Consider the following 225643-nt stretch of genomic DNA (forward strand, 5'->3'; position numbering starts at 1 on the left):
ATCTGTCATCAAACTGATAAATTATGCCAAATGCGACATGATTTTTCTTAGCCGGAACATATTTTTTTCGCTTTTAGCGCGATATGTTATCTTAACAATCGGCTGCTAGATTCTTCTGGCTGCTATACCGCAATCTCCAACACGAATGGATTGCACCAAGTGAACGGTTCCTCGGTTTTGTTGCATTTGGCGGGCGCGGTGGCGCTGCTCCTTTGGGCAACGCGCATGGTCCGCACCGGTGTCGAGCGCGCCTATGGCGAGCGCATGCGCCGCAGCCTGCGCGGCGTTTTGCACAATCCCGTGCTTGCCGTGCTTTGGGGTTTGATGTTGTCGATCGCGCTGCAATCCTCGACCGCAGTCAGCCTCCTGGTCGGTTCCTTTGTCGGGTCCGGCATTGTCAGCGGGATTGCCGGTCTGATGGCAGTGCGCGGCGCCGAGGTCGGCTCGGCGCTCGTCGTCAAGATCCTGAGCTTCGACCTGACGCTGCTGGTGCCGCTCTGCCTTGTCGCCGGCACGGTAATCTTCATGTCGACCGAGCGCAGCAACTGGCGGCAGATGGGCCGCATTCTCGTCGGTATCGGACTGCTCGTGCTGTCGCTCGAAATGACCGGGCAGGCCACCGAACCCTTGCGCAACAGCGAACTCCTGCCGGTCATCGTCAGTTACCTTAATACCGACCCGGTGACGGCTTTCCTTCTCGCGGCGCTCACGACCTGGCTTTTCCATTCGAGCATTGCAGCGGTGCTGCTCGTTGTCACCTTCGCCTCGCGCGGCCTGATCCAGCCGGAGCTTGGCATCGTCATGATCTGCGGCGTCAATCTCGGCTCGTCGTTCATCGCACCGGTCCTGACCCGCAACGCCGCGCCGAAAGCCCGCATCGTGCCGATGGGCAATCTCCTGATGCGGGGGCTCGGCTCCATCGTCATCCTGACGCTGTATCTCGCCTTCCGTCCGCCCGTTGCCGTTCTTGGCAGCACTCCGGCCGACCAGGTGATCAACGGCCACATCCTCTTCAATGTCATCATTCTTCTTGCCGGGGTGCCGCTGTCCTCGCTCGTTCTCAAGGCGACGCGGGCGGTGGTGGCGCTCAACGCACCAGCCGAGCCGCAAAAGCCCATCGACCATGTCGAACTCAGTGCGCTCGATGAAAGCGTGCTCGATACGCCAAGTCTTGCTCTTGCCAATGCAACACGCGAGACGGTCAGCGTCTGCGAAACGGTCGAGATCATGCTGCGCGGCATTATTGACCTTTACGAAAATCCCGACCAGGCACGCATCGACGAACTCTCGGCGCTCGATGACAAGGTCGACCGCAAGCACGCCGCCATCAAGCTCTATCTCGCCAAACTGACGACGCGGAAACTGTCGGATTATGAGGTGGGCAGGGCGCGCGAACTACTCGGCGCCTGCGTCAAACTCGAACAGGTCGGCGACATCATCGTGCGCAACATGCTGGCGCTCGTGCAAAAGAAGATGGACCGCAAGCTACAGTTTACCGATGAAGGCTGGCGCGAACTCAGCGATTTCCATGCAAGGGTTCTGACCAATGCGCGGATGGCGTTCAACGTCCTCGTGTCACGAGATCGCGAAACCGCGCATCAGCTGGTACTGGAAAAGGATCATCTGCGCGATGCCGAGAAGCAAACCAGCGACAGGCATTTCAACCGCTTGCGTGAAGGAACGACCCGCAGCCTCGAGACGAGTTCGATCCACCTCGATACCATCCGCGATCTCAAGCAGATCAACTCACTGCTCGCCGCAATGGCCTATCCCGTGCTCGAGGAACAGGGGCTCCTAAACACCACACGTTTGCGTGCGCTGCACAGCTGAGCAGATTTCTTTAGGCAACAGGATCAATAGTCGCGATGGACGTGCGTGTTAGAACCTATGAAGGCGCCCATGGCCGAACCGATCAATAGGCCGAGCAATATATTTCCCATCATTGCTTCGCCCACACCTGCACCCACCGACAACCCTGCCAGTATTCCGATAATTGTCGACCACCGATGTTCTTTCATTGTCGCCTCCGTTATTTGCTCAACAACGTAGATCTAGGCGGCTGGTTCCATCCGACATTAACTATCACCTTCAGTTGATCGGTGTTGTCCACCTGAGGTTGGACGCGGGGTGTCGCTTCGAAAATGGAGGGAGAATGCTTCTTCAATACTCCTGAACCGGGCAACGAATAGCCGACGAAAACATTGTTTCTGACGCGCCAGTTTCAGAAATTTGCTCGGATTATTGAAGTAATTTCAAACATTTGACTGTGTATATTTATTGATTGAGATTGCCGCCAGCATCCAACGTGGGGAGTTCGGAAATGGCAAATGTCACAGGTTCTGAGAATGTCGATGTGCTCAAGGGCACGACCGACGAGGACACCATGTCCGGCCTTGCCGGCAATGACCGGCTGATCGGCAGCGCCGGTGAAGACCGCATTGATGGCGGCGAAGGACGCGACACAGTCGATTATCGGGGCTCGGAGACTGGCATCCATGTCGACCTTGAGATCGAACGGCAGGCCGTAACGCCGGGGCTCAGCTATTCCAGCGGCGATACGCTGGTCGATATCGAGAATGTCATGGGCTCGGCCCATGATGACTCCATCACCGGCAATGCGAAGGACAACGTTTTCACCGGGGGCGCAGGAGCCGACCGCCTTTTCGACAATTCCACCACCGACCATGATCGGGCTAGCTATACGACATCGTCCGAAGCTGTGGATGTCGACCTGCGCCGCACGGGCCAGCAGTTCGGCGGCGATGCCGAAGGCGACCGCCTGCACGGCATCGAGAATCTCAGCGGCTCGGCCTTCAACGATCGTTTGATCGGCGATGCCGGCAATAATGTGATCAATGGCGGCGACGGTGCCGATTTCATGGATGGCGGCTCCGGCACCGAGGACATCGCCGAATATACCGGCTCCAAGGCCGGCATCGATGTCGACCTAAACCGCATCGTCCAGCACGGCGGAGCAGCCGAGGGCGACCAGCTCATCGGCTTCGAAGGCGTTTATGGTTCGAAGTACGACGACCACATTGTCGGTGATGCGGGCGACAACTTCCTGACCGGCAATGCCGGTAATGACACCATTGTCGGCGGGGGCGGTTTCGACCGCATCAATGCTGGCGAAGGCAACGATACCATCGAAATAAGCAGTTTGTCGAAGGTCTCCGGCGGCGCCGGCTTCGACACCCTCATCGTCAACGTGACCGATTACGATCGCTACGAGAGCCAAAGCGACGGTTTCAAGGCCGTTTACCAGGCGTGGAACCACGGCGATATCCAGCTTTCAACTTCCGAATACCCCTATGCGTATCCTTCACACACGAAGTACGCGACGGGCATAGAGCGTCTCGAATTCTACGGCAGCAAGCACGGGGATCTAGCGGTCGGCACCGACAATGACGACAAGCTCATCGGCAATGACGGCGACGATCTTCTGGTAGGCGGTCGAGGCGCCGATCATCTCGAGGGTGGCGCTGGCAACGATACTCTCTATGCGGGCGTACAGGGCCTGCAGAACGACATTCCCAACGCCGGAGACTATCTCGATGGCGGGAGCGGCGATGACATTCTCAATGCAGGCAATTCATTTGCGTTCATCGACGGTGGTGAAGGCGACGACCTTCTGCGGCTCACGGTCACCGAGCGGGATGGCGGATACATTGACGTGCGCACTACGGGACTGCAGGGCCAGCACATCTTCAACGTCGAGCATTTCGAGCTCTATGGCGCCCAGGGCGACGACGTTTTGATCGGCGGACGCCATGCGGATCTTCTGGAAGGCGGCGACGGCAATGATCTGCTGCGCGCCGGCTTCAGCAACGATACGCTGCATGGCGGCAATGGCGACGACATGCTCTATGGGGAAGACGGCAATGATGAACTCACCGGCGGGACCGGTGATGATGTATTGTCGGGCGGAGCCGGCGGGGATTATTTCATCTTCAACAGCATCGGCGGACAGGGCCATGATGTCATCACTGACTTCAATGGAGCCGAGGGCGACATTATCATCGTCCAGCGCGACCTCATTTCGACTTTGCATTCCTTCGAGGACTTCATGCACGCCGCCACCCAGACGGAGAACGGCGTGCTCGTCGATCTAGACGGCGACGGCGCGTCGACATCGAGCATCCTCATTGCCAATGCCTCACTTGAAGATTTGACGCCGGACAACGTCCACGTCTGACGAAACCTTACCTTGAAATCAACGAGGGCGCCCGACGGCGCCCTTGCGTTACGCTACATCAACCCTGCGCAGCGACATTCGCCCGTCGTCTTCGACAACCACGTCGAGATGCCGATAATCGAACACCACGGCATGCGCGGTCTCGAGCGCATGCTTGTGGGTTGCCGTGATGACAAGCACATCCGCACCGGCTGCATCGCCGGCCAGGATGCCGGGCACCGCATCCTCGAAGACGAGACAATCGCCGATATCGACGCCGAGCTTTTTTGCTGCGAGCAGATAGCAATCCGGATTGGGCTTGCCGATTGCGACATCTTCTGCGGCCACCATCGTCTGCGGAAGCGGAACACCCGCCGCCGCAAGACGCCGCCTGGCAAGATCGAGCGGCGCCGACGTGACGATGGCCCATTGGGCCTGCGGCAGCTTGTCAAGAAATTCAACGGCGCCCTTGAGCGCGAAGATGCCGCCAACGTCGTCCATCTCGGCCCGCGTGATCTTCAACGCTTCGGCTGCCGGGTCGACGCCCGGCAGGCCGAGCCGGCGCACCGTATCGACGGCGCGCGCGCCATGCATCGTCGGCAGGAACGTGCGGACGTCAATCCCATGACCTTCGGCCCACTTCGCCCAGACCCGTTCGGCGGCGAGCGTCGAACTGATGAGGGTGCCATCCATGTCGAACAGGAAAGCGGAATAACTCTTTTCGAACACGGCTGTTGCTGGCACTCTGCACGTCCTTTCAACTGCAATCATTTTGCCTGAGTTGTAGTGCATTTCCGTCATTGATTGCCAGTCCACGATCAGGTCTCAGTGAATAGGGGAGCACGTCCATGCCTAACGTCGAGCAAGTGAAGCGGGGTTTGCAGGAAGCCGAACTCAGGCTCCTGCATCATCTGCGTGCAGTTCGCCGTGAACATCGCAAGGAGAAGCCGGCCGATCGCGCGCAACTGACCCCGGGGCAGAAGATCGCCGACACGGTCGCCGCGACCATGGGTTCCTGGACGTTCATCATCATCCAGACGACGATCCTGTTCTTCTGGATCATCCTCAACATCACGGCATATGTGCGCAATTGGGACCCCTACCCCTTCATCCTGCTTAATCTTGCTCTCTCGTTTCAGGCAGCCTATGCGGCGCCATTCATCATGATGAGCCAGAACCGGCAGCAGGATATCGACCGCAAGGAAGCAGAGAACGACTACAAGATAAATATCAAGGCGGAACTCGAGATCGAGCTGCTGCACGAGAAGATCGAACTCCTGCACCAGAAGATCGACCAGATGCGCGAAAAGGAAGTTGTGACCCTTGCCGAGACCGTGCAGGAACTGGCCAAGTCACAGGATACGGCGGACAAATCGGAATGAGGCAGAAACGAAAAGGACCGCTGCGGGAGGAGGTGCAGCGGTCCTGATTGTAAATGTACCGCGGGAGGAGGTGCAGTACATTCCAGGTTGGGGTTTCTGGGAGGAGAAGAACCCAACGGTTTGAAGATAGTGTTCACCCTCGGATATTGCAATGCACAAAATTGCATGCGAGCCATGCAATCTGGAGCGTTGACCTTGATCCGCCACCGGGCAGCAAATGCGGATCACGTCGATGGATTCGATTTAAATTCTTGACACGGCTTTGCGTCTATCTAGCGGCCGCGCCGGCAACCGTTACAGTGCCACGTTGCCTAAACCTCTGATTACGGAACGATTTATTCCATGACGAACATCACGACAATCGCTTCCACCATGACGGCGGCTTTCCTTGGCTCCTTCGTCGAGGTCGTCGAAGCCTTCACGATCATTCTCGCCGTAGGCGTATCGCGCAGCTGGCGGCCCGCCATAATCGGCACGGTTCTCGCGCTCGTCGTCCTTGCTTTGATCGTCATAATCCTCGGGCCGCTCCTTGGCCTGATTCCGGTGGAACTGCTGCAGTTCGTCATCGGCACGCTGCTGATCCTGTTCGGCATGCGCTGGCTGCGCAAGGCGATCCTGCGCGCGTCGGGATTCATTGCCCTGCATGACGAGACGGAAGCTTTTGCAAAGGAAACCGACTTGCTCAAGCGTCAGGCCGCCGAGCGCCGCGCTGACTTCATCGCCGGCACGGCGGCGTTCAAGGCCGTCCTGCTCGAAGGCATCGAAGTGATCTTCATCGTCATTGCCGTCGGCGCCGGACGCGGGATGATCGGTTATGCGGCGCTTGGCGCTGCCGCTGCGTGCCTGCTGGTGCTCGCTATTGGCGCAGCGGTGCATAAGCCGCTGGCCCGCGTTCCGGAGAACACGCTGAAATTCGTCGTCGGCCTGCTGCTGACCGCCTTCGGCGTTTATTGGACCGGAGAAGGCCTTGGCGCGCATTGGCCGGGAGCCGATCTTTCGCTCATCGCCATCTTCGTCGTTCTTGCACTATTCTCGCTGATGGCAGTGCGTCTGCTGCGCAGCTATAACGAAGGTCAGGTAAAGGCAGTATTCCGATGAGCTTTCTCGCCTCCGCGTCGAAGGAATTGATCGGCATGTTCATCGACGACGGCGCACTGGCGCTGCTGTCGATCCTGCTGATCGCTATTATAGCTGCAGCCGTGGAATTTGCGGGGCTGCCGGGTCTGACTGGCGGGCTGTTGCTGCTTGCCGGATGCATTCTCATTCTGGCAGAAAGCATCTGGCGCGCCGCGAGAGGGAAGCGGCCGTCAGACACTTGATGGCATGACTACAACCTGTGGCACTTGTGGGAGGCCACCATGGGATCTGATGCGATGCGGGACGTTTCAGCAGCGGGCGATTCGTGGCCCGTCGTGGTCGGTGCGATCGCCGCGCAGGTAATCGGCGGACTGGTACCGCAAATGGCACCCTTCCTCGTCAGCGGGATGATGGACGGACTTTCGCTTTCAGAGCGCGACGCAGGCTTTGTCGCCTTCGTGGAGTTCGTAACCCTTGCTGCCACTGCGATCCTGATTGCGCCTGTTCTGCCCCGGTTTTCCTATAGGAGCGTCTGCCTCGCCGCCGTTGCTTTGACACTGTTGGCGCAAGGAGCGTCAATCTTTAGCACTTCTCTCGGATCGCTCGCATTTCTTCGCGGCTTCGCGGGGGTCGGGGAAGGCGCAATCTACGCTGTGTCGCTTTCCATTGTCGCTTCACGCTGCAGAAACCCGGATAAGGTCTACGGCTATTTTCAGGTCGTCTGGGCCCTTGGAAGCGTTGGGCTCTTCGCTATTGGCGGCCAACTCACGGCCACATTCGCACATCGGGGCATTTTTGCATTTATCGCGGGGGTCACTCTCGCACTCTCCCCGCTACTACTCCTCATTCCGAACGACCGCGCCCGAAACGTCCACCGATCTGCGGCTTTGGTGGTGGCGGCCCCACCTTTGATCGGCGTCATGACGTTTGCGGCGATCATGCTTTATCTGGCTGCTTCCGCTGCGGTCTACACCTTCAGCGCGCCTCTCGGCGAGCGCGCCGGCCTTGACACATCGCAAGTGAGCTATGCGCTGACCATCGCATCCTTAATCGGACTTCTGGGCGCTGGTGCCGCCACCGTCCTCAACTTGCGCTGGGGCCGGGCAATCCCGATCACTGGGTTCTGTGTCGGTTTCGTCCTCATTACAATTGCGCTCTGCTTCTCGCAAAGCGCGATTGTCTATCTGGTCGCCCTCATCGCGTCGGTGGTGATCTACTATTTTTCGATCCCCTATCTTTTTGGTCTTTCAGCGGCACTTGACCGCAGCGGACGTTGGGCAGCAGCGGCGGGTTCGGCCTATCTTCTTGGCTTCGCAGCAGGCCCCCTGCTCGCTGGTGCGACGATTACGGCCGCGGGCTATGCCGGACTCGCCGCGGCTTGCGTGGCAATCACCGCCGGGGCATGGGCGCTGGCGATGGCGGTCAATCGCCGCCTTCGCGAAACGACTGGTACTGGAACGACTGAAGCTCCGGCTTGAAACTGCCGTGCAGGTTCGAGCGCACGCGCTGCCGAAGCCGCCGCCGCATTGTTCAAAATGCCATGGCCGGTCGATGCGAGATTGCGAGGCGGCCAGCATCCGCAATTTTGGCAGGACAGGGCTGAGCTTCCACAGAATTGCGCACGCCTTCAGGCAGCGCCTCCCAGACGTGAACGAGTTCGCCGACTGATGTGAGCTTCATCTTACGCATGACGTTGCAGCGGTGAAGCTTTACGGTGATTTCGCTGATGCCAAGGCAGAATGCGATCTGTTTGTTCAGACGGCCAATCGCGACCTCCTGCATCACCTGACGCTCGCGTGGTGTGAGCAGCGCAAATTTGCTCAGGTGGTCGGTAACGATCCGCGCCTGGGCGCGCTGCTTGGCATCGCGGTCAATTCCCGCGGCTATGGCATCGAGCAACGTCTGGTCGCGTACCGGTTTGGTGAGGAAGTCTACCGCTCCGGCCTTCATCGCCTGAACGGACATCGGGATGTCGCCATGGGCGGTAAGAAAGATAATCGGCTTTTCATCGCCGCTTTCCAGGAGCCGATGCTGGAGATCGAGACCGCTCACGCCCGGCATGCGCACGTCGGCGACAATGCATCCCGGCCGATCAGAAAGCTCGGCTTCGAGGAACTCTTGCGTCGAACCGAAGCTGATTGTGTCGAGGCCCACCGACTGCATCAGTTCGTCGAGTGCTTCACGGAGCTTCGCATCGTCATCGACGAAGATAACCAATGGAGGCTCCGCGCCGCCCCAATCGCTCACGGTCTGCGATCGATCGGGTACGGTATGCCCCAGGCTTACATTTGCATGATAGCTTATGCTCATTTTGGTGTCCCCTTTCCAGTCAGTGCATCGCCGATCGCTGCAAGCAACGCTTGCCCGTCGAAAGGCTTGCGGAAGAACCAGCCATGTCTGGGCTGCATTTGCTCTGCGAGTTCGTGCCTGCCCGTAATCAGGATCACAGGCAGGTCGGGGTGTTTGTCTTTCATCAAGCGCTGCAGTTCAAAGCCATCCATACCTGGCATGCCGATATCGGTAATCAGGCAATCGATTTCATGCGCAGCGTTGCTCTCCAACAGTTTCCTGGCGGACGAAAACGCCCGCACGACATGTCCCGCGGATTCGAGGAGATCCTCGAGCGAGTCGAGCAGGCGCTGATCATCATCGACGATCGCAACTACAGACTTCTGGTTGTACATTCGCGCGAGCTTCCGGATCGTCTGGAATGAGTGACTGGGATGCGCAGCTTCTCGGCGATCCTCACCAGGTCGGCGAGCGACGCCGCTTCCATCTTGTGCATGATCTTGCTGCGGTGGATTTCGAGGGTAATCTCACTGATGCCGAGTTCCGCTGCCGCCTGCTTGTTGAGAAGGCCGCTGACAACGAGTGGCAATACTTCTCGCTCGCGCGGCGTAAGCTGCGACAGCCGGCGCATAAGCTCAGCCAGTTCGGCGCGCGTCGTACGTTGTTCACGGTCGCGCCGGATCGCCGCCCGCACTGCCGCGATCAGATCAACCTCCCCGACCGGCTTGGCAAGAAAGTCGACCGCCCCACCCTGAATGGCCCTTACCGATGACGGAATATCGCCATGGCCCGTGATAAACACGATCGGAGGATGCGCGTCACTCGATAGCTGCTTTTGAAATTCCAGGCCGTTGACGTCAGGGAGTTCGACATCGAGGATCAGGCACGCGGGAAGATCCGGCTTCGGACAGGCGAGATAATCGGCGGCGGCAGCAAAGGTCTCGGTTCGCCATCCGAGCGATTCCAGTAGTTCGCCGAGCGCCTCGCGTACGCGTGCGTCGTCATCGACCACGAAGACGATTTCATCGCGCGGGTTCATGGCGTCTCGCTCGCCGCCAACGGCAGCTTGAAGGCGACAGTCGCCCCGCGCATCTCGTTGTTGGCCATCCAGAGGCGGCCCCCGTGCGATTCGATGATAGAACGGCAGATTGCCAGCCCCATACCCATCCCATGCGGCTTGGTCGTAAAGAACGGCTCAAACACCCGCTCGGCGTCCTTGAAGCCCGTTCCGTCATCTCGAACCTCGATCCGAATGGCGTCAGGGCCATCGAAAGAGGAGAGGATTTGCAGAACATGCTGGCTGTCGGCTGCAGCTTCTATTGCTTCGACGCCGTTGCGGATCAAGTTTACGAGTACCTGCTGTATCTGGACGCGATCGAGCGCAACCGACGGCAGGTCGGGGGCAAGTTCCGTCCTGATGCGTACGTTCTTGGCCGCGGCCTCATCGACCATCAGTTGGCAGACTTCACTGGTCAACCGGTTGACATCTTCCGGCGACCTGGCATGCGGCGTTCGGCGGAAGAGCGCGCGCACACGGCTCACGACATCCGCGGCCGAATTCGCATCGCGGGTGATGCGCTCGGCCGTGATCTTGGCACGTTCGACGTTTGGAGGGGTCGCGGAAAGCCAACGATAACATGCATGGGAATTGGCGACGATGGCTGCCAGCGGCTGATTTACCTCGTGCGCGATAGACGCGGACAGTTCGGCCAGGCTCGCTGCCTGCGTCGCTTGGGCGAGCTTGTCGTATGCGCGTCGAAGCGCATCTTCCGCGTGCATTTGATCATCGATATCGTGACAGAGGCCGAACCACTGGACAATATTTCCGTCCTCATCGCGCAAAGGCTCAGCGCGACCGGACATCCAGCGATATACGCCATCCGACCGGCGCAGACGATACTTCATCGAGAAGCGCTCGCCCGTGCGCAAACAGCTCCCGAGAACGGCCTCCACCTCCCCGGCATCGTCGGGGTGGAAAATAGTATCGAACACCACCGCCAGTTGTTGCGTGTCATCCAAGTCCATCCCGAGGAAGTTCGCCATGCGTTTGTTGACGAGGGTGGTCTCTCCCTGCGGGGTCAGCCGCCAGAGATTGCTCGGGACCATGTCGACGAGCAGCGACAGTTCCCGCTCCCGATCGTGCAGCGCCTCCTGGGCCGTCACCAGGTCGTCGATGTCATGGCAAAGACCGTACCATTGAACGATGCGTCCCGTGTGGTCACGAAGCGGCTCGGCGCGGCTCGACATCCAACGATAGAGCCCGTCGGTTCGGCGCAGGCGATACTTCAAGGAAAAGGGGACGCCGGTTGCGAGACTGTGGCGGAGCGTTTCGCCAAACTCCACTGCGTCTTGTGGATGCAGCACCGTGCTTATGAGCACGTCCAGTCGGCTCATTCCGGGTTTGTCGGTATCTGGAACGTCCAGACCCAAAAAATCGGTCATGCGCCTATTGAAGAATGTCGGTTCACCCTCGGGCGTAAGGCGCCAGAGGTGACTGGGAACCATATCAACGAGCAAGGAAAGCTCGCGCTCCCGATCGCGCAGCGCCTCTTCGGCCTGCATTTGATTGGCAATTTCCATCTGCATAATCGGCTGCTCCTCCCCGACAAAGAAAACCATCGGGCCGCCTACGCTTCCTATACCATTGACTATCGATTTCAGAGCTGCCGACGTCATACGATAGTGTAATCTAGCACTACGCTTATCGCACCTCATGGAAATCCATGATTGCAGAAGGTTGTGGCGAACCAAACGTTTTCGTCCGATCCAAACGTTTTACAACAAAATGCGGGGGTTCCTCCAGAGCAAGCAGGCGCCCGTCAATGAATATGGCCGAATAAACGGCGACAAGCCGCTAGCGATCTACTGCACGAGGCCGAGATAAGTGACTGATGACGCTGTTAACTTGCCTTGGCAGATCGATGGCTCATCCCACCAGGGCGCCTCGCTAAAATCGCGTGACTTTGTGTTGCGATATGCCAATATCAACTTCGCTGGCAAACTTCGCCGCAGCGTGACACCCGATTATGTTCCCTTTCAAAACAGAAAGCCTCACCATGAATCTGGTCCCAGACAATCGCGTTCAGCAGAACCAATATTCAATGCCAAAGTTCGTACTGACAGTCGCCCTCATCATGGGGTTGGCCGGCTGCACAACGACGGAAAAGGACCTCAGCGTCGGCACTGCGGCGGGCGCGATAATCGGTGGTATCGCTGATGGCGGCAAAGGTGCGCTGATTGGCGCGGGCGTTGGCGCGCTTGGCGGCCTGCTGGTCCGCAACCTGCGCAACGGGTATTGTCAGTACCGAGACCGGAACGGCCGCATTTATACGGCGCGCTGCCGTTAGAGGGGCAACCCTTTCTAGAGACACAGGCGATGGCGGCACTGAACCGGGTTCGTGCCGCAGTAGCCGGTGCTTCTTGCTCGTAGGGCCCGGGTTCGGGGCCGGAAAAGCCGCCGTTCCGGCTACGTCGTAACAAGGCCCCCGTCGACGGCAATGACTTGCCCTGTCATCCATGTGGCGCGCGGATCGGCAAGGTGCACGATCCACATGGCCACGTCGTCCGGCACCCCGCGACGGCCGAGCGGGATTGCCTTGCGTTCCTGCTCGGTGACCGCAACGATTTCTTCAGGTGACAGATTCATGCGATCACGCAGGAAATCGGATTCCACCGGTCCTGAAGCGATGGCATTGACGCGTATCCCCTGCGGGGCGAGTTCCAGTGCCCAGCAACGGGTGAGGTGCTCGACCGCGGCCTTGCTCGATCCATAGATGGAAAGCACCGCCGCAGCCTTGCTGCCGAATGTGCTCGACATGTTGATGATCGTACCTTTGGTCTCCGCCAGGTGCGGGACTGCCGCCGCGGCAAGAAGCAGCGGTCCCGTCACATTGACGGCGAACACGCTGGAAATGGTGTCGGCATCGCTCTCGATCAGCGGCCTGATTGCACCAGCTCCGGCATTGTTGACGAGAACATCGAGGCGACCCCAGCGTCTGATGGCAGCATCGACCGTCTGATGTGCTGCTGCCGGATCGGCTGCATCCGCCACAAGGCCCTCTATGTTGGGATTTGCGGCAGTGATTTCCTGGAGAACGGCAGGGCGGCGTCCGGTAATGAGGACTTTAGCGCCCTGCGCCGCAAATTGCTTGGCTGCCGCCAAACCGATGCCGCTGCTGCCACCAGTTATGATGACAACCTTGTCGTGAAAACTTTCCATCTAACACCTTCGATTATTGGCCACCCATCATCGACTTTGATGTCGGCAGCGACGCCCGGTTGCTGCCGACGCATCGCTCAGCTTCTTATGAACGCAAGCAGATCGGCGTTGATGACGTCCGCATTGGTCGTGCACATGCCGTGGGGAAAGTCCTCGTAGACCTTCAGGGTGCCATGCTTCAAAAGCTTCACGGTCAACAGCGCCGAATCGGCAACCGGAACGATCTGGTCGTCGTCGCCATGCATCACCAGCGTCGGAACATCGATGGCCTTCAGGTCGTCGGTGAAGTCGGTTTCGGAGAAGGCTTTTATGCAGTCATATTGAGCCTTCGCCCCGCCCATCATTGCCTGCCGCCACCAGTTTGCGCGCACGGGTTCAGACAAAGTCGCCCCCTCGCGGTTGAAGCCATAGAAGGGGATGGGAAAATTCCAGTAGAAATCCGCACGGTTGGCAGCGAGTTGATGGCGCATTCCGTCGAAGACATCCAACGGGGTGCCGTTTGGGTTAGCTGCAGTTTTCACCAATATTGGTGGAACCGCGCCTATCAGGACGAGCTTTGCAACACGCCCCTTGCCATGACGGGCCACATAGTGGGCTGCCTCGCCGCCGCCGGTCGAATGGCCGACATGAATGGCATCGCGCAGATCAAGAGCCTTTGCGAGCTGAGCGAAATCATCGGCATAAGTATCCATATCATTGCCGGTCGCCGTTTGGGTCGAACGCCCGTGGCCGCGACGATCATGGGCGATGACCCGGTATCCCTTGTCCAGGAAGAAGAGCATCTGCGTATCCCAATCGTCACTGGAGAGCGGCCAACCGTGATGGAAGACGATGGGCTGCCCCGTTCCCCAATCCTTGTAAAAGATTTCTGTCCCGTCCTTGGTCTTCAGCATTCCCATTGTGTAGTTCCTTTCTGTCTGGTTCGCGGTCATAGGTGAAACCCGCTTTGCGCTGAACGCCGTCGACGGCATGGCAGCAAAGACCGTCGCGCTCGCCGCAAGCAGCAGGACGTCGCGGCGGGATGCTTCGATCGGTTCAATCGGAGTGGGTTCTTTCATGGAGTTCTCCTCGATGGATTGGGCCGGACAGGTTGGATGCTCGCCTGCCAATTCGTCAGCTGTAGGAAGAAACCGGAAAAACTCCTGCATTCATCATCCCTGTCGCGTCCGGTTGACACGGCTCGCACTTGAAAAATTAGCGGCTGAGTCGAGCTCCTGCATCCCATCCATAGGTTTGGATGGCTCATACCGAGGGTGACATTGAGCAGTTTGAAATTGAGGGGCGCGGCGGTTCGGTTAGGCGCGATCGGCCTCGATCAGCAATCGTTTGCCGAAACGGGCGACCAGGGCCGCGCGGCTCCTGGCATTGCGGGATGGTTCACCTGAACGAAAGAATAGGATCGCTCCCCATCCGGTACGATAGCGAACGCGCCTGCGAGGGTCATGATGGTCGCGCAGATCATTTTTAAGGAGGACCCGAAATGTCGCCCCGCTTCATGCCATTCAAAACTGCTCCCGAACTCATTGAAGCTCTTACCAAAGTGGAGAAGGTCCTCGCCACCGGCGGGCTCGAGCCCAGCCTGGGGGAACTCGTCAAGCTGCGCGCTTCCCAGATCAACGGCTGCGCCTACTGCATCTACATGCACGTGAGTGACGCCCGCGCGCGCGGCGAAACAGAGATGCGGTTGTTCATGCTCGATGCATGGCGCGAATCTTCGCTCTACACCGATCGCGAGCGCGCGGCCCTGGCGTGGACCGAGTCCCTGACCAGGGTTGCGAAGACCGGTGCCCCAGATGAGGATTATGCCCTTGTGAAAGACCAGTTCAATGAAGGCGAACTCACCTATCTCACGATAGCGATCGGCATGATCAACCTCTGGAATCGGCTGCAAGTTGGTGCCCGCGCCGCGCACCCCGTCCACGCTGCGACGGCGGCCTGACCATGCTTTGCAGATGCCACCCCGGACCACAGAGGGACAATCGATGAGCAATCCCGTCAAGGACAATGTTGCTGACAGTCGCTACGAGATACCGATTGCCGATGGAGCAATCGCCGCCGCCTACTACAGGATTGAGGATAACGCGGTGGTATTGATTCATACCGAAGTGCCATTCGAATATTCGGGCCAAGGCATTGCCTCGAAACTGGCCGCGGGCGTGTTCGAACTCATTCGTGCGAGCGGACGGAAAGTCGTGCTGAAGTGCCCTTTCATGGCAAGGTTTTCGGCCAATCATCCCGAATACCGTGATCTCGTTGCCGGCTGATTCCGACTGCTCCGTCACGACCTATAGTGCTGAAAAAGCCTTCGCTTCATCGCGAAGGCTTTTTCGTTGCGGTATCAGCCCAACACCGAAGCTAACGCTGGCGCGGGGTGGCTGCCTAAACTTCCGGATAGGTCGCCTAAACCCGGTGACTAGAGCGCTAGGCCCCGTGCACGATGGAATGATTTTCCCTCTCCAATCATTGTCGAAAGCGGTCAACCAATCCGAACACTCACTTTCGACAGGAGAATTGCCATGAAGATCGTTCTTATCGGCGGAACGGGACTAATCGGCTCCAAGACTGCGGCGCGCCTGCGCAGCAAGGGCCACGATGTCCTGGCCGCCTCGCCCAACACCGGCGTGAACACCATTACCGGCGAAGGGCTGGCGGAGGCCCTGGTCGGCGCTGAAGTGGTGCTCGATCTTGCAAACTCGCCCTCCTTCGAAGACAAGGCGGTCCTTGAATTTTTTCAGACGTCGGGGCGCAATCTGCTCGCAGCCGAAACCAAGGCCGGCGTAAAGCACCATATCGCCCTCTCGATCGTTGGAACGGAGCGATTGCCGGAGAACGGATACTTCAAGGCCAAGCTCGTTCAGGAGAAGCTCATCAAGGAATCTTCGATCCCTTACACGATCGTGCATTCCACGCAGTTCCTCGAGTTCCTCAAGGGTATCGCCGACACAGGAACGGTAGGTAAGGTTGCCCGGATTTCACCGGCCTATTTCCAGCCTATCGCAGCCGATGACGTTGCCGATGTGATGGCGGCCGTTGCGGTCGGAAAACCGATCAACGGCATGATCGAGATTGCGGGACCAGAGCGCGTCCGGATGAACGAACTCGTTGCCCACTACCTCAAGGAAATCAACGATCCGCGGACAGTCGAGGCCGACACCCATGCGCTCTACTTCGGGTCCGAGCTGAATGACCAGTCGCTCGTACCCGGCGACGGCGCACGGATCGGCAAGATCGGCTTCCGGGATTGGCTGCGCCAATCGCAGCTGGCGCCGGCGAAGTAGCAATTGAGCAACGGGAAGGAATTTCCCGTGATTCCTTCCAATTCCACAAGCTGAAGGGAAACCAAAATGATCAGAACCATCTTGTTATCGGCGATCATCGTCGCCGGAAATGCAGCGGGCGCCTTGGCTCACGATGCCGGCAAGGAATCGAAAGTCACGCTTGTCTACGAACATGAGCTGCCGAATGTGCCGGGCAAGAGCATGAAGGGCGTACTCGTCGAGTATGGTCCGGGCGGATCGTCCGCTGCACATACCCATCCCGATTCCGCCTTCATCTATGCAACGGTCCTTGAGGGAGCCGTCACGAGCAAGGTCAATGACGGCCCGGCAAAAATCTACAAGGCGGGCGAAAGCTTTTCGGAATATCCCGGCGACCGCCATGCTGTCAGCGAGAATGCCAGCACGACTGAACCGGCCAAGCTGCTTGCGGTATTCGTCGTCAATACCGACGAGAAGGATCTGGTGCTGCCCTACCATGAATAAACAGGTTGCCAAGGGTGAGGCATGAACATCGATCCAACCATTGCGGACATGATGTCCTCGCCAATCATCAACGCCGGCTGGGTCGCCCTGGCCGGTGTTGCTGCCACACGCGCGCTCGTGCGCCGTCATTCGATCTTGAAACTGATTGCGCAGATTGCGTTTTTCATAGCGCTGACAGGAATACTGCTCGCCAACGGCATCCTGCCCTATGACATCGATCCTGGCCGCGGCTCGGCGGTCGAGACGGTCGTTCTCGCGCTCGTCAAAATCGTTTGGTGGATGAATGTCGCATGGGCGCTTGTTGCCTTTGTCCGCTTGTTTCTCGTGCTGGAACATACGCCGCGCGAGGCACGCCTCATCCAGGATATCGTTGTCGGGCTGATCTACCTCGGCACCGCTTTGTCGATCGTCGCATTTGTATTCGGTGTGCCCGTCGGCACCTTGCTTGCAACATCCGGTATCTTTGCGATCATTCTTGGCCTTGCCCTCCAGAACACATTGAGCGATGCCTTTTCCGGAGTGGCGCTCAATCTGGGACGACCGTTCGTACTCGGCGACTGGATCATGCTCAGCGATGGGACGGAGGGTCGCGTCGTCGAAAGCAATTGGCGCGCAACCCACCTCTTGACCTCCGGCAATAATATCGCGGTTCTGCCGAACGGCTTTCTCGCCAAGCTTGGGCTGACGAATGTCAGCCACCCGAACGAGACGCACGGCATTCCATTGTCGTTGAGAATAGCGCCGACCAAACCGCCCGCCGCAGCCATCGAATGCATGGAGATGGTCCTCTTGAGCTGCAATTCGATCGTCAGGGATCCGCCTCCTCTGGTTGCCTTGCGGGGGCTCGATGCCGCAGCAATCGAGGTCGATCTGCTGTTTCGCGTATCGAGCCTGGCTTACAGTATCTCGGCCAAGAATGAATTGATTGACCTCGTCTATCGTCATACGCGATCGGCAGGACTGACCTTGGCGAGCCCAGCCTCTTCACCGAGTTTGGGAGGAGCAAGCTCCGCCATCCCTGACGCGCCAAACTCGTCTGCCGTGGAACTTCTCCAATCGACACCATTCTTCGCAGCCCTTTCCGGCGAAGAGCGACAGGCCCTGGCCGATGCGGGTTCGAGCAGGATTTACCGAAAAGATGAGATCGTCGCGCGCCAAGGGCAGACACTGGGTTCGTTAATGTTTGTCCAACGCGGAGTGCTTCTCCTCACCCGGCAGGGTCAGCACGGCGAAGACGAGATCATGCGCCTGGCTCCAGGCGACTTCTTTGGCGAGGATGCTCTGCTTCCCGGAACCGTAGAACCCGGAACCATGACCGCAATTGCGTCAACAGTAATCTTTGAGTTGGACAAGAAGCATTTGGCCCCCCTCTTCGAAGAGCGGCCTGACATGGCCGGCGATCTTGCGGCGATATTGGCGCAACGATTTGAATTGGGCCTTCGCGACGCTCATTCGACGCGGAATCGAACGCACCGCCGCTCGGTGACCGAAATGCTGAAATCCATGGAAACTGCATTCCTGGCGCCTAACGGCGGCCCCTAACGCAACTCTGAAAGGAAGCAACGATGAAAATCACGGTCATGGGAGCAAGCGGGCTCATAGGCACGCGTCTCGTCGAAAAACTTCGGCAAGCAGGCATGGAAGTGGTTGGCGCATCCCCTTCTCTCGGCGTCGACAGCGTGACGGAGGAAGGCCTCCGGGGAGCGATTAACAGCGCTGAGGTCGTCATCGATGTCACCAACACCACCTCGTTCGGCGACGATTCGGCATTGGGCTTCTTCAAGGCATCGACCCGGAACCTCCTCGCCGCGGCCGCTGATGCAGGCGTCAGCCACTACCTCGCGCTCTCCGTGGTCGGTACGCCTCGCCTGGTGGAGAGTGACTATTTCCGCGCGAAAATGGTGCAGGAAAATCTTATCAGAGCCGCACGCAGGCCCTATACCATCCTGCATTCCACACAGTTTTTCGAGTTCATCAACGGGGTGATCGAGATGAGCGCCAAGGGCGATGAGTTCCGGCTCCCCTCGGCCCTCATTCAACCGATCGCTGCCGACAATGTCGCCGCAATTCTGGCCGAACTGGCGATGGCAGCGCCGCGCAACGATACCGTGGAGATAGGCGGACCTGAACGGTTCGGTCTCGACGAAATTGCGCGTGTCCAGCTCGCCGCCGATGAAGACCGGCGCGAGGTCATCCGCGATGACAGAGCGCGCTACTATGGTGTCGAACTTAACGACGACACGCTTCTTCCGCTGAAGGGATCGCGCCTTGGCTCGCTGCGCTACGGCGACTGGCTATACCGCTCGATGGCGAATTGACGAGGCAATTCCACTTCAGCCGCTCGAAGAAGCGCTTATCGGATCGGGAGGCTCTCCGCCTCGACCTATACAAAATACAACTGGAAATTTATAACACAACCTTGTATGGGTTGTGTTATGAAGAAGCCCAGGATTGAACAACCCGCGAAAACGGCAGACGGCGGTGCTGCCGGCCGAGTGAGTCTTTATGGAGCCGCGGTTGAGTATGGCATTCACTGCATGCTCTGGCTTATCGAGCCGCGTGCGAAGCCGGTCAGCAGCCGCGATCTTGCCGAGCTGCAGGGCGTGCCGTCCGCCTTGATGTCGAGAATCATGCCCAAGCTTGAAAAGGCGGGGCTGGTCACATCGACCAGCGGCATCAGCGGGGGCTACCGGCTCGCCAAGGCGCCGCAGGACATCACGGTACTCGAGGTTGTCGATGCAATCGATGGCGGCAAGGGTGTCTTTGACTGCAGGAATATCCGCAAGAACTGCGTCTTGTTCCGCGGCAATGCCCCCGCCTGGATCACGAGTGGCGTTTGCGGGGTTCACGCCGTCATGCTGCGGGCCGAGAAAAGCATGCGCAATGAAATGAGCCGGACAAGCTTGCTGGACCTGGCAATGGGTTTCGGCGAGCTGGCCCCCGCTGATTTCGGACCAAATGTCGGTCAGTGGCTGGATGACCGCGCATCCAATCGCGAAATTGCCCGCATTTCGGCGGTCAAGGACAGTTCACGAAAGCGACGGCGCAGTACCAACGAGTGATCGTTGACGAACAACAGTTTGACTCCTTGCAACGCACTGGATGGACAAGATGAATCTTTCGACGGGGACTTTAGTGACTGCCAAACCAACTTATCCCGATCAAAATCCGATCGTCCTTGTTGTCGACGATGACGAATCGCTCCGGCTTTCGATTTGCGATCTTCTGGAATCTGTCGGTATCGAAGCCGCCGGTTTCGCCTCGACGCAGGCGCTGATGGACGCAGACCTCCTCGACCGGTCGGGCTGCATGATACTCGATGTCCGCATGCCTGGCGTCAGCGGGCTGGATTTTCAATCGCGCCTTGCCGCAAGCGGCATTTCAGCATCCATTATTTTCCTCACCGGCTACGGCGACATACCGATGACGGTGCAGGCCATGAAGGCGGGGGCGATCGAGTTCCTCACCAAGCCCGTCCGCGAACAGACGTTGCTCGACGCGGTGAACAAAGCCATCGAAATCGACAAGGAAAGACGCGCCGCGCAACTCACCAAAGACGCCAATATCGCGCTCTACGCGACGCTCACGCCGCGCGAACGGCAAGTCATGGAAGCTGTGGTGCGGGGAGCCTTGAGCAAGCAGATCGCCTTTGAGCTGAACATATCGGAAATTACCGTCAAGCTCCACCGAAGCAGCGTGATGCGCAAGATGAAAACCTCGTTCGTCACCCAACTCGTGCACGCCTGGCAGTCCATACCATCGGACATACGCAATGACTATGCGGCCTAGTCTTTGGTATGGCTGTGATGAAACCCGGACTCAGCAGATACTAAAACCGAGTTGTCACAGTAGGTTGCGCGAAAGTATTCATTTTGGCCCCAGTACCAGTTATTGCAGTCGTCGACGACGACGCAAGCGTCCGCGAGGCCCTGGCGGAATTACTCGAGGTGTTCGACTTCAAGTGCCGGGCGTTCGAAAGCCCCGAAACATTCCTGGCAGCGCATGCCCCAGGGCGGTTCGACTGCCTGATCACAGACCTTCACATGAAAGCTATAAGCGGGCTTCAATTGCAGCAGAAGCTTGCCGAGGTCGATCCCGGCTTACCCATCGTCTTCATTTCGGCACACTCGGACCCCGCAGCAAGGTCGAGGGCGCTTCACTGTGGGGCAATCGCCTTTCTGAACAAGCCGATCGACGACAATGTGCTCTATCGGCACATCATATCCGCCCTCAATCGTGGTTCGAAGGAGTAAGATCGATCACGGATGACACCGCCAGCCGGTGAATTGAAACGCAATCGACCATCGCGTCAGGAAACGGAGGTCGCAGATGGAACTCGCAGATTACGCGACCGACAGTGTCATTCGCTACGATCTCGAAGGCACAATTCATTACTGCAACCCCGCGACGACAACCCATTATGGATGGGTTGTCGCGGCCATGATCGGCCGGCATTTCCAGGATCTCATGCCGGAGCCTGACCAGGGCACCGTGCTTTGGAATCATCTGTTGAAGAACGGGCATTGGGACGGCGCGTTGCAGCGGCTCTCGCATTCGGGCGCGGTAGTCGAGGCCAATATCCGGTTGGCACTTCGCAAAGACGGTTTGGGCAATCCACTGGATGTTGTCGAATTTTCCACGGTGCAAGCCAACGCCGCCGTCTCGCTGCTTCATAGCACGGCGTTGGGAACGGCAGCCTGCTGGCAATTCAACCTGAGACGTGCCCTGCCCCTGTTTGCTCCCGTCAATGCACCGGCGAACCGGGATCCGAGCGCCGATGAATGGTGTCCAGATCGATTGGATACGCTCCTCACCGCCATCCAGATAACGGATGTCAATGACGAAGCCATACGCCTGTTCGGGTTGCCGGAAGATCGTGACCGGGTGATCGACCGGCCTGTCGCCAGCCTATGGCCCGAGCAAAGCCGGGCAGCACTTGGAGATTTGCTGACCGCCCTTGTTGCAAAGACCGATGCGGAACCGGAGATACGGGAAATTCCCGTCGTTGGCCGATTGCAGCAAGTCGTTCTGACGGGTTGGCGAGCGACCGACCCGCGGTGCCCCGATACAGTCTTCGTCCGCGTCAAAGCCGTATTGAACGCGCCAAACGCGCTGATCGAACTGGAAGCGAGCCAGAGTCGATATCGCAACCTGATCTCCTATCTGCCCATCCCGGTCTGGCAGATCGACGCCCGCGCCGCAGGGCGTATTTTCGACCGCCTGAGGGAGGGCGGCCTCGACGACATGGCTGCCTATTCAGAGGAACACCCCGATCTCGTCGATCTTACCTGCGAACTTGTGCAGGTATTCGACGTCAATGATGATGCCATGTCTCTCTTCGGGAGCAAGGAACGTTCGGACTTTACCGGTCCGGTCGGCTATCTGTTTGCGGGCACGCCCGGCGCCGCGCGGCGCGTTATGCTGGCGCATTTTTCAGGGGCGCGGAACCACGTCGAAGAACTCAAGGTGAAGACGTTCGATGGCCGAGTGATTGACGTGCTGCTGTTGGTGACCTTCCCGGTTCCCGGCGAACGGCTCGATACAACGATCATCATCATGATAGACAACACGGCGCGCCTTGAGGCGGAAGCAAAGCTGCGCAGGATCGAGGCGGATTTTTCGCACGCATCGCGGCTTTCGACCTTGGGCGAAATGACCACGTCGATCGCGCACGAGATAAAGCAGCCCCTCGCGGCAATCCTGATGAATGCCCAGACGAGCCTGCGATATCTGAGGAAAGCTGAGCCCAATCTCGAGAAGGCAGATCAACTGACGTCTCGCGTGGTCGACAGCGCCCAGCGCGCCAGCGATATTATCGGTCGGATCCAGGACATGGCGCGCAAGCGCGCCCCGTCCTACGCCTTGCTTGGTTTGAACGACGTCGTGCGCCAATGCCTGATCTTTCTTCGCCACGAAAGCGAAGACAAGGATGTGGTGATCAAATCCAGTCTTGAGCCGAACCTCCCGTTGATCGAGGGCGATCGAATTCAGTTGCAGCAGATCATCGTCAATCTGATCGTCAACAGCATCCAGGCCATGAAGTCGGCACCGAAAACCCGACGCGAGATTTACCTCGAGACCAGCCTGGACGACAACGATCAGGTTGTTTTCTCGATCCGGGATACGGGCACGGGTATCGCCGTCGATCACATGGAACGGATATTCGACGGTTTCTTCACGACAAAGGAGGGCGGCCTCGGCATAGGACTTGCCATATGCCAGTCGATCGTCAAGGCCCACGGCGGAACAATCGAGGCTTTCAATCATCCGGACGGCGGAGCTGTATTTCGCTTCGCGATCCCGTCCAAAAGCGCTTTCAAAGCATCCGGCAATCCGGCTTCTTCCGAGCAAGCGGCATCAGAAAATCGCCCCTATTGAGAAAAAGGGGCGCGGCGCCCTAGAAACCGTGGTTCGACAAGAGCTGGAAGCCCGGCGATTTCAAATTGGTGAACTGATCTGCCGAGGATGCAGGCAGGTTTCGCCCGTCAGGCCGGCACTGCCTCGTCGGCCCACACCTTGAATTGCGTCAGGACATTGGGACCGAAGACGTTCGTGAGCGGGACGTCCGCAGCATCGCGCCCATGCGCAACCTTGATGCGACCAATGCGCGGCGCGTTGTTTCGTGGATCGAATGCATGCCACTCTCCGCCGAGGAACACCTCCATCCATGCACAGAAATCCATCTCCGAATGCGGCGGTGGAACCCCGATATCGGTTATATATCCGGTGCAATAGCGTGTCGGTATGTTGAGACAGCGGCAAAATGCGACCGCTAGGTGCGTAAAGTCCCGGCAGACGCCAATGCCCTCGCCAAAAGCACCGCTCGCCGTTCGGGTCGGATTGGAATATGCGTAACCGAATTTTATATGCTGGTGCACGTAATCGCAGACGGCCTGAACCCGCTGCCAGCCGAGCGGGAATTGTTCGAACAGCCGCCAGGCCTGATCGCTCAACAAGTCCGTCTCGCAATAGCGGCTACCCATCAGGTAGACCAGCACCTCATCGGGAAGATCCTGAACCAGATGCTGCACGGCACCGAGGTGGACCGGATCGGGGGAGCCGCTGTCGTTGACAACGGCATTCGTGCTTAAACTGAATTGGCCCGCTGGCGCCAGGATACGATTGCACCAGTTTCCAAATTGATCGTGGTAGCCATGGGCATGGATCATTGGTGCTGTCTTGAACGTCTCTATGCCGATGAGATCGTCAACGCGCGAGTGATGAACATTCAGTATGGCGATAATCGGTGTTTCCTGCGGAAACTCGAAGGTCAGCTTGCATCCGACTTCAATCTTCATTCGTGGCGCTCCGGGGCTAAAATCGAAAACAATAAAAGCAGACGACCGATGTATCGCAGTGGCCTGTGCCTGATCTTTAATTACGTTGGAAGAACGTCCACTCCGGCAAGCAACAGACGGAGTGGCTCAGTGCATCCTACATGGTTTTTTGCCAATGACGCCTAAAAATTGCGCACGATGACAATTTGCCCATCTTGAAGCTTTGACCTTTCAAATCCCGATGGCGCGCGAGCCCACCTTCTCCTCATAAAACCCTGAAACTGCGATGAGTTCCCGGCCACAATGCAAGTCGCACACGGTACTCGAGCACAGCTACTGCAGCAATTCCTTGACTAGGGCGCTTGCCTTGCTGAAGTCCATCTGGCCGGCATATTTCTCCTTGAGCGCGTTCATCACCTTGCCCATATCGCGCAGGCCGCTTGCTTCGGTTTGCGTGATGACCTGCGATGTAGCGGCGCGTATTTCGGCCTCGCTCATCTGCTTTGGCATGAAGTCGCGGATAATCTCGATTTCGCCGAGCTCCTGCTCGGCAAGCTCCTGGCGGCCGCCATCTTCGTACAGCTTCGCCGATTCCTCGCGCTGCTTGATCATCTTGGCGAGGATTGTGCTGATTTCCTCGTTCGTCACCGGCTCCTTGCCCGTTCCCCGGTTGAGAATGTCGCGATCCTTGATTGCCGCCATGATCAGGCGCAACGTCGGGACCCGGCGCTTGTCCTGTGCCTTGACGGCGGCGGTGAGTGCTTGTGCGATCGTATCGCGCATATTCGTCGTCTCCTGTTTGCGAGCAACCTAGACGCGGAGCCAGCCTGAAACAATTGGCGTTAGTCCAGACGCCTGGAGAATTCATCAGGAGTCTTCGCGTTCCAATTGACCGCGGGCGCGGCTTTGTCTATGGAGTGGGCCTTAGCCAGACTATTATTGTTGTTGCTGCGGTGGAGAGCTTTCCGGCCACCGCGTTCAGTCACGTCATATGGACGCATGGACGGCATTCTTCAATGCCCCGCAACGACAAGGACAACAACGACGTAAGCCTACGCCAGGAGTGCCGCATGAACCCCTCGACAACGACAGACGCTGCAGCCCAGACGAGCCCGAAGACAGCCGGCTGGACGCAAGCAAAGCCGACGGCAGTTCTCGTCCTTGCCGATGGCACGGTCATCGAAGGCAAGGGCCTCGGCGCCACCGGCAGTTGCGAGGCGGAGGTCTGTTTCAATACCGCACTTACCGGTTATGAAGAGATTCTAACCGACCCTTCCTATGCGGGACAGATCGTAACCTTCACCTTTCCGCATATCGGCAATGTCGGCACCAACAAGGAAGACATCGAGGATTTGACGCCCGCCAACCGGGCTGGCGCTGTCGGCGCGATCTTCAAGGCGGACATCACCGCCCCGTCGAGCTATCGTGCCGCCGACAACCTTAATCATTGGCTGAAAGCGCGCGGCATCATCGCGCTTGCCGGCGTCGATACCCGCGCGCTTACCGTTCTCATCCGCGAAAAAGGGATGCCGAACGCCGTGATCGCCCACGATCCGGACGGCAAGTTCGACATCCCGGCGCTGAAAGCACGCGCCGCTGCATGGCATGGCCTTCTCGACCTCGATCTCGCCAAGGACGTCACGTCCGGCCAGAGTTCGGTCTGGACCGAGAAGCCATGGGTCTGGAATGAAGGCTTCGCCGAACAGTCGGCGCCGGAATTCCACGTGGTTGCCATCGACTATGGCATCAAGCGCAATATCCTTCGGCTCATTGCCGGGCTTGGCGCGAAGGTCACCATACTTCCGGCAACGGCCACGGCGGACGACGTTCTCGCCCACCAGCCTGACGGCATTTTCCTTTCGAACGGCCCGGGCGATCCGGCCGCAACCGGAAAATATGCGGTCCCCGCGATCAAGCAACTGATCGAGACCGAAATTCCGATGTTCGGCATTTGCCTCGGCCACCAGATGCTGGCGCTCGCGCTGGGTGGCGACACGCAAAAGATGCACCAGGGCCACCACGGCGCCAACCATCCGGTACGCGACGATACCACCGGCAAGGTCGAGATCGTCTCGATGAACCATGGCTTTGCGGTCGACACCAAATCGCTGCCCGCTGGCGTCGAAGAGACCCATGTCTCACTGTTCGACGGCAGCAATTGCGGCTTGCGCGTCACCGGCCGCCCGATCTTCTCGGTCCAGCATCACCCGGAGGCCTCGCCCGGTCCGCAGGACTCGCACTATCTCTTCCGCCGCTTCTTCAATCTCATTCGCGCGCGCAAGGGTCTGGAACCGCTGCCGGAGCGGGACCAGGCGGCCTGATCAGGGCACGTCCCGTCCCGTAGCAGCTTTCAGGATTTCGAACCATTGCTGGCGGTCGAGTTCGATGTCGAGCGCCCGAGTCATTGCTGCGAGACGATCGAGGTTTAAGCTGCCAAGCACTGGGATAAGCCTCGCCGGATGGCATAGCAGCCAGGCGATCGCGATGGCGGAGATGTCCTCCACGCCAATTTTCGCTCCCACTTCGCCCAAAACATCACGAACGTAGATTTCCCGCTGCCCATCGCTGCTGAAGAGCTTGCCGCCGCCAAGTGGGGACCAGATCATCGGCGCGTAGCGCAAGCGTTGCGCATGGTCGAGGCTGCCGTCAAATAACGGCGATGTTTGAAGCACCGACAGTTCGATCTGGTTCGTCACCAGTGGAAACGACAAACGCGAAGCCAACAGGTCGAATTGCGATGGCGAGAAATTCGAGACGCCGACAGCGCGAACCTTCCCTGCTTTTACGACGCTTTCCAGACCTGAGGCCGTCTCGTCCGCATTCATGAGAGGGTCGGGACGATGGATCAGCAAAATATCGAGATAGTCGGTGTGGAGATTGGTGAGCGAGCGTTCGACAGAGGCCCTGATATGCGCGGCGCTCGTATCGTAGTGTTTGAGACGATTGTCCGGGCGGGCATTTGATTTCAGCATGATATCGCATTTGCTGATCAACTCTATCGTGTCCCGCGGACCGCCCCAATCTTTAAGCCCCTCTCCGAAAACTTGCTCGACTCCGTAGTTGCCGTAGATGTCCGCATGGTCAAAGCTCGTTATTCCGAGGTCGATTGAACCCTGAATGAGCCGCGCAACGTCGGAGGCACTTGGTTTCGAAGTTCCGTCCAAGAGCCGCCATCCACCGAGTACAATCCTCGACAGGCTGAGCCCTGCTCCATTCAGCGTAACGCGCAATCCTTGGGACATTCTCTCACCTCACTTTCCAACGGCGCCCATTTTCTAGAGCAAATGTGAAATGGTGAAAATGGCTGAAGGTAAGTTCGCTTGCGCATGAAACTACCGAACTCGCTCTTGACATAAGAGATAATGACTGTACCAATCCCTCAAGATTTTACCTTTTGGTACAAAAAGGAACCGATTATGTCAGAGCAACGTCCGCCGCTGCCGCCATTCACACGCGAAACAGCGATCTTAAAAGTTCGTGCGGCTGAAGACGGCTGGAATAGCCGCGATCCGCAGCGGGTCTCCCTCGCATATACGCCCGACAGCTCGTGGCGCAATCGCTCCACCTTCATCAGGGGACGCGACGAGATCGTTGCCTTTCTCACCGCAAAGTGGGTGCGCGAGCTCGATTATCGCCTGATCAAGGAGCTTTGGGCGTTTACAGACAACCGGATCGCCGTTCGCTTCGCCTATGAATATCACGACGATTCGGGCAACTGGTTCCGTGCCTATGGCAACGAGAATTGGGAGTTCGACCAGAACGGGCTAATGCGCGAACGCTACGCATCAATCAATGACCTGCCGATTAAGGAATCGGAAAGGAAGTTTTTCTGGGAGCGCTCGAAGCCTCGTCCGGCGGACCATCCCGGGCTAACCGATCTCGGTCTGTAGGCTATGGCCAAAACCGTTGCCGAACGCTCCGACATCGTTCCAGTTCTTGCCGAAATCTTCCGTGAATATGGCTTCGAGGGTGCAAGCCTTGCCATCATCGGTGAACGCACCGGCCTCGGCAAGGGCAGCCTCTACCACTTCTTTCCTGGTGGCAAAGGGGAAATGGCAACGGCGGTGCTTGCCGAAATTGATGCCTGGTTCGAAGCGAATATCTATCGGGTCTTGCGGGAAGGCGCTGATCCCCGCGCAGCCATTGAAGCAATGTGCCGCGGCGTGAACGGATATTTTCACTCGGGACGGCGCGTGTGCCTTGTCGGCGCATTTGCTCTCGACAACGTCCGCGATCGGTTCGGCAATCGGATAAGCGCCTACTTTTCGAATTGGCAGGCGTCACTGGCCGCGGCCCTCGTCAAAAATGGTTGCAGCGCGGTCGACGCGGAAGATCTTGCCGAGGAGTCCGTGGCCGGCATCCAGGGCGCGCTGGTATTGGCCCGAGCCCGTGGGGATGCTTCGGTCTTCGAGCGCGCCATGATCCGGATCGAACGAAGGCTCCTCGCCTGAGCTACTGAGCTTCGTTCGGCGCAAGCGCGCCCGGTGCAAGCGCGCCATCCTTTGCGGGCGAAGGCTTTTCGACGCGCAGGACAAAAACGATGACCGCAACGAGCACGAACAGACCGCCAAGCACATAGGCGGCGCCGGCAAATTTCACCGGCGCGTCCGCCGCGGTGAAAACCGCGAAAATCTGCGTGAAGATCAGCGGCCCGATAATGTTGGTTATGCTGAAAAGGCTTGTCATCGCGCCCTGCAACTCGCCCTGTTCGGAGGCCGGCACCTTGGCCGATGCGATGCTGCGCATGGCCGGGTCGGCCAGACCTTCTAGGCACGTCGCGATGATCACCGCATAGACCATCCAGCCCTGCCAGGCGCTCGCATAGCCGAAGAAGCCGAGCATGGCGAAGGTCAGGCCGATGACCGCGGTTCGCCATTCGCCGAACATCGTGACGACGCGCGGCAATACCAGCCCCATAACGAGGGCGCTGCAGAGGCCATAGACGCCGAGCGAAAGGCCGATATCGCTTTCGCTCCAGCCATAGCGAAAACTTCCGACATAGGCCCATACCGACGGGTATGCCATATGCCCGAGCGTAAGCATGAAAAAGGCAAGTCCGATAGCGAGGATGCCCTTGTGCTGGCGCATCTGTCTCAGCGCGCCAATCGGATTGGCGCGCTTCCACTCGAATGCCCGGCGGTTCTTGATCGCGAGTGTTTCGGGCAGCATGAACCAGGCGACGACGAAATTGACGAATGAGATTGCGGCGGCGCCAAAGAAAGGAACCCGCGGGCCGAATTCACCGAGGAAGCCGCCTATGATCGGGCCGAGGATGAAACCAATGCCGAAGGCGATGCCGAGCAGGCCGAAATTTCGGGCGCGGTTCTCGTCGGTGCTGACATCGGCGATGTAGGCTGAGGCCGTCGCGTAACTGCCGCCGCTTATCCCCGCGAGAATCCGTCCGAGCAACAAAATCGCGAAGTTCGGTGCAAGCGCGCAGATCAGATTGTCGAGTGAGAAGGTGATAATGGATATCAACAGGATTGGCCTGCGGCCGAACCGGTCGCTCAGATTTCCGATAAGCGGCGCAAATGCAAACTGCATGCCCGCATAAACGAAGAGCAGCCAGCCGCCGTAGATCGCCGCCTGTCCGACATCCGTGCCTGTGAGTTCTTCCAGATATTCGGGGAGAACGGGAATGATGATCCCAATGCCGATGATGTCGAGCAGGAGGATCGTAAAAACGAGAATGAGGCCGCGTTTGGCAAGGACCGGATCGATCATCGGAAAACTCACAGACAGCCCTCATATGCGCAGCGGAGGCGCAAAGGGCGCATTTTCAGTCGTCAGGCGCGAAACAATTCGTGAACATGAACAGGAAACGGCGCAAAATACCATCGATTTCTGGCTGCAAGCGAACTTGCTCCTGACAACTGCTGCCAAATGCTAGCGCACGTAGCGCGTTGGCACAGCCGTCGTAGTCTTCAGGATCTCCATCGAAACCGAAGCGGAAATATCGAAGAACTCGACCCTTTCGACCAGCGTCCGATAGATGCCGTCATAGGCCTCGACCCGGGGCAGGACGAGTTTCAGGATGTAGTCGATCGTACCGGTCATGCGATGCACCTCGACGATTTCGGGAATGTCGTTGATCGCCTTGCGGAATTGTTCGAGCCATTCGGCGGAATGGCGTGCAGTGCGGACAATGACGAACATCGTCGTCGGCAATCCCATCAGCGGACGATCAAGGAGGACCACGCGTCGCGCGATGAACCCCTCCTCTTCGAGGCGCTGGATGCGGCGCGAACATGCCGATACCGATAGGTTTACCCGTTCAGCGAGTTCAGATACGCCGAGTGACGCGTCATTCTGCAGCAAATCAAGGATTTTACGATCGCGATCGTCGAACATTGATCAAACCAAGCCTATTTATTGCGTGTTAGATGCATACTACGCTGATTTTTTGCAAAGCCGCAACCAAAAGGCGCCAAGTTTGCGAAGCTTTTGCGCGTGTTCCCGCCTATCCTTTCCCCAGGTCACACAGCAAGGGGTTGGTATGCGCACTATTGGATTGATTGGCGGAATGAGCTGGGAAAGCACCGCTGTTTATTATCGCCAGATCAATGAGATGATCCGTGAGCGACTTGGCGGGCTGGTCTCGGCAAAGATTGCCATGCAGTCGCTCGACTTCTCCGAAGTCGTTGCCTTGCAGAAAGCCAATTCCTGGGACGATGCCGCTGTGCTCCTCTCCGGTGCGGCCCAGCACCTCGAAGCTGCCGGCGCTGATTGTGTGCTCATCTGCACCAATACCATGCACCTCGTCGCCGAACCCGTCGCAGCCTCTATTCGCGTGCCGCTTATCGATATCCGCACCGAAACCGCGAAAGCGCTGGCTGCCGCAGGCAAAAGCCGGCCGCTGCTGCTGGCTACCCGCTATACGATGGAACACGGCTTCTATGCCGAATTCATGCGCGATTACTTTGCTATCGAGGTCATGGTGCCGAACGAGATCGATCGCGCGAAGGTTCATTCTGTGATCTTCGATGAACTGTGCTGCGGCATGGTCAAGGATGATTCCCGTCATGCGCTCGAAAAGATCGTGCAGCGCGGCAAGGAAGCCGGCGCCGATTGCGTCATCCTTGGCTGCACTGAAATCTGCCTGTCACTGACCGACGACAATCTGGCCCTGCCGGTATTCGACTCGACAACGATCCACTCTAGAGCGGCCGTCGCCCATGCGCTCGGCCTTGACCGGATCAGCGATCAAGAAGCCATCTAGCGGAGTGCCTCCCGCTACGGGAGGCAACCGGCCGCATCAGATCTTGCTGTTGAACGTATCGCAGCTATCGAGCTTGCCGCTGTCGAATCCGCGCTTGAACCAGGTCGCGCGTTGCTGCGAGGTGCCATGGTTGAAGCTCTCCGGTACGACATAACCCTGCATTTTGCGTTGCAGCGTATCGTCGCCGATCTTCTGGGCGGCATTCAATGCCTCTTCCAGATCGCCCGTTTCGAGAATGCCCTTCTGCTCGGTGAAGTGGCCCCAGATGCCGGCAAAACAGTCGGCCTGGAGCTCGACGCGAACAGACATGGCATTGGCATCTGCCTCGCTCATGTTCTGCCGCATCTGGTTGAACTTGGGCAGCACGCCGATCAGGTTCTGCACATGGTGGCCGACTTCGTGGGCAAGCACGTAGGCCTGGGCGAAGTCGCCCGATGCGCCGAACTTCTTGTCCAGTTCGTCATAGAAACTCAGATCGATGTAGAGCTTGCGATCACCGGGGCAATAGAACGGCCCGGACGCCGCACTGGCAAAACCGCAGGCGGACCGCACCTGCCCGTTGAAGAGCACCATGGTGGGCGCCGGATAGGTCTGTCCCTCGGCCTGGAAGATGCCGCTCCAGACGTCCTCGGTCTCGGCAAGGATCGTCCGGACGAACTGGGTCATCTCGTCATTGCTCTTGACGGACGTGTCGCCGCCCGAGGGCGACTGGGTCTGGCTCGGCGAAAGCGTACCGCCATCTTCGCCAGAACCGACGAGGATCTGCATGGGATCGATATTGGTGCAGAACTTCAGAAACAGGAAAATCGCCGCGAGAATAACGATGCTTGAAAAGCCGCCGCCGCGCGCCGTGCTGAAGCCGCCGCCTGTCGGCAACCGAAACCCGCCGCGCCCGATGCCTCCGGGAAAGCCGCCGTCGCCCTCGCCGCGTTGATCCTCAACATTGTCACTTTGCCTGCGGCCTTGCCAACGCATGTCCATCTCCCCAAAGCCAGCCGACGAACCGGCCGATATGCTGCACTATCAACAGTATAGTGCGATATTTGTTTCACGCATGCGGCTATTTTTCAACGCACGGGCGCCGACGACACATAATCAACTTTCATGACCGAATGATGCAGCGGGAGGGCCGAGCCGCAAACATGCCCCAAACTGCGGCGAAAAAGCACGAAATGCCGCGTTTTTGGGGTTACGTAATGCGATTCCTTTGCCTATAAGGCAGCCTTAGCCTCGCATCTGGAACTTAAGTGTCTGTCCGTACGGTCGAAACCCGTGCGGTTTTTTGTGCAGCACGCTATGGATAGGAACCGACCATGCCAAAACGCACCGACATCAAATCTATTCTGATCATCGGCGCTGGCCCGATCATCATCGGTCAGGCATGCGAGTTTGACTATTCCGGCACGCAAGCCTGCAAGGCGCTGAAGGAAGAAGGCTATCGGGTCATCCTCGTCAATTCCAATCCGGCGACGATCATGACCGATCCGGAGCTTGCCGACGCCACCTATATCGAGCCGATCACCCCGGAAGTCGTCGCGAAGATCATCGCCAAGGAGCGTCCGGACGCGCTGCTGCCGACCATGGGCGGCCAGACCGCGCTCAATACCGCGCTTTCGCTGCGCCGCATGGGCGTTCTCGATCGCTACAATGTCGAGATGATCGGCGCCGATGCCGCCGCCATCGACAAGGCCGAGGACCGGGCGCTTTTCCGCGAGGCGATGGCCAAGATAGGCCTCGAAACACCGCGCTCGATGCTCGCCAATGCCACGGATGTCAAGGATCACGACCGCCGCTTGCATCAGGAGCAGCGCGAGGCGGTGAAAGCGAAATATTCCGGCGCGGAACTCGACGCGGCGCTCGACAAGCTCGAGACCGAATGGCAGCTCGGCGAAGGCGACCGCAAGCAGCGTTATGTCTCGCATGCACTCGGCATGGCCGGGGCCGCGCTCGACCATGTCGGCCTCCCGGCTATCATCCGCCCTTCGTTTACCATGGGCGGCACCGGCGGCGGCATCGCCTACAACCGTACCGAGTTCTATGAAATCATCGGCAGCGGCCTCGATGCCTCGCCGACGACCGAGGTGCTGATCGAGGAGTCGGTGCTCGGATGGAAGGAGTACGAGATGGAGGTTGTTCGCGACAAGGCGGACAATTGCATCATCATCTGCTCGATCGAGAACGTCGATCCCATGGGCGTCCATACCGGCGACTCGATCACCGTTGCCCCTGCTCTGACCTTGACCGACAAGGAATACCAGATCATGCGCAATGCCTCGATCGCGGTGCTGCGCGAAATCGGGGTCGAGACCGGCGGCTCGAACGTCCAGTTCGCCGTCAACCCGGAAAACGGGCGGCTGATCGTCATCGAGATGAATCCGCGCGTGTCGCGCTCCTCGGCACTGGCATCGAAGGCGACGGGCTTCCCCATTGCCAAGGTCGCAGCCAAGCTCGCAGTCGGCTACACGCTCGACGAACTCGAAAACGACATTACCGGCGGCGCGACGCCGGCATCGTTCGAACCGTCGATCGATTATGTCGTCACCAAGATCCCCCGCTTCGCCTTCGAGAAATTCCCTGGCGCCGAACCGATCCTGACAACGGCAATGAAGTCGGTCGGCGAGGTCATGGCGATCGGACGCACCTTCAAGGAATCGCTGCAGAAGGCGCTGCGCGGCCTTGAAACCGGTCTGACCGGCCTCGACGAAATTACGATTCCCGGCACTGGCGAGGGCAACGACAACAATGCGATCCGCGCCGCCATCGGCACGCCCACGCCGGACCGGCTGCGCATGGTGGCGCAGGCGCTGCGGCTTGGTCTTTCCGTCGAGGAGGTGCACGAGGGCTGCAAGATCGACCCGTGGTTTCTCGAACAGATGGCGGAAATCATCGCCACGGAAGAACGGGTGCGCGAGCATGGCCTGCCGCAGGACGCGCAGAACCTGCGCATGCTGAAGGGCATGGGCTTTTCCGATGCCCGTCTTGCCAGCCTCGCCAAGGTCGAGGCCTCCGATGTCACCAAGCTTCGCAACAAGCTCGACGTTCATCCGGTCTACAAGCGCATCGACACCTGCGCTGCCGAGTTCGCCTCGCCGACCGCCTATATGTATTCGACCTATGAAGTACCCTTCGCCGGCGCACTCGCCTCGGAGGCCGAGGTATCCGATCGCAAGAAAGTCGTCATCCTCGGCGGCGGCCCGAACCGTATCGGCCAGGGTATCGAATTCGACTATTGCTGCTGCCATGCCGCTTTCGCACTGCGCGACGCCGGCTACGAAGCCATCATGATCAACTGCAACCCGGAGACCGTGTCGACCGACTACGACACCTCGGACCGGCTCTACTTCGAACCTTTGACGGCTGAAGACGTCCTTGAAATCCTGCGCACGGAACAGAGCGCCGGCACGCTCCATGGCGTCATCGTCCAGTTCGGTGGCCAGACGCCGCTCAAGCTTGCCGATGCGCTGGAAAAGGCCGGTATCCCGATCCTCGGCACGTCGCCGGACGCGATCGACCTTGCAGAGGACCGCGACCGCTTCCAGAAGCTTCTGGTCAAGCTTGATCTGACCCAGCCGAAAAACGGTATCGCCTATTCGGTTGAGCAGGCCCGCACCATTGCCGGGGAACTCGGCTTCCCGCTTGTGGTACGCCCCTCCTACGTGCTCGGCGGACGCGCCATGCAGATCATCCATGACGAGCGGTCGCTGCAGAGCTACCTTCTCGACACGGTTCCCGAACTCGTGCCTGAGGAAATCAAGCAGAAGTATCCCAATGATAAAACCGGGCAGATCAATACGCTCCTCGGCAAAAACCCGCTGCTTTTCGACCGCTATTTGACCGAGGCCATCGAGGTCGATGTCGACTGCCTGTGCGACGGCAAGGACACCTGGGTTTCCGGCATAATGGAGCACATCGAGGAGGCCGGCATCCATTCCGGCGACAGCGCCTGCTCCCTGCCCGTCCACTCCCTCTCCGCTGAAACCGTCGCGGAACTCGAAAAGCAGACGGCGGCGCTTGCCAAATCGCTCAATGTCGTCGGCCTGATGAACGTGCAATATGCCATCAAGGACGACACGATCTATGTGCTAGAGGTGAACCCCCGCGCGTCTCGTACAGTGCCCTTCGTCGCCAAGACCATCGGAACGCCGATTGCCAAGGTCGCAGCACGGATAATGTCGGGCGAAACGCTGGATCAGGCGCTTGCCAATTATGGCGGCAAGCCGGCAACGACAGGCCGCAAGCACATCGCCGTCAAGGAAGCGGTGTTCCCGTTCGCGCGCTTCCCCGGCGTTGATACGCTGCTTGGGCCAGAGATGCGCTCGACCGGTGAGGTCATGGGTCTCGACTATGACTACGCGCTGGCCTTTGCCAAGTCACAGCTCGGTGCCGGTGTCGATCTTCCGCGCGATGGAACGCTGTTCGTTTCTGTCCGCGACGACGACAAGCCGGGTATACTTTCGGCCGTCAAGCGTCTCTCGGGGCTCGGCTTCAAAATCATGGCGACCGGCGGCACGGCCCGTTTTCTTTCGGAAAACGGCGTTGCGGCCCAGAAGATCAACAAGGTTCAGGAAGGCCGCCCGCATGTCGAGGACGCCATCCGCAACCGGCAGGTCCAGTTGGTCTTCAACACCACGGACAGCGCCAAGGCGATCTCGGACTCCAAGTCTCTCCGCCGCGCAACGCTGATGCAGAAGGTGCCATATTACACCACCCTCTCGGGTGCTGATGCGGTCGCCGAAGCAATCGCGGCATTGAAGGCGGGTTCGCTTGAGGTCAGGCCGCTGCAGGATTATTTCGTTTGACAGTCTAGGCCGGGCTGGTGGCACCGCTACTTGCCTGGCAGGACAATGCACAGTAAAATGACTATAGGCATCTGACTATGGTCACAAATATGAGCAGACAGGTATCCAAATCCGAATTCAAGGCAAAGGCGCTTGAATATTTTCGGCAGGTTGAAGCGTCTGGCGTTGGCCTTGTCGTGACCGACCATGGCAAGCCGGTGCTTGAGGTGCGCCCTTATCGCGGCGGAACCGAACGCAGCGCAATGGACGTGTTACGTGGCTCGGTCATTCAGTACGATAAGCCAACCGACCCGGTCGGCGACGATGACTGGGCCGAGGCGCAGTGATCGTACTGGACACACATGTCCTGGTTTGGTGGGTGAGCGGCGATCCCGCCTTGAGCAGGACGGCACGTCACGTGATCCAAGAGCAGCAAGTGAGTGGCGAGATCATTATCTCGGCCATCTCAGCTTGGGAAATCGCCATGCTGGTCGATCGAGGACGGCTGGTGCTTTCGATGGATGTCGATTCCTGGCTAAGCGCAGTCGCGCGAATCGAGCGAATGCGCTTTGTCGCCGTAGATCGCGAGATCGGGGTAAAATCGGTGACATTGCCCGGCGACTTTCACAAGGATCCGGCTGACCGCATGATCGTCGCCACGTGTCATGTCTTGAGCGCGCCGCTGGTCACAGCCGACAGCAAAATTCAGGAATACGCGCACATCACCACAATCTGGTAGCGCTACACCCCTTCGGTCCCTTCGTTCTCGAGGCCGTGGCCCGACGGGTCGCTGACGAAGTGCAGCACCTTGGCGAAGAGCTTTTCGTCCTTGTCCTCCCGCCCGATATGCACCACGGTCGACTTGGCGAGATGGTTGCGCAAAACCTTCATGACCCGCTCATGCGCGGCAGGTTCCATGGCGTCGAGGGCCTCATCGATCACCACCCAGCTTGGTTCGTGCAATTTGAGGCGGGCAAAGGCCAGCGATTGCTGTTCGTCGTCGCTGAGTTCCCTGTCCCAGCGCGCGCGGAAATCGAGCATTGATTCAAGCCGGGTCAGGCCGAGTTCATGAAGGGCCGATACCAGTTGCTCGTCGGAAAAGGCTTCCTCGCCTTGCGGATACGACATCGCTCCCCGCAGGCTGCCCGGCGGAAAATAGGGCGAACGCGGCATATAGAGGATCGAGGTGTTGGCGGGCAGGCTGACCGTTCCGGCACCCCACGGCCAGAGGCCGGCAATGGCGCGGAACAGCAATGTCCGGTCGATCCCAGCTTCGCTGGTTATCAGGACCCGCTCGCCTTCCTTGACGACCGCCTTCTTTTCCTTCAGCCGAACCGTTGCCCGGGGCGCGGTGATTTTCAGCGATTCCAGGACGATCTGGTTGGAATCCGTCTCGGTGAACTTGATGCGCTGGTCAACACTGTTCATGAGGTCGGTCGCCTGAACAGCCTGGCGGAATGACGTAACGCGCAAAAGCGTGGCGCGCCAATCGGCAATGGCGCCGAAATTGTTGACGAACCATTTCAACGCGTCATGCACCTGATTGAACGCGCCGATTGCAGCCATCAAGCCGCCAAAGGACAGGTTACCGGCAAAGTAGACTGGCGCTGCAACGAGGATCGGTGCAACGATTGTGATCCAGCCGTAACCGGAAGTGACCCAGGTCAACTGGGTCAAGGCGGTGACCAGCAGGCGGATTGCGCCAAGCAGTCGGTCGATATCGAAACCGAGCCGGCGATTCTCGTCGGCCTCGCCACGGTAGAGCGAAATCGCATCGATATGTTCGTTGACCCGCATCAACGAGAAACGCAGTTCCGATTCCTTCTGGTATCTGTCGGCATTGAGATGGATGAGCCGGCGTCCGACAAGCCAGCTGATCCACGACGCGATGCCGGCATAGAGAAATGCTGCCCAGACCATGTAGCCAGGTATGGAAAAACTGTAGCCCGCCACGTTGAAGACGAAGCCGCTGGAAAACGTCCACAACACGCCGACGAAGCTGATCAGCAATATCGACGCCTGCAACAGCCCGAAGCCGAGATCGGTCGACATTTCGGCGAGATGGCGGGCGTCCTCATGCAGGCGCTGGTCGGGATTGACGCCGATCGGACCGGAATTGGAGAGCTTGAATGCCCGTCGTGGTTGCAGCCATTCGCCGACGAGATCGCGCGTCAGCCCCTCGCGCAGCTTGAGGCGCGCCATCTGATTGAGCCAGGTCTGCGCCACGTTGAGCACGAGCAGCACTGAGGCAATGGCGAAGAACACCATGAGCTGATCGACGAACGCCGAAAAATCGCGACGCGACAGGGCGTCATAGAACGGCACGTTCCAGCGGTTGAGAAGGACCTGCCCCGCCGAGGTGACGATGATGATGGCGAAGACGCCGAGAATGAGGAGAATAAGGCGGTTACGAACCGGCGAAATCCAGTAGATATTGCCGATGACGCGAAGCTGCGCCCAGAGACCCGCTTCCACTTCGCCCGCGACGGAGGTGGGCGTGGATCGGTTCGGTTTCTGCTCCGCCATGAGTTTCCCCTGTGGGCGACCGCGAGTCGGCCTTGTTCTACCTTCTAACACACGTCGGATAATGCGCTGAAATGCAAGACGGAATGTAGGGGCAAAATTTACGCGCGCAAGCGCTGCGCGGTAACCTCGATGGCAGGCCATTTTGAATCCGGCTTGTTTTGGGCCGGAATCTGTCATATGTATCCGTCATCGATTTTATCGGTCGAGTGACTTTGCGACCTGCGTAACCCGTTGCGCTTCCTGATGAACTCCATTGCATAGGTTCGATTCCCTGGGCTGCATATGTGCATGCTGCCTGTCTTATACATCTGAAAGGAATTTCCCATGGCTACGGGAACAGTGAAATGGTTCAACAGCACTAAGGGCTACGGTTTCATCCAGCCTGATACCGGTGGTGCCGACGTATTCGTCCATATTTCCGCTGTTGAACGCGCAGGTCTGCGCGGCCTCAATGACGGTCAGAAGGTCAACTACGAAATCGTTCAGGACCGTCGTTCGGGCAAGTCGTCCGCTGACAACCTCAGCGTCGCGGGTTGATGCCGCAAACCGGGAATCGTTCGATTTCTGAAGCACAGAATTGAGAAAGGCGGGTTCACCCCGCCTTTTTCGTTTTATATCAAGAGATTCGTCGGTCCGCCGGACTCAACTTCTAAGCGAACCTAGTCATTACTTTACCATACGATCCCCGATCCGGACTACCGGGCGAGGCATCGGGCTCATCCATTTTACATCTTACTTCCGAGGTTTCCTTGCCGACATTGAAACAAGCAACCCATGGTGTTTGAACATTGGTTCGATTGAACTCCACACGACAGACGCTTACTATGGCCCTGATCTTTCTCTGCCACCTGTGTATTTTGGCGCGACCCGCCGAAACCCGGAGCGCGAAATGGACTGGCTGTGATCCCGGCGGTATTCAGACCCGATTCGTGCCCGATCCGGCTTCGGGACGACTCTATGATGTCGAGATCAGTCTGCCGTCCGACTACGACCGCGATGCTTCGACCCATTATCCCGTCATATATCTTGCAGATGGGGGCCGCGAGACAAGGCCCGTAACCTGTCAAATCAGGGAGCTTTACAAAAATGGGACTCTCGCCCAGGAGCCTATAATCGTGGGCCTCTCTTACGCGAAGGGCGAGAGTTTGGTGGCTAGCCGCAAACGCGACTATACACCGGCTCCTCGCAAGCCCGGCGATACCGCCTATGGCGGAGCTCACGCGTATCAGCACTATCTGCGTCAAACCGTGATCCCCTATGTCGAGAGCCTCTATCGTACCAATCCCGACCGGCGCATCTATGTGGGACATTCGTATGGGGGGCTTCTTGGCGCGCATATCCTGCTGACCGAACCAGGCCTTTTCCGCACCTACATACTCGGTAGTCCGTCTCTCTGGTTTGCCGATCATGCCATTCTCACATTCGAGTCCGAATATGCCAGAGCCAACAGGAACTTGAAGGCTGATCTCCTGCTCTTTGTCGGCGGAGAGGAGATCGGTCGTTACGACCCTGGGCGTCGTGATAATACTCAAAATATGGTTGGCGATATGCGGGCATTCGAGTCACAGCTTAAGCAGCGCCACTATCCAGGGCTGACGATCCGCTCACTGGTTGTGCGCAGCAAGAACCATCGCAACGTTTTTCCTCCCGGTCTGACATGGGCCATCACCGCCGTGCTCGGTGGGACCACTGGACGCTAGGTGCCTTGCATAAATAGGATAGCTCTGCTTGGAAGAGCGCCATAGAAAAGGCGGGTTCACCCCGCCTTTTTCGTTTTATATCAAGAGATTCGTCGGTCCGCCGGACTCAACTTCTAAGCGAGTTCAACAACGACTTTACCGAACGGTCCCCGATCAAGATGATCAAGCGCAGCGTTGAGCTCAGCCAACGTGTAGCTGGCCTCGATGATCGGCTTCACGCCTGAAACGTCATAGGCCCTTACCAGATCTTCAAGTCCCCGGCGATGGCCGACCTGAAGACCTTCGACGATCAGTCGCTTGCGGGCGAATGCGCCAAAGCTCCCGGACACATCCAGCCCTTCGAGAATGCCAATAAGGGAGATGCGCCCCGCGACGGCAGCCGCCTCAAGCGATTTGCCAAGATGGGCGCCGCCCACGGTTTCGAGAATATGATCGGCGCCGTGATCGCGCGTCAGGCGATGAACGGCGGCCACCCAATTCTCTTTCTTGCGGTTGATGCCGTGGTGGGCGCCGCGTTCGCTCGCGCGAGCCAGCTTCTTGTCGTCCCCTGAAACGACGATGATTTCGGCCCCGTGCATCAGGCCGATTTGAAGCCCGAACAGCGAAACACCGCCGGTGCCAAGAATGAGGACCGTCTGTCCCGCCCGCAATTGTCCACGCTCGACAAGCGCCGTCCATGCGGTCAGTCCAGCGCAGGGCAGCGTGCTGGCCTCGCTATGCGTAAGGTTGGCAGGGCCTCGCACCGCCCAGTCTTCGTGGAGAACGACATACTCGGCAAGAACCCCCTGCACCGTGCCCCCGAGCGTGCGCCCGTTGGGCTCTCTCGCGGTCCCCGGGCCGTCGCCATCTATCCAATCGGGAATAAACGTGGAGATGACGCTGTCGCCCACGGCAAAGCGCGTCACGCCGTCCCCGACCCCGGCGACGATGCCGGAAAGGTCGGAAGCAGGCACCACCGGTTCCGTCAGCGGATCGGGCAAGCCGAAACCGTCATCGATCAGGAGCTTGTCACGATAGTTCAACGACGCGGCGAAGACCTTGATCAATATTTCGCCGGGCCCTGGTTGCGGAACCGGTACCTCCGCCAACTTTAGATTTTCCCTGCCGGCCGCGGTCAATTGCCAGCGTCGCATCGTCGTTGTCATGGATACACCTTTCTATCGCACCCGCCTCCGGGTTGAGGTGTCGACCATATATGCGCCGCGAGCACAACAGTTGCGCCAATCAGCATCAATATTGTATCGCTACTGTCTACAATGAGGATCAAGGACGTTGAACAAACTCGCCGGCATTCAGGAATTTGTTGCAGTTGTCGACGCGGGCGGATTCTCGGCAGCGGCCGAACGCCTGCACATGTCGAGGTCGGCGGTGGGCAAGACCGTGGCACGCCTTGAGCAGCGGCTTGGCGTGAGGCTCTGCCATCGCACAACCCGGGCATTTGCGCTGACTGCAGAGGGGCACGCCTTCTACGAGCGCTCGCTGCGCGTCCTCGCTGAAGTCGAGGCGGCCGAATTTGCTCTGACCTCGGAAATGGCCGAGCCAGCCGGCCGCATGCGGATCAGCGTACCGGCAATCTTCGGCCGGCGCTGCGTGGCGCCGGTCGTCTTCGATCTCGCCCGGCAATATCCGCGACTGCGATTCGACGTCTCCTTCACCGACCGGACCGTGGACCTTATCGAAGAGGGTTACGACTTGATCGTGCGCAACACCGTGCTTCCGGACAAGGCTGGATTGAGCGCACGCCGTATCGCCCGCCAGCGCATGGCCATCTGCGCGTCACCGGACTATCTCGCCGCGCGCGGAACACCCGGTGCACTCGATGACATCGCTGCACACGACGCCATCACCTATGGCCGCGACGGCAATGCCCGCCCTTGGCTGTTCCCTGACGGGCGCGGCGGCACCTTCGCTGCCCCGACGCGAAGTTTGCTCATCGTTGACGATCTTGAGGCTGCGGCGGATGCTGCCGCGAGCGGTCTTGGCCTCGTATGGTCGCCGTGCTGGCTGATCCGCGATCACGTTCGCGCAGGCCGTCTGGTTCAGGTGTTGACCGGGCTTGAGCCTCTGATCTTCGACACATTCGCGGTATGGCCGACTGCCCCCTTCATGCCCGCCCGCCTGCGCGTCCTCGTCGACGCTTTGGCGAGCCGCCTTCCGGGCATGACCGGCGCAGACCGCGAGATCAAGTGACTAGGGCGAGTGGGATGGTTCTTACGGAATCCACGTGATTGGCACGTGTCCTTCGTCTGCAGCAACCCGGCTCAGCCATTTTGCAATCGACGGGTAGGCTGAAAGATCGTAGCCGCCGCGATTGGCTTCGTGTGTATAGGCGTAGAGGGCGATGTCGGCTAAACTCATGCTGCTGCCCACCAGGTATGGCGTTTTCTGCAGCTGCGTTTCCATGACGAGGAGCGCCTTGTTTCCCCCCTCTAGCGTTGCCGCGAGCCGCTCTGGCGTCGCCTCCTTGGCCCGTTCCGGATAGACGAACAAGGCCTTTCTCACGGCGATGTTCGGTTCATGCGTATACTGCTCGAAGAACAGCCACTGATACATCAGCGCCCGCTCGTAGGGGTCCTCGGGAATGAAGCGGCTGCCTTCGCCAAGGTGCAGCAGGATTGCGTTTGATTCTGCGATGAACCGCCCGTCGTCGAGTTCGAGCAGGGGCACCTTGCCGTTCGGATTTTTTGCCAGATATTCAGGCTTGCGCGTTGAACCGTCCACGGAAGACACATGGATATGCTCGAACGGCATCGCCAATTTCGCCATCAAAAGCCGTGGCTTGTAGCAGTTTCCGGATTCGGGCTGTGAGTAGAGTTTCGGCATATTGCTGGTCTCCTGTGGCAGGCGAATATTTTCGCTCCTTCGCGCAATGTCCAATCATTTTGCTTGAAGGATCGAACAAGCGAAGCTGATGCTTCGCCAGTTCGATGTCACACCCTGCATAGAAAGTGAGCGATGAAAAGCCTTCAGGGCATGCTTTTGCTTGCGATTCGCCCTCCATTGCGACATACGAACCCCGCAACCGCCCGGCGGTTATCAACCCTCGTTTCTGGAGAACGACAAAATGGCATTCCTCGCAGACGCCCTTTCCCGTGTGAAGACTTCCGCAACCATTGCGATCACCCAGAAAGCACGCGATCTGAAAGCCGAGGGCCGTGATGTCATTTCCCTATCGGTCGGCGAGCCGGACTTCGACACGCCCGATAATGTCAAGGAAGCAGCAATTGCCGCCATCCGCCGCGGCGAAACCAAATATACGCCCGTTGCGGGCATACCGCAGCTTCGTGAAGCGATCGTGCGCAAATTCAAGCGCGAGAACGAACTCGAATACAAGGCGAACCAGGTTATCGTCAGCACCGGCGGCAAGCACGTCATCTATAACGCGCTGCTTGCGACGCTCAATCCAGGCGATGAAGTGATCTGCGTTGCGCCCTATTGGGTAAGCTACCCGGAGATGGTGGCGTTGTGCGGCGGCACCCCGGTGATCGTCTCCGCGCTGCAGAAGAACGAATTCAAGTTGCAGCCCGAGGATCTCGAGCGTGCGATCACGCCGAAGACCAAGTGGATCATCATGAATTCGCCTTCGAACCCCTCGGGCGCGGCCTATACGTGGGACGAAATGAAGAAGCTGACGGATGTGCTGATGCGCCATCCGCATGTTTGGGTGCTGACCGACGACATGTACGAGCACCTGACCTATGGCGACTTCAAGTTTGTCACGCCGGCGCAGGTCGAGCCGAACCTCTACAACCGCACCCTGACGATGAACGGCGTTTCGAAGGCCTATGCCATGACCGGCTGGCGCATCGGCTACGCCGCCGGCCCGCTCGAACTGATCAAGGCAATGGACATGGTCCAGGGCCAGCAGACTTCCGGGACGAGTTCCATTTCGCAGTGGGCGGCCGTGGAAGCGCTTGATGGAACGCAAGAACATTTGCCGGTGTTCAAGAAGGCCTTCGAAGGACGTCGCGACCTGATCGTCTCGATGCTGAACCAGACCAAGCTCCTCGAATGCCCCAAACCCGAAGGCGCATTCTACGTCTATCCGTCCTGCGCGGCCGCAATCGGCAAGACCGCGCCGTCGGGCAAGGTCATCGAAACTGACGAGGATTTCGTCAGCGAATTGCTGGCGACCGAAGCTGTCGCGGCCGTACATGGCTCGGCATTCGGGCTCGGCCCGAACTTCCGCATTTCCTATGCAACCTCCGACGCCAACCTCGAAGAGGCCGGCAAGCGCATTCAGCGCTTCTGCGCCAGCCTTCGCTGATTGACTGCAGAAGACCAGCGAAGGGGGCCGTAAAGCGGCCCCTTTTCGTTCCGCCGACTAATCACGCCATTGTGTGAGAACGGTCTGCGATTACTGGCTATTTTGCACCCCGCAACCGGCATAACGGAGTGGTCATGGCCGTAATAATTCGCAAGCCCGCCTGGGCGATTTCCGACGCCTTGGCGACCCCTGAAACGGCATTTCTCGATCGCAGGGACATTTTGAAGGCCTGGGGCCTCGGAGCGCTGGCGCTTGCCGCGAGCGCCAGCCTGCCGAAAACCGTGCGGGCTGCAACTTTGCCTGCGGGCAACCCGGCGCTCTACCCCGCGAAACAGAATGCGGCTTATAAACTCGACCGCAGCCTGACGCCGGAAGAGATCAATTCGAAGTACAATAATTTCTATGAGTTCGGTGGCGATAAGGACATATGGACCGAGGCGCATACCCTCGTCACCAATCCATGGGACATTGAAATCGGCGGCATGGTGGAAAAACCCTTCACCATCGCCTTTGCCGAACTTGAGGCAAAAATGCCGCTGGAGGAGCGTCTCTACCGGCACCGCTGCGTCGAGGCATGGTCGATGACCATACCCTGGACCGGCTTCTCGTTGGCGAAGCTTGTGGAACTGGCAAAGCCGACCGCCTCGGCGAAATATATTCGCTTCGAGACATTCTACGATGCGGCGATGGCGAGCGGCCAGAATGGCTTCCTCTATACCTGGCCCTATGTGGAGGGGGTAACCATGGCGGAAGCGGCCAACGAACTCGCCTTCATGGTGACGGGCGCCTATGGCAAGCCGCTGCTCAACCAGTTTGGCGCGCCGCTTCGCCTTGCCCTGCCGTGGAAATATGGATTCAAATCGATCAAATCGATCCGCAAGATCAGCTTCACCGACGAGCAGCCGGTAAGCTTCTGGGAAGGGCTGGCCTCGAACGAATATGGATTCTGGGCCAACGTCAATCCGGATGTAGCGCACCCGCGCTGGAGCCAGGCGCAGGAGCGTGTGTTGCAAACGGGCGAGACCGTGCCGACGTTGCTATTCAACGGGTATGGCGAACAGGTGGCTGGATTATATGCGGGGATCGAGGGTGAAGAACTCTATCGCTAAGAAGCGTACCCCTGAAAAGAAAAGAGGCCGGACAAATGCCCGGCCTTAAGTTTTGAAGGTGCCGTTTCCGGCTAAAACCTCCAGAGGGGAACACTTGCGGGCGCGCAATGGGAGGAGGAGACGCACCGGCAAGTGATGTGGATATGAAGGTTTTGGCCGTTTCTCGCAACATCCAATTGTGCATTGCACCCATGCATCTGATGCATAGCGCGCCAATCCGCTTAAGAATTCATCATTTTTGCATATTGAAATCGCAATGCCGAACGATTTGTCCGGCCGAAAACTTTGCGGCCCGCCGCCATGCTTCGTCGGTATCGCCCCGATAGGTGATGAAGTCGCCGCAGACGGCGCGGCTGTCCTTGACGTCCAGCACCGAGTATCGCAGCCAGCCGATGAGCGTGCTGGTTTTCTGCACGGCGCCGATGACGACATAGGCCGCGCCGTTTTGCCTCGCCATTGCGGAGAGCGCTGCAAATCCCGGGTCGGTCGCCGTGCATTGGCCGTCCTGGCATGGCAACGGCACCAATTTGAACTTGCCTTGCTCCGCCAGTTGCCGGCGCAGATAGTCGGCAAGCTCCCTCAGCCGCCTCTGATGGTCGGCGGACTGGTCCCGGGGCTCACCGGACGTATCGACGAAATCGAAATTGGCGGAGGCGATCAGCGTTTGTGTTTCTGCATCGCTGTGACCAGAGGCCAGGAGCAGACTCAAAAACGCAATCGATATGCGAGCAACTGCAGGCATGACACACCGTGCCGGCGAAATGGCCGGTCCGTTCGAAGGTGCCTCACGATGGACTATAATTCGCCTGCGAAGAAAGGATAGTCTAATACGCCCAGGTGCGCGCCTTGGAAAACAGGAAATCGCGGAAAACATGCAGCTTTGCGGCGTTCTTGATGCCCTCCGGATAGCAGAAGAACGTATCGAAGGACGGCAATTCCATCTCGGGCAGAAGCCGAACAAGTGTCGAGTCCTTCTCCACCATATAGTCCGGCAATACACCGATGCCGACGCCTTTCTGGATGGCACGCTTGATCGACAAAAGGTTGTTGATCTGCAGTACCGCCGGCCTGAGGTTCCCATCCGATCGGCCGATGACCTCCAGCCAGTTCAGATTGGTGAGATAGGAGGGCGCAGGCTCGCCGAAGCTGATGATGCGATGCGAATCGATTTCGTCGATGCTTTCGATCTTGCCATACTTGGCAATATAACCCGGCGCGGCGTAGACGTGCATGTGTACGGTAAAGAGTCGACGCTGAATAAGATCCGGCTGTTGCGGCTGGCGCAGGCGAATGGCGCAATCAGCATGGCGCATCGTCAGATCGAGTTCCTCATTGTCGAGGAGGAGTTGCAACTGGACTTCAGGATAGAGTTCGATGAACTCCTGAACGCGCTCGATAAGCCAGCCTGAACCGAGGCCGACCGTCGTCGTCACGCGCAGCTTTCCAGACGGCCTGTCCTTGCTTTCCGTAAGTCGCGACCTGACGTTTTCAAGCTTCATGAGAACTTCGTGGGCGGTGCGATAAAGTACCTCGCCCTGTTCGGTCAGGATGAGACCGCGTGCATGCCTATGGAACAGCGGCACGCCGACATCTTGCTCCAGGGCGCTGACTTGACGGGAAATAGCCGATTGCGACAGGTGCAATGTCTCGGCAGCATGGGTGAACGACCCAGCTTCTGCCGCAGCATGAAATATTCGCAACTTGTCCCAATCAAGCGACATCGCGCAGTTTTCTCCCCACTCCGGCCGCGCCATCGCGGCCAGCTCCATTTGACCCATTGCCCCCAAAATCATGTTTGATTGTCTGAGGTTGGGCCAGTCAACATTCCACCGCAGCCCCGCGTGCCATCAGGCGCGGTGCGCGGCGGTTATTCTTATTCAGCAGCTTCGCGTACTGGTTCCTGGGCGGCCAACCAGCGTTCGGCTTCAAGTGCTGCCATGCAACCCATGCCTGCTGCAGTTACCGCCTGACGGTAGATGTCGTCCGTGACATCGCCGGCAGCAAAGACGCCCGCAACATCGGTTGCCGTGGAATCCGCCGCCGTCCAAAGATAGCCGTTCGGCTTGTGCTTGAGCTTGCCTTTGAAGAGCTCCACGGCCGGCGCGTGACCGATGGCAACAAAGACGCCATCTGTCTCAAGATCAGTGGTTTCGCCAGTCTTGATGTTCTTCAGGCGCACGCCCGAGACCGATGCCGGCAGCGGCGCCTTCGCTTCGGTGCCCGTGATCTCGTCTATGACATTGTCCCAGATGACGGTCACGTTTTCTTTGCTGAACAGGCGATCCTGCAGTATTTTCTCGGCACGGAATTGGTCGCGGCGGTGAACGATGGTCACCGACTTTGCAAGATTGGCAAGGTAGAGCGCTTCCTCGACGGCAGTATTGCCGCCGCCGACGACGACCACGTCCTTGTTGCGATAGAAAAATCCGTCGCAGGTGGCGCAGGCCGAAACGCCAAAGCCCATGAAGGACTGTTCGGTCGGAATTCCGAGCCACTTTGCCTGTGCGCCGGTGGCAATAATCAGCGCATCGCAGGTGTATTGCGTTCCACCGTCCCCGACCAGCCGGAAGGGGCGCATCGACAAGTCGACCTCGGTGATGATGTCATGCGCAATTTCGGCCCCGACATGTTCGGCCTGAATGCGCATCTGCTCCATCATCCAGGGTCCCTGGACGGGATCGGCGTAGCCCGGATAGTTCTCGACATCGGTCGTGATCATCAACTGGCCGCCCTGCTGCAGGCCCGCCACGATAAGCGGTTTCAAATTAGCGCGGGCAGCGTAGATCGCAGCGGTATAACCCGCGGGACCGGAGCCGATAATGAGAACGGGCACATGGCGCTTCGACATAACAAGACCTTAAATTCATTTCTCACAAAAGTTGGCGCGGGCCACAGCTCGCGTTCGACCGCCATAAGGTAGTGGCTCAGCCCCCGGTGTTGCAAGGTCTGTGCAAAACATAGGCGGGTTAGCCACAGCTTGCTGCTGCGTTTCCCGCCTCTTCGTTCCATTGTGCGCTCTGCACGAACCAGTTATGAAACTGAAGATGTCAAAAATGCGGACCACCGCCCTTTCCAGAACGTAGCGACCGATTTCTGACGGATGGAGGTCAACGCCATTTTTCGCACCATCATCAATCTATGCGCGCGGTTCGGCCTCATCATGGCAGCGACGATGCTCATACCGGCCCTCATCGACCTCAAGGCCGGCAGCCGCGATTGGCTCGTCTTCGTCCAGGCAGCAGGTCTTACCGCTGTCCTGTGCTGGCTGACCAGCCTTGCCACGCACCACCCCGAGATCCGCTTCACCCCCCGGCTTGGATTCCTGCTGATAGTCGCCCTCTGGCTTAGTGCGGCCGTGTTCGGCGCCCTGCCCTTCATCTTCTCGCCCCTGCCTATCAGCATCATCAAGGCCTTCTTCGAGTCGATGTCCGGCATTACTGCCACCGGCGCCACGGTTCTGACCGGTCTCGACAGGATGCCGCGCGGTATCCTGCTCTGGCGCTCGATGCTGTGCTGGTTCGGCGGCCTCGGCTTCATTGGCCTCGGCCTTTTGCTGCTGCCGTCCTTGCGCGTCGGCGGCATCCAGCTGCTGCACATGGAATCCTCGGACAAGTCGGAGAAGATACTGCCGCGCATCCACCAGATCGCGACCGGCATTGTTCTCGCCTATGTCAGCCTGACGCTGATTTGCACCATTCTCTATTTTGTTGCCGGAATGGGCATGTTCGACGCCATAAATCATGGCATGACCACAGTTGCGACGGCGGGCTTTTCGACGCACGATTCATCACTCGGCTTTTACGCCCACAACCGCGCCATCCTCATCATCGCCACCGTATTCATGATCCTCGGTGCCCTGCCCTTCGTGCTCTATATCAAGGCGGCGATGCCGCAACGCCGGGTATCGATGAGCGATCCGCAGGTCACGCTGTTCTTCATCATCATTATCGGCTTCAGTGCGATCCTTGCCACCGGGCTGATGCTGGAAACCGGCATAGGGCTTGTTGACGCGATCATCGCGGCAACGTTCAACCTTGTCTCGGTGATCACCACGACGGGCTTTGCGACAGAAGACTATACGCTTTGGGGTGCCGAGGCACTCGGCATATTCTTCCTCGTGACGTTCATCGGCAGCTGCTCCGGTTCAACTTCCGGCGGCATCAAGATCAATCGCCTCATCATTCTCTGGCAGATGGCATCTGCAAGCCTGACGCGCCTGATCCTGCCGAACGCCATCGTCAAGATGCGCTATGGAAAGTCGGAGATCACCGACGAAGTCGCACAATCGGCCCTCCTGTTCATCTTTCTCTACATGGCCTCGCTCGTCGCAGGCGCCACGGTGCTTGCCATGCTCGGCAACGACCTCGGGACAGCTTTCACCGGCGCCCTGACTGCGCTTTCGAATGTCGGCCCAGGATTTGGCGAAACGATCGGCCCGGCGGGGAACTTCTCCACAATTGGCGATCCCTCGCTGCTTGTTCTGAGCTATCTGATGCTTGCTGGACGACTTGAAATCGTCACCGTCGTTATTCTCTTTACCCGTCGCTTCTGGACTAGATAAATCGCAACCTGTTTGCAACCGGCGGGCAATGCATTACACAGCGGCAGGAATCGCATATGTATAACGCACTTACCGTGTGAAACAGGATAAAGGCACCCATGCCTCTGAAGGCGGAACTCGACGCGATCGACTGGAAAATCCTGAAACAATTGCAGGACAATGGCCGCATCACCAATGTGGAGCTCGCCGAACGCGTCGGTATCTCGGCGCCGCCCTGCCTGCGCCGCGTGCGCAAACTTGAGGAAAGCGGCGTCATTCAGGGCTATCGCGCGATACTCAATGGCGCGGTCCTTGGGCAGGACATCGTCGCTTTCTGCATGATCCGCCTGCACCGCCAGTCCGATGCCGATCTGAAGAGCTTTGCCGAGAAGACCCAGAACTGGACGCTCGTGCGCCGTGCCTGGATGGTTTCGGGTGAATCGGACTTCCTGCTTCACTGCGTTGCGAGCGACCTTTTCACCTTCCAGAACTTCGTCATCGAGGAACTCACCTCGACGCCGAACGTCGATTCGGTGCGTACATCGCTGACCATCCGCTCGGTAAAGAACGAACCTTTGATGGTGCTCTAGGTTCGTCGCGTGCGGCTGTAGAGGTTCAACGCGACCCGGTAATACGGCCTTAAAATTTCCCGTTTCAAGCGGGCGCCGAAACTCTTGTTCTTGCCCTGAACGACCGTACCGCCAAGATCGAAATCGATCTCGCGAATGGTGATCGGCCGCGCGGAAAGAATGCGCGCGCAATGAAGCCAGCGCATCTGTATCGTCGTGTCGACCGGACGATCGAACCGCTCCGTGGCCTTCAGGAGTTCTGCGGCCGCCTCGCGGCCGACAAGTTGCATCTGCATGCCAAGGCCGGGCAAGCGCGGCTGCATGATCGAACAGGTGTTCTTGCGCGCAATACCGGCCCCATGTTCGCCCCGCGCCCAGCGCGGAAAGCGGATATAATCGCCGGGCTGAATGGCTTCCAGCGCCAGTGCCAGTTGCTCAGCGAATGGCCCGTCGTCGATATCGACATCGTCCTCGATGACAAGCCCCGCATCGAGATCGCGCTCGACGATCGTCGCCCAGGCCTTGCGGTGCGACTGGAAGCAGGCGATTTCCGAAGGACGCAGCTCGAACGGGTAGTAGGGCTTATGCAATGACCGGGCATAGACCGTATCGATTTGGCCCGAAGTCATGTTCAAGGCGTCAATGGCATCAAGGATTTCGGCCTCGATCGGCAGGCGTTTGATCAGCTTCTCGACGTGTTCGCCGCGCTTTGTGGCGCGCTTTAGATGGATGATCAGCGCGGCAGTCTTCACCGCAGCCCGCCCGCGAACATAGCTTCGTAGACGTCGAGAATCTTTCCGGCTTCCTTTTCCAGCGGAAAATTCTGCCGCACATGGGCAAGGCCGGCCTTACCCATATCGGCGCACTGGGCCGGATCGGCGAGATAAGGCGCGATCGCTGCTTCCAGCGCCTTGCCGTCACCCGCAGGAACGACCGATCCTGTTTCGGGCGTAATCATCTCGGCATAGGCGCCCGCATCGCTCGCGACAACCGCCGTCTGCGACGCCATGGCTTCGAGCGGCGTCAGGCCGAAGCCTTCCTTGCGGGACGGGGCAACGTAAAGCGTCATGCGGCGATACCAGATGCGCACGTCCGGCACTTCGCCGAGGAAAAGAATGCGGTCCTCAAGTCCGGCGGCGGCGATCTTCTGTCGCAGTTCCTGCTCGAAACCCTTGTTTTCCACGGTCGTGCGGCCGGTCATGATTGCCGTCCATTCCGGATGCTGCGGCAAAAGGCTGATCATTGCGTCGACGAAGAGATCGGTTCCTTTCGAATGCCGAATCCGGCCCGAACAGCCGATGAGATATTTCCCCGGCAGCCCAGAGGCCGCAAAGCTGTCCTCTTCGCCCGATGGCGGGTGAAACCGCTCCGTGTCGATACCGTGCATGATCACCGTGTGCGGCACCTCGAGGAAGCTGCCGGATTTCCCGCTCGTCGCGATGACGGCGTTCATTTGCCGGATAAGCCACTTGGTGAAGGACCTGTGGTCGCGCTGCGCCGCCGAGGTAAAAAGCAGCTTCAGCCGCATGCGCAAGACCGAACGCATCAAAATGCCTGCGACCATCTCCGTATTGCGGCGGGCGTGCCAGATACGGAACGGACGGGTTCGCGGCCTTAGCCATAGACCGGGTAGCCCCAACCAGCGGATTTTCGGCAGATCGTCCGGCAGGCCCGGCCCCAAGGTTGCTATCTTGAGGCCGTTCGCGCGTTGCAATGGAATAAGCTGGATGATGGTCGAGGTGACGCCGGAAAGCGTGCGCTTGAAGTTCGGCGCGATCACCTCGACGTTTGACACGGTATCGAACGACACCGCTTAAACGAATCTGAAGCCGAGGATCTCGTAGGACCGTGCGCCGCCCGGAGCATTGACTTCGATCGTGTCGCCTTCGCTCTTGCCGATCAGGGCGCGGGCGATTGGCGAGGAAACGGAAATCCGGCCCGCCTTGGGATCGGCTTCCTGGTCGCCGACGATCTGGTACGTCCGCTCTTCCTCGGTGTCCTCGTCGACAAGACGGATCGTCGCGCCGAACTTGATCTTGTCGCCGGAAAGCTTGGTAATGTCGATGATCTCGGCGCGCGCCGTATAGTCCTCGAGTTCGCCGACGCGACCCTCGTTGTGGCTCTGCGCTTCCTTGGCAGCATGATACTCGGCGTTTTCCGAAAGGTCGCCATGAGCGCGCGCCTCCGCAATCGCCTGGATGATGCGCGGCCGTTCTTCTTGCTGGCGCCAGCGCAGCTCTTCCTTGAGCTTGTCAAATCCTGCCTGAGTCATCGGGACCTTTTCCATGTCCTCTCCTTTCGTTGTAGTGCCAAAACGGGCCAAAACAGAGCCGCGCGGCACAAAAAGAAAACGGTCGCCGGAGCTCAAAGCTTCGGAACCGTTCAATCATTCCTGACTTAATATAGCATCGTTTCAGGCAATTTCACGAAGAAAGTGGAAATAGTGCCGGCAAACGGATTTGCGGGCGATGCGGTATCGAATCACAAGGGACTCACATCACTGTGAGGCGACCGAACCGTCGAAATGTGTTCTCAATTTCCCAAACTGACTCGCCACGCCCGACAACGCCCGCGATGAAAGGACCCTCATCGATGCGACGGAGAACAGCTATTTTGCTGGCAAGCGCCCTTTGCTTTGGCGCCCAGATAGCCCAGGCCGAGACCTTCGACACCGAGAAAGCGCCAGTCGCCTCCGAGACGGTCGCGAGCAACCTGGACCACCCCTGGAGCCTCGCCTTCCTTCCGGATGGCGCCCTTCTCGTAACGGAGCGCGCCGGGAATATGCGGATCGTCAAGGATGGCAATGTATCGGAACCGCTGAAAGGTGTACCGAAGGTCGCCGCGATGGGCCAGGGCGGCCTGCTCGATGTCGTGGTGGCGCCGGATTTTGCGCAAAGCGGGAGCATCTTTTTCACCTTCTCAGAACCTGGCAAGGACGGTGCGGGCACTGCGATTGCAAGCGCCAGACTCGTGCGCAGTGGACAGGGCGGAACCCTCGAGGACGTCACCGTCCTCACCTCGATGCGCAAGAAGACCAGCAAGGGCCAGCACTTCGGCTCGCGCATCGTCATTACGCCGGATGGCAAGCTGTTCGTCACGATGGGCGAGCGCGGCGACCGCAACCGCGCCCAGGATTTCAAGGATGAAGCAGGTTCCGTGCTTCGCATCAATGCCGACGGTACCACGCCGGCGGACAATCCGTTCGCCGATGGCAATAAGGGGCTGCCGCAAATATGGTCGAAGGGCCATCGCAATCCGCAAGGGGCGACCTGGGATCCAGTCACGCAGACGCTCCTGACAGTGGAGCATGGCGCAAAGGGTGGTGATGAGATCAACCAACCTCAGGCAGGCAAGAATTATGGCTGGCCGGTCATCTCCTACGGCAAGGATTATTCCGGCGCCAAGATCGGCAAGGGCACGAAGGCCAAGGGTTACGAGCAGCCACTCTACTATTGGGATCCGTCGATTGCGCCGTCGGGGCTGGCCGTCTACGAAGGCGAGATGTTTCCGGAATGGCAGGGCGATCTCCTTGTCGGATCGCTGAAGTTTGCAACGCTGGTGCGGCTTGAACGCGATGGAAAAGGCACGATCGCAACCGAGGAGCGCATGCTCAAGGACGCGTTCGGCCGTATCCGCGACGTCCGCGTCGCGCCGGATGGCTCGGTCTATCTTCTGACCGACGATGCTGATGGCAGGATCATTCGATTGACACGCGCACGAGCAAGCTAAGCGTCTTGCAGTCGTCGGTTGCAGCAGTTAGAGCAATTGCGACTGCGGAACCTGATGTAACCGCACCAACTTGTGGGATCGTCATGACGCATGGCCGGGCCAATATTCTGCTGCTTCTTGCCGGAGCGATCTGGGGTTTCGGCTTCGTTGCCCAGTCGACGGCCATGGCCAGTGTCAAGCCGTTCATGTTTGTCGCCATCCGCTTCTTTCTTGCGGCGCTGACCGTCCTGCCTCTCGCAATCCGTGAGGCAAAAAACGCGCGCCAAGGGCTGACACAGCGCGATTATCTTGGCTTTGTCTTCATCGGCCTCCTGCTCTTTTCCGGCGCAGCCCTGCAGCAGGTTGGCATGCTCACATCGTCGGTCACCAATGCCGGGTTCCTGACTGGGCTTTACGTCGTCATGGTGCCGATCCTCGGCGTATTCCTGTTTTGGCAATGGCCGCATCCGGTCGTCTGGCCCTGCGCCCTGACTGCGCTTGCCGGTATCTACCTTCTTTCCGGAGGCCGTCTCGATGGTCTGACTGTTGGAGACTGGCTTATCGTGGGATGTGCGGTTTTCTGGGCACTGCAGATCATCTTCATCAATCGCATCGGCGTTCAGAGCGGGCGCCCGATTATGCTGTGCCTCGTGCAGTATCTGGTTTGCGGCATCCTCGGCCTGCTGGTCTCGATGACAAGCGAGCGGACCGAACTGTTTTCGATCCTCGCGGCCGGTCCGGAACTCATTTTTGCGGGTGTCCTGTCGTCGGGCGTTGGCTTCACCCTGCAGGCCGTCGGCCAGCGTTTCACAACGGCGCCGCAGGCCGCCATCATGCTTTCGTCCGAAGCCCTTTTCGCCGCGATCTTCGGCATGATTCTGCTCGGCGAGCGCCTGACGCTTCAGGGCCTTGTCGGGTGCGCCCTCATTTTTTCGGCAATGATCGCTGTCGAACTCATCCCGATGCTGCGCAACAAGTCACGCCTTGAAGATCAAGGTCGCCCCGCCGGCAATCAGGGCAAATCCGGCCACGTGCTGCCAGGTGAATGATTCCTTGAGATAAAACACCGAGAACAGGCTGAAGACGACGAGCGTGATGACTTCCTGCATCGTCTTCAGTTCAGCGGTCGAATAGACCGTGTGGCCGATGCGATTGGCGGGAATGGCCAGCCAATATTCCATCAGCGCAATGCCCCAGCTGATGAACACCACCTTCGCCAATGGCGCTGACGGAAACTTGAGGTGACCGTACCAGGCGAAGGTCATGAAAACATTGGAAGCAATAAGCAGGAAAATGGGCGCAATGGATGGCGATAGAAAATTCGGCATGATCGCTCTTTCAAGAACATAGGTCGTTGGCTACGGGAGGCTAAATGCACCGGCAATTGCAGCAAAATCAAGCCATTTGCGGGCCCATCATGTTTCGATCCCAAATGTTAAGAAGCCGCTGACCTTTCCTTTACGATTTGCCTCTACTTTCACCCGTTGCTGCGCCTCGATTCAGGCAATGGGATGTGGTGACATGAGTTGTGCGTTGTCGTCCGCTGTGCGCTTGAAGCGCTTATCCACGATACTGCTGTTGTCCGTGTCGACGACCCTCAGTGGCTGTGGCATGGACGAAGTGCGCCGTCCCATGGCCGACGTCGGCAGCGGTTCGGATACCGCTATTGCCAGCAGATCGCTCGCCAGCGAGGAAAATCAGGTCGCTGTCGAAACGCAAACGCTGCCGAGCTCCGGGATGGACCAAATGTCTGGGCCACCCCCCGACGTCATTTCTGTGCCGGACACCAGCCAGGCGGCGAGCGAACCGATCGAGCCGGCGACGCCGACCTTGCAGCCGCCCGAAGCAGCGCCGGAAATTCCGCGGCTTGGCGAAACCAAGCCCTATTCCCTGCCGGAAATGGAACCCCCGTCGGATGATGACAAGAGCTATGGGTATCTGAAAAATTATAGCTATCCCAATGCGATACGCGATCCTATCGCACGCGGAGAAAGCGTCCTCGGCATGTCCGGCGGCGAAATGGCCTGCCGCACCGAACTCAAGAAGCTTGGCGTGGTGTTTCAGGAGAAGCCGCCAATCAACGATGGCGGCGCTTGCCGCATCGACCATCCGCTCGCGGTCAGCGGCTTTGCCAGCGGCAATATAAAGCTGAAGCCAACGGCGACCCTGAATTGCCAGATGACGCTTGCATTCGCCCGCTGGGTCAAGGGCGACCTCTCGCCATCGACGCGGCTGCGCTACCTATCGGGCATCAACACCATACACCAGGCGTCGAGCTATTCTTGCCGCACCATGAGCAGCCAGCGCGGCCGGCCCATGTCCGAGCACGCCAGGGGAAATGCGCTCGACATCGCGAAAATCACGCTCAACAACGGCCGCGAAATCGAGGTCGAAAGGCCGGGGCTCTTCTCGTTCCGCCAGCGTGGTCTTCTCAACACCGTTCGTTCGGATGCTTGCGACTATTTCACCACCGTGCTCGGACCCGGTTACGACCGTTTTCACAGCACGCATTTCCATTTCGACCTGATGCAGCGGCGCAGCGGCCACCGCGCCTGCCGCTGATCAGTGCGGGTTTAATTTCCGCTGCTTGTAGCTCCGATATTCCCAGACGGTGACGACGATCAGGATAGCGCTGGTCGCGGCGCCGATCGCCAGCGGTGAAAGTGCCGGGCAAATGACCGCCAATCCGGCACACAGCACGAGCCCAACGAGATGGGATAGCGGTACCCGGCCATTGACGTAGCGCTTGAAGAGAAGATTGCCGACAAGATAAAGCGCCGTGCCGCCGACCGACGTCCAGATCATGGCAGCTTCCGCATGGCCGAGCGGATGATCCAGCACCAACTCGTCCGAGACGGCGACGACGATGATGCCAGCGACCAGCAGCACGTGGACATAGGTATAGGCGATGCGGGCGATTCGCCCCGGATCGTCGGTCTCTGCAATCTTGTGATGCGCTGCCGACTGGCCGAGATTGAAATAGATGAGATACATGGCGACGGACGCGACGAAAGTCGTCAAGAACGCCGCCAGCGAAACCAGGCTCCATTCTTGCTCCGAAAAGGTGGCACCGGATACGAGGATGGATTCGCCGAGTGCAATGATGATGAAAAGGGCAGCCCTTTCGGCCATATGGTCGCCGCTGACATTCCAGTCCGTGGTGATTGAGGCGCCAAGCCGGGGCGCCCAAAATCCCACGGCCGGCCCAAGGATCTCAATTGCCAGCGCCGCTGCCCACAGCGGCAGACGATATTCCGGCATAGCCAGGCCACCGGCCAGCCAGAAGATCGCCGAAATACTGAGCCACACGGCAATGCGCTGGAAGTTGCGGAAGTTGGCATCGTCGTGATGCCGCACGGCCCACAGCATGAACAGGGTGCGTCCAAGTTGCATCGAGACATAGGCGAGCGCAAAGACGATGCCGCGCCCGGCAAAGGCGGCGGGGATCGAGGTGGAGAGCACAAGCCCGGCGAGCATCAGCGCGAACAGCATCGTGCGGACTGGCGCGGTCGCGGGGTCGAGCCAGTTGGTCACCCACATTGTATAGACCCATACCCACCATACGGCGGTGAGCAGCAGCGCGCTTTCGGCAAGGCCCTCGAGGCTCAGATCATGCAGGAGGAAATGCGATATCTGCGTAATGGCGAATACGAAGACGAGGTCGAAGAAGAGTTCGACAAAATCGACCTTCGCACTATCAGCAGCATCCCGCTGACGGGAATAGTCCCGAATTGCCCCGAAGAATGCCACGCCCCATCTCCCAAATCATTAGCCTGCCCGTAAGATGAAGCGGTTCCAGCCAAAAATGAAATGGTTTTTGCCGCAGCCAGAACCTGAATGCGCGCTCAACACTCCTGACAATTTGGGGTTGCGCTTGCGCGCCGCTTTCCCACTTTTAGATGGTCCAACAACTCCGGGAGGAACCCATGCGCTTCGTTGACCGCTATCCAATCATCGTCACAGACCGCAAGGAGGCCTGCCGCGACTTCTGGATCGAGCATCTTGGCTTTGTCAGCGCCTTCGACAGCACCTGGTTCTCTTACCTCATGGCCGAAGATCAATCGGCCAGCATCGCTTTCATGACGCCGGACCACCCTTCCGCCCCGCCCGGCCCGGAAAAGTTCAGCGGAGCCGGCATGTGTTTCGAACTCCAGGTGGAGGATGCCCGGGAAGCCTTCGACAAGATCGCATCCACCGGCCTCAAGATCGAATACCCGCTGACCGACGAGCCCTTTGGGCAGCGCCGCTTCGGATTTCATGATCCGTCGGGCCTCTGGATCGACGTTGTCGAGCAAATCGAATCGGCAGCTGGATTTTGGGATCGCTACATGATCGGCAGCCAGAGCTGATCGGTCAGATTTCCTTCGGAACCGGGGTGGGCTTGCCGTCCTTGTCCAGCGCAACCATGATGAAGTCGGCGTGGGTGACAAGTTCCATCAGATCGGACAGGTAACGTTGCGCCCAGGCCTCGACCTTGAGCGTGATCGAGGTGCGTCCGACATGGGCGATATGGGTGTAGATGCACAGCGTATCGCCGATCTTGACCGGTTTTGCGAAGGCCATTTCCTTGACGGCAGCCGTCACCACGCGTCCGCGCGCCCGTTCCGCGGCCCGAATGCCGCAGGACAAATCCATCTGCGCCATGACCCAGCCACCGAAAATGTCCCCGGCCGCGTTGGCGTCCGCCGGCATCGCCAGCGTGCGCAGGGTGAGTTCGCCGATAGGCTTCATCTCTTCGGTCAATTGCCGTCTCCGTCAATGAATTGCGTTGCCGCCATGATGGGGTGCGGCCGCAGGATTGAAAAGGGGCCTTCGCCCGCAACTGTCAGAAACCCGACATTGCGGGTCGTTGACCGGTTTCGGTTTCGTATCGCCGCTGGCTTAGTCTGGCAGTACAGCGAATGTACCGGAGGGGATCATGAAAATAACCGACGTCAGGACCTTCGTGGTCGGCAATCCGCCGCCCTCGTTCGGTGGCACATGGTTCCTCTTCGTCAAGTTGACGACCGACTCCGGCGTTGTCGGCTATGGCGAGGCCTATAATTCCACGGTCAGTCCGCAGATTATGCGCAAGGTCGTCGAGGACGTCGCCGAGCGCTGGCTCATAGGCGAAGACCCGCACCACATCGAACGATTTTTCCGCCGCGCCTATTCGAGCGGCTTCACCCAGCGTCCTGACGTGACGGTCATGGGCGCCATTTCGGCGCTGGAAATGGCCTGCTGGGACATCATCGGCAAGGAAGCCGACAAACCGGTCTATGAACTTCTTGGCGGCAAGGTGCACGAGCGGCTGCGCAGCTACACCTACATCTATCCCAAGCCCGAACTCGGCGAGACCTCCGCCATCTACTGGAACGCGGAAGCGTCAGCGGAGCGTGCTGCCGAATATGTGGCGGAAGGCTATACCGCGGTGAAGTTCGACCCCGTTGCCCCCTATACCTCGTTCGATCCGCGCCAGCTTTCGCTGGAACAACTCGATCTCGGCGAGAAATTCGTTTGCCTCGTGCGTGAAGCCGTGGGCAGCAAGGCCGACCTTTTGTTCGGCACCCATGGCCAGATGACGCCGACCAGCGCGGTGCGGCTGGCCAAGCGGCTCGAACCCTATGACCCGCTGTGGCTGGAGGAACCAGTCCCACCTGATATGCCGGAGAACATGGGGTATGTGCAGCAGCACACCTCGATCCCGGTCGCGGCCGGCGAGCGCCTGACGACGAAGTACGAATTCCAGCGCCTTCTCGTCAATCGTGCCGCCAATATACTGCAGATGAATCTCGGCCGCGTCGGGGGCATTCTCGAAGCCAAGAAGATCGCAGGCATGGCGGAGACATTCCATGCGCAGATCGCACCGCACCTTTATTGCGGGCCGATCGTCGGAGCCGCCAACATCCAGATCTCCACCTGCAGCCCGAACTTCCTGATCCTTGAATGCATCCAGGGCTTCGGAGGGTTCCACGCCGATATCCTGAAAAAGCCGATCAAGTGGGAGGATGGCTACGTCATCCCCTCTTCGGACCCCGGCCTCGGCGTCGAACTTAACGAGAACGTCGCCGCCGCGCACGCCTATGACGGCCATGACCTGCATCTCGGCATGGGACGTGATCCGCTGATCGTATGATCCCAATGGACCTATCGATCTGGGCTCTGAGGCCGGTCGCGTTCCCGCCTCGGCGCGCTCAGCCATAGCCGTCAAAGCTGCCTTCCCGCGTTCCACGAAAATAATTGTCGCATGTAAAGCTTGATGCCATTATTCCGCTGTATTTCAAGGAAAAATCAGCTCATATATTAATCGCATTTTTCTTCGAAAGACCCGATCCGTGCCGCTCCATATTGAACTTGTCGGTAGCCTTGCTGCCGTGATCACCACGCTGTGCTGGATCCCGCAGATCATCAAGATCATGCGGCACCGGGAAACGGCCAGCATTTCCCTTGTATCCAACGCTTCGCTGATGCTCGGCGTTTTTCTGTGGCTGATCTACGGCATGATGATCGGCTCATGGCCGGTGATCATGGCAAACGGCGTCACTTTCCTGCTCATCCTCGCCATTCTCGGCCTGAAAATCCGCTACGGCTGATTGCCAGCAAACCGGCCTGGCTTGGCCGCCCTCCTGACAACCTGTTGTCAGGAGCCTGTCAGTTTCTGCCGGGCCGCCCTTTCCATTTCGCCGGACTCTTACCATATTCGACGAATGGCTAAATCTCCTGACAAGTACAATGTAAGCGGTTTCGGCGAAGCGCCCCAATCCGAGCTGGAAGGCACGCCGCTTTCCGGCTCTATCAGCGATTGGGCGAACCAGATCACCGAAGCTTCGGCCAAAGCCAAGCCAGCGAAGGCCAAGGCAAAGCAGGGTGCGAAGACGCAATCCAGCGCTTCGCGGACATCGCGCGGGACGTCGATCGGCGGATCGACCGACCCGAAGACGCGCGCGGCCGCAGGCCTTAATCCCGTTGCAGGCCTCGATATCGGGCTCGAGGATGCTGGAAGTATCGCACCGGGCGGAGCCACGGCAACGGTCGCAGCGCTGGCGGCGCTCATCGAGAGTGGCAATCCGCTCTTCAAGAACGGAGCCGCATGGCAGCCGCACCGACCGGCCCGCCCGGAGAAATCCGAGGGCGGCATCCAGATCAGCATGGAGACCGATTTCCAGCCATCCGGCGACCAGCCGACGGCAATCCAGGATCTCGTCTCCGGCATCAAGGATGATGACCGCACCCAGGTCCTGCTCGGCGTTACGGGTTCGGGTAAAACCTTCACCATGGCCAAGGTGATTGAGCAGACCCAGCGTCCGGCCCTCATTCTCGCGCCAAACAAGACTTTGGCCGCGCAGCTTTACGGCGAGTTCAAATCCTTCTTTCCGAACAATGCGGTAGAGTATTTCGTTTCATACTACGATTACTACCAGCCGGAAGCCTACGTTCCACGCTCGGACACCTATATCGAGAAGGAATCCTCGATCAACGAGCAGATCGACCGGATGCGCCACTCGGCCACCCGCTCGCTGCTCGAGCGTGACGACGTCATCATCGTCGCTTCCGTCTCCTGCATCTACGGTATCGGCTCGGTCGAAACCTATACGGCGATGACCTTCGAGATGAAGATCGGCGACCGCCTCGACCAGCGCGCCCTGCTCGCCGATCTCGTGGCGCAGCAATACAAGCGACGCGACATGGACTTCACGCGTGGCTCGTTCCGCGTGCGCGGCGACACGATCGAACTCTTCCCGGCCCACCTTGAGGACCGCGCCTGGCGCATTTCCATGTTCGGCGACGAGATCGAGGCAATTACCGAATTCGATCCGCTGACCGGGCAAAAGACCGGCGATTTGCGTTCGGTAAAGATCTACGCCAATTCGCACTATGTAACGCCGCGCCCTACGCTGAACCAGGCGATCCGGTCGATCAAGGAAGAGCTCAAGCATCGGCTTGTGGAACTCAACGCCGCTGGACGCCTGCTCGAAGCGCAGCGCCTCGAACAGCGCTGCACCTTCGATCTGGAAATGCTGGAGGCCACTGGCTCCTGCGCCGGCATCGAGAATTATTCGCGCTATCTGACCGGCCGCAAGCCCGGGGAACCGCCGCCGACGCTGTTCGAGTATATTCCGGACAATGCGCTGGTCTTTATCGACGAGAGCCACGTTACGGTTCCGCAGATCGGCGCCATGTACAAGGGCGACTTCCGCCGCAAGGCGACCCTCGCCGAATATGGCTTCCGCCTCCCCTCGTGCATGGACAACCGTCCGCTGCGCTTCGAGGAGTGGGACGCCATGCGCCCGCAGACCGTTGCGGTCTCGGCAACACCGAGCAACTGGGAGATGGAAGAGTCCGGCGGCGTCTTTGCCGAACAGGTCATCCGGCCAACTGGCCTGATCGATCCGCCGGTCGAGGTACGCCCGGCGAAGAGCCAGGTCGATGATGTGCTCGGCGAAATTCGCGAGACGACCGCCAAAGGTTATCGTACCCTCGTTACGGTTCTCACCAAGCGCATGGCCGAGGATTTGACCGAATATCTGCACGAGCAGGGTGTGCGGGTGCGCTACATGCACTCGGATATCGACACGCTCGAACGCATTGAAATCCTACGTGACCTGCGGCTCGGCGCCTTTGACGTTCTCGTCGGCATCAACCTTCTGCGTGAGGGTCTCGACATTCCCGAGTGCGGATTTGTCGCCATTCTCGATGCCGATAAGGAAGGGTTCCTGCGCTCCGAAACCTCGCTGATCCAGACGATCGGCCGTGCCGCCCGCAATGTCGACGGCAAGGTCATCCTCTATGCGGACCACGTGACAGGCTCCATGGAGCGGGCGATGGCGGAAACCAACCGCCGCCGCGAGAAGCAGGAGGCCTATAACGCCGAGCACGGCATCACGCCCGCCAGCGTCAAGAAAAACATCGCCGATATTCTCAACAGTGTTTACGAACGTGACCACGTACGGGCTGACATTTCCGGCTTTGCCGAGTCCGGCGCCATGATCGGCAACAATCTGAAGTCGCATCTCGAGCATCTCGAACGGCAGATGCGCGAAGCGGCCGACGACCTCGACTTCGAAGTGGCGGCACGGCTGCGCGACGAGATCAAGCGCCTGCGCGAGACGGAACTTGCGATCGCGGACGACCCGATGGCGCGCGAGGTGGAACTGGAAAGTCCGGCCACGGGACGCACCAAGGGACGGCACAATGCCGGGCGGGCGATGCACCGCGTCGTCACCGACGATCAGGACCAGGACTCACAGCTGTTCCGCAAGCCGCATCTCGACGAGATGGGCGGTGACACGACGCGCCCGCTCGGCGTCTTCCGCAAGAACACGCTCGACGAGATGACTGTCGGTCGGACGGAAAAGCCAGTCGTCGGTTCAGTGCCGCAAAAGCCCGCCTTTACCGGCACGAACAGGAACGACCACGAAATCGTGCGGCGTGAGCGTTCGGGCGTTGGGTCTTACGAAGATGCCGGCGATGCGCGCAAGAAGCGTCGACCCGGCAAGACCGGTCGGCCAGGGCGGTAATCAGGGCAGCCCAGTTTAGGCTGGTTGATCAGTCCTGCTTGCCGAAGGCCGCCTGCCCTGCCGCAAGGATTTCATCGGCAAATGCCGGATCATCGACGGCGCGCGAAAGAACCAGCGTGCCGACGAGACCCGCCATGGTGGCAAGCGCCTTCTCGCGTTTCGCCTCTGCGGATACGCCCGGGATGATCTTAGCCAGAATATCAAGTAGGGCACGCGTTCCGTGCGTAAAGCGCTCGCGGACGCGTCCACTCTGCCGCGCGATGTCGGGAGCAAGCGCCGCCATGGTGCAACCCGTTGCCCGGTGGTCGCGATGCTCCTTGAGGAGATAGGCATTGATGAGGGCTGCGAACGCCTCTTCGGGCGACCGATCCGCCAGTTTGCCCCACTTTTCCGCCGATTGGTCCATGGAAGCAGCACAGGCTTCGGCGATCAAATCGTCTTTTGAGGCGAAATGGCCATAGAACCCGCCATGGGTGAGGCCAGCACTTTTCATAAGATCCGCGACGCCGATGCCATCGAAGCCCTTGTCGCGAAATTCGCGGCTCGCAACTTCGATGATGCGGTCCCGGTTCTTGGCAGCCTGTTCCTTGCTCACACGCATGACACCATCCTCACGAAAATTCTTTGTTGACATTTTATATGATGAACGTCATTTATAGTCAATCATTATGATCATCATTTAAATGCGGCTGCGATACGCCCGCACAGGAGCAGTTCATGCGCTATAAGCTTTTCGGCAATCATACGGGCCTGCGGGTTTCGGAATTTGCGCTTGGTACCGGCAATTTCGGTACAGGCTGGGGTTATGGCTCCACTCCTGACGTCGCCAAGCAGATATTCGACGCCTATGCTGAAGCGGGCGGCAATCTCATCGATACCGCAGACAGCTATCAGTTCGGGCAGTCTGAGACTATCCTCTCCGATCTCATCGCCGCAGAGCGCGACAACTTCGTTCTCGCCACCAAATATTCCCACGGCGCGTCTGCCAATGTCGGGCCCTCGGTTGTCGGCAATAGCCGCAAATCCATGATCCAGGCGGTGGAGGCAAGCCTGAAGCGGCTGAAGACGGAGCGCATCGACCTGCTTTGGGCTCACATGTCCGATGAGATGACGCCCATTGACGAGATCGTGCGCGGCTTCGAAGACCTCGTTCGCGCCGGAAATATTGTCTATGCAGGCTTCTCCAATTTCCCCGCCTGGCGGATCGCCAGCGGCGCGACAATCGCCGCGCTGCGCGGCTGGACGCCGATTGTCGGCCTCCAGACCGAATACAGTCTTGTCGAACGGACTGCCGATCGTGAACTGCTGCCTATGGCGCGCGGTTTCGGGCTTGGCGTCGTCGGCTGGTCGCCGCTCGGCGGCGGACTTCTGACCGGCAAATACCGCAAGGGTGAAGAAGGCCGCGCAACTGGTCTGGGTGTCGTCATTCAGCACGAAGACAGCACACAGCGCACACTCATCATCGATGAAGTCATTGCAATCGCTGCAGAAATCGGCGTAACGCCTAGCCAGGTCGGTATTGCATGGGTCGCCGCCAAGGGCGTCCTGCCGATCATCGGCCCGAAGACGCTCGATCAGTTCCGCGACAATATCGGCGCCACAGCACTGGTTCTCACCAATGAACAGGTAGAAAGACTTGACCGCGTCAGCGCAATTGCACTGGGCGCGCCGCATGAACTGATCGGCAGCGTGCGCACGCGCCAGCGGCTGACGGGCGGCAAGCTCGAAGTTCTCGACCTGCCTTCGGCTCCCCTCATCTGATAGACGCCACACCACATTTGCGAAAGCCGAACCATGCTCTCCACAACTCTCGCCGCCCTGCTGGCCCGCCGCAATGTTCATTATGGCTGGGTCGTTGTTGCCGTCACCTTTATCACGATGCTGGTCACCGCCGCGGCCGTGGGCGCGCCCGGCGTGCTCATCGTTCCACTTGAAAAGGAGTTCGGCTGGGAAACGGAACAGATCGCGACCGCGTTTTCCATCCGCCTCCTGCTGTTCGGCCTCATGGGGCCTTTCGCCGCCGCTTTCATGAACTATTTCGGCGTCAGACGTGTCGTCTGCGTTGCGTTGATCCTCATCACGGCCGGACTTTTTGCTTCGCTGGCGATGACGCGGATCTGGGAGCTCGTGCTTCTGTGGGGCGTCGTCGTCGGCTTCGGCACCGGCTTGACCGCCATGGTGCTCGGCGCAACCGTGGCGACGCGTTGGTTCACCGAGCGGCGCGGCCTCGTACTGGGCATGCTGACCGCAAGTTCCGCGACCGGTCAGTTGATCTTCATGCCGCTGATGGCTTCGTTAAGCGAAAACTACGGCTGGCGCACGGCTATCGTGCTGATCTGCGCTATGCTGCTCGTCGCCGTTGTGGGTGTCTTTTTCCTGATACGCGATCGCCCGTCGGATGTCGGCTTGCCGGCCTATGGCGACAAGCTCGTCGCGACCGCCTTGCCGGTGACCGGCGGCCTGCTCTCGCTCATTACCATGCCGCTGCTGGCGCTGAAGGAGGCATCGCGCAGTTCGACCTTCTGGGTGCTGTTCGCCACCTTCTTCGTTTGCGGCGCAAGTACCAATGGCCTGATCGGCACGCATTTCGTAGCGTTGTGCGGCGATTACGGTCTTGCCGCCGTTGGGGCCGCAAGCGTGCTTGCCATGATGGGCTTTTTCGATTTCTTCGGCACGATTGGATCGGGCTGGCTTTCCGATCGGGTCGACAATCGCTGGCTGCTGTTCTGGTACTATGGCCTGCGCGGCCTCTCGCTGCTCTATCTGCCCTATTCGGACTTCTCCTTTTATGGCCTCTCCCTCTTTGCCATGTTCTACGGGCTCGACTGGATCGCCACCGTGCCGCCGACGGTGAAGCTTGCGACCGAGCGCTTCGGCCGGGAAAAGGCAGGCCTGATGTTCGGCTGGATCTTTGCCGGACACCAGCTCGGCGCGGCATCAGCGGCCTATGGCGGTGGTTTTGCCCGCACTGAATATGCGACCTATGTCCCCGCATTCCTTGTCGCGGGCATCCTGTGCCTCATTGCAGCGCTGCTGGTGCTGACATTGAGCAAGCAGAGCAAGGACGATGCCGTCCCGGAACCCGCACCGGCGGGTTGAGCGCCGGGCGGCGACAAAACGAGCTGTGGGTTTCCGTCGAAAACCCTGCGTCGAGGACATCGACCGATGCTAAGAGAGTCCGCGCGCCGGTTCGTCGCGCGGAATCACTTGAAGCAACTGGAGCATGGATGAAGGTCGACATCGACATGGGAGCGGCGCCCGCCGGCGCAAGAGCCATGCTCGATCTCGAAGAGCTTCTGGCCACGCGTCTTCTCGTGCAGGGCAATTCCGGTTCCGGCAAATCCCACCTCCTGCGCCGCCTGCTCGAACAGAGCGCGCAATGGGTCCAGCAATGCGTGATCGATCCGGAAGGCGATTTCGTCACCCTTGCCGAGAAATACGGCCATGTCATTGTTGATGGCGCACGCACGGAAAACGAGCTGACGCGCATTGCAGCGCGTATTCGCCAGCACCGCGTTTCAGTGGTCCTCGATCTTGAAGGCCTTGATGTCGAGCAGCAGATGCGCTGCGCGGCGGCCTTTCTCGGCGGCCTCTTCGATGCGGAGCGCGACTACTGGTATCCGATGCTCGTCGTCGTCGACGAAGCCCAGCTTTTCGCTCCGGCAGTCGCCGGCGAAGTGTCGGACGAGGCCCGCAAGCTGTCGCTCGGCGCGATGACCAACCTCATGTGCCGGGGGCGCAAACGCGGCCTTGCCGGCGTTATCGCCACCCAGCGTCTCGCCAAGCTCGCCAAGAATGTTGCTGCCGAAGCCTCCAATTTCCTCATGGGACGGACGTTCCTCGATATCGACATGGCCCGCGCTTCGGATTTGCTCGGCATGGAGCGACGCCAGGCCGAACAGTTCCGCGACCTCGCCCGCGGTCATTTCGTGGCACTTGGACCCGCCCTCTCGCGAAGGCCCTTGGCGGTTACAATCGGCACGGTCGAGACCTCCGCGCGGTCATCGAGCCCCAAGCTCACGCCGCTGCCGCCGCCTGGTGAGGATGCCCGAGACCTGATCTTCACGCCGGCCCCGGAAGAGCGCAGGACGCCAATCTGGCGTTCACCCACTCCGCCGCCGACAACGCCGACTGCGGACATTCTGAGCCAGCTCAACCAGGCGGCAAAGGCGGCTGCCCAGCCGGACAACCCTGCCCCGATGCTCTTCCCCGAAATCGACGAGGCGGAGCGCAACACGTCGATCAGCGCCGTCATGCAGGAAATGCTTGCAGATCCGGACGCGTCATTCCGCACCGATGCCGTCCTTTACCAGGATTTCCTCGTCCGCTGCCGCATTCGCCGCGTGCCAGGCGATGCACTGACCCTGCCAGAGTTTCGGCGCCGCCTTGCGGTCGCCCGCGCCGGCATCGATGGTGAAACGGCGCAAAGCGAGCCATGGCAGCAGGCGCTCGAACTTTCCAAGACATTGCCTGACGATGTTCAAGGCGTGTTCTTCATTGTTGCGCAAGCCGCGGTTAAAGGCAGCAGTTGCCCGTCCGACGCTACGCTGGCGCGGGCCTACGGTACGCACTCGGCCCGACGTGCCCGCCGGCTGCTCACCTATTTCGAGGAACAGGGCCTGATCGTGGTCCGCACCGATTTTACCGGCAATCGCATCGTTGCCTTTCCCGATCTTGGCTGCGAGACCGGCCCCGGCGATCCCAACGGCCCCGAGGAAGCCGCGCCCGAACAGGAAGCAGCGGAATAGTCAGGCTAAATCGCCCAACAGCGGCAAGAGTTCGCCGAGATGGTTGATCTGCCGGAAGCGTGGCTCCTCAACAGGCGCATCGACGTGCTCGAGCACCCAGGTGAGTTCGTGCGGTACGAAGACGCCCCAGCTCCCCGCCTCGAGCGCCGGCACCACATCGGATTTCAGCGAATTGCCGATCATCATGGCCCGCTCCGCGCCATCGCCATGACGCCGGAAAATGGTCTCGTAGGTCGCCTTGTCCTTGTTGCTTACGATCTCGACCGCATCGAAAAAGTCGCCAAGCCCCGATTGCGCCAGCTTGCGCTCCTGATCGAACAGGTCGCCCTTGGTGATCAGCACCAGCCGGTAGGCATCAGACAACGCCTCCAGCGTTTGCGTAACGTGCGGCAGCGTCTCGACGGGGTGGCGCAGCATTTCGCGGCCCGCCGCGAGAATATCGGCGATGATCGATGCGGGCACCCGGCCTTCGGTGACCTCCACGGCGGTCTCGACGAGAGACAGGGTGAACCCCTTTATCCCGAAGCCGTACAGGTCGAGATTGCGCTTTTCGACGGCAAGAAGCCGCCCGGAAAGGTCAGGAACGTCGGCATAGGGCGCGAGGAGATCGGCAAAATGCCGTTCTGAACTGCGGAAAAACTGTTCGTTCTGCCACAGCGTGTCATCGGCATCGAAACCGATCGTGGTAAGAGCGCCAGGCGCAAGCATATCGCGTTCCACTTGCATGATTATTTTCCTTCATTCAAACATTGTCTGCAGCGCCCGAGCATGGAATCGGGCGTTCGACCTTTTAGCAGATTTGGGGCCATGCTTGGCATCTTCCGCCGAAGCGTAAACGGGGAATGGCATCAGAGTGAATTGGCTCGCAAAGCCCGGCATGCTCCTGGCATTGATGCTCCTGCCTTCGCTGGGCGCGTCGGCGGCCGAGTCCCCGGCTGCCGCGCCGCAGGTGCCACCGCCGCCTCCGACCATCGGGCAGATATGCGCCGCCATTGCGACCCATGCCGACGGTTTCGGTGTGCCACGCGATTTCTTCGCCCGGCTGATCTGGAAGGAAAGCCGGTTTGATGTGCAGGCGGAGAGCCCGGTCGGCGCGCAGGGCATCGCCCAGTTCATGCCGCGTACGGCCAAAGAAAGGCGGCTCGACGACCCCTTCGACTTTCACAAGGCGTTGCCGGCTTCCGCGAGCTTTCTCAAGGACTTGCGCAAGGCATTCGGCAATTGGGGATTGGCCGCTGCCGCCTATAATGCCGGCCCGACGCGCGTTGCCAACTGGCTGGCCAGCGGCGGATTCCTTCCCCTCGAAACCGAGGAATACGTCCTCGACATAACCGGGCAATCGCCCGATGATTTTGCTGCGGGAGCCGACATCAACAAGCGTCCGCTCAACGCCAAGCTCAGCTTCGATGCCGCGTGCCGCCAGTTGCCGATCGTCCGGTTTGAGACAGTTGCCATGTCGCAGATCAAGCCCAAGCCCTGGGGAATCCAGATCGCCGGCAATTTCCGCCGCGCTGCCGCGGCCCGCCAGCTCGACCGCCTGCGCCAGAGCTTCCCCGCCATCCTCAATACGCATGAGCCGGTCATCAGCCGCAACCGCACTCCGATGGGAAGGCGCGGCATCTATGCGGTGCGGATAGGCGCCGACAGCCGTCCGGAAGCCGACAAGATCTGCGCCCAGTTGCACAGCGCTGGCGGCGCTTGCATCGTGCTGCGCAACCGCTGAGCGGGCGCGATACACCCCTTGGAACGTCTCGTTTCTTTCGCGTCAAAGGTGTCATCGGGCGAACTTCAGGCGATTTTTTACTTCGCCAAGTATGCAGCCCGCAATGTCCTTCGATATAGTCGACTAAAAGGTAGTAAAACTTTTGCTTGCCAAAAAACACTTATTCTAGCAGTCTCAAAGCGTTCGGGCATCTGCGAACACTGGAAGACTGGAAGAACGGCGCGCCGGAACCGCAAGAATACCGGGTCGGGAGCAATCCCGGCAATGATCGGCTCCTTTCCTGAATTCGAGAACTGCCTGCATGACACCGTTGGACGTAACGCACCGAAAACGGCTCTACCAATCCCGCTAACCCGAGGGGGGACGCGGTAAGTAAGGAAAAGGAACGAAGCATGGCACAGACCGGTACGGTCAAATTCTTCAACAGTGAAAAAGGCTTTGGCTTTATCAAGCCCGACGACGGCGCAGCGGACATTTTCGTCCACATTTCCGCCGTACAGGCTTCTGGGCTCACAGGTCTCGCGGACAATCAGAAGGTTTCCTTCGATACCGAACCGGATCGTCGTGGCAAGGGCCCCAAGGCCGTCAACATCACGATCACCGAATAATACCGGCAGCTTGTGCTGCCAAAGATCCCCGATCGGCTGTCGGGGATTTCAGACGGCATCATTTTGGCGCGCCATTCGGCCAGTCGCCACGTTAAGCGTTTTGTGCTTCGATGCCTTGGATTTGCTAAAATTCTATGTGCTTTCTCGGGCTGCCGTCAGAAATGACCGGCAGGCGAGCGCACTGGCATTTGTTCAGCCTGCATTCATTCTGAAAGGCTTAAAACGGAACTACAACTGAGGCTACAGCATTGTCTCAGTCAGGACTACGCCAGAGCGCATGGCGCTCTGCAGCATGCTTCAAGGAGGCACACATGAATATCGGCACCAAGATTGCCATTCTCACAACCGCCGCGCTTGCAACCGTCGTTGCACCGCTGACCTCTGCCTCCGCCGACAACTGGCGCTGGCGTCATGGCGGTTACTATCATCACGACAACAGCGACGCCTGGGTCGCAGGTGCCGCAGGTCTTGCTGCTGGCGCCCTGATCGGTGGCGCTCTTGCAGCGCCGCGCCAGCCCGACGTGATCTATCGCGACTACGATGACGGCTATTATCGCCGCCCTGTAACGGTCTACCGCGAAGCTCCGCGTTATTACGGCGCCGGCGCACGGCCATGGTCGCGTGAATGGTACCGTTATTGCTCGAACCGGTACCGGTCATTCAACCCGGAAACAGGTACCTTCCGTGGATATGATGGCCGCGACTATTTCTGCAACGCCAACTGACTTGCAGCCATAAACATTCCAAAACCGCCGGCCAGTCCGGCGGTTTTGCTATTCGCCGGTCAGGAAAGGGTTGGTCCGGCGCTCCTCGCCAAAGCGCCCGCCCGGGCCATGGCCGCAGATGAAGCCAATATCGTCGCCAAGTGGCAGCAACTTCGTCTTGATCGAGTTGACCAGCGTTGCGTGGTCCCCGCCCGGCAGATCGGTCCGCCCAACCGAACCATTGAAAAGCACATCACCGACATGCGCGAACTTGGCGGCGCGGTTGTAATAGACGACATGTCCCGGCGCATGGCCTGGGCAATGGAGCACCTCGAAAACATGCGTGCCGAACGACACGGTGTCGCCGTCCTTCAGCCACCGATCCGGCGTGCAGTTGCGCACATTATCGGTGATGCCGTATTGCACCGCCTTCGCCTCGATACTGTCGAGCAGGAAGCGGTCCGCCTCGTGCGGTCCTATGATTTCGACGCCGAGCGCTTCCTTCATATCCATTGCGCCGGCCGCGTGATCGATATGGCCGTGCGTAATCCAGATCGCTTCGATGATGATGCCGTTCGCCTGGATTGCGCCCAGCACCTGTTCATTGTCGCCGCCCGGATCAATAAGCACGCCATGCTTGTCGTCACTGTCGAAAAGGATCGTGCAATTCTGCTGGAAGGCCGTAACGGGGATGATTCCTGCCTGCAACTGTCCCATTAATATGCCTTCCTGTTCCTGTCTAACATATCACCAGCGGGCCTATCATCGCGGAAAAGCCCTCTTATTTCAGATGGCGGGCCGCTTATGAAGCGCAACCATCCTCTATTCGCTCAACCTTATAAGCCTCAATCCGCAAATGAAAAGGGCGGCCAGTGGCCGCCCAAAACTCGTTATGTCCCGAAACCAGATCAGGTCTTCGCCATCGAATTCTTGATCGCGCCGATGATCGCCGTCAGGATAATGCCGCCGATACCGCCGCCGGCGACCTGGCCGATGATCGCGCCAAGATCGAGCCCCGACGATGCTGCTGCGTTCGCGACCGCCTCGGCACCGCCGGCGCCGAGAAATTGCGTCAGATATCCGCCGATGAGACCCCCGATACCGCCAGCAACCGTGTTGCCGGTTGTGCCGAGGCTCAGGTTCTTGAGAAGTCCGCCGACAATATTGCCGCCGACGCCACCTGAGATAAGCTGGATAATGATAGGAAGAAGCGCTTCCATGATTGACACCCCGTCAACGTTTCATGCCAGACTCATGCCTGACATGGTCATGATGACTATGTTTTAAGCAAAGTCAAACAACTTGGCGTCGTTTTAACAGGGTATCAAACACTAATTTCATTAGACTTTCGTCTACTCTGCAGCCGCTTTCTTTGGCATTACTTCCGCAGCGTAATCATTCATCAGTTTGATTGCGATTTCACCAACGCTGAAACGATACGGTCCGATCTCGGAGACTGGCGTCACTTCGGCGGCGGTTCCAGTCAGGAAGCACTGTTCGAAACCTTCCAGTTCCTCAGGCATGATCGCCCTTTCGACAACCTCGTAGCCGCGCCGTTTGGCTAGATCGATGACGGTGCGCCGCGTGATGCCGTCGAGGAAGCAATCGGGCGTCGGTGTATGGATGACGCCGTCCTTGACGAAGAAGACATTCGCGCCCGTGGCTTCGGCGACTTGTCCGCGCCAGTCGAGCATCAGGGCATCGGCGTAGCCTTTGGCTTCAGCGGCATGCTTGGAGATGGTGCAGATCATGTAGAGGCCGGCGGCTTTCGACTTCGATGGAGCCGTTTTCGGATCCGGCCGGCGATACTCGGCAAGATCAAGACGAATGCCCTTCAGCTTTTGCGCAGGATCGAAATAGCTCGGCCATTGCCATATGGCGATGGCGACATTGATCTTGTTGGCCTGGGCGGAAACACCCATGGTCTCACTGCCGCGCCAGGCGACGGGACGTATATAGGCATCCTTGAACCCCTGCTTTGCCAGAAGCTTCCGGCAGGCATCGTTCAATTCTTCCACAGTGAAGGGTATCTTGAAGCCGAGGATGCGCGCTGATTCGTGCAGACGTTCGGTATGTTCATTGAGCTTGAAGATCTCGCCGCCATAGGCGCGTTCGCCTTCAAAAACCGAGCTTGCATAGTGCAGCCCGTGGGTCAGCACGTGAACTTTTGCATCCGACCAGCGAACGAATTCGCCGTTCATCCAGATGTAACCTTCAAGCTGATCAAATGGGACGGATGCCATGTTTTTCCTCCAGGCGTTGGATTCCTGTTATTTTTTCAAGTTCGAGTTGCTACCAACTGGTCCAGAATACCGATTGGTGTACCATTGCCGGCAGGCACAAACAGGCGTTTCGAAGAGGAAAATGTCTCGGAAACACTCATCGGCTTTTCGTTTTGTTCAAAACGCGGCCAACAGCTTGCCAAAAATTATCAACAGTCTAAAATTATGTCAACAACGCTGACATAATTTTCCAACTGGAGCGGGAAACCTGCATGAAATCTTATACACCCGATCGGCATATCGAGACAGCCCTGACGAAAAGCGACGCGCGCGAACTTGACATCATCGAGCTGTTCTTCTTTGCCTATCGCGACTTCACGGCCGATCCCGACATGATCCTCGAGAAACTTTCCTTCGGGCGCGCGCACCACCGCGTACTCTATTTCATCAATCGCAAGCCGGGAATGACCGTGGCCGAACTTCTGGACGTTCTGCAGATCACCAAGCAGAGCCTCGCCCGCGTCTTGAAGCAGTTGATCGATACCGACCATGTGGTCCAGATACCGGGCCCGCACGACCGGCGCCAGCGCGAATTATACCCCACACCCAAAGGGCGCGATCTCGCGCTCGAACTTGCGGCACCGCAATCACGCCGCATTGCCGGTGCATTGGACCAAATCGGTCACTCCGACCGCGCCGTGATCGAACATTTCCTCAAGGCAATGGTCAATCCTTCACAATGGCAACAGATCGACAGTCTACCCAAGGCAGGATAGAAATTTAGTGCACGAAGAATTGGAATTGAAAGAACAAGGGACGCAAGACCCGGCAATCAGAGGGACACACCTGGTGAGTGAAGAACATCCGCTATCGGACGATGCGCCGCATCTGCTCATCGTCGACGACGACACCCGAATTCGCAATCTACTGTCGCAATATCTTACCGGCAGCGGCTTTCGTGTTACGGTGGCCGCCAACGCCGACGACGCCCGCCGCAAACTTGCCGGCATTGATTTCGACCTCCTGATTCTGGATGTTATGATGCCGGGCGAAACCGGCGTTGCCCTGACGCAGTCGCTGCGCAAGGAAAAGACCGTGCCGATCCTGATGCTGACGGCGCTGTCGGAAACCGACAGCCGCATCGCCGGGCTCGAAGCCGGCGCCGACGACTATCTGCCGAAGCCGTTCGATCCGCGCGAACTGATTCTCAGGATAAACAACATATTGCGCCGCGGCGCCCCGGCAGCCCAGGCCAAGATCGAACAGATCGTATTCGGCCCCTATACGTTCATCATCGCCAAGCGCGAACTGAAACGGTCCGGCGAAATCATTCGCCTCACCGATCGCGAACAGGATATCATGGCGATCTTCGCCGCGCGCGCCGGCGAGACCGTGCCCCGGCACGAACTGACGGGCCAGGAGGGCGATGTCGGCGAGCGTACGATCGACGTCCAGATCAACCGGCTGCGCCGCAAGATCGAAAACGATCCAGCCAATCCGGTTTGGTTGCAGACCGTGCGCGGCGTCGGCTATAAACTCAGCGTGGAGTAGGATCCCGACCCTCGTGATCCGCGCCATTCCAATGCGTGAGCGGACAACGAGTAATGGCACAGACTGATACCGCAAAGCGCGCATTGGCCGTCAGAAAGCGTCACTGGCGGCGCAGGCGAAGCACGCTGCTCGGTCCCTGGCGAAAGTTCACGCGCTGGCTCGCGCACTGGATGCCGAAACGGCTCTATGCGCGATCCCTGATCATCATCATCGCCCCGATGGTGCTGTTGCAGTCGGTAATCGCCTTCGTGTTCATGGAAAGGCACTGGCAAACCGTTACCCAGCGCCTTTCCACGGCTGTGGTGCGCGACATTGCCGGCATTATCGACCTGATGGACACCTATCCACAGGATCCCGGATACGAGAATCTCATTCGAATCGCCCGCGAACGCCTTGCGCTCAACATCTCCATATTGCCGGGCGATCCGCTGCCCGCACCAGGCCCGAAGCCGTTCTTCTCGATTCTCGACGGCATCCTCAGCGAGGAAATCACGCGCCAGATCAACCGTCCGTTCTGGATCGATACGATCGGGGACTCCGACCTCGTGGAAATTCGTATCCAGCTCGACAACAAGGTGCTGCGCGTCTTCGCGCGCCGCAGCCAGGCCTATGCGTCGAACACATTGATTTTCCTGGTCTGGATGGCAGGCTCCGCCCTCGTTCTCCTGGCAATTGCGATCCTCTTCCTGCGCAACCAGATCAAGCCGATCCAGCAGCTTGCATCGGCGGCAGACAGTTTCGGCAAGGGACGCTCACCGCCTCCCGACTTCAAGCCGCGCGGCGCCGAGGAAGTGCGGCGCGCCGGCGCCGCCTTCATCGTCATGCGCGAGCGCATCGAACGGCAGATCGAACAGCGCACGACCATGCTGAGCGGGGTAAGCCACGATCTGCGCACGATCCTTACGCGCTTCAAGCTGCAACTCGCCCTCGTCGGCAACAGGGTCGACACCGAAGCCATGGAGCAGGATATCGACGACATGCAGTCGATGCTCGAAGGCTATCTTGCTTTTGCGCGTAGCGAGGCCGAGGAGGAAACCGGCGCATTCAGCCTCGAGCGCTTCTTCGCCAAGCTCAAGGAGGAAGGAACGCTGCTCGAGCGCGGCTTCAGTTCGAACATCAAGGGCGAGCCGGTCATTCAGGTCCGCCCCAATGCTTTTTCGCGCCTGATCTCGAACCTCGTGTCGAATTCGTTCCGCTACGCCAGGAATGTCTTGGTTCTGGCCGACCATCGTGAAGGCTGGCTGACGATCACCATCGACGATGATGGTCCCGGCATTCCGAAGGAGATGCGCGACGAGGTGTTCAAGCCATTCTTCCGGCTCGACGAGGCACGCAATCAGGACTCGAGCGGGACCGGGCTCGGCCTTGCCATTGCGCTCGATATAGCCCGCAGCCATGGCGGCGACATTACGCTGGATGAAAGCCCGGCCGGAGGGCTGAGGGCCGTCGTGCGAATTCCGGCCTAGGCCTGTTGCGGCAGTCAGGCCGCATGTTCATTGATCAGCGCCGACCCGCATTCTCCGGGTTTTTCGGCTGCAATCTGGACGCCGCGCAGATAAAGCGCACATGTCGTGCGCAGCATGGAAGCAAAATTGGGTATCTCTCCCTGTGCTTGCAAAGCCTCGTCATAGAGCGTCGAAATGAAGCGCGGCGTCGTCATTTTCTGGCTTTCGGCAATCTCGTCGAGCAGTTGCCAGAACGTCGCTTCAAGTTGAATGCTGGTAGAATGTCCGCCGATGCGCACAGAACGATTGATCTGCCGATAACCCTGCGGATCCTGTTCTGCAAATACCTTGCACATTATCAAGACCTCCCTTTCTGCCTGATGACCGCGTCCGTAATCGGTGCCCGAACGGACGGAATGGTCATTGGTGCGTTTTGAGAAAATTTATTCCGCTTGCAAGGCGGTGTGGTAGCCGATTGCCACCACTTTTCTTCTCCCAGGCGCATAATCACCGACAAGTCTCGACACTGCAACCTCGTTTTGAGACGAACCCGTCAACCTCCATGGAGGCGCCCTTGGCAAAAGCCATTCATTCGATGATCCGTGTTCTCGATGAGGAAAAATCGAGGTCATTCTATAAGTCGGCTTTCGGTCTCGACGTCGCCGACCAGCTGGACTTCGATACGTTCACGCTCATTTATCTGCGCAATGAAGAAACGCCGTTCGAACTCGAACTGACGATCAACAAAGGCCGGACCGAGCCCTATAATCTTGGGGACGGATACGGTCATCTAGCGGTCAGCGTCGACGACCTCGACGCCATCCACGCGCGGCTGAAAGGCCTCGACTACAAGGTCCGCGATATTGTCGAATTCAAGCGGGAGGAAACGATGATCGCGCGCTTCTTCTTCGTCGAAGATCCGGATGGATACAAGATCGAAGTCCTGGAAAGACAAGGCCGGTTCGTCTGAACCGGCCGAGCGGCGTTGGAGGAACGCCGTCATAGCCAGCAAGGGCATTTCGCCGGTTCTCCGGCGGGTGCCGATAGCAAGCAAGGGAGGAATTCAATGGTTACAATCTTCAACCGCAAGCCGGATCGGGACGAGTCCGGCCCGAGCGGCAAGGGCATATCCCGCCGCGATCTTCTGAAGAGTGGCGGCAGCGCCAGTCTTGGCGCCATTCTCATCATCAGCGGCAGTTCGATCATCCATCCAAAATTCGCCTGGGGATTGGAGACGACAAATCTCGATCCGCAGACCATGGCGACCCTGATCCAGATGGCGCGCGACGTCTATCCGCACGATCAGGTGCCCGACCGCTTCTATGCGATCGCCGTCAAGCCTTACGACGCCAAGGCCGGTGAGGACCCGAAAACCAAAAAGCTTGTCGTCGACGGCGTCGCCGATCTCGACAAGCGTGCCGGCAAGGGCGGTTACCTCGGTCTCGGCTGGGAAGAAGACCGCCTGGCCATTCTTCGCAAGATCGAGGACACACCGTTCTTCCAAACCATTCGCGGCGGACTCGTAACGGGCCTCTATAACCAGAAGGACCTTTGGCCGATCTTTGGCTACGAAGGCGAATCCTTCTCGAAGGGCGGCTACATCGCCCGAGGCTTCAGCGACATTGAGTGGCTCTGACGGCAAGAGCGGTAAAACCGAAGATTTTGGCTAATGGGAGGAAACCATGGCTGCACCTTATGATCTCAAAGACGACAGCGTCGTCGTCATCATCGGCTCTGGCGCCGGCGGCGGCACGCTAGGCAACGAACTTGCACAAAAAGGCATAGACGTCGTCATCCTCGAAGCGGGCGCGCGTCACGAATATGATGATTTCATCAATGACGAGTGGGACAGCTTCGGCCAGCTTGCATGGGTCGACAAGCGCACCACCTCGGGCGATTGGCGCGTCGCCAAGGACTTTCCAAACCTTCCGGCCTGGATCGTCAAATCCGTCGGCGGATCGACCACGCACTGGGCGGGCGCATCGCTGCGCTTCCAGGACCACGAGTTCGAGGCGCTCACGCACTACGGCAAGGTCAAGGGCGCGAACCTTCTCGACTGGCCAATCACCCTATCCGAACTCGAGCCCTATTATGCCAAGGCCGAGGACAAGATGGGCGTCACGCGCACCAATAATATCGAGGGTCTGCCCGGCAACAACAATTTCAAGGTGTTGAAAGCCGGCGCCGACAAGCTCGGCTACAAGGAATGCAATACCGGTCACATGGCCATCAATTCGGCCGAGCGCGACGACCGCATGTCCTGCCAGCAGACGGGCTTCTGCTTCCAGGGCTGCAAATGGGGCGCGAAATGGTCGACGCTCTATACGGAAATTCCGAAAGGGGAGAAGACCGGCAAGCTCGAGGTCCGTCCCAATTCAATGGTGCAGAAGATCGAGCACGACAAGAGCGGCAAGGTTACCGGCGTCCTCTACGTCGACAAGGATGGCAAGCAGCAATTGCAGAAGGCTCGCATCGTCGCCGTTGCCGGCAATTCGATCGAGAGCCCGCGCCTGCTGCTGAACTCCGCGTCGAGCATGTTCCCGGACGGGCTCGGCAATTCCTCCGGGCAGGTCGGACGTAACTACATGCGCCACACCACCGGTTCCGTCTATGCCGTGTTCGAAAAGCCGGTGCACATGTATCGCGGCACCACAATGGCCGGTATAATTCGCGATGAGGCAAAACACGATCCGTCGCGCGGCTTTGTCGGCGGCTATGAGATGGAAACGCTGTCCCTTGGCATCCCCTTCCTGGCGGCGTTCCTCGATCCGGGCGCGTGGGGCCGGTCTTTCACCTCGGCGCTCGACCAATATGTAAACATGGCTGGCATGTGGATCGTCGGCGAAGACATGCCGCAAGAGGATAATCGCATCACTCTGCACAAGGATGAGAAGGACAAATATGGCCTACCCATCGCCAATGTGAACTTCAGCGACCATCCCAACGACAAAGCGATGCGGGATCATGCCTATAAGCAGGGTCAGGAACTCTATAAGTCCGTCGGTGCAGTGCGCACCTTCCCGACACCGCCCTATCCTTCGACCCACAATCTCGGCACCAACCGGATGAGTGAGAAGGCGAAGGACGGCGTCGTTAACAAGAACGGGCAGAGCCACGACATCAAGAACCTGTTTATCGCGGATGGGAGCCAGTTCACGACGGGCGGGGCGGAGAACCCGACACTCACCATTGTCAGCCTGGCAATCCGCCAGGCCGACTATATCGCACAGGAGATGGCGGCCAAGACAATCTGAAAACGCCCGGTCGATTTCTCCCAAGCAGACCGGGCTACGCCATTGGCGCAATTTCCCGTCGAGATTGCGTCAATGGTGTGGCTAGGCCCTTGAACCACCGATCCTATTCTTCAGTGCGGGGCTGTAGCAGCGCCAGCACGGCTGTTGCTGCGGCAAGTATGCCGGTAAGCGTCAAGGGAGCCGTAGCGCCGTAGGTATCGACGACATAACCGCCGACAACCGCTCCAATCGTGATGGCGACCTGGAAAGAGGTGACCATCAGGCTGCCCGCTGCCTCCAGCGCGTCAGGCGCGGCGCGGGACAAGTTTGTCGGCAGCACCACCGGAGCCATGCCGAAGGCGAAGCCCCACAGCGTAGCGAAGCCGAAGGCAACGCCAATGTGCACGCCCCAAAGTACCAAGGCGAGCGCCGCAAATGCCATCAGGGCGGCGGTGACAGCCAGCGCCATGCGGATATTGGCGTCGGCCAGGCGGCCGCCGGCGATATTACCGACCACGGCGGCGACACCGAAGCCGAGCAGCGCCAGGGCAATCGGCCCGGTTGCAAGGAGCGTTACGTGTTCGAGGAAGGGGCGCACATAGACCGAGCCGGCAAAATGCCCCGTCATCAGCAAAAGAATGGCGAGCATGCCGAGTTGAATGCCGCGCCGCCTTGTCAGCCGAAGGACATCGGCAAGGCTGTTGCTTGTGGTTGCAGGCAGGGTCGGCAGGCTGAGCAACTGCAGCAGCATGGCAAACGCCGCCAGCCCCGCGGTCATGGCCATGGCGCTGCGCCACCCCAGCCAGTCGCTGATTAATGCACCCATCGATGGTGCGGCAATGGTGGCGAGCGATACGCCGAGGGTGACGATAGCCATGCCCCGGCCTGTCGCATTGGCGCCGACCAGCCTTGCGACGACGGCGACTGAAAGCGCCCAGAACGCGCTGAGGGCGATGCCCAGCCCGGCCCGGCCCAGCAATAATAGCCAGAAATCGGTGGCTAGCGCCGCAAGAATGTTGGAACCGATGGCAAGGGCGCTGAGCCCGACCAGCACGGTCTTACGGTTCAAGCGGCCGATGAGAACATTGCTCAACATGGCCGTGACGGCGCCGACGGAAGCAGTGGCAGTGACGACCTGTCCGGCCGTCCCCTCGCTGATGCCGAGATCGCGCGCCATCGGCGTCAACAGGCCGGCCGGCAGGAATTCGGCGGAGACGAGAGCAAAGCTCGCCGCCGCCATTGAAAGGACCGCGAACCAGGTACCCCGGCTCCACGCAACTGGTGCGGCGCCATCAAGCTCTATTGCCGCGCCTTCAAGCTGTAGTGTTGTGTCTGTCATCGAAGCATCTCCAAGGTTTGGAGATACTTCATAAATCAGTTACCTCGGATGATCTGTATCCTAAAATCCGAAATTCATGTCTGTTCGTCCGGAAATTGTGCGGCGCACAACGCCCGGCGAGACATTGGTGATGCGCTTGAATGCGCGGGCGAAGGATGCCTCGGATTCATAGCCCAACCGTGTAGCAACCTCGGCAACCGACATGCCGCTTTGCCCCAGCAATTCGCGGGCAAGCTGCATACGCAGACGGGCGAGATAGCGTGCCGCACCCTCACCTAAAACAGCGCTGAAGCGTTCGGCGAAAATCGACCGCGACTGGCCGGCGAGGCCGGCGAGACTTTCGAGAGTCCAGTTACGGCCGGGGTCCCGATGCATTGCTGCCAGGGCGCGCCCTATATGCGGGTCTCGGATAGCGGCGAGCCAACCGGTCGTCGAGGCTCCGTTGCAATTGACCCAGCAACGGATGAGCCGCGCCGTGAGGAGATCCGCCATGCGCGACAGGATGGTGGCGCTCCCCATCTGCGGTTGCGCGGCCTCGGTCGTCATGGCTGCGAGTAATGGACCGACGATCGGGTCATTTCCTGCTACGTCGCAGCCCTTGATGATCGGTGGCATCAAAGTGATCAATGGGTTAAGCGCACAGGCGTTCAGCGCCATGGAACCGCAGAAAAGGGTGCTGGTCGCCCCGGTACCTTCGCGCACAACTTCGCAGACGTTGCTCCCTAACTTGGTCACCTGGCAACTCTCGAGCGAGTCGCCCGACACGTCCGGCGCGCTGGCGAGCCGATGGGCGATGCCCTGCGGCAGCAGCACCAGGTCGCCATCGTGCAATTCCTGCCAGCCTTGCACATCCGTGTGCATCCAGCAGGGACCCTGCCCGACAAAGTGAAAACGAAGCAGTGGTTGTTGCGGAAAGGCGATGCTCCATGGATGTCGGAGCTCGCAACGACCATAATTGACACCATTCAAGCGAAAGTCCTGCAGGACCTCGCTCAGCGCATCCATTGGAATATGTGGCGGCGAATTGGGTCGGGACGAATGATCAAGCATTTCGGTAATCTATATGCTGAGCGTCCGGCAGGCAAGTGGGGCCGATATTCTGCGATCGCCAGTTCCAACCTTCGGCGCGAAGGCGAGACGGCTGCCAACTAAAAGAGCTTGCCGCCATTCGGCACTGGCTTGCTGACCGCCGCAAGCACGACGGCGCCTTCATCATCCGGAAACCCGAGCGTCAGGACTTCCGACATGAACGGCCCGATCTGGCGGGGCGGGAAATTCACCACCGCCATGACCTGCCGGCCTTGCAATTCCTCGATCGTATAATGTTTGGTGATCTGCGCCGAAGAGCGCTTGATCCCGATCTCGGAGCCGAAATCGATCTTCAGCTTGAAGGCAGGCTTGCGTGCCTCCGGGAATGCTTGCGCCTCGATGATGGTACCGACGCGGATATCGACCTTTTCGAAATCGTCAAAACTTATTGTCATGATCTTTGGATGCTGCCTGAACGTTGAACCGATCAGGCCGAACCTACCGTCTCGAACAGGATGCTGTCGAGGGACTCCCGTGCGGTCGAGCCCGACCAGACCACGAACTGGAAGGCCTGGAAATAGGTCTCGCAGGCATCGAGCGCGCTTGAAAGCAGAACTTCGACCTGTTTGCTGGTTGGCTCGGCGCCGCCCGAAAGCAGCAGCGATTGACGGTACATGATGGCGCCTTCCTGACGCCAAAGGTCGAAGTGGCCCATCAGCAATTGTTCGTTTATCAGGGAAAGCAGGCGCATGACCTCGTTGACCCGCGGCTCGCTGATCGCGATGTCGAAGGCGCAGGCAAGATGCAGCGCCTCGAAATCCTCCATCCACGAAAAGGAAATCTGGTAATCGGTCCAGCTCCCTTCGACGGTTATGGCAATTTCATCTTCCCCGGTGCGCTCGAATGCCCACTCATTGGTGTGGGCAACATGTTCAATCACATCCACTGGATGGAGATCACGCGCAATTTCTATTTCCAGAAGGCTCATCGCCATTACCTGCTATTTCGAATCCCATCGACGCTGCGGGAATGCAGCACCCACCCAAAGCACACATACGCTTGAAACCGCACCGACAGGCAGAACGCACCAGCCGGATGACGGCTGGACGCCAGCCCAACCGCTGCATGATCCCTTTTACGAATCATGCTGTAATTTCAGTGTATTGATGCTGAGTCCGAGCGCCAGCCCCCTTTTGGTAGAATGGCGCGAATGGGTGTGGAAAGACGCTGCCAAAAAGATTCACGAGCCCCCTTTAACCGACTCTAAGAAAACGATTTTCGGCGATTTCCACCTGTTGATAAATTCTTAAGATTTATTTTGGGGATTGCGCATTGGCGGCGGAAATACACAACGCCGGCGATGAAAAGCCACGTTCATTTCGTAAACTTAAACGACGCGATCTATTTCTCGCGATAAGGCCAATGCATGGTTTCGTCATATCTCCGATATCGTGGGCATCTAACCTGTCGTTCGACAGGGCGACCAACAAAGAACGGAGATGTGCAATGTCCGGTGAACCAGGTGGAAAAGTGACTGTGAACCAGAAAAATGACGACGGGCTCTGGTACTATGCGATAACCGCCGAGGGCAAACAGGGACCAAAGGTTGGCCCGTTCGATACGGAGGAAGCGGCGCTCGCAGCCGGCGAGGACAGATTGGCAAAAGGCGAATCGGCTTAGATCGAGCCCGCACGCGAAAAGGTCTGATGAGACGCTTCTGATCGAGATCGCGGTGCTCGAGGCTATGCTTTCTTTGGCCCGGCCCTCGATATGCCGGGTTTCTCGGCGGCGTCCGCGGTTTTGCCATCGGCGCCTACGAGAGCCTCCAGCGCCTCGATCCGCGCCAGCAGCGCGGTGTTTTCGGCCCGGGCTCTGATTGCCATCTCGCGTACGGCCTCGAAGTCCTCGCGCTGGACGACGTCCATGGTGTTGAGCAGCCGTTCCGCCTGACCGCGAAAGGCGGTTTCGACTTCGCGCCGGACGCCCTGCGCCGCGCCCGCAGCATCGGTCACAAGCTTTGCCAGTTCATCGAGAACGCGGTTTGGTCCATTGCTCATGGCAGATACCTCTCTGGTTTCGTGAAACAAATAATCGTCGCCGACAGCGATTGCAAGCAAGTCCGACAATCGCCGTGATTGGCGCAAGCCCGCACAAATGTTACCCAACACGCCGCTTGACGCTGTTCATGCCCTCGCGCATGGTCCCGCCAACATTTGTCCTGCCACGGAGCGCCTTTGTGAGCGAAATCCTCCTTCCTGCATTAGCAGCGATTGCTTTTCCTGATATTGATCCTGTCATATTTTCCATCGGCCCGCTTTCCGTGCACTGGTATGGACTTGGATACGTCGTCGGCATTCTCTTTGCCTGGTGGTATGCGAAGAAACTCATCTCCAAGCCACGCCTGTGGGCAAACAACACACCGCCGATGAAGCCGACCGATCTCGACGATTTTGTCCTTTGGGCCGCCCTCGGTGTCGTCCTTGGCGGGCGCACCGGCTACATTCTTTTCTACGATCTGCCGAAATATCTGTCCCATCCGCTGGATATCTTCAAAGTTTGGGAAGGCGGCATGTCGTTTCACGGCGGCCTGCTGGGTGTTATCCTTGCGATGATCCTGTTTGCCCGTTCGCGCAGGATCAACGTGTACAGCATGTTCGATACGATCGCGGCTGGCGTGCCTGTCGGGCTTGGACTTGTGCGCGTTGCCAATTTCATCAACAGCGAACTCTGGGGACGTCCGACCGATGTGCCGTGGGGCATGGTCTTTCCGACGGGCGGACCCTTCGTCCGCCACCCGAGCCAGCTCTATGAGGCAGGGCTTGAAGGCATCGTCCTCTTCACGGTACTCGCCGTGCTCATCTTTTACGGACGCAAGCTGAAATGCCCGCGTTTCATCAGTGGAACTTTCATTGGCCTCTATGGCCTGTCGCGCATCTTCGTCGAGTTCTTCCGCGAGCCCGACGCGCAGCTCGGTTATCTGTACGGCGGCTGGCTTACAATGGGCATGGTGCTTTCGATACCGATGATTCTGGTTGGACTTGCCTTTATAGTGTCTGCACGAAATCCCGAGGTCGCAACAGGGCGATGAACCTGAAAGAGCGGATCATCAGGCAGATCGAAGCGAGCGGCCCGATCAGCGTCGCCGACTACATGGCGATGTGCCTGTTTGATCGCGATGCGGGCTACTACACGACGCGCGAACCCTTCGGCAAGGATGGCGATTTCATCACCGCGCCGGAAATCAGCCAGATGTTCGGCGAGCTCATCGGCGTCTGGTGCGTCAATGCCTGGCGCGCGCTCGGCGCTCCTGCCTCCTTTGTTCTTTGCGAAATGGGTCCGGGGCGCGGCACGCTGATGCAGGACCTCCTGCGTGCCGCGGGCAAGCTCTCGCCGCAGTTCGCCGCTGCCGCCAAAATCCACATGGTCGAGATCAGCGATCGCCTGCGGTCGGTGCAACAGGAAAAGCTGGCGGAGTATGCCGAACGCATCACCTGGACGAGGACCCTCGGCGAAGTCGCCGATGGCCCCCTCATCCTCATTGCAAATGAGCTTTTCGATGCCATTCCGTCGCGCCAATACGTCAAGACCAACGGTCGTTTCGTTGAGCGCATGATAGTGGCCGACCCTGCAGGCCGGCTGTTCTTTGCTGCGGGTTCCGGTTCGATCGAGGCTGCCCAGTTGCCGGCCGGAAGCGATGTTGCACCCGAAGGCAGTATATTCGAGATCGCTCCGGCGCGAAGCGCGTTGACGCAGGAGATAGCCATGCGTATGCGCAATCAGCGCGGCGCCGCGCTGCTGTTCGACTACGGCCACCTGCAACCCGGGTTTGGCGATACGCTGCAGGCGCTCAGCCGCCATGAATCGGTTGACGTGCTGCACATACCCGGCGCAGCCGATCTTACCACCCACGTCGATTTCCACAGTCTGGCGCAGGCCGCCCGTCATGAGGGCTGCAAGACGAATGCCATGACCCAGGGCGATTTTCTCGTCGCCATGGGCATCCTCGACCGGGCCGGCGCGCTTGGCCGTGACAAACCGCCGGAATTTCAGGAACGGATACGCGCCGATGTCCAGCGCCTCGCGGGGCCAGACCAGATGGGCACACTGTTCAAGGTGCTGTGCATCGCGGACGTGGCAACGCACACCTTTCCGTTCGAACGCAGCGAAGCCGGAACCCAGGGCAATTGACTTCGCGCGCTCGCTCAACCACCATCCCGGGCCTTGAAAGGCATACAGCATGATCAACTCCGAAAAACCGGCACCGTTGCGCTCAGCCCTGCTCGGATCCCCCGAAGAAGACCGAATCGCCCATGGATTTTTCACCCGCAAGGGCGGGGTGTCGGACGGGATCTATCGCGGCCTCAATGTCGGGAGCGGCTCCAAGGACAATCAGGAGCGCGTCCGCGAAAACCGCAGGCGCGTCGCCGAAACGCTCGGTGCCCCGCTGACACACCTCGTCACGGTGCATCAGGTGCACTCGCCGGACGTCATCACGGTGAACCGTTCCTTTGTCGGAACGCGCCCGAACGCCGATGCCATGGTGACGGCAACGCCGGGCATCGTCATCGGCTCGCTTTCCGCCGATTGCGGTCCGATACTTTTTGCCGACAAGGACAAGAAGGTGGTCGGCGCCGCCCACGCCGGCTGGCGCGGGGCGCTTGGCGGCGTCCTCGAAAACACCATCGAGGCGATGATCGCGCTCGGTGCAAAACGCGATCGCATTCAGGCTGTCCTCGGCCCAACGATCGGCCCCGACAATTATGAGGTCGGCAGCGAATTTTATGACCAGTTCGTCGAGCGGGACGCTTCCTACAAGGATTTTTTCCGTCCGTCGCACAACAATGGCCACAAGATGTTCGACCTTTGGGGTTTCATCGTCGGCCGGCTCGAAAAGGCCGGCGTGAATGCGTCGGCGCTTCGCCAATGCACCTATGCCGACGAGGATCAGTTCTTCTCCTATCGCCGGACGACGCATCGCAAGGAACCAGACTACGGTCGGCAAATCTCGGCGATCACCATTACGGAGTAACAGTATGGCCCTTCATTTCGAACCGGAAGAATTTGCTGCGCGCCGCGATCGCCTGATGATCGTGATGGCCGAGCAGAAGCTCGATGCGGTCCTGCTGTTTGCGCAGGAGAGCATGTACTGGCTGACCGGCTACGATACATTCGGCTTCTGCTTTTTCCAGTGCCTTGTGATGAAGGCCGACGGCAGTCACGTGCTTATGACCCGGTCCGCTGATCTGCGGCAAGCGCGCCAGACCTCGAACATCGAAAACGTCGTGGTCTGGGCGGATCGCGAGAATGCCAATCCCGCGGCAGACTTGCGCGAAATATTGAATGATCTCGATCTTCTCGGCCGCCGCATCGGCATCGAATACCAGACCCACGGGCTGACGGCCGCTGACGGCCGACGACTCGACGAGCAGTTGACGGCTTTCGGGCAACTGGTCGACATTTCCGGCATCGTCGACAAACTCCGCGCACTGAAAAGCCCAGCGGAAATCGTCTATGCCCGCAAGGCGGCCGAACTCAGCGACGACGCCCTCGATGCGGCGTTGAAACTGATCAAGGCAGGCGCGGATGAAGGCGCCATTCTTGCGGCCATGCAATCGACGATCTTTGCGGGCGGCGGCGACTATCCGGCCAATGAATTCATTATCGGTTCGGGCGACGATGCGCTTCTGTGCCGCTACAAGTCCGGCCGCCGCAAACTGACCAAGAACGACCAGCTGACGCTTGAATGGTCTGGTGTCTACCGCCACTACCACGCACCGATGATGCGGACGGTCCTTACCGGCAAGGCATCGAAACGCCATCAGGAACTCTTCGATGCGGCGCAGGAGGCCCTGCTTGCAGTCGAGGCGGCCATGACCCCCGCCTCGACCTTCGGCGACGTCTTCGAGGCCCATGCCAAGGTCATGGAAGCCCATGAATTGACCCGCCATCGCTTGAATGCTTGCGGCTATTCGGTTGGCGCGCGCTTTACCCCGTCCTGGATGGACATGCCGATGTTCTATCCGGGAAACTCCGAGCGTATCCAGCCGGACATGACGCTGTTTGGGCACATGATCATATTCGACTCCGACTCGAATACGGCGATGACGCTGGGCCGGACCTATCTTACGACCAACGGCGCGGCTGAAACCCTGTCGCGCCAACCTCTTGACTTGATCGTAAAGTAACCATGGTTGCTATTGCAAACTAGATCTTCGGTGCAAATCCGGCCTGCCGCAACCAAGCGGCGAGTCCCAACTCAGGGACTCGCCAATTAACGCCGGTCAAGGTTTATCGGTTTTGAACCGATGCCTCATATACCCACCCTTGGCCTTTCGTAAAATGTCGGCAAGTGTCTGGGTTGGCGGGACCGTCTCCGACGGTTGGGATTTTATCTTTCGCAACAGGTCCGGAGGGGCTGTCCGCTGCTGTTTTCGTCCTGATGTAATAGCTTGCATGGCTAGGCAGCTCGATTATCGCTGACCCGGTTGGAACTATCGCCGGCTATCGTGTTGGCGGATCCGCTGATCGCGATCCGACGCGGCTTCATTTCCTCGGGGATCTCCTTTTTGAGATCGATGATCAACAGACCATTGTCGACACGCGCATCGGTAACGCTCACATGGTCCGCAAGCTCGAAGCGGTGGGCGAATGGCCTTAGCGCCAAACCGTGGTGAAGATACTGCAGCTCTTCATCAGTGGACTTGTCACCCTTGACCACTAGCAAATTTGGCTCATGGGTGATGGCGAGGTCATCTTGTCCGAAGCCGGCCACGGCAATCACGATGCGATATTTGTCCTCCCCAAGCTTGACGATGTCATAGGGGGGCCATCTGTCCGAGCCTTGCGGTTGGGTGGAGTTTTCGAGCAGATTGAAAATGCGGTCAAAGCCGACGCTCGACCGGTAGAACGGGGAAAAATCGACGTTGCTTCTCATAGCTAGGTCCTCCTTTGAGCAACATAGAAATGAGGCGCGCCAAGAAGCTTGGCGCTCCCTGACGTCGGTCCACTGACGTGCAACCGACCGCGAAAAATTTGGTAATGGCAGGAAACGCTGTCAAGATTTTCGGTGCAAAAAAATTGCTAATCGTCCGAGCGATAAAGCTTCCTGGTTGCTTCTTTTGAGGCCTGTTTTTCTCGTTCCGTCAGGCGCCGGCGCTTCATCATGCCAAAGGCAAGGATTGCGCCGAGGACGATCGGGCCGCCAAACACCACCGCAAACCACAAATACTCCATTCTACCGTCCTTCAGTAGCAAGATGACGATGACCACTTTTGGGTGGGCCGATCTCGGGGATGGAGAAGAGAAGGGCGGCGATCAAAACTGGAAGTGTCGTCCACAACAGATCATAGGCGGCCATGGGTCAGCGGCCTCCAAGTTCGCTCTCGATCTTCTTGCGACTGCCGCCGTGCTTCTTGATCAGCTCAAGGGCTCGGTCCTTGCTGATGTCATGTTTCGTCATGAGGTAGTTCACCTCGTAGTCCTCGCTTGCCGATACTGTGGCACGGTCTCGATTGTCCTGCTTGGATTTGTCATCTGACATTTGGGTTTCTCCCCGGCTGTTGCTGATTATTTCTCAACCGCCGCAAAGGATTTAGGTTCCGCTCCCGGCCCGAACTGATAGAAGCTTCGTCGGGGTTGGAGCAGTCCGGCAGCTCGCAAGCGCGTGAAGCGTAAGGGTGACGACGTCTCCACGGAATTGCCTAAAAGCAATGTCCATCATACGTGGACGCGGTGAGAGATTTCAGGCCAAGTACGCCGTTGCAACACAGGCCCATCTCGCGATGAACATAATGCTTATACGGGGTTTCGCAGAACTGATGCGAGAAGCGCTGAACGGAAGAGGCTTGCAGAACGTGCAGCGAACAAACTATACCCGCATCGCGATAAAGGTGCGGGCGACGCGACAAAAAACGAAGCATAGTCAATAGCCGGGTTGACTTGATCGTAAAATAAAACTCTCTTCTGCTTCTATTTTGATAAGGTGGCTCATGACGGGGTTTGACTGAAGATGTGGTCTCGTAACTCACTGACATGCGCGGTCGCATTGCTTGCAACACTCGCGCTCGCCGCCTGCAACAGTTCGGAATCGCCGATGGGCGTCAGCAAGGCCGACCTGCCCGCGGCACAGGGCGGCGCGACCACACCGGCAACGCCTGGTACAGCCCAAACGACCGCCACAGCGGCGCAGACGACTGCCGGTGCCCCCCTCCCCGCAACTGCCGGGGCCGCACCGACCACCACCGCCAATGCGCCAGGCGCCGCGCGCACCGCCAAACTTCGCTTTGCCCCTATCGTCGGCGCGCCAATCGCTGCCGCAACGCCGCTGTCGCAGCGCCTTTCGGCTCTTGCCAAGGAAAAGGGTATTGTCCTCGGCACCGCCGCCGATACCGACAACACGCACATCATGAAGGGTTATTTCTCGGCCCTGCCCGACGGCAACCAGACGACGATCATCTATGTATGGGACGTACTCGATCCGGCCGGAACCCGGCTGCACCGTATCCAGGGCCAGGAAAAAGTGCCGGGTGGCGGCGCCGATCCCTGGAGCACGGTACCAGCTAAGACCATGGAAGGCATCGCCGACAAGGCGATACAGGGTTATCTCGCCTGGGTTTCCGGCGCCAAGACGTGACATATTTACGCGTTTTGCCGGATAATGCCGCGGAATAGAGTTGGATTTCTTGCTGCATGCTTGCATTGTGCGGGAAGCACAGTAAAAGGCCCGCCATATCCTTTAATTGGCTGACGCTCTGAAAAGACGTGGGGAAAAATCGGCATGAAACTGTTCGCGGGCAATTCCAATCGTGTTCTCGCTGAATCTGTCGCCAAATATCTGAATATTCCGCTTGGAAAAGCCAGCGTTCGCCGCTTTGCCGACCAGGAGATATTTGTCGAGATCCAGGAGAATGTCCGCGGCGAAGATGTCTTCGTCATGCAGTCCACCTCGTTTCCCGCCAACGACCACCTGATGGAACTGCTCATCATGATCGATGCGTTCCGCCGTTCCTCGGCCAAGCGCATCACCGCGGTGCTTCCCTATTTTGGTTACGCCCGCCAGGACCGCAAGCCGGGTCCACGCACGCCGATCTCGGCAAAGCTCGTTGCCAATCTGATCACCGAGGCCGGTGCCAATCGCGTCCTTACGCTTGATCTCCATGCCGGCCAGATCCAGGGGTTCTTCGATATCCCGACCGACAACCTCTATGCAGTGCCGGTCATTGCGCGCGATGTGCGCGCCCATTACGGCACATCGAACGTCATGGTCGTCTCCCCCGATGTCGGCGGCGTGGTGCGCGCGCGCTCGCTGGCAAAGCGTATCGATGCGCAGCTAGCAATCGTCGACAAGCGGCGTGACCGCCCGGGCGAATCCGAAGTGATGAACGTCATCGGCGATGTGCGCGGCAAGGATTGCCTGCTTTTCGACGATATCGTCGACTCCGGCGGCACGCTGTGCAATGCGGCCGAGGCCCTCCTCGCCAAGGGCGCAACGAGCGTCACCGCCTATATCACCCACGGTGTTCTTTCAGGCGGCGCAGTCGCCCGCATAGCGAGTTCGAAGCTGAAGGAACTCGTCATCACCGATTCCATTCAGCCGACGCCAGCTATCGAATCTGCGCACAACATCCGCGTCCTGTCGATTTCCGACCTGATCGGCGAGGCGGTATCGCGCACGGCCTCGGAAGAATCCGTTTCCAGCCTGTTCGACTAAGCCGAACGGGTTGATCGGACGCCGACCAACAAACTTGCACTGGCGCCGGGTTTCCGTTATAGAGCCGCCATCCGCGTAGACACCCTTGGAGGCAACGCGGAATGGGGCGGTCATTCATCCGGTCTCGGATGAGCATTGGACCGCTTCATGTTTTTTGTGCATCCACCTTGTGGTCTCGAAAAACACTCCAGATTTGAACCTCGAAAGGAAATGCCATGAGCGAAGCATACGAGCTCAAGGCCGAGGCGCGCGAACGGGTCGGTAAGGGGTCCGCCCGGGACATTCGCCGCAACGGTAAAGTGCCAGCAGTCATCTATGGTGACAAGCAGGCGCCAATCTCGATCACCCTCGACTACAAGACGCTGTATTACAAGATTCACGGCGGCGGCTTCAAGACGACGATTGCCAACATCCTTCTGGATGGCAAGTCGATCCAGGTCCTGCCCAAGGATTACCAGCTCGATCCGGTCAGCGACAAGCCGGTCCATGTCGACTTCCTGCGCGTATCGGCCAAGTCGGTCGTCAACGTCCATGTACCGATCCACTTCCTGAACGAAGAGGCTTCGCCCGGCATCAAGCGCGGCGGCGTTCTCAACATCGTTCGCCACGACATCGAGCTGCATGTTCCGGCCAATGCAATTCCGGAAGCGATCGAAATCGATCTCACCGGCACGCAGATCGGCGACTCGATCCACATTTCCGCTGTGACGCTGCCGAAGGGCGCGACACCGGTCATTCAGGATCGCGATTTCACGATCGCTACGATCGCTGGCCATGCAACCGCTGACGAAGAGACCACCGAAGCGGCGGAACCGACTGAAACTGCAGAAAAAGAAGGCGAGTAATCGTCCTTTCGACTATTGGGAGCTAGGCGCGTGCTGCTTATCGCAGGTCTTGGCAATCCGGGCTCCCAATATGCTGCAAACCGGCACAATATCGGTTTCATGGCGGCGGATGAAATACATCGCCGCCATGGTTTTTCTCCCTGGACCCGCAAGTTCCAGGCACTGATTGCCGACGGGATGATCGACGGCGAAAAGACCATCCTGATCAAGCCCCAGACATTCATGAACCTTTCAGGCCAGGCCGTCGGCGAAGCCATGCGCTTTTATAAGCTCGGCGTCGGCGATCTTATCGTCATCTATGACGAACTCGATCTGGCTGCAGGCAAGGTGCGCATCAAGATCGGCGGCGGTTCGGGCGGCCATAATGGCATCAAATCGATCGACGCCCATTGCGGCAAGGATTACAAGCGCGTCCGCCTCGGTATCAACCATCCGGGCGTCAAGGAAATGGTCTCCAACCATGTTCTCGGCAATTTCGCCAAGGCGGATCGCGAATGGCTCGATCCCCTGCTCGAGGCGATTGCCGCCAATGCGGGACTGCTGGTTCGCAAGGATGATTCCGGCTTCATGAACCGCGTCGCGCTTGCCGTCGGCGGCAACGCCAGGAGCGAGCCCGCGACGACCGAAAAGCCGGTTGCAAAAAGTACCGGACAAAGCCATATCCGGCAGGCGCGCCAGCAAAAGCCTGCCGTCACCATTCCAAAATCCGGCCCCATGGCCGACATGCTGAACAAGCTCTTCGGCAAGAAAGAATAAGGATCGCACATTATGGGTTTCAAATGCGGCATCGTTGGCTTGCCTAACGTCGGCAAATCCACGCTCTTCAATGCCCTGACCAAGACGGCGGCGGCGCAGGCCGCCAACTACCCGTTCTGTACGATCGAACCCAATACGGGCGAAGTGGCGGTTCCCGACCCGCGCCTGCAAACCATCGCCAAGATCGGCAAGTCCGCCAATATTGTCCCGACGCGTATCAGCTTCGTCGATATTGCCGGCCTCGTGCGCGGCGCATCGAAGGGTGAAGGTCTCGGCAACCAGTTCCTTGCGAATATTCGCGAAGTGGATGCAGTGGTGCACGTGCTGCGCTGCTTCGAGGACGACGACATTACCCATGTCGAAGGCCGCATCGATCCCGTCGCCGACGCGGAGACCGTCGAGACCGAACTGATGCTCGCCGATCTCGAAAGCCTCGAACGGCGCATCGTCCAGTTCCGCAAGCGTGCGAGCAGCAAGGACAAGGAAGCGCTCGCTGTGCTTCCGATCATGGAACAGGCGCTCTCACTACTCCAGGACGGCCAGCCGGTTCGCTTCATGCTGAACGGCATTGCGCCCGACGATCTCGCTATCCTTCAGGACCTCAATCTCCTGACCTCCAAGCCCGTTCTTTACGTCTGCAACGTTGCCGAAGGCGATGCCGCAACCGGCAATGAATATACCGAGGCTGTCGAGGAAATGGCGACCGGACAGGGCGCCGAGACAGTCACCATCTCAGCCGCCATCGAGGCCGAAGTCGCGCAGCTTCCCGATGAAGAAGCGCGCGAATATCTTGAGGCAATGAGCCTCGACGAGCCCGGCCTCGATCGGTTGATCCGCGCCGGCTACCGGTTGCTGCACCTCATCACCTACTTTACCGTAGGCCCGAAGGAAGCACGCGCCTGGACCGTCGAGCGCGGTTCGAAAGCGCCAAGGGCGGCTGGTGTCATCCATACGGATTTCGAGCGTGGCTTCATTCGCGCCCAGACCATCGCTTATCAAGACTATGTGGGCCTCGGCGGCGAAGCGGCCGCCAAGGAAGCTGGCAAGGCCCGCGACGAGGGCAAGGAATACATCGTCCAGGACGGCGATATCATGCTGTTCAAGTTCAACACCTGATACGGTTGTATTGAAATGGCTGAACCCACGCCCACCTACGCCTATGAGGATTTCGTCGTTGGCAGTGAATGGTCGCTCGGCTCCAAGCAGGTGACGACGGAAGAAATCATCGATTTCGCCAGGCAGTTCGATCCGCAGCCCTTTCATCTGAATGAGGCCGCGGGCAAGGCCAGCATCCTCGGCGGGTTGGCGGCCTCGGGCTGGCACACGGTCTCGATGTTCATGCGCATGCTATGCGACGCCTATCTTCTCGATTCGACCTCGCAAGGCGCACCCGGGATCGACTTCGTCAAATGGAAGCATCCGGTTCTCGCCGGCGACACGCTCACAGGACGAACGACGATCCTCGAACAACGCCTGTCGAAGTCGAAACCTTCCCTCGGGTTCGTCAAGATGCATCACGACGTCTTCAATCAGGATGGCATATTGGTATGCGAGCTCGAACATACCGCGATGTTCTCGACACGGGAGCCCGTGCAAGCATGAGCATCGAACAATACATTGGCGTGGAGCGCGACCTCGGCACCCATCGCTTCAACGCCAGCGAGATCATTGATTTTGCGTCGAAGTACGATCCGCAACGCTTTCATGTCGATCCTGAAGCGGCTAGGAAAAGCAATTTCGGCGGACTTTGTGCCTCGGGCTGGCATACGACGGCGATATGGATGCGCCTCAATGTCGAGGACATGAAGCGGATCATCGCAGAAGCCTTGCAACGAGGCGAACAGCCGCCGCAATTCGGCCCCTCACCGGGTTTTGAGAACCTGAAATGGCTGAAGCCGGTCTATGCCGACGATACGATCCGCTTTACCCGGACCTTGCACGACGTGCGCCCGCTCAAGTCTCGGCCGGGCTGGTCGATGATGCAGATGTCCTCCGCCGCCTATAACCAGAATGGCAACAAGGTTCTTTCATTCGACAGCACCGCCCTTGTTGCGCTGCCGGCTTGAAGCCTTAGGGAACGATGTCCTTCCAGGGATGAATCAGACGAAGCGTCTCTGTTTCAAACGCGAAGAAGCAACCGCCGCCCGCAATCGGCTGACCGTTTGCTCGGGTGATCGGTTCCCCCAAGAGATCGCATAGCAACAAGGTCCCCACACCTCCGTGGGAGAAGAATACATTGTCGCCCTTACCCCAGCGATTAGCGATGCATTGGTTCACCGTGTCCCTGATACGTTGCTGGGCATCAATGGATCTTTCCCATCCAAGTATGCTTTGGGTCGGGTGAGCAAAAAACTCATCGACTAGTTCCCAGAAGCGCGGCGGCGCGACATATCCAGTCGATGACCGGTCGTTCTCACGCAAATCGCAATACGATTGGAATGACTGGCCGCGCAGGGTCTGCAACGTTCGCGCACAGTCCAACGCCTTTTTCTCGTCGCTTACGAACACATCCGTGACTTTCTCCAACATGGGGCGGCGGCAGAAGGCGTCAATCCGCTCGAACCCCCTCGCCGATAGTCCCCATTCCGCAACCGACACCGACGGATCAACGACAATTTCAGGATGCGTTACAAAATAGCTCGTGCTCATATCTCTCTCATTATGAATTCTCGTTTCCGAACCGGCGGGCATTCGCGGTTCGGCAGACCAAACAAAAGCTTAAAACAATGAATCCGCTCAGTGCCCGTCGAAGGCGACCAGCGTCCGTACGTTGACGCCGAGTGCCTCGAGCTTCTTGCGGCCGCCAAGTTCCGGAAGGTCGATGATGAAGCAGGCGGCGACGATATCGGCGCCCATCTGCTGCAGAAGCTTGACCGCGGCCTCGGCTGTCCCGCCCGTCGCGATCAGATCGTCAACGAGGATGACCTTGTCGCCGGGCGCGATAGCGTCGCGGTGCATCTCCATCTCATCGAGACCATATTCGAGACTATAGGCGATCCGCACGGTATCGCGCGGCAGCTTGCCCTTCTTGCGGATCGGCACGAAGCCCGATGACAGTTGATGCGCCATGGCGCCACCAATTATGAAGCCGCGCGCCTCGATGCCTGCAACCTGATCTACCTTGCCACCGGCATAGGGGTGCACCAGTTCATCCACGGCGCGGCGAAAGGCGCGGGCATTGCCAAGGAGTGTAGTTATATCGCGAAACATGACGCCGGGCTTCGGATAGTCCGGAATGTTGCGGATGGCATCAACCAGCGTCTGCTTGAGGCTTGAATCCATCTGATCGTTCCCTTCGCGCTGTCAGCGGGCAGACAATCTATGCAGCCCCGCCCTCAAAAGAAAAGGGCGCAAAGCGCCCTTCCCTCAAATTGATTCTACCGATCCGGTCAATGCTCGACGTCGGACCAGATCCGGCGCTTCGCCACATAGATGAGGCCTGCGAAGAGAACCAGGAACAGCATGACGCGGAAGCCGGTCTTCTTGCGGGCCTCGAGGTGCGGCTCGGCCGCCCACATCAGGAACGCGGCAACGTCCTGCGAATACTGCGTAAGTGTCTGCGGCGATCCATCGTCATAGGTGACCTGGCCGTCCTGCAAAGGCTGCGCCATCTTCAACGACTTGGCGGCGATGAAGAACGGGTTATAGTGCGTGCCTTCAGGGATCTGCATGCCTTCCGGCGGCGTTTCGTTAAAGCCGGTCAGAAGCGCGTGGATGTAGTCCGGACCGCCTTCCTGGTACTGCGTGAAGATATCGATCAGGAACCGCGGGAAGCCGCGCTCTACCGCACGCGCCTTGGCGATCAGCGAAAAGTCCGGCGGCACCGCGCCGCCATTGGCTGCTGCCGCCGCTTCCGGATTGGCGTAAGGCGACGGGAAATGATCGGCAGGAATAGCCTTGCGGGTTGTAGGCTCGCCATCGGCGTTGGGTTCGCCCGGCACTTCGTATTCGGCCGCAAATGCCTTGATCTGAGCATCGCTATAGCCGAGTTCCGCCAGCGAACGGAATGCCACGAGGTTCATCGAATGGCAGGCCGAGCAGACCTCTTTGTAGATCTTGAGGCCGCGCTGCAACTGCTGCTTGTCATAGCGTCCGAACGGACCCGCAAAGGTCCAGTTCATCTCTTCCGGCTTCTTGATCGGGAAGTGCGTCGGTTCGGCGGCGTTATGCGCTTCTTCGGCGGTCGCAACCGTTCCGAATGCCAGCATAGTTCCGAGACCGGCAGCTGCAAGACCGAGGAGGATTTTTTTCATGGGAAAGTTCCTTGAGCCCTTCACGATTCTCAGCCTTTGGTTTCCGGAGCCGCGGTGACGCCTACCGGCCGGCCACCACCTTTGGTTTTCGCAAGCACCGCCTCGGTGATCGAATTCGGGAGTCGGCGCGGGGTTTCAACGAGTCCAAGCAATGGCATGAGGACGATGAAGAAGCCGAAATAATAGGCCGTTCCGAGCTGCGAGAAGACCACGTAGAGACCTTCGGCAGGACGCGATCCGAGCCAGCCGAGCATGATGGCGTTGGCAACGAAGATCCAGAAGAACAGCTTGTACCAAGGCCGGTAGACGGCCGAGCGGACCTTCGACGTATCGAGCCAGGGGACGAGGAAGAGGATCGCGATCGAGCCGAACATCGTCAAGACGCCGCCGAGCTTCGAGTTGATCGGGCCGATGTTGAAGGTGATGGCACGAAGCATCGCATAGAAGGGCAGGAAGTACCATTCGGGGACGATGTGAGCCGGGGTCTTCAGCGAGTCGGCCTGGATATAGTTATCCGGATGGCCCATGAAGTTCGGCAGGTAGAAGACAAAATAGGCGAAGAGGATCAGGAACAGCACCAGACCGAACGCGTCCTTGACGGTGGCGTAAGGCGTGAAGGCGACCGTATCCGTCTTCGACTTCACTTCGATGCCGGTCGGGTTGGTCTGGCCGGTCACATGCAGCGCCCAGACGTGCAGGACGACGACGCCGGCAATCATGAACGGGAGCAGGTAGTGCAGCGAGAAGAAGCGATTGAGCGTCGGGTTGTCGACGGCAAATCCACCGAGCAGTAATTGCTGGATCGGATCGCCGATGATCGGGAACGCGGTGAAGAAGCCGGTGATGACCGTCGCACCCCAGAAGGACATCTGGCCCCACGGAAGCACGTAACCCATGAAGGCCGTCGCCATCATCAGGAGGAGGATGATTACACCGAGAATCCAAAGGAGTTCGCGCGGCGCCTTGTACGAGCCGTAATAAAGGCCGCGGAAAATGTGGATGTAGACGGCGAGGAAGAACATCGAGGCGCCGTTGGAATGCAGGTAGCGCAGGAGCCAGCCTGAATTCACGTCACGCATGATCTTTTCGACGGAATTGAAGGCAATGCCGGTGCTGGCGGCATAATGCATGGCAAGCACTACGCCGGTCAGGATCTGCGACACCAGCATGATCGCCAGGATGCCGCCGAAGGCGTAGGCATAATTCAGATTGCGCGGAACCGGATAGGCTACGAATGAATCGTATAGCAGACGCGGCAACGGCAGTCGCGCATCAAACCATTTTTCGATTCCGCTGTTCGGCGTGTAGGATGAATGTCCACCGCTCATGTCGTGTCTCCCCGTGGAACCTTAGCCGATCTTGACGACGGTGTCGGAAATGAAAGAAAGTGGCGGGATCGCCAGGTTTTCCGGCGCCGGTCCCTTGCGGATGCGTCCGGCCGTATCGTAGTGCGAGCCGTGGCAGGGGCAGAACCAGCCGCCGAAATCACCCTGTTGGCCGAGCGGAATGCAGCCGAGGTGGGTGCACACGCCAACCATCACCAGCCAGTTTTCCTTTTCCTTCGAAGCTGTACGATCGGCATCGGTGGCCTGGGCATCGCTCGGAAGGTTGGCATTGCGCGCAATCGGGTCCTTGAGATCGCCGAGCGCGACAGCCTTGGCTTCCTCAACTTCCTTGGGCGTACGGTTGCGGATGAAGATCGGCTTGCCGCGCCACTTGACCGTGAGGGACATACCCGGCTGAACAGCCGAAACATCAACTTCAATGGACGAGACTGCCAGCGTGGATGCGTCCGGTCTCATCTGGTCGATGAAGGGCCAGGCAAAAGCCCCTGCGCCGACCACACCGGCCATACCTGTCGCAATATAGAGGAAGTCACGCCGTGTCGGCTCGGTCGTATCGTGTGCGCTCACGGGGCCTGTTCCTTTCCGAATAACAACGCAGCGGGAGAGTCCACGAAGTCAGCATAATAGAAGACAGGCCCAAGAAGATGAGCCCCGCGGAATCCCCAACATATCGCGTGGTTTCTAAGCATGTCGCATGAGCTTGTCCAGCCTGACAGCGGCATAAGGGCAGGATGTCGCAGGGATAAACCGGCGACTTATTCCTGCCCGATAAATCCGCCCGACTGGCGCGCCCAGAGCCCGGCATAAAGCCCGTTGGCTGCAACCAGCTCGGCATGCGTTCCGCTCTCGACGATGCGGCCCTCGTCCATGACGATCAGGCGGTCGAGAGCCGCGATGGTCGACAGGCGGTGGGCAATCGCAATGACGGTCTTTCCTTCCATCAGCCGGTAGAGGCTTTCCTGTATCGCCGCCTCGACTTCCGAATCGAGCGCCGAGGTCGCTTCGTCGAGGATCAGGATCGGCGCATCCTTGAGCATGACGCGTGCGATGGCGATGCGCTGGCGCTGCCCGCCCGATAGTTTGACGCCGCGCTCGCCGACATGGGCATCAAGACCGCGACGGCCCTTGGGATCAGTCAAGGTGTCGATGAACGCCTCCGCCTGGGCATTGATCACTGCATCGCGCATCATGTCGTCGGAAGCGTCGGGCCGGCCATAAAGGATGTTGTCGCGGACCGAACGATGCAGCAGCGACGTGTCCTGGGTGACCATGCCGATATGGGCGCGCAGCGAATCCTGCGTGACATTGGCGATGTCCTGGCCGTCGATGAGAATGCGGCCACTTTCGACGTCAAAGAAACGCAAAAGCAGGTTGACGAGCGTCGACTTGCCGGCGCCTGAGCGGCCGACAAGGCCGATCTTCTCGCCCGGCCGCACATGCAGGGAAAAATCGTCGATGACGATCCGTGCCGACTCGTAGTGAAATCGGACGTTCTCGAACGTGATTGCCCCATCCGTCACGGTGAGTTGCTGGGCTCCGGGCTTGTCGACGACGCTGACGGGGCGCGCGAGGAGTTCCATGGAATTCTGGATCGTGCCGTAATTGCGAAGCAAGCCATTGAGGTTGGCCATCATGCGCGTCAGAAGCATGCTTAGCCGCAACACAAGACCCAGCGTGAAAGCAACCTCGCCGGACGAAATCTCGCCCTTCAGCCAAAGATCGATCGACAGCGCCGCCACGACGCAGATCATCGCACCGCTTGTGCTGGCGAGCGAAATGCGAATGCCGCTCAAACCCCGCGTCAGCGACATGATCGCGACCAGCCAGCGATCCATGCCGCGGCGCATATAGGCATCGTCGCGCTGTGTAGTGCCGAAAAGCTTCAGCGTCTGGATATTGCTGTAGCCATCGACGAGCCGACCCATGACCAGCGAGCTCATTTCGGCGGTATCGCGGGCGGCCTTGCGCACGCGCGGCAGGAAATAGCGGGCGGTGAAGCCGAAAACGACGAGCCACACGCCGACGACTGAAGCCAGCCGCCAATCGAGGCGGCCGATGAGAAAGAGTGTCGTCGCGCAATATACAAGGCTGAACCACACTGCCTGCAGCAGCGTCACCATGAAATCGCCAAGCGCCTGTCCCGCGGCCCAGACCTTGGTGACGATGCGGCCGGAAAAATCGTTCTGGAAAAATGCAAGGCTCTGCCGGTACACGACGCTGTGAGCCTGCCAGCGGACGAGATTGTTGAAACCCGGCACGATCGCCTGCTCCTCGACGAGGGCAGCAAGGGAAAGCACGAGCGTTCGCCCAAGAAACACAGCAAGCAGCATCAAGAGCAGCGCGACACCGTGGCGGTCGATAACACCCTGCCAGCCTTCGGCGCGATCGGTGGAGGCGAGGATATCGATGATCTTGCCGACGAACCAGAAGAGCCCGGCCTCGAATAGGGCAATCAGCCCGCCGCAGACGAGCATCGCCAGGAAAACGTACTTCTCCTGTCGGACATAGAACCACATGAAGGCGAGCGACTGGTTCGGAACCCGTTCCGCCGGCGCACTGGCATAGGGATCGACCCAGCTCTCGAACAGGCGGTAAAGGCGTGTCATTCAACCTGCATTGCGTTGAAAAATCATCACGATGATGAAACCAATGGGCGAAGGGCCACCATCGGTTGAGTCCCGCGATGCGTCAAATTAAACTTCGGTTACCGGAAACTCTTCATGGCTTGGCTTCTCACCCTCCCCCTTGTGGGGAGGTTCGAACCGCAGGTTCGGGGTGGGGGGCTTGATCAGAAGTCGGGCTTAAAAGAAGGCAAGCAAGTCCCCTCCCGGCTGCTGCGCAGCCACCCTCCCCCCAGGTGGGAGGACAGGAACTCAGCCCTACTCCGCCGCTTCCTGATCGTCGAGCCCGAGGAACCCGCCGGACTGGCGCGCCCAAAGCCCCGCATAGATCCCGTTTGCGGCGATGAGATCGTCGTGGCTGCCGCTCTCGACGATCTTCCCCTTGTCCATCACGACAAGGCGGTCCAGCGCCGCAATGGTCGAAAGGCGATGGGCGATGGCAATGACGGTCTTTCCCTGCATGAGCCGATAAAGATTGTCCTGTATCGCTGCCTCGACTTCCGAATCGAGCGCCGAGGTCGCCTCGTCCATGATCAGGATCGGTGCGTCCTTCAACATGACGCGGGCGATGGCGACACGCTGGCGCTGACCACCGGAAAGCTTGACGCCGCGCTCGCCGACATGAGCTTCGAAACCCCGGCGGCCCTTGGGATCGGTCAGTTCCTCGATAAAGCCATCGGCCTGTGCATTGCGCACGGCCTGCCGCATCAACTCATCCGATGCATCGGGTCGGCCATAGAGCACATTGTCGCGCACCGACCGGTGCAGCAGCGATGTATCCTGTGTGACCATGCCGATATTCGCCCGCAACGAATCCTGGGAGACTTTCGAAATGTCCTGACCATCGATCAAAATGCGCCCGCTCTCGAGGTCGTAAAAGCGCAGCAGCAGGTTGACGAGCGTTGACTTGCCGGCGCCCGAGCGGCCAACGACGCCGATCTTTTCGCCGGGCCGGATATCCAGCGAGAGCTTGTCGATGATCCCCGCACCTTTGCCGTAGTGAAAGCCAATGGCGTCGAAAGTGATCGCGCCCGATTTCACGACGAGCTCGGGCGCATTCGCAACGTCCGGCACCAGGCGCGGCAGCGAAATCGAGGTGATACCGTCTTCCACCGTTCCGATATTTTCGAACAGGGCGGACATTTCCCACATGATCCACTGCGACATGCCGTTGAGGCGCAGGACCAATCCGATCCCGACGGCAACGGCGCCGACGGAAATGGCCGAGTCCAGCCACAGCCAGATGGCGATGCCGCCCACCGAAAACAGCAGGAGACAGTTCATGGCATAGAGGCAAAAGTGGAAGCTCGTCACCATGCGCATCTGGCGATGCACGGTGCCGAGAAAATCCTCCATTCCTTCGCGCGCGTAGCTTTCTTCGCGCTTCGAGTGCGAGAAGAGCTTGACCGTGGCGATATTCGTATAGCTGTCGACGATCCGGCCGGTCATGGTCGAACGGGCGTCCGCCTGCCGTTCCGAAATGATGCGGATTTTCGGAATGAAGTAGCGCAACAGTCCGATATAGGCGAGGAGCCAGACGACGAATGGCAGCATCAGCCGAAGGTCGGCCGCTGCCGCGATGATCAGGGTGCCGCTGAAATAGACGATGACATAGTTGAGAACGTCGAGCAGCTTCATCACCGCTTCGCGCACCGCGAGCGAGGTCTGCATCAGCTTCGTCGAGACGCGCCCGGCAAACTCGTCCTGGAAAAACGTCATCGACTGGCGGATCAGGTAGCGATGCACCATCCAGCGGATACGCATCGGATAGTTGCCAAGCAGCGTTTGATGGATGACGAGCGAATCGATCAAGACGATGCCGGGCATGACGACGAGGATCACGCCGGCAATCAGCGCCAGCTTCCAGCCCTCTTCGGAAAGGAAGGTCTCGCGCGAGTGGTTCGACAGCCAGTCGACGATATTGCCCATGAAGGCGAACATCGACACTTCGAGCACGGCGATCAGGGCTGTGCAAACGGCCATGACGGCGATGAATGGCCACACGCCGCGCGTATAATGCAGGCAGAACGCCACGAGCGATCTGGGTGGCTCACTGGGCTCGGCTGGCGGAAATGGTTCGAGCCTCTCTTCAAACCAGCGAAACATTTTCAACCTCGTAAACACCTGTCCTGATCACGGTAGCGGACCGCGAGCCGGTCGTTGGGATACTGCTTGGGACACACATGGAAAACACCTGCAAACGCGAAGATCGGCGGTTTGCGGCTCTTGTCGTAAAGACGGAATTTCTAATTAGGGAGAACCGACACGCAACCGCAAAGGCAACCGGACATCGTCCAGTTTGGAAGAAGTCGCATCAATTTTGGCATCGACACCTCCAAGTTAGCGTTGCGGTTTGCTTCCTATAGCGATTATGAACGCAAAAGGCGAGAGGCCATCGCTATGGAGCCGTAAGTATTGACCAACGCATCAGTGGACCTTCGCATCGCCCTTTATCAGCCGGACATTCCAGGCAATACCGGAACGATACTGCGTATGGCAGCGTGTTTCGGGATCGCGGTCGATGTGATCGAGCCGGCGGGTTTTGACCTTTCCGACCGGGCGTTGAAGCGTGCTGGCATGGACTATCTCGAACAGGCGGCGTTGACGCGTCATGCCAGCTGGGCGGATTTTCAGGCGTGGCGGCTTGCCGCAAAACGGCGGCTGCTGCTCTTCTCGACGAAAGCTGCGGTGCCCTATACGAAGTTCGCCTTTGAACCCGGCGACATCCTGCTGCTTGGACGCGAATCCGCCGGCGTTCCCGATGAAGTCCATCAAGCCGCCGATGCGCGGTTGATCATTCCGATGGTCGAGGGCGCGCGCTCGCTCAACCTTGCGCTGTCCGCGGCCATCGCCGCAGCTGAGGCACTGCGGCAATTTCAAGCTTAAAAAAACGAATCCGCCGGCCATTTCTACCCGGCGGACCCTAGGTTTTCAGTCGGACAGAATTAGTTGATCTGTTCGGCCTTGCCGCCTTCCCACTTGTAGAAGACGAATGCCGGCGTGGTGAGATCGCCGGTGCTCGAGTAGGTCAGGTCGCCCACAACGGTCGAAAGCGGCTCGCCCGACTTGATCTTTGCTGCGACTTCCGTTGGCTCGACCGAACCTGCCTTCTCGATGCCGCCTGCGATGATCTGCATGGCCGCATAGGCGTTAAGCGTGAAGGCTTCCGCCGGGATGTTCTTCGCCTGGAGAGCCTCGACGACCTTGGCGGCGGCTGGGTTCTTCGTCGGGTCGGCGCTGTTGGTGAACAGCGTGCCGGCTGCAGCGTCACCGCCGATTGCCCAGTATTCCGTGTTCGAAAGACCGTCCGGCCCGATGATCTGGGCCTTTACGCCCTGATCATGCAACTGGCGGGCGATCAGACCACCTTCGGCATGATAGCCGCCGAAGTAGATCACATCGGCCTTTTCCGACTTGATGCGGGTGATGAGAGCGCTGTAGTCCTTTTCGCCGGCATTGATGCCTTCGAAGACGACTTCAGTGACGCCGCCCTTGTTGAGAACCGACTTCAGGCCATTGGCGATGCCGGTGCCGTAGGGTGTCTTGTCATAGACGATGGCGATGCGCTTGTCCTTGAAGTTGTCGAGCATGTACTTGCCGGCAACATCGGCCTGCTGGTCGTCGCGGCCGCAGGTGCGGAACACGGTTTCGAGGCCCCGTGTGGTCAGATCCGGCGTTGTCGCGGTCGGCGTGACCATGATGATGCCGTTTTCGGCAAGAACGTCCGATACCGGCATGGCAACGCCGGACGTAACCGGTCCGACAATGAACTTGATGCCTTCGCCGACGACCTGGTTGGCGACCGACACGCCCTGCTTGGGTTCGCCCGCATCGTCAAAGATCTTGGTGACGATCTTTTCGCCCTTGATGCCGCCCGCCGCATTGATGGCCTCGGCAGCGCTTTCGGCGCCATTCTTCACCTGCAGGCCGTAGGCGGCGACAGGACCGGTGACCGGCGCGATAATGCCGACGACGATATCGGCCTTGGCGAACGACGTCATCGCCATGACGGCAGCCAACGCCACGCCAGAGATCAACGATAAGCGCATAGTTTCCTCCTTGGATTTTTTGTGCATCCGAACGACTGTCCGGGGCTGCGCAGAGTTCTAGTGACTTTGGAAATGGCTGTCAGCAACGATTGCTTGGATTTTGGCGCCTACTGACGAAAAATTGAAAAATCTTGCAAACTTGCGGCGATTTTCGACCATATCGATCAATTTCTTGAAAAATATCATCAATTTTATTGCTGAATCGACAGTTTTGGCGCTTCTCTTACCAAAAGCTAATCCGCGTTGGGCAATCTGCGCATTGTAAATTCGATGATATCACCCGGCCGCTCTTGCCAGCTTTCGATCTCGGTCCAATAGGCGGCCTTTGGGAATTGCTCGAACCATTCGCGGGCTTTTTCACGGGCTGCCAGTCGCGGCAGGCGGAAGCTTTCGCGAACGAACGCGCCGCGTTGCTGGCCGGCGTCACGGCGGCTTTCCTTGAGCTGCTTGCGCAAGCCCTCGAGCGGTGGCTTGGGGAATTGCGACCTGGGCGCTTTGGAGACCATTCTTTGAGCCCTCACTCAACGCTTTACACTGTAAACTTATGCAGTGTTGTTGCGGAAAACGAGTCATTTTTTGGAGATCGGCGGATTGAGTAAACGCCCCTTCCCTTTGTCTTTTCGATGTTGTGATATGTCCGCATAAACAAAGGATTCTTTGCCATGGACCGCCCTGACATTCCCGCCGCTCTTCCCGATGCACTCGACGACAAGAAAGCCGCAGCCACAGCCTGGTTTACGGAGATCCGTGACAAGATCTGCGCCTTGTTCGAACGGTTGGAGGACGAACTGGAAGGCCCTCTGTCGGATCGCGCCGCTGGCCGCTTCGAGCAGACGCCCTGGCAACGTGACGATGGCAAGGGCGGCGGCGGCATCATGTCGCTCATGCATGGCCGGGTCTTCGAGAAGGTCGGCGTCCACATTTCGACGGTTCACGGCGAGTTCTCGCCGGAATTCCGCAAGCAGATACCCGGCGCCGATGAAGACCCGCGCTTCTGGGCGTCCGGCATTTCGCTGATCGCACATCCGCAAAGCCCCTACGTGCCGGCGGTTCACATGAATACGCGTATGGTGGTGACGACCCGCCAGTGGTTCGGCGGCGGCGCCGATCTGACGCCGGTGCTCGATCGCAAGCGGAGCCAGGAGGACGCGGACACGGTCGCCTTCCAGAAGGCGATGAAGTTCGTATGCGACAAGCATTCCGCCGTTGCCGACTATGACAAGTTCAAGGCCTGGTGCGACGAATATTTCTACCTGCCGCATCGCAAGGAACCCCGTGGTACCGGCGGAATATTCTATGACTGGCTGCATTCGTCGGACGAGAGCGGCGGATGGGATGCCGACTTCAACTTCACCCGCGATGTCGGCCGGGCTTTTTCGGTGGTCTATCCCTATTTGGTGCGCCAGAACTTCAACAAGGACTGGACCGACGCCGATCGCCAGGAACAACTGGTGCGTCGCGGCCGCTACGTCGAGTTCAACCTTCTCTATGATCGCGGCACGATCTTCGGCCTCAGGACAGGCGGGAACGTGGATTCGATCCTTTCTTCGATGCCGCCGGCGGTCAAATGGCCATGAACGGGAAATTTGAGGGATCAAAAACAGGAATGATGCGTTAACATGCTTCCTTGGCGCGGTTGATTGTCCGCGCCTGATCGAGCGCGTCAAGCATATGTTTGCGGGCTCACAACAGGGAGAGAAAGCCATGAAAGAACTTCATTGCATTGTTCCCGGTTGCCAGTGGCATACACGTCACGAAACCGAAGCTGAAATCATCCGCCGCGCCAGCGAGCACTTGCGCGAAACCCATGGTGAAACGGTCATTCGCGAATCCATGCTCGAAACGATCAAGGCAAACATCCAGCCCGAAAAGGGTAAAGCCGCCTGATCAGGCCTTTCCCGCATGGTGGGGAATTCTCGCCAGCAGTTCATCGCGCTCGAGGCTGAACCCGGACTCGATCCAGTCGTCCTCGAGCGCGCGTTGCACCTTGCCGACATCAGGACCCTTCGAAAGGCCCGCCGTCACGAGGTCGCCGCCTGATAAGGGAAATTTCGGCCGCGCATAATCCTTGAGGTAATCTAGAAGGCGCGACAGGTTGCCGGCGCGGAACATGGCCGCATCGTCACTCGCCGCATCGTTACGGGCGGAGGCAAGGGCGAGCCTCAGGCGATCCTCCATACCCTGCACGTCGCTGCGATAGAGTCGCTTTGCAAAGCCGGTCTCGGATATCTCGGGATGTGGCGGCACCGTCGCGGCAAAAGCCGCAAGGCGGTCGCGCTCCTGATTGGAGAGTTTGAGCCGAACGGCAAGCTCCGCCAGCCGCTCCGTGTTCGGCGGCACCATGCTCGCAAGACGCAACATCGGGTCGGCCTCCCATCCGAGTGCCTGTTCGGTCTGGACGAGGCCATGGATGGCATCGATGCCCCACTTTTCCGTCTCCGGCAGCACAGTCGTCAGAACACCCGCCTGCCGCATCCACAAAAGGGCGCGCGACGGGTCCGGCGCTGAGAGAAGCTTCTTCAGTTCGGACCAGACACGCTCGGCCGAAAGGCGCGAAAGTCCGCTTTTGAGGCGCGCGCAGGCCTTCAGCCCCTCCGTTTCGGGCCGGCCCTTCCCGTACCACGCAAAGAAGCGGAAGAAGCGCAATATGCGCAAATAGTCCTCACGGATACGCTGTTCCGGATCGCCTATGAAGCGTAAGGTCTGGCTCTCGATGTCGGCTAGACCGCCGACAAGATCAACGATTGTGCCATCGGCCTCGACATAAAGCGCGTTGATCGTGAAGTCGCGGCGTTCGGCATCGACCTGCCAGTCCTTGCCGAACGCAACTTCCGCGTGACGCCCGTCGGTTTCGACGTCAGCGCGCAAGGTCGTCACCTCATAGGGACGTCCCTTGGCGACGACTGTGATCGTGCCATGAGCTATACCCGTAGGGACTGCCCTGAACCCCGCACCCTCCGCGCGCCGCAACGTTTCCTGAGGCAGGCAAGTCGTCGCGATGTCGATATCGCTTACTGGTTGCCCGAGCAGCGTATTGCGCACGGCGCCGCCAACGACGCGGGCGCCCTCGCCCCCGACCGAAAGCGCTGCCAACAGAACTTGCAATTGCTCGTTGGTAAGCCACGGCGCCTTGCCTGAAATGGACTTTATATCGCTCAAGAATAGAGCCTTTCATAAAGAGTACGAATGATGCCGGCCGTCACGCCCCAGATAAAGCGATCGCCGAACGGCATCGTATAGTAGAACCGCTCCTGATCCTGCCACATGCGGCTTTCGCGGCGATGGTTTGCCGGGTTCATCAGGAACGACAGCGGCACCTCGAATACATCGGCAACCTCGTCCGGATTAGCCGCGATTTCGAAAGGCGGGTGGACAAGGCCAAGAACCGGAATGATCGAGTATCCGGTGGTCGTCAAATAGCGCGGCAGGCGGCCGAGCAGTTCGACATGCCGCCCTTCGAGCCCGATTTCCTCATGCGCCTCGCGCAGCGCCGCCTTTTCCGGCTCGTAATCATCTTCGGGATCGATGGCGCCTCCCGGAAACGCCACCTGGCCCGAGTGCTTGCGCAGGCTGGTCGTGCGCAATGTGAGAATGACGCTTGCCTCGTCACCGCGGTCAACGATAGGGACGAGCACCGCCGCATCGCGCAGCGGTTTTGTGGCAATCAGCGCATCGAGGCCCGGATTGAGCCGGTGATCGCCATGGTCGTCGTCGAGCCGCTCATTGCCCTTGAGCGCGACGCGACGTGCGAACGCGCGGGCCGAAAACCCCTCATCGAGCGGGTCGGCTGAGGTCATCGACTTTGCATCTCAAGTTTGCCCGACGGCATGATCGGAAACACAACGCCCCTGGAGCGAACCGCGAACATCGATTTGCCGTCGACAACGATATCTTCGCCATGGTTGACGAGATCGTACATCACGGCACGGGCTAGCAAGGCTTCGAGCCGCCCGCGGACCAGCAAGTATGGCTTCAGCCCGCCATTCTCGGCATCGACCACAAAGCGAAGCGGGTTTTCGGCGCCCGCCTCGGCAATATCGCCGACATTGGTGCGGAAGGTCATGACCTGATCGTCGCCCGAGCCGGAAACATTGAGCTCGACCGCAAGGAAGGGCGCATCCTCGACGCGGATCCCGACCTTTTCCACCGGGGTGACGAGATAGGTCTTTCCGTCGGCATCCTTGCGCAGGACTGTCGAAAACAGGCGCACGAGAGGCTGTCTGCCGATCGGCGTTCCCATATAGAACCAAGTGCCGTCGGCCTTGATCTCCATGTCGAGATCGCCGCAGAACTCAGGATTCCAGCGGTCGACCGGTGGCAGACCCTTGCCCTGCGCAGCGGCCCGCGAGATCAGCGCCTCAAGTCCCGCCGTATCGCGCACACTGGTTTCACGCACTGCCATAGCCCTGACCTTTTTTCTCCACCCGTCACGAAATAGTCACCGTTGGACCGCTTGTCAGCATGTCATAGTGATTTAGAGTCTTTTCACATGTCATAGTGACTTGGAGTGATTTAAGAAAGACTCTGCACATATACCAGCGGCGAGGTAAATCGATGACGATGATTAAACCAGAGGTGGCGTCCGATCCAAAGGCGATGGTCGCCGAGGCCGAGAAAGCGCTGGCCGATATCGCCAAGATCAGGAGCGGCATCGGAACGGTCATCTTCGGCCAGGAGAGCGTCGTCGAGCGCACCCTCGTAGCCCTTCTCGCCGGCGGACACGCCCTGCTCGTCGGTGTTCCCGGCCTTGCCAAGACCAAGCTGGTCGAGACGCTCGGAACGGTACTTGGACTGGACGACCGCCGCATCCAGTTCACGCCGGACCTGATGCCATCCGACATTCTCGGCTCCGAGATCATGGAGCAGGACGACAATGGCAAGCGCTACTTCCGTTATGTCAAAGGTCCGATCTTCGCCCAGCTTCTCATGGCCGACGAAATCAACCGCGCCTCGCCGCGCACCCAGTCGGCGCTGCTGCAAGCCATGCAGGAATATCACGTGACCGTCGCCGGCGAACGGCACGACCTGCCGCGCCCCTTCCACGTGCTCGCGACCCAGAACCCGCTGGAGCAGGAAGGCACCTATCCGCTTCCCGAGGCTCAGCTCGACCGCTTCCTCATGCAGATCGACATTCTTTACCCCGAGCTCGAAGCGGAGCGCCGCGTGCTGCTTGAGACCACGGGGACCTCCGAGGCTTCCGCAGCTCGGGTGATCGACGCCGAACGTCTTCTCGAGATGCAGCACCTGATCCGCCGCATGCCGGTACCCGAAGGCGTGGTCGACGCCATTTTGACTCTTGTCCGCTCGGCGCGCCCCGGCGCCGACAACGACATTGCCAGGAAGTTTATCTCCTGGGCACCGGGTCCCCGCGCCAGCCAGGCGCTGATGCTCTGCGCCCGCGCCCGCGCCCTTTATGACGGTCGTCTCGCTCCATCGGTCGATGACATCAAGGCGCTCGCCGAACCTGTCCTCCAGCACCGCATGGCCTTGACGTTTGCGGCCCGCGCCGACGGCATGAACGTGCGCGATGTCATCGCAAATGTGACCAAGGTTGCCCTCTGATGGCAGCAATCGGCACGCAAGTCCGGCGAACCGAGACAGGCGACGCGCTTGCGCGCGCCCGTCAACGTGCCGCCTTGCTGCCGGACCTCCTCGTCGAGGTCCATCGCATTTTGAATACGGTGAATACCGGCTGGCACGGTCGCCGCAAGAGCGGCGTTGGTGAGAGCTTCTGGCAATTTCGTCCCTATACTGATGGTGAGGCCGTCTCGCGCATCGATTGGCGCAGGTCCGCCCGCGATGATCGCACCTACATCCGCGATCAGGAGTGGGAGGCGGCCCACACCGTCTGGCTTTGGGCCGATCCTTCACCATCGATGCTGTTCAAATCCGAACAGGCGCAAGTCTCGAAGGAGTCGCGGGCGCTCGTGATGGTGCTCGCATTGGCGGAATTGCTCTCGCGCAGCGGCGAACGCATTGCCTATCCCGATATTTCCGACCCATCCTCGGCACGTAATGGCGCCGAGCGCCTGGCAACCCTTCTCTCGCACGCCGCCAACTTGCCGGCCAAGCCTGATCTCGACAGGGTGCGCCGTTTCTCGGATGTGGTGCTTGTCAGCGATTTCCTGGAGCCGGTCGAAGAAACGCTCGAAACCCTGCAGAAGCTCGCCCATGTCGGCGCGCGTGCGCATCTCATTGAAATCTACGATCCGGCTGAGGAAGACTTTCCCTACAGGCGCCGCACCGAATTTGTCGACCCCGAGACCGGCGCTTCACTCACTTTCGGACGGGCCGAGGACTATGCCAGCGACTATCGCAACCTGTTTTACGCCCGCCGCGAGACCTTGAGCGCCTATTGCAAGCGCATCGGCTGGAGCTACACGGTCAATCGCACTGACCGCCTCGCTTCAGAAGCGCTTGTGACGGTGCATATGAACATGACCGCCAAGATCGGCTATCAGGGTGGAGGCGTCGCATGAATGTGCTTCCCCTTGCCTTTGGCGCTCCAGCGATTCTTGCAGGATTGATCGCCCTTCCGGTCATCTGGTGGCTGCTTCGGGTGACGCCGCCCCGTCCGGTACGCGAAATCTTTCCGCCCTTGAGGATCCTGGCTCAACTCCTCAAAAAGGAAGAGACGCCGAACAAGAGCCCATGGTGGCTGACGCTGCTGCGGCTACTGCTTGCAACCCTTGTCATCCTCGCCTTGTCGGAGCCGGTGTGGAACCCACGCCCGGAAACGCTGACCGGTAAGGAACCTGTCGCGATCGTTCTCGACAATGGCTGGTCCTCGAATGAGGAATGGCCGGCGCGCAAGGAGACCGCGGAGCGCCTTATCGGCGATGCGGCGAATTCGGGCGCATTGATCTACATTCTCGGGACGGCCGAACGAGCGAACACGGATATCGGACCATTCGACGCGACCACCGCGCTCGAGCGGGTACGCGCCTTGAATGTACGGCCGATCCCTGTCGATCGTGCGGCCGCGTTCGCCCGGTTGAAAACCGCGCTTGCCGACGTTTCAGGAACCCGCATCGCCTATCTCAATGACGGTATCGATACGCCAGCGGCGGATGCTGCGTTGAAATCGCTGCAGGATGCAAAAATCGCATCGATGATCTGGTATCAGCCATCGATCAGCGCCCTCTCCGCTATCCGCCAGGCCGAAAACAGTGCCAATGGGCTGACGGTTCATGTGGTGCGACCGAGCAATGACCGTGGACCGGGCGCAGTTACCATCGGCGCCTTCGATGAAAAGGGCCGGCGCATCGCCGAAACCGGTCTGGTTTTCTCCGCAGGAGAAGCGACCGGGCAAGCGGTTATCAATGCGCCATACGAACTGCGCAACGACTTTCACACCCTGCGCATCGACGGGACGGCGCAAGCCGGCGCGACTTTCCTCATCGACGACAATAACAAACGCCGCCGCGTTGCGTTGCTTTCCGGCTCGGATGCGGACCTGTCGCAGCCCCTGCTCTCTCCGCTCTACTACATTTCAAGGGCGCTTGAGCCCTTTGCCGATCTCCTGCGGCCGCGCAATGCCGAACTCGTGCGCGCCGTTCCAGAATTGCTCGAACAAAAGCCATCGGTCGTGATCATGGCGGATATCGGAAAATTGCCGCCCGAGACCGAGCGCCTGCTTTCCGACTGGGTCAATAATGGCGGCACCCTGATCCGCTTCGCCGGACCCCGCCTTGCCGGCAGCGACGACGATCCGCTGCTTCCGGTTACGCTGCGCAAGGGCGAGCGCTCGCTTGGCGGCGCCCTTTCCTGGAAAGAATCGCAGCCGGTCGCGGCGTTCCCGGACAACGGTCCCTTTGCGGGTCTTCCGACCCCGCAGGACGTGACGGTAACGCGGCAGGTCCTCGCCGAGCCGTCCTCGGACCTTTATGACAAGAGCTGGGCCAACCTCGCCGACGGAACGCCGCTTGTAACCGGTGAAACACGCCAGCGTGGCCAGCTGGTGCTGTTTCATGTCACGCCCGAGGCGACCTGGTCGAATTTGCCCATCAGCGGCAGCTTCGTTGATATGCTGCACCGCCTAGTTGCCCTTTCGCGCAATGCGGGTCCGGCAGCCAATGGCAACGGCGCCAGCGCGTCCCGGGCCCTGCCGCCATACCTCCTCCTCAATGCCGAGGGCGGGCTCATGCCGCCCACAGGTGACGCAAAGCCATTGATCACCAAGCCAGGTGAAACACCACAGGTTAGTTTCGACAATCCTCCCGGCTTCTACGGAGTGGAAGACGCGATGTCGGCACTCAACCTTTTCCGGCCCGATGGGGAGATCAAGCCGCTGGCCCGACCCGATATGTCATTCCCGGTCACCACGGCGCGCTATGCGGTCGATGAATCGCTGCCGCTGCGCGGCCCGCTCTTCGCGCTGGCAGCATTGCTGCTGATCGCCGATGCCCTGGCCATCCTCTGGCTCGGAGGCCATCTGCGCCGCCGCTATCGCACGGTGGCTGCCTCGCTCGCGATTCTGCTCTTACCCGTTCTTTTTGCGATCGCTCCTTCGCCAGCCCATGCGCAGCAAAACGACAGCAAGCCCGGCGACGAGGCCATCATCGAGGCGGTAAACGCCACCCATCTTGCCTATGTGATCACCGGTGACAGTGCGGTCGACGATATCAGCAGGGCCGGCCTTGCCGGGCTCTCGCGGGCACTCGCCGACAGCACGGCGCTGGAGCCGGGCGAGCCGGTCGGCGTCAATCCGGCAACGGACGAGCTTGCCTTCTATCCGCTCATCTACTGGCCTGTCGATGCGGCTGCGCGCATGCCATCGCCTGAAGCCATCGCCAAGATCGACGCCTATATGCAGCAGGGTGGAACGGTGCTCTTCGACACGCGCGACCAGGATGCGGCGGCTGTGAGTTTCGAGAACGCCACCACGCCCTCGAACCAGCGATTGCGCGATATCCTTGCCGGCCTCAACATTCCGCCACTCGAGCCGGTGCCCAGCGATCACGTTTTGACCAAGTCCTTCTATATTCTGCAGGATTTCCCCGGCCGCTACCGCGGCAGCCCGCTTTGGGTGCAGGCGTCGCTTTCCACCGAGGCAAGGTCGGACCGGCCCGTGCGCGCTGGCGACGGCGTGACCCCAATCATGATTACAGGCAATGATCTTGCCGGTGCATGGGCTATCGATGCCAGCGGCTCGCCCATGTTTCCGACCATTCCCAACGATCCGATGCAGCGCACCTATGCCTTCCGCACCGGGATCAACATCGTCATGTACATGCTTACCGGCAACTACAAGTCCGACCAGGTGCATGTGCCGGACCTGCTTGAGCGCTTGGGGAATTAGCCATGTACCTGTCGCTTGATTTCCAGCCGCTGCTTTCGACCACCCTGCTTGCCATTCTGCTTGTGCCATTGCTCGCCTTGACGCTGGCGGGCATCTATTTTCGCCAACGCGGGAGCCTCCTTCGCCTTGTCGCACTGGCCGCCTTCGCCATAGCCCTGCTCAATCCGATCGTCGTCAATGAGCAGCGCGATCCCTTGAAAAGCGTCGTCGCGGTGATCGCCGACCGCAGCCAGAGCCAAGATCTCGGCAACCGCAGCGCGGATACGGACGCCGCGCTCAAGGAGGTGCAGACCGAGCTTGCACGCCTGCCGCAATTCGAGGTTCGCACGGTCGAGACCGGACGTGCCAGCGAGAATGATGATGCCACCTCCACCCGTTTGTTTGGGGCCTTGAATGGAGCGCTGCGCGATGTGCCGCCTTCGCGCGTCGGCGGAGCGATCATGATCACCGACGGTCAGATTCATGATATTCCGGCCAACCAGGCGGGACTTGGCTTCAATGCTCCCATTCATGGGCTGATCACCGGTGTCCCCAATGAAATCGATCGGCGCATCCAGTTCGTGCGCGCGCCGCGTTTCGGCCTGACTGGAAAGCCGCAGCAGATGACCTACAAGGTCACCGCTTCGGGCGAAGCGCCGGGCGGCAGCGCGCGCGTTCATGTGCGCGTCAATGGCAACGAGACCGGCAGCGAAGATGCCATCATCGGCGAGGAAATGCCGCTTGAGGTGACGTTGTCGCGCGCCGGCGTCAATATCGTCGAGATTACCGTCGATCCGATTCCAGGCGAGCTCACGGGCGTCAACAACCGTGCCGTCGCCATGGTCGACGGTATTCGCGAAAATCTGCGGGTGCTGTTGATTTCAGGCGAGCCGCACAACGGCGAGCGGACCTGGCGCAACCTCCTGAAGTCGGACGCGTCCGTCGATCTCGTCCACTTCACCATTCTGCGCCCGCCCGAAAAGCAGGATTCGACGCCGCTTCCGGAACTCGCACTGATTGCCTTCCCGACGCGCGAGCTCTTCGTCGACAAGATCGATCAGTTCGACCTGATTATCTTCGATCGCTATCAGCATCGCGATGTGATGTCGCTGCTCTATTACGACTACATCAACGACTATGTGCAAAAGGGCGGAGCCCTGCTTATTGCAGCCGGTCCGGAATTTGCCGGCCAGATGTCGATTGCGAACACGCCGCTTCTTTCGGTGCTTCCGGCCACGCCAACTGGCAATATTGAGGAAAAAGCCTTTTATCCGCGCCTCAGCGACCAGGGTAAACGCCATCCCGTCACGCGCGGCCTTGAAGGCAGTACGCAGGAACCGCCGGCATGGAGCCGATGGTTCCGTGTAATCGATGTTAATCCACCGGAAGGCTCGGTCATCATGAACGCGGGAGACCGGCCGCTGCTGGTTCTCAACCGCATTGGCGATGGCCGGGTCGGCATGTTCCTTTCCGACCAGGGTTGGCTCTGGGCGCGCGGTTTCGAGGGCGGCGGTCCGCATGCCGCGCTCTATCGCCGGATCGCGCATTGGCTGATGAAGGAGCCGGACCTCGAGGAAGAGGCGCTAACGGCAACCGGTAATGGCCGCAATCTCGAAATTCATCGCCAGACGATGCAAAAGACTGCTGAGCCCGCCAATATCATCACGCCGTCGGGCAAGACGCGGTCGGTTCCGCTGACGGAAACCGAGCCCGGCGTCTTTACCGCCTCTGTGCCGACCGATGAGATCGGGCTCTACCAGGTTGCCAATGGCGATCTGACGACGCTTGCCCATGTCGGACCGGTCGATGCGCCGGAGTTCACCGACAATGTTTCGACACAGGCAAAACTCGATCCGCTTGCCCGCGAAACCGGTGGCGGGACGCGCCGCCTGCGCGCGGCCGCCAATCAGAGCGACATCGAGGTACCGAACATCGTTGCCTCGCGCGGCACTGCAAGCGCCAGCGGTGACAATTGGATCGGCTTGCGCCAGACCAATGAGACGGTGCTGAAGAGCGTCACCCGCCTGCCGCTTTTCTCGGGCTTCCTTGGCCTTGCAGCCATGATGCTTGTGCTCGGCGGCATGTGGTACCGCGAAGGCAGGTAAAGCTACTGGCCTGCCATTGCGGCGTGGATGACCTTGCCTTCGACATCCTGCAAAGCCCGTGGTGCGAGTTCACAAGCGAGGAACCGCGCCGGATCAACCGGCGCCGGCAATACGATCCGGTGGCCTGGTATCTGGCGGAAGCCGAAAGGCGCGTAATAGGGCTCGTCACCAACGAGGATGACGAGCTTGTGTCCGGCAACGCGCGCGGCCTCCATGCTGGTTCGCATAAGCGCAGCGCCGATGCCCTGTTTCTTCCATGCCGGCCGCACGGCGAGCGGGCCGAGAAGCATCGCCGGGGTAGTGCCGATACGGATGGGCGTCAGCCGGACCGACGCGACGACGTGTTCGCCGTTGAGCGCTACGAAGGAGAGGTTGCGATCATGCGGTCCGCCCTCGCGAATGCGATAGGCCGCCCGGGCAAACCGCCCCGGCCCGAAAGCTTCCCGGTTGATGTCTTCGATTGCAGCATCGTGCACCGGTTCTTCCGGCGCGTAGGTCACGACATGGTTCAGCATGTTGGATTTCTTTGAAGAGAGTGGTCGTTCGCCTCGGCAAATATCGCCATTGGCCAGCACAGGAGCGTCCGTCGCACGAGGCGCCGGTTCAGGTTTCATCGTCGGATGATCAGAAGTCCTGCCACAAATCTCTCCTTTTTCGTTCGCCTAACATCAATCTGTCGCGACGTAAACCAAAATCTAAACAGACATTGTCGAAGAGTTACGCTCTGTTCACCACCCGGGGGCTGAATTAACAATCCTGCAGCGCCAGCTATAGGCTCAGTAACCAATGGAGATTTGAAACGATGGGTTTGTTGATCGACGGCGTATGGCAGGACAAGTGGTACGACACCAAGGAGAGCGGCGGACGCTTTATTCGCACTGAATCGCAATTTCGCAACTGGGTGACAGCCGATGGAAGCGCCGGACCGTCCGGCCACGGCGGCTTCAAGGCGGAGCCGGGACGCTACCATCTATATGTATCCTATGCCTGTCCCTGGGCGCATCGCACGCTGATCTTCCGCGCGCTGAAGCAGCTCAAGGATGTCATTTCCGTATCGGTGGTCGACCACTTCATGGGTGCTGAAGGCTGGACATTCCTCGAACGGGATGGCGCGACCGGTGACCAGCTTTTCGGCTACGACTATCTGCATCAGGTCTACACGCGGGCCGATCTCAAATATTCAGGCCGGGTGACCGTACCGGTGCTTTGGGACAAGAAGCAGAACACGATTGTCTCGAACGAATCGTCGGAGATCATCCGCATGCTGAATTCGGCATTCGATGCCTTCGGCGATCACGCCCTGGATTTCTACCCGGAGGCGTTGCGCCAGGAAATCGATGCCGTGAACGCCCTCGTCTATCCCAACATCAACAACGGCGTCTATCGCGCCGGTTTCGCCACCACGCAGGAGGCTTATGAGGAAGCCTTCACCCAGCTTTTCGGCGGGCTCGATCAAATAGAGGCGAAGCTCGCAAAACAGCGTTATCTCACCGGCGACCGCCTGACGGAAGCTGACTGGCGCCTGTTCACGACACTGCTGCGCTTCGATCCGGTCTATGTCGGGCATTTCAAATGCAATCGTCAACGGATCGCGGACTATCCGAACCTGTCGAACTATACGCGCGAACTCTATCAGGTGCCGGGTGTCGCGCCGACGGTCAATCTCCTGCATATCAAGGCGCATTATTATGGCAGCCACCGGACAATCAATCCAACCGGTATCATCCCTGTCGGCCCGGCGCTCGATTACGGCGCGCCGCACGACCGCGACCGGTTGAAAGCGTCAGCGCCTGACTGAGGCCGCTACCAGGCGGTGGGAATCTCCGCACCCTCGAATATTTCGGCAAGGCGCTGCCGGGTTGAAGGCGTCGTGTCCTTGGGCAGGTCGTCGAGGCTGAAGAATCGAGCCTCGGCGATCTCGCGGTTGGGCGTGAAGGGCTCTGTCTGGCGGAACGACCGGCATATGTAGAGCGCAACATGATCGCGTTTCGACGCATGAGCATTGTGATAGATCGCAAAGAGCTCTGGCCGGCCGGTCAGTTCGATGTTGCCCTCTTCCATGAGTTCCTTCGCCAGTGTCTCTTCCATTGTGTGACCAGTCTCGACCCCGCCGCCCGGAAACTGCCAGCCATGCACATAGGTGTGGCGGATGAGGAAGACCGTACGCGCTTTTTCATCGATGATGACCCCGCGTGCACCGAGGGTCATGGGGCGCCGCAGCAGGAAATAGGCATGGAGCACACGGTGGCGCCAGGTGGTACGCTTGTCGGTCATTCTTTCCTTCTTCAGGTGGAACAGTCTAACCTCGCGACTGTTTTGTTATCGGGTGCGCCGTTCGCGCGAAACGTTCTACCACTGGATTTAGCCGTCATACTCTCCTAAAGCTGAAAAATGTTCCGTCTTGCCCACATCTCAGACATACATTTATCGCCGCTTCCCGCACCGAACTTGCGGGAACTGATTTCCAAGCGCATCACCGGCTATATTAACTGGCGTTCCAACCGCAAGGGAACGATGACCGGGAGCACGCTCGATACGCTCGTTGCCGATATCCAGGCGCACACGCCCGATCACATTGCGGTGACCGGCGACCTCGTCAATCTGGCGCTCGATGAGGAACTGGAGACGGCAGAGCGCTGGCTGAGGACGCTGGGCGACCCGTCCAATGTGTCCGTCGTTCCCGGCAATCACGATGCCTATGTGCCCGGCGCGCTGAAGAAGGCGCGGCGCCTTTGGCAGCCGTGGATGCGAGGCGATATCGAAGCCGCCGAAAACAAGCCTGTCGAGTTTCCGTATCTTCGCGTACGCGGCGACGTGGCGCTCATTGGCGTCTCCTCGGCCCGCGCGACCGCCCCCTTCATGGCGACGGGCGACATTCGCGAACGCCAGGCGCGCAAGCTCGGCGAGGTTCTCGATGAGACCGGCAAGCGCGGGCTCTTCCGCGTGATCATGATTCATCACCCGCCGGTTCGCGGTGCGGCGCCCTCGCACAAGCGCCTTCTCGGGATCGGTCTCTTTCAGCGAACGGTTGCTGAATACGGCGCTGAACTCGTCCTCCACGGCCATACGCATCTTGCGACGCGCTACACGATCAACGGACCGGACTGGGAAATCCCCGTGGTCTGCGTGCCGGCCGCAAGCCAGGGTTTCGAGCTCGGACAGCACAAACCACCAGCGGGCTTCAATCTTTTCACGATCTCGAAGACCAATGCCGGATGGGAGTGCACCATGGTGGAGCGTGGCATCGTCGACGCGCAAACGACGATCCGTACGATCCGCGAGCACAATCTTAAGGTAGGCAAGGTGCTCGCCGGGATCTGAGGCTCAGTAAGTTGGCTTGATGATGCTCCAGAGGTGGGCAAGCATGCCGCTTGCGCCGATTGTCGCGCCTATAGCAAGGCAGACAATCGCGATCAAGAAAACGGTCAACCCGGCAGTCCTCGGCGCGGCGGCAGCCGTAATCTCAGCTGGTCGCGCGATTGCATTTCCGGGGTCGATACTAGGTTCCGGCCGCAGGGAAACCCGCTCGCCCTCCATCAGGCGCTGCCGCTCGACGATACGCTCGGCGATATAGGTCGTGACCGCTTCGGAGACGGGCTTCACTTCGGGTGATTCCGCAAGAACGATCCGGCCAAGGCGCGTATCGCGCACGAAACGATAGGTGCGCCGATCGCGCGCCATCATCACATGGGCGGTAGCGTCGATCCAGAGACGCGGCTGCACTCCCCTGGAAATGGCAAAGTCCCACTGCGGATCGTCGGCAGGCACATCAGCGAAGACCGGCTTTAGATCCTCAGCAAGGATTTCGATGCGCGCCAGATCGGCTTCCTTCATGTCGACGACGACATCGCCGCGATCAGCGGCCGCAATCTGAACACCCCGAATTGCTTCGGCGAGCCGGCGTTCGTCGGGCGTTCTCTTCTCGCGCATTTCATTCATCGGCGTTTTCCGGCAAGGAGGCGATTTTACCAATCCTTAACGACAAGTCGCGGCAATTGCATCAAAAACGTACCCTTGCCGCATCGCGTGCCCAGAAATGGGTGAAGGGCCCGAGGGCCCTTCCATTCATTTGCCGATGATGCGGTTGGCGGCGGAAATGATCCCTTCGAGGGATGCCGTCACGATGTTCTTGTTGATCCCCGCGCCGAAGAGCTTGCCGCCCGGATATTCGATTTCCATGTAGCTGATGGCGGCTGCGTCGGAGCCGTGCTGCAGCGAATGTTCGGAATAATTCACCACCGACAGCTTGATCCCTAGATAGTGGGACAGAGCATCGATAAAGCCATCCACCGGCCCCGTTCCACGCCCCTCGATCCGTTTCGTTTCGCCGCGATCCGTGATTTCGGCGGAAAGGATACGCATGCCCTTGCGCTCCGTATCGGGATAGGTGTGGTGGTCGACAAACTTCAAACGCGCGTCCGGCTGCTCGACATAGAGTTCCTGGAAGCGGTCGTAGATCCGCTTCGAAGGCATTTCCTTGCCTTCCTCGTCGGTGATGTGCTGGATGTCCTCGCGGAACTCCACCTGCATGCCGCGCGGCAGATTGAGGCCGTAATCGGCCTGGAGGATATAGGCGATGCCACCCTTGCCCGACTGGGAATTGATGCGGATGATCGCCTCATAGCTGCGGCCCACATCCTGCGGATCGATCGGCAGGTAAGGCACCTCCCACAGGGTCTTGTTCGCCTGCTTGATCGCCTTCATGCCCTTGTTGATCGCGTCCTGATGCGATCCGGAGAAAGCCGTGTAGACCAGTTCGCCGACATAGGGATGACGCTCGGGAATGACGAGCTGGTTGGAATATTCGTAGACTTCCTTCATGCGGTTGATGTCCGAGCAGTCGATCTCCGGGTCGACGCCTTGCGTGAACATGTTCAAGGCCAGCGTGACGATGTCGACATTGCCCGTGCGCTCGCCATTGCCGAAGAGCGTACCTTCGACGCGGTCAGCGCCAGCCATCAGGCCGAGTTCCGTAGCAGCAATGCCCGTACCGCGATCATTATGCGGATGCAGTGAAATGATCAGGTTCTCGCGATTGTCGAGCTGGCGGCACATCCATTCGATCCGGTCGGCATAGATGTTCGGCGTCGACATTTCCACCGTCGAAGGCAGGTTGATGATGAGTTTGTTATCCGGCGTCGGCCTGACGATCTCGGTCACCGCATTGCATATTTCCAGTGCGACATCGAGTTCGGTCCCGGTGAAGCTCTCCGGCGAATATTCAAAACGGTAGCCGCCACCGGCTTTGGCAGCCATGTCGGTGATCATCTTGGCAGCATCGGTCGCGATCGACTTGATGCCGTGGACATCCTTGTTGAAGACGACGCGGCGCTGCAATTCGCTGGTCGAATTGTAGAAATGGACGATCGGCCTGTGCGCGCCTTCCAGGGATTCAAACGTACGCGTTATGAGTTCGGGGCGGCACTGGACCAGCACCTGCAGCGATACATCGTCGGAAGCATTGCCCTCCTCGACACACCAGCGGGCAAAATCAAAGTCGGTCTGGGACGCGGAGGGGAACCCGATTTCGATTTCCTTGAAGCCCATGTCGAGCAACAGCGCGAACATACGCACCTTGCGGTCATGGCCCATGGGGTCGACCAGCGCCTGGTTGCCGTCGCGCAGATCGACAGAGCACCAGATCGGCGCCTTTTCAATACGTTTCGACGGCCACTGCCTGTTGGTGAGTTCAACGAACGGATAGGGTTCGTACTTGTTGCCGGCATTGGGCATGCCGGCGGTCGGTTTCCTCGGAGCGATAATATCGGTCATTGTGCTTCTCGTTTCCGGCCGGATACGCGACAGTTTCAAGCGATCTCGGCACTTTTTTAAGCGTTACATCGGACTTGTAAAGGGTAAGGAGCAGAAGCCTGGCGGCACTTTCGACCGCCGGACGCTCCTCTCAACGAGCCCGGCGGTCGCCGATAAGGTCGAGGAGAAGCGGAAGGAGGAAGGCGCGATTCGTCAAGCCTGCAAAAGCGGACAAGGCGAAGGACTTGTGGGTCGGGCGCGTTCTCATGGGCCAGACAAATAAACGACTGTCTGGCCAGATGCAAGGATGAGTTTCGAGCGGATCAGTTCTTTTTGAGCTGGGCCGTCATGCCGGACAGCCATTCGCTGACGACCTTGACGTCTTCCTTGCCGAGGCCATGATCAGACTTGATCGAACGGGCTTCGACGCGGGCGCCGTGCGAGCGCAGCATGTCTTCGAGCGCCGGCGCATAAGGCGCATAAAGCTGGTCCGTGGCGCCCGAAACCGTCAGGACACGGGCGTTGGCAAGGTTCGCCTCGGTCGATCCAGTCAGAACCGGCATCGAGCGTAACAGCACGGCCTGTTTGACGAGGTCCGGATAAAGCATCATCACCGCGTTGACGAGGTTCGCGCCGTTGGAATAGCCGAGGAAGGTCGTGCGCTTCGGATCGATCCTGTATTGCAGCGCGGCCTGCTTGAAGAAATCGGCAAAGGCCTTCGCCTCGGAGCGGATATCCTTCTGGTCGAAGCTGATCGGGGTGAGACGGCGATACCATCGGTTGGAACCGTCCTGCACCACACGCCCGCGCACGGCGAGGAGCAAAGCATTGGGCGCGATCTTGGCGCCGAAGGAAACGAGGCTCGTTTCATCCTGCCCAGAACCATGGAGAAGCACAAGCGTATCGCCGTTCGGCGCGTCGGGGCGATAGATGCGGTATTTGAATGGAAGATCGGCATGAAGCATGCCGTCGCTTTGCGGAATGATTTCACCCTTGATCGCCTTGTTCAAGATCGTGGCCCCACCTGTTGTGAGCGTATTGACCGGCGTCGCCTTGATCTGCATCGCTGGCATGGCCTTGCCTTTTTGCGAGCAGGCATCGGCAGCGGTATTCTTATCGATGTCAGGCGTCGGATCAACCGCGTTCGAACGCACCTCGGCCTTGCCGGATTGCGGTTTCTCACAATCCGCTATCCCGATTGCGTGCGCCGATTGGGCCGCAGCAGCAAGTGAAAGGCCTGCGATAAGTGCGTAGAGATACGGTTTACCCATAAGTTAATCCTAAAAGTTAAAGGTTAACCAAGATTGTAAACAGCCGCGGTCGTCCGCTGGGCGCTGCCATGCCTATTGGCGCTCGATTCAGAAACTGGAATGATGCGTCCCGCCAATTTATGTCCCCTGACGTACGCCCCCTGCGTCGCGTCAAGATGAATTCGCATTGCTGGGCAATCACTCGCCCAAGCACCTGCTCTATGTCAACATAATTGTAACGAAATCATGACGAACTGAAACAGTCCGTTACATTTTGTTGCGGTCGTGCATCGATTTCCGGCAATTTAGCCGATCAAATCCTTGAGCTTGACATGCTGGAGCAGCATGACGGTCTTGGCATCGACGATCTCATGACGCTCCACCCGGGCAAGCGCATCGTCGAGGGTCATCTCCAGAACTTCGATGTCCTCCCCTTCGCCCTCGTGCCCGCCGCCATCGGAGATGCGGTCCGAAGCGTCGTAGACGGCGACGAAGAAGACCAGCCGCTCGGTAACGCTGCCCGGGCTCATGAACACGTCGAAGACACGCTCGATGTCGCGCAGGCGATAGCCGAGTTCCTCTTCGGTTTCCTTGCGCGCGGTCGTTTCGGCATCATTGTCGTCGAGAAGTCCGGCGCAGGCTTCAATCAGCATCGGATCGTGTCCCGTCACATAGGCTGGCAGGCGAAACTGCCGGGTGAGCAGCACCGTCCCACGCGATGGATCATAGGGCAACACCACCGCGCCATTGCCGCGATCATAGACTTCGCGCTTGTGCTCTTCGATACGGCCGTCGCGCCGGGCCATGTCGTAGGTATATTTTTTCAGTGTGCCCCAGTTATCGGAAAGGAGTTCGACCGACTTCATGCGCACGGGACTGTCGTTCATCGAAACGCTCCTGCAAAGGGATGGACATATCAGGCAAAGGGAACGGCGGCCGTTCCAATTGGCAGCTTGGCTTCGTCCTCGGGTTCAACATGAATGACGACGCTGGCCTCGGGGATCTGTTCCATAAGGGCATTCTCGATCCGGTCGCAGATCACGTGGGCGTCGCCGACGCTCATCTTGGCATCGACCACGAGATGAAACTCGATGAACGTTACCCGGCCGGCAACGCGGGTCTTCAGGTCGTGAACTTCGAGTGCGCCGCCGGCATTGGAAGAAATGACGTCGCGGATCTGGATCGTCTCTTCAGTCGCGACACCCATATCCATGAGCCCCTGCACCGAATTGCCGATGACATTCCAGCCCTGAAACAGGATATTGACCGCGACGATCACGGCAAGGAGCGGGTCGAGGATCGTCCAGCCGGTGAGAACTGCACCCACCAGGCCAGCGAATACACCGACCGAGGTCACGACGTCAGTCATCAGATGTTTGCCATCGGCAAGGAGCGCCGGCGACTTCGCGATACGTCCGCGATTGATGAGAACGGTCGCCCAGATGGCGTTGATGGCAGACGCACCGCCGTTGATGGCAAGACCGAGCCACGGCTGGTCGAGCGTCTTCGGCGTCTGCCATGCGAACCAGACCTCGCGCAGGATCAAAAGTGCAGCCACGATGATCAGCGCGCCTTCGAGCACAGCCGAGAAATACTCGGCCTTGTGATGACCGTAAGGGTGATTCCGGTCGGCAGGGATATGGCTGACGCGGATCGCCCACCAGGCCGCCAGGGCCGCAACGACGTTTACGATCGATTCGAGCGCATCGGAATAAAGCGCGACAGAGCCGGTCACGTGGTAAGCGACGTACTTCAACGCCAGCACAGTGCAGCCGATGATGATCGACCAGAACGCCAGTCGCTGAACTGTAGTTTCTTGGCTCATGCTCAAGCTGCTCGTTACTTCGCTGCCCGTATCAGGCAACGCGTTCCTTGGCGCGTCGCGGCAGATGCGCCACGACATTCTCGATCATGCGCATACCAGCATTGTGGCCGAGTGTCATGATGGATTCGGGATGGAATTGCACCGCTGCAATGGGTTCGCTCTTGTGCTCGAACGCCATGATAACACCATCCTCCGTTTCCGCCGTGACGACGAATTCGTCCGGAAGCCGGACCGGATCGGCAAAGATCGAATGATAACGGCCGACCGTCACTTCCTTCGGAAGGCCCGAGAACACCTTGCCCGGCTTGGTAATGCGAATGCGCGAGGGCTTGCCATGCATCGGCACGTGCAACTGTCGCAACGTACCGCCATAGGCTTCTGCCAACGCCTGAAGGCCTAGGCAGACGCCGAAAATCGGCAGCTCACGTTTGCGCGCCTTCTTGATCGTCGCCTTGCAGTCGAAATCCTCCGGCGTGCCCGGTCCCGGCGAGAGCACGACGAGATCAGGCTTGATCCGGTCGAAAATCTCATCCGGAACCGGCGTTCGAACCGTGGTCACGGTTGCCCCGGTCTGGCGGAAATAATTCGCCAATGTGTGCACGAAGGAATCCTCGTGATCGACGAGCAGGATCTGCAGGCCCTCGCCCACGCGCGCCACGGCGCGCTCCTCGGCAAGAATGTTGGTCTTGTGCGCATCCCGCACCGCAGCGATCATCGCCGAGGCCTTGAGTTCGGTCTCGGCCTCCTCTTCCTCGGGAATGGAATCGAAAAGCAGGGTTGCGCCGGCGCGAACCTGCGCAATGCCATCCTTGATGCGAATGGTGCGCAGCGTCAGCCCCGTATTCATATCGCCGTTGAAGCTCACCATGCCGATGGCCCCGCCATACCACGCGCGCGGGCTGCGCTCGTTTTCTTCGATAAAGCGCATTGCCCAGAGTTTTGGCGCTCCGGTAACAGTTACCGCCCAGGCATGCGAGAGGAACCCGTCGAACGCATCCATATCCTCGCGCAGACGACCCTCGATGTGGTCGACCGTATGAATGAGGCGGGAATACATCTCGATCTGGCGACGGCCGATGACGCGGACCGACCCCGGCTCGCACACGCGGCTCTTGTCGTTCCGGTCGACGTCCGAACACATGGTCAGCTCGGACTCGTCCTTCTTCGAGTTGAGCAACTTGATGATCTGCTCGGAATCGGCAATCGCATCCTCGCCGCGCTTTATCGTACCCGATATCGGGCAGGTCTCGATGCGGCGACCAACGACGCGCACGAACATTTCGGGCGAAGCACCGACCAGATACTCGTTGTCGCCGAGGTTGATATAGAACGAATAGGGCGACGGGTTGATGGCCTTCAGACGCCGCGAAATGACCGACGGCGAGGTTTCGCAGCGTTCATAGAATGTCTGGCCCGGCACTACCTCGAAGAGGTCGCCGCGCTTGAAGCTCTCCTTGGCCTTTTTTACGAGTTCGGCATAGTCGCCCGGATTGTGATCGCCCCGGCCCGGTATCGTGGCGGTTGGCTTGAACGGCCTTGACTCGGTTTCGCGGGGCAAGCCTTCGGTCGAAAGTCCGTCAAAGGTGTAGTCGTAACGGTCGAGCCATGCCTTGGCCGCATGGTGGTCGACGACCAGAATCTCGTCCGGAAGATAAAGCACGATGTCGCGCTGGTCGTCTGGCCGTTTCAGCTTGTACTGGACCGGATCGAACTGGAAGGCGAGATCATAGCCGAAAGCGCCGTAAAGTCCGAGGCTTGCGTCGTCCTCGGTAAAGAAGAGGCCGACGATGGCACGCAGCACCGTAAAGACTGACGGAATGCGCGAGCGCTCTTCCTCCGTGAAGTGACGGGTCGGCAGCGCTATCTCAAGCTCTATCTTTGTGGCACTCGTGGCAGCGACCGATACTTCGTCCAGTGCCGCGACGGTCTTGCCGATGGCAACGAGAAGGACTTCGCCGCGCTTGTTCAGCGCCTCGATAGTCATATGCCGGCCATTCGAGGTGATGACAACGGGCGGATCGACGATCGCCGTATCCCAACGTGTATAGCGCCCGGGATACTCGTAATTGGACGAAAAGACCGCGCCGCGGCGCTCGTCCAGGGCATCCACGTACCTGTCGATGGCGCTGGCGTAGGCCGTGCCGATGCGCTGGCGCGAAATTGTTATGCCGCCTTTGGTGTCGAAGATTTCGACGTCGCCCTCAATTCTATGCATCTTGTTCTCCGTCTCGTTGCATTTGGCCTTGGGGGCTTCTGGCGATAAACAAAAAGGCCGCCCGGAAAACCCGTTGCGGCCCTGTTCCCTTTACGCATGCAAAAGGCTGTGCGGCCGCTAAGAGCGGAGCCACCACCAACCAGTGTTGTTAACGTGCGTATTCATGCGCTGATTGTTAGCGGCAGCCGAGGCTGCTTGCAACTGCAAAAACGCGAGGGCCTTCGCGGATTATCAGAAGAGCCCCTCGATCAACCCGTCTTCATTGAGATGGATACGTTCCGCGGAGGGCGATTTCGGCAATCCCGGCATGGTCATGATCTCACCGCAGATGGCGACGACGAAGCCGGCGCCGGCAGCAAGGCGGACCTCGCGCACATGCACAACGTGATTGACCGGCGCGCCCCTGAGATGCGGATTGGTTGAAAAGGAGTATTGGGTCTTGGCCATGCACACCGGCAGATTGCCATAGCCCGCATCTTCCCATTGCCGGAGTTGGTCGCGCACGCTCGAATCGGCATCGGCCTCGGCACCCCGGTAAATGCGTTTGACAATGGTTTCGATCTTGTCGAACAGCGGGAGTTCATCCTCGTAGAGCGGCGAGAACTGCGCCGATCCGCTTTCTGCAAGTGCGACGACCTTGTGCGCGAGTTCCTCGATGCCGGCCGAGCCTTCGGCCCAGTGGCGGCAAAGCACGGCTTCAGCGCCGTGGGCGGCGACGAAGGCCTTCAGTGCATCGATCTCGCCTTGCGTATCGGCGGTGAAATGATTGATGGCGACAACGACGGGCACCCCGAATTGCCTGACATTCTCCATATGACGGCCGAGATTGGCACACCCAGCCTTTACGGCTGCGATGTTTTCCCGGCCGAGATCCTCGCGGGCAATGCCGCCATGCATTTTCATCGCCCGGACGGTTGCGACAATGACGGCGGCAGCAGGTTTCAAGCCGGCCTTGCGGCACTTGATATCAAAGAATTTCTCGGCCCCGAGATCGGCACCAAAACCCGCTTCGGTCACCACATAATCGGCAAGCTTCAAAGCCGTCGTCGTCGCGACGACCGAGTTGCAACCATGGGCGATATTGGCAAAGGGGCCGCCGTGCACGAAAGCGGGGTTGTTCTCCAGCGTTTGCACGAGGTTTGGCTGCATCGCATCTTTCAGAAGCACGGCCATGGCCTTGTCCGCCTGAAGGTCGCGCGCATAGACCGGCGTCTTGTTGAAGCGATAGCCGATGATGATCTCGCCGAGGCGCTGTTCGAGATCAGCAAGGTCGGTGGCGAGGCAGAGAATGGCCATGACCTCCGAGGCGACCGTGATATCGAAGCCGGACTCGCGCGGAAACCCGTTGGCGACACCGCCGAGCGATGTCGCAATGTCGCGCAGGGCGCGGTCGTTCATGTCCATCACCCGACGCCAGGTGATGCGGCGCGTATCGAGATTAAGCTCGTTGCCCCAATAGACATGATTATCGATCATTGCCGCGAGGAGGTTATGCGCAGCGGTGATCGCATGGAAATCGCCGGTAAAGTGCAGGTTTATGTCTTCCATTGGAATGACCTGCGCATAGCCGCCGCCTGCCGCACCTCCCTTGGTGCCAAAACAAGGGCCGAGCGACGCTTCGCGGATACAGACGATCGCCTTCTTGCCGACGCGGTTCAACCCGTCGCCGAGCCCGACTGTCGTCGTGGTCTTGCCCTCGCCTGCGGGTGTCGGACTGACGGCCGTTACAAGAATGAGCTTGCCATTCCTGTCCCCCCGCTTGGAGCGAATGAATTCTGCTGAAAGCTTGGCCTTGTCATAGCCGTAGGGAGCGAGGTGCTCGGGTGGAATGCCGATCTTCGCACCGATTTCCACGACCGGCTTTTTTGCCGCGTGACGGGCAATCTCAATATCGGATTTGATGACAGTCATCGCATTCCCCCCATATTGCTATTCATCAAATAGCATTCCGGGAAGAAAATGGGGATAGTCCGATCGTACTATCCCCATTGGCATCGATTTTGCCGCTGCCTATTCGCCCATGGCGATCAGGCTGGCATTGCCGCCGGCCGCGGCAGTATTGACGGAAACGACCTGCTCAAGCGCAAAACGTGCGAGATAGGCGGGCCCGCCAGCCTTTGGCCCGGTACCGGAGAGACCCGACCCGCCGAAAGGCTGCGTACCGACGACGGCGCCGATCGTGTTGCGATTCACGTAGACGTTGCCGACGTCGAGCCGATCCACGACCTTGTTCACGGTGGACTCGATGCGGGTGTGCAAGCCGAAGGTCAGGCCATAGCCGGTCGACGCAATCTGGTCGAGCACCCTGTCGAGGTCCTTGGCCTTCCAGCGCACGACGTGGAGCACAGGTCCGAAAACCTCTCGCTCCAGCACTTCCGGCCGATCGAGCTCGACAATATGCGGCGCAAAGAACAGCCCGTCATTCGGGGCGTCGCCGGCATAATGCACCTTCTGGCTCTTGCGCATGGCCGCTATGTGATCGCGCAGCATCTTGCGCTGGTCGTCATCGATAATCGGCCCGATATCCGTCGAAGGCAAAGACGGATCGCCAACGGTAAGCTCCTTGGCTGCACCCTCGATCATCTCGAGCATATTGTCGGCGATGTCCTCCTGGAGATAGAGGATGCGCAGTGCCGAACACCGCTGGCCGGCCGACCGGAAAGCCGACATCACCACATCGTCCGTGACCTGCTCCGACAGGGCCGTGGCGTCGACGATCATGGCATTGAGCCCGCCGGTCTCGGCGATGAGCGGAACGATCGGTCCCTTCTTCGCAGCAAGGGCGCGGTTGATTGCCCAGGCTGTGTCGGTCGAACCCGTAAACGCAACGCCGGCAATCTCGGCGTGCGAGGTCATGGCCGCGCCGACCGAGCCATCGCCCGGGACATAGAGCACGGCGTCCTTTGGCATGCCGGCTTCGTGCAGAATGCGAACAGCCACATAGGCGATCAGCGGCGTCTGCTCGGCAGGCTTGGCAATGACACTATTGCCCGCAGCCAGCGCTGCGGTTACCTGGCCGAGGAAGATCGCCAGCGGGAAATTCCACGGGCTGATGCACACGAACGCGCCCCGGCCGCGATGACGAAGCTTGTTGTCTTCGCCCGTCGGTCCCGGCATGACCTTGTCGGCACCGAATTGCCGGCGCGCCTCGGCGGCATAGTAGCGGCAGAAATCCACTGCCTCGCGAATTTCGGCAATGCCGTCATCGATCGTCTTGCCTGCCTCGCGCGAAAGCAGATCGAGCAGGTGATCCCGGTTGTCCTCAAGCAGGTCGCCGGCCCGCTCCAGCATCTTCGCGCGTGCATCGACAGCAACCCGCGACCATGCCGAAAAACCCTTGCGCGCAATCGTAACAGCTTTTCCAGCCTCTTCTGCGGTGGCAAACACGACCGAGCCGACCTTCGCGCCGTTGACGGGCGAGATCACATCCTGCGGCTTGCCCGAAGGCTTCAACCCATCGATCAGCGGAACGGCGTTGACAGAGCGCGACGCCTTGGCGATCCCGCCGAGAAGCGCTGCAAGTTCCGTGCGCACGCCAAGTTCGACACCGGCCGAATTGGCCCGCTTACCATAGATTTTCGGCGGCAACGGAATGTTGGGATGCCGGTAGCCCTTGCCGTCATTCAGCTTTTCGGCCGGACGGACGAGGAGATCGGCAATCGGAATGTCATTGTCGCCCACGACCGAAACGAAGGAAGAGTTGGCACCATTCTCGAGGAGCCGGCGCACAAGATAGGCAAGGAGATCGCGATAGCCACCAACCGGCGCGTAGATCCGGCAGGCGATCTTGTCGCCCTTTTCGGTTATCTGCTTGTAAAGGCTTTCACCCATTCCGTGCAGGCGCTGGAACTCGAAACCGGTCTTGTCGTCACCGGCCATTTCCAGAATCATCGCGACCGTCAGTGCATTATGGGTAGCAAATTGCGGGAAGAGCCGCGGTCGCGCGGCCAGCATCCGCTTGGCGCAGGCAAGATAAGACGCATCTGTCGCCGGCTTGCGCGTAAACACAGGGTAGTCGGCGAGCCCGCGTTCCTGCGCACGCTTCACCTCCGTATCCCAATAGGCGCCCTTGACCAGGCGCACCATCATCTTGCGGCCGTGCCGGGCCGCGAGGCGATCTACATGCTCGATAACGTCGAGCGCCCGCTTCTGGTAGGCCTGGATGGCGAGCCCGAATCCGTCCCAGCCTGCGAGAGAGGGATCCCCGAAAACCCGGTCGATCACATCAAGCGAAAGTTCGAGCCGGTCAGCTTCTTCGGCGTCGACAGTGAAATTCAGATCGTAGGACTTCGCCTTTTGCGCCAGCGCCAGCAGGTCAGGCACGAGTTCGGCCATGACCTGGTCGTGATGTGTGGCGAGGTAGCGCGGGTGCAGCGCGGAAAGCTTGACCGAGATTCCCATGCGGTCGGGAAGCTTCTTGTTGCCGGTCGCGCGGCCGATGGCGTCGATCGCATCGGTATATGACTTGAAATAGCCGCGTGCGTCTTTCCGGGTGCGCGCGCCTTCGCCCAGCATGTCGAACGAGTGGCGGTAGCCCTTCGCCTCGTTGGTGCTGGCGCGTTTGAGGGCATCCTTGATTGTCTCGCCGAGAACGAAATGGTGGCCGAGATAGCGCATCGCTTGCTTCGTTGCGGTACGAACAGTCGGCAGGCCTATGCGCTTGACCAGCGATGAGATGACGCCTTCCGGCGTCTCGCCCGGCTTGATGACCTTGGCGGAGAGACCCAGCGCCCAGGCGGAAGCCGAGACAAACCAGGTATCGCCGCTCGGCTCGTGTTCGGACCAATGGCCCTGCTTGAGCTTGTCTTCAATCAGCTTGTCTTGCGTCGCCGCGTCGGGGACCCTTAGCAGCGCTTCGGCGAGAACCATCAATGCCAGCCCCTCGCGGGTCGACAGGCCGTATTCGCGCAGGAAATCCTCGACCCCGCCAATGCCGCGCGCTTCCTTGCGGATAGTGGCGATATACCTGCTGGCGCGTGCGTCGATACGCCGGTTAACATCCTCCGGCAGCGCAATCGTCTTCAGAAGGCTGGCGACGAGTTCCTGGTCGTCGACCGCGTAGGGCGCGGAAAAATCATCGGTTGTGGGCATTTGAACGGTCATCATGGTCCCCTTATTGATTTTTCCCATATAATCTATTCTACTTGGTCATTCTCACCAATGAGTGACGCATATTTGATGAAAAAGACCAAAAACGAGGTATAATTTAGTGATGAAGAATCTGGATAGCCTGGATCGCAGGATCTTGCGCGAGTTGCAGAAGGACGGCCGCCTTTCCAACACCGAGCTTTCCGAGCGTATCAGCCTTTCGCAAACGGCCACAACCGAACGGGTAAAGCGCCTGACTCGCGATGGCTATATCCTTGGCTATACGGCAAAATTGTCGCCCAAAAAACTCGACCGCGCAATGCTGGTCTTTGTCGAAATCAAGCTCGACCGCACGACGCCGGACGTATTTGCTACCTTTGCCGCCGCCACGCGCCGCAACCCCGATGTAATGGAGTGCCATATGGTCGCCGGCGGCTTCGATTATTTGATCAAGGCCCGCGTCGCCGACATGGAGCACTACCGGCGGTTTCTGTCCGATGCCCTTCTTTCCTTGCCTGGAGTGCGCGAAACGCACACCTACGCCGTTATGGAAGAGGTGAAGGAATCGTCGGCCTTGCCGGTCTGAACCCTCAACCGCATACCTTACGACGCACAACCGCGCATGCGTGGTGAACGCGGACGATTTGCGCCATGACTTGAGCGTTGAAGACAGAAGCACCCGCGCCGGGCCAGCGGCGTATCGGACAGGATAGGCTTTTCCGACTGAGGCAACAGCCTTGCCATCAAACTTGGAGGTGTATGCTCATGCGGAGTTTGCCGTTTAGCATCACCCTGTTCGTGAAAAGGATCCGGAATCGCTGGCAAGTGATCCAATTCAACTAACCAGGAAAGAGGGTGGGCGAAAGCTCGCCCTCACTCCAGCATCAAATATAGCAATTTACCAAGCCAAGTCCACTACTGCTGCAGCACCTGCTTTATGTCGATAAGGTTTGAGCGCACCCGCAGGATGTAGAAACCCATCGTCGTCAGATGGTTCGGCAACAGCCAACCGCCCTCGCTGCCATTGGCGATGATCCACGGCTTGATGTTGAGCGCCGATCGCAATTGTCCGTCCATGCCGTCCCAAAGCGGTGCCAGATGCTTTTCCTGCAGAACCTGGTTGAAGTCGACCTGCGCCGCGTTCATGAGACCGTAATAGGCATAAAGTTGCCCGTAGGCGAACCAGAAGCGGTCGTCGGCGCGGAAATCGAACCAGCCGTAATTATTGTTTTCGGACCTGTCCTTGAGAATGGCGGAAGTTCCGCCGATGTCGTTGGCGATGCGGTCGATGAACTGGATAAGATTGTCGGCGCGGGCATCGAAGATGGCGTTGCAACTCTCAAGCTTGGCGTTGAACGTGCGCAGGTCGCGCACGGCCGAGCGGTAATAGCTCGGCGTCGGCGTCTTCGGACCGAACGGATTTAGGCCAAAATACCAGGAATCTTCAGCAAACTGCAGGTTGCCGCGTGCCTTCTGCAGATCTGCATCGATCTGCGACGTGCCGCGGATACGGCCGAGCGTATCGACGAGTTCGACCGCGGTACGCCGCACCGCATTGTTGATGCCGCGCTGGAACGACGCCTTGTTGTCCATGAAGGGCGTGTCGTCCCAATCCTTGCCGAAAAAGCCGAGCTTGTAGAGCAGCATGGATGATATCCATCCATTCTGGTTCACGTTGAAGTCGGTCAGATCGGCCGTCACTTCGACGATTGCCGAACGTGCGCATGTCTTTGCGCCGGTTGCAGCCGCCTGCGCTATCGGCTCGCCCGCGGGGACGTTGCGGCTCTTGAAATCATAGACATTGACGTAGTCGGGATTGAAATTGGTCCAGACCTGCGTGTTGTAGAAGAAATAGCCGTAGAGCCCCAGCCAGACCAGGACCAGAACGCCAAGCACAGCCTTTAGAATGAGGCCGCGCTGACCATACCATTTGCCGATCCAGATGAAGGGCCAGAGGATCAGACCGATCAGAAAACCGATCCCACGCCCGATATAATAAAACAAACGGCTGAAAAAATTGATCACGGGCTCGAGCATCCTGTTTCCTCGTTACTGTTCAAGTCCATAGAGCCGTTTGTCCAGCCCCTCAGGCTTCTCACATAGGCGGTTTTGAAGGTGCGGACAATGTTGCGTTGCGAATTAACACCGCTGCCATGAGACGGGTAATCGTCTCATGTATAAAACTACGACAACCCGTACATCTTCTTTCGCAACCCTTCCTTGTCCTTAAGATACTTCGCCTTGAGTATGTCGACGACGTGCTCCTGGTAGGCCGGGTTCCACGTCTGGTAATCGGCATAGAACCCGGGCTTGTTGAAGACATAGCGGGCGAGGAAATCAAAGGGGACGAAATCGCTGATCAACTGATTGACGAGCCAGGCGTCGGCGTGGCGCGGTGCGGCACGTACGACGAGGAACCGTCGCTTCGGCTCGATCTCCGCCATGTTGAGCTGGCCGGTCTGGCTGATCTCGCGCTTGGCGGCATTGAGGAACGGCCAGGTGCCGTCATGATTGATTGAAGCGGCATTGGCGTGGATCCATGTCTGCAGCCAGATATGGTCGATGTTGCGCAAGTCGCGGTCGGGTTCCAGCGTCTGGATGAGATGGCGAATGACCATCTCACCGCGATTTTCCAGGTATCCGGACTGTTCGATCCAGGATGCGCGCGGTAATTCAAGCCGTGAGGTCGTTGCGAGGAACTGGAAAACCGCTTCGGCGTCCCGGATCGAGATATAGTTCACTTGCCAAGGGCGCGAACGGCGAAAGCCGGGTGCCGAGGGATCGCCGATGACGGTCGTAGTGTTGTCATCGACGAAGACATATGTGCCGCCGAAATGGCTGGTCCAATAGGCACGGTGGCGGAAGATCACCTTGTCGGGCACGAGCGAGTTCTCGCGTATGTCTCCAGTGACCTTGGCAAGCGATACCATGCGCGTGATCATGGCATCGTCGCGCCATGCGTCCGGCTCGTTCTGCAGCCGGTCGACGAGCAGCCGCAGTTCCGCTGCCTGGCCCATGACATTTTCGGCCGAAAGCACCCGGAATTCCACCTGATTGATCGAAAGCAAATCCTCGATATCGTTGACCACCGACACCGAGTCTTCGATCTCCCCGTAGATGACGTCCTTGATCGTCAGCGCATTGATGGCGCGGGCATTGTTCGAAAAGAACTCATACATCAACTGCGATGTGTTGGAGAACTGGGTGTGGACGACTGGAAGGTCGGCCTGCGCCGGCGTAAGGATGATGAAGCGGCGATTGACGCCGTTCGGATCGAGATAGGACGGGTCCTTCAGTTCAGCGGCAATTTCCGGCGAGAACCCGGTGCGGTCGATATTGAAGGCACTGAGCTGCGTTGCGGCAAAACCAAAGGCTGCGAGCGCGCGATTGTAGCGTTCGATCAGATGCGGATGGTCGACGTTAAGTAGGCGGCCATAGATCAGTTCGTTTTCGTAGAGCAGATCCACCGATCATACCCCCCTGCGCTGCCGGGCATCTTCCCCACAAGTGGGGTGATCGGCTTTGCCTGAAAGCGACGCGAGACTAAACATCCCACTGTCCTTTCGCCTTCAAGGTCTCGACTTCGCGCACCGCTCGCTCGCGCAGCCTCGCGTCGCGGACCATTTTTTCCACGGCAGCATCATCGGACTTGTCGGCGTAGCGGAACTCGGAATCCGCATAGCGGTTGGTTTCCTGCAGCACCATTTCCATCGTGAACGGCTTACGCAATTCCTCGATCATCGCTTTCTTCTCGTCATAACCCTTGTGCATGAAGGTTTCGGGCTTCTCGAACCATTCGTCAGGTAACTCGACATCCATCGCCCGCATCTTGATGGCATCGGTGACATTCTTGATGGCGCGGCCGGTAAAGCGCGGTTCGCGCTCCTTGATCATATGGAGGTAGGTGCCGATATCGGCGAGCGTCTCCGGCGCGCCGTTTTCGGCAATGAAGCGGTCATATACAGAGCGAAGCCCGTCCTCCTGTGGCTCCGAAAGTTGATCATAGGCGGTCTCGACAGCGCGTTCGATCTGCTGTGCCTCGAAAAGCTTGTGGTCGCCTAGCGGAATCTTATGATTCTTGCCGGCGAGCAGCGCAAAAATGTCGATATAGTCGTCGCGGGATTGTGGGCCGTCCACGAGCCAACGGGCACCTGCCCGCTGGCGCAGGGCATCGTCGACATTCTCCGGGTAGTTGGAAAACATGCCGAACGCGCAATTGCCGCGCACAACGGTCGAGGCTCCGGAAAATGCCTCCATCAAAACGCCGGTGATTTCGTGCTGGCCGGACGAGGCGCGATCATCGGAGCGCTTTGCCGCCACTTGGTCGATATCATCGATCGTCCCGAAGCCGATGGCGCGCGGGTTGAGCACATTGGTGACGAACTGCTTGCAGTTCTGCCCTGACTTGCCCTGATAGGACGAAATCTGGTCGACGCCGAAATTCTCATAATGGAAGGGATAGCCCGCGACCTGGCAGTAATCATTGACGAGGCCGGCGATCATCTGGATGAGCGTCGTCTTGCCCGTTCCCGGCGCGCCGTCGCCGATGAAAGTGAAGAGAAATCCGCCAAGCTCGACAAAGGGATTGAGCTGCCGGTCGAAATCATAGGCCATCAGCATTTTTGACAGTTTCAGGGCCTGGAACTTGGCGATGTGATTACCGACGACTTCATCGGGTTTCTTGAAAGTCATCGTCAGCGGCGTGCGCTTCTTCGATGGCGCAACGTCGAAACCGTCCAGCGTGAAATCATCGCTGTCCAGCCGCAAATGTGTGTTTTCGAAATTGCCCAGGCCATCGAAGCGCGCCTTGCGACGCAGCAGCCCTTCGATCGACTGCGCAGCGAACGCCTTGGCTCGCGAGAGCATGGCCTGTTCGTCACTGGCGCCGGAGATCGTCCTGTCGAGCCCGGCAATTACCGATTTCAGCGCATCCTGCGCCGTATCGAAATTGAAATCGGGTTCGGCAATATCGCTGACGGGTTCCGCATCGGATTCGACAAACTGCGCAAGGTAGGCCGCAAGTGTAAAAGCCGCAACGTAAGCCGCAGCCGACAAAAGCCGCTTGAAGTGGCTTGCATCCTCACCCTGCAGCGGTGCTGACGCATTGCGGGCACCAAGGCTCTCAAGGTCGCTCTGACGCCCGAAAATATCGGCAACCGCAAGCGCGACGGCGACACCCCGGCGGGCGCGAAACAGCAATGTATGCTGCGCGATCGACAGCATCTGGTCGTCGGGTCGAACGGACTGGATCGACTTTGCCAATTCGACTTCGCGCGTCTTCCGCAGACCGCCAGTCGAAATGGTAGGAACGAAACGTCGGCCGGTTCCGGCGATCTCGGTGGCGGCTTTGCCCTCGCCAGTCTCAAGAGAGACAAAACGCGTCACCATCGCCTGCGCCACCGCCAGATGTCGGGCAATGTCCTGTTCGCTGATGGTCGTCAGACCGATATCCATGGCCGTCTCCTCAAATGCGGCATCGCCTGCCGGCGAAATCCGGGCATCTAGATGCCGCTTATCACCTGGCCGTTGGACAGGATATGCGTCTGGAACCCCGTGAAGATGCGCGATGCTTCGCCAGACGCGTAAAGCGCCTGATATGCTTCGTGCGGCACCAGCGCATGCTGTTCATAATGGCTGACGCCCTGGCGCGTGGCTTCCAGATCGTCGGTATTGATGTGGAATTCCTCGCGCGCCGGCTCTGACGACCAGAGCCCTCGTTTGCCCGGCTTCTCGGCGACCGAAAATACCTCCTGCAATGTCCAGGTGAGAAGCCACGCGTCTTCCGGGCGGCGCACGCTGCCCAGCACATCGGCAACCTTCTGATTGTGCTCGGTAATACCGGCCGTATAAAACGGGCCGAGCACGAAACGGCGCAACTGCTTGGGGTGAAGCTCGGGAAAGTCCTGATCGAGGCTGGTCGCAATCGTCACCGGCGAAAGCGAATAGGCGGAATTCCTGGCCGCGAAATCATCGAAGCGGCGCGCAAGGACCGGATTAAGCAGGCCGCCGACAGGAAGCGGAATTTTCACAGCAGGATTGAGCTTGCCGTCCTTTCCGACCAGCGCCTCGACCATATCCTCTGAGGAATCCTCGATCACAGCCATATAGACGAGCGGCAGGTTTGAAGCACCGTCGAAGGCGCCCCAATGCACGACATAGAACGGTCGCATCGTCTTCGGATTGACGGAAACACGGATGGTTTCCGGCAAAAGGAAGGGTGAGAATACTTCGCCCCTTTCGACGGTCTCAAGATAAACGCGCTCCGCCATCGAACGCTGTAGGTCGTAGGGAAAGTCGCGACTGCGCAGAATGAAATCGGCCATTTCACTTCGCAGCGCCTCGGCCGGTGGTATTGCCGCAAGCCTTGCCTTGGCGTCCTTCTTGTCATTCTCAAGTTCAAGAACGTTCTGAAACACCGGAAATCCGCTATCTGCGCGCGATATGCGGAACCGTTCGGCAAAGCCGAGCCGGTTGCGCCAGCAGTCGAACGAAGCGCTCAGCCGCTGCAGGTATTGCGCGACGGTCTGGGCCACCAGGTCATGCTTGTAGAGCGGGGAATCCTGCTGGTTCAAGAATATGCCGAGCCCGTCCAGCGCAGAGCGAATGGCGCCAAAATAGCGCTCGGCCGCCCCGATGTCCGCTTTATCGTCCATAGACTAGCTCTTCACGTAGTCAGCGGTGTTGTGCTTCTTGAGTACTTCAGAGAACCGGCGCGAGAATGCGTCGTCGGCGAGCTTCTTGCGTCGCTGTATATCCTGCGAACTCACCATGTTCTTCTCATGCATTTCGAGAAGGTCGCCAATGTGCTTTTGTGCAGCGGCCCCCACACCGGCCATCGTCTCTTCGGCCGCCGTGTCGACCTTGCTGCCGAGCGTATTGATCTTGTGGGCGACGTCCTGCTGTGCCGCCGTCTTCAACGAGTCTTCGAGGGCCTTGTAAAGGACGATGCGCTGTTCGGTATCGATCGACAACTTGTTGATCAGTGTGCTTTGCGCGGCGATCTGATTGTTGAGGGAATCGACGAAGGTCTGGAACATTGAGGTGTAGCGCTCCAGGGTCTGGCTTTCGGCGAGCAGTTCCTGCTCCTTCGCCTGACGCTCATTGTACTCGGTCGCAAGCTTTGAGCGCTCGCCTTCGAGCGCGGCCCGTGCGCCCTGATCCGTTGACGCGGCGATGCGGTTTTCGATGTCGAGCAGTTGCGGGTTCAGTTCCTCGATTCGCTTCTGCGTGGCTTCGAGATTGGCGATCGTCGTCTTGCGCCGTTCGATGACAGAGGCGAGGCTTGTCTCCGACGTCTTGTAGCGCTGGTCGAGCACGCCCTTCTGCTCCTTCAGGATACCGACGATGCGATCGGACTTGGCAAGAAGCTCCTGCAGGTTGCCAGCAAGCGACATATTGCGGACGCGGTCGGAACGCATGCGCTGCATCTTCTGTTTAGAGAAGACGCCGATGAATTTTTCCCAGCCGGAATAGCCCTTCATGCTCTCGAATTCGGAGCCGAAGACGTTGGTGGCGTCCTCAAGACCGATGATGAGTTCAGCAATATTGCCTTCCATCACCTTCTGCTGCCGCAGCACGTCATCAATGCGGGCATTTTCGATATCGAAGTCTGATGCGCCGATCTTTTCATCTGCCTTGGCGAACTTGTCGAGAACGACGCTCGACTGGTCGATCTTGGTCCGCATGTCGTTGACCATGGACCGCGTCTTTTCGATTTCAGCATCGAAATTCTGCAAACTCGCCATTAGATTATTTCCTTTGTTTCCCAATAATAATTTCCGCCTCGAGCAGCGAATATAGACACGCCACACTGTGAATAAAACCCTACCAATGTACGACGACGCACAAGTAATCTATCACACTGGTGTTCTGGCCATGGGCCTTGCTATAGAACGGCGGGCATAGCGGCATGGGCGCGGTAGCAATCACATGGGTTCGACTTCCAAAACGACGCTGAAAACGGTGTTTCGCATCGACTTTCCGAATAAGGACCGGCTCGGTCGCGGGAAGATGCAATTGCTTGAGCGCATTGCCGCCACCGGTTCGATCTCGGCTGCCGGCCGATCGATGGATATGTCCTACAGACGGGCCTGGCTGCTGGTCAGCGAAATGAACAAAATGTTCGCGGCCCCGGTTGTCGATTCGCAGCGAGGCGGCAAGCAAGGTGGGGGCGCGGTCGTCACCACCTTCGGCGAAGAACTCCTCAAGCATTTCCATGCCATGGAGGCGAAAATCGCTGCGGCAATTGCCGAGGACATCGATTGGCTGGACGCCAACCGCAGCAAGACGACGACGCCGCCGGACGATCAGTAGGGCTCCAGCGCCACTGTCTTTATGATGGCAAAGACGGGAAGCCCCAGCTTCAAACCCAATCTCTCGCAGGATAGCTGCGTGATGCGCGCGAGAATCGGCGCACCATCGCATTCGATGCGGATGTCGGCGGAGCCGGCTGCGTCGAGGCTGATCGCTTCGACGGTCCCCTCGATGATGTTCAGCGCACTCAGATGCTCCGGCCGCATGGTCGACAGCATGACATCCTTGGCGAGGATATGAACGCGGACCGATCGGCCTTCGGCAATCTCCGTGCCCGAAACATAGAGGCGGGAAGAATTGAACCCGATGGTGGCAAGCCGGTGAACAGCGTCGTACGTCACGACCTTGCCTTCGACCACCGCGCCGGCTTCGCGCTTTGAGGCCGCTACCGAGACGGAGGTTGCGTTGAGAACGTCTGTCGCGGCGCCCGCCATGGCGACCTTGCCCTCGCTCAGCAGGATCACCCTGTCGGCAAGGCGCGCGACTTCCGCGACCGAATGGCTGACATAGATGATCGGAATATTCATCTCGTCACGCAGCGCCTCGAGATAGGGCAGGATCTCGGCTTTGCGGGTGTCGTCCAGCGCGGCAAGCGGCTCATCCATCAAGAGCAGGCGCGGCGACGACAAAAGCGCCCTGCCGATGGCGACGCGCTGCTTTTCACCGCCCGATAGCTTTCCGGGCCGACGGTCGAGAAGTCCGCCAATGCCAAGGAGGTCGACGATCTTCGCAAGATTGTCCGCTCGATCCTGCTTCGGCTTGAACCAGCGTCCGTAATTGAGGTTTTGCTGCACCGATAAGTGCGGAAAGAGCCTTCCTTCCTGGAACACCGTCGCGAAGCGGCGCTTGTGCTTCGGCACGAAGATGCCGCGCTGCGTATCGAGCAGAACATCGCCATCGAAAACGATCCTGCCCTCGGTGGGACGCGCCAGGCCCGCAATGATGCGGATCACCGAGGTCTTGCCTGACCCCGAACGTCCGAACAGGGCAGTGACGCCGCTTTCCGAAACGAACGCCACGTCGAGATCGAAGGTGCCAAGCCGTTGCTTCGCCTCAAACTGCAGCCTCATTCGAATTCCACCCGGCGTCCGACGAGATATGCCATGAATTCCGATGCCATCAGCGCGGCCATGGATATGACGACGGAGATCATCGTCAGGCGGAATGCGGCGGCGTCGCCGCCCGGCACCTGTGTGAACGTATAGATCGCCGCGGAAAGCGTCTGCGTTTCACCGGGGATATTGGAAACGAAGGTGATTGTCGCGCCGAACTCGCCCATCGCCTTGGCAAAGGAAAGGATCATGCCGGCAATAATTCCCGGCAGGATCAGCGGCAGCGTTACGGTGAGGAACACCCAGGCCGGGCTTGCGCCGAGGGTGGCCGCGGCATCCTCGAGGCGGCGGTCAACCGCCTCGACTGACAGGCGGATGCTGCGCACCATCAAGGGAAACCCCATCACGCCGCAGGCAAGCGCGGCGCCAGTCCAGCGAAAGGAAAGAACGATGCCGAGGTATTCGGCCAGGAATGCGCCGATCGGGCCACGCCTGCCGAACAAGATCAGGAGAATGAAGCCGGTAACGACCGGCGGCAGGATGAGCGGCAGATGGACGAGGCCGTTCAGGATCGATTTGCCCCAGAATTTTCCGCGGGCGAGCAGGATGCCGACGAAGATGCCGGGAATGAGGCTGGCAAGCATCGCAACTGAAGCAATCCGCAGCGTAAGGTGGACCGCAGTCCACTCTTCATTGCTTAATGCAAACCAGTCCAATGCATGCCCCTCGCCCGTTCAAATTGCAGGACTATCCGAACGCAAGGTCCGGATAGTCCGAGGATGTTATTTCAATACGGTAAATCCTTGCTTTTCAAAGAATGGCGTTGCCTTGTCCGATTTGATGTAGTCGAGCAGCGACGCAGCATCCGGGTTCTTGCTTTCAGCGAGGAGGGCGATCGGGTAGATGATCGGCTTATGGCTGTCCTCGGGGAACGTGCCGACAATCTTCACTTCCTTGTCGGCAGCTGCATCGGTCTGGTAGACGATGCCGTAAGGCGCCTCGCCGCGCGATACGAGCAGAAGCGCGGCACGCACGCTTTCGGCGCCGGCAACCTTCTTTTCAACCGACGACCACACGCCAAGCGACTCAAGCGCCTCCTTGCCGTATTTGCCGGCCGGGACGGAATCGACCGCCCCCATTGCAAGGCGGCCATCGCCAAGAAGCTTTGCAAGATCAAAGCCTTTCTTGATTTCAACGGGTTCCGCCTTGTCCTTGCCAGCGACGAGGACGATGCGGTTGCCCAGAAGATTCTTGCGTGTATCCGCCTTGATCAGGTTCTTCTTGGCGACATAATCCATCCAGTCGAGATCGGCCGAAACGAAGATATCGGCTGGCGCGCCGGATTCGATCTGCTTGGCGAGCGCCGAGCTAGCCGCATAGGAAATCGCCGTTTCCTTGCCGGACTCTTTCGTCCAGGCGGCGGCGATATCGTCAAGGGCGTTCTTCAGGCTTGCCGCAGCAAATACCGTGACCTTCTCCTGCGCCTGTGCCGTTGCAACCGGCCCTGCCATGCCAAGCCACGCCGCCGCACATGCGGCCGCTGCCAATTTCAACCATTGCCGACGTTGAATGCCCATTTAACCCTCCAGTTCAGGCGTTCGAGATATTTTTCTGAATATATCGGTGGGCATCATATAGCCAGTGTTATATTTCTTGAAACATATTGCTCGGTGAACGGAGGATCGGCGCATGCACCGGATAGCGTTTTTGGCATTGCTTTTCCTGAGCTTCGCGTTTGCGGCACGGGCAGAAACCTTCACCGACGCAGCTGGTCGAACCGTCGAACTTCCAGCCCGCTTCGAATGCATCATGGCGGCAGGCCCGCCCGCCTCGGTTCTCCTATATGTGCTGGCGCCGCAAAAGCTTGCAGGCTGGGTGCACGCCCCCTCGTCCGCGGAGGGCAAGCTCCTTCTCCCCGATGCACTGAAATTGCCAGAACTGGGGCGGCTGACCGGCAAAGGGAATGCGATCCGCGCCGACATCGTGACGAAGGCCAAGCCGGATTTGATTATCGATGTGGGCGATGTCAGCGAGGAATATGCAGTTCTCGCATCGCGTATCCAGAACGAGACCGGTGTGCCCTATATACTCCTCGACGGAAGCCTCGCGAAGACGCCCGAGATTTTCGAGACGTTGGGGAAGGTCGTCGGAGAGCCGGAACGCGGCACGGAACTTGCGCGATACGCCAGGATGACGCTGGACAAGCTTAATGAGGGTCTCGCCAAGATTCCCGCCGACCACCGTCCCCGGGTCTATTACGGGCGGGGCGCCGATGGAATGCAGACCGGGCTCGCCCGTTCGATCAATCTCGAGTTGCTCGACGCCCTCGGCGCCGTCAACGTTGCGGCCGAAAAGGGGCAAGGCAGGTTGACGAAAGTGACGCGGGGAGAGGTCGTCAAATGGAATCCCGACATCATCATTGCAGCCGACCCGAAGTTCGCTGCCATGGCGCGATCCGACCCTGCCTGGAGCGGCATCAATGCAGTGAAAAGCGGCCGTGTCTTCGTCCAGCCGGCACTGCCCTTCGGCTGGTTCGACGGGCCGCCCGGCGTCAACCGCCTGATGGGCATAATCTGGCTGGAACAAATGCTCTATCCCGATGTATTCCCGACCGACCTGCGCAGGGAAGCGAAAGCGTTTTACAACACCTTCTATCAGGTCGATCTAAGCGACGCGCAATTTGACCGATTATTGCAGGAAAAGCCCTAGGAGCGAAAAATGGTACGGGAGAATGAAATTCGCGCCAATGAAGTAGCGGTCAGGGCGCCCGAGCCGGCTGATGCCGCCCTCGCTTTCATCGGCCGGATCTCAACGCCGTGGACTTCTCGCCTCACATGTCCACGTCAGCCACGATGGGCCGCTCTGCACTATCGAAGTGTTCGAGCCCTGGGCGGCCGGACTTGAAGGTGTTGCAGCGTTCGAGCGGCTCGAAATCCTCTACTGGCTCGACCGGTCGCGCCGCGATCTCGTCTTGCAAAGCCCTGGCAATAATGGCGTGGTTCACGGCACATTCTCATTGCGCTCGCCGGTCCGGCCGAATCCTATCGGCACGGCCATCGTCAAGCTCGACGCTGTTAACGGGTCAATGCTGTCAGTGCGCGGGCTCGATTGCCTCGACGGCACGCCGCTTCTCGATATCAAGCCGGACAGGACGCTGTTCAAGCCGATTGCACCGCCACAGCCCGGCGATTTCGAAACCGATCCGGCCGCGACGGCAACCTATTGTCAGAAGCGGTAGAGGTTTCTAGTCGATTGCGACCATCACGTCGGAGGCCTTGACCACTGCATAGGCGTTGTCGCCGACCTTGAGGCCGAGTTCATCGACAGCCTCATTGGTGATCGAAGCCGTGACGACCGATCCACCAACGTCGATGCGGACATGGGCGGTCGTAGCGCCCTTGGTGACCTCTACGACCTTGCCTTTCAGACGGTTGCGTGCGCTGATTTTCATAAGTGCCCTCCGTTATTGCGCCTGCCGCGCTTGTTGAATGTGCGACCATACCTTGCCTTGCCGATACTGGCCATTGAACACTTACACAGCCTTGAAATCGCCCGGCGATACACGCCCCGTCTCTTCCTCCCAATGCTTGCGGCACAGCGAAACATAGAGGGATTTCTCGATCGCCACCTGGTCGCCTTCGGTCAATGCATGACCCTCGGGATCGCGCCGGACGACCATCGTCGCCTTGGCGCCGCAATGGCAGATGGTGCGGATTTCACGCAGGCTGTCGGCGATGGCGAGGAGTTCCGACGAGCCCGAAAACAGCTTGCCCTGAAAATCCGTGCGAAGCCCGAAGCACATGACCGGAATGTTGAGCCGGTCGGCAACGCGCGCGAGCTGCCATACCTGATCCTTCGTCAGGAATTGCGCTTCATCGACAAATACGCAGCTGATGGCACTAACCTTGTGCGCGACGGCAATTCGTTCGAACAGCCTGTCGTTTTCGCGATAAAGCTCTGCAGCGGCGCTGACGCCGAGGCGCGACGTTATTTTTCCAACGCCGTTTTCGGCATAGTGCGCGGCGGTAAACAGCATCGTGCGCATGCCACGCTCTTGATAATTATAGGAAGCCTGCAGCAGCAGCGTCGATTTGCCGGCATTCATTGCCGAATAGCTGAAATAGAGTTTTGCCATGACCTGCTTTAACCGGAATGAGCGGTGGCATGCACCCCTCACACCAGCTTGTCCGCAACTTTTGTCGGATTTTTAACAACTGTCGCGATTTGACCGGATTTATGCGCGCCTATGCTTGAATGGCCGCCGATTTGGTGCTTGGTTCTTGCAAGTATCAACCGGGAGAAACCCGGAGAGGGAGAACTACCAATGAACGTACTATCCAAACTCACCGTTTCGCTGGCTCTTGTTTTGTCTGCTGGCACCGCGTTTGCCGCCGAGCCCGATTCCTGCAAGGCCGTTCGTTTCGCCGACGTCGGCTGGACCGACATTACCGCAACCACCGCAGCGACGAGCGAAGTGCTCAAGGCGCTTGGTTATTCCACGGACACGAAGGTTCTTTCCGTTCCTGTCACTTACGCCTCGCTCGGCAAGAAGGACATGGACGTCTTCCTCGGCAACTGGATGCCGACAATGGCTGCCGACATCAAGCCATACCTCGAAGACAAGACCGTCGAGGATCTGGGCCCGAACCTCACCGGCGCGAAATATACGCTCGCCGTGCCGCAATATCTCTATGACGAAGGTCTCAAGGATTTCAAGGACATCGCCAAGTTCAAGGAAAAGCTGGGCGGCAAGATCTACGGCATCGAACCCGGCAATGACGGCAATCGCCTCATCCTCGGGATGATCTCCAAGGACCAGTTCGGATTGAAGGATTTCGAGCTCGCGGAATCGTCCGAGCAAGGCATGCTGGCGCAGGTTGCCAAGGACACGAAGGGCAAGAAGCCGATCGTCTTCCTTGGCTGGGAACCGCATCCCATGAATACGAACTTCAAGCTCGCCTATCTTTCCGGCGGCGATGACGTGTTCGGCCCGGACTTTGGCGGCGCCGTGGTCCACACCAACGTCCGCGCGGGCTATACGACCGAATGCCCGAATGTTGGCAAGCTGCTGACCAATCTCAAATTCAATCTTGAGATGGAAAACCAGATCATGGGCAAGATCCTCGACGATGGCGAGGATGCACCCAAGGCTGCATCGGAATGGCTCAAGGCCAATCCCGCCGTTCTCGATACCTGGCTGGCTGGCGTTACCACCGTCGACGGCAAGGAAGGTCTGCCCGCCGTCAAATCGGCTCTGGGACTCTAACAGGCGATCCCGACGGGGGAACGGCTGTAACAACGAAAAGAAGCTAGGCCGCCCGGCACATCCGCCGGACGGCTCCTTTCATCCATTCGTTTCGCGACAGAGGGATATTTCCGCTTGGACTGGTTAACGCAAGACAAGATTCCGGTTGGCAGGACTGCCAAGCAAATCGTCGATTGGCTGACGAACAATTTCGCCTGGTTCTTCGACGGTCTCGCGATCCTGATGCAGGGCTTCATCGACGCTCTCATGTTCGTCCTGAAATATCCGCATCCTCTCATCATGGTCGCGATCTTTTCGGCGATCGCCTATGCGCTGCGCCGCTCCATTGGCGTTACTATCCTGACTGCACTTGGCTTCCTCTTCATCCTCAACCAGGGCTACTGGCAGGAGACGATGGAGACCCTGACGCTCGTCCTTTCATCATGCATACTGTGCATGGGCATCGGCGTGCCGATCGGCATCATCGCAGCCCATCGCCCCAAATTCTATGCGGCGATCCGGCCGATCCTCGACCTCATGCAGACCTTGCCGACCTTCGTCTACCTCATTCCGGCCATCGTCTTCTTCGGCATCGGCATGGTACCAGGTCTGCTTGCAACCGCCATTTTCGTTCTCCCGGCGCCGATCCGCCTGACACATCTCGGCGTCTCTTCGACGCCGACGCATCTGATCGAGGCTGGCGAAGCCTTCGGCGCGTCGTCGCGCCAACTCCTGTGGAAGATCGAACTGCCCTATGCCATGCCGCAGATACTGGCCGGCCTCACCCAGACGATCATGCTCTCGTTGTCCATGGTGGTCATTGCCGCGCTCGTCGGCGCCGATGGACTGGGTGTTCCGGTCGTCCGCGCGCTCAACTCGGTCAATACCGCGCTCGGCTTTGAAGCAGGGCTTGTCATCGTGGTCGTCGCCATCGTGCTTGACCGCATCTTCCGTCCCGGCAAGGAGGCAGGGGAATGACCGCGATTACGCTCGACAATGTCTGCATTATCTTCGGCAAGATGACGGACGGTTCCCTCGCGCTTGCCGATAAGGGCAAGAGCCGTTCGGATATCCAGGCCGAGACCGGCCACGTGCTCGGCGTGCATAATTGCTCTATCACGATAGAGGAAGGTGAAATCGTCGTGCTCATGGGGTTATCCGGCTCCGGCAAATCCACGCTTCTGCGGGCGATCAACCGACTTAACCCGATCTCCCGCGGTTCCGTCGTCGTCCATAACAATGGCCGTTCCATCGATGTCGGCAAAGCCGACAAGGGTACGCTGCGGGATCTGCGCAAGCATCTCGTTTCAATGGTGTTCCAGCAATTCGGCCTGCTCCCCTGGCGCACGGTCGAGGAAAATGTCGGCTTCGGCCTGGAGCTTTCCGGCGTTCCCAAGGAAGAGCGGGCCAAGGCCGTCCAGCAGCAGCTCGAACTGGTGAACCTCAAGGATTGGGCAAAGCGCAAGGTCGGCGAACTTTCCGGTGGCATGCAGCAGCGCGTCGGCCTCGCCCGTGCCTTTGCCACCGGCGCGCCTATCCTGCTCATGGATGAACCCTTCTCGGCGCTCGACCCGCTGATTCGCACGAGGCTCCAGGATGAGCTTTTGAGCCTGCAGGCGCGCCTGAAGAAGACCATCGTTTTTGTCAGCCACGACCTTGATGAGGCGATGAAAATCGGCAATCGCATTGCCATCATGGAGGGCGGCCGCATCATCCAGTGCGGCACGGCGCAAGACATCCTGCTCAACCCGGCAGATGACTATGTGGCGGATTTCGTCGCCAACATGAACCCGCTTGGGGTGTTGACGGCGGCAGATATCATGGTGCCGCTCGACCGGACCCGGCCGGCCAGCCGGCCTTTTGCCGCAACGGCGCGTCCGGAAACCCCGGTACGTGAAATAATGCAGGCTGTCGCCAAGAACAGCGGCGATGTCGGCGTCGTCGACAAGGGCACCATACTCGGTATGATTTCGGCCGATGATATTGTCCGCGGTCTGCTACGGCACCAGAAGCATTAGGCTTTACTCGGCCTCGGATTGATCTTCGTCATCGCGGGATTTGCCGGCTGGCTGCCAGGATTGCGGCGAGACCTTTTTTTGCGTGTTGGAATCGGTAAAGATCCACCAACCGGCATCGGTCTCGTCCCACTGTCCTCCCGTCGCCTTCAGCCGTTCGAGCGAGCGATACTGGCCAATCGATTCGTTTTCCTGGCCATCTTCGTCGGTCCAGAAAACCGTGACCTTGCTTCCGTCCTTGGGCGCCGTGGAAATTGGCTGTTTGCCGGCCATGCGTATCGCTCCCTGCTTCATATGCGTTGTTAAGTCACCATGAAGCAGGCATCGAATGCAAGCGGTCACGCGCGTTTTCCGCAATGACGGCCCATACGCGGGAGATCAGGCGGCCGCTTTCTTCTTCTCGATACGGGCGCGAATGCTTTCGACATCGGCCTTCGGCGTCGCCGCAAACAGCGTCTTCGTATAGCTGTGCTGCGGGTTGGCGAAAACCTCGTCGCGCGTACCGTACTCGACGACCTCGCCGTAATACATCACCATCACCTCGTCGGCGATGTAGCGCACCACCGAAAGGTCGTGGCTGATGAAGACGTAGGTGAGGTTGAACTCGTCCTGCAGGTCGGCGAGGAGATTGAGCACCTGCGCCTGCACAGAAAGGTCGAGAGCGGAGACCGGCTCATCGAGGACAAGCAGGCTCGGGCTCAGCATCAGCGCGCGGGCGATGGCAATGCGCTGGCGCTGTCCGCCGGAAAACATGTGCGGATAGCGGTTATAGTGCTCGGGGCCAAGACCGACCTTAATCAGCATCTGCATGGCAAGGTCACGACGTTCCGCCGCCGTCTTCTTCGTATTGAGGAGCAGCGGTTCGCCCAGCACTTCACCGATCTTCTGGCGCGGATTGAGCGAGCCATAGGGGTTCTGGAAAATGATCTGCACCTTGCGGCGCAGTTCGGGCGTCACGGTATCCTTGGCGATATTGATCGGCTTGCCTTCGATCAGAAGTTCGCCCGAGGTCTGCGGATCGATCAGCGTCAGGATGCGCCCGAGCGTTGACTTGCCGCAACCGCTCTCGCCCACAATCGCGAGTGTCTTGCCGCGTTCGAGCGTGAAACTGACGCCCTTGACGGCCCGGACGGATTTGTCCTTGCCGAACAGACCGCCGCCGACGTGATAGTCACGGATGATATTGCGGCCTTCGAGCACGATCTCGCTCATGGTGCCACTCCTGCATTGGCCGCTTCGTTCTTCATGAAATCCGCAACGGTCGACAACCGGTCGCCGGTGGCATTTTCCGGCAGGGCTGAAAGCAGCGCGCGCGTATAGGCATTCTTGGGCGATTCGAAGAGCGTCAGCACATCCGCCTCTTCCATCTTGCGCCCCTTATATTGAACGATGACGCGATCGGCGGTTTCCGCGACGACGCCCATGTCGTGGGTGATCATGATGAGGCCCATGCCGTGCTTGGCCTGGAGGCCAACGAGCAGATCGAGAATCTGCTTCTGGATGGTCACATCAAGCGCAGTCGTCGGCTCGTCGGCGATCAGGAGCTTGGGATTGCAGGCGATTGCGATGGCAATCATCACGCGCTGGCACTGTCCGCCTGACATCTGGTGCGGGAACGAATTCAGCCGTTCTTCCGGCGTTGGAATACCGACCTGCTTGAGCAGTTCGATCGCCCGCTGGCGGCGCGCCTTTCCATCCATTTTCATGTGGACGCGCAAGACTTCCTCAAGCTGGAAACCGACGGTAAAGCACGGATTGAGGCTGGCGACCGGCTCCTGAAAGATCATGGCAACGTCGCGGCCGACGATCTCGCGCCGTTGATTGGACGACATCGCGAGAAGATCGTGCCCGTCGAAGGTCATGCTGTCGGCGGTCACAGTAGCGGTCTTCGGAAGAAGCCCCATGACCGCAAGCATCGCCACCGACTTGCCCGAACCGGATTCACCGACGATCGCGAGCACCTCGCGCGCATTAACATGCAGGTCGATGCCCTGTACCGCCATGAAGAGACCGCTGCTGGTATCGAAGCCGACCGACAAATTCTTGATTTCTAGAAGCGCCATGCTCAGCTCCTCTTCAGTTTCGGATCGAGAGCATCGCGCAGCCCATCGCCAACGAGATTGATGGCAAGGACGGTGATGAGGATGGCAAGGCCAGGGAAGGTGACGACCCACCAGGCGCGCAGGATGAATTCGCGCGCTTCAGCAAGCATCGTGCCCCATTCCGGCGTCGGCGGCTGGGCGCCCATGCCGAGAAAGCCGAGGGCGGCCGCTTCAAGGATGGCGTTGGAGAATGAAAGCGTCCCCTGCACGATCAGCGGTGCGAGACAGTTCGGCAGGATGGTCTTGAACATCAGCCGCAAGTGGCCTGCCCCGGCGAGCTTCGAGGCGACCACATATTCGCGGTTCTTTTCGCTCATCACCGCCGCGCGTGTCAGGCGGGCGAAATGCGGCTGCAGGACCAGAGCGATTGCGATCATCGCATTGAAGAGCCCAGGCCCAAGGATTGCGACAAGCACCAGGGCGAGGAGCAGCGGCGGGAATGCGAGAATGATATCCATGATGCGCATGATCAGCGCATCGACCCAGCCACGGAAATAGCCGGCGAGCACGCCAAGGATCACGCCGGTTACCATCGAGATCGTCACGACGATAAGGCCGATGAACAGCGAGAAGCGTGCGCCGTAGATGAGGCGCGAGAGCAGGTCACGGCCGACCGCGTCCGTTCCGAGCAGGAACATCGAACTGCCGCCGGTCTGCCAGGATGGCGGCGTCAGCAGCGCTTCGCGGTATTGCTGGTAGGGCGCGTGGGGCGCGAGCACCGGCGCGAAAATGGCGACGAGCATGAGGAACACGAGGACGCCAAAGCCGATCACAGCGCCCTTGTTGACGCTGAAATAGAACCAGAATTCCGAGAGTCGTGCCATCCGCCCCGCGGACTTGGGCGCGGCGAGCGGTACGGGAGGGGAAACTTCGTTAGTCAAGACTTCCTCACTTTACGCGGATGCGCGGATTGACGACTGCATAGAGCAGATCGACAATCAAATTTACGGTCATGACGATGAGCGCGACGAGCATGAGGCCACCTTGCACGACAACATAGTCGCGCTTGGCAATGGCGTCGATCATCCATTTACCGATGCCCGGCCAGGAGAAGATCGTCTCAGTCAGAATCGCGCCCGCCATCAACAGGCCCATCTGCAAACCGATCGTCGTAATGACGGGGATCATGGCATTGCGCAGGGCGTGAACGCCGATGACCCGGCGGGGTGCGAGACCCTTGGCGCGCGCCGTGCGCACATAGTCTTCGCCCAGCACTTCGAGCATGGCCGAGCGCGTCTGCCGCGCAATGACGGCGAGCGGGATCGTGCCAAGCACGATCGTTGGTAGCACGAGATGAGAGAATGCCGATTTGAAGGCGCCCTTCGGTCCGGAAATCAGGCTGTCGATCAGCATGAAACCAGTGGTGGGTTTGAAGAAATAGATGAGATCCATGCGGCCGGAAACCGGTGTCCAATGCAGGATGCCGGCAAAAAGAATGATCAGCAGGATGCCCCACCAGAAGATCGGCATCGAATAACCGACGAGGGCGATGCCCATGCTGAGCTGGTCGAACACCGAGCCGCGCTTGACGGCGGCAAAAATGCCGGCGGGAATTCCGATGATGGTCGCAAAGAGCATCGCGCAGATGCTGAGCTCAAGCGTCGCCGGAAAGAGCGTCAGGAAGTCGGTGAGGACTGCGCGCTTGCTGGCAATGGATGTTCCAAAATCCCCGTGGAATATGTTCCAGACGAACGAGAAATATTGTTCCCAGATCGGCCTGTTGAAACCGAACTGCTCCATGAGCAGTTGATGCCGCTCGGGCGTCATGCCGCGTTCGCCGGCAAGCGCAATGACCGGATCACCAGGAAGCAGGCGGATGAAGATAAAGGCAATGAAGCTGATGCCGATGAATGTCGGGATCAGCAGCAGCACTCGGGAAGCGATATAACGGAACATGGCAACCTGAAAAAATGCGGTACCGGCCGAAGCCGGTACCGCGAGGAGTCTGATTACTCGGCGATGTCAACGCTTTCGAAATTGTGGACACCGAAAGCGCTCGGCACGTAGCCGGTGACGTTCTTGGTCATTGCCGTCGTAACGAGCGAATGAGCGAGCGTTGCCCACGGAGCTTCGCGCTTGAACACGACCTGCGCCTGTTCGTAGAGCTTGGTGCGCTCGGCAACGTCGGAAACCACAGCGGCCTTGTCGATCAGGTCGGTGAATTCCTTGTTGCACCATGCAGCGCGGTTCGAGCTGCCTACGGCCTGGCAAGAAAGAAGCGTTGCAAGGAAGTTGTCCGGATCGCCATTGTCACCGGTCCAGCCAATGATGACGGCACCATCATGCTTCGGATCCGAAGCGCGCTTCAGATATTCCTGCCAATCGTAGCTGACGATCTCGACCTTGACGCCAACCTTGGCAAAGTCCGACTGCAGCAGTTCCGCGGTACGGCGGCCGTTCGGCATGTATGGACGAACAACCGGCATTGCCCAGATCTTCATCGAAAGATCCTTGACGCCAGCCTTTTCGAGAGCTGCCTTTGCCGCTTCAGGATTGTACTCGTCATCCTTGATCGACTTGTCGTAGGACCACATCGTTGGCGGGATCGGGTTGATCGCCGGCGTGCCCTGACCGAGATAGACGGCATCGACGATAGCCTTCTTGTCGATTGCCATGTTGAGCGCCTTGCGCACTTCCGGCTTGTCGAACGGAGCCTGCGTCGTGTTGTAGGCGAGCGTAGAAACGTTGAGGCCGCTTTCCTGCAGGACTGTGAGATTCGAGTCGGCCTTCAGGCCCTCGACGTCAGCCGGATCCGGATAGATTGTGAGCTGGCATTCGCCGGCCTTGAGCTTCTGTACGCGAACGGCAGCATCCGGCGTAACAGCGAAGATCAGGTTGTCGAGCTTGACCTTGCCCTTCCAGAAAGTCGGATTGGCTTCGTAGCGGATGGCGGTATTGAGCTGATAGTCGACGAACTGGAACGGGCCCGTGCCGACCGGCTGCTCGTTGAACTTCTGCTGGGTGCCGTCAGCCTGCAGCTTGTCGGCATATTCCTTGGAGACGATGGACGAGAAGTCCATGGCAAGGTTGGCGATCATCGGAGCATTCGGCTTGGTCAGCGTGATCTTGACGGTCAGGTCGTCGACCTTCTCAACCGACTTGATCAGCTTGGGGAAGTCCATGCCTTCGAAATATTCATAGGAAGCACCGTCGACATATTTCGCCCAGGGGCTGCCTTCCTTCTGACGCTCGAAAGAGAAAACGACGTCGTCGGCATTGAGGTCACGCGTCGGCGTGAAATAGCTAGTGGTCTGGAACTTGACGCCCGGACGCAGCTTGAACGTGTACTGCAGGCCATCGTCGGAGATCGTCCAGCTTTCAGCAAGCGCGGCCTCGACTTCGGACTTGCCCGGCTTGAACTCGACCAGCTTGTTGAAAACGGCCTGTCCCGTAGCGTCGAGCGTCTCGCCGCCGGTATAGAGCGCAGGGTCGAAGCCGCCCGGTGCAGCTTCCGAACAATAGACCAACGTCTTGGCCGAGGCTCCACCTGCCATCAGCCCACCCGTCAGCATTGCGAGCGCGCTCGCCGCAAGGAGTTTCTTGTAGGTATTCATCTTTTCCACCTTCAGAGGTTTTTTGTGTTGCAGGCCCCCATGCCTACAACGAAAGTCGCATGGAAGCCTTTGCCATGTCGCAATGCAAGCAGATTCATTCGCAGTCAACCCGTCCCGGAAGGCATAATTGTCGATTCTGGGGAAAATCGCCCCATTTAATCAATTAACGGTGAAATCGACTAAAAATCCGTCCACTAACTTTTGGTATGCTGGGTAGCAGCGTTTACCAGTTTGACGCAAACGTGGCGTATTTCGCGCCAAGAGGGTACATTTCAGTCTAGTTCAGCACCAAAACCCGTGCAACAACGCCATAAGTGCAACAGGAGTGGTCTATTTTGGACGCAAACGGGCAAACAGCAATCATTACAGGCGCCGGATCGGGGCTCGGGGCCGCCACGGCGCGCGCCCTCGCACAAAAAGGCGCGAGGGTTGCCATCATCGATATCAATCTCGAAGCGGCCGAAAAGGTCGCCGCTGAGATCGGCGGAATTGCCCTTGCCTGCAACGTAGCCAACGCTGCCGAGGGGGAAATGGCGGTCGCCCGCGTGGCGGATGAACTTGGGACGCCGCGCATTCTTGTCAATTGTGCCGGCATCGCCAATGCCGGCCGTATCGTCGGCCGCGATGGTCCGCACGATCTCGAATTGTATCGCCGCGTCATCGAGGTCAACCTCATCGGTTCGTTCAACATGTTGCGTCTGGTGAGCGACCGCGCTGCAAAGCTTGAACCGCTTGCGACCGGCGAGCGCGGTGTCGTCATTTCAACCGCGTCGGTCGCTGCCTTCGATGGCCAGATCGGACAGGCCGCCTATGCCTCGTCGAAAGCGGGAATTGCCGGCCTCACCCTTCCGGCGGCACGCGAACTTGCACGCTTCGGCATCCGCGTGATGGCGATCGCGCCCGGAATCTTCGGCACGCCCATGCTGCTTGCAATGCCGCAGGAGGTGCAGGACTCGCTGGCAGCCTCAATCCCCTTCCCCTCCAGACTGGGCAAACCGGAGGAATATGCCGCCCTCGCGCTGCATATCATTGAAAATCCCATGCTGAACGGCGAAACGATCCGGCTCGACGGTGCCATTCGCATGGCACCAAAATAGCCGGGCGTGACGCCAGAAGATGGATCGGCTGGGCAGGCCGAGGAACGTTTCATAATTTGGTCCCAATCGGCGGAGTATCTAGGGCAATTCTTGTTACTCTAGCGCTTTGAGCTTCGGCCGGCCTGTTGCCGGTCCCTGCTTCGATATCCTGCAATTTGAAAGCCGAAATGATGAAACGAATTAGCGCCATGCTGTCGCTGCCGCTCGCTTTGGCGGCGCCGGCCGGGGCCATGGATAGCGGTGCAACGGAAGAGTTGCAGCGGCTTGATCCCGAAACCAGGCTGGAACAGCGCTGCGACGTCGAGGCGATGGACCGCATACATAAGGACCCGGCCAAGCTGGTGCCTGACGAACTCGTTGCCTATGCTTTTGAAGAGCCGAAGATCAAGGGCGATAAAATCCGTTCGGCCGGGGCGGCCTTTCGCAGCAAGGGAGAGTGGTATCACCTCTCCTACACCTGCTCGACCTCACCCGATCACATGACGATCCTGACGTTCCAATATGCGATCGGCCAGGTGGTGCCGCACGATCAGTGGGCGCACCACTACCTCGTCCCCTAAAAATTCGAGGCGCACAAGGCGCCTCGAATGATCTCTCTGAAATGAAAATCGGTCAGTTGAACGTCGGTCGATCCTGCGCGAGCAGCATTTGCCCGATGGCGTCGACCTTCTTGGCGTTCGGCGCCTCATAGGCGAGCAAGCTCGGATCGGTTGCCGGCGCTGCAGCGGGCTGTGCCACGCGAACGGTCGGCTCGCTGGTCCGGTAATCCATCGCCTGCGGCGGCGGATCCATCGGCACGGCAACCTTCGCCGGATTGGCGATGACCGGCGTTATGTCAGCCTGTGCCATGAGGATCGGCTGCTGGTTGGCAGTGACCCGTCCCGCTGTCGCCGTTGAGGTCGTCGCCGGCGCTGCGGCGACCGCAGTCGTCCTTACGCCCGGGACATTGCTCGCGACCATGGTCGGGGCAGTTGCGATCGTCGGTCTGCCGCCCATGCGCAGGCTGGCGATATAGGCATTGGCGATGGCTGCGCTTGCATCCTTGGACGCGATGTCTACCGTATTATAGCGGTCGCGCTTTTCATAAAACGCGTTGCCACCGGCAACGACCGTATAGTGCATGTTCTTATAGGGGAAGCGAAGACCCGCCGTGTGGAAATACATGGCATTCTTCACCTTGGTATTGCGCTCGCCGCGTAGCACCGCGTCGGCGGCAGCTTGCACATCCGGGAGGGCAACGGACTTCATCGGGCGAGAAAGCACGCCTGGAGCAAACTGCCCCTTTTGTCCGACCACGCCGCAGATGGAATCGCCCCACTTGCCGGAATCGAGGCGGTTCATCACCACCGTGCCAACCGCAACCAGCCCGTCCTGGCTCGAACGGTTGGATTCGAAGAACATCGCGCGCTCAAGACACTCCTTGTCCTTCGGCGTATAGGCGTAGCTTTTGCTAGTGCCCTTATTCGTCAGATTGGCTGAAATTTTCGAGTGCTGTCCGGTCTGCGTACAACCACTGACAAGCCCCGCGGCCGCTACGATGCCCGCAATTGAATGGATCTTCCACTTAGCGAAGCCGATCACGAAGCAATTCTCATCGCTGTTGTTCCTGCTGGTGAAGGTGCTCACAGAATGATCTCATTTAGGGCCAAACAATGGCAAAGATGACGTTAACGTTACCATGCCTATTCATCCTTTTGAAATCATGAAGTTATTTTATTCACCCGCACAGCAAAAAAATTTCAAAAATGGCGAAATTAAGAATTCGTTTACCGTAATTGCCTTAATGTTTTGGCCAGTAACCACGCTCAAAGGCACGGCCGATGCACAAGCGCTCCCACCGGTATGACACGCGCGAATCACTAATGGAAGCACTGAAAGAACTTGTGGCGCTGCAGGTTCCGGCGGAGGACGTGGCGCCGGTCCTGTGCACGATCGGCCCGGTTGATCTCGATCTCCTCGATGATTGCATGGATGCGATCGGATTCAATGACAACCAATCAGTCGCCGCCTGAGCCACATACCAAACAGCTTGTTACCCTGCCCGTCACGCACTATCAATCGGCCAACAGATCGAGAGGTATCCCGTGGCCGAAAAGAAAGATGTATTGCGTGAAATCGATGAAGGCGCCGTTCGCCTGGCGCGTACATTGCTGCGCACCGCGCGATATGCGGCGCTGGCGACGCTCGAGCCTGGCTCTGGCCATCCTATCGCGACGCGGGTAGGCCTTGCCACCGACCACGACGGCACCCCAGTCATTCTTGCATCGGCGCTGGCCGCGCATACGCCGGCGCTCCTTGCCGATCCCCGCTGTTCGCTGCTGGTGGGAGAGCCTGGAAAGGGCGACCCGCTGGCCCATCCCCGCATGACCGTTACGGCGAAAGCACGCCAGATCGCACGCAACACGCCGGAACATGAGCGGATCGAGTGGCGCTATCTTTCGCACCTTCCAAAGGCCAAGCTCTATGCAGGCCTTGGCGATTTCAGTTTCTTCCGGCTCGAACCCGACAATGCCCGCCTGAACGCCGGTTTTGGACGCGCATATCAGCTACCGCCGGCCGAATGGCTCAGTCTCAATCCGGCCAATGACGCGCTTGCCGCGGCGGAAAAATCGGCGGTCGAACACATGAACGAGGATCATGCGGCGGCGATTGCCCTTTACGCCCGGTATTTCGCCAAGGCGGATGACGGCAACTGGCGGATCACCGGCATTGACGCCGACGGCTTCGATATCGCGGATGGAGATGCAGTTGAGCGTGTCTTTTTTGCTTCGCCGCTCACATCGGCTGAGGATATGCACAAGACGCTCGTCCGCATGGCGGGAGAAGCGCGCGCCGGTCTGCAGGCGTCCCAATCTCCGGCATGACGGCGTCGCCCGATCAAAGGGTCATTCGTATCGACGACCCTCGCGATGAACGACTTGCACCCTATCGCGACGTGCGCGAGCGCGATCTCGTCGGCCGCGAGGGTCGATTCATTGCCGAGGGCAAGGTTGTTCTGAACGTCCTGCTGACGAGCCCGCATTTTGCCACCGACTCCCTCCTTGTGCTGGAGAACCGGCTTTCGGGCCTGTCCGAACAGCTGAAACTGTGTCCGCCCGACGTACCGGTCTATTGCGTCAGCCGGGAGACGATGGATGCGATTGCCGGCTTCCCCGTGCATCGCGGTATTCTGGCAATAGGACGGCGCAGCGGACCACACACCGTCGACACACTGCTTTCCGCCATGCCGGAACACGGGCTTGTCGTCGTCCTGTGCGGGCTTTCAAACCACGACAATATGGGCTCGATCTTCCGCAACGCCGCGGCTTTCGAGGCTGACTGCATTCTCATGGACGAGACGAGTTGCGATCCGCTCTACCGCAAGGCGATCCGCGTTTCTGTTGGCGCAGCGCTCAAGGTTCCATTCGCCCGCGAGGGATCGATCGAAGCTATTGTCAGTAAACTGCAGAGCGCAGGCTATACGATTTTTGCCTTGAGTCCCTCGGGCAGGACGAGCATCAACGCGGCTGAACCGGTCCAGCGCACCGCACTTCTCCTTGGAACGGAAGGGGAAGGCCTGCCAAAGGCGCTGCTGGACCGCCTTCAGACTGTGCGCATACCCATGTCGAAGAGCTTCGATAGTTTAAACGTTGCAACCGCCTCAGGCATCGCTCTCGCGCGGTTCAGCCGCTTTAGCGGGCTTTGAGGCGTTCTGCAGGGCGCGCACCCGGTCGGCAATGCTGACGATGGCCTCGCCATTTTCATCATAGACCGCCGGCACCTGCCTTTTGGCCTTGGCAAGAATTTCATTGACGGGAGACTTCTCGCCTTCAAGCTTCGCCACCATCGCCACGACCTGTGCGGCAAGCGTATTCATCTCGTCGCGCATAAGCCGGGTTTCGTCGGCCTGGATCAGTGCTTGCTTGCCACGCGGCGTATCGACAACGGAAGTGCCCTGCTTGCGGCCGTCAGCGAGGACCTTGCGTAGTCTCTCGTTCAGCCGCTCCATGTCTTTCTCGCGACGGGCGAGTTTCGCCTCTGCGTCTGACAACTTGGTCAAAAGCGCGGTCGCCTGCTTTTCGAACTCGGTACGCTGCGCCGTTTCCTGCTCCAGTCTATGTTGCAAAGCCTTGTGCTCGGTCTCGATTTTCCGCCGCTGCTCGTCGCTGTCGCGCTTTTCGCGCCGCGCGTCGTTCAATTCGTCGAGGAGGTTTTCGACGCGCGCGGATTGGGCAGCGAGTTCAATCTGCAGGCTATCGGCATCGATCGAGAGTTTCGAGAGACGCCGGTTCAGCTGCTCAACCTCGGTGGTGCGCTCTTCGAGAGTCTTCGCCGTGCCGCTGAGATTTTGTGACGATCGTTCGAGCGTGTCTTCATTAGTACTCAGTGACGTTGAAAGACCGGCAATGCTGGTTTCCCGCTCGCCGAGATCCGCCGTGAGCTTGCGAATGATCCGTTCCTTTTCGCCGATCTCGGTCAGGTGCAGCGCCGCCTTGTTGCGCGCGCTTTCGAGCGCAAGTTCGAGCTTGCGCTCCGCCATCGCGTGTTCGGCGCGCAATCCATCCCTTTGCGCCTGAATTTCATTGAGCGTCAGGGGTGTCTCGGCCTCGACATGCTTGCGGGTCAAAAGCATGGCCCTGCGCCAGATTGGCGGCGCGAGCAGCAGGACCAGAAGCACGGCACTCAAGAACCCAAGGGCAAAATAGATTACGGACTGGATCAAGATCGGGGTCCTGTTGGCGTTTCTTTAAAGGGAGTCTTAGCAGCGGGGGCGCCGAAAACAAAGACGCGGACCGCATGGGTCCGCGCCGGGCAGACTTGAATCCTGCTCGGTCAGAACGGATTCCATGTCGGGGTCTGGGTCAGCTTCAAGTATCCGACATTGACGCCAAGACGCGCGCCGACGCCCGTGCGGATGGGAACGAGCAAGACCTGGTTGCGCTTGAGCACATTGAAGCCCACGCCGGCAAAAAGGTAGGCGGAACCCGCAACCCCAACGAAGCGCCCATAAAGATTTTGAACATCGTCGAGGTTATACACCAGCATCATCACGCGGGAGCCCTGTCCGCCGAAATCCCAGCCGATCGACGGGCCCTGCCAGTAGGTCTTGTGATCGCCGGCGTTCTTTGTATAGAGCGTGCCCTCCCCGTAGGTCAGGCCGCCGATGAGCGCGCCCGATCCTTCCTCGCCAAGGACATAGCCGTTAGGAAGGCCGTAACTCGCGAACACCTTCTCGACTGCTGTAGCCAATCCGCCTGAGGTTGATCCGAAGAACCGCTGACCGGAATTGACGATCTCTTCCATCGTATAGGTTTCTTGTGCGCGGGCCGCCTGGGCCTGGGCAAAAACAAGTGACACGAGTGTCAGGACGAGAAGAAGACCACGGTTCATAGACAAGAGTAGAGACGCCATCGTAATTCCTTTTGGCTGTTCGCTTCTTTGCCTGACGCCTGATACGGGAAATTTGCAGATCTTGCGCCTGCCTAATGATTTGGTGCTCAATTTAAGGCGCTAAACCTTGTATAAAAGTTTATGAATCGATCTTGGCATTTCAATGACTTGCAAAGATCGGCAAAAATGCCGGAAATTCAGCATTCACAGGCTTTCGCCACGAGCTTCTTGCCGATCTGGACGCGTCTATGTATCCAAATAGCGCTGAAATTCGAAGTGATTCGCTTGCCAGTGATTCGCGAAAACCCACTCGACCACCTCCAGGAGAAGCCCTCATGACATTGCCCGTAATTCTCTCGGCAACGGACCTCGGAGCACTCCTGAGCAGCCGCATCTGCCATGACATCATTTCGCCGGTTGGTGCAATCAACAACGGCCTCGAACTCCTCGAGGAGGGCGGCGCCGACGAGGATGCGATGAACCTCATCAAGTCGAGCGCCCGCAGCGCCTCGGCCCGCCTGCAATTTGCCCGCATTGCCTTCGGCGCGGCAGGATCCGCCGGCGTCCAGATCGACACCGGCGACGCGCAGAATGTCGCCAACGAATATATGAAAGGCGAGAAAGCACAGTTCACCTGGGAAGGCACCCGCGTCCTTCTGCCGAAGAACAAGGTGAAGCTCTTACTCAACCTCGTCCTGATCGCCAATGCCGCCCTTCCCCGTGGCGGCACGCTCGCAGTCAAGCTTGAGGGCGGGGACACCGAGCCGCGTTTCAGCCTCACCTCGCGGGGGCCGATGCTGCGCGTACCGCCGAAGTTCCTCGAACTTCACAGCGGCAGGGTACCGGAAGAACCGATCGACGCCCACGCGGTGCAGCCCTACTATACCCTGCTGCTAGCGCAGGAAGCCGGCATGACCATCTCGATCCATGCGACACCGGAAGAGATCGTTTTCGCCGCAGCCTGATCGCCGCGCAAAAGTTGCACTAATATTTACCATCAACCTTGGGTATTTGTTCACCCAGGCCCGCTAGTCTTCTTACCCGGAACGGTATGTTTCTGGCCTGCCGGGGGTATTGTATTGCTGCGTTGCATGATCATTGATGGCTCGCCGGTCGTGCGGAAGGTCGCCCGCCGACTCATCGCGAGCGAAACGACCGTCGTCACGACCGCCGACACCGGCTTCCAGACGGTTGCGGCTTGCAGCGTCGAGATGCCCGATATCATCATTCTCGACAGCGCCATCGCCGACATGCCGGCTGCCGATGTCATCGCACAGGTAAAATCGCTTCCCGGCGGCGCCAACAGCAAGATTTACCTCTGCCTTCCCGAAATCGACCTTGCCAAGATCATGCGCGCCAAGCGCGCTGGTGCTGCCGGCTATCTGCTCAAGCCTTTCAACCGGGCTTCGATCGCCGAAATCCTGCCGCAGGTTCCAGTGGCGGGCTGATGCCGAAGAGCGATCTTCTTGTGAGGTTCTTTGCGTCGGAAAGGGAGCTTGACGATTTTCTCGCCGCTGAACCGATCACTTCGAAGGGGTTTTGGCTAAAGCTTGCGAAGAAGAATTCTCCGATCAAGGGCGTGTCTCGCGAGGAAGCGATCGAATGTGGGCTCTGCCATGGCTGGATCGACGGCCAGCTCGACAAATTCGACGAGCACCACTGGCTTATCCGCTTCACGCCACGTCGGGCCACCAGCAAGTGGTCAGAGAAAAATCGAGACAAGGCGATCGAACTGACGGCGCAGGGCCGGATGCAACCGGCAGGCCTTGCCGAAGTCGAAAAAGCCAAGGCCGACGGTCGCTGGGATGCCGCCTATGCCCGGCAGAGCACCGCGACAGTTCCGGACGATTTGCAACGGGCCCTGGATGCCAATCCGGAGGCGCTGACGTTCTTCAACCAGCTTGATGGCCACAACCGGTTTGCAATTCTCTACCGCGTCCATGGCGCGAAACAGGCGAAAACACGGGCAGCGCACATAGAGAAATATATCGCCATGCTCGCCAAGGGTGAGACCATCTACCCGCTCAAACGCAAACGCTGACCCCAAAAGCAAAAAGGCTCCGCGCTAACGGAGCCCCTTGAAATTCATGCGCAATGCTATCAGGCGATTTCGCGCAGTTCGGTCGAGTCCGGCTCACGCAGCACATAGCCGCGGCCCCATACGGTTTCGATGTAGTTCACACCGTCGGAAGCCGAGTCGAGTTTCTTGCGCAGCTTGCAGATAAACACGTCGATGATCTTGAGTTCGGGCTCGTCCATGCCGCCATAAAGGTGGTTGAGGAACATTTCCTTGGTCAGCGTCGTGCCCTTGCGCAGCGAGAGCAGTTCCAGCATCTGGTATTCCTTGCCGGTCAGATGCACGCGCTGTCCGCTGACTTCCACCGTCTTGGCATCGAGATTGACGATGAGATCGCCTGTTGTGATGACCGACTGGGCGTGGCCCTTCGAGCGGCGAACAATCGCATGGATGCGGGCGACGAGTTCATCCTTGTGGAAGGGCTTCGTCATATAGTCATCGGCGCCGAAACCGAGACCGCGAACCTTGTCCTCGATGCCGGCCATGCCGGAGAGGATAAGGATCGGGGTCTTCACCTTCGACAGGCGAAGCGTCCGGAGCACCTCGTAGCCGGACATGTCCGGCAGGTTCAGGTCGAGAAGGATGATATCATAGTCGTAGAGCTTGCCGAGATCGACACCCTCCTCGCCCAGATCAGTCGTATAAACATTGAAGCTTTCCGACTTGAGCATCAGTTCGATGCTCTGGGCCGTTGCACTATCGTCTTCGATTAAAAGAACCCGCATATCATTCCCCTTTTCCCGCCGCTGAAATGGGTTGCCGTGCAATCCCGAAGCCAGGTCGCGAACAAGCCGTTTCCATAACGTTAAGATTGCCACCGAATGGTTAACAAAATCTGATTCCGCTTTGCAAGTGCCCTCGACTCTTAATTTAGAGATCGCAGGCACCGCATTGATTCATAAGGTCAACTCGCCTGCCAAAAACCATCAGATGGTGCTTCAGGTTCAAAGGCTAAGCGATTCATTCGACTCAATAAAATCTCTGCCTAGAAACTTCAGGATTCGATTTACCGAGCTTTAAGTCTTAAGGCGTATGATTAATGCTGAACGTAAAGGAAAGGTTACCAGACGGGGCCGCCTTTAAGTTTTTGTTTCATTTTCCCGAGGTGATTCGGGTGGAATACCGGCTGGATGGACCGCCGCCTCACATTTGGCGGCAGACGCGTACCGGCCTGAGAGTATGGCGTTGAGGGGGTAGTGAGCATGAAGTCGCATGAGGGTTTGGTTCGGCTGAAACTCTTTCAGGTCAAGGAAAAGCGCCGCCAGCTCGGTCAACTCGATCTGATGATGGGCGAATTCGAACGCATGGCCGCTGAACTGGACGCCCAGATTCTTTCAGAGGAAAAGAAGGCCGGCATCACCGACACGACGCACTTTGCCTATCCCACCTTCGCCAAGGCCGCGCGGCAACGCCGCGACAATCTTTTTGACTCGATCCGTGACCTGAAGGCGCAAAAGGACGAGGCTGAAGCCGCCCTTGCCGAATCGGAAGCCGAACTTGCCAAGGCCGAGGCGCTTGAGCAGCGTGACGGCAAGCCGCGCGAGGAAGAGACCCCCCTGCCCGACAAGCGCGCCATGATTGGCTGACGGACTGCCGCCCTATCGCTGCTGGATTACATCCGACCATTCGCTGTGGCGCAGCGATTGCGCCCGCATGAACGGGCAAAGCGGAATTATCTTCCAGCCACCCACCCGCGCATCTTCCACCGCATTCAAGGCGAGCGCCTGGCCGATGCCCTGCCCCCGAAGCGCGTCAGGCACCGCGGTGTGGTCGATGATGATGAGATGGGGGCTTGCGCGCGAGAAGGTCATCTCTGCTTCATGGCCGGATACAACAGCCACATAGCGTCCGCCCTTGCCCGTTTCCTGCTTTTCGATACTGATCTGACCACTCATTGTTACACCATCGTTATTGCGACTCGCGGTACCCGATGCCGGGTGCCCATCAACTGCCATTGATCAATTGTTTTTCGCCGACGTGACTTTGCCGAGGTCGGACGTATCGCTGAGAATGTGCACCGTCTCGTCGAGAAGCACGTCTTTTGCATCCTTCAGCGCTTTTTCGCTCGCAATATCCGCACTCATGCTGCGCTCGTCGGCCTGCAGACCATCCTCCTGAAATACAAGATCTGTGGTCGACGCCGAGCCCTTGCCATCGGCTGCTTCACGGGCCTTCAGGCGGCCAATCTGGCGATCCCTTTCGGCACGTCGCTCGGTTTCATTGAGGGATATGACCCGCTTGTCACGCAAGTCCTTGAGCTCGTTCACGTCTTCGACGAGTCTCCTGAAATCCCTGTCCTCCTTGGCACGCGCGTCGTGGCGGCTTTGAAGTTCCGGCAGGATCGGCTTGATATCCCCGAGCGGCTTGTACCTGGCAGGCTTGATCTGCAACCATGGCAACGCGTTGTCGTAACTCGACTCCCCGAGCGTCTCCTCATCCGAAAACCCGGGCAGGATGATGTCCGGCGTCACGCCGCGAAGCTGCGTGGTCCCGCCATTGATGCGGAAGAACTGCGCGACCGTCATCTTCAATTCGCCGAATTCCGGCTTTGGGTTGCGCGCTTGCTCGTCGAGATCGACCACAGTTTGCACGGTGCCCTTGCCGAAGCTTGGTTCGCCGATAACAAGCCCTCGGCCATAGTCCTGTATTGCCGCGGCAAAAATCTCGGAAGCCGAGGCCGATCCGCGATTGATAAGGACTGCAAGCGGCCCCGTCCATTTCGCCTGGCCACGATCATTGCCATCGACCTTGATGTCGCCCTCGCCATTGCGCTGTTGCAGGACGGGTCCCTTGCCAACAAACAGGCCGGTCAGTTCGATCGCCTGAGGCAAGGAGCCCCCGCCATTGTTGCGCAAGTCGATAACGACGCCGTCAACCTTTTCGTCTTCGAGTTCCGCCAACAGCTTGGCAACATCGCGGCTTGCGCTGCGATAGTTCTTGTCACCCCGTCGCCGCCCCTCGAAGTCGTCATAGAATGTGGGCAAATCGATCACGCCGATTTTGCGCGTGAGATCACCATCCTTCACGATCCTGATGCTTTGCTTGGCGGCCTGTTTTTCCAGGCTGATGTTATCGCGCACCAGAGTAATGAGCCGGTGCTTGCCGTCGGGGCCCGCGTCGGATGGCATGATATCCAGCCGTACGACCGTATCCTTTTCTCCGCGTATGAGCTTTACCACCTCGTTCAATCGAGTGCCGACGACGTCCACCATTGGACCGTCCTTGCCTTGTGCCACCCCGACAATTCTGTCGCCCGCATTAAGCTGGCCTGAGAGTTGGGCAGGTCCGCCGGCCACCAGTTCCCGTATGGTCGTATACTCATCGCGCTCCTGAAGAACGGCGCCGATGCCGACGAGCGAGAGTTTCATTGAAATGTCGAACTCCGAAGCGGCGGCAACGCCAAAATAGTCCGTGTGGGGTTCGACGGCATTGGTATAGGCGGTCATGAACGTCTGAAATACATCGTCGCTCTTGTATTTATAGGCGCGGGCCTGCGAGTTCTCATAACGCTTGCCGAGCGTCTCGCGTATCTTTGCATCGGACGTACCGGCCAATTTCAGGCGCAGCCAGTCGTTCTTGACGCGCTTGCGCCATATCTCCTGGCTTTCCGCTTCGGTTTTCGGCCAAGGCTCCTTGTCCCGTCGGATCGTAAAGTCTTCTTTTTGGTTGAAATCGAACCCATCCTTGAGAAGTCCGCGTGCGTAACTCATGCGCTCCACGAAGCGCTGGTCATAAACGTTGAAAATCCCAAACGGGATAGTGAGATCTTCGCCATAGATGGCATCGTCCAGTTTGTCCTTGCTGGCCATGAACGTGTCGATATCGGACTGAAGGAAAAAGGATCGGTCCGGGTCCAGCAATTCTATGTAGCGATCGGTGATTTTCGCGGACAAAGCGTCGTCCAGCGGCACTTTCTTGTAGTGATAATAGGTCAATACCTGCGCACTCAAATGCGCAGCCTTGCCTTGATCCTCCTCAGGCGCGAGCACCGGAGGTGAGGCGGTTTCCAACGCCTGAGCAGAGGAAACGACCGTCAGGAAAGCAAGCAACAAGCCAAATCTGGTACGCATAAGGTGCACGAATCCAATGCTCTGTGTGGATTTAACCATCAAATATTACCGCCGGCGGACTGCCGGCCGCATCTAAACTTACTATGGCGATCCATCATGTGAAGCGTCAATCGGTAACAAGTGAATGTGATCCAGTCTGTCTAGTGCAAATCTTGTTTAAATTGAGCCGATCCTGTCATCGCGCAGGGCAAACTCTTGCCGTGGGCGCAAATTGTCTTCGCCGTCCTTGACGGGCGCCATGCATTTCCTTCATGCATGGGCTGTCAGCCTCGGTCGGATATCAGCATGTCGACAAGATTTATCATTCCGATCCTGCTTTTCGTCGCGACATTCACCCTCGCATTGGGGCTGACCATGCCGCTGATGAATGTGAGCAAGCTCTATTTCTTCGACGAAAGCCCGTCGCTTATCGATATCATCGGCTCGCTGTGGCGCAGCGGCGACTGGTTCCTCGCACTCACCGTCCTTCTCTTTTCGGTTGTCCTGCCGGTCGCAAAGCTCGGCGTCGCGCAGATGGCGGTGGCGCAGGTACCAGCCGCGTCCCGCGCCCTTCATCGCTGGGTCGGGCTATTGTCGAAATGGTCGATGCTCGACGTGCTTCTGGTCGCCCTCGTGATTTTCGGCGCCAAGACCAGCGGGCTTGCTACCGCGATCGCACAGCCGGGCCTCTGGTTCTTCACCGCCTCGGCAATACTTTCGGCGGTCGCGGCCCACCTTATCGTTGCCAGGGAAAAGCAGGCAGATTAATCGCGGCATGGCCAAATGGAAAAAGGCTGGTCTTGCGACCAGCCTCTCCCAACTTTCTTGCACCATCATCTAATGACGATATTGCTGTATCCGGGTTGTTCTAAGGCCAGCCAGCCCGTGATCGGAGATCGAGGACTGCCAGGACAGGAACTCCTCCACCGTCAAAGTGTAGCGCTGGCATGCTTCCTCAAGACTAAGAAGACCACCGCGCACAGCGGCAACCACCTCAGCCTTGCGGCGAATGACCCAACGCCGCGTATTCGCGGGTGGAAGATCGGCGATGGTCAGTGGACTGCCATCCGGGCCGATAACATATTTTACTCTCGGTCGAACAAGATCGGTCATTGTACTCTCTACACTAAACTTCAAGACCTATCGCAGCAGACATTACAGAGAGGGCTTTAATAATTGCCTAAACGCCGAGTCATTGTCTGGTAACTTCGGTTAATGGAGGCGTAGGGATTTCATTAAACTTTTGTCCAACTGCAAATATTTGACCGGGTGCCCGTCGGCTTTGTTCAGAAAACTTTGAACGAGAAAGACCTATCTTGGCGCACTTCCTGTTGGCAGAACAGGTCAATTCACCTATATAGAGCCCGACAATAGCGCTGCGCCTTTATGCCGCTGCCAAGAACCGGATCCGCTTATGACCTTGAATAGCCTCGATCTGCCGGGAAAGCCGGAAGACACCCGTATCGTCGTTGCCATGTCTGGCGGCGTGGATTCTTCCGTCGTCGCGGGCATCCTGAAACGCGAAGGCTATGATGTCGTCGGCGTGACATTGCAGCTTTACGATCATGGCGCCTCGACCCATCGCGCAGGCTCCTGCTGCGCTGGCCAGGACATCGAGGATGCGCGCCGGGTGTCCGAACTCCTCGGCATCCCGCATTACGTGCTCGATTACGAGGCGCGCTTTCGCGAAGCTGTGATCGATCCGTTCGCTGCAAGCTATGTCAGCGGCGAAACGCCGATCCCTTGCGTTTCCTGCAACCAGACTGTCAAGTTCGCCGACCTGTTGCAGACCGCGCGTGATCTCGGCGCCGATGCCCTGGCGACCGGCCATTATATCCGCAGCCACGCCAATGGTGCCCACCGTGCCCTCTATCGGCCGGTCGATACCGACAAGGACCAGAGCTATTTCCTGTTTGCGACGACGCAGGAACAGATCGACTATCTGCGCTTTCCGCTCGGCGGCATGACCAAGACCGAAACCCGCGCCATCGCCGAGGAGCTCGGCCTTACCGTCGCCAACAAGCAGGATAGCCAGGACATCTGCTTCGTGCCGCAGGGCAAATATTCCGACATCATCTCGAAGCTGAAGCCTGAGGCCGCGAACCCGGGCGATATCGTTCACATCGACGGGCGCGTGCTCGGCCGGCACGAGGGTATCGTCCACTATACGATCGGCCAGCGCCGCGGCATTGGCGTCGCGACGGGCGATCCGCTCTACGTCATCCATCTCGATGCCAAGAATGCGCGGGTCGTCGTCGGCCCACGCGAGGCCCTGGAAACGCACAAGGTGTTTCTGCGCAACATCAACTGGCTCGGCGATGGCCCGCTTTCGGCAATTCCCGAGGGCGGTGTCGAAGTCTACGCCAAGGTCCGCTCCACCCGTCCGCCGCGCCCGGCACTCCTGCACCATCGCGACGGCGAGACCTTCGTCGAACTCGTCGACGGCGAAAGCGGCATTGCTCCCGGCCAGGCCTGCGTGCTCTATTCCGACAACAGCAATACCGCCCGCGTCTATGGCGGCGGCTTTATCGGCCGCTCCGAGCGCGCTCCAAAGGCCGAAGCCATGCTGAAGCGGCTCGCCCAGCAGGGCCACGCCGCCGCGTGAGGCGGTTTGCTTGTCTCATGCCTGATGGGTCCTTGGGACATAGCCCGAGGAGCCATCTCCGGGGTGTACTAACCCCTCAGGCCTTCTCGTGAAACTCGCGAATGGTACCGATAATACGGTCCTGATCGGCTTCGCTGAGGTAGGGGTGCATCGGCAGGCAGAGTATATTCTTTGGCAAGGTCTCCGATACAGGTAGCCCGCCCGGCGCACGCATATAATGCTCATACGCCTTCTGCAAATGCAGCGGCTTCACGTAGTAAATCACCGAAGGAATGCCATTTGCCTGAAGATGCGCCTTCAAGGCATCGCGTTTTTCCGTCTCGATAGCATACTGTGCCCAGGCCGAGCGTGAGCCGGCCGGCATATGCGCAACCTTGACGGCGTCCTTCAGGCCATTGGCATAGCGCTTCGCCACCACCTGACGCGTTTCCATCTCGTCCTCGAGAATGACTAGCTTTTCGATGAGCACCGCCGCCTGGATCGTGTCGAGGCGTGAATTGAGCCCGATACGGACATTATCATACTGGGTCTCGCCCTTGCCGTGGAACAGCACGGACCGCAAAATCTCGGCAAGCGAAGCGTCATTGGTGAACATCGCCCCGCCGTCGCCATAGCATCCGAGCGGCTTGGCCGGGTAGAAGCTCGTTGCCGCGACATCGCCGAACGCGCCGCACATGGCATTGTCACGTTTGCCGCCGATCGATTGGGCCGCGTCCTCGATAACGAAGAGGCCCTCCTTCGCGGCAATGGCGGAAAGCGAGGTGTAATCGGCGGCAAGACCGAAAAGGTCGACCGGAATGATCGCCTTGGGCTCGAGGCGCCCTTCGGCGCGCACGGCGGCAATTGCCGCCTGCAACTGCTCGACATTGATGTTGTATGTCTCGGGATCGACGTCGATGAATACCGGCTCGGCCCCGGCAAGCGCCACGACTTCGGCGGTTGCAGCGAAGGTAAAACTCGGGACGAACACCGCGTGGCCCGGACCGATGCCCTTGGCCATCAGCGGCATCAGCAGCGCATCGGTGCCGTTGGCGCAGGCGATCACATGTTCGACGCCAACATATTCGGCGAGACGCTTTTCGAATTCGGCAACTTCAGGCCCGAGGATGTATTTACCCTCGCGAACGACCTTGGCGATTGCCGCGTCGAGTTTGCCGCTAATCCGTTCACGCTGTGCGCCGAGATCGATGAACTGCATCATTGCTCCAATATCAAATATGCTCGCGCAATCGCCGCGAGCAACAGTCAAGGCGATTGTTTAGATGGGCAGCCGATGGACCGCCAGACGTCGCCATTCAAAGTTTGTGCGGCCTTGTAACAACGCTTTATGTCGAGTGCAATCTTTGCGCGCGTCAACCGTAGGCTGGTGTATCGCGCTTGGGCTCCGTGTGCGCCACCGTGCCGGCTGTCAGGATGCGCAGCACGCGGATTGCTTCCTCGCCATCGGTGCGCGGCTCTTCGCGCGTTTCGATGCACGATATGAAATTCTGAAGTTCGCGCGTCAGCGGCATGCCCTGTGCGATCTTGACATAGGTCGGCTCTTCCGTGGTTGATGCCCAGGCGCCATTATCCTGCCAGATCGAGTGCTTGTAGACCGCGAGTTTCTTGTCCCATTGCTCCATGTCATCGAAGACGGCCATGGCCTTGGTGCCGACGACGGTCAGGCGACGCTCGCGATAGGGATTGAGGCGCGAAGCAAAGAGATGCCCGCGCACATTGTCGGGAAAGCGAAGGTGGAGGTGCGCAAAATCGCTGAGGTGGTCGAGCACCGCGGCGCCCTCGCCGCGCACTTCGATCGGCTCGGTCCCAGTAATCGCCAGGATCATCGACAAATCATGCGGAGCCAGATCCCAGAGCGCATCGTTCTCCGTGTGAAACTTGCCAAGGCCGAGCCGGTGCGAATGGATATATCGCACCTTTCCGAGATGGCCGGCCTTGATCAGGTCGAGCAGCTTTTCGAAAGCCGGATGAAACCGCAGCACATGGCCGACCATGAAGATGCGGCCATTATCGTGGGCAGCTTTCACCGCAGCTTCGGCGTCGGGGACAGTCAGCGCGATCGGCTTCTCGACGAGCACGTCCTTGCCGTTGCGAACGGCCTTGATTGCAGCCTGCGCGTGAAACTGCGGCGGCAGCGCCATGACGATCGCGTCGACGTCCGGATGCGTGTAGATTTCGTCGGCAGCAATATGCAGGACGCCTTGCTCGGCGGCAAAGCCCGCGGCACGATCGCTGTTCTGGTCCGAGACGGCATAAAGGGCGCCAAGGCTCTTCAGGGTACGGATATGGTTGCTGCCCCAATAGCCGCAACCAAGCACTGCAATCCGTGGAGCCATCTTTTCAGCCTTCTTCATGTCGGCATCCAATATCTGGAGCAAGAAACGATGACAAGACCTCGAACCCGGCAATTCCATGTCGAGGTTTTAAAGCCGGTGCACAATTCTTTGAGATTCGGGCGCGGTGCAACGGCAAGATCGCATCAGTTACCCGGGAGAGTGAACCTCGGGACAAGCGCCGTCCCTCGGTTGAAACGCGAGAATGACGGCTACGGTGGATCAGGGTGACGGCACTCGTGGGCTAGGTTGACGGCAGTGGTGACAAGGAAGACTGCAATGCTGGTGGATGAGGGGGGCACCTACAGATGCGTTGACAAGCAGATCGCGTCATGGCCATTTCCACCAACTAGGACGGCTATATCGGGTAAGGAGACGCGTTACTTCAATTTTGTGCTTTGACCCGAGGAGCCATTCGCAACTTGGCCGAGCCATCCACTTGACAGGCAGTTTCTACGCACATATACCCCGCCCGTCCCTGTCGATTGACAGCGCGTTCCCCGGTACAGCTTTAAAGGCAGGCCATTGACGGAACGCTTGGCATATGGGGCGAAGTAGCTCAGTAGGTTAGAGCAGAGGAATCATAATCCTTGTGTCGGGGGTTCGAATCCCTCCTTCGCTACCATTCATTTCTCGATAGAATCAACCAGATACCAAGTTGACGGATGTCCTAGAATAGGCAGATGAGTGTCGCATCATGCTGCAACTGGCTGCTATTGATTTTCCAACGATTTTATTGGAAGGGCGGCGTATCCATGGGCGATATTTGCAATCAAAGCTCTATTTTAGTTTTGGTCGCTTTTCGACGGTTGTCGATCACGTTGTCCTGACGGGAGGCCAAGTGGCCTCCCGCGACATGACCGGACACTTATTGAGGCCGCAGCGCTTCTAAATCGTTAAGCCGTTTGAGCGCGTCTTGCTGGCGCAGCATCCCGTAGTTGATGCCGCTTGCATTGAGGGAACTGCCTTCCTGATAAGGAAACTGAGTGAAATCCGAGAAAAACTCCTTGATCTTTCCTTGGACTGGCACAAGCAACCACATGTTGCGAGCGAGGAATTCGAGCGCACCGCCTCCATCCTCCATACCGCGCTCATACGGATCCATACGCAAGTTCGCGATAAGAGCCCAACTCGGCACTTCCCTGGTGGCCGTTGCAATGTTGCCGTGGCTGGCGACTGCAAAGCTCAACTTCCAGTCGTTCCAACGTATGGCATTGAGGTTGCCGCCTTGATCGAAGTAATACACCGCGTCACGCGGGCCCGTTTGTGTATCCCCCTTGAGTAACGGCATGAGATCATAGCCATCCAGGTGGACTTTGAAATCCTTCGAGCCGGATTTGAAGCCTGTCTTCATTTGGTCCTTGAGATCGGGGATGCCCGCCGCGCTTGCGAATGTCGGCATCCAATCCATGAGCGTAACAATGTCGTTAACCTCTGTCCCAGGTTTGACGACTCCTGGCCAGCGGACCATCATGGGAATACGGAAACCGCCCTCCCACGTCGTTCCCTTTTCGCCGTGGAACATTGTCTGGGCGCCATCCGGCCAAAGCGCGAGTTCAGCGCCATTGTCGGTGGTGTAAAGGACAATGGTATTTTCGGCGATTCCGAGTTCATCTAACTGATCTAGAAGCTGTCCGACGTGTCCATCATGTTCGACCATGCCGTCAGCATGAATTCCTTTGCCTGTTTTTCCCATCGAGTCAGGCTTAAGGTGCGTGAAGACGTGCATCCGCGTGGAATTGAACCAGACGAAAAACGGCTTGTCTGCCTTATGCTGGCGATCGATATAGTCCTTGGCAGCAGCAAGGAATTCCTCATCGATGGTTTCCATCCGCTTGGTATTGAGCGCGCCCGTATCTTCGATCTTTCCATCCGCACTCGACTTGATCACACCGCGCGGGCCGAACTGCTTTCGGAACGACGGATCCTTCGGATAAAAATATCCCTCGGGCTCTTCCTCAGCATTCAGGTGATAGAGATTGCCGAAAAATTCGTCAAAGCCATGATTTGTCGGCAGGTGTTGATCCTGATCGCCGAGGTGGTTCTTCCCGAACTGGCCTGTGGCGTATCCTTTCGACTTCATTACATCGGCAATGGTTGGCATCCAATCCTGGATACCGTGCGGATCGCCCGGCATACCTATAGTAAGAAGTCCGGTGCGAAAGGGCTCCTGACCGAGAATGAAGGACGCACGGCCCGCAGTGCAACTTTGCTGACCATAGGAATCCGTAAAGATCGCGCCTTCTTTTGCGATGCGGTCGATATTCGGAGTACGATACCCCATCAACCCCATTGTGTAGGCGCTGATCTGTGGAATACCAATATCGTCGCCAAATATGACGAGAATGTTCGGCGGCTTACCTGACCCGCCGGATTGGGCTTCGGCGGCGGGCTGTTGAGTTTGTGCGTTACTTCGATCCACGGTGGAGGCCACAGCAAGGGCCGCGACGGCAAGGGAACTGCCGCCAAGCAAAAGTTCGCGGCGGCTGACGGAAGGTGCTCCGTCCGACTTTCCGGTCTTTGTATCCTTCATCGGAAATTCTCCTCAAGAGATTACAATGCGATTGCAATTCAGGCGTGAAAATTCATAGGTGGAAGTACGTTACGGTAAATCCGCGCGTAAATATGTGCTTGTCCGAATTCAGGCGATGCAACTTTACTCCTCAAGAGCATAGTAAAAACTAGGAAAATATTGTGCCTCCTATGGAGACACTGGTCCCTATCTTGGGGGTGCAGCCAGAGGCATACCCACGCCTAACATTGATCAGCTTGCGAAGGACGGAATCATGTTCACGTCCTTTTATGCTCAACCGAGCTGCATTCCCGGACGGGCTGCGATTCAAACCGGTCGGATTCCAAAGTGATCAGAGATGACAACGGTGCTCAGACAGCAGTACGCCAGCGACCAGTCCATGGTGCTATTTTGACCTGTTATTATCGCCCTGCTTTATCGTATTGAACCGTTGCAGCGTGTTGTAGCGCAAGTTCCTGATTTCAACGACGCCGCCTTCCAGAACCGTGTAGACAACTTCCCCGTTCTTGGCTGTCGCGGTTTCGCCGGGTTTGCCCTCGCCTCTTATGATCTTGTTTATGGTTGCAAGCTGAGATGTGCTGTCGTCCTCGGCAAATGCGGGCGGGGAATGCAGGCCGATGGTAAAGACCAAGGAAAGAAGAGCCGTTACTCGTCTGATCATGACTATCCTCAGCAAGGTGAGCGCAAAGCAAAGCGTCGCAACTTAACTCAATTTGTGCCTTGATGGCGAACGTCATTCTTGGCCATCCTTGATGACTTTTGCAGCGCTTGCCAGTATTGAATGCTTGGGCCCAGTCAGGGCGAACCTCCCGCACCGGAGCAGAGAAATGCCATCGAGCGAATTGTTGATCGCGTTCCTGATAACGACGGCGATCTTCGCCTATATTCCAGGGCCAGCCATGCTCTACGCCGCCGCCCAGACGATCGCGCGCGGACGCCGTGCGGGCTTGATGGCATCCCTCGGCATTCATCTTGGTTGCTATGTCCATGTCATTGCCGCCGCGGCGGGCCTGTCGATGCTCTTTCACGCCGTGCCAATGCTCTACATGCTGGTGAAGCTTGCCGGTGCTGCCTATCTTGTCTGGCTCGGCATCTCGTTGTTTCGTGCCAGGGTCGAGGATGTCGCGCTGCCCGGGATCGAGGCAAAGTCCGGCCGCCGCGCATTCCTTGAGAGTATCAGCGTCGAAGTGCTTAACCCCAAGACCGCCATTTTCTTCATGGCGTTCCTGCCGCAATTCATTGATGCTTCGGCGGCATTCCCCATCTGGGTACAGTTCCTGATCCTTGGAACAATCGTCAACCTGATGTTTTCATCCGCCGACATCGTCTGCGTCTTTCTCGCTGGGGCAATTGTCACGTGGCTCCGGCGCTCAAACCACGCCCGCAGGCTCATGCAGCGGGCCGGCGGCGCCCTGCTCGTCGGTCTCGGCACCCATCTCGCCTTGCAGCGCAGCTAGTCTCCTGTCGGCTCCTCACTCCGTCCGGTGACCGCCCGAACGTCACGCGCGACCTCGCGCATATCATTGTTGAGCTGATGGTCCCGGCCTTCGAGCGTGCAGATCACCGCGTGCGGCAGAGCTTTCATATAAAGGTCCGTGTGCGCGGCGGGCACCACATCGTCGGCCGTTCCGCGATAAAGATAGATGGGAATGCCGCGCGGAAGGCGATCCGCAAGGTCGTCGCACGCCCCGATGTCATCGTCCGGCCACCCGCCTTCGCCGATGAAAGGCGGTGCTATCAGGAACAGCCCGCCAAACGCGCGTGGTAAGGCCGATTCCGCGAGGACGTGCAGCAGGATCGTGCCGCCGACCGAGTGGCCGACAAGAATTGCACCGTCGTCCAGGCCATCGAACGCGCTGAGCAACGCACCTTTCCAGGCGGCATACTTCGGATCACCCTCATCGGGCATGCGCGGATAGTGGACCGGATAGGCGGCACCGAGTTCCTGTCGGAGGCTCTCCGCAAGCTTGTCGTCCCAGTGATCGTGGGTACCTTCCCCGGCGCCTTGAACGAAGAGGATATCTCTGGCCATCTCCCGATTTTATGCGACTGCACTGACGGGTACAAGACGCGGGCCCGGCGCACAGGCACCTCAGGTGGTAAGGGACAATGCCGCCATTCTCTCGCGTAGCAATGGAACGGCAAAATCCACGAATGCGCGAAGTTTCAGTGGAGTCCGCCCTTGCGCGACATAGACCGCGCTTACCGGCCATGCCGGCGGTTCAAAGTCTTCAAGCAGGAGGACAAGTTTTCCAGCGGAGACAGCGCCTTGCGCCTGGTAGGAGAGCAATCGCGTAACGCCGAGCTCGGCTGCCGCCGCGTCGGCCGCCGCTTCGGCGGTCGTCACGCTAAGCCGCGATTGCACAGGAACGTCGACCTCGCGCTTTCCCTCGACAAAGGTCCATATCCTGGGCGAGTTGAATCCCTCGAAGGTGATGCAGTCATGGGTCGCGAGTTCTTCCGGGCGCGCGGGCGTACCACGTCTTGACAGATAGGCGGGGCTTGCATAGGCCGCCCGTCGGATCATCCCGACCTTCGTCGCCACAAGATTGCTGTCCGGCAGATTGCCAATGCGGATGGCAAGGTCGATGTGATCCTCGATCAGATTGACCTGCCGATCGCTAAGGCTCAATCGCAGATTGATCTGCGGATAGGCCTTGAGGAATTCGGTCACCACCGGCAGCACATGCAAACGGCCGAAAACGATGGGCGCGGTGACGGTCAGGTCGCCCTTGGGCGCTACAAACTCCCCGGCAGCTATCCGCTCCGCTTCTTCGACCTGCTGCAGAATCATTTTGCTCGCCTCAACATAGGCGCGCCCCGCGTCGGTGAGCTCGAACTGGCGGCTCGAGCGTATCAGGAGACGCGTGTCGAGGTGAGCCTCGAGTTCGGCGACTTTGCGACTTACCGTTGCAAGCGGCATGTTTAGCCGTCGAGAGGCCGAAGATAGACTGCCCGCGTCCACGGCAGCCAGAAGCACGGCCATTGCATCAAGACGGTCCATCAAGCCTTCCATATTTTGGTAGGATAACTCCCGATTTCCCTTTCTACTGCGATTTGATGAAAGAAGCTATATATGCGTCACGTTCAACACACGAGGTCGCTGTCATGTCGTCCGCCCCTGCCTATTCAAGCGATGTTGCCTTCACGCCGACGGTAAAATCGATCCAGGCGCGCAAGGGTTCGCGCGCCGGTTATGCCAGCATGGAAGAGCGTGGCTCGTGGCGGACGGGGTTCACTCCCGATCTCGTCGCCTTTATCGAGAGCCAGACCAGTGTTTTCCTTGCCACCGCCAATGCGGAAGGCCAGCCCTATATCCAGCATCGCGGCGGCCCGGCGGGGTTCATGCACGTTGTCGATGACCATACGATCGCCTTCGCCGACTTTGCCGGCAATCGGCAGTACATCACGCAAGGCAATCTGGAAGACAATTCAAAGGCCTACCTTTTTCTCATCGACTACCGTACGCGCCAGCGCGTGAAGCTTTGGGGCGAGGCCGAGGTGGTCGAAGACGCTGAACTCACCGCAAAGCTCATGCCGGAGAACTATCGGGCCCGCCCGGAACAGGTGATCATTTTCAGGGTTGCTGCCTGGGATGCGAACTGCCCGCAACATATACCCCTGCGATTCGAGGCTGCGGAGGTCGAAGCAATCGTCGCAGGGCGCGACGTAAGGATCAAGGAGCTCGAGGCCGAGGTAGCACGTCTGCGTAAAGCACAATCCTCGCAGTAACCCAATCGATTTTCGGCGGGATTTGCAGGCTGTTGCCCTGCTGCCACGCAGGTGAAATAGGCGGTCTGCAACCGGCAAAAGTAGCGAGTTGTTAACCTTGGTTTTCTATTCAAATAGGGAGCCCATCGGGTAACACCACACCATTCCGTTTGCAGGCATCATGCGCATCCCAAGAACAAATTTTCCAATTAAAACAGACGAATATGAGTTCGAGACCGAATTGGAGCGGGTGCCGAATCGCGTCCCTCCATATGAGGCACCGGTCGCTGCGCCCGCGCCGGCACAAGCGCCGCTACGCGCCGCCGAGCCGCCCCGCCGTGTGAGCGCCCAATATGAACCTGTCGACGTGCGCCGCAGCATCACGCCTGCGGCGCCGGCCCGTCCGGTATCCCCCGCCATACGCCCGCAGCGGGTAAACCCGATGAACGCTGACGACCCGTCGCTGCCGATCTCCAAACGCATGTTTTCGCTTTCCGAGAACGTCCGGTTTACCCGTACGCCCGACAGCGAACTCCTGAAGGGCAAGCTGCCGGAGATCAAGCCGGCGCCTCGGCCGGCCGCGTCCACAGCCAAGCCCACTCCAATCGCTGTGCCGCAAGCACCCGCTGTTCCGCAACCGCCACACGTCGCGGCAGCGCCGCGCCAGGCACCCGCACGTGTACAGAAGGTACCCGCGCCCGTTCGGGCCGCAGACGTGGAGCAAGCGTCGCTACCGCCGGTAAGCGCCTCGCCCCTCGCCTATGTGTCTGATTTTGCCTTCTTTGATTCGATGGATATTCCCCTCGATACAGCGCCGAAAATTGTCGCGCCGGCCCGGCCGAACCCGAAGCCGGCCTTCAGCCTTGATGAAATAACCGCCCGGTTTCGCATCGTCGAGTGCACGCCGGCAGGTGCCCTGGAGACCGAGCCGAAGCGTCGGCTTGTGGCACCGCCACTGGATTCCGAGCCGGTTGAAGAAAGGCTCATCGAAACGTCCGCGCCGATCGTAGCGGAAGTGATCGAGGCCGAGATCGTTATGGACACCATCGAACCCATAGTCGTGATCGAGGCCGAGCCGGCCCCGGTCGTCATTGCACCGACCCAAACGGCAAAGCGGCGCGACATAGTACGCTCCGCACAGCCGCTCGCGCCCCGCCCGTTCGCGCTTGCACCGGCTGCGGACCGTGCGATTGCAGCCACGCATTCGGGCGGATATGAGAAGCCGCCGGTGACGCTGCTCCAGGAGGCGGTGACGCAGGATGCGGTCACGATCTCGCAGGAGACGCTGGAGCAGAATGCCGGCCTCCTCGAGAGCGTTCTTGAGGATTTCGGCGTGCGCGGCGAAATCATCCACGTTCGGCCGGGGCCGGTCGTGACGCTCTATGAATTCGAACCCGCCCCCGGCGTAAAATCCTCCCGCGTCATCAACCTTGCCGACGACATTGCGCGTTCGATGTCGGCGCTCTCGGCGCGCGTAGCGGTCGTCCCGGGCCGCAACGTGATCGGCATCGAATTGCCCAATACGACGCGCGAGACGGTTTATCTGCGCGAAATGGTTGCCTCGGAGAATTTCGACAAGACCAAGTTCAAACTCGCGCTTTGCCTCGGCAAGACCATCGGCGGCGAGCCGGTGATTGCCGAACTCGCCAAGATGCCGCATCTCCTGGTTGCCGGCACGACAGGCTCGGGCAAATCCGTCGCCATTAACACCATGATTCTGTCCCTCCTCTACCGGCTGACGCCGGACGAGTGCCGGCTGATCATGGTCGATCCGAAGATGCTGGAATTGTCGATTTATGACGGCATTCCCCACCTTCTCACTCCCGTCGTCACCGACCCGAAAAAAGCGGTCATGGCGCTGAAGTGGGCGGTGCGCGAAATGGAAGATCGCTACCGCAAAATGTCGAAGCTCGGTGTGCGCAACATCGACGGTTTCAATGCGCGCGTAACCGGCGCGGCCGAAAAGGGCGAGACGGTCACATGCACGGTGCAGACCGGCTTCGACAAGGGCACGGGCGAGCCGATTTACGAGCAGGAAGCCATCGATCTGAAGCCGATGCCGTTCATCGTCATCATAGTCGATGAAATGGCCGATCTGATGATGGTCGCAGGCAAGGAGATCGAAGGCGCCATCCAGCGCCTGGCGCAGATGGCGCGCGCCGCCGGCATCCATCTGATCATGGCGACGCAGCGCCCGTCCGTGGACGTCATCACCGGCACCATCAAGGCGAATTTCCCGACCCGCATCTCCTTCCAGGTCACCTCCAAGATCGACAGCCGCACCATCCTTGGCGAACAGGGCGCAGAGCAACTACTCGGCCAGGGCGATATGCTGCACATGATCGGCGGCGGGCGTATCTCCCGCGTCCATGGTCCCTTCGTTTCCGACGAGGAGGTCGAGAAGATCGTGGCGCACCTGAAGGCGCAGGGCCAGCCCGATTATCTCGACACGGTGACGGCGGACGAGGGCGAAGAGGAGGAGCCCGAAGCCGAGGACAGCGCCGTGTTCGACAAGAGCGCCATGGCGGCCGAGGATGGCAACGAACTCTACGACCAGGCGGTCAAGGTGATGCTGCGCGACAAGAAGTGTTCTACCTCCTATATCCAGCGCCGCCTCGGCATCGGCTACAACCGCGCGGCATCATTGGTCGAGCGGATGGAAAAGGAAGGTCTGGTCGGGCCCGCCAACCATGTCGGCAAGCGTGAAATCCTGCATGGCCGCAGGGAAAGCGCCGCGATGGACGATGTGGACTAGCGACCCATTTAAACGCAAAAAGGCCCGCGCCGGTGAAGCGCGGGCCTTTGTTTGTGAAGGATTTTAAGCGGCGTCCTGAATCGCTGAAAGCTTCCAGTCCGCATTGGGCTTGCGCATGAAGGTCCAGACTTCCGTCGTCTGGCTCGGCTCCTTCTCGTCGCCATTGACGATACGGCCAGTCTCGCGGTCGACCATGGAATCGATGCTCGAATAGCGCATGGCGGTCGTCGCATATTCCGTATCGCCTTCGGCCCAGGCTTCGGCGATATCCGCCTGCAGCAGCTTTACGCTGGAAACGCTGTTGCGCAGGCCATCGGTTGCGTTCTGCCCGAGTTCCTCGGCGAGATAGGACATGGCTTCCGGCGTCGTCAGCTTGCGCAACGTGGCATAATCTTCCTTGCCATAGGCAGTCTGCACTTCCGTCAAAAGCTGCTCGAAACGGTCGAGATCATCCTGTTTCAGGCCGATCTCGTCGCCGCCCGGGGAAGCTGCCGCCGCTTGATAGCCGCCACCATTACTGTAGTTGGCATTCCCCGCCGCACCTGAACCCGAACCGATCGTCGGAATTCTGAAGGACGCGTTTGAGGGCGCATTGCCTTCGGCGCTGCGGCCGAATGCAGGCCCGCCTGCCGGCGCCATGGTCGTCTGGCGCGAGCGGAAGAAGCGCATCGCAAGCATCACCACGCCAATAAGGAGCCCGATCTGCAGCAACATGCCGAGGAACCCGGCTGCACCGCCGAAGCCGTGGCCAAGCAAGGTGCCGATCAGGCCGCCGACCAGCAGACCGCCGATGAGTGAGCGGCCCATGCCGCCGAAAAGACCCGGACGCTGCTGCTGGCCCAATTGCGGCTGTGCGGCAGAGGGCTGGGCCGCATCGGGCCGCGGGCTCATGCTGCGCTCGATTGGCGCTGCCGGAGCCGGCGCCGTGCGCGTCGGCGCGGGCGCCTGAAACGTGCGGGCGCCGCGGCTGCCAAACCCGCCGCCACCACGCCGGGCGTCAGCGTCATGGACAACGCTGAATGACACCGCCATGCCCAGGGCAAGAATAGCGGCAATCCGGCTTAAGCGGTTTAGAACGGGCAGCATGCAACAGTCTCCTCAATCATGTTACGAAACATCTGTTGCGCCGCATATGGTGAAAGCCGGCGGGCTTTTGAAGGATCGGCGGCAAGTTTTTCGCTGGCGTCGTGTTGAAAGCGTGCTTCCTTGGGCTCTCGTCCCGAGCAAGCACTCTTGCGGCAACCAGCGAAGCGGCGCCTGTAAATAACACCATCCCGGGCATCGTCGTATTCTCGCCACATCAACCGCTAGGCTTGATGCCTGCTGTTGCGATGGCGCGGCACTTAAGGGGAATGGGTTCTCTTCTACGATCAGCCGACGTTGTGGATCAGGTCTGCAGCGAGACACGAATCTCCAGATGAGGGACCGAACTATTGGTTCATCAATGCGTCGTAATACTCGTGCTCTTGACGTTTTTCGCCTTGCTGGGAGCGCTTGCGCTATTTTCAGACAATAACGGTCCCCTGCGGCAGTCGCCACAGACGACCGTTGAGTCGCCCCTTTAGGCAGGTCTCAAATACCCGCATACCATTCATAGCCTCGGTCCTCCCAAAAGCCGCCCTTCCCGCCCCAAATACCCCTGAAACTGTCGGTGAGCTCGATGCGCATCACATATTTGGCGTGCTTGTAGCCGAGTTGGCGTTCAACGCGCAGCCGTAGCGGCGCGCCGTGCGCCACTTCGAGTTCCTTGCCGTTCATGGCATAGGCGAGGATCGTCTGCGGGTGCCAGGCGTCGACGAGATCGATGCTCTCGTAATATTTGCCGCTGCCATCGAGGGTCTGCTCCAGTTCGTCTGCGCAATAGAACACCGCATACCGCGCGCCGGGAGCAAGCCCCGCCTTTTCGAGTATCAGGCCAAGCGGGACACCTGTCCATTTGCCGATTGCGCTCCAGCCTTCGACGCAATCGTGCCGGGTAATCTGCGTCCGTGACGGCATGGCTTTGAGGTCAGCCAGCGAGAGCTCCAATGGCCGCTGCACCATTCCGTTCACGACGAGTTTCCAGTCGGCGAAGTTGGTTTCCCTGAGCTGGGCATACTCCTCGCTGCCCGGTTCCGACGTGCCATTCGGCTTGAACACCGGTGAAAGATCGGCTTCGCTGAATTCGCGCGCCAGGGGCTGGTGCCCCATCAAGAGTCGCTGGGCTCCCATTGTCAGCGATTCTGCCCGTTGCAGTATATCGTTGACGGTTGTGCTCTGGACGAGCGCGTCGCAGCCGGTCAAAAGCCCGGTCGCCGCAACGCTGGAGCCGATGAGGAAGCGGCGGCGGGTCAGGTCGATGCTCATGTCGACTTTTCCTTTTCAGGCTCGACGCGCAGCGCATAATAGCCGGTGATCATCGAGCGCAAATTGTTCCAGACGCCTGAAACCAGCACCATCACGATATGGACGATGACAAAGGCGACGAGGAGCGAGGCGGTAATGAAATGGATGGTCCGCGCCGATTGGCGGCCGCCGAAGAGATCGAGCAGCCATGGAAAGATCGCGTTGAACCCCGGTGACATCGTCAGCCCCGTGAGGACCATGAGCGGCAGCAGGACGAAGATCACGCCGACATAGGCAAGTTTTTGCAGGGCGTTGTAATGGCGGGCCGCTTCGCCTTTTGGAAAGCGCAGCCGCGCATGTTCGGCAACCTCGTGGGCAAGATGGCCCGGCGTCAGTTCGGTTCGGGTCGGCGCAAGATCGCGGCGAAAATGCCCGGCGAGAAGGCCATAGATGAGATAAACGAAACCATTGATGACGAAGAACCAGGCGAAGAAGAAATGCCAGCGCCGGCCGGTGGCAAGGTCCTGATAGCTCGGAATCGTGATCCAGGACGGGAAGGCGCGCGGTGCAAGTTCGCCATCGACGATCGATGCACCGAAGACCCCAGTCGTCGGAAGAGAGATGGAGCCGATACGAGTAACGCCCTTGATCGTATCGCCATCTTCGACCGCGCCGATTGAAATGAACGATGGATCGGGTCTCGCATCGGCGCCGTATTGCCCCCAGTAAAGCGCCGGATGGGCATTGAAGATTTGCAGGCCGCTCATCAAAAGAAAACTCAGGCAGAGGACGTTGAGCCAATGCGTGATACGCACGAGCACCGAATGCCGATAGAAGAGCACCTTGCGCGACTTCGCCGTTTCGGATTGTGCAATGCTTGTCATGGACGGCCTCCAAAGCCGAAGCGGCTGCAATTATGCGTGGCGAACTCACCCGCCACGCACGATCTCCATGTTACTTTTTCTTGGGCGCCATCGTGCCCATGGCATCTGAGGTGCCGCTCTTCTTCATCATTGTATCGGATTTCATTGTATCCTTTTTCATCGCCATCTGGTCGCATTCCTTCATCATGGAATCCTTCTTCATGGCGTCCTTCTCCATGCCCGCATGCTTCATGCAATCGGATTTGGTCATCGGCTTCATTGCCTCCGCGGCCGATGCCGCGTTTGCCCCGGCAATGCCGGCGCCAGCAATGAGAGCCGAAACGGCGATGCGGCGAATGAGAGTGTTCATGGGTGTTCTCCTTTGGTTTGAAGTAGATACGGTGCGACGCGTCCTTTAGTTTCGGGACACATTCCGCGTCCTTGCCTCCCGGTCGTTGCCGGAAATTCTCTGCTCTCGCTGTCACGCCGGCTGTGCGCCGGTCACATGAAGCAGTTCGCGGTGAGGCACGGATCGGTTACAGCATCACGCATTGGTGATCATTCTTTAGTGGAATACGGCGCAAGCCATTGACGCGCCGGCGGCTTGGCTCTCATCTGTAACCTTTTCGCCATGCCTGCGAATAAAGGATGAATGAGAGTGCTTTCGCTCGAGACGCGATTGAAGGAACTCATGCTCGCCAGCCTTGCCGGCGATGCGCGCAGCTATGGAGCCCTTCTCAACGAGGTGGCGAGGCATCTGCGCTTTTATTTTTTGCGGCGGCTGTCCGATGCGCACAAGGGCGATGCCGACGACCTGGTGCAGGAGACGCTGATGGCGCTGCACACGCGGCGGGCAACATATGAGATCGACAGGCCCTTTACGGCCTGGCTGTATGCTATTGCGCGTTATAAGCTGATCGACCATTTCCGGCGCAACCGCATCCGGGCCACTGTGCCCCTCGACGATGTGGAAGACCTGTTTGCGACGGATTTATCCGACGCTGCAAGCGACCGCATGGATGTCGAGCGGCTGCTTGAAGCGGCGCCGGAAAGAACGCGCGATCTGATCCGCCGCACCAGGATCGAAGGACAGTCCATCGCCGAGGTGGCGGAAAGCACTGGCCTTACCGAAACGACGGTCAAGGTCAGCATACACAGAGGAATAAAGGCCATAGCGACGAAGCTCAAAGGGCGGGCTGCCAATGACGACAAATGACCTGATTGCGCGTCTTATGGGCGAGTTGAAGCCTGTGTCACCCATGGCCGTCTTCGGCCGCGTCGCTGCGGGGCTCGGCCTTGGCTCCATCGCCTCGGCGCTTCTCATGTATTTCTGGCTCGGCCTGAGGCCTGACATGGCAACAGCCATGGGCACGACGCCGTTCTGGGTCAAGTTCGCCTATACGCTTGCGCTTGCCGCCGCTGGCGGCTGGGCGGTAAAGCGCATCGCCCATCCGCTCGGCAGCATCCGCGTCAGCCTTGCCTTGATGGCGGTAGCAATCATCGTGATCAGTTTCCTCGCCTTTGCCGAGCTCGCGGCAACGCCCCCCGAACAATATATGGCAATGATGAAGGGCCGTTCGGTCAGCGTGTGCACGTTCAACATCGTCATGCTCTCGCTGCCCCTGCTCATTGCAGCATTCTGGGTGCTGCGCGGCCTTGCTCCAACGCGGCTGACAGTTGCGGGCGCCGCTGCCGGCCTGGCGGCCGGGGCGATCGCCTCATTCGTCTATTCGTTTCATTGCACTGAAAGCGGCATGCCATTCATCGCCATGTGGTACACGCTGGGCGTGCTCGTAACCGGCCTCATCGGGGCGATAGTGGGGCGGTATGTTCTGCGGTGGTGAGTCCCTGGGCGTAGTGTGACGCGCTACGCCTTCATCAGCCACTCGTGTTCGGCAGCATTGTGGAACTTCCAGGTGCGCTTCGGTCCCGCCATGACATTGAGATAGTAAAGGTCGTAGCCATGACAGGCGGCGCAGGGATGGTAACCCTTTGGCACCATCACCACGTCGCCATCCTCGATCGCCATAGCCTCGTCGAGCGAGCGATCATCCGTGTAGACCCGCTGGAAACCGAAACCCTGCGGCGGATGGAAGCGATGGTAGTAGGTTTCTTCCAGATAGGATTCGGCCGGCAGATTGTCCTGATCGTGCTTGTGCGGCGGATAGCTTGATGTATGCCCGCCAGGCGTTATGACCTCTACTACCAACAGCGAATCCGCTGGCTCGTTCTCCGGCAGGATGTTGGTGACATAGCGCGTATTGGTGCCCTTGCCCCGCGTTTCCTGGCCGAGATCGTCGGGGGAAATAACCCGCACCGGCAGTCCGCCGCCAAGGCCCGGCGCCGAACATACCGCAAGCTCGACGGCTGTCTCGGCGACGACGGACCATTCTGCGCCTTGCGGAAGGTAGACGGACCAGGGCTTGCCGTCAAACGGCGACAGGCGGGTTCCAAGGATGCCGAGATCTTCGCCATCGACGACCACCCTGCCCTTGCCGGTCACGAAGACGAGGCACACTTCCTTGTCGCCCGTGGTGCCGCTCGCAGATTGGCCCTCGTCCAGTTTGTGCAGGTCGAAGCCGACATAGGTCCAGCCCGCGCTTTCCGGCGTCACATGCGCAACACGTCCCTTGCCGGGCGCTGCCTTGATGAGCAATTTCGACATGCCCTACTCCTTCTTGTTCTCAGGGTCCGGCTGCTGCTCCGACGCATCGTAGATAATGAAGAACTGCCAGACGCCGTAGCCGGCAAATCCGAGCGCGATGACACCCCAGAACGGCGTGCCGGTGGCGAACTCGAAGATCGCCCACGCAACACAGAAGGCAACCACGGCAATACGGCGCCACAGCGGACGGAAAAACGGATGGTTCGAGTCCTTGATCAAGCGAGACCTGCTTCCTTGATGAAGCGGCGGAGATTGGCGCATCCAAGCTTCGAATAGACAGCCGGATCGGCCTTCTCCGGATCCTGCTCAGCCTCGACCACAACCCAGCCGCTGTACCCTTTCAGTTCTTTCAGAACCCGAACATAGTCGATCATGCCGTCGCCAGGAACCGTGTAAACGCCGGCAAGGACGGAATCGAGAAACGACCAGTCCTCGCGGTTCGAGCGCCACATGACATCCTCGCGAATATCCTTGCAATGGACATGGCTGATGCGCGCCTTGTAGTGGCGTGCAAGCCGCGCCGGATCGGCGCCGCCCCACGTCGCATGCCCCGTGTCGAGAAGAAGGTGCACCGGTGCGCCGGTGGCTTCCATGAACCGGTCGATCTCGCACTCGGCCTGAACCACTGTGCCCATATGGTGATGGTAGACGAGTTGCAGGCCGTAAGTCTGCTGGATCGCCTCGGCAAAGCGCGTGTAGCGCTCGCCAAACACCGTCCAGGAAGCCTTCTGCAGGACGGGTCGGGCCGAGAGCGGCATATCCTTGTTGGAGTGGATGGCGTTGGACGTCTCCGCGGCGATCAGCACCGAGCAGCCCATATCCTTGAGCAAGGTCGCATGTGCCTTTGCGGCTTCAAGTTCCGCATCGACATCGCGCAGCAGGAGTTCTGTGGAATACCAGCCGCTGACGAGGCTGTGGCCGTAAGATTCGAGAATGGGCCGCAATTTGTCGGCGGTGCGCGGAAACTTGTTGCCGAGTTCCATGCCGGTGAAGCCGGCCGCCTGCGCCTGCTCGAGGCAGGTCTCCAGCGGTATGTCCCCGCCGATCTCAAGCATATCGTCATTGGACCAGCCGATTGGGTTCGCCCCGATGCGGATCATTCTTTCATTCCTTTGGTTCTGGGTTGATTTGAAATTGTAAATCGGCGCCGTCGCTTCGCTTCGACCCTGCCCACAAGTGGAGGGTAAGGGCAGCGACTTGCCTGATCAATCACCAACCCGTTGCAGTTTCTGTTTTGCTTCGTAGTTCCGCCGCGCATCGTTCACCTGGCTGCGCGCACTGACCTCCGGTACGGCGACATCCCACCAGAAACCGCCGTCCTCGGTCGAGATCAACGGATCGGTATCGATGACAACCACCGTCGTTCGGTCGTTCTGCTTGGCGCGTGCCAGGGCACTTTCGAGCTCCGCGATGGAGGCTACCTTTTCGGAAATGGCGCCAAGACTGCGCGCATGGGCAGCAAAGTCGATGTCGGGCAGAACCTCGTGCTTCGTATCCTTGAGAAGATTGTTGAAGTTCGCTCCACCGGTGCCCATCTGCAGCCGGTTGATACAGCCATAGCCGCGATTGTCGAGCAGCACGATGTTGATCTTGTGGCCGAGCATGACCGAGGTCGCGATCTCCGAATTCAGCATCAGATACGAGCCGTCACCGATCATCACCACGACATCGTCGTTGGGCTTCGCCATCTTCGCGCCGAGACCGCCAGCGATCTCGTAGCCCATGCAGGAAAAGCCGTATTCTGCGTGGTAGGAACCGGGAGCGCCCGCCTGCCAGAGTTTGTGCATTTCCCCCGGTAATCCGCCCGCAGCGTGCAAAACGGTCGCCTGCGCGCCCATGGCGCGTTGCACGGCGCCAATCACCTGCGCGTCGGAAGGCAGAGACGCATTGGTCGGTCCCGTCACCTTGGCCGCCGCCCGCTGCCATTCTTCCTTGCCGCCTTTCGCATTTCCGGTCCAGTCTGCCGGGGCGCGGTAATCCTTGAGGGCGGCCGCAAGCTCGGCGAGCCCTTCCCTGGCGTCGGCGACAAGCGGCAGCGCCCGATGTTTTGTCGCGTCGAAGGGCTGGACGTTCAGTCCGATGAAGGTCTTCTCCGCGTTCTGGAACAATGCCCAGGACCCTGTGGTGAAGTCCTGAAGCCGCGTTCCGACGGCGAGAATGACATCCGCCTCCTGCGCGAGCCGGTTAGCCGCCGAGGTGCCCGTCACGCCGACCGCGGCCATGTTGAGAGGATGCACGTCCGGCAACGAGGACTTGCCGCCTTGTGTTTCACAAACGGGTATACCGGCCGCTTCGACGAATGACGCAAGTTCGTTCGATGCCTGCGAATAGATAACCCCGCCGCCCGCGATGACGAGCGGTTTCTTGGCCGATTTCAGCGCGGCAACCGCCGCAGCAAGCTCGTCGCGATCCGGCCGCTGCCGGCGTCGAGTCCAGACGCGTTCCTCGAAAAAGCTTTCCGGATAATCGTATGCCTCAGCCTGCACATCCTGGCACAGTGCAAGCGTCACCGGTCCGCACTCGGCCGGATCGGTCAGGACGGCCATGGTGCGGGCGAGCGCCGGGATGATCTGTTCGGGACGAGTGATGCGGTCGAAATAGCGTGAGACCGGACGGAAGCAATCATTGGCCGAAACAGTTCCGTCGCCAAAGGACTCGACCTGCTGCAGAACCGGATCAGGCACCCGGTTTGCGAATACGTCGCCGGGCAGTAGCAGGAGCGGCAGGCGATTGACATGCGCCAGTGCCGCCGCAGTCACCATGTTGGTGGCCCCGGGTCCAACCGAACTCGTCACCGCCATCATCCGCTGGCGGAAGCTCGCCTTGGCAAAAGCGATCGCCGCATGCGCCATCGCCTGTTCGTTGTGGGCGCGATAGGTCGGAAGCTCCTCCCTCACCTGATAGAGCGCCTCGCCGAGGCCCGCGACGTTGCCATGGCCGAAAATCGCCCAGACCCCGGCAAAGACCGGCACCTTTTTGCCATCGACCATCGTCATCTGGCGGCTAAGGAAACGCGTCAGGGCCTGCGCCATGGTCAGGCGTATCGTCTTGGTCATCTCAGTCTCCTCCCGGGAAGTTCGCTATCCCGACGCTGGCAATAATAGTCCTATGCCGCCTGCCGGTCGCGGCTGGCAAGCCAGGCCTTGGTCAATTTTTCGAAACGGCCGGCCATGTCGTCGATCGCAGCCTCGTCCGAGATCCGTCCGGCGAGCCAATTCTCCGCCGCGTCCATGAACAATGTCCGCCCGACGGCAAAGCCCTTGACGATCGGGGCACCAGCGGTGGCAACGAAAGCCGCCTCAAGTTCGTCATGTGGCGCTTCAAGTCCGAGGAGTACGACACCACGGCACCACGGATCGTTCTTTTCGATCACGGCTTCGATTTTCTTCCAGGCGCCAGCCGATGCCTGCGGTTCGAGCTTCCACCAGTCCGGCTTTATGCCGAGCGCATAGAGTTCCTCAAGCGCCTGCGGAATAGTGTTGTCATCGACCTCGCCATGCTTGCCGGCGATGATTTCGATCAAGAGCTCGCGGCCGACCTTGCGAGCGGCCTCGAAGAGTGACCGCAGCTTCGCCTGCTGCTCTTCCTTCAGCGCCGCCGGATCATCCGGCCGGTAGAAACACAGGCACTTGATGCAATGATCGACCGGCCATTCCGCCAGTTGCGAACCGATGTCCTGTGAAAACTCGAAGCGCAGCGGGCGCGAACCCGGCAGTTCGACCGGACGCCCGAGCCAATCGAAATTGTGGCGGGCGAATTCGAACATCGCCTCCCGGCCGAACTTCTCGTCTATAAGCATACCGTAGCCGCTGCGCCCATCTGCAACCTTGGCGGCGGCCTTCACCGCCAGCTCCTTGAAGGCCTCAATTTTATCAGCCCCCGCGCCGAGCTTCTCTGCCAGCGCCTCGAGCTGGACGCGGTGATCGATCGCAAAAGCCATCATTGCCGGAATATCGCGGCGGCGCGTCGTCGCCCAATGGACGTGGTTTATCGCCTCGTCCTTGCGCAGCGCATGGTAGCGGCTGCCGTGTTCGAGGAAATATTGCAGTTCCTCATAAGTCGGAATTTCCGGGGCGCATAGCAGCCTCGACACGGCAAAGGCGCCGCAGGCATTCGCCCAGGTCGCGGCGGTGGCAAGGCTTTCGCCGCCGAGCCAGCCGCGCAGGAAACCGGACATAAAGGCATCGCCGGCGCCGAGCACGTTAAAGACCTCGATCGGAAAGCCTTTGCCGACGATTCCGTCCTCGAGGTCATCGGATATGGCGCCTTCATAGACGATACAACCCATGGGACCGCGCTTGAGCACGATGGTCCCGCTGGAAAGGGCGCGGATCGCCTTGAGGGCGCTCAAAAGATCGGCTTCGCCCGAGGCGATCAGCACTTCTTCCTCGGTGCCGACAATGAGGTCGCAATCGGCGAGAACCGTTTTCAGATGGTTGGAGACCTTGTCTGAGGCGATGTAACGGCTGTCGCCAGCCCCATGACCGGCAAGGCCCCAGAGATTTGGACGGTAGTCGATATCAAAGACGACCTTGCCGCCGGCTTCCTTGATCAGGCGAATTGCCTTGCGCTGCGCTGCATCGGTATTGGGCTTGGAAAAGTGCGTGCCGGTCACGACCACGGCGCGCGCCGACCAGATGAATTCCGGATCGACATCGCTTTCATCGATGGCCATGTCGGCACAATTCTCGCGATAGAAGATGAGCGGAAAGCTCTTGTCGTTTTCCACCGAGAGGATGACGAGCGCCGAAAGCCGTTCCGGATCGGTGATGACGCCTTGCGTCGCAACGCCTTCGCGCTGCAGTTGCTCACGGATAAAACGCCCCATCTGTTCGTCGCCGACTCGTGTCAAAAGCGCCGAGCGCAGTCCGAGCCGCGCCGTACCGACAGCGATATTGGTGGGACAGCCGCCGACGGACTTGGCAAACGAGGCAATGTCCTCAAGCCGCGAGCCGATCTGCTGGCCGTAAAGGTCAACCGAGGAACGACCGATCGTTATGACATCAAGCAGCTTGCTCGTATCAGCTCCGTCCATGATGGTCCTCCCGATATGCTGATTGTCCCGCTCGCTGAGCCTAGGAATTTTGCCATATGAAATAATAATTCTATCAAATCGTCAATATGGAATGTCTGTTCTTTTTGTGTTTCGCTTTCAACGAGGCGCTTCTATGTGTATAGTGTGGGGACTATATACACATCGGAGCCACCATGCGCACAAATATCGAACTCGATGACGAGCTTGTCGCGAAGGCGATGAAACTGACAGGGCTCTCCACAAAAAAAGCTACAGTCGAGGAAGCCCTTAGGCGGCTCGTGCGGCAGTACGATCTCAAAAGATCGCTCGATGAAATCGTTGGCATCGAATGGGAAGGCGACCTCGACACCATGCGTGACGGCCGCAATCGAGATGATTTCGAATGATCGTGGTGGACAGTTCGGTGTTTACTGCGCACATGCGCAACGAACTCGTTCCCCCGGTACAAAAGCTCCGTTCGATTTCCGATCTCTCCACAATAATCGTCGGGGATATCGTCCTGCTCGAACTGTTGCAGGGCACGCGCACGGAGGCTGCGGCGTCGGCTCTGGAGGCACGCTTACGCAGATTTGAGGTCCGTAACATGTTGTCGACGCGCATCGCCATAGAGGCGGCGCGGAACTATCGGCACTTGCGGCAACGCGGCATCACTATCCGCAAGACCATCGATATGATCATTGCGACTTATTGCATCAATGAGGGCCACTATCTCCTGCACCACGATCGGGATTTTACTCCGATGGCGGAGCATCTGGGACTAAAGGTTCTTTGAACCTAGGTATTTCGGCGCTTCTCCGCGACACTGACAGTCAGAGCCATTGCCAGTGCCATGGTGCCGGAGAGGGAGCGGAAGCCGGAGAAATCGCCCTCCGCCGCTTCGAACCATACGCTCGCAGACTGGGCAAGTGGTGAGAAGGCGCTGTCGGTAATGGCGACAACCGGAACATTTCGGGCCGATAAGGCCGCAGCATGTTCGATCGTGGCAGAAGCATATGGCGAGAAGCTGATGGCGATGGCGGCATCGCGGGGCCCGGCAAAAGAAATGATCTCAGGGTCGATACCGGCGGTCGATTCGATCAGCTGGTTGCGAATTTTCAGTTTGCCGAATGCATATGCCATGTAGGCGGTTATCGGATAGGAGCGTCGGCGCGCAAGGAGATAGATCGTCTCGGCACCCGATAAAATGTCGACCGCCCGTTCGAGAACATCCTCTTCCACATTATGGGAAATCGTTTCGATCGAATGCGTCGCTGCCGTAAGAAAGCCATTCAGTATCGTGCGGTTCTTCGAAAGGCCATGCGTATCACCCCGCAGGGCCGATAGCCGTTCTTCGTACGATGTTTGCCGCTCGCGCAGACGTTCCCGAAACACCGCCTGAAGGCTGGTAAAGCCGTCGAAGCCCAGATGCTGGGCAAAGCGGATGAGCGTCGACGGCTGCACGCCCGCTGTCTGGGCGATACTTGCGGCGGTGCCGAAGGCGATCTCATCGGGATTGCTCAATGCGTAAGCCGCGATCTGCGCGAGGCGTTTGGGCAGCACTTCGCGGCGATCGAGGATCATCGTGCGTAGCGCATCGAAATCCCGCGGCAGGGCCGCCTCGTTGTCCATGCTCGCCACCCCTATCCTTTCCCGCAACTGGTGCCCGCCGCGACAAAATATTTATATCGAGACGGATCAGTTATTCCATTTACTCCACTTATAGATTATTTCAATCAGGAACTGCAAGCGATGGGAGAGAGCGATGCTGGGTGTTGGGCTGATCGGAACCGGCTTCATGGGCAAATGCCATGCGCTGGCGTGGAACTCGGTTCGCGCCGTCTTCGGCGAAGTAGGGCCGGTGCGGCTTGTGCACCTCGGTGAAGCCAACGCCGAACTTGCAGTGCGCCGCGCTGGCGAATTCGGGTTTCAGAAGGGCTCCGGCGACTGGCGCTCCGTGATCGAGGACCCGGAAGTCAATGTCGTTTCGATCACGACGCCAAATCAGTTTCATCCTGAAATGGCAATCGCCGCGCTGGAAGCCGGCAAGCACGTCTGGTGCGAGAAGCCCATGGCTCCGCTTTTCGCCGACGCCGAAGCCATGCTTGCGGCAGCGAAGCGAAGCTGCAAAGTGGCCGCACTCGGGTATAACTACATCCAGGGACCAGCGATCCGCCACATTCGCAGGCTCCTGGCCGAAAGGATCATCGGCGAGATCAATCATCTGCGCATCGAGATGGACGAAGATTTCATGGCCGACCCCGATGCGCTGTTCAACTGGAAACACGCATCATCATCAGGCTACGGTGCGCTCGACGATTTTGCGGTGCATCCCCTGTCGCTGCTGTTTACGCTGTTCGGCCGCGTGTCGCGCGTGATGTGCGACATGTCCAGGCCCTATCCAACGCGTAAGACGGAGGATGGCAGCGATCGCGCCGTGGAGACCTTCGACAGCGCCAGCGTGCTCATGCACATGGAAAACGGCGTTGCGGGAACGTTGCAGGTCAACCGCTCGGCCTGGGGCCGCAAGGGGCGTATCTCACTGCAGATTTTCGGCTCAAAAGGCTCGATCCTGTTCGACCAGGAGCGCGCAAATGAGTTTCAGCTCTACGTGACCTCGGATCGGAAGACTGAACAGGGTTATCGTACGATCCTCACGGCGCCGCATCACGAGCCCTATGACCGCTTTATCCCCGCGCCCGGCCATGGGCTTGGTTTCAACGATCTGAAGATCATCGAGTGCCACGAACTTATCAAGCGCATCAATGGCGCGCCCGCGCATTTGATCGAATTTGCCGATGGGCTCGAGATCGAGCGGACGGTCCATGCGATGGCCCGTTCCTACCAGGAACAGCGTTGGGTGGACGTCCGATAGCCCGCCGGCGCAACTTCGTTCAACCTCTATAACGTGTTGCGTTATAGTACGAGTTCGATTACCGTTTCGGGATGATCCAGAGCTTTGCAGACCGCGAAACGCAGTTGATTTGGTCTGGCATCAGAAGCCGCGAGTTGCCGTCTGATATTCAGGCTGTCGCCTTGCGAAAGCTGCGCTTGCTTAACCAGGCGCGCGTGATCGATGACCTTCGGATCCCTCCCGGGAATCGACTTGAGGCACTCAAAGGTAATCTCGCCGGGCAGCATTCGATCCACATAAATGATCAATGGCGCGTCTGTTTCAAGTGGGCGGAAGGAGGGCCACGCGATGTCAAAATTATCGACTATCACGACTGAAGACAACTTGTTGCCGAACCCGCATCCCGGTGAGATTCTGCTGCACGAGTTTTTAATGCCGATGGGCCTTAGCCAAAATGCGCTGGCGCGAGCGGTTCATGTCCCGCCGCGACGCATTAATGAAATCGTCCTGGGCAAGCGCGTAGTAACTGCTGATACCGATCTTCGGCTTGCCAGATATTTCGGCATATCCGAAGGTTTCTTTCTCGGGCTGCAGGCCGATTATGATTTGCTGAAACGGCGGCGTGAAATCGGAAACGACCTCGTTACGATCGAGCCTAGAACAGCTTGACAGAACTTGGGATTCCACCCTCCCCGCGCCGGGGAGGGTTTCGCCAAGCATGGCTTATAGAGTGATGGTTCGACCTTCCTTTACCGAGCGCAGAGCTGCATCTGCAAGCGCCAATGCCTTGAGCCCATCGTCGCCGCCTGGCGCGGCCTTGGATCCCTTGACGATGGCGTCAATGAATGCAGCGATCTCATTGGCGTAAGCTTCGGTGTAGCGCGTCATGAAGAAGTCATGCAGCGGCGGGCGGGTATAGCCGCTGCCGTTCGCCACTTCGATCGAGACCGGCCGCTGGTTCTCGGCCGAAACCATGCCCTTCGAGCCATGCACTTCGATGCGCTGGTCATAGCCATAGGTGGCGCGGCGCGAATTCGAGATCACGCACTGCTTGCCCGAAGCCGTCGATAGAATGACGCTGACGCTGTCATAGTCGCCAAGTTCGCCGATCTTCTTGTCGACCAGCACCGCGGCATGCGCGGTGACGGCGACCGGCTCCTCGCCGAGGAGGAAACGGGCCATATCGAAATCGTGGATCGTCATGTCGCGGAAAATGCCGCCCGAGCGCGTGATATATTCCGCCGGCGGCGCACCCGGATCACGCGAGGTGATCGTGACCATCTCGACATCGCCTATCGCGCCATCGTCAATCGCCTTGCGCACTGCCGCAAAGTGCGGATCAAAGCGCCGGTTGAAGCCCACCATCAGCGTTGCGCCGGTTTCCTGAACAACGTTCAGACACTGTCTGACGCGCTCGACGTCGAGGTCGATCGGCTTTTCGCAGAAGATCGCCTTGCCGGCGCGCGCAAAGCGCTCAATCAGTTCGGCATGCGTGTCCGTCGGCGTGCAGATGATCACCGCGTCGATGTCCGCAGCCTTTTCAATATCGTCGATGCTGCGGATTTCGCAGCCATGTGCCGTGGCAAGGTCCTTGGCAGCCTGTTCGAAAGCATCCGCAACGGCGACGAGCTTCGCCTGCGGGTTTGATGTGACGGCCTTCGCGTGAACCTTGCCGATGCGGCCCGCCCCGAGCAGGCCAAAGCGTACAGTCATTTTCAATACCTCTTTAAAGAAGCCCGGAACAAACCCGGGCGTTGTTATCCGCCCCCTGCCGTGATCCCCCGGGCTAGACCCGAGGACTCAAAGGAAGCAGAGCGCGTATTTGCTTGGATCCTGGGGGGCAAGTCCGGTCCTCGGGTCAAGCCCGAGGATCGCAGTGCGAGTCTTTACCCCTATACCTTGCGCTTCTTCTGGCGGTACACGTCAACGATAACCGCTGCAACGATAATCACGCCCTTGATAATTTCCTGGTAGTAGGCATCGACCCTGAGGAAGGTGAAGCCGGAAATCATCACGCCGAGGATGATGGCGCCAATAACCGTACCGGTGATGCGGCCGATACCGCCCGTCAGCGATGTGCCCCCGATAACCGCAGCGGCAATCGCGTCAAGTTCGTAGGTAACGCCCATGCCGGCCTGTGCAGTCTGGGCACGTGCGGCGGTGACGATGCCGGCAAGCCCTGCCAGAAGACCGGCAATGGCATAGACCTTGATGAGATGGCTCTCAATATTGATACCGGAAACGCGCGCAGCCTGGGCATTCGCGCCGATCGCATAGGTGAACTTGCCGTAGCGCGTATAGCGCAGCGCAATGTGAAAGACGAGCGCAACGACCAGGAAAACGACGACCGGCCAGATGCTGGTGCCGATGAAATTGAACTGATCGGTCAACCCTGAAACCGGCGAGCCTTTTGTATACCACTTGGCCACGCCGCGCGCCGATACCATCATGCCGAGCGTCGCGATGAAGGGCGGTATCTTGGTATAGGAGATCAGCCAGCCATTGACGATGCCGGCGAGGAGACCGATACCAAGGCCAACGCCGATCGGGATAAAAAACGGCAGGTCTGTCAACGCAGGATAGACCGGCCGTGCCCATGTGGAGGATTGGGCAAAACTTGCGGCGATCATCGCCGTCATGCCGACCACGGAGCCGGATGAAAGATCGATGCCGCCGGTAATGATGACCTGGGTAACGCCGACGGCGATAATGCCGATCACCGAAACCTGCAGAATGATGATGCGCAGCCGCTGGACATTCATCAGAAAGCTCTGACCGGCAAAAATCCAGCCCAGAATCTCGAAAATCAGCGCAATACCGATAAGGACGAGGAGGATATTGACCTCAGGCGGCAGGCGCCTGCGGCTTCGCGGCGTTAAAGGGGGTGTCGTTGCCTTGGCGGTTACAGGTTCGCTTGTCATTGTTCGTTCCTCCCCGGCGCGCTCACTTGGAAGCGAGCTCCATCACCTTGACCTGGGTTGCTTCGTCTCGATCGAGAAATCCGGTTACGCGGCCTTCATGCATCACCATGATGCGGTCGCTCATGCCGAGCACTTCCGGCATTTCCGACGAAATCATGATGACGGCGACGCCCTGTTTGGCGAGTTGGGAAACAAGGCGATGGATCTCCGCCTTGGCGCCAACGTCGATGCCGCGGGTCGGCTCGTCGAGAATGAGAATTTTCGGGTTCGTCAGGAGCCAGCGGCCGATCAACACCTTTTGCTGATTGCCGCCTGAAAGGTTTTCGACCTTCTCTTCAAGGCTCGGCGTCTTTACCCGCAGCGTATCGCTCATTGTCTTGCACGCCTTGGAAATCTGCCTTTCCGCAACGAAGCCATATTTGACGAAGCGGTCCTGAAGGACGGCGATCTGCATGTTCTCAAGCACATCGAGAATGAGCAGGCAGCCGGTTTCCTTGCGGTCTTCGGTGATGAACGCCATGCCATGGGCGATCGCCTTGTGGGGCGTATCGATCTTTACGTCCTTGCCGTTGATGGCGATGGTGCCTGTCGTTGCCGGCGTCACCCCGAAGACCGTCTCCGCCACATTCGAGCGGCCCGAGCCGACCAGTCCGGCAATGCCGAGGATCTCGCCCGCGCGCACATCGAACGAGATATCGTGGAAGACGTTTTTCAGTGAAAGGTCCTTTACCGAAAGCACCACATCGCCGATCGGCACCGTTTCCTTCGGAAACATCTGCGTAATTTCGCGCCCGACCATCATCTTGATGATGTCGTCGCGGGTAACGTCCGTCGATGCGTGTGTGCCGATAAAGCGACCGTCGCGGAACACCGAAAACTCGTCGGCAATCTCGAAGAGCTCGTTCATCTTGTGGGTGATGTAGACGATGCCGATACCCTGCGACCGCAGATCGCGAATGATGGCAAAGAGATGCTCCACTTCGCGCTCTGTCAGCGCCGAAGTCGGCTCATCCATGATAAGGACGTCGGATTCGTAGGAGACCGCCTTGGCGATTTCGACCATCTGCCGGTTCGCGACGGATAGGTCGCGCACCTGGCTGTCGGGATCAAGGTTGATATTGAGCCGCTGGAACAGCTCTGCGGTCATGTCGTGCATCTTGCCATGATCGACGAAGCCGAACCCGTTCTTGGGCTCGCGCCGGATCCAGATGTTCTCCGCCACGGTCATGAACGGCATCAGGTTGAGTTCCTGATGGATCATGGCGATGCCGTTTTCGAGCGCATCGAGCGGCGATTTCAGGCGGATCGGCACCCCTTTGAGGAAGACTTCGCCCTGATCTGGAATATATATTCCAGCGAGGATCTTCATCAGGGTGGACTTGCCGGCGCCGTTTTCGCCCATGAGCGCGTGCACCGTGCCCCGCTTCAACCGGAACTGGACATTGTCCAGCGCGAGGACGCCCGGAAACTCCTTGCGGACGTTTTCCGCATTCAGGAGATATTCGGCCTGCGGTATGGCGCCACTGGCGCGCACCGCCGCCATGGTCGAGGGACTGACTGCCATGATCATCTCCTCCCAGAGAGGCTCCATTATAGACCGGAACGCATGAAAACGATGCGTTCCGGATCGTCAAAAGGCGTTGAACGGCCTTAGTTCGACTTCTGGTACTTCGAGAGGTTCTCCGGTGTTACCAGTTCGAACGGAACGTAGACCTTGGCCTCGACCTTCTCGCCCTTGGCAAGTTTCAGCGCTGCATCGACAGCGCCCTGCCCCTGGCCCGCGGCGTTCTGGAACACGGTTACGTCGAGATCGCCCGCCGCCATGGCGGCAAGCGCGTCCTGCGTCGCATCGACACCGCCGATCACGACGGAATCCATGGTGCGGCCGGCAGCCTTCAGGGCCTGGATCGCGCCGATGGCCATTTCATCATTGTTGGAGATCACCGCATCGAACTTGAGACCGGCGGAAAGCCAGTTCGTCATGAGGTCGGCGCCCTGCGTACGGGACCAGTTAGCAGTCTGTTCTTCAACGATTTTAAGGCCTTTGCACTCATCCGTGGCGATCACATCGTGAATGTCCTTGGTGCGCTGGCGCGCGGCCTGGTTGGAGAGTTCGCCCATCATGACGACGACGTCGCCCTTGCCCTTCAGCAGACGGCAGACTTCCTTGGTCTCGAGGGTACCGGACTCAACCTCGTTCGACGCCACGAATGCCTGCTTCTCGGGCAGTTCATTGACGTTGACGGGTTCGCGGTTGACGTAAACCAGCGGAATGCCGGCGTCGGCGGCGATCTTCGACATGGCCGCAGTCGCGTCCGTATCGACCGGGTTCACGATGATCGCATCCACCTTGGAAGCGATGAAATTCTGGATCTGGCTCTGCTGCTTGGCGACGTCATTCTGCGCGTCTTCAACCTGAAGGGTCACTCCATCGAGCGTCTTGGCATAGTCCTGCATTCCATTGCGCAGAACGGTGAGGAAGTTGTCATCGAACAGAGCCATCGACACGCCGATATTGGCGGCGAAGGCCGAACTGCTCATCAGGGCCGAAACAGCCACGGTCATCAGTAACTTTTTCATTTCATCTCCTCCACAAATGGTGCCCGGCCACACCCGCTTTAATCCGGATTGTCCCCACACCTTGGTACACGCAGCCAACGTACCCCTGGATGCGAGATTGCGGCGAGGAGAGTGCGCGAAGTTTCGCGCAAACCTGATCCTGAGCCTCCTAGAACGGAATATACAAACCGTTGTGCTCAGTTTCTGAAATATTTATTCCATTTTATCGTTCAAGCGTCAAGCAAGATTCAATTTGAAGCGGCAATAATTGCCGGTCTAATTTTGCACGGCTGTGCAACTGGAAGTGGTTCCTGACGATGCTGATAGGCGAAACGATCGATGCATCGTGTACGACTTTGGTCCGATTGACACCTTTTGCACCAGCTCGAAATATGCAGCGTTTGTTTAATCGGTTTAGGTTGGCATTTTGGGAGGAATGCGACATTCGACGCCAGTCGATATTTGAAGGCAGCGCCCATTTGCGCATCAACACATTTTTCAAGAATTCATTTGGGAGGAGACGATGATGATTAGACGCACCTTGGTGGCGTCCCTGCTTGGTTGCACGATATTGACAGGTTGCGACGGCAAGGACGAAGCGCCAGCACCAACCAGTACGTTTGCAGCGGATGTTGAAACGCTCAAGCACGACAATGCCGCGCTCAAGGACGATAACGCTTCCCTGAAAGCAGCGGGCGAGGCGGCCAGCTCACAAATCGCCCTATTGCAGTCACAGGTTGCGGAGAGCAAAATCACCGACAGTGTTGCGACAACGGCTATGTCGGATGCCATCAACCGCCTGCAAAGCCAGTTCGACGCCCTGCAGCAGTCTGCGACTGACAACAAACAGTCGGACGACGCGTTCAAAGCCAGCCTGCAAGCCGGCCTGGACAAACTGGCCGAACTTTCGAGAAATCCGCAACTGACCCCAGCCGACCGCATCGCGCTTGACGGGTTGACCGGCACGCTCAAAACGATGGGCGACGGCATTGCCGCCGCCGCAAATGTCAAGGATTTGGAAGCTGTAAAGGCCAAACTGGCAGAGCTGCAAAAGAGCCCGCAGCTCACGGCCTCCGACCGTACAGCCCTTGATGAACTTGGCGGCAAGCTCAAGGGCCTGAGCGACGATATTGCCACGGCGGTCAAGACCGCAGGCGACGACAGAACGAAACTCACAGCCGCCAGCGACAGCATCAAGCAGTTGCTTGAAGCAATGAAATCCAAGGCGGACACCACGACCGTTGCCGCTCTCGGCGAGCAGCTGGCCAAACTGCAGAGCGCCTTCGACGTTTCCGCCAAATCCAGCGCCGAGACCGCAAGCAAAATCGCCGCTCAACTGGCCGCGATCGAAGGTTCGATGGCCAAGCTGGTTCCGGACGATTTGACCGCCTACGTGAACCAGTTTGTCGGCACCGCCGACGCCAAGATGGCCGAAGGCGCTGTTGCCGTCGCCGCGGGCAAAGGCGGATCGCTTTCGCCAGGCGCGGGCGTACCATTCGGCATGGTCTTCTGGGCGCCGGAAAATCATTACAATTGGGAGTCGAAGACCTGGCCTTCCGGTTATTACTGGAGCAATAATGGGACAACAAAGGGCATAAAGGGTTTCAGCCTTACCCATATGAACGGCGCAGGCTGCGCCGGCAATGGCGGTGAGTTTCCCATGATGCCGCTGACCGGCGCCTCCTTCGACCTTTCCAAGGGTATTACCTTTTCCCACGCCAATGAGTCGGCGGCGGCGGGATACTACCAGGTCAAGCTCGACTCAAACGTCAATGTCGAACTCACCGCGACTGCGCGCACGGGTTTCGGCCGTTTCGTCTATCCCGCCGACGGAAAAGCCTTTCTTTTGATCGATCCGACGCGCACGAATGTACGCAAAGGGCAGTCCGGTGAAATCAAGGTTGCCCCGGACTCGCCCCGCGCCCTCGTTGGCAGAGCGCAGACCGGCGCGTTCTGTGTTCCTTACAATGGTGACGATAAGCCTGATGCCTTTATCTATGCCGAGTTCAATCAGGACTTCGTCCTGACGACGGTTGCCGGCGCGCCGGCATTGGAGTTTACAACGGTACCACCTCATCAACTTTATCGAGTGCCAGCGACCCCGTTTCGCTGCCGTCGTAGACGCGGTTGTCGTCGACGACTTTGTCTTTAGGCGCGAGAATCTCGAAAGCCTCGTCCTCGTGGCCGGCATTGGCGAGCATTTCTCCAGCCTCCTTGGAAAGCCCTGCCCCCTTCAAGGTATTGACTGCCTTTGTCAGGTTGCCTTTCTTGAGGTAGTCGTCAGCGGCTTTCTTGGCCGAAGCTGCGTCGAGCTCAGCCTTAGGCATATCAATTTCTTTGCCTTTCGCCTCTTTGACCGCAGATGCATTGGCGGCTTGGGAGACCCCTTCCCCAACGTCTGGGGCAGGGCCGGCGAGTAGCGTCGGCCGTACTTCGGTGAGCGCAACGCCCGCGCCATTTTGGGACAAGGACGAGTTGGAGCCGTCGTAAGCGGTTAACAGGAGAAGCGAGGCAAGTGCATAAAACTGAAATTTCATCGACGCCAAATCTCTGTACTGAATGAATTTATGACATTCAACTCTTTGCAATCAGAAAGATCAGCGTCAATTCGTCTAAAGTTTAATTGGATATTTATCCGTCGATTTATTCAAGTATTTGAGCTGAATACATAATAGCATTCGCCATTAATTCCTACTTTTCAATCTATACTTGTAGAAGTAAACCTGAAACTCGATATCTCTCGAAGGAGTAATTAAGAGCGAAATGGCCACGGGGTAGCCATTTCGCTCTTCCCGACACCGTACTTGAATGCAAATGTGTCACGTAGGAATGACGCAGCAGGCGCGACCGAGGCCGCGCCTTGCCATCCATTTATTGCGTCGATAGTGCCTTGACCGCAGAAGTCCGGGGACCGGCATATGGCGGGGCGTCGTAGAACGCGTTCAACATCTCTTTCAGTGGCCTGCGGGCTTCTTCGGACGAGTAGGTCATATGACCGCCTTCAAAGAGCCCTACCGGCATGCGGTCTTTCAGACCTGCCCCCTCAATGTCCAGTTCGGTCTGATAGAACGGCGTCACAATGTCGTAGTAGCCATGGAACACCAGCGTTTTGATCGATGGGTCCTTGACGACGATCGCTTTCAGGTCGGGCAAGCTGGTTGCCTGCTTGCTTGCCGTTGCAGTCCGTTCCCACTTCCAGCCGTCATATGCGGCGTCGGAGGATTTGATATAAGTGGAACTCACATTGTAATTGGTGAAGTTCGGCAGATACGTCTTGATTTCATTCTGGAACGCCACATCCTCGTAGTCGCTCATATTATAGGGCTCTTCGTGAGCCGGAACATCGCCGACGCGCTTGACCCACTTGCCAGGAATGACCATTCGGGCATCGTAATAATTCTTGATAAAATTCTTAAGAAGTACGGTGTCCATGAAGAACACTTCGCCGTTGTTCAGTCCGTGCCGCCAATTGCCCTCCTTGATAGTCGTGATAGCACTCAGGTAGGAGGTCAGGATATCGCCGTCGGGGGTATCGACGAAGGCTGACCATTCCGGCGAGTCGAAATACTCCGTATCCTCGTTCGGGACGCCCTTGTAGTAAAGCTCGTTAGCCGGTGCGAAGCGCTCCACCATGAACTTTCTGATCGTAGACAAGTAGCTTTCGACTGACGTTCCCGCCGGTCGCGCTTTCGATAGCTTGTGCCAATCCGCGATCATGGCATAGGTTGGTACTAACCCCGCACAGGAGAGGGGCTTTTTCCAGTCATCGCCATAGTCGGAACATGTGACATCGTAGGCAAGAACCGGCGAATTTAGGATAACGCCGGAAAGGACGACGGAATCCTTGCCGGATTTGTCCGGCTCGAACTGGCTCTTGCCGGCGTCTTCCATAAGGTTCGCTACGATCGGCGTGCGAATGCCGCCATAGGATTCGCCGTAGACGTATTTCGGCGAAAGCTGACGATTGTTGACGTTGACATAGCGCCGGATGAAATCGCGGATGACAGGTGGATCCTGGTCGACGCCCCAAAAATCGGAATTCGTGTGCGGCGCGATCGCTTGGGAGTAGCCGGCGCCCGGAGGATCGATGAAGACGAGAGCCAAGTTGAGGGTTGTAAAACTTGATTCATGTCAAGGAGAGAGGTCGGCGTCAATTCGCCTAAAGTTTAACCGGGTAAAGAATTGGGCCGTTTATTTAGTCATTGTTTTCAATAAGATATCGATGGTTGCATGGACATACGCCTCCGTCAACCTTAGCGTGTAGACCCGTTTCATGCATCTGCGCCTGCCACTGACTCGTTCTAAACCAGCCCGGCCTTGATTCCGTCCATGCTGTCCCGGACTGCCTCGGCGGGATTCTCGAGTTGCTGAACTTCCTCGGCAAAAGGCTCGAAGGAGAAGGCGCCGTCATACCCCTGATCGATGAGCGCGCGCATCTGCTCGATATTGCCGAGCCGGTCCTTGTCGTCGACCAGCACCCGATGCGGATCGCGCATGGCGCTGACCGTGACGTCCGGATCCGTCACCCCGGAAATATGGACGAGACCGGTCATCGCCGGGAAAAGTTCCGGCTCGCCGGCAAGATGATGGTGGAACGTGTCATGCACGAGCTTGAACCGCTCCTCCCCGCCGACCGCCTGAATAGCCTCGACGGCCTCACGCTTCGAGCGCAGGGAGCAAACCTCGAAGCCGAGCGGCTCGACATAGCCGATCAGGCCACGTTGTTCGAGAATGGGCTTTAGCCCCTTCAGCGCAGAGCGCAGGTTCGCCTGGCGCTCACCATCCCTTTGCCCGGTGCCGTCATTGACGGGAACGAGCACCAGTGCCTTGGCGCCGACGTCCCTTGCATAGTCCGCAAGTTCTATTGCCTCTTTCTCGCGCTCCGGTGTCCAGTCGTTGAAGCGCTGCAGCGCGTTGATCGTTGCGATTCTCACGCCGACCTCATCAGCCAATGCCTTCACTTCGCTCGCGTCCGTGCCGTCCATGATGGCGTTGCCGCCAAGATCATTGCGGATCTCGACATCCTTGAGGCCAAGCGACTTTGCCAGTTCAAAGAATTTGCGCGGCGAAAGCCCGGGAGCCACCATATGATTAAGAGCAAAAACTGGATGCGAAATTGTGTCGGTCATGTGATTTCCTCCCGAAGATCCCAACGTCGCGCAAGGACGTTGCCGTTGGGCGTGAACATCTGTCGTGATCGCCTCGTCGTCAATCACCATGATGAGCGAAAAACTATCATTCCTGATAGATTCGGTGGTGACGAGACGTCAGATATTCTCCGGCAGGTAGATGTCGAAGGGCAGGAAGGTCTGGCCCGGTGCATTGGCCGCGCCCCGCTCGATCGCATGTCCCATGAGGTCGACGAGTTCGCGGCAAAGCCGCTGCAGCGGCGTGGAAATCGCCATTGTAACGATGTTGTCGGCAAGCGCGGCGCGCGATTCCGGCGTGATCTCATTGACGATCATCACCGGCGGCGGTTTGATGCCCGTTTCCCGCAGCGCGGCGATTGCCCCCTCCATGCCGCCACCCGCCACATAGCAGCCCGCAAGGTCGGGATGGCGGCGCATCAGGTCGAGCATGGCCTCATGGGTGATCTGCCGGGTTTCGAGGTTTACCATCGTATCGAGAACGGTGAACTCCTGCGCCTCTTCGCGGAAAAATGCCCGAAAGCCGATCTCGCGCAGTTCGTGACCGTGATAGCGATGGCTTCCAACGAAGATGACGACCTTTCCGGGCTTGCGCGCCGCCTTGGCAATCATCCACGCCGCAGTGCGCCCGACCTTGCGATTGTTGACGCCGATATAGCCTTCGCGCACCCCGGCGGCGAAATCGGACAGCAGTGAGAAGACCGGAATATCCTTCTGCTTCAATTCTTCGACGGCAGCGGTGATGGCCGGATGATCCGGCGCAACCAGGCCGACCGCCCGGCACCGGCCGGCAAGCGGCCTCAGCTTGGCGACGATATCTTCGGGCGATTGCGAAGCGCAGAATTCAACCTGGGCAATGCCGCGAAAATGCACGGCTTGCGCAACGGCGTTTTCGATCTCGCGTGCAAAGCTTTGATAGAATTGATGACCCGGCTTGCTGAGCAGGAATCCAACCTTGTATTCCGGGAGTTCCTGACGCATGCGCTGGCGAATAAGACCGGCGGCGTGATAGCCGATCGTGTTGGCCGCCTCATAAACGCGCCGCGCCGTCTCTTCACGCACCGGCAGCCGGTTGTTGAGCACCCTGTCGACTGTGGCAACGCTGACACCAGATTCCCGCGCAAGATCAGCAATAGTCGGTCGGTTCGCCAATGTCTTCTTCGCCTGATAGATTCTATCATCGTTTCCTACCATGGCATGAGAGTAAATGATAGAATTTCCTCATCCTCGATTGAGGCGCGGCAGCCATACTCATAATATCCCGGCGACACGCAATTCCATTGCATCGATCTGGGAGGTCACGCAATGAAAACAGCCAGCTTGGCGGCACCGACAAAAAGGGATTACAGCCTCATCGGCCGGGATTCCCGCCTCGCCGTGGAATCCGGTCTCGCCGCTGCCGAGTGGTATCATACTGACATTCCGCGCAAGCAGATGAAGGAACTGATGAAACGCAGCGATGGCCCCGCAATTCGCGATACGATCATCTGGCTCGGGAGCATGACCATCCTTGCCGGTCTCGGCATCTACTTCTGGGGCAGTTGGCTATGCGTGCCCTTCTTCCTCGCCTACGGCGTGCTCTACGGCTCCGCATCTGACAGCCGCTGGCACGAATGCGGACATGGCACTGCATTCAAGACGCGCTGGATGAACGACGCGGTCTATGAAATCGCCTGTTTCATGATCATGCGCAACCCGATCACCTGGCGCTGGAGCCACACGCGCCATCACACGGACACCGTCATTGTCGGCCGTGATCCGGAGATCGCGGTCATGCGCCCGCCCGACCTCTTGCGCCTCGTCCTCAACTTCTTCGGCATTCTCGATGCCTGGCACGCGATGACCGATCTTGTCCGCAATGCGTCCGGCATTGTCAGCGCCGGGGAAAAGACTTTCATTCCCGAACAGGAGCAGCCCAAGGTCATCCTTGTCGCGCGGATCTGGGCGGCGATCTACCTCGCGACCATTGCGCTTTCCATCTATATGGGCTCGATCCTGCCCCTGATGGTCATCGGCCTGCCTCGCCTTTATGGCGCATGGCACCATGTCATGACCGGGCTTCTGCAGCATGGCGGCCTTGCCGACAATGTCATCGACCACAGGCTGAACAGTCGCACGGTTTACATGAATCCGGTCAGCCGCTTCATCTACTGGAACATGAACTATCACGTCGAGCATCACATGTTCCCGATGGTGCCCTACCATGCGCTGCCGCAGCTCCACGCCATGACCAAGCACGACCTGCCCGCGCCGAACCCATCCATTCTCAGCGGCTACCGCGAGATGATCCCCGCCTTCATTCGCCAATTGCGCAACGAGGACTATTTCCTGAAGCGTGAACTGCCGGCAACGGCAAAGCCCTACCGCGAGGCGTTTCACAACGAAGCTTTGGCATCCGCGGCGGAATAGTCGGGTCTGTATCCAGGACAACATTCGGGAGGAATGAATATGAGCAATTGGGTTGAGGCCTGCACCTCCGAGGATATCGACGAGGAGGACGTCATGCGCTTTGATCACGACGGGCGCACCTTCGCGATCTATCGCAGCTCCGAGGACGAGTTCTTCGCCACCGACGGCTTGTGCACGCATGAGCATATCCATCTTGCCGACGGCCTGGTCATGGATGAGATTATCGAATGCCCGAAACACAACGGCCGCTTCAACTACAAGACCGGCCAGGCCAAGGGCGCGCCGGTCTGCGTCAATCTCAGGACATATCCGGTCAAGGTCGAGTCCGGCAAAGTCCTCATTCAGCTCGGGTGACCGTCATGGAACATGGCATGGTCATCATCGGCGCTGGCGAATGCGGGGTGCGCGCGGCATTTGCCCTGCGTGAAAACGGCTATGGCGGGACGATCGCGTTAATCGGCACCGAACCGCACCTCCCCTATGAACGCCCGCCACTTTCGAAAGAGGCGATGGTCTCCGACGATCATCCCTTGCCGAGAACCATCGCCAGTATCGAACAATTCGCTGAGCAGCGGATCGACTTCATCGGCAATTCAACGGCTGCGTCTATCGACCGGGCCGCAAAGTCGGTCGTCCTTCACAACGGCCGAAAAATTGCATACGAGCGGCTGCTGATTGCCACAGGCGCTCTGCCGCGCGCCCTGCCGCTTGCTGCAGGCAGCAAACATTGCGTCACCTTGCGCAGCTATGACGACGCGCTGCGCATCCGTGCGCGCTTCGGTCCGGCGGCACGCATTGCTATCATCGGTGGTGGGTTCATCGGCCTCGAACTTGCCGCAAGCGCACGCAAGCGCGGCGCGGCGGTGACGGTCATCGAGGCGCAGCCGCGTATCCTGATGCGGGGCGTGCCGCAAGAGATCGCCGAGGTCATCGCCGCCCGCCATCGCCATGAAGGCGTCAGTCTGCGCTGCGGAACAGGGATCGCATCGATCAACGACACGGACGACAGCGTCAACATCACCCTTGCTGACGGCATGGAAATTGCCGCCGATCTTGCGGTGATCGGGATTGGCGCTGTCCCTGTCACGGATCTGGCTGAAGCGGCCGGTCTCGAAACCGCCAATGGCATCATCGTAAATGATTGGCTGCAGACGAGCGACCCTGACATATTTGCTGCCGGGGATTGCTGCGCCTTTCCACTCGCGATCTATGGCGGACGACGCGTCCGCCTGGAGGCCTGGCGCAATGCGCAGGAACAAGGTTCCCTCGCCGCGCGCAACATGCTCGGCGGCCGGGAGCCACACGAATCCGTACCGTGGTTCTGGTCCGATCAATACGAACTCGGCCTGCAGGTCGCGGGACTTGCCGACGAAGCGACGGAGACGATCCGCCGTGACCTTGGCGACGATGCCTTCATCCTCTTTCATCTTGCCGCCGATGGCCGGCTTGTCGCGGCAAGCGGCATCGGACCCGGCAATGCTGTCGCCAAAGATATTCGCCTCGCCGAGATGTTGATCCAACGCAGCGCGCGACCGGTTCCAGCGCAGCTTCAATCGAGCCATGTCAAACTCAAATCGCTGCTCGCGGCCTAAGGCGGATAACCATGCGAAACCTGCGCCCCACCGTCGCGGACATTCTTGCACTTAAGGGCCGCCGCCAGCTAACCATGCTGCGGGTCGAAACGCTGGAGGAAGCCGAGGCCGCCGAACGCGCCCGCGTCGACATGCTTTCCATACCGCCGGCGTTGCTTACGCCGGAATTTCGCGACGCGGCGCCCTCTGCCTTTACCGTGCCGGGGCTCGAATACGGCGATTTCGTCACCGCCGAGGATTACCTGCGGGGTGCGTTCACGGCACGCAAGGCGGGCGCTGACGCTGTCTATTGCGCCGCAAGTCTTGCCACGGTGCGCCGGCTTCGCGACGAGGGAATCCCCGTATGCGGACATGTGGGCCTCATCCCGTCCAAGGCGACCTGGACGGGCGGATTCAGGGCGGTAGGGAAGACTGCGACGAGCGCGCTCGAAATCTGGCGGCAGACCAGGGCGCTTGAAGAGGCAGGCGCCTTCGCCGCCGAGATAGAGGTCGTGCCGGTTGACGTCGCCTCCGCCATCAGCGAGCGAACATCGCTTTTCATGATCTCGATGGGCGCGGGCGCGGGCTGCGATGCGCAGTATCTTTTCGCAGCCGACGTGCTCGGTTCAAATCGCGGCCATTATCCGCGCCACGCCAAAGTCTATCGCAACTTCACGGCTGAACTCGACCGCCTGCAGCAGGAAAGGATCGCGGCCTTTTCCGAGTTCGTCGCCGACGTGAGTGCCAGGACATATCCGGGACCAGAACATGTCGTCGGCATGCCGCGCGAAGAACTGGACCGGTTCTTGCGCGAACTGCCCTCTCTCTGATCTACGGTCGCCGTTTGCCTTAAGCCTCGACTTCGACATTGCCGAGCGGCTTGGAGCAGCAGGCGAGGATATAGCCCTCGTCGATTTCCTCATCGAGGATGCCGCCATTGTGGTCCATGTCGACGTTGCCGGCGAGCTTCATAACTTTGCACGTGCCGCAAAGACCCGACTCGCAGGCGGCGGCAATGCGGATGCCAGCACCGCGCGCCGCCTTGAGGATCGTTTCTCCGGCCGCGCATGGCACCTCCATGCCCGACATCGAGAACGTCACCGTCGCGCTCGCGGCCGGCTCCGTGGAGATCCCGTCGAGCATCGGCAGAACAGGCTCGGGCGCCGGGCCGAAGCTTTCCTGATGGTAGTGGGCCATGTCGAATCTGGACGCTTCGAGCATATTGCGCACATCACGCATGAAGCTTACCGGACCGCAGCAGAAAATGGTCCTGTCCTTGAAGTCCGGGGCGAGCAGCGGCAGCTTCGGCGTTTCGAGCCTGCCGCGTATGCCGGTCCAGACCTGCCCCATCTCGTGCTCCTTGATGAGGAAGGTCAATTTCAGGTTCGGCATGCAACTCGTCAGATATTCGAGTTCCTTGCGGAAAATGATATCGCTCGGACGCCGCGCGCAGGTAACGAAATTGATATCGCTCTGCGGCGCGCAATCATGCATCCAGCGCGTCATCGACATCATGGGCGTGATGCCTGAGCCGGCTGATATGAAGAGATACTTGCTGCCGGGATGCTTGCGCATCGAAAAGTCGCCGAGCGGGCCAAAGGCCTTGAGGCGCACGCCCGGCATGAGATGATCGAGCATCCAGCGCGTGCCGATGCTATCTTCCTGCGCCTTGACCGTCACGGCGACGGTGAAGGGTCGGGAGGGGCTCGATGACAATGTAAAGGTGCGCAAAACCGCTTCCGGTTGCACAGGCAGCTCGAAGGTCATGAACTGGCCAGGCTCATAACGAAACCAGTTATGATTATCCGAGCGGAAGGTGAAGGTCTTCACATTGGGCGCTTCCTCGACGACCGAAAGACATTCGAGAAGATGCAGCCGGTCGTTCCACGGCTGCATCTGGTCGAGGTGCGGATAATTCTGGGAAACGCCAATGTTCATTCAAGCAACCCTGCTGAGTTTCGTATCGCCGGAAAGCCGCGCTTCCATGGCATTGCTATACCATTCCAGGAATTGAAGGACGCCGCCTTCATGCTCGACCGAATAGGGACCGGGTTCATAGGCCGGCGAGCGAATGCCGAACGCGTTTTCCTCGACGATGCGACGGTCCTGATCGTTGGTTTCCAGCCAGACATGCGTCAGATCTTCGAGATTATAATCGACGCCCTCGACCGCATCCTTGTGAACCAGCCACTTGGTCGTGACTTGCGTCTCGTTCGGACCGAGTGGCAAGACACGGAAAGAGATCGCATGGTCGCCAAGGATGTGATTCCAGGTCGTTGGATAATGGTAGAGGAGCAGTGAACCTATGCTCCTGGCGTTGACGTCGTCGCTGAGTTGACGGCCGACTGCGCGCTTGCCCGATAGAGTATAGCTCTCGGCATTGTTGATGAGCGGAACACGGGTCGCCCGATACTGCCCATCTTCAGCGATGCGGAATACGCTTGGCAAACCGGCAGCCTCGCACTTGTCCCAGTGCGATACCATTTCCGGATCTTCCTTCGAACCCTGAATTCCGGTGGCGCTCGGCGCCTCCGGGAAGGTCTTGCAAAGCTCAGGATGGTTGCCGGCGCAATGGTAGCACTCGCGGTTATTCTCCCAGACGAGCTTCCAGTTGCCTTTCTCGACGATCGAACTCTGGAAGGCGACCTTGGTCTCCGTCAGCCGGTGTGGCGCAAGGTACGGCTCGAGCAGGGTGCGTGTCGGGGTGAAATCGGGCGCGATCTGCGCCAGGCAGATGAAGATGTAGCCGCCGACGCTCTCGCAATGCACCGTTTTCAGACTGAACTGGCTCGCGTCGAAATCGTCTCCCATCTGGCGGGCAAAAAGCAAACGTCCATCGAGCTCGTACGTCCACTGGTGATAGGGGCAGACGAGCTTTGCCGAGCTCCCCTTGTCACCCGCGCAGATGCGCGAGCCGCGATGACGGCAGGAATTGTGGAAGGCGCGAATCTGTCCCTGACGGTCGCGAACGATGACGACGGGGTAGTCGCCGACCTGCACGGTGAAATAATTGCCGGGTTTGGCGACTTCGCAATCATGGCCGATGAACAGCCAGTCGCGATAATAAATCGTCTCCATGTCGAGACGGTAATAGTCTGGGTCCGAGTAGAAAGCCTGTTCCAGTCCGTAGCCCGGTTTCCGGGTTCTGAGATTCCGGAGAAGTTCATTGCGAATGTCCATGTCGCGTCCTCGCCTTAAGCCTGCAAAGAACTGACTGGTGGTGACGGAGAAGAACGTCCGTACAGCCAACGTTTGTCGACCGCACAAAGCCATGCTCCTTGATCGCCCACCGCGATCAGTCGGTTTTTTCCCTCAAGGCTGGTTTCCGGGCTCTGGAGTTGCCTTCTCAGACTTCACGGCGCCTTCCCGGGGTGCACTCCCAGTGGCTGTTTTGCCGCGTTTTACTCCACTACCGTTGCGGGGGCAGCGCCGGGTTTTAACCGGCTTCCCAATTCTCCGCCTTCCCTAGAAAGCGGCACCTCAAGTGGTCACGATAAAAGCATCGGGCTTTGGAAAAGAATAGGTGCGGAAACGACATCCCATTTACGAACGGCGACACGCAGCATTTCGGTCAAATGGTGCGCCGCACCCTTGACCCCAAGCGCTGTCGATTTATGGCACAGACGCCGATCATACCATTGGGCGATGCAGATATTGCCTGATCGATTCCGGCTTCATCTCGATCGAGAACCCGGGCATCGAAGGGGGCATATAGGCGGCATTGCGAATGTCGCAGGGATCGACGAAATGCTCATGCAGATGATCGACATATTCGATGACCCGCCCCTCCTTGGTGCCCGATACCGCGATGTAGTCGATCATCGACAAATGCTGCACATATTCGCAGAGGCCAACCCCACCCGCATGCGGCCAGACCGGCAGATTGTATTTCGCCGCGATCAGCAGCACCGCCAGCACCTCGTTGAGCCCGCCCATGCGGCAGGAATCGATCTGGACCACATCGATGGCACCTTCAGCGATGAACTGCTTGAACATGATCCGGTTCTGGCACATCTCGCCGGTCGCCACCTTGACCGGCTTGATCGCCTGGCGAATCTTGCGATGCCCGGCGACATCGTCCGGGCTCGTCGGTTCCTCGATGAAGTACGGCTTGACGAAGGCAAGCTTCTTCACCCAGTCTATGGCCTCGTTGATCTCCCAGACCTGGTTGGCATCGATCATCAGGATACGATCAGGCCCGATCACTTCGCGGGCAATCGTCAGCCGGCGGATGTCATCCTCGAGATCGCGCCCGACCTTCATCTTGACGTGGTTGAAGCCGGCGTCGACGGCCTCCTGGCAAAGCCGGCGCAGTTTTTCATCGGAATAGCCCAGCCAACCGGCGGAGGTCGTATAGCAAGGATAGCCTTCGGCCTTGAGGGCAGCGATGCGTTCGGCCCTACCGGCATCCGCTTTCCGCAGAATGTCGAGTGCCTCGTCGCGGGTCAGAACATCGGTCAGGTAGCGGAAATCGACAATGTTGACGATTTCCTCCGGCGTCATCTCGCCGACCAGCTGCCAGACTGGTTTGCCGGCTTCCTTGGCCAGCAAGTCCCAGACGGCGTTGACGACGGCGCCGGTGGCAAGATGCATGGCGCCCTTGTCCGGCCCGATCCACCGCAATTGGCTGTCGCCAGTGATGAAATGCCAAAAGCGTCCCGGATTTTCCTTCACCCAGTCGAGTTCAAGTCCGATGACGAGATGCTTCATCGCTTCGATGGCGAGGCAGCAAATCTCGTTGCCGCGCCCGATAGTGAATGTGAGGCCGTGCCCGGCAAGACCATCCGTGTCCGTATCAAGAACGACATAGGCCGCCGAATAATCCGGATCCGGGTTCATCGCGTCGGAACCGTCAAGCCCCTGCGACGTAGGGAAACGGATGTCGAAAACCCGAAGATCGGTGATGCGGGTCATGTCTTGCTCCTGAAATTGCCCAGTAATCTCGTTTTCAATTTTGGTTTGTCGCAAATGATCAGGTGTCGGCGCGCGCCACCTGCTTCTGGTTGCCAAGGCCTTCAATTCCAAGCTCAATGACGTCGCCCGCCTTGAGATAGCGCGGCGGCTTCATGCCCATCCCGACACCGGGCGGCGTACCAGTCGAGATGATGTCGCCGGGCTGCAGGCTCATGAACTGGCTGAGATAGGAGACGAGGAAGGCAACGCCGTAAACCATGGTTTTTGTCGAGCCGTTCTGCATCGTCTCACCATTGACGGTGAGCCACATTTTGAGGTTTTGCGGGTCGGCGATCTCTTCCTTCGTTACCAGCCACGGACCGGTCGGCCCGAACGTGTCGCAGCTCTTGCCCTTGGTCCATTGCCCGGCACGCTCGATCTGGAACGCGCGCTCGCTGACGTCATGGACGGTGCAGTAGCCGGCGACGTAGTCGAGCGCGTCGGCTTCGCTGACATATTTTGCGGTACGGCCGATGACGACGCCGAGTTCCACTTCCCAGTCGGTCTTTTCCGAACCGCGCGGTATGAGCAGGTCGTCATTCGGCCCGACAATGGCGGAGGTCGCCTTCATGAAGATCACGGGTTCCGGTGGCACGGCCATCCCGGATTCTGCTGCATGGTCGGCATAGTTGAGGCCGATGCAGATGAACTTTCCGGTGCCGGCAATGCAGGGACCAAGGCGCGGGGCGCCCTCGACGAGCGGAAGGCCATCCATATCGAGATCGGCCAGCTTTGCCAGCGCTGCTGGATCGAGTACGGCGCCCGAAAGGTCGCTGACTTTCCCCGAGAGATCGCGAATCTGGCCCTTAGTGTCGAGTATGCCGGGCTTTTCCTGTCCGGGGGCGCCATAGCGTAGAAATTTCATCGTTTATTCCTTTGGTTAGACGGTCCAGCCGCCATCGATATTGTAGGCTTGACCGGTCGTGTAGGTCGCGCCGGCAAGATAGACGGCAAGATCGGCAATCTCTTCCGGCAAGCCGAGGCGTCCCATGGGCTGGCGGGCGATGAATGCCGCACGCGTCGTCTCATAGTCGCCCCCGGCGCGCATGCGCTGCTCCAGCGACGGGCTTTCGACCGTGCCCGGGCAAATCGCGTTGCAGCGAATACCTTGCGTGATGTAATCGGCGGCCACCGCCTTGGTCAGACCGAGCACCGCGGCCTTGGTCACGCCGTAGGCGAAGCGGTTCGGCACGCCTTTCACGCTGCTTGCAACGGAAGACATGTTGACGATCGCGCCATCCTTTCGCTCGATCATTCCGGGCAGCACCGCCCTGATCGTACGGATCATCGCGCGAACGTTGAGGTCGAGGGCAAAGTCGAGATCGGCATCCGGCATTTCGAGGATCGAGCCGCCGTGCACGAAACCGGCGCAATTGAACAAGATGTCGATCGCCCCGATCTCGCCGATCACCCTGTTGACCTCGTCGGTTTTCAGCACATCGAGCTCGCGCGGATGGATACTGTCTTCCTTGGGCAAGGCATCGAGAAGTTGCTCGTTGATATCCGTCGCATGGACGATTGCGCCTTCGCGGGCGAATGCGAGCACGGATGCCCGCCCGATGCCCTGCCCTGCCGCCGTGATGAGAACGCGCTTGCCCGCAAGCTTGCCTGTCATTTCAAACCTCCATTTCGACACGTATCGTGCCTGTCATGCACCCGATGCCCTGCGCTCGGCAATCAGGATGTGATCTGCGGCGAGAACCACCTCGTCGCGCTGGTTCAGAACTTCGCAGCGCTCGACCACGCGACCGCTGCCGGTGCGCTTCGGATCATCTTCCTTGACGCTGATGGTCACGCGGGTCCGGATCGTATCGCCGATGAACACCGGGCGCACAAAGCGCAGCCGGTCGTAGCCATAGGAAAAAGCCACGGGATTGATCAGGCTCGCCGTGAGCCCGACGCCGATCGAAAAGATCATCGTGCCGTGCGCCACGCGCTGGCCGAACGGCGTCGTCTTGGCAAATTCCGCGTCCATGTGGTGCGGGAAGAAATCGCCGGTATGGCCGGCATGCACCACGAAATCGGTCTCGGTGATCGTCCTCCCGGACGTGACGCGTACATGGCCGAGTTCATAATCTTCGAAATAGATCGCCTGTTCGGCCATTCACGCCTCCGCCAGTTTCGCCAGCGGCGTTGCCGGCGTTGCGCTCGATTGATAAGCCGCCTCGACCAGCGCCATCGTCTGCCAGCCATCTTCGACCGAACTGACCAAGGTCTCGTCTTCCCCGCTCGCGAAACGCTGCAGATTGGCCATGCGCCCAACGAAGGCATCCGGGAACCAGGCGCCCTTCAGGGGAACGTCGATCCAGTCCGAGCCGCCCTTCGGGTAGATCATCAGCACGTCCGGCTCGCCGCGCGGATAGTCGAGATTGACCCCAAGCTTCACATAGGCAGCACCTTCGGTGCCGCAGATACGGAACTCGCAGGCCTGGAATTTGCGGCCGAATTTGTGGTCATGGTTGATGGATAGAGCACAGCGCACTGTATCGCCGTAATCGAGTATGGCGCTCGTCCGCGTCTGCGCGACCTTGTGGTTCGGATGCCCCAGCGTCTTGGCATGAACGCCCAGCGGATTACCGAGAATCTGGCGGATGAGATCGATATAATGGATCGAATGCATGGCGATCTCGACTCGGGGCAGGCCAGCGAGGAACGGCCAGAGCGACCACGGCGTGTCAAGCGCCAGCCAGGCATCGAAATCGATGACGTCGCCAAGCCAACCTTGCGCAATCGCATCTTTCAGGGCGAGCATCATCGGCGCAAAGCGCAGCTGGAAGTTGACGGCGGCCGTGATATTGCGCTCGCGGCAAATCTCCACGATTTCGGAGGCTTCTCCAAGATCGCTCCCCATAGGCTTCTGGATCAGCGCGAACGATCCCTGCGGCAGCGCCCGCAACACATCCGCATGGCGCGAAGGCGGCGTCGCCAGATCGAAGATCGCATCCTCCACCGCAGCGGCTTCCGCCAGCGACGCGTAGGCGGTCACGCCCCACTGATCAGCCAGCTTGCGCGCCTTGTCGAGGTCGGGGTCAAACAATCCGGCAATCGGAAAGCCGCCCTTCCGATAGGCGGGGTAGTGCGCATCGCCGACGATGCTGCCGGCACCGAAGGTCACGATGGGCCTTGGCTTTTCAGGCAATGGCCAACTCTGCTGCAGGGCCATGGGGTCAAAACGCATCACTATTCCTCATCAGTCGAGATGGAACACTTCTTCCATCGTCGCCCACCACTCGCCTTCGGCCCTGGTTTCAAGCGGAATCTGGCATGGCATGCACTCGGCCCACCATTCCTGGTTCCTCGGGTCCGCTGCCATCTTCGCCATATCGGCGGCAAAATCCGTCCCGTGATATTCGAAGGTACCGAACAGGACGTTTTCCGGCTCGCGCAGAAAGATCGTGTAGTTGCGGATATTGCAGCTCGAAATAAGCGCGAGAATCTCCGGCCAGACAGCAGCATGCAGGCGCTTGTATTCGGCGACCTTATCCGGGTTGAGCCCGATCATCATGCCCATGCGCTGCATCGTCAGACCCTTATCTCGGTGGTGAATTCGTCGACGCTCCGGCCTTTGACCGCATCCCAGTCCCAATCGATGCCGATACCGGGTTCGGAGGGCGCCACAGCATGGCCGTTCTCGATCCGCATCTGCGTATGGGTGAGATCATCGAGCTGCGGGATGTATTCGACATATTTGCCATTCTGGACGGCGCAGGTAAGGCTCACATGCAGTTCCATGAGGAAGTGCGGGCAGACCGGCATGTCGAAGGCTTCCGCCGTGTGCGCGACCTTCAGCCATGGCGTGATACCGCCGATACGACCGACATCGACCTGCACGATCGAGCAGGCACGCTTCTGCATATATTCGCGGAAGTGGCGTATCGAATAGAGCGATTCGCCGACCGCGACCGGGATTGCCGTGGCGGATGAAAGGCGCACATGCCCATCGATGTCATCCGCCGGCAGCGGCTCTTCCAGCCAGGCAAGATCGACATCGCGCAGCACATGCGAACGACGAATGGCCTCGTCGAGGGCAAAGCCCTGGTTGGCATCCGTCATGATTTCGAAGCCGGAACCGACAGCATCGCGCACGGCGGAAAGCCGGTCGAGATCCTCCGAGCCATGCGGCCGGCCAATCTTGACCTTGGCGCCGCGGAACCCCTTGGCCTGCGCCTGCAGCGCATCGTCAACCAGCGCCTGCTTTTCAATGTGCAGCCAACCACCCTCGGTTGTATAGAGGGGACAGCGATCCTTGGCGCCGCCTGCAAGTTTCCATAGTGGCAGGCCCTGCTTCTTCGCCCGCAAATCCCAGAGCGCCGTATCGACGGCGGCCAGCGCTATCGCCGTGATTGCACCAATGGTCGTCGCGTGCGTTGCGAATTCGAGATCACGCCAGATGGCCTCGATCTGGTCGGCATCCTTGCCGAGTATGCGCGGAACAAGGTGATCGGAAAGGAGCCGCATGACCGAGGAGCCGCCTGTGCCGATCGTGTAGCTGTAGCCGGTGCCGGTTGCGCCATCGCTGTCGGTGATGGTGACAATAGGTGTTTCCTGGCTGACGAAACTCTGGATAGCGTCAGTCCGCAAGACTTTCGGCGGCAGATCCACCATACGCAGTTCGACGCGTTCAATTTTTGCCATCGTATCAGCTCCGCAAGGTTTTGCCGGTTTCGGGCGAGAAGAGATGCGCCTGCGACAGGTCGAAACTGAACTTTACCACCTCGCCGCCGGCAATGGCGCGCGGATTGAGCATGCGCGAAACCCATTCGCGCTCTGCCATGGTGACAAAGAGCAGCGTTTCATTGCCGAGCGGCTCGGTGATCGACACCGGCAGCTCCAGTTCGTGAACATCGGTGGCTTCACCGGAATTGAGGCCGTGCCCGGTCGGGTAGATATCATCAGGACGCAAGCCGAAAATCACCTTGTCGCCGGCCGCGACCTTGTTGCGGAATTCGGCCGGCAGCGGCAGGCTCTGGCCGCCCTCGAAAATGAGCTTTCCGTCCGCGACGCTGGCCTCGTTGAGGTTCATCGGCGGCGAACCGATGAAGCCGGCGACAAAGCGCGTAGCCGGACGCTTGAACACCTCGTCAGGCGTTCCGACCTGTTCGATATAGCCGTCGCGCATGATGACGATGCGATCCGAAAGCGTCATCGCCTCGACCTGATCGTGCGTCACATAGATCATGGTGGATTGCACCTTGTTGTGCAGGCGCTTGATTTCGGTTCGCACCTGCGTGCGCAGTTTGGCATCGAGATTGGAGAGCGGTTCGTCGAAGAGGAAGACGTCGGGTTGGCGCACGATGGCGCGCCCCATCGCGACACGCTGGCGCTGGCCGCCGGAAAGTTGCGACGGCCGACGGTCCATATATTTGCCGAGATCGAGAATCTGTGCCGCTTCGTTGACGCGGGCGTCGATCTCGCTCTGTGCAACTTTGCCGATCTTAAGTGAAAAGCCCATATTCTCCCGCACTGTCATATGCGGGTAGAGCGCGTAGGATTGAAACACCATCGAGATATTGCGGGCGCGCGGCGGCAGATCGTTGACGGGCTTGCCGCCGATCTCGATCACGCCGTCGCTGATATCCTCGAGGCCTGCGATCATCCGCAGCGTCGTCGACTTGCCGCAGCCGGAAGGACCGACCAGCGCGATGAACTCGCGATCCTTGACCTCAAGATCGATGCCATGCACGACATCGACATTGCCGTAGCGCTTGACCAGCTTTTTGAGTGTGACGGGAGCCATGCGAACTAACCTTTCACCGCGCCGAACGTCAGTCCGGATACGAGATGCTTTTGAATGATGAACGTCAGGGTGAGCGCCGGAATGATCATGACGACGGCGAGCGCGCACATGCCGCGCCAGTCGATGGTAAATTCCGACGTATAATCGAGAAGACCGACGGGCAGCGTCTTCGAATTCACCGAGCGGGTGATCTGCGAGGCGAGCGCATACTCGTTCCACGAGGTGAGGAATGCGAAGATGCCGGCAGAGGCAATACCCGGCCCCGCGAGCGGAAATTCCACCTGCCAGAATGCCTGCCAGCGCGTGCAGCCGTCGATCTGCGCGGCCTCCGCAAGGTCCTTCGGCACCTGGCGGAAGAAGCCGTCGATCAGCCAGATCGTAAAGGGCACATTCAGCGCCACATAGACCAGGATCATCGCAAAGTGCGTATCGATGATGCCGAGGCGCGCGAAGATCATAAACAGGGGCAGCGACAGCGCAATGCCTGGGACCGCACGGGTCAGCATGAAGCCGAGGAAGATACCGGACTTGCCCTTGAACTTGTAGCGGGCAAAGGCGTAGCCGCCGGCGGTGCCGACAACCAGCGCGATGATGGTCGACGTAATCGAAATGATCAGCGAGTTGCGGAAATAGTCGATGACTGGAATGCCACCCTGCCCGGCCCCGCCAAACATGGCGCGATAGGCGTCGAATGACAGTTCCTGCGGAATCCAGACCGGTGGTTTCGCCATGATCTCGACAGTGGGGCGCAGCGAACTCAGAACGATCCACAGGCCCGGCAGGCAAATTACCAGCATCGCCAGGAACAGGCCGACAAGGTGGGCGAACTTAAGCGCGCGGCGCTTGAATCTATGGGATGTATTCAGATCCATCTTACCACTCCGCTCCAATCTGCTGGCGCGCAGCCGCAAGTTTCCTGAAGAAATAGACCGTGAAAAGGATCGAAAGCAGGATCGAGATATAGGCCATGGCATTGGCAAACCCCATGCGGCCATCGCTATAGGCGGTGCGCCCGATGAGGGTCCACAGGAGTTCAGTGCGCTTGGCCGGCCCGCCATCGGTCATGATCTTGACGATGTCATAGGCGCGCGCAACGTCGAGCGAGCGGATCGTCATGGCGATGAACGCGAACGGCATCAGGTACGGCCACGTGACGAAACGAAAAGTCTGCCAGGGCGTGCAGCCGTCGACCCGGGCCGCCTCGATCGGCTCCTGCGGCATGGCGAGAAGTCCGGCGAGGATCAGGATGGCGAAGACCGAGGTTGACGACCAGATCTCGGCGACGATGATCGAGAACAGGGCAAGGTTGCCGTCGATCAGCCACGGTATGGCATTGGTGGCAAGACCGAGCGATTGCAGGGCGTTGTTGATGAAGCCCACATTGTCATTGAAGAGGAACTTGAACTGGAAGCCGACAAGCACCGGCGAGAACATCATCGGGAACATCATCAGTGTGCGCAGGAGCCGCTGACCGTGCGTTGCCTTGTTGACGAGCATGGCAAGTCCGAGGCCGAGCATCATTTCCGCGTTGAGCGCAATCGTCAAAAGCAGAACGGTGCGTCCGAACGCCGTCCAGAATTCATAGCTGGTGAGTGCCGTGACGTAGTTCCGGAAGCCGATGAGAACCCAGATCGTCTCGGGCTTGGTCAGACGGAACGGCGTAAAACTCGAATAGAGCGAGAAAAGCAGCGGCAGGACGATCACGGCGGCAAGAACGATGATCGCGGGCAGTAGCAAGAGTGTCGGCGCTGATAGTTTGAGAGATTTCATCGGATGCCTTGTTCTGACGTCACCTGGACAGCGAGCCAGCGCAATAATCACTGACCTTAAAGGTAAAATTTCCAGCTCAGGGCAAGGTCATTGCCCCGCGCCGGATGAATAGGACGATCGGGACAGCACCGCGTGCGGCACCGTCCCGAAATTGAAATCAGATCAGAGCTTGCCGGCGTCCTTCAGGATGTCGGTTGCCTTCTGGGCTGCGGTATCAAGCGCTTCCTTTGACGTCTTGTCGCCAAGGATCGCCGCCTGCAGTTCTGGATAAACAGCATTGGAAATTTCGATCCATTCGGCAAGTGGCGGAACCGGGAAAGCGCTCTTTGCCTCTTCCTGGAAGGCATTCAGCACTTCCGACTTGTACGGATCGGATTTCGACTGCTCGATATCCCATTCCCATACCTTGGTGCGCGTCGGCAGCGGGCCATTCTTGGCTTCGAGCTTCTGGCTGTCTTCGTTGGTCAGCCACCAGACCAGGGAAGCAGCGGCATCCTTGTGGGCGCAGTTTTCCGTGACCGAGAAGCCGTGATGGCCCGACCAGCCGGTGCGCTTGCCGGAAGAACCCTTAGGCGCCACCTTGATGCCGACATTGCCCGCGACCTTCGACGACTTCGGGTCGTTGAAGAAGCTGGCCCAGCCCGGCCAATCGAGGTTGATGGCGATCGAACCTGAAGCGAAGCCCTGGCCGAGATCATCCCACAGATAGTTGGTCGTGCCGGCAGGCACAGCCTTTGCCTTGTAGAGGTTGACGAACCAGTCGAGGGCCTTGACGCCGGCTTCCGAATTGAATGCCGGCTTGCCTTGCGCGTCGATGTATTCGCCGCCTTCGGCAATGACCATTTCATAGAAGCGGCCGTTGATCGCCTCTTCCTTGCCGGCGAACTGCGTGCCGTAGAAATCCGGCGCCTTGGTGAAGAACTGCGCCTGATCCGAAACCTGCTGCCAGGTATCCGGCGGCGTCAGGTCGTAGCCGTACTTTTCCTTGAACGCCTTCTTGTTTGCCTCGTCCTCGTAAAGGCTCTTCTGGTAATAGAGGGCCGACACGTCGAACTGCGCGCGTGGCAGCATGACGAGCTTGCCGTCAAGCGTCGAAGCCTTGATGTTGTTGGGGACGAATTCCGCGATTTCTTCCGCCGGAAGCAGCTTGTTCAGGTCGGTATAGATGCCTGGATACTGCGGCGCGAACGACGAGTGGTTCGATCCGACACACCAGTTCAGGCTGCCCGAGGCGATGTCCGACTTGATCTCCTTGTCGAGCTCGAAATGGTTCTTCTTCGACAGGATGTTGACTTTGGCGCCCGTCAGCTTTTCCCACTCGCCGATACGCTCGTAGAGAGGCTCGTACTGCTGGCCGCCGATAAGCTTGGCGTCGATCGTCACGCCGTCGAATTTCCCAGGCAAGTCTGCCGCAACGGCTCCCTGCGCTGCCAACAACGCGATGGCCCCAGCTGAAACGCTGGCCAAAAGATACTTCATCGAAATTCCTCCCAAAGCGGGACCGCTCCCCGGCTCCCGCACAGTTAAACACCCATATATGGGCGCTTCATTCATATACAAACATTAATCAGGCTTCATCGTCAAGCAAGGAATTCGCTTTCCTACGAATATCCTCTTCGTATATGCATACTCTCAATGGGGAGATTTTTTATGACGGACGAAGACGACAGCGACCGGTATCGGGCGCCTGCGCTCGACAAGGGGCTAGATATTCTCGAACTGCTTTCTGGGATTGATGGGGGGCTCACCCAGGCGGAAATTGCCAAGTTTCTCGGGCGAAGCCCCAATGAATTTTATCGCATGCTCGACCGGCTGGTGCGGCGCGGCTACGTTACACGGCTGGAGGGCGACCGCTACTCTTTGACCCTTAAACTCTTCGGCCTTGCGCAGCTCCATGCGCCGGTACGCCGCCTCGTATCCTATGCGACGCCCTTGATGCGCGACCTTGCCGTCAATTCTAAGCAGGCCAACCAGCTCAGCGTCTTCGATCGTGGCGCGGCGGTGGTCATCGCCCAACAGGAAGCCCCGGAATACTGGGGCATCTCGATCCGCGTAGGCTCGCACATCAGCCTGTTCAACACCGGCTCCGGTCACGTGCTTCTTGCCTTCAGGTCCGATGATGAGCGCGCCCTGATGATTGCAGAATACGAGAAACACGCGGACGATATTGCCCAGCCCGCGGACTTTCTCGAGCGCCTCAACCAGATTCGCGAGCGTGGATATGAGGTCATGCCGAGCGCTCAGACCGCAGGCGTCTACA

At 59.0% G+C, this 225643-nt stretch carries 225 protein-coding genes, 1 tRNA gene, 3 pseudogenes and 1 riboswitch (1 of these 230 running past the window's edge); of the genes and pseudogenes, 107 read left to right on the forward strand and 122 right to left on the reverse strand.

Going from position 1 to position 225643, the window contains the following annotated elements:
• Window positions 1-159: 159 nt before the first annotated feature.
• Window positions 160-1830, forward strand: coding sequence for a Na/Pi cotransporter family protein (locus tag BM074_RS17475; protein ID WP_091923730.1), 1671 nt, complete (start codon window positions 160-162; stop codon window positions 1828-1830).
• Window positions 1831-1853: 23 nt separating this feature from the next.
• Here the strand turns inward: BM074_RS17475 and BM074_RS23095 are convergent, their stop codons facing one another.
• Window positions 1854-2018: a hypothetical protein gene (locus tag BM074_RS23095; RefSeq protein WP_153668500.1), complete on the reverse strand. Its 165-nt coding sequence runs from the start codon at window positions 2016-2018 to the stop codon at window positions 1854-1856.
• 302 nt (window positions 2019-2320) lie between these two features.
• Between BM074_RS23095 and BM074_RS17480 the strand changes: the two genes are divergently transcribed.
• Complete coding sequence (locus BM074_RS17480; protein WP_091923732.1) at window positions 2321-4195, forward strand: calcium-binding protein; 1875 nt, start codon at window positions 2321-2323, stop codon at window positions 4193-4195.
• A 48-nt stretch (window positions 4196-4243) separates the two neighbouring features.
• Here the strand turns inward: BM074_RS17480 and BM074_RS17485 are convergent, their stop codons facing one another.
• Window positions 4244-4918 (reverse strand): HAD-IA family hydrolase, encoded by a 675-nt coding sequence (locus BM074_RS17485; protein WP_091924010.1) that lies wholly within the window; start codon window positions 4916-4918, stop codon window positions 4244-4246.
• Window positions 4919-5022: 104 nt separating this feature from the next.
• Here BM074_RS17485 and BM074_RS17490 point away from each other — a divergent pair, with 104 nt between their 5' ends.
• From BM074_RS17490 to BM074_RS17505, 4 genes are all read left to right on the forward strand, one after another.
• Window positions 5023-5556 carry a DUF1003 domain-containing protein gene (locus BM074_RS17490; RefSeq protein WP_027233347.1) on the forward strand — a complete coding sequence of 178 codons (534 nt, stop codon included), beginning with the start codon at window positions 5023-5025 and terminating at the stop codon, window positions 5554-5556.
• A gap of 342 nt (window positions 5557-5898) precedes the next feature.
• Window positions 5899-6654 (forward strand): COG4280 domain-containing protein, encoded by a 756-nt coding sequence (locus BM074_RS17495; RefSeq protein ID WP_091923734.1) that lies wholly within the window; start codon window positions 5899-5901, stop codon window positions 6652-6654.
• Window positions 6651-6875 carry a hypothetical protein gene (locus tag BM074_RS17500; protein WP_091923735.1) on the forward strand — a complete coding sequence of 75 codons (225 nt, stop codon included), beginning with the start codon at window positions 6651-6653 and terminating at the stop codon, window positions 6873-6875. Before BM074_RS17495 ends, BM074_RS17500 begins: the two co-directional genes overlap by 4 nt.
• A gap of 39 nt (window positions 6876-6914) precedes the next feature.
• Window positions 6915-8111: an MFS transporter gene (locus tag BM074_RS17505; RefSeq protein WP_244532939.1), complete on the forward strand. Its 1197-nt coding sequence runs from the start codon at window positions 6915-6917 to the stop codon at window positions 8109-8111.
• 52 nt (window positions 8112-8163) lie between these two features.
• Here BM074_RS17505 and BM074_RS17510 read toward each other — a convergent pair whose 3' ends face one another.
• The 4 genes from BM074_RS17510 to BM074_RS17525 are packed head-to-tail and all read right to left on the reverse strand — an operon-like array spanning window position 8164 to window position 11541.
• On the reverse strand, window positions 8164-8943 hold the full coding sequence (locus BM074_RS17510; protein ID WP_091923737.1) for a response regulator transcription factor: 780 nt from the start codon (window positions 8941-8943) through the stop codon (window positions 8164-8166).
• Window positions 8940-9317 (reverse strand): response regulator transcription factor, encoded by a 378-nt coding sequence (locus BM074_RS17515; RefSeq protein WP_091923739.1) that lies wholly within the window; start codon window positions 9315-9317, stop codon window positions 8940-8942. Before BM074_RS17515 ends, BM074_RS17510 begins: the two co-directional genes overlap by 4 nt.
• Window positions 9296-9961, reverse strand: a complete 666-nt coding sequence (locus BM074_RS17520; RefSeq protein ID WP_091923741.1) for a response regulator transcription factor — start codon at window positions 9959-9961, stop codon at window positions 9296-9298. The genes BM074_RS17515 and BM074_RS17520 overlap by 22 nt, the downstream gene beginning before the upstream one ends.
• Window positions 9958-11541, reverse strand: a complete 1584-nt coding sequence (locus BM074_RS17525) for a PAS domain-containing sensor histidine kinase (protein WP_244532944.1) — start codon at window positions 11539-11541, stop codon at window positions 9958-9960. The genes BM074_RS17520 and BM074_RS17525 overlap by 4 nt, the downstream gene beginning before the upstream one ends.
• 482 nt (window positions 11542-12023) lie before the next feature.
• Here BM074_RS17525 and BM074_RS17530 point away from each other — a divergent pair, with 482 nt between their 5' ends.
• A complete protein-coding gene (locus BM074_RS17530) occupies window positions 12024-12269 on the forward strand; it encodes a glycine zipper family protein (RefSeq protein ID WP_091924015.1) in 246 nt (81 codons plus the stop codon).
• Between the two features lie 119 nt (window positions 12270-12388).
• On the opposite strand, the gene BM074_RS17535 is transcribed toward BM074_RS17530, so the two are convergent.
• Together BM074_RS17535 and BM074_RS17540 are read right to left on the reverse strand one after the other, a co-directional pair.
• Window positions 12389-13141: an SDR family NAD(P)-dependent oxidoreductase gene (locus BM074_RS17535; protein WP_091923743.1), complete on the reverse strand. Its 753-nt coding sequence runs from the start codon at window positions 13139-13141 to the stop codon at window positions 12389-12391.
• Between the two features lie 77 nt (window positions 13142-13218).
• Window positions 13219-14040: an alpha/beta fold hydrolase gene (locus tag BM074_RS17540; RefSeq protein WP_244532955.1), complete on the reverse strand. Its 822-nt coding sequence runs from the start codon at window positions 14038-14040 to the stop codon at window positions 13219-13221.
• A gap of 581 nt (window positions 14041-14621) precedes the next feature.
• On the opposite strand from BM074_RS17540, the gene BM074_RS17545 reads away from it, so the two are divergent.
• The 10 genes from BM074_RS17545 to BM074_RS17590 all read left to right on the forward strand — a co-directional run bounded on the left by BM074_RS17545 (window position 14622) and on the right by BM074_RS17590 (window position 23280).
• The gene (locus tag BM074_RS17545; RefSeq protein ID WP_027233355.1) at window positions 14622-15080 is read left to right on the forward strand and encodes a carboxymuconolactone decarboxylase family protein; all 459 of its coding nucleotides are present in this window, start codon (window positions 14622-14624) and stop codon (window positions 15078-15080) included.
• A 43-nt stretch (window positions 15081-15123) separates the two neighbouring features.
• Entirely contained in the window at window positions 15124-15405 is a 282-nt protein-coding gene (locus tag BM074_RS17550; protein WP_027233356.1) for a GNAT family N-acetyltransferase, read from the forward strand.
• A gap of 252 nt (window positions 15406-15657) precedes the next feature.
• Window positions 15658-16419, forward strand: coding sequence for an SDR family oxidoreductase (locus BM074_RS17555; protein ID WP_091923746.1), 762 nt, complete (start codon window positions 15658-15660; stop codon window positions 16417-16419).
• Between the two features lie 66 nt (window positions 16420-16485).
• Window positions 16486-16902: a cupin domain-containing protein gene (locus BM074_RS17560; protein WP_091923748.1), complete on the forward strand. Its 417-nt coding sequence runs from the start codon at window positions 16486-16488 to the stop codon at window positions 16900-16902.
• Window positions 16903-16923: 21 nt separating this feature from the next.
• Window positions 16924-18444 (forward strand): cyclic nucleotide-binding domain-containing protein, encoded by a 1521-nt coding sequence (locus BM074_RS17565; protein WP_091923750.1) that lies wholly within the window; start codon window positions 16924-16926, stop codon window positions 18442-18444.
• A 23-nt stretch (window positions 18445-18467) separates the two neighbouring features.
• Window positions 18468-19220, forward strand: coding sequence for an SDR family oxidoreductase (locus BM074_RS17570; protein WP_091923752.1), 753 nt, complete (start codon window positions 18468-18470; stop codon window positions 19218-19220).
• Between the two features lie 177 nt (window positions 19221-19397).
• Window positions 19398-19964 carry an RrF2 family transcriptional regulator gene (locus BM074_RS17575; RefSeq protein ID WP_175499068.1) on the forward strand — a complete coding sequence of 189 codons (567 nt, stop codon included), beginning with the start codon at window positions 19398-19400 and terminating at the stop codon, window positions 19962-19964.
• A 73-nt stretch (window positions 19965-20037) separates the two neighbouring features.
• Entirely contained in the window at window positions 20038-20691 is a 654-nt protein-coding gene (locus tag BM074_RS17580; RefSeq protein ID WP_244532945.1) for a response regulator transcription factor, read from the forward strand.
• A gap of 83 nt (window positions 20692-20774) precedes the next feature.
• Window positions 20775-21155 carry a response regulator transcription factor gene (locus BM074_RS17585; RefSeq protein ID WP_027233363.1) on the forward strand — a complete coding sequence of 127 codons (381 nt, stop codon included), beginning with the start codon at window positions 20775-20777 and terminating at the stop codon, window positions 21153-21155.
• A 76-nt stretch (window positions 21156-21231) separates the two neighbouring features.
• Window positions 21232-23280 carry an ATP-binding protein gene (locus BM074_RS17590; protein WP_091923756.1) on the forward strand — a complete coding sequence of 683 codons (2049 nt, stop codon included), beginning with the start codon at window positions 21232-21234 and terminating at the stop codon, window positions 23278-23280.
• A 107-nt stretch (window positions 23281-23387) separates the two neighbouring features.
• Here the strand turns inward: BM074_RS17590 and BM074_RS17595 are convergent, their stop codons facing one another.
• Both BM074_RS17595 and BM074_RS17600 read right to left on the reverse strand, forming a co-directional pair.
• Window positions 23388-24200 (reverse strand): transglutaminase-like domain-containing protein, encoded by an 813-nt coding sequence (locus BM074_RS17595; protein WP_091923758.1) that lies wholly within the window; start codon window positions 24198-24200, stop codon window positions 23388-23390.
• A 312-nt stretch (window positions 24201-24512) separates the two neighbouring features.
• Window positions 24513-24962, reverse strand: a complete 450-nt coding sequence (locus tag BM074_RS17600) for a GatB/YqeY domain-containing protein (RefSeq protein WP_027233366.1) — start codon at window positions 24960-24962, stop codon at window positions 24513-24515.
• A 287-nt stretch (window positions 24963-25249) separates the two neighbouring features.
• Between BM074_RS17600 and carA the strand changes: the two genes are divergently transcribed.
• Window positions 25250-26500: a glutamine-hydrolyzing carbamoyl-phosphate synthase small subunit gene (carA, locus tag BM074_RS17605; protein WP_091924019.1), complete on the forward strand. Its 1251-nt coding sequence runs from the start codon at window positions 25250-25252 to the stop codon at window positions 26498-26500.
• Here carA and BM074_RS17610 read toward each other — a convergent pair whose 3' ends face one another.
• The gene (locus tag BM074_RS17610; RefSeq protein ID WP_091923760.1) at window positions 26501-27421 is read right to left on the reverse strand and encodes an aldo/keto reductase; all 921 of its coding nucleotides are present in this window, start codon (window positions 27419-27421) and stop codon (window positions 26501-26503) included.
• A gap of 174 nt (window positions 27422-27595) precedes the next feature.
• Here BM074_RS17610 and BM074_RS17615 point away from each other — a divergent pair, with 174 nt between their 5' ends.
• Together BM074_RS17615 and BM074_RS17620 are read left to right on the forward strand one after the other, a co-directional pair.
• Complete coding sequence (locus BM074_RS17615; protein ID WP_091923762.1) at window positions 27596-28069, forward strand: nuclear transport factor 2 family protein; 474 nt, start codon at window positions 27596-27598, stop codon at window positions 28067-28069.
• 3 nt (window positions 28070-28072) lie between these two features.
• The gene (locus BM074_RS17620; RefSeq protein ID WP_091923764.1) at window positions 28073-28630 is read left to right on the forward strand and encodes a TetR/AcrR family transcriptional regulator; all 558 of its coding nucleotides are present in this window, start codon (window positions 28073-28075) and stop codon (window positions 28628-28630) included.
• 1 nt (window position 28631) lies between these two features.
• Here the strand turns inward: BM074_RS17620 and BM074_RS17625 are convergent, their stop codons facing one another.
• Window positions 28632-29903: a TCR/Tet family MFS transporter gene (locus tag BM074_RS17625; protein ID WP_091923766.1), complete on the reverse strand. Its 1272-nt coding sequence runs from the start codon at window positions 29901-29903 to the stop codon at window positions 28632-28634.
• 162 nt (window positions 29904-30065) lie between these two features.
• A complete protein-coding gene (locus BM074_RS17630; protein WP_027233372.1) occupies window positions 30066-30530 on the reverse strand; it encodes an Lrp/AsnC family transcriptional regulator in 465 nt (154 codons plus the stop codon).
• Window positions 30531-30675: 145 nt separating this feature from the next.
• Here BM074_RS17630 and BM074_RS17635 point away from each other — a divergent pair, with 145 nt between their 5' ends.
• A complete protein-coding gene (locus tag BM074_RS17635; RefSeq protein WP_091923768.1) occupies window positions 30676-31398 on the forward strand; it encodes an aspartate/glutamate racemase family protein in 723 nt (240 codons plus the stop codon).
• A gap of 36 nt (window positions 31399-31434) precedes the next feature.
• On the opposite strand, the gene BM074_RS17640 is transcribed toward BM074_RS17635, so the two are convergent.
• The gene (locus BM074_RS17640) at window positions 31435-32373 is read right to left on the reverse strand and encodes a KPN_02809 family neutral zinc metallopeptidase (protein ID WP_091923770.1); all 939 of its coding nucleotides are present in this window, start codon (window positions 32371-32373) and stop codon (window positions 31435-31437) included.
• A 338-nt stretch (window positions 32374-32711) separates the two neighbouring features.
• Between BM074_RS17640 and carB the strand changes: the two genes are divergently transcribed.
• From carB to BM074_RS17655, 3 genes are all read left to right on the forward strand, one after another.
• Complete coding sequence (gene carB, locus BM074_RS17645) at window positions 32712-36197, forward strand: carbamoyl-phosphate synthase large subunit (protein ID WP_091923772.1); 3486 nt, start codon at window positions 32712-32714, stop codon at window positions 36195-36197.
• A gap of 89 nt (window positions 36198-36286) precedes the next feature.
• Window positions 36287-36523, forward strand: coding sequence for a type II toxin-antitoxin system Phd/YefM family antitoxin (locus BM074_RS17650; protein ID WP_139217691.1), 237 nt, complete (start codon window positions 36287-36289; stop codon window positions 36521-36523).
• Window positions 36520-36915 carry a type II toxin-antitoxin system VapC family toxin gene (locus BM074_RS17655; protein ID WP_091923777.1) on the forward strand — a complete coding sequence of 132 codons (396 nt, stop codon included), beginning with the start codon at window positions 36520-36522 and terminating at the stop codon, window positions 36913-36915. Before BM074_RS17650 ends, BM074_RS17655 begins: the two co-directional genes overlap by 4 nt.
• Before the next feature lie 2 nt (window positions 36916-36917).
• Here the strand turns inward: BM074_RS17655 and BM074_RS17660 are convergent, their stop codons facing one another.
• Window positions 36918-38702, reverse strand: a complete 1785-nt coding sequence (locus tag BM074_RS17660) for an ABC transporter ATP-binding protein/permease (protein WP_091923779.1) — start codon at window positions 38700-38702, stop codon at window positions 36918-36920.
• 324 nt (window positions 38703-39026) lie between these two features.
• Between BM074_RS17660 and BM074_RS17665 the strand changes: the two genes are divergently transcribed.
• Both BM074_RS17665 and BM074_RS17670 read left to right on the forward strand, forming a co-directional pair.
• Window positions 39027-39239 (forward strand): cold-shock protein, encoded by a 213-nt coding sequence (locus BM074_RS17665; RefSeq protein ID WP_027233379.1) that lies wholly within the window; start codon window positions 39027-39029, stop codon window positions 39237-39239.
• Window positions 39240-39526: 287 nt separating this feature from the next.
• Window positions 39527-40402 (forward strand): alpha/beta hydrolase, encoded by an 876-nt coding sequence (locus tag BM074_RS17670; RefSeq protein ID WP_091923781.1) that lies wholly within the window; start codon window positions 39527-39529, stop codon window positions 40400-40402.
• Window positions 40403-40515: 113 nt separating this feature from the next.
• On the opposite strand, the gene BM074_RS17675 is transcribed toward BM074_RS17670, so the two are convergent.
• A complete protein-coding gene (locus BM074_RS17675) occupies window positions 40516-41547 on the reverse strand; it encodes a zinc-dependent alcohol dehydrogenase family protein (protein ID WP_091923782.1) in 1032 nt (343 codons plus the stop codon).
• A gap of 127 nt (window positions 41548-41674) precedes the next feature.
• Here BM074_RS17675 and BM074_RS17680 point away from each other — a divergent pair, with 127 nt between their 5' ends.
• A complete protein-coding gene (locus BM074_RS17680) occupies window positions 41675-42592 on the forward strand; it encodes a LysR family transcriptional regulator (RefSeq protein ID WP_091923784.1) in 918 nt (305 codons plus the stop codon).
• A 21-nt stretch (window positions 42593-42613) separates the two neighbouring features.
• On the opposite strand, the gene BM074_RS17685 is transcribed toward BM074_RS17680, so the two are convergent.
• The gene (locus tag BM074_RS17685) at window positions 42614-43225 is read right to left on the reverse strand and encodes a glutathione S-transferase family protein (RefSeq protein WP_027233382.1); all 612 of its coding nucleotides are present in this window, start codon (window positions 43223-43225) and stop codon (window positions 42614-42616) included.
• Window positions 43226-43466: 241 nt separating this feature from the next.
• Between BM074_RS17685 and BM074_RS17690 the strand changes: the two genes are divergently transcribed.
• Together BM074_RS17690 and msrP are read left to right on the forward strand one after the other, a co-directional pair.
• Window positions 43467-44669 (forward strand): pyridoxal phosphate-dependent aminotransferase, encoded by a 1203-nt coding sequence (locus BM074_RS17690; RefSeq protein ID WP_091923786.1) that lies wholly within the window; start codon window positions 43467-43469, stop codon window positions 44667-44669.
• Between the two features lie 134 nt (window positions 44670-44803).
• On the forward strand, window positions 44804-45778 hold the full coding sequence (gene msrP, locus BM074_RS17695) for a protein-methionine-sulfoxide reductase catalytic subunit MsrP (RefSeq protein ID WP_091923789.1): 975 nt from the start codon (window positions 44804-44806) through the stop codon (window positions 45776-45778).
• Between the two features lie 232 nt (window positions 45779-46010).
• Here msrP and BM074_RS17700 read toward each other — a convergent pair whose 3' ends face one another.
• From BM074_RS17700 to trxB, 3 genes are all read right to left on the reverse strand, one after another.
• Window positions 46011-46487 carry a DUF2380 domain-containing protein gene (locus BM074_RS17700; protein ID WP_175499060.1) on the reverse strand — a complete coding sequence of 159 codons (477 nt, stop codon included), beginning with the start codon at window positions 46485-46487 and terminating at the stop codon, window positions 46011-46013.
• A gap of 115 nt (window positions 46488-46602) precedes the next feature.
• Window positions 46603-47499, reverse strand: a complete 897-nt coding sequence (locus BM074_RS17705) for a LysR family transcriptional regulator (RefSeq protein ID WP_027233385.1) — start codon at window positions 47497-47499, stop codon at window positions 46603-46605.
• Window positions 47500-47651: 152 nt separating this feature from the next.
• Window positions 47652-48626 (reverse strand): thioredoxin-disulfide reductase, encoded by a 975-nt coding sequence (gene trxB / locus BM074_RS17710; RefSeq protein ID WP_091923793.1) that lies wholly within the window; start codon window positions 48624-48626, stop codon window positions 47652-47654.
• A gap of 312 nt (window positions 48627-48938) precedes the next feature.
• Between trxB and BM074_RS17715 the strand changes: the two genes are divergently transcribed.
• Both BM074_RS17715 and BM074_RS17720 read left to right on the forward strand, forming a co-directional pair.
• Window positions 48939-50339, forward strand: coding sequence for a TrkH family potassium uptake protein (locus tag BM074_RS17715; protein ID WP_091924021.1), 1401 nt, complete (start codon window positions 48939-48941; stop codon window positions 50337-50339).
• Between the two features lie 98 nt (window positions 50340-50437).
• A complete protein-coding gene (locus BM074_RS17720; RefSeq protein ID WP_091923796.1) occupies window positions 50438-50908 on the forward strand; it encodes an Lrp/AsnC family transcriptional regulator in 471 nt (156 codons plus the stop codon).
• Here the strand turns inward: BM074_RS17720 and BM074_RS17725 are convergent.
• Genes BM074_RS17725 through greA form a run of 3 tightly spaced genes read right to left on the reverse strand, consistent with a single transcriptional unit; the run spans window position 50905 to window position 53174 of the window.
• Window positions 50905-51639, reverse strand: a complete 735-nt coding sequence (locus tag BM074_RS17725; protein WP_091923798.1) for a glycosyltransferase family 25 protein — start codon at window positions 51637-51639, stop codon at window positions 50905-50907. The genes BM074_RS17720 and BM074_RS17725 overlap by 4 nt on opposite strands.
• Window positions 51636-52682, reverse strand: a complete 1047-nt coding sequence (locus BM074_RS17730; protein WP_091924023.1) for a glycosyltransferase family 4 protein — start codon at window positions 52680-52682, stop codon at window positions 51636-51638. Before BM074_RS17730 ends, BM074_RS17725 begins: the two co-directional genes overlap by 4 nt.
• Window positions 52683-52700: 18 nt before the next feature.
• Window positions 52701-53174: a transcription elongation factor GreA gene (gene greA / locus BM074_RS17735; protein ID WP_091923800.1), complete on the reverse strand. Its 474-nt coding sequence runs from the start codon at window positions 53172-53174 to the stop codon at window positions 52701-52703.
• Between the two features lie 305 nt (window positions 53175-53479).
• Here greA and BM074_RS17740 point away from each other — a divergent pair, with 305 nt between their 5' ends.
• Together BM074_RS17740 and BM074_RS17745 are read left to right on the forward strand one after the other, a co-directional pair.
• A complete protein-coding gene (locus tag BM074_RS17740; protein ID WP_091923802.1) occupies window positions 53480-54616 on the forward strand; it encodes a PQQ-dependent sugar dehydrogenase in 1137 nt (378 codons plus the stop codon).
• A gap of 83 nt (window positions 54617-54699) precedes the next feature.
• Window positions 54700-55644 carry a DMT family transporter gene (locus BM074_RS17745; RefSeq protein ID WP_091923803.1) on the forward strand — a complete coding sequence of 315 codons (945 nt, stop codon included), beginning with the start codon at window positions 54700-54702 and terminating at the stop codon, window positions 55642-55644.
• Here BM074_RS17745 and BM074_RS17750 read toward each other — a convergent pair.
• Window positions 55573-55923 carry a DMT family protein gene (locus tag BM074_RS17750; protein WP_027233393.1) on the reverse strand — a complete coding sequence of 117 codons (351 nt, stop codon included), beginning with the start codon at window positions 55921-55923 and terminating at the stop codon, window positions 55573-55575. The two genes, BM074_RS17745 and BM074_RS17750, sit on opposite strands and share 72 nt — an antisense overlap.
• 250 nt (window positions 55924-56173) lie before the next feature.
• Here BM074_RS17750 and BM074_RS23510 point away from each other — a divergent pair, with 250 nt between their 5' ends.
• Window positions 56174-57157 (forward strand): extensin-like domain-containing protein, encoded by a 984-nt coding sequence (locus BM074_RS23510; protein WP_348271670.1) that lies wholly within the window; start codon window positions 56174-56176, stop codon window positions 57155-57157.
• Here the strand turns inward: BM074_RS23510 and BM074_RS17760 are convergent, their stop codons facing one another.
• Window positions 57158-58345: a low temperature requirement protein A gene (locus tag BM074_RS17760; RefSeq protein ID WP_091923805.1), complete on the reverse strand. Its 1188-nt coding sequence runs from the start codon at window positions 58343-58345 to the stop codon at window positions 57158-57160. It lies immediately after the preceding gene.
• 176 nt (window positions 58346-58521) lie between these two features.
• Here BM074_RS17760 and BM074_RS17765 point away from each other — a divergent pair, with 176 nt between their 5' ends.
• Complete coding sequence (locus tag BM074_RS17765) at window positions 58522-58944, forward strand: VOC family protein (RefSeq protein ID WP_091923807.1); 423 nt, start codon at window positions 58522-58524, stop codon at window positions 58942-58944.
• A 4-nt stretch (window positions 58945-58948) separates the two neighbouring features.
• On the opposite strand, the gene BM074_RS17770 is transcribed toward BM074_RS17765, so the two are convergent.
• On the reverse strand, window positions 58949-59326 hold the full coding sequence (locus tag BM074_RS17770; RefSeq protein ID WP_036815387.1) for an acyl-CoA thioesterase: 378 nt from the start codon (window positions 59324-59326) through the stop codon (window positions 58949-58951).
• A 187-nt stretch (window positions 59327-59513) separates the two neighbouring features.
• Between BM074_RS17770 and BM074_RS17775 the strand changes: the two genes are divergently transcribed.
• The 3 genes from BM074_RS17775 to uvrB all read left to right on the forward strand — a co-directional run bounded on the left by BM074_RS17775 (window position 59514) and on the right by uvrB (window position 64092).
• Window positions 59514-60710, forward strand: a complete 1197-nt coding sequence (locus tag BM074_RS17775) for a mandelate racemase/muconate lactonizing enzyme family protein (RefSeq protein WP_091923809.1) — start codon at window positions 59514-59516, stop codon at window positions 60708-60710.
• Between the two features lie 199 nt (window positions 60711-60909).
• Window positions 60910-61167, forward strand: coding sequence for a SemiSWEET family sugar transporter (locus BM074_RS17780; protein ID WP_027233399.1), 258 nt, complete (start codon window positions 60910-60912; stop codon window positions 61165-61167).
• Between the two features lie 114 nt (window positions 61168-61281).
• The gene (uvrB, locus tag BM074_RS17785) at window positions 61282-64092 is read left to right on the forward strand and encodes an excinuclease ABC subunit UvrB (RefSeq protein ID WP_091923810.1); all 2811 of its coding nucleotides are present in this window, start codon (window positions 61282-61284) and stop codon (window positions 64090-64092) included.
• Window positions 64093-64120: 28 nt separating this feature from the next.
• On the opposite strand, the gene BM074_RS17790 is transcribed toward uvrB, so the two are convergent.
• A complete protein-coding gene (locus BM074_RS17790) occupies window positions 64121-64693 on the reverse strand; it encodes a TetR/AcrR family transcriptional regulator (RefSeq protein ID WP_091923812.1) in 573 nt (190 codons plus the stop codon).
• A 116-nt stretch (window positions 64694-64809) separates the two neighbouring features.
• Between BM074_RS17790 and BM074_RS17795 the strand changes: the two genes are divergently transcribed.
• The 3 genes from BM074_RS17795 (at window position 64810) to BM074_RS17805 (ending at window position 68840) form a co-directional block, all read left to right on the forward strand.
• The gene (locus BM074_RS17795; RefSeq protein ID WP_091923813.1) at window positions 64810-65853 is read left to right on the forward strand and encodes an aldo/keto reductase; all 1044 of its coding nucleotides are present in this window, start codon (window positions 64810-64812) and stop codon (window positions 65851-65853) included.
• A 33-nt stretch (window positions 65854-65886) separates the two neighbouring features.
• Window positions 65887-67191, forward strand: coding sequence for an MFS transporter (locus tag BM074_RS17800; RefSeq protein WP_091923815.1), 1305 nt, complete (start codon window positions 65887-65889; stop codon window positions 67189-67191).
• Between the two features lie 128 nt (window positions 67192-67319).
• Window positions 67320-68840 (forward strand): helicase HerA domain-containing protein, encoded by a 1521-nt coding sequence (locus BM074_RS17805; protein ID WP_091923817.1) that lies wholly within the window; start codon window positions 67320-67322, stop codon window positions 68838-68840.
• On the opposite strand, the gene BM074_RS17810 is transcribed toward BM074_RS17805, so the two are convergent.
• Window positions 68841-69566, reverse strand: a complete 726-nt coding sequence (locus BM074_RS17810) for an HAD family hydrolase (protein WP_244532949.1) — start codon at window positions 69564-69566, stop codon at window positions 68841-68843. It lies immediately after the preceding gene.
• Window positions 69567-69732: 166 nt separating this feature from the next.
• Between BM074_RS17810 and BM074_RS17815 the strand changes: the two genes are divergently transcribed.
• The 3 genes from BM074_RS17815 to BM074_RS17825 all read left to right on the forward strand — a co-directional run bounded on the left by BM074_RS17815 (window position 69733) and on the right by BM074_RS17825 (window position 71896).
• Entirely contained in the window at window positions 69733-70563 is an 831-nt protein-coding gene (locus BM074_RS17815) for a lytic transglycosylase domain-containing protein (RefSeq protein WP_228019381.1), read from the forward strand.
• Window positions 70564-70955: 392 nt separating this feature from the next.
• On the forward strand, window positions 70956-71171 hold the full coding sequence (locus BM074_RS17820; protein ID WP_027233407.1) for a cold-shock protein: 216 nt from the start codon (window positions 70956-70958) through the stop codon (window positions 71169-71171).
• Between the two features lie 311 nt (window positions 71172-71482).
• Window positions 71483-71896: a BA14K family protein gene (locus BM074_RS17825; protein ID WP_027233408.1), complete on the forward strand. Its 414-nt coding sequence runs from the start codon at window positions 71483-71485 to the stop codon at window positions 71894-71896.
• 48 nt (window positions 71897-71944) lie between these two features.
• Here the strand turns inward: BM074_RS17825 and BM074_RS17830 are convergent, their stop codons facing one another.
• The 3 genes from BM074_RS17830 to BM074_RS17840 all read right to left on the reverse strand — a co-directional run bounded on the left by BM074_RS17830 (window position 71945) and on the right by BM074_RS17840 (window position 74118).
• Entirely contained in the window at window positions 71945-72592 is a 648-nt protein-coding gene (locus tag BM074_RS17830; protein ID WP_027233409.1) for an MBL fold metallo-hydrolase, read from the reverse strand.
• Window positions 72593-72783: 191 nt separating this feature from the next.
• Window positions 72784-73095 (reverse strand): hypothetical protein, encoded by a 312-nt coding sequence (locus BM074_RS17835; protein WP_027233410.1) that lies wholly within the window; start codon window positions 73093-73095, stop codon window positions 72784-72786.
• Between the two features lie 132 nt (window positions 73096-73227).
• Entirely contained in the window at window positions 73228-74118 is an 891-nt protein-coding gene (locus BM074_RS17840; protein ID WP_091923818.1) for a branched-chain amino acid aminotransferase, read from the reverse strand.
• A 251-nt stretch (window positions 74119-74369) separates the two neighbouring features.
• On the opposite strand from BM074_RS17840, the gene BM074_RS17845 reads away from it, so the two are divergent.
• The 3 genes from BM074_RS17845 (at window position 74370) to BM074_RS17855 (ending at window position 77114) form a co-directional block, all read left to right on the forward strand.
• Complete coding sequence (locus BM074_RS17845) at window positions 74370-74873, forward strand: MarR family winged helix-turn-helix transcriptional regulator (protein WP_091923819.1); 504 nt, start codon at window positions 74370-74372, stop codon at window positions 74871-74873.
• A gap of 70 nt (window positions 74874-74943) precedes the next feature.
• Window positions 74944-75648, forward strand: coding sequence for a response regulator (locus BM074_RS17850; RefSeq protein WP_027233413.1), 705 nt, complete (start codon window positions 74944-74946; stop codon window positions 75646-75648).
• Window positions 75649-75773: 125 nt separating this feature from the next.
• Window positions 75774-77114 (forward strand): ATP-binding protein, encoded by a 1341-nt coding sequence (locus BM074_RS17855; protein WP_091924025.1) that lies wholly within the window; start codon window positions 75774-75776, stop codon window positions 77112-77114.
• A gap of 14 nt (window positions 77115-77128) precedes the next feature.
• Here BM074_RS17855 and BM074_RS17860 read toward each other — a convergent pair whose 3' ends face one another.
• Window positions 77129-77449 carry a ribbon-helix-helix domain-containing protein gene (locus tag BM074_RS17860; protein ID WP_027233415.1) on the reverse strand — a complete coding sequence of 107 codons (321 nt, stop codon included), beginning with the start codon at window positions 77447-77449 and terminating at the stop codon, window positions 77129-77131.
• A gap of 218 nt (window positions 77450-77667) precedes the next feature.
• Here BM074_RS17860 and BM074_RS17865 point away from each other — a divergent pair, with 218 nt between their 5' ends.
• From BM074_RS17865 to BM074_RS17875, 3 genes are all read left to right on the forward strand, one after another.
• Entirely contained in the window at window positions 77668-78063 is a 396-nt protein-coding gene (locus BM074_RS17865) for a VOC family protein (protein WP_091924027.1), read from the forward strand.
• Window positions 78064-78159: 96 nt separating this feature from the next.
• Window positions 78160-78729, forward strand: coding sequence for a Twin-arginine translocation pathway signal (locus BM074_RS17870; RefSeq protein ID WP_091923821.1), 570 nt, complete (start codon window positions 78160-78162; stop codon window positions 78727-78729).
• A 46-nt stretch (window positions 78730-78775) separates the two neighbouring features.
• Window positions 78776-80347, forward strand: a complete 1572-nt coding sequence (locus BM074_RS17875; protein ID WP_091923823.1) for a GMC family oxidoreductase — start codon at window positions 78776-78778, stop codon at window positions 80345-80347.
• Between the two features lie 103 nt (window positions 80348-80450).
• Here BM074_RS17875 and BM074_RS17880 read toward each other — a convergent pair whose 3' ends face one another.
• From BM074_RS17880 to BM074_RS17895, 4 genes are all read right to left on the reverse strand, one after another.
• A complete protein-coding gene (locus tag BM074_RS17880; RefSeq protein WP_027233419.1) occupies window positions 80451-81665 on the reverse strand; it encodes an MFS transporter in 1215 nt (404 codons plus the stop codon).
• Between the two features lie 60 nt (window positions 81666-81725).
• Window positions 81726-82715, reverse strand: coding sequence for an AraC family transcriptional regulator (locus BM074_RS17885; protein ID WP_027233420.1), 990 nt, complete (start codon window positions 82713-82715; stop codon window positions 81726-81728).
• Window positions 82716-82813: 98 nt separating this feature from the next.
• Window positions 82814-83149: a tRNA-binding protein gene (locus BM074_RS17890; RefSeq protein WP_091923824.1), complete on the reverse strand. Its 336-nt coding sequence runs from the start codon at window positions 83147-83149 to the stop codon at window positions 82814-82816.
• A gap of 32 nt (window positions 83150-83181) precedes the next feature.
• The gene (locus BM074_RS17895; protein WP_091924029.1) at window positions 83182-83682 is read right to left on the reverse strand and encodes a type III secretion system chaperone family protein; all 501 of its coding nucleotides are present in this window, start codon (window positions 83680-83682) and stop codon (window positions 83182-83184) included.
• A gap of 518 nt (window positions 83683-84200) precedes the next feature.
• Between BM074_RS17895 and BM074_RS23100 the strand changes: the two genes are divergently transcribed.
• Window positions 84201-84374, forward strand: coding sequence for a hypothetical protein (locus BM074_RS23100; protein WP_175499061.1), 174 nt, complete (start codon window positions 84201-84203; stop codon window positions 84372-84374).
• Between the two features lie 140 nt (window positions 84375-84514).
• On the opposite strand, the pseudogene BM074_RS17900 reads toward BM074_RS23100, so the two are convergent.
• Window positions 84515-84751, reverse strand: a pseudogene (locus BM074_RS17900) (accessory factor UbiK family protein); the annotation flags it as partial.
• A gap of 179 nt (window positions 84752-84930) precedes the next feature.
• Here BM074_RS17900 and lgt point away from each other — a divergent pair.
• From lgt to BM074_RS17920, 4 genes are read left to right on the forward strand one after another with little or no spacing between them, the layout of a single operon-like run.
• Window positions 84931-85782, forward strand: a complete 852-nt coding sequence (lgt, locus tag BM074_RS17905; RefSeq protein ID WP_091924033.1) for a prolipoprotein diacylglyceryl transferase — start codon at window positions 84931-84933, stop codon at window positions 85780-85782.
• Window positions 85779-86882 carry a class I SAM-dependent methyltransferase gene (locus BM074_RS17910; RefSeq protein WP_091923826.1) on the forward strand — a complete coding sequence of 368 codons (1104 nt, stop codon included), beginning with the start codon at window positions 85779-85781 and terminating at the stop codon, window positions 86880-86882. Before lgt ends, BM074_RS17910 begins: the two co-directional genes overlap by 4 nt.
• A 49-nt stretch (window positions 86883-86931) precedes the next feature.
• Window positions 86932-87723, forward strand: a complete 792-nt coding sequence (gene pgeF, locus BM074_RS17915; RefSeq protein WP_091923827.1) for a peptidoglycan editing factor PgeF — start codon at window positions 86932-86934, stop codon at window positions 87721-87723.
• 4 nt (window positions 87724-87727) lie between these two features.
• On the forward strand, window positions 87728-88879 hold the full coding sequence (locus BM074_RS17920; RefSeq protein ID WP_091923829.1) for a M24 family metallopeptidase: 1152 nt from the start codon (window positions 87728-87730) through the stop codon (window positions 88877-88879).
• Between the two features lie 272 nt (window positions 88880-89151).
• Here BM074_RS17920 and BM074_RS17925 read toward each other — a convergent pair whose 3' ends face one another.
• The 3 genes from BM074_RS17925 to BM074_RS17930 form a co-directional block, all read right to left on the reverse strand.
• Window positions 89152-89628, reverse strand: a complete 477-nt coding sequence (locus tag BM074_RS17925; RefSeq protein WP_091923831.1) for an Hsp20 family protein — start codon at window positions 89626-89628, stop codon at window positions 89152-89154.
• Window positions 89629-89774: 146 nt separating this feature from the next.
• Window positions 89775-89927 (reverse strand): hypothetical protein, encoded by a 153-nt coding sequence (locus BM074_RS23105; protein ID WP_175492249.1) that lies wholly within the window; start codon window positions 89925-89927, stop codon window positions 89775-89777.
• A gap of 127 nt (window positions 89928-90054) precedes the next feature.
• Window positions 90055-90234 (reverse strand): DUF3606 domain-containing protein, encoded by a 180-nt coding sequence (locus BM074_RS17930; protein WP_027232003.1) that lies wholly within the window; start codon window positions 90232-90234, stop codon window positions 90055-90057.
• Between the two features lie 552 nt (window positions 90235-90786).
• Here BM074_RS17930 and BM074_RS17940 point away from each other — a divergent pair.
• The 7 genes from BM074_RS17940 (at window position 90787) to BM074_RS17970 (ending at window position 96070) form a co-directional block, all read left to right on the forward strand.
• On the forward strand, window positions 90787-91326 hold the full coding sequence (locus BM074_RS17940) for a hypothetical protein (protein ID WP_228017890.1): 540 nt from the start codon (window positions 90787-90789) through the stop codon (window positions 91324-91326).
• A gap of 144 nt (window positions 91327-91470) precedes the next feature.
• Window positions 91471-92403 (forward strand): ribose-phosphate pyrophosphokinase, encoded by a 933-nt coding sequence (locus BM074_RS17945; RefSeq protein WP_027233431.1) that lies wholly within the window; start codon window positions 91471-91473, stop codon window positions 92401-92403.
• A 215-nt stretch (window positions 92404-92618) separates the two neighbouring features.
• Window positions 92619-93248, forward strand: coding sequence for a 50S ribosomal protein L25/general stress protein Ctc (locus BM074_RS17950; protein WP_091923833.1), 630 nt, complete (start codon window positions 92619-92621; stop codon window positions 93246-93248).
• Window positions 93249-93278: 30 nt separating this feature from the next.
• A complete protein-coding gene (gene pth, locus BM074_RS17955; RefSeq protein WP_091923834.1) occupies window positions 93279-94004 on the forward strand; it encodes an aminoacyl-tRNA hydrolase in 726 nt (241 codons plus the stop codon).
• 12 nt (window positions 94005-94016) lie between these two features.
• A complete protein-coding gene (ychF, locus tag BM074_RS17960) occupies window positions 94017-95120 on the forward strand; it encodes a redox-regulated ATPase YchF (protein ID WP_027233434.1) in 1104 nt (367 codons plus the stop codon).
• A 15-nt stretch (window positions 95121-95135) separates the two neighbouring features.
• Window positions 95136-95606 (forward strand): MaoC family dehydratase, encoded by a 471-nt coding sequence (locus BM074_RS17965; protein WP_091923835.1) that lies wholly within the window; start codon window positions 95136-95138, stop codon window positions 95604-95606.
• Complete coding sequence (locus tag BM074_RS17970) at window positions 95603-96070, forward strand: MaoC family dehydratase (protein WP_091923836.1); 468 nt, start codon at window positions 95603-95605, stop codon at window positions 96068-96070. Before BM074_RS17965 ends, BM074_RS17970 begins: the two co-directional genes overlap by 4 nt.
• Window positions 96071-96074: 4 nt before the next feature.
• Here the strand turns inward: BM074_RS17970 and BM074_RS17975 are convergent, their stop codons facing one another.
• From BM074_RS17975 to BM074_RS18005, 7 genes are all read right to left on the reverse strand, one after another.
• Window positions 96075-96653, reverse strand: a complete 579-nt coding sequence (locus BM074_RS17975; protein ID WP_175499062.1) for a histidine phosphatase family protein — start codon at window positions 96651-96653, stop codon at window positions 96075-96077.
• Window positions 96654-96740: 87 nt separating this feature from the next.
• Window positions 96741-97286, reverse strand: a complete 546-nt coding sequence (locus BM074_RS17980; protein WP_027233437.1) for an adenine phosphoribosyltransferase — start codon at window positions 97284-97286, stop codon at window positions 96741-96743.
• 107 nt (window positions 97287-97393) lie between these two features.
• Entirely contained in the window at window positions 97394-98257 is an 864-nt protein-coding gene (locus BM074_RS17985; protein WP_027233438.1) for a cytochrome c1, read from the reverse strand.
• 29 nt (window positions 98258-98286) lie between these two features.
• A complete protein-coding gene (locus BM074_RS17990) occupies window positions 98287-99585 on the reverse strand; it encodes a cytochrome b (RefSeq protein WP_091923840.1) in 1299 nt (432 codons plus the stop codon).
• A gap of 21 nt (window positions 99586-99606) precedes the next feature.
• Window positions 99607-100170, reverse strand: coding sequence for a ubiquinol-cytochrome c reductase iron-sulfur subunit (gene petA, locus BM074_RS17995; RefSeq protein ID WP_027233440.1), 564 nt, complete (start codon window positions 100168-100170; stop codon window positions 99607-99609).
• A gap of 188 nt (window positions 100171-100358) precedes the next feature.
• On the reverse strand, window positions 100359-102209 hold the full coding sequence (locus BM074_RS18000; protein WP_091923842.1) for an ABC transporter ATP-binding protein: 1851 nt from the start codon (window positions 102207-102209) through the stop codon (window positions 100359-100361).
• A 273-nt stretch (window positions 102210-102482) separates the two neighbouring features.
• Entirely contained in the window at window positions 102483-104330 is a 1848-nt protein-coding gene (locus tag BM074_RS18005) for an ABC transporter ATP-binding protein (RefSeq protein WP_091923844.1), read from the reverse strand.
• A gap of 324 nt (window positions 104331-104654) precedes the next feature.
• Between BM074_RS18005 and BM074_RS18010 the strand changes: the two genes are divergently transcribed.
• Window positions 104655-105110 (forward strand): tRNA (cytidine(34)-2'-O)-methyltransferase, encoded by a 456-nt coding sequence (locus tag BM074_RS18010; RefSeq protein ID WP_091924035.1) that lies wholly within the window; start codon window positions 104655-104657, stop codon window positions 105108-105110.
• A gap of 59 nt (window positions 105111-105169) precedes the next feature.
• Here BM074_RS18010 and BM074_RS18015 read toward each other — a convergent pair whose 3' ends face one another.
• A complete protein-coding gene (locus tag BM074_RS18015; RefSeq protein WP_027233444.1) occupies window positions 105170-106273 on the reverse strand; it encodes an ABC transporter substrate-binding protein in 1104 nt (367 codons plus the stop codon).
• A gap of 233 nt (window positions 106274-106506) precedes the next feature.
• A complete protein-coding gene (locus BM074_RS18020; protein ID WP_027233445.1) occupies window positions 106507-106779 on the reverse strand; it encodes a hypothetical protein in 273 nt (90 codons plus the stop codon).
• 156 nt (window positions 106780-106935) lie between these two features.
• On the opposite strand from BM074_RS18020, the gene hemF reads away from it, so the two are divergent.
• Both hemF and BM074_RS18030 read left to right on the forward strand, forming a co-directional pair.
• Window positions 106936-107850 carry an oxygen-dependent coproporphyrinogen oxidase gene (gene hemF / locus BM074_RS18025; RefSeq protein WP_091923845.1) on the forward strand — a complete coding sequence of 305 codons (915 nt, stop codon included), beginning with the start codon at window positions 106936-106938 and terminating at the stop codon, window positions 107848-107850.
• A gap of 127 nt (window positions 107851-107977) precedes the next feature.
• Window positions 107978-108160, forward strand: coding sequence for a DUF1059 domain-containing protein (locus BM074_RS18030; RefSeq protein ID WP_027233447.1), 183 nt, complete (start codon window positions 107978-107980; stop codon window positions 108158-108160).
• Here BM074_RS18030 and BM074_RS18035 read toward each other — a convergent pair whose 3' ends face one another.
• The 3 genes from BM074_RS18035 to BM074_RS18045 are packed head-to-tail and all read right to left on the reverse strand — an operon-like array spanning window position 108161 to window position 110675.
• Window positions 108161-109432: a CCA tRNA nucleotidyltransferase gene (locus tag BM074_RS18035; RefSeq protein WP_091923847.1), complete on the reverse strand. Its 1272-nt coding sequence runs from the start codon at window positions 109430-109432 to the stop codon at window positions 108161-108163.
• A complete protein-coding gene (locus BM074_RS18040; protein ID WP_091923849.1) occupies window positions 109429-110070 on the reverse strand; it encodes a CoA pyrophosphatase in 642 nt (213 codons plus the stop codon). The genes BM074_RS18035 and BM074_RS18040 overlap by 4 nt, the downstream gene beginning before the upstream one ends.
• A complete protein-coding gene (locus BM074_RS18045; protein ID WP_091923851.1) occupies window positions 110067-110675 on the reverse strand; it encodes a DUF1285 domain-containing protein in 609 nt (202 codons plus the stop codon). The genes BM074_RS18040 and BM074_RS18045 overlap by 4 nt, the downstream gene beginning before the upstream one ends.
• A gap of 152 nt (window positions 110676-110827) precedes the next feature.
• Between BM074_RS18045 and BM074_RS18050 the strand changes: the two genes are divergently transcribed.
• From BM074_RS18050 to BM074_RS18065, 4 genes are read left to right on the forward strand one after another with little or no spacing between them, the layout of a single operon-like run.
• Complete coding sequence (locus BM074_RS18050) at window positions 110828-111835, forward strand: AAA family ATPase (RefSeq protein WP_091923852.1); 1008 nt, start codon at window positions 110828-110830, stop codon at window positions 111833-111835.
• Window positions 111835-112752 (forward strand): DUF58 domain-containing protein, encoded by a 918-nt coding sequence (locus BM074_RS18055; protein ID WP_027233452.1) that lies wholly within the window; start codon window positions 111835-111837, stop codon window positions 112750-112752. Before BM074_RS18050 ends, BM074_RS18055 begins: the two co-directional genes overlap by 1 nt.
• Entirely contained in the window at window positions 112749-115574 is a 2826-nt protein-coding gene (locus BM074_RS18060; protein ID WP_091923854.1) for a DUF4159 domain-containing protein, read from the forward strand. Before BM074_RS18055 ends, BM074_RS18060 begins: the two co-directional genes overlap by 4 nt.
• An 8-nt stretch (window positions 115575-115582) precedes the next feature.
• Window positions 115583-117658, forward strand: a complete 2076-nt coding sequence (locus BM074_RS18065) for a hypothetical protein (protein ID WP_091924037.1) — start codon at window positions 115583-115585, stop codon at window positions 117656-117658.
• 2 nt (window positions 117659-117660) lie between these two features.
• On the opposite strand, the gene BM074_RS18070 is transcribed toward BM074_RS18065, so the two are convergent.
• On the reverse strand, window positions 117661-118173 hold the full coding sequence (locus tag BM074_RS18070) for a GNAT family N-acetyltransferase (protein ID WP_091923855.1): 513 nt from the start codon (window positions 118171-118173) through the stop codon (window positions 117661-117663).
• A 287-nt stretch (window positions 118174-118460) separates the two neighbouring features.
• Between BM074_RS18070 and BM074_RS18075 the strand changes: the two genes are divergently transcribed.
• Window positions 118461-119456: a glutathione S-transferase family protein gene (locus BM074_RS18075; protein WP_091923857.1), complete on the forward strand. Its 996-nt coding sequence runs from the start codon at window positions 118461-118463 to the stop codon at window positions 119454-119456.
• A 5-nt stretch (window positions 119457-119461) separates the two neighbouring features.
• Here the strand turns inward: BM074_RS18075 and BM074_RS18080 are convergent, their stop codons facing one another.
• A complete protein-coding gene (locus BM074_RS18080; protein WP_027233457.1) occupies window positions 119462-119932 on the reverse strand; it encodes an NUDIX domain-containing protein in 471 nt (156 codons plus the stop codon).
• A 117-nt stretch (window positions 119933-120049) separates the two neighbouring features.
• Here BM074_RS18080 and BM074_RS18085 point away from each other — a divergent pair, with 117 nt between their 5' ends.
• Window positions 120050-120979, forward strand: coding sequence for a metallophosphoesterase family protein (locus tag BM074_RS18085; RefSeq protein WP_091923859.1), 930 nt, complete (start codon window positions 120050-120052; stop codon window positions 120977-120979).
• Window positions 120980-120982: 3 nt separating this feature from the next.
• On the opposite strand, the gene BM074_RS18090 is transcribed toward BM074_RS18085, so the two are convergent.
• From BM074_RS18090 to putA, 8 genes are all read right to left on the reverse strand, one after another.
• Entirely contained in the window at window positions 120983-121597 is a 615-nt protein-coding gene (locus BM074_RS18090) for a hypothetical protein (protein WP_091923861.1), read from the reverse strand.
• A gap of 126 nt (window positions 121598-121723) precedes the next feature.
• Window positions 121724-123430, reverse strand: coding sequence for a 2-isopropylmalate synthase (gene leuA, locus BM074_RS18095; protein ID WP_091923863.1), 1707 nt, complete (start codon window positions 123428-123430; stop codon window positions 121724-121726).
• Between the two features lie 302 nt (window positions 123431-123732).
• The gene (locus BM074_RS18105; protein ID WP_244532951.1) at window positions 123733-124680 is read right to left on the reverse strand and encodes an alpha/beta hydrolase; all 948 of its coding nucleotides are present in this window, start codon (window positions 124678-124680) and stop codon (window positions 123733-123735) included.
• Window positions 124681-124964: 284 nt separating this feature from the next.
• Entirely contained in the window at window positions 124965-125546 is a 582-nt protein-coding gene (locus tag BM074_RS18110) for an NUDIX domain-containing protein (RefSeq protein WP_091923867.1), read from the reverse strand.
• Between the two features lie 29 nt (window positions 125547-125575).
• Window positions 125576-126484 (reverse strand): cation diffusion facilitator family transporter, encoded by a 909-nt coding sequence (locus BM074_RS18115; RefSeq protein WP_091923869.1) that lies wholly within the window; start codon window positions 126482-126484, stop codon window positions 125576-125578.
• 31 nt (window positions 126485-126515) lie between these two features.
• Entirely contained in the window at window positions 126516-128699 is a 2184-nt protein-coding gene (locus BM074_RS18120; RefSeq protein WP_091923871.1) for an anthranilate synthase, read from the reverse strand.
• A gap of 231 nt (window positions 128700-128930) precedes the next feature.
• A complete protein-coding gene (locus BM074_RS18125; RefSeq protein ID WP_091923872.1) occupies window positions 128931-130610 on the reverse strand; it encodes a formate--tetrahydrofolate ligase in 1680 nt (559 codons plus the stop codon).
• Window positions 130611-130709: 99 nt separating this feature from the next.
• A complete protein-coding gene (gene putA / locus BM074_RS18130; RefSeq protein WP_091924041.1) occupies window positions 130710-133802 on the reverse strand; it encodes a bifunctional proline dehydrogenase/L-glutamate gamma-semialdehyde dehydrogenase PutA in 3093 nt (1030 codons plus the stop codon).
• Window positions 133803-133911: 109 nt separating this feature from the next.
• On the opposite strand from putA, the gene BM074_RS18135 reads away from it, so the two are divergent.
• Complete coding sequence (locus BM074_RS18135) at window positions 133912-134373, forward strand: Lrp/AsnC ligand binding domain-containing protein (protein WP_027233468.1); 462 nt, start codon at window positions 133912-133914, stop codon at window positions 134371-134373.
• A gap of 329 nt (window positions 134374-134702) precedes the next feature.
• Here BM074_RS18135 and BM074_RS18140 read toward each other — a convergent pair whose 3' ends face one another.
• The 5 genes from BM074_RS18140 to BM074_RS18160 all read right to left on the reverse strand — a co-directional run bounded on the left by BM074_RS18140 (window position 134703) and on the right by BM074_RS18160 (window position 141532).
• Window positions 134703-135824: a DUF2333 family protein gene (locus tag BM074_RS18140; protein ID WP_027233469.1), complete on the reverse strand. Its 1122-nt coding sequence runs from the start codon at window positions 135822-135824 to the stop codon at window positions 134703-134705.
• 146 nt (window positions 135825-135970) lie between these two features.
• Window positions 135971-137254, reverse strand: a complete 1284-nt coding sequence (locus BM074_RS18145; protein WP_091923874.1) for a DUF6638 family protein — start codon at window positions 137252-137254, stop codon at window positions 135971-135973.
• A gap of 76 nt (window positions 137255-137330) precedes the next feature.
• Complete coding sequence (locus BM074_RS18150) at window positions 137331-139241, reverse strand: AAA family ATPase (protein WP_091923876.1); 1911 nt, start codon at window positions 139239-139241, stop codon at window positions 137331-137333.
• A gap of 47 nt (window positions 139242-139288) precedes the next feature.
• Entirely contained in the window at window positions 139289-140440 is a 1152-nt protein-coding gene (locus BM074_RS18155) for a hypothetical protein (protein ID WP_091923878.1), read from the reverse strand.
• A gap of 3 nt (window positions 140441-140443) precedes the next feature.
• Window positions 140444-141532 (reverse strand): coiled-coil domain-containing protein, encoded by a 1089-nt coding sequence (locus BM074_RS18160; RefSeq protein WP_027233473.1) that lies wholly within the window; start codon window positions 141530-141532, stop codon window positions 140444-140446.
• 184 nt (window positions 141533-141716) lie between these two features.
• Between BM074_RS18160 and BM074_RS18165 the strand changes: the two genes are divergently transcribed.
• Window positions 141717-142100 (forward strand): winged helix-turn-helix domain-containing protein, encoded by a 384-nt coding sequence (locus BM074_RS18165; protein WP_091923879.1) that lies wholly within the window; start codon window positions 141717-141719, stop codon window positions 142098-142100.
• On the opposite strand, the gene modC is transcribed toward BM074_RS18165, so the two are convergent.
• From modC to modA, 3 genes are all read right to left on the reverse strand, one after another.
• Window positions 142094-143170, reverse strand: coding sequence for a molybdenum ABC transporter ATP-binding protein (gene modC / locus BM074_RS18170; protein ID WP_091923881.1), 1077 nt, complete (start codon window positions 143168-143170; stop codon window positions 142094-142096). The genes BM074_RS18165 and modC overlap by 7 nt on opposite strands.
• Window positions 143167-143868 carry a molybdate ABC transporter permease subunit gene (gene modB / locus BM074_RS18175; RefSeq protein WP_091923883.1) on the reverse strand — a complete coding sequence of 234 codons (702 nt, stop codon included), beginning with the start codon at window positions 143866-143868 and terminating at the stop codon, window positions 143167-143169. Before modB ends, modC begins: the two co-directional genes overlap by 4 nt.
• A 66-nt stretch (window positions 143869-143934) precedes the next feature.
• The gene (gene modA, locus BM074_RS18180; protein WP_175499069.1) at window positions 143935-144723 is read right to left on the reverse strand and encodes a molybdate ABC transporter substrate-binding protein; all 789 of its coding nucleotides are present in this window, start codon (window positions 144721-144723) and stop codon (window positions 143935-143937) included.
• 118 nt (window positions 144724-144841) lie between these two features.
• Between modA and BM074_RS18185 the strand changes: the two genes are divergently transcribed.
• Together BM074_RS18185 and tsaA are read left to right on the forward strand one after the other, a co-directional pair.
• Complete coding sequence (locus BM074_RS18185) at window positions 144842-145861, forward strand: ABC transporter substrate-binding protein (protein WP_091923887.1); 1020 nt, start codon at window positions 144842-144844, stop codon at window positions 145859-145861.
• 9 nt (window positions 145862-145870) lie between these two features.
• Window positions 145871-146390, forward strand: a pseudogene (gene tsaA, locus BM074_RS18190) (tRNA (N6-threonylcarbamoyladenosine(37)-N6)-methyltransferase TrmO).
• Between the two features lie 6 nt (window positions 146391-146396).
• Here tsaA and BM074_RS18195 read toward each other — a convergent pair.
• Window positions 146397-146603 carry a TOBE domain-containing protein gene (locus tag BM074_RS18195; RefSeq protein ID WP_027233480.1) on the reverse strand — a complete coding sequence of 69 codons (207 nt, stop codon included), beginning with the start codon at window positions 146601-146603 and terminating at the stop codon, window positions 146397-146399.
• Window positions 146604-146684: 81 nt separating this feature from the next.
• Entirely contained in the window at window positions 146685-147287 is a 603-nt protein-coding gene (locus tag BM074_RS18200) for a thymidine kinase (protein ID WP_091923888.1), read from the reverse strand.
• 189 nt (window positions 147288-147476) lie between these two features.
• On the opposite strand from BM074_RS18200, the gene BM074_RS18205 reads away from it, so the two are divergent.
• The 3 genes from BM074_RS18205 (at window position 147477) to choV (ending at window position 150415) form a co-directional block, all read left to right on the forward strand.
• A complete protein-coding gene (locus BM074_RS18205; RefSeq protein WP_091923890.1) occupies window positions 147477-148418 on the forward strand; it encodes a choline ABC transporter substrate-binding protein in 942 nt (313 codons plus the stop codon).
• A 114-nt stretch (window positions 148419-148532) separates the two neighbouring features.
• Complete coding sequence (gene choW / locus BM074_RS18210) at window positions 148533-149375, forward strand: choline ABC transporter permease subunit (protein ID WP_027233483.1); 843 nt, start codon at window positions 148533-148535, stop codon at window positions 149373-149375.
• The gene (choV, locus tag BM074_RS18215) at window positions 149372-150415 is read left to right on the forward strand and encodes a choline ABC transporter ATP-binding protein (RefSeq protein WP_091923892.1); all 1044 of its coding nucleotides are present in this window, start codon (window positions 149372-149374) and stop codon (window positions 150413-150415) included. The genes choW and choV overlap by 4 nt, the downstream gene beginning before the upstream one ends.
• 3 nt (window positions 150416-150418) lie before the next feature.
• Here the strand turns inward: choV and BM074_RS18220 are convergent, their stop codons facing one another.
• The 6 genes from BM074_RS18220 to BM074_RS18245 all read right to left on the reverse strand — a co-directional run bounded on the left by BM074_RS18220 (window position 150419) and on the right by BM074_RS18245 (window position 156068).
• On the reverse strand, window positions 150419-150685 hold the full coding sequence (locus BM074_RS18220; protein WP_027233485.1) for a hypothetical protein: 267 nt from the start codon (window positions 150683-150685) through the stop codon (window positions 150419-150421).
• Between the two features lie 105 nt (window positions 150686-150790).
• Entirely contained in the window at window positions 150791-151624 is an 834-nt protein-coding gene (locus tag BM074_RS18225) for a dipeptide ABC transporter ATP-binding protein (RefSeq protein ID WP_027233486.1), read from the reverse strand.
• Window positions 151621-152475 (reverse strand): ABC transporter ATP-binding protein, encoded by an 855-nt coding sequence (locus BM074_RS18230; protein ID WP_051615418.1) that lies wholly within the window; start codon window positions 152473-152475, stop codon window positions 151621-151623. The genes BM074_RS18225 and BM074_RS18230 overlap by 4 nt, the downstream gene beginning before the upstream one ends.
• Window positions 152476-152477: 2 nt before the next feature.
• Window positions 152478-153338 carry an ABC transporter permease subunit gene (locus BM074_RS18235; protein WP_091923893.1) on the reverse strand — a complete coding sequence of 287 codons (861 nt, stop codon included), beginning with the start codon at window positions 153336-153338 and terminating at the stop codon, window positions 152478-152480.
• Window positions 153339-153402: 64 nt separating this feature from the next.
• Complete coding sequence (locus BM074_RS18240; protein ID WP_027233488.1) at window positions 153403-154410, reverse strand: ABC transporter permease subunit; 1008 nt, start codon at window positions 154408-154410, stop codon at window positions 153403-153405.
• A gap of 53 nt (window positions 154411-154463) precedes the next feature.
• Window positions 154464-156068 carry an ABC transporter substrate-binding protein gene (locus tag BM074_RS18245; RefSeq protein WP_027233489.1) on the reverse strand — a complete coding sequence of 535 codons (1605 nt, stop codon included), beginning with the start codon at window positions 156066-156068 and terminating at the stop codon, window positions 154464-154466.
• Window positions 156069-156403: 335 nt separating this feature from the next.
• Here BM074_RS18245 and BM074_RS18250 point away from each other — a divergent pair, with 335 nt between their 5' ends.
• On the forward strand, window positions 156404-157165 hold the full coding sequence (locus BM074_RS18250) for a 3-hydroxyacyl-CoA dehydrogenase (RefSeq protein WP_091923895.1): 762 nt from the start codon (window positions 156404-156406) through the stop codon (window positions 157163-157165).
• 170 nt (window positions 157166-157335) lie between these two features.
• On the forward strand, window positions 157336-157725 hold the full coding sequence (locus tag BM074_RS18255; protein WP_091924042.1) for a DUF930 domain-containing protein: 390 nt from the start codon (window positions 157336-157338) through the stop codon (window positions 157723-157725).
• A 52-nt stretch (window positions 157726-157777) separates the two neighbouring features.
• On the opposite strand, the gene BM074_RS18260 is transcribed toward BM074_RS18255, so the two are convergent.
• Entirely contained in the window at window positions 157778-158746 is a 969-nt protein-coding gene (locus tag BM074_RS18260; RefSeq protein WP_091924044.1) for a cell wall hydrolase, read from the reverse strand.
• Between the two features lie 281 nt (window positions 158747-159027).
• On the opposite strand from BM074_RS18260, the gene BM074_RS23110 reads away from it, so the two are divergent.
• From BM074_RS23110 to BM074_RS18270, 3 genes are all read left to right on the forward strand, one after another.
• Entirely contained in the window at window positions 159028-159177 is a 150-nt protein-coding gene (locus BM074_RS23110) for a hypothetical protein (RefSeq protein ID WP_175499063.1), read from the forward strand.
• A 72-nt stretch (window positions 159178-159249) separates the two neighbouring features.
• Window positions 159250-160029: a HugZ family pyridoxamine 5'-phosphate oxidase gene (locus BM074_RS18265; RefSeq protein ID WP_091923897.1), complete on the forward strand. Its 780-nt coding sequence runs from the start codon at window positions 159250-159252 to the stop codon at window positions 160027-160029.
• Window positions 160026-160850 carry a TrmH family RNA methyltransferase gene (locus tag BM074_RS18270; RefSeq protein ID WP_091923899.1) on the forward strand — a complete coding sequence of 275 codons (825 nt, stop codon included), beginning with the start codon at window positions 160026-160028 and terminating at the stop codon, window positions 160848-160850. Before BM074_RS18265 ends, BM074_RS18270 begins: the two co-directional genes overlap by 4 nt.
• On the opposite strand, the gene BM074_RS18275 is transcribed toward BM074_RS18270, so the two are convergent.
• Complete coding sequence (locus BM074_RS18275) at window positions 160806-161867, reverse strand: coiled-coil domain-containing protein (protein ID WP_091923901.1); 1062 nt, start codon at window positions 161865-161867, stop codon at window positions 160806-160808. The genes BM074_RS18270 and BM074_RS18275 overlap by 45 nt on opposite strands.
• Window positions 161868-161977: 110 nt before the next feature.
• On the reverse strand, window positions 161978-162535 hold the full coding sequence (locus BM074_RS18280; RefSeq protein WP_228019372.1) for a DUF1134 domain-containing protein: 558 nt from the start codon (window positions 162533-162535) through the stop codon (window positions 161978-161980).
• 335 nt (window positions 162536-162870) lie between these two features.
• On the opposite strand from BM074_RS18280, the gene BM074_RS18285 reads away from it, so the two are divergent.
• The 3 genes from BM074_RS18285 to BM074_RS18295 all read left to right on the forward strand — a co-directional run bounded on the left by BM074_RS18285 (window position 162871) and on the right by BM074_RS18295 (window position 164576).
• Window positions 162871-163500 carry a histidine phosphotransferase ChpT gene (locus tag BM074_RS18285; protein WP_027233498.1) on the forward strand — a complete coding sequence of 210 codons (630 nt, stop codon included), beginning with the start codon at window positions 162871-162873 and terminating at the stop codon, window positions 163498-163500.
• 126 nt (window positions 163501-163626) lie between these two features.
• On the forward strand, window positions 163627-163983 hold the full coding sequence (locus BM074_RS18290) for a response regulator (RefSeq protein ID WP_228017854.1): 357 nt from the start codon (window positions 163627-163629) through the stop codon (window positions 163981-163983).
• Entirely contained in the window at window positions 163983-164576 is a 594-nt protein-coding gene (locus BM074_RS18295) for a YdeI/OmpD-associated family protein (RefSeq protein WP_091923907.1), read from the forward strand. The genes BM074_RS18290 and BM074_RS18295 overlap by 1 nt, the downstream gene beginning before the upstream one ends.
• A 59-nt stretch (window positions 164577-164635) precedes the next feature.
• Here the strand turns inward: BM074_RS18295 and BM074_RS18300 are convergent, their stop codons facing one another.
• Entirely contained in the window at window positions 164636-165337 is a 702-nt protein-coding gene (locus tag BM074_RS18300; protein WP_027233501.1) for a response regulator transcription factor CtrA, read from the reverse strand.
• A gap of 477 nt (window positions 165338-165814) precedes the next feature.
• Here BM074_RS18300 and BM074_RS18305 point away from each other — a divergent pair, with 477 nt between their 5' ends.
• Window positions 165815-166198 carry a flagellar export protein FliJ gene (locus BM074_RS18305; RefSeq protein WP_091923909.1) on the forward strand — a complete coding sequence of 128 codons (384 nt, stop codon included), beginning with the start codon at window positions 165815-165817 and terminating at the stop codon, window positions 166196-166198.
• Window positions 166199-166210: 12 nt separating this feature from the next.
• On the opposite strand, the gene BM074_RS18310 is transcribed toward BM074_RS18305, so the two are convergent.
• Both BM074_RS18310 and BM074_RS18315 read right to left on the reverse strand, forming a co-directional pair.
• A complete protein-coding gene (locus tag BM074_RS18310) occupies window positions 166211-166495 on the reverse strand; it encodes a GNAT family N-acetyltransferase (protein WP_175499070.1) in 285 nt (94 codons plus the stop codon).
• A gap of 75 nt (window positions 166496-166570) precedes the next feature.
• Window positions 166571-168682, reverse strand: coding sequence for a carboxy terminal-processing peptidase (locus BM074_RS18315; RefSeq protein WP_091924046.1), 2112 nt, complete (start codon window positions 168680-168682; stop codon window positions 166571-166573).
• A 285-nt stretch (window positions 168683-168967) separates the two neighbouring features.
• Between BM074_RS18315 and BM074_RS18320 the strand changes: the two genes are divergently transcribed.
• Window positions 168968-169429, forward strand: a complete 462-nt coding sequence (locus BM074_RS18320; RefSeq protein ID WP_175499064.1) for a paraquat-inducible protein A — start codon at window positions 168968-168970, stop codon at window positions 169427-169429.
• 69 nt (window positions 169430-169498) lie between these two features.
• Here BM074_RS18320 and BM074_RS18325 read toward each other — a convergent pair whose 3' ends face one another.
• Complete coding sequence (locus tag BM074_RS18325) at window positions 169499-169774, reverse strand: CtrA inhibitor SciP (protein WP_081816000.1); 276 nt, start codon at window positions 169772-169774, stop codon at window positions 169499-169501.
• Window positions 169775-170075: 301 nt separating this feature from the next.
• Here BM074_RS18325 and mnmA point away from each other — a divergent pair, with 301 nt between their 5' ends.
• Window positions 170076-171266 (forward strand): tRNA 2-thiouridine(34) synthase MnmA, encoded by a 1191-nt coding sequence (gene mnmA / locus BM074_RS18330; protein ID WP_027233507.1) that lies wholly within the window; start codon window positions 170076-170078, stop codon window positions 171264-171266.
• A 76-nt stretch (window positions 171267-171342) separates the two neighbouring features.
• Here mnmA and BM074_RS18335 read toward each other — a convergent pair whose 3' ends face one another.
• Together BM074_RS18335 and BM074_RS18340 are read right to left on the reverse strand one after the other, a co-directional pair.
• The gene (locus BM074_RS18335) at window positions 171343-172464 is read right to left on the reverse strand and encodes a DegT/DnrJ/EryC1/StrS family aminotransferase (protein WP_091923914.1); all 1122 of its coding nucleotides are present in this window, start codon (window positions 172462-172464) and stop codon (window positions 171343-171345) included.
• A 154-nt stretch (window positions 172465-172618) separates the two neighbouring features.
• Window positions 172619-173602, reverse strand: coding sequence for a Gfo/Idh/MocA family protein (locus tag BM074_RS18340; protein ID WP_027233509.1), 984 nt, complete (start codon window positions 173600-173602; stop codon window positions 172619-172621).
• A 545-nt stretch (window positions 173603-174147) separates the two neighbouring features.
• Here BM074_RS18340 and BM074_RS18345 point away from each other — a divergent pair.
• A tRNA-Met gene (locus tag BM074_RS18345) sits at window positions 174148-174224 on the forward strand.
• Window positions 174225-174467: 243 nt separating this feature from the next.
• Here the strand turns inward: BM074_RS18345 and BM074_RS18350 are convergent.
• Window positions 174468-176132, reverse strand: a complete 1665-nt coding sequence (locus BM074_RS18350) for an arylsulfatase (RefSeq protein ID WP_091923916.1) — start codon at window positions 176130-176132, stop codon at window positions 174468-174470.
• A gap of 169 nt (window positions 176133-176301) precedes the next feature.
• On the opposite strand from BM074_RS18350, the pseudogene BM074_RS22820 reads away from it, so the two are divergent.
• Window positions 176302-176460, forward strand: a pseudogene (locus BM074_RS22820) (sulfatase-like hydrolase/transferase); the annotation flags it as partial.
• 57 nt (window positions 176461-176517) lie between these two features.
• Here BM074_RS22820 and BM074_RS18355 read toward each other — a convergent pair.
• Window positions 176518-176793, reverse strand: a complete 276-nt coding sequence (locus BM074_RS18355; RefSeq protein WP_091923918.1) for a hypothetical protein — start codon at window positions 176791-176793, stop codon at window positions 176518-176520.
• A 166-nt stretch (window positions 176794-176959) separates the two neighbouring features.
• Between BM074_RS18355 and BM074_RS18360 the strand changes: the two genes are divergently transcribed.
• Window positions 176960-177589 carry a LysE family translocator gene (locus tag BM074_RS18360; protein WP_091923920.1) on the forward strand — a complete coding sequence of 210 codons (630 nt, stop codon included), beginning with the start codon at window positions 176960-176962 and terminating at the stop codon, window positions 177587-177589.
• Here BM074_RS18360 and BM074_RS18365 read toward each other — a convergent pair.
• Together BM074_RS18365 and BM074_RS18370 are read right to left on the reverse strand one after the other, a co-directional pair.
• Complete coding sequence (locus BM074_RS18365) at window positions 177586-178164, reverse strand: alpha/beta fold hydrolase (protein WP_091923922.1); 579 nt, start codon at window positions 178162-178164, stop codon at window positions 177586-177588. The genes BM074_RS18360 and BM074_RS18365 overlap by 4 nt on opposite strands.
• Window positions 178165-178224: 60 nt before the next feature.
• Window positions 178225-179136 (reverse strand): LysR family transcriptional regulator, encoded by a 912-nt coding sequence (locus tag BM074_RS18370; RefSeq protein ID WP_027229590.1) that lies wholly within the window; start codon window positions 179134-179136, stop codon window positions 178225-178227.
• 104 nt (window positions 179137-179240) lie between these two features.
• Between BM074_RS18370 and BM074_RS18375 the strand changes: the two genes are divergently transcribed.
• Complete coding sequence (locus tag BM074_RS18375; RefSeq protein WP_091923924.1) at window positions 179241-179864, forward strand: pyridoxamine 5'-phosphate oxidase family protein; 624 nt, start codon at window positions 179241-179243, stop codon at window positions 179862-179864.
• Window positions 179865-180024: 160 nt separating this feature from the next.
• The gene (locus tag BM074_RS18380) at window positions 180025-182598 is read left to right on the forward strand and encodes a DNA translocase FtsK (RefSeq protein ID WP_091923926.1); all 2574 of its coding nucleotides are present in this window, start codon (window positions 180025-180027) and stop codon (window positions 182596-182598) included.
• A gap of 63 nt (window positions 182599-182661) precedes the next feature.
• On the opposite strand, the gene BM074_RS18385 is transcribed toward BM074_RS18380, so the two are convergent.
• The 4 genes from BM074_RS18385 to BM074_RS18400 form a co-directional block, all read right to left on the reverse strand.
• Window positions 182662-183684: a Tim44 domain-containing protein gene (locus tag BM074_RS18385; RefSeq protein WP_091923927.1), complete on the reverse strand. Its 1023-nt coding sequence runs from the start codon at window positions 183682-183684 to the stop codon at window positions 182662-182664.
• A 486-nt stretch (window positions 183685-184170) separates the two neighbouring features.
• On the reverse strand, window positions 184171-184944 hold the full coding sequence (locus BM074_RS18390; protein ID WP_091923929.1) for a molybdopterin-binding protein: 774 nt from the start codon (window positions 184942-184944) through the stop codon (window positions 184171-184173).
• Entirely contained in the window at window positions 184941-185807 is an 867-nt protein-coding gene (locus tag BM074_RS18395; protein ID WP_091923931.1) for a cytochrome b/b6 domain-containing protein, read from the reverse strand. Before BM074_RS18395 ends, BM074_RS18390 begins: the two co-directional genes overlap by 4 nt.
• A gap of 70 nt (window positions 185808-185877) precedes the next feature.
• Entirely contained in the window at window positions 185878-186156 is a 279-nt protein-coding gene (locus tag BM074_RS18400; RefSeq protein ID WP_051614385.1) for a hypothetical protein, read from the reverse strand.
• 288 nt (window positions 186157-186444) lie between these two features.
• Here BM074_RS18400 and BM074_RS18405 point away from each other — a divergent pair, with 288 nt between their 5' ends.
• A complete protein-coding gene (locus BM074_RS18405) occupies window positions 186445-187002 on the forward strand; it encodes a sigma-70 family RNA polymerase sigma factor (RefSeq protein WP_091923934.1) in 558 nt (185 codons plus the stop codon).
• Complete coding sequence (locus BM074_RS18410; RefSeq protein ID WP_091923936.1) at window positions 186989-187630, forward strand: NrsF family protein; 642 nt, start codon at window positions 186989-186991, stop codon at window positions 187628-187630. Before BM074_RS18405 ends, BM074_RS18410 begins: the two co-directional genes overlap by 14 nt.
• A 23-nt stretch (window positions 187631-187653) precedes the next feature.
• Here BM074_RS18410 and iolB read toward each other — a convergent pair whose 3' ends face one another.
• From iolB to iolC, 5 genes are all read right to left on the reverse strand, one after another.
• The gene (iolB, locus tag BM074_RS18415) at window positions 187654-188451 is read right to left on the reverse strand and encodes a 5-deoxy-glucuronate isomerase (protein WP_091923938.1); all 798 of its coding nucleotides are present in this window, start codon (window positions 188449-188451) and stop codon (window positions 187654-187656) included.
• Window positions 188452-188454: 3 nt separating this feature from the next.
• Window positions 188455-188667, reverse strand: coding sequence for a hypothetical protein (locus BM074_RS18420; protein ID WP_027229580.1), 213 nt, complete (start codon window positions 188665-188667; stop codon window positions 188455-188457).
• The gene (iolE, locus tag BM074_RS18425) at window positions 188667-189551 is read right to left on the reverse strand and encodes a myo-inosose-2 dehydratase (protein WP_091923940.1); all 885 of its coding nucleotides are present in this window, start codon (window positions 189549-189551) and stop codon (window positions 188667-188669) included. The genes BM074_RS18420 and iolE overlap by 1 nt, the downstream gene beginning before the upstream one ends.
• A gap of 105 nt (window positions 189552-189656) precedes the next feature.
• Window positions 189657-191507 carry a 3D-(3,5/4)-trihydroxycyclohexane-1,2-dione acylhydrolase (decyclizing) gene (iolD, locus tag BM074_RS18430; protein WP_091923942.1) on the reverse strand — a complete coding sequence of 617 codons (1851 nt, stop codon included), beginning with the start codon at window positions 191505-191507 and terminating at the stop codon, window positions 189657-189659.
• A gap of 50 nt (window positions 191508-191557) precedes the next feature.
• Window positions 191558-193486, reverse strand: coding sequence for a bifunctional 5-dehydro-2-deoxygluconokinase/5-dehydro-2-deoxyphosphogluconate aldolase (gene iolC / locus BM074_RS18435; protein WP_091923944.1), 1929 nt, complete (start codon window positions 193484-193486; stop codon window positions 191558-191560).
• 173 nt (window positions 193487-193659) lie between these two features.
• Here iolC and BM074_RS18440 point away from each other — a divergent pair, with 173 nt between their 5' ends.
• Window positions 193660-193872, forward strand: a complete 213-nt coding sequence (locus BM074_RS18440; protein WP_091923946.1) for a type II toxin-antitoxin system VapB family antitoxin — start codon at window positions 193660-193662, stop codon at window positions 193870-193872.
• The gene (locus BM074_RS18445; RefSeq protein WP_091923948.1) at window positions 193869-194258 is read left to right on the forward strand and encodes a type II toxin-antitoxin system VapC family toxin; all 390 of its coding nucleotides are present in this window, start codon (window positions 193869-193871) and stop codon (window positions 194256-194258) included. The genes BM074_RS18440 and BM074_RS18445 overlap by 4 nt, the downstream gene beginning before the upstream one ends.
• A 2-nt stretch (window positions 194259-194260) precedes the next feature.
• Here the strand turns inward: BM074_RS18445 and BM074_RS18450 are convergent, their stop codons facing one another.
• A complete protein-coding gene (locus BM074_RS18450; protein WP_027229576.1) occupies window positions 194261-195094 on the reverse strand; it encodes a MurR/RpiR family transcriptional regulator in 834 nt (277 codons plus the stop codon).
• 133 nt (window positions 195095-195227) lie between these two features.
• Here BM074_RS18450 and BM074_RS18455 point away from each other — a divergent pair, with 133 nt between their 5' ends.
• From BM074_RS18455 to BM074_RS18465, 3 genes are all read left to right on the forward strand, one after another.
• Complete coding sequence (locus BM074_RS18455) at window positions 195228-196337, forward strand: Gfo/Idh/MocA family protein (protein WP_091923949.1); 1110 nt, start codon at window positions 195228-195230, stop codon at window positions 196335-196337.
• Between the two features lie 71 nt (window positions 196338-196408).
• Window positions 196409-196693 carry a type II toxin-antitoxin system RelE/ParE family toxin gene (locus BM074_RS18460; protein WP_091923951.1) on the forward strand — a complete coding sequence of 95 codons (285 nt, stop codon included), beginning with the start codon at window positions 196409-196411 and terminating at the stop codon, window positions 196691-196693.
• Window positions 196665-196985: a HigA family addiction module antitoxin gene (locus BM074_RS18465; RefSeq protein ID WP_091923953.1), complete on the forward strand. Its 321-nt coding sequence runs from the start codon at window positions 196665-196667 to the stop codon at window positions 196983-196985. The genes BM074_RS18460 and BM074_RS18465 overlap by 29 nt, the downstream gene beginning before the upstream one ends.
• 54 nt (window positions 196986-197039) lie before the next feature.
• Here the strand turns inward: BM074_RS18465 and iolG are convergent, their stop codons facing one another.
• From iolG to BM074_RS18485, 4 genes are all read right to left on the reverse strand, one after another.
• On the reverse strand, window positions 197040-198029 hold the full coding sequence (gene iolG / locus BM074_RS18470; protein WP_091923955.1) for an inositol 2-dehydrogenase: 990 nt from the start codon (window positions 198027-198029) through the stop codon (window positions 197040-197042).
• Between the two features lie 179 nt (window positions 198030-198208).
• Window positions 198209-199237, reverse strand: a complete 1029-nt coding sequence (locus BM074_RS18475; RefSeq protein ID WP_091923957.1) for an ABC transporter permease — start codon at window positions 199235-199237, stop codon at window positions 198209-198211.
• Between the two features lie 22 nt (window positions 199238-199259).
• Window positions 199260-200801, reverse strand: a complete 1542-nt coding sequence (locus BM074_RS18480) for a sugar ABC transporter ATP-binding protein (protein WP_091924049.1) — start codon at window positions 200799-200801, stop codon at window positions 199260-199262.
• A gap of 86 nt (window positions 200802-200887) precedes the next feature.
• Window positions 200888-201817 (reverse strand): sugar ABC transporter substrate-binding protein, encoded by a 930-nt coding sequence (locus BM074_RS18485; RefSeq protein WP_027229569.1) that lies wholly within the window; start codon window positions 201815-201817, stop codon window positions 200888-200890.
• 502 nt (window positions 201818-202319) lie between these two features.
• Here BM074_RS18485 and BM074_RS18490 point away from each other — a divergent pair.
• Window positions 202320-203948: a hypothetical protein gene (locus BM074_RS18490; RefSeq protein WP_091923959.1), complete on the forward strand. Its 1629-nt coding sequence runs from the start codon at window positions 202320-202322 to the stop codon at window positions 203946-203948.
• Here BM074_RS18490 and BM074_RS22825 read toward each other — a convergent pair.
• The 4 genes from BM074_RS22825 to BM074_RS18510 form a co-directional block, all read right to left on the reverse strand.
• Window positions 203854-204333, reverse strand: a complete 480-nt coding sequence (locus BM074_RS22825) for a hypothetical protein (RefSeq protein ID WP_139217692.1) — start codon at window positions 204331-204333, stop codon at window positions 203854-203856. The two genes, BM074_RS18490 and BM074_RS22825, sit on opposite strands and share 95 nt — an antisense overlap.
• A gap of 334 nt (window positions 204334-204667) precedes the next feature.
• Complete coding sequence (locus BM074_RS18500) at window positions 204668-205900, reverse strand: hypothetical protein (RefSeq protein WP_091923963.1); 1233 nt, start codon at window positions 205898-205900, stop codon at window positions 204668-204670.
• Between the two features lie 197 nt (window positions 205901-206097).
• Window positions 206098-206913, reverse strand: coding sequence for a TIM barrel protein (locus BM074_RS18505; protein WP_091924050.1), 816 nt, complete (start codon window positions 206911-206913; stop codon window positions 206098-206100).
• Window positions 206914-207063: 150 nt separating this feature from the next.
• Complete coding sequence (locus tag BM074_RS18510) at window positions 207064-208095, reverse strand: LacI family DNA-binding transcriptional regulator (RefSeq protein ID WP_027229567.1); 1032 nt, start codon at window positions 208093-208095, stop codon at window positions 207064-207066.
• Window positions 208096-208248: 153 nt separating this feature from the next.
• Between BM074_RS18510 and BM074_RS18515 the strand changes: the two genes are divergently transcribed.
• From BM074_RS18515 to BM074_RS18530, 4 genes are read left to right on the forward strand one after another with little or no spacing between them, the layout of a single operon-like run.
• Window positions 208249-209352, forward strand: coding sequence for a fatty acid desaturase family protein (locus BM074_RS18515; RefSeq protein ID WP_091923965.1), 1104 nt, complete (start codon window positions 208249-208251; stop codon window positions 209350-209352).
• Window positions 209353-209391: 39 nt separating this feature from the next.
• The gene (locus tag BM074_RS18520) at window positions 209392-209706 is read left to right on the forward strand and encodes a MocE family 2Fe-2S type ferredoxin (RefSeq protein ID WP_091923967.1); all 315 of its coding nucleotides are present in this window, start codon (window positions 209392-209394) and stop codon (window positions 209704-209706) included.
• 5 nt (window positions 209707-209711) lie between these two features.
• On the forward strand, window positions 209712-210944 hold the full coding sequence (locus tag BM074_RS18525) for an NAD(P)/FAD-dependent oxidoreductase (RefSeq protein ID WP_027229564.1): 1233 nt from the start codon (window positions 209712-209714) through the stop codon (window positions 210942-210944).
• An 11-nt stretch (window positions 210945-210955) separates the two neighbouring features.
• On the forward strand, window positions 210956-211753 hold the full coding sequence (locus tag BM074_RS18530) for a 3-methyl-2-oxobutanoate hydroxymethyltransferase (RefSeq protein WP_027229563.1): 798 nt from the start codon (window positions 210956-210958) through the stop codon (window positions 211751-211753).
• Between the two features lie 19 nt (window positions 211754-211772).
• On the opposite strand, the gene BM074_RS18535 is transcribed toward BM074_RS18530, so the two are convergent.
• The 13 genes from BM074_RS18535 to BM074_RS18595 form a co-directional block, all read right to left on the reverse strand.
• The gene (locus BM074_RS18535; protein ID WP_175499065.1) at window positions 211773-212861 is read right to left on the reverse strand and encodes an FAD-binding oxidoreductase; all 1089 of its coding nucleotides are present in this window, start codon (window positions 212859-212861) and stop codon (window positions 211773-211775) included.
• Window positions 212862-214103: an aromatic ring-hydroxylating oxygenase subunit alpha gene (locus tag BM074_RS18540; RefSeq protein ID WP_091923969.1), complete on the reverse strand. Its 1242-nt coding sequence runs from the start codon at window positions 214101-214103 to the stop codon at window positions 212862-212864. It abuts the gene before it with no gap.
• Window positions 214104-214221: 118 nt separating this feature from the next.
• Window positions 214222-214421: riboswitch (cobalamin riboswitch) on the reverse strand.
• 132 nt (window positions 214422-214553) lie between these two features.
• Window positions 214554-215837, reverse strand: a complete 1284-nt coding sequence (locus tag BM074_RS18545; protein ID WP_091923971.1) for an L-fuconate dehydratase — start codon at window positions 215835-215837, stop codon at window positions 214554-214556.
• Between the two features lie 58 nt (window positions 215838-215895).
• A complete protein-coding gene (locus BM074_RS18550; protein ID WP_091923973.1) occupies window positions 215896-216741 on the reverse strand; it encodes a fumarylacetoacetate hydrolase family protein in 846 nt (281 codons plus the stop codon).
• 15 nt (window positions 216742-216756) lie between these two features.
• Window positions 216757-217491 (reverse strand): SDR family oxidoreductase, encoded by a 735-nt coding sequence (locus tag BM074_RS18555; protein ID WP_027229558.1) that lies wholly within the window; start codon window positions 217489-217491, stop codon window positions 216757-216759.
• A gap of 33 nt (window positions 217492-217524) precedes the next feature.
• A complete protein-coding gene (locus BM074_RS18560; RefSeq protein WP_027229557.1) occupies window positions 217525-217980 on the reverse strand; it encodes a MaoC/PaaZ C-terminal domain-containing protein in 456 nt (151 codons plus the stop codon).
• Window positions 217981-219060, reverse strand: a complete 1080-nt coding sequence (locus BM074_RS18565) for a Gfo/Idh/MocA family protein (protein ID WP_175499071.1) — start codon at window positions 219058-219060, stop codon at window positions 217981-217983.
• Window positions 219061-219066: 6 nt separating this feature from the next.
• Window positions 219067-219396 (reverse strand): L-rhamnose mutarotase, encoded by a 330-nt coding sequence (locus BM074_RS18570; protein ID WP_091923977.1) that lies wholly within the window; start codon window positions 219394-219396, stop codon window positions 219067-219069.
• Window positions 219397-219398: 2 nt separating this feature from the next.
• The gene (locus tag BM074_RS18575) at window positions 219399-220511 is read right to left on the reverse strand and encodes a mandelate racemase/muconate lactonizing enzyme family protein (protein WP_091923979.1); all 1113 of its coding nucleotides are present in this window, start codon (window positions 220509-220511) and stop codon (window positions 219399-219401) included.
• A 4-nt stretch (window positions 220512-220515) separates the two neighbouring features.
• Window positions 220516-221613, reverse strand: coding sequence for an ABC transporter ATP-binding protein (gene ugpC, locus BM074_RS18580; protein ID WP_027229553.1), 1098 nt, complete (start codon window positions 221611-221613; stop codon window positions 220516-220518).
• Between the two features lie 5 nt (window positions 221614-221618).
• Window positions 221619-222485: a carbohydrate ABC transporter permease gene (locus tag BM074_RS18585; RefSeq protein ID WP_091923981.1), complete on the reverse strand. Its 867-nt coding sequence runs from the start codon at window positions 222483-222485 to the stop codon at window positions 221619-221621.
• Between the two features lies 1 nt (window position 222486).
• Entirely contained in the window at window positions 222487-223383 is an 897-nt protein-coding gene (locus BM074_RS18590; RefSeq protein ID WP_027229551.1) for a carbohydrate ABC transporter permease, read from the reverse strand.
• A 162-nt stretch (window positions 223384-223545) separates the two neighbouring features.
• Window positions 223546-224862 (reverse strand): type 2 periplasmic-binding domain-containing protein, encoded by a 1317-nt coding sequence (locus tag BM074_RS18595; protein WP_091923983.1) that lies wholly within the window; start codon window positions 224860-224862, stop codon window positions 223546-223548.
• Between the two features lie 171 nt (window positions 224863-225033).
• Between BM074_RS18595 and BM074_RS18600 the strand changes: the two genes are divergently transcribed.
• Window positions 225034-225643 carry the 5' portion of an IclR family transcriptional regulator gene (locus BM074_RS18600; protein ID WP_027229549.1) on the forward strand. Its footprint extends 194 nt past the window's final position, so the window shows 610 of its 804 coding nt (coding positions 1-610); its start codon is at window positions 225034-225036; its stop codon lies beyond the right edge, outside the window.

Source organism: Phyllobacterium sp. CL33Tsu (genome assembly GCF_900113985.1).
In the GTDB taxonomy this organism is placed as follows: domain Bacteria; phylum Pseudomonadota; class Alphaproteobacteria; order Rhizobiales; family Rhizobiaceae; genus Phyllobacterium; species Phyllobacterium pellucidum.

Coding starts and splice junctions, on each gene's coding strand:
- BM074_RS18585 (WP_091923981.1), bottom strand. CDS start 222,485: ATGGATCTGAATACATCCCATAGATTCAAGCGCCGCGCGCTTAAGTTC.
- BM074_RS17665 (WP_027233379.1), top strand. CDS start 39,027: ATGGCTACGGGAACAGTGAAATGGTTCAACAGCACTAAGGGCTACGGT.
- BM074_RS17920 (WP_091923829.1), top strand. CDS start 87,728: ATGGCCCTTCATTTCGAACCGGAAGAATTTGCTGCGCGCCGCGATCGC.
- BM074_RS18595 (WP_091923983.1), bottom strand. CDS start 224,862: ATGAAGTATCTTTTGGCCAGCGTTTCAGCTGGGGCCATCGCGTTGTTG.
- BM074_RS17795 (WP_091923813.1), top strand. CDS start 64,810: ATGCGCTATAAGCTTTTCGGCAATCATACGGGCCTGCGGGTTTCGGAA.
- BM074_RS18000 (WP_091923842.1), bottom strand. CDS start 102,209: ATGACACGCCTTTACCGCCTGTTCGAGAGCTGGGTCGATCCCTATGCC.
- BM074_RS17545 (WP_027233355.1), top strand. CDS start 14,622: ATGTCGCCCCGCTTCATGCCATTCAAAACTGCTCCCGAACTCATTGAA.
- BM074_RS17985 (WP_027233438.1), bottom strand. CDS start 98,257: ATGAAAAAAATCCTCCTCGGTCTTGCAGCTGCCGGTCTCGGAACTATG.
- BM074_RS18295 (WP_091923907.1), top strand. CDS start 163,983: ATGCCGAAGAGCGATCTTCTTGTGAGGTTCTTTGCGTCGGAAAGGGAG.
- BM074_RS17690 (WP_091923786.1), top strand. CDS start 43,467: ATGGCATTCCTCGCAGACGCCCTTTCCCGTGTGAAGACTTCCGCAACC.
- BM074_RS17860 (WP_027233415.1), bottom strand. CDS start 77,449: ATGTGCAAGGTATTTGCAGAACAGGATCCGCAGGGTTATCGGCAGATC.
- BM074_RS18040 (WP_091923849.1), bottom strand. CDS start 110,070: ATGACCTCAGCCGACCCGCTCGATGAGGGGTTTTCGGCCCGCGCGTTC.
- BM074_RS17980 (WP_027233437.1), bottom strand. CDS start 97,286: ATGGATTCAAGCCTCAAGCAGACGCTGGTTGATGCCATCCGCAACATT.
- BM074_RS17520 (WP_091923741.1), bottom strand. CDS start 9,961: ATGAACCCGCGCGATGAAATCGTCTTCGTGGTCGATGACGACGCACGC.
- BM074_RS18390 (WP_091923929.1), bottom strand. CDS start 184,944: ATGAGCATCGACCTGACCCGCCGCCGCTTCCTCATCGGCTCCAGCGTT.
- BM074_RS18185 (WP_091923887.1), top strand. CDS start 144,842: ATGCACCGGATAGCGTTTTTGGCATTGCTTTTCCTGAGCTTCGCGTTT.
- BM074_RS17555 (WP_091923746.1), top strand. CDS start 15,658: ATGAAGATCGTTCTTATCGGCGGAACGGGACTAATCGGCTCCAAGACT.
- BM074_RS17490 (WP_027233347.1), top strand. CDS start 5,023: ATGCCTAACGTCGAGCAAGTGAAGCGGGGTTTGCAGGAAGCCGAACTC.
- BM074_RS18120 (WP_091923871.1), bottom strand. CDS start 128,699: ATGCATAGAATTGAGGGCGACGTCGAAATCTTCGACACCAAAGGCGGC.
- BM074_RS18475 (WP_091923957.1), bottom strand. CDS start 199,237: ATGACAAGCGAACCTGTAACCGCCAAGGCAACGACACCCCCTTTAACG.
- BM074_RS17685 (WP_027233382.1), bottom strand. CDS start 43,225: ATGCCGAAACTCTACTCACAGCCCGAATCCGGAAACTGCTACAAGCCA.
- BM074_RS17830 (WP_027233409.1), bottom strand. CDS start 72,592: ATGGGACAGTTGCAGGCAGGAATCATCCCCGTTACGGCCTTCCAGCAG.
- BM074_RS18385 (WP_091923927.1), bottom strand. CDS start 183,684: ATGCTGCCCGTTCTAAACCGCTTAAGCCGGATTGCCGCTATTCTTGCC.
- BM074_RS18535 (WP_175499065.1), bottom strand. CDS start 212,861: ATGAACATTGGCGTTTCCCAGAATTATCCGCACCTCGACCAGATGCAG.
- BM074_RS17845 (WP_091923819.1), top strand. CDS start 74,370: ATGAAATCTTATACACCCGATCGGCATATCGAGACAGCCCTGACGAAA.
- BM074_RS17940 (WP_228017890.1), top strand. CDS start 90,787: ATGGGCGTCAGCAAGGCCGACCTGCCCGCGGCACAGGGCGGCGCGACC.
- BM074_RS17535 (WP_091923743.1), bottom strand. CDS start 13,141: ATGGAAAGTTTTCACGACAAGGTTGTCATCATAACTGGTGGCAGCAGC.
- iolE (WP_091923940.1), bottom strand. CDS start 189,551: ATGATCCGCATCGGGGCGAACCCAATCGGCTGGTCCAATGACGATATG.
- BM074_RS18160 (WP_027233473.1), bottom strand. CDS start 141,532: ATGGCGAGTTTGCAGAATTTCGATGCTGAAATCGAAAAGACGCGGTCC.
- BM074_RS18020 (WP_027233445.1), bottom strand. CDS start 106,779: ATGGTCTCCAAAGCGCCCAGGTCGCAATTCCCCAAGCCACCGCTCGAG.
- BM074_RS17705 (WP_027233385.1), bottom strand. CDS start 47,499: ATGTCGCTTGATTGGGACAAGTTGCGAATATTTCATGCTGCGGCAGAA.
- mnmA (WP_027233507.1), top strand. CDS start 170,076: ATGACCTTGAATAGCCTCGATCTGCCGGGAAAGCCGGAAGACACCCGT.
- BM074_RS18570 (WP_091923977.1), bottom strand. CDS start 219,396: ATGCAGCGCATGGGCATGATGATCGGGCTCAACCCGGATAAGGTCGCC.
- BM074_RS17930 (WP_027232003.1), bottom strand. CDS start 90,234: ATGTCAGATGACAAATCCAAGCAGGACAATCGAGACCGTGCCACAGTA.
- BM074_RS17610 (WP_091923760.1), bottom strand. CDS start 27,421: ATGTCCCAAGGATTGCGCGTTACGCTGAATGGAGCAGGGCTCAGCCTG.
- carB (WP_091923772.1), top strand. CDS start 32,712: ATGCCAAAACGCACCGACATCAAATCTATTCTGATCATCGGCGCTGGC.
- BM074_RS18255 (WP_091924042.1), top strand. CDS start 157,336: ATGAAACGAATTAGCGCCATGCTGTCGCTGCCGCTCGCTTTGGCGGCG.
- BM074_RS18320 (WP_175499064.1), top strand. CDS start 168,968: ATGTCGACAAGATTTATCATTCCGATCCTGCTTTTCGTCGCGACATTC.
- BM074_RS17770 (WP_036815387.1), bottom strand. CDS start 59,326: ATGAAGCCTATCGGCGAACTCACCCTGCGCACGCTGGCGATGCCGGCG.
- BM074_RS17840 (WP_091923818.1), bottom strand. CDS start 74,118: ATGGCATCCGTCCCATTTGATCAGCTTGAAGGTTACATCTGGATGAAC.
- BM074_RS18590 (WP_027229551.1), bottom strand. CDS start 223,383: ATGAAATCTCTCAAACTATCAGCGCCGACACTCTTGCTACTGCCCGCG.
- BM074_RS18200 (WP_091923888.1), bottom strand. CDS start 147,287: ATGGCAAAACTCTATTTCAGCTATTCGGCAATGAATGCCGGCAAATCG.
- BM074_RS17745 (WP_091923803.1), top strand. CDS start 54,700: ATGACGCATGGCCGGGCCAATATTCTGCTGCTTCTTGCCGGAGCGATC.
- BM074_RS17540 (WP_244532955.1), bottom strand. CDS start 14,040: ATGGGAATGCTGAAGACCAAGGACGGGACAGAAATCTTTTACAAGGAT.
- BM074_RS18195 (WP_027233480.1), bottom strand. CDS start 146,603: ATGAAAATCAGCGCACGCAACCGTCTGAAAGGCAAGGTCGTAGAGGTC.
- carA (WP_091924019.1), top strand. CDS start 25,250: ATGAACCCCTCGACAACGACAGACGCTGCAGCCCAGACGAGCCCGAAG.
- BM074_RS18090 (WP_091923861.1), bottom strand. CDS start 121,597: ATGAATGAAATGCGCGAGAAGAGAACGCCCGACGAACGCCGGCTCGCC.
- BM074_RS17880 (WP_027233419.1), bottom strand. CDS start 81,665: ATGACAGACACAACACTACAGCTTGAAGGCGCGGCAATAGAGCTTGAT.
- BM074_RS18205 (WP_091923890.1), top strand. CDS start 147,477: ATGAACGTACTATCCAAACTCACCGTTTCGCTGGCTCTTGTTTTGTCT.
- BM074_RS18070 (WP_091923855.1), bottom strand. CDS start 118,173: ATGCTGAACCATGTCGTGACCTACGCGCCGGAAGAACCGGTGCACGAT.
- BM074_RS17970 (WP_091923836.1), top strand. CDS start 95,603: ATGAGCATCGAACAATACATTGGCGTGGAGCGCGACCTCGGCACCCAT.
- BM074_RS17635 (WP_091923768.1), top strand. CDS start 30,676: ATGCGCACTATTGGATTGATTGGCGGAATGAGCTGGGAAAGCACCGCT.
- BM074_RS17810 (WP_244532949.1), bottom strand. CDS start 69,566: ATGCAAGTGGAACGCGATATGCTTGCGCCTGGCGCTCTTACCACGATC.
- leuA (WP_091923863.1), bottom strand. CDS start 123,430: ATGACCGATATTATCGCTCCGAGGAAACCGACCGCCGGCATGCCCAAT.
- BM074_RS17750 (WP_027233393.1), bottom strand. CDS start 55,923: ATGCCGAATTTTCTATCGCCATCCATTGCGCCCATTTTCCTGCTTATT.
- BM074_RS17815 (WP_228019381.1), top strand. CDS start 69,733: ATGCTCCTGCCTTCGCTGGGCGCGTCGGCGGCCGAGTCCCCGGCTGCC.
- BM074_RS18490 (WP_091923959.1), top strand. CDS start 202,320: ATGATGATTAGACGCACCTTGGTGGCGTCCCTGCTTGGTTGCACGATA.
- BM074_RS18165 (WP_091923879.1), top strand. CDS start 141,717: ATGGGTTCGACTTCCAAAACGACGCTGAAAACGGTGTTTCGCATCGAC.
- BM074_RS18480 (WP_091924049.1), bottom strand. CDS start 200,801: ATGGCAGTCAGTCCCTCGACCATGGCGGCGGTGCGCGCCAGTGGCGCC.
- BM074_RS17790 (WP_091923812.1), bottom strand. CDS start 64,693: ATGCGTGTGAGCAAGGAACAGGCTGCCAAGAACCGGGACCGCATCATC.
- BM074_RS18055 (WP_027233452.1), top strand. CDS start 111,835: ATGGCAGCAATCGGCACGCAAGTCCGGCGAACCGAGACAGGCGACGCG.
- BM074_RS18280 (WP_228019372.1), bottom strand. CDS start 162,535: ATGAACCGTGGTCTTCTTCTCGTCCTGACACTCGTGTCACTTGTTTTT.
- BM074_RS18050 (WP_091923852.1), top strand. CDS start 110,828: ATGACGATGATTAAACCAGAGGTGGCGTCCGATCCAAAGGCGATGGTC.
- greA (WP_091923800.1), bottom strand. CDS start 53,174: ATGGAAAAGGTCCCGATGACTCAGGCAGGATTTGACAAGCTCAAGGAA.
- BM074_RS18445 (WP_091923948.1), top strand. CDS start 193,869: ATGATCGTGGTGGACAGTTCGGTGTTTACTGCGCACATGCGCAACGAA.
- BM074_RS17650 (WP_139217691.1), top strand. CDS start 36,287: ATGAGCAGACAGGTATCCAAATCCGAATTCAAGGCAAAGGCGCTTGAA.
- BM074_RS17640 (WP_091923770.1), bottom strand. CDS start 32,373: ATGCGTTGGCAAGGCCGCAGGCAAAGTGACAATGTTGAGGATCAACGC.
- BM074_RS17820 (WP_027233407.1), top strand. CDS start 70,956: ATGGCACAGACCGGTACGGTCAAATTCTTCAACAGTGAAAAAGGCTTT.
- BM074_RS18005 (WP_091923844.1), bottom strand. CDS start 104,330: ATGTTTCGCTGGTTTGAAGAGAGGCTCGAACCATTTCCGCCAGCCGAG.
- BM074_RS17630 (WP_027233372.1), bottom strand. CDS start 30,530: ATGTTCGACGATCGCGATCGTAAAATCCTTGATTTGCTGCAGAATGAC.
- BM074_RS17895 (WP_091924029.1), bottom strand. CDS start 83,682: ATGAGCCTTCTGGAAATAGAAATTGCGCGTGATCTCCATCCAGTGGAT.
- BM074_RS18230 (WP_051615418.1), bottom strand. CDS start 152,475: ATGGCGCTTCTAGAAATCAAGAATTTGTCGGTCGGCTTCGATACCAGC.
- BM074_RS18340 (WP_027233509.1), bottom strand. CDS start 173,602: ATGGCTCCACGGATTGCAGTGCTTGGTTGCGGCTATTGGGGCAGCAAC.
- BM074_RS17715 (WP_091924021.1), top strand. CDS start 48,939: ATGGCAGCGACGATGCTCATACCGGCCCTCATCGACCTCAAGGCCGGC.
- BM074_RS18030 (WP_027233447.1), top strand. CDS start 107,978: ATGAAAGAACTTCATTGCATTGTTCCCGGTTGCCAGTGGCATACACGT.
- BM074_RS17675 (WP_091923782.1), bottom strand. CDS start 41,547: ATGACAACGACGATGCGACGCTGGCAATTGACCGCGGCCGGCAGGGAA.
- BM074_RS18080 (WP_027233457.1), bottom strand. CDS start 119,932: ATGACCGACAAGCGTACCACCTGGCGCCACCGTGTGCTCCATGCCTAT.
- BM074_RS18140 (WP_027233469.1), bottom strand. CDS start 135,824: ATGCTCGAGCCCGTGATCAATTTTTTCAGCCGTTTGTTTTATTATATC.
- BM074_RS18220 (WP_027233485.1), bottom strand. CDS start 150,685: ATGGCCGGCAAACAGCCAATTTCCACGGCGCCCAAGGACGGAAGCAAG.
- BM074_RS18270 (WP_091923899.1), top strand. CDS start 160,026: ATGACGGCGTCGCCCGATCAAAGGGTCATTCGTATCGACGACCCTCGC.
- BM074_RS17775 (WP_091923809.1), top strand. CDS start 59,514: ATGAAAATAACCGACGTCAGGACCTTCGTGGTCGGCAATCCGCCGCCC.
- BM074_RS18045 (WP_091923851.1), bottom strand. CDS start 110,675: ATGGCAGTGCGTGAAACCAGTGTGCGCGATACGGCGGGACTTGAGGCG.
- BM074_RS18520 (WP_091923967.1), top strand. CDS start 209,392: ATGAGCAATTGGGTTGAGGCCTGCACCTCCGAGGATATCGACGAGGAG.
- BM074_RS23100 (WP_175499061.1), top strand. CDS start 84,201: ATGTCCGGTGAACCAGGTGGAAAAGTGACTGTGAACCAGAAAAATGAC.
- BM074_RS17945 (WP_027233431.1), top strand. CDS start 91,471: ATGAAACTGTTCGCGGGCAATTCCAATCGTGTTCTCGCTGAATCTGTC.
- BM074_RS17800 (WP_091923815.1), top strand. CDS start 65,887: ATGCTCTCCACAACTCTCGCCGCCCTGCTGGCCCGCCGCAATGTTCAT.
- BM074_RS17925 (WP_091923831.1), bottom strand. CDS start 89,628: ATGAGAAGCAACGTCGATTTTTCCCCGTTCTACCGGTCGAGCGTCGGC.
- BM074_RS18085 (WP_091923859.1), top strand. CDS start 120,050: ATGTTCCGTCTTGCCCACATCTCAGACATACATTTATCGCCGCTTCCC.
- BM074_RS18155 (WP_091923878.1), bottom strand. CDS start 140,440: ATGGACGATAAAGCGGACATCGGGGCGGCCGAGCGCTATTTTGGCGCC.
- BM074_RS17530 (WP_091924015.1), top strand. CDS start 12,024: ATGCCAAAGTTCGTACTGACAGTCGCCCTCATCATGGGGTTGGCCGGC.
- BM074_RS17615 (WP_091923762.1), top strand. CDS start 27,596: ATGTCAGAGCAACGTCCGCCGCTGCCGCCATTCACACGCGAAACAGCG.
- BM074_RS17480 (WP_091923732.1), top strand. CDS start 2,321: ATGGCAAATGTCACAGGTTCTGAGAATGTCGATGTGCTCAAGGGCACG.
- BM074_RS17910 (WP_091923826.1), top strand. CDS start 85,779: ATGAACCTGAAAGAGCGGATCATCAGGCAGATCGAAGCGAGCGGCCCG.
- BM074_RS17560 (WP_091923748.1), top strand. CDS start 16,486: ATGATCAGAACCATCTTGTTATCGGCGATCATCGTCGCCGGAAATGCA.
- BM074_RS17825 (WP_027233408.1), top strand. CDS start 71,483: ATGAATATCGGCACCAAGATTGCCATTCTCACAACCGCCGCGCTTGCA.
- hemF (WP_091923845.1), top strand. CDS start 106,936: ATGGACCGCCCTGACATTCCCGCCGCTCTTCCCGATGCACTCGACGAC.
- BM074_RS18135 (WP_027233468.1), top strand. CDS start 133,912: ATGAAGAATCTGGATAGCCTGGATCGCAGGATCTTGCGCGAGTTGCAG.
- BM074_RS17625 (WP_091923766.1), bottom strand. CDS start 29,903: ATGATCGATCCGGTCCTTGCCAAACGCGGCCTCATTCTCGTTTTTACG.
- BM074_RS17510 (WP_091923737.1), bottom strand. CDS start 8,943: ATGAGCATAAGCTATCATGCAAATGTAAGCCTGGGGCATACCGTACCC.
- BM074_RS22825 (WP_139217692.1), bottom strand. CDS start 204,333: ATGAAATTTCAGTTTTATGCACTTGCCTCGCTTCTCCTGTTAACCGCT.
- BM074_RS18370 (WP_027229590.1), bottom strand. CDS start 179,136: ATGGACCGTCTTGATGCAATGGCCGTGCTTCTGGCTGCCGTGGACGCG.
- BM074_RS17500 (WP_091923735.1), top strand. CDS start 6,651: ATGAGCTTTCTCGCCTCCGCGTCGAAGGAATTGATCGGCATGTTCATC.
- iolC (WP_091923944.1), bottom strand. CDS start 193,486: ATGGACGGAGCTGATACGAGCAAGCTGCTTGATGTCATAACGATCGGT.
- BM074_RS17965 (WP_091923835.1), top strand. CDS start 95,136: ATGGCTGAACCCACGCCCACCTACGCCTATGAGGATTTCGTCGTTGGC.
- BM074_RS17495 (WP_091923734.1), top strand. CDS start 5,899: ATGACGAACATCACGACAATCGCTTCCACCATGACGGCGGCTTTCCTT.
- BM074_RS17670 (WP_091923781.1), top strand. CDS start 39,527: ATGGCCCTGATCTTTCTCTGCCACCTGTGTATTTTGGCGCGACCCGCC.
- BM074_RS17720 (WP_091923796.1), top strand. CDS start 50,438: ATGCCTCTGAAGGCGGAACTCGACGCGATCGACTGGAAAATCCTGAAA.
- BM074_RS17515 (WP_091923739.1), bottom strand. CDS start 9,317: ATGTACAACCAGAAGTCTGTAGTTGCGATCGTCGATGATGATCAGCGC.
- BM074_RS18105 (WP_244532951.1), bottom strand. CDS start 124,680: ATGGGTAAACCGTATCTCTACGCACTTATCGCAGGCCTTTCACTTGCT.
- BM074_RS18360 (WP_091923920.1), top strand. CDS start 176,960: ATGCCATCGAGCGAATTGTTGATCGCGTTCCTGATAACGACGGCGATC.
- BM074_RS23095 (WP_153668500.1), bottom strand. CDS start 2,018: ATGAAAGAACATCGGTGGTCGACAATTATCGGAATACTGGCAGGGTTG.
- BM074_RS17765 (WP_091923807.1), top strand. CDS start 58,522: ATGCGCTTCGTTGACCGCTATCCAATCATCGTCACAGACCGCAAGGAG.
- BM074_RS17600 (WP_027233366.1), bottom strand. CDS start 24,962: ATGCGCGATACGATCGCACAAGCACTCACCGCCGCCGTCAAGGCACAG.
- BM074_RS17990 (WP_091923840.1), bottom strand. CDS start 99,585: ATGAGCGGTGGACATTCATCCTACACGCCGAACAGCGGAATCGAAAAA.
- BM074_RS18410 (WP_091923936.1), top strand. CDS start 186,989: ATGACGACAAATGACCTGATTGCGCGTCTTATGGGCGAGTTGAAGCCT.
- BM074_RS18110 (WP_091923867.1), bottom strand. CDS start 125,546: ATGAACGACAGTCCCGTGCGCATGAAGTCGGTCGAACTCCTTTCCGAT.
- BM074_RS17565 (WP_091923750.1), top strand. CDS start 16,924: ATGAACATCGATCCAACCATTGCGGACATGATGTCCTCGCCAATCATC.
- BM074_RS18440 (WP_091923946.1), top strand. CDS start 193,660: ATGCGCACAAATATCGAACTCGATGACGAGCTTGTCGCGAAGGCGATG.
- BM074_RS17550 (WP_027233356.1), top strand. CDS start 15,124: ATGAGCAATCCCGTCAAGGACAATGTTGCTGACAGTCGCTACGAGATA.
- BM074_RS17570 (WP_091923752.1), top strand. CDS start 18,468: ATGAAAATCACGGTCATGGGAGCAAGCGGGCTCATAGGCACGCGTCTC.
- BM074_RS17835 (WP_027233410.1), bottom strand. CDS start 73,095: ATGGAAGCGCTTCTTCCTATCATTATCCAGCTTATCTCAGGTGGCGTC.
- BM074_RS18540 (WP_091923969.1), bottom strand. CDS start 214,103: ATGGACATTCGCAATGAACTTCTCCGGAATCTCAGAACCCGGAAACCG.
- BM074_RS18365 (WP_091923922.1), bottom strand. CDS start 178,164: ATGGCCAGAGATATCCTCTTCGTTCAAGGCGCCGGGGAAGGTACCCAC.
- uvrB (WP_091923810.1), top strand. CDS start 61,282: ATGGCTAAATCTCCTGACAAGTACAATGTAAGCGGTTTCGGCGAAGCG.
- BM074_RS18115 (WP_091923869.1), bottom strand. CDS start 126,484: ATGAGCCAAGAAACTACAGTTCAGCGACTGGCGTTCTGGTCGATCATC.
- iolG (WP_091923955.1), bottom strand. CDS start 198,029: ATGACTGTACGCTTTGGCCTGCTCGGGGCGGGCCGCATCGGCAAGGTT.
- ugpC (WP_027229553.1), bottom strand. CDS start 221,613: ATGGCTCCCGTCACACTCAAAAAGCTGGTCAAGCGCTACGGCAATGTC.
- BM074_RS17870 (WP_091923821.1), top strand. CDS start 78,160: ATGGTTACAATCTTCAACCGCAAGCCGGATCGGGACGAGTCCGGCCCG.
- BM074_RS18245 (WP_027233489.1), bottom strand. CDS start 156,068: ATGAATACCTACAAGAAACTCCTTGCGGCGAGCGCGCTCGCAATGCTG.
- BM074_RS18530 (WP_027229563.1), top strand. CDS start 210,956: ATGCGAAACCTGCGCCCCACCGTCGCGGACATTCTTGCACTTAAGGGC.
- BM074_RS18235 (WP_091923893.1), bottom strand. CDS start 153,338: ATGGCACGACTCTCGGAATTCTGGTTCTATTTCAGCGTCAACAAGGGC.
- BM074_RS18355 (WP_091923918.1), bottom strand. CDS start 176,793: ATGATCAGACGAGTAACGGCTCTTCTTTCCTTGGTCTTTACCATCGGC.
- ychF (WP_027233434.1), top strand. CDS start 94,017: ATGGGTTTCAAATGCGGCATCGTTGGCTTGCCTAACGTCGGCAAATCC.
- BM074_RS18545 (WP_091923971.1), bottom strand. CDS start 215,837: ATGACCCGCATCACCGATCTTCGGGTTTTCGACATCCGTTTCCCTACG.
- BM074_RS17620 (WP_091923764.1), top strand. CDS start 28,073: ATGGCCAAAACCGTTGCCGAACGCTCCGACATCGTTCCAGTTCTTGCC.
- BM074_RS18395 (WP_091923931.1), bottom strand. CDS start 185,807: ATGACAAGCATTGCACAATCCGAAACGGCGAAGTCGCGCAAGGTGCTC.
- BM074_RS18555 (WP_027229558.1), bottom strand. CDS start 217,491: ATGACAGGCAAGCTTGCGGGCAAGCGCGTTCTCATCACGGCGGCAGGG.
- BM074_RS17950 (WP_091923833.1), top strand. CDS start 92,619: ATGAGCGAAGCATACGAGCTCAAGGCCGAGGCGCGCGAACGGGTCGGT.
- BM074_RS18335 (WP_091923914.1), bottom strand. CDS start 172,464: ATGCAGTTCATCGATCTCGGCGCACAGCGTGAACGGATTAGCGGCAAA.
- BM074_RS17505 (WP_244532939.1), top strand. CDS start 6,915: ATGGGATCTGATGCGATGCGGGACGTTTCAGCAGCGGGCGATTCGTGG.
- BM074_RS18560 (WP_027229557.1), bottom strand. CDS start 217,980: ATGGCCGAACAGGCGATCTATTTCGAAGATTATGAACTCGGCCATGTA.
- BM074_RS17660 (WP_091923779.1), bottom strand. CDS start 38,702: ATGGCGGAGCAGAAACCGAACCGATCCACGCCCACCTCCGTCGCGGGC.
- BM074_RS18325 (WP_081816000.1), bottom strand. CDS start 169,774: ATGACCGATCTTGTTCGACCGAGAGTAAAATATGTTATCGGCCCGGAT.
- BM074_RS23105 (WP_175492249.1), bottom strand. CDS start 89,927: ATGGAGTATTTGTGGTTTGCGGTGGTGTTTGGCGGCCCGATCGTCCTC.
- BM074_RS18315 (WP_091924046.1), bottom strand. CDS start 168,682: ATGCGTACCAGATTTGGCTTGTTGCTTGCTTTCCTGACGGTCGTTTCC.
- trxB (WP_091923793.1), bottom strand. CDS start 48,626: ATGTCGAAGCGCCATGTGCCCGTTCTCATTATCGGCTCCGGTCCCGCG.
- BM074_RS17890 (WP_091923824.1), bottom strand. CDS start 83,149: ATGACAATAAGTTTTGACGATTTCGAAAAGGTCGATATCCGCGTCGGT.
- BM074_RS18305 (WP_091923909.1), top strand. CDS start 165,815: ATGAAGTCGCATGAGGGTTTGGTTCGGCTGAAACTCTTTCAGGTCAAG.
- BM074_RS18485 (WP_027229569.1), bottom strand. CDS start 201,817: ATGAAAAAGTTACTGATGACCGTGGCTGTTTCGGCCCTGATGAGCAGT.
- BM074_RS18400 (WP_051614385.1), bottom strand. CDS start 186,156: ATGAACACTCTCATTCGCCGCATCGCCGTTTCGGCTCTCATTGCTGGC.
- BM074_RS17975 (WP_175499062.1), bottom strand. CDS start 96,653: ATGAGCACGAGCTATTTTGTAACGCATCCTGAAATTGTCGTTGATCCG.
- BM074_RS18465 (WP_091923953.1), top strand. CDS start 196,665: ATGTCAAAATTATCGACTATCACGACTGAAGACAACTTGTTGCCGAAC.
- BM074_RS17740 (WP_091923802.1), top strand. CDS start 53,480: ATGCGACGGAGAACAGCTATTTTGCTGGCAAGCGCCCTTTGCTTTGGC.
- putA (WP_091924041.1), bottom strand. CDS start 133,802: ATGACCGTTCAAATGCCCACAACCGATGATTTTTCCGCGCCCTACGCG.
- BM074_RS18125 (WP_091923872.1), bottom strand. CDS start 130,610: ATGACTGTCATCAAATCCGATATTGAGATTGCCCGTCACGCGGCAAAA.
- BM074_RS18380 (WP_091923926.1), top strand. CDS start 180,025: ATGCGCATCCCAAGAACAAATTTTCCAATTAAAACAGACGAATATGAG.
- BM074_RS17875 (WP_091923823.1), top strand. CDS start 78,776: ATGGCTGCACCTTATGATCTCAAAGACGACAGCGTCGTCGTCATCATC.
- BM074_RS18455 (WP_091923949.1), top strand. CDS start 195,228: ATGCTGGGTGTTGGGCTGATCGGAACCGGCTTCATGGGCAAATGCCAT.
- BM074_RS17525 (WP_244532944.1), bottom strand. CDS start 11,541: ATGGTTTTCTTTGTCGGGGAGGAGCAGCCGATTATGCAGATGGAAATT.
- BM074_RS18015 (WP_027233444.1), bottom strand. CDS start 106,273: ATGCGCTTATCGTTGATCTCTGGCGTGGCGTTGGCTGCCGTCATGGCG.
- BM074_RS18515 (WP_091923965.1), top strand. CDS start 208,249: ATGAAAACAGCCAGCTTGGCGGCACCGACAAAAAGGGATTACAGCCTC.
- modC (WP_091923881.1), bottom strand. CDS start 143,170: ATGAGGCTGCAGTTTGAGGCGAAGCAACGGCTTGGCACCTTCGATCTC.
- BM074_RS17805 (WP_091923817.1), top strand. CDS start 67,320: ATGAAGGTCGACATCGACATGGGAGCGGCGCCCGCCGGCGCAAGAGCC.
- BM074_RS18290 (WP_228017854.1), top strand. CDS start 163,627: ATGATCATTGATGGCTCGCCGGTCGTGCGGAAGGTCGCCCGCCGACTC.
- choV (WP_091923892.1), top strand. CDS start 149,372: ATGACCGCGATTACGCTCGACAATGTCTGCATTATCTTCGGCAAGATG.
- BM074_RS17590 (WP_091923756.1), top strand. CDS start 21,232: ATGGAACTCGCAGATTACGCGACCGACAGTGTCATTCGCTACGATCTC.
- BM074_RS18300 (WP_027233501.1), bottom strand. CDS start 165,337: ATGCGGGTTCTTTTAATCGAAGACGATAGTGCAACGGCCCAGAGCATC.
- BM074_RS18525 (WP_027229564.1), top strand. CDS start 209,712: ATGGAACATGGCATGGTCATCATCGGCGCTGGCGAATGCGGGGTGCGC.
- msrP (WP_091923789.1), top strand. CDS start 44,804: ATGGCCGTAATAATTCGCAAGCCCGCCTGGGCGATTTCCGACGCCTTG.
- BM074_RS18450 (WP_027229576.1), bottom strand. CDS start 195,094: ATGGACAACGAGGCGGCCCTGCCGCGGGATTTCGATGCGCTACGCACG.
- BM074_RS18375 (WP_091923924.1), top strand. CDS start 179,241: ATGTCGTCCGCCCCTGCCTATTCAAGCGATGTTGCCTTCACGCCGACG.
- BM074_RS18225 (WP_027233486.1), bottom strand. CDS start 151,624: ATGAGCGAGATCGTGCTCGAAGGCCGCAATATCATCCGTGACTATCAC.
- BM074_RS18460 (WP_091923951.1), top strand. CDS start 196,409: ATGATCCAGAGCTTTGCAGACCGCGAAACGCAGTTGATTTGGTCTGGC.
- iolB (WP_091923938.1), bottom strand. CDS start 188,451: ATGTCGAAATTGCTCATCAAGGCAGCGCCCGGCAAGGGACGTGTTGCG.
- pgeF (WP_091923827.1), top strand. CDS start 86,932: ATGATCAACTCCGAAAAACCGGCACCGTTGCGCTCAGCCCTGCTCGGA.
- BM074_RS18285 (WP_027233498.1), top strand. CDS start 162,871: ATGACATTGCCCGTAATTCTCTCGGCAACGGACCTCGGAGCACTCCTG.
- BM074_RS18350 (WP_091923916.1), bottom strand. CDS start 176,132: ATGAAGGATACAAAGACCGGAAAGTCGGACGGAGCACCTTCCGTCAGC.
- BM074_RS23110 (WP_175499063.1), top strand. CDS start 159,028: ATGGAAGCACTGAAAGAACTTGTGGCGCTGCAGGTTCCGGCGGAGGAC.
- BM074_RS17885 (WP_027233420.1), bottom strand. CDS start 82,715: ATGCTTGATCATTCGTCCCGACCCAATTCGCCGCCACATATTCCAATG.
- BM074_RS18150 (WP_091923876.1), bottom strand. CDS start 139,241: ATGGATATCGGTCTGACGACCATCAGCGAACAGGACATTGCCCGACAT.
- BM074_RS18060 (WP_091923854.1), top strand. CDS start 112,749: ATGAATGTGCTTCCCCTTGCCTTTGGCGCTCCAGCGATTCTTGCAGGA.
- BM074_RS18550 (WP_091923973.1), bottom strand. CDS start 216,741: ATGAAATTTCTACGCTATGGCGCCCCCGGACAGGAAAAGCCCGGCATA.
- BM074_RS17595 (WP_091923758.1), bottom strand. CDS start 24,200: ATGAAGATTGAAGTCGGATGCAAGCTGACCTTCGAGTTTCCGCAGGAA.
- BM074_RS18240 (WP_027233488.1), bottom strand. CDS start 154,410: ATGTTCCGTTATATCGCTTCCCGAGTGCTGCTGCTGATCCCGACATTC.
- BM074_RS18075 (WP_091923857.1), top strand. CDS start 118,461: ATGGGTTTGTTGATCGACGGCGTATGGCAGGACAAGTGGTACGACACC.
- iolD (WP_091923942.1), bottom strand. CDS start 191,507: ATGACCAAGACGATACGCCTGACCATGGCGCAGGCCCTGACGCGTTTC.
- BM074_RS18575 (WP_091923979.1), bottom strand. CDS start 220,511: ATGGCAAAAATTGAACGCGTCGAACTGCGTATGGTGGATCTGCCGCCG.